The sequence below is a fragment of the Enterobacter cloacae complex sp. genome (genome assembly GCF_900322725.1).
GTDB classification, from domain to species: Bacteria; Pseudomonadota; Gammaproteobacteria; order Enterobacterales; family Enterobacteriaceae; genus Enterobacter; species Enterobacter quasihormaechei.
Map to the genome: position 1 here is coordinate 4,108,354 of NZ_LT991957.1, position 230,686 is coordinate 4,339,039.

Below are 230,686 nucleotides of genomic sequence, written 5' to 3' on the forward strand. Positions count from 1 at the left end.
TTGGTAAGGACGTAAGCCTGGCAATCCTTCAATAAAGGCAAGAGATGGCAGCGTATTGCCATCTCCTTGAAATTCCACAGATTGATTAAGGATTATTAGCCTAAGGGGAAGAAAAATAGGCACAAATAGCCTGGGAATTACAGCAGAAAATACCCTTCGTGACGCAGCAGCCACTCTTTGCGCTGAACGCCTCCGGCATAGCCGGTCAGGGTGCCGTTACGTCCAATCACGCGATGGCAAGGCACCACAATGCTGACGGGGTTAGAGCCATTTGCCGCACCGACGGCGCGCGCCGCACCGGCACGGCCAAGCTGCTCTGCCAGCTGACCGTAGTGCATCACCTGCCCGCAGGGAATATTACGCAGCGCCTGCCACACCTCGCGCTGGAAAGGGGTGCCCGCCGTGGCGGTTGGCAGGGTATCAATAATGCTGAGATCGCCCTCGAAGTAGGCCGCCAGTTTCTCGCTCAGCCCGCCAGGATTGCGGGCGGTGATGCGCTGGTAACCCTCGGCGCGATAATGGATATTAAGCAGCTCAACCATCCGGTCGCTGTGCTCTTCCCACTCCACCGCGCGCAGATTGAACGCTTCATCCGCGATAACCCATAGTGGCCCCAGCGGCGTCGCAATCTTGTCTTCGAGTAATCTCAGCATCAATACTCCTTAATTCAACCTCGGGTAAACCCCCGGTCCAATCGGCAGGCCGACAAGATACCACGCCACCAGCATCACCAGCCATACCCCTAAAAAGATAAGCGGATAGGGCAGGGTAGGTACCCAGCGTAGCCTCCGGTCTGTAGCGTTGCAGGAAGCCTAAAAACAGTGATGAATGAATGACGACAGGGTGAACTGGATTCCACCATCAACATTTATTATCAGGGGCCGTACGATCATGAATTTACGTTTGAAAAACTTTTCGAAAAACCTTTCGACATATTTTGCCGGACGGGTCATCCGGCAACAGGGGCGACCACAATTAATGAACTGCTGCAATATAAATGGACAATGCCTACGCACCGGGGAAGTTATTTAATAACGCAGTTCAGAAGGGAAGCCAGAAAATGAAATTAATAAAGATAGCAATAATAAAAAAATAGAGTCTGCCCGACATCAAACAGACTCCACAGTACACACAGTCGTGCATCCTTTCGCGGACCCTACATGCATTATCCATTGGGCAGGTTTATTAAGTTATAACAGCTTTTTCTTAAAAGAGAAGAATGTTAAGTGATTTATTTCACGATTTTTTAACGTAAACGTTTAAATTAATGAAGGCTGAAGTTTAAGTTAAGGTTGGATTAACTTTAATAGCCTCTGTCATTACTCCGTTTCTTAGATCATTATTTGAACCATTGCCGGAGTGATTGAGACCCGCAACGGGCGCAGGTATAGTACTTACTCAGATGTAGCCGGAGGAATTCCATGAACCCTGACGACAAATCACTTTTCCTTGACGCCATGGAGGATGTCCAGCCGCTCAAACGCTGCACGGATATTCACTGGCAGCAGAGCCGCAACACGCGGGCGCGTCAGGAAATGGATACCGAGCAGCTGGATAACTTTCTGACGCTGGGGTTTCTTGAACTGCTACCCCTCGAAGAGCCGCTGATGTTCCAGCGGGAAGGGGTACAGCAGGGAGTATTTGATAAGCTGCGTTCCGGCAAATATTCCCGTCAGGCCAGCTTAACGCTGTTACGCCAGCCTTCGGAGCAATGCCGCCAGCAGGTATATACCTTTATTCGCCAGGCCGGACGTGACGGGCTGCGCAACCTGATCATCGTGCACGGTAAAGGGCGTGAACAGCAGTCGCACCCTAACGTGGTGCGCAGCTATCTTGCGCGCTGGCTGACCGAGTTTGACGAAGTACAAGCCTTTTGCGAAGCGCAGCCGTATCACGGCGGCAGTGGAGCATGCTATGTCTCGTTGCGTAAGTCTGAGGAAGCGAAGCGAGATAACTGGGAGCGTCACGCCAAGCGTAGCCGCTAATCAGCCAGGCGGGCGACAGGCTCGCCCGCCCGTCGCTCAGAAGGTTTCCCAGTTTGCGTCGGAGGAATTTGCGCCTGCCGTTGACGGGCGCAGCAGTGCGGGCGCTTTCACATTTTCAGGACGGGATGCCGGAGAAGCCTGAGCCTTCAGCCTGAACGCCGCCACGGCCTGGCGCAGCTGTTCTGACTGATCTTCCAGCGCGGCGGCCGCCGTTGCTGATTCCTGTACCAGCGCGGCGTTTTGCTGCGTAACGCTGTCCATCTGCGAGACCGCCAGGCTGACCTGTTCAATACCGCGGCTCTGCTCGTCAGACGCCGACGAAATTTCACCCATAATATCGGTCACGCGCGTCACGGCCGCGACGATCTCCTTCATGGTTGCACCCGCCTCGCTCACCTGTTCAGAGCCGGTATTCACCCGGCTGACGGAGCTCTCAATAAGCCCTTTGATCTCCTTCGCCGCCTGCGCGCTGCGGCTGGCCAGCGTCCGTACTTCACCTGCCACAACCGCAAAGCCGCGACCCTGCTCCCCGGCACGCGCGGCTTCAACCGCGGCGTTGAGCGCCAGAATGTTGGTCTGGAAGGCAATGCTATCGATAACGCCGGTGATATGCGCAATTTGCTGAGAACTGTCGGCAATGTCATTCATGGTACGCACCACGTTATCCACGACCTGACCGCCGCGAGCGGCGGTTTCAGACGCATTTTTCGCCAGCAGCGTCGCCTGACGGGCATTATCCGAGTTCTGTTTGACGGTGGCCGTCAGCTCTTCCATGCTGGCGGCGGTCTCTTCCAGCGAGGCGGCCTGCTGCTCGGTGCGGGCGGAAAGGTCATTGCTCCCGGCGGCAATTTCCCCTGCGCCCGTGTAAATGGAATCCGTGCTGCCGCGCACGGCGCTGACGGTGCTCACCAGCGACTGCTGCATCTCGTGCAGGCCGGCGGCCAGCTGGCCCATTTCGTTGCGTCCGGAAATATCGACGTTTTGCGTCAGATCGCCGCTCGCGATGGTGCGAATATGGTTCATGATGGCGTTGAGTGGTCTCAATAGCAGGTGCTGTAAACCCTGCCAGATCACGACCAGCACGATGATAACGCTCAGGAAAATCGCCGCCAGCGTCCACTGCATCTGGGTAAAGCTGCTCTGGTTCTCGTCGGCGGCGGCTTTCAGCAGAACGTTGTTTTCGGCGCGCCAGCGGGTATAGACCGCCTCCATCTCATCCTGCGCCTGCTGGGCGTCCAGGTCTCCATAGGCCTGATAGTTATCGGCGCGCAGATACGCAATGGACAAGCGCATCACCTCGTGCATGTGCTGCCAGGCCTTCTGCATCTCTTCGGTAAGGGCGGGATCCTGACCGTTAACCTGCGGGATCTCCTGCCAGTTTTTATAATAGCTTTCGGCTTTGGTCAGCGAACCGTTCGCGGTACCCAGCAGCGTGTTGATCGCCGCGAGAGAGGCCGGGTCACGCTGGTTTTTCAGGTAGCGGATCGCCACGCGGGTGACGGTGACGCGCGTTTTAATCAGCGTGTTAACGCTGTCGCTCAGGCTCTCCTGTTGGGCATTGAGCAACCCGGAGTTCTGAAAGTTGTGACGATCGTTGTTAACGGCAGAGTAGAACAACCCTCCCGTGACAACTTGCAGCAGACAGAATATGGTGAGGGCAAAGAGAATACCGGTAATCACGTGCAGATTTTTCAGCATAGCGGTCGTCCGTAAGAGAAGAGGCAGGGTTACATCAATACTATCGTCGTAGCGAATTTAAACTTTAATTTTACTATTGCTTAACTAATGGTTTCGTTGCGGAACCTGTTGTTAATCCGGATCATTTTTATGAGGAAGGTCAGCATGAGCAGCATTGATAAAAGCGGCACGTTCACGCTCGGAACGCGTACGGTTAAACGGTTTGGCTATGGTGCAATGCAGCTTGCCGGACCGGGGGTTTTTGGTCCGCCAAAAGACAAAAATGCCGCGCTGGCGGTGCTGCGTGAAGCGGTGGCGGCGGGCGTGAATCACATCGATACCAGCGATTTTTACGGCCCCCATGTAACCAACCAGCTTATCTGCGAGGCGCTTCATCCATACCGGGACGACCTCACGATTGTAACCAAGATCGGTGCCCGACGCGGTGAGGGTGCCTCCTGGCTACCGGCGTTTTCTGCGCAGGAGCTGACGCAGGCGGTGTATGACAACCTGCGTAACCTGAAGCTAGATGTGCTGGACGTGGTTAACCTGCGGATCATGTTTAGCGCCCACGGGCCGGCGGAGGGATCGATTGCCGAGCCGCTAAGCACCCTCGCGGAGCTGCAACAGCAGGGGCTGGTTCGCCATATAGGTCTGAGCAACGTCACCGCTTCACAGGTTGCTGAGGCGCAGAAGATGGTTTCCGTGGTGTGCGTACAGAACATGTACAACCTGGTGAATCGTGGTGACGATGCGCTGGTCGATTCGCTGGCGGAGCAGGGGATTGCCTGGGTGCCGTTCTTCCCGCTGGGGGGCTTCACGCCTCTGCAATCTTCCGGGCTACAGGCGGTGGCGGATTCACTGGGTGCGACGCCGATGCAGGTGGCGCTGGCATGGCTGCTGCAACGCTCGCCAAATATCCTTTTGATCCCGGGAACCTCTTCGGTGGCGCATCTGCATCAAAACCTGGCGGCAGCCGAGCTGGTGTTACCGCCTGAGGCGCTGAAGACGTTAAATTCGCTGGTGAAGTAATCCCGACGGCAACGGAAGCCCGGAGGATCTTTCGGGCTTTTGTTGTTTACGATCCAGTCTGACTCTGTTGACGGTGAAGCGCTAACGCTTCCGCCACGATTTCCTGCTTACTTTTCCGTGTTTCATACGCAGTGACGCGGATGTACTCCATCAGCGCGGGATCGATGCGAGCGCTTAACATCCTGAGATCGGCCTCCTTTGCTAAACCGCGAGCGACACGCTTATCGGGATAATCACGGGCTGGCATAGAAAACGTCCTCCAAAAATTGTCTTGCTGATTTGTGCTGTAAAATATGCGCTAGTCTCAATGTAAAGTCAATGAATAGTGATCGTGTAGTGATTATGATTTGGGGTCGTTATGGTTGAAGTCTTAATGAAGTGTTCATGTAGTGTCTGCGTTATCCACGCTGTGAATCCGCATTTATGCAGAAAGTATCATTTACAGTTCTGTTGATGACTGAATGTTTAACACATCCATGAATAATTTCTGCCTGAAACTTAATTCAGGCTAATCTCTCTGCTTATTAATGGGTATTGCGTAATTGAATCTATTGTCTGAAGGCTCAGCTGTAAAAATCTGAGGTTATAAGAACGGCCTTGTCGGGAAATCCTGATATTCATCCTTTAAGCAACGCCTGGCTGGTCATATATTCCAGCGATAGCGAGGGAGTTAGCGATATTCACTTATTGCACCCGGCTAAAACCATGCAATTGCGCTGGTTTTCATTTCTTACCACATAATAGCTTTTGTCTACGTTCTCTTTTTAATTTATGCTTCGCATACGAACAATTAGCGTTGTGCAGGGTTTTAGCATCGTGGCAGTTAATAAAACCCTGCTTTATATAAAGAAATCAGGAGATTCATTTTTATGTCAGACAATAATCCCCGCCCGTTCGGCTGGTTAGGCCTGTGGTGCCTGCTGGTGGGTGTGGTACTTCTTGTGACGGGGCTGTTCTTTGCCATCGGCGGTTTTAAACTGGTTACCCTGGGAGGGAGTTGGTACTTTCTCATTGCCGGGGTTTTCACGCTGCTCTCTGCAATCCAGTTCTTCCGCCGCAAGTCTTCCGCCGTGGGGCTGTTTGCCCTCGTGTTTCTTGGCACCCTGATTTGGGCATTTTATGATGCCGGACTCGACTTCTGGCCGCTGGTTTCCCGTTTGATGGTACCCGCCGGGCTGATGGTGCTGGCAGCAGCCAGCTGGCCTGCACTGCGCAAGCGTGAAGGAAAACCGTCCTCCACAAAAGGGGCGATGGGGGTCTGTGCAGTCCTTATTATCGGCATGGGCGTCACGTTTGTTCAGATGTTTCAACCCCATCCGACCGTGCCGTTTAGCGGCGACAAGCGCCCCCTGGTGCCGGTAAAAGACGAGGCGAAACAGCAGAACTGGGATCACTACGGTAATACGGCTGGTGGCAGTCGCTTTGTGGCGCTGGACCAGATAACCCGTGACAACGTGAAAGATCTGAAACCGGTCTGGACCTACCATACCGGTGACATTCCGCTAAGCCCGGATGGCAATGGCGCAGAAGATCAGCAAACGCCGCTACAGGTAGGCGATCGTGTCTTCCTGTGTACGCCGCATAACAACGTGATCGCCGTGGATGCCGACAGCGGTAAAGAGATCTGGAAAGCGGAAATCAACGCCAAGTCTGCCATCTGGATGCGCTGCCGTGGTCTGGCGTACTTCGATGCCACCAAACCGCTGGTGCAGCCAACGGTAGCCGGCTCCACGCCGGTTCTGCCTGCGCAGGTCGCACCGGGCGCAGCATGCCAGCGTCGTATTCTGATGAATACCATTGACGGTAAGCTGATCGCGTTAGACGCCGATAACGGCAAATTCTGTCCGGACTTCGGCACTAACGGCAGCGTTAACCTGCATGAAGGGATGGGCGATGTGTCAGATCCCACCTACGTGTTGACGTCGGCACCAACCATGGCGGGCACCACGGTCGTGGTGGGCGGGCGCGTTGCGGATAACGTAAGCACCGATATGCCGGGCGGCGTGCTGCGCGGCTATGACGTGATCACCGGCCAGCTGCGCTGGGCATTCGATCCGCGTAATCCGGATCCGAACTACGTTCTGAAGCCGGGCGAACACTACAAACGTAGCTCCGCAAACTCCTGGGCCCCTATGTCCTGAGATGCGTCGATGAATACCGTGTTTATCCCGATGGGAAGTTCCTCTGTTGACCTGTGGGGCGCTGACCGTATTCCGGAAGACCACAAGTACGCCACCTCAATCCTGGCGCTGGATGCGACAACCGGGAAAGAGAAGTGGGTATACCAGACCGTGCATAATGACCTTTGGGATTTCGACATTCCGATGCAGCCGAGCCTGGTTGATTTCCCAACCAAAGAAGGCAACAAGCCAGCGGTCGTGGTGGGCACCAAGGCGGGGCAGATTTACGTTCTCGATCGCCTGACCGGTAAACCGCTCACTGAAGTGAAAGAGGTTCCGGTAAAACCAGCGGATATTCCGCGTGAGCAGTATCCCGCAACGCAGCCACGTTCCGTGGGCATGCCGCAGATTGGCGCGGAAACCCTGAAAGAGTCTGATATGTGGGGAGCGACGCCGTTTGACCAGCTGGCCTGTCGTATCAGCTTCAAATCGATGCGTTACGACGGTCTGTACACGATGCCGGGCACCGATATTTCCCTGAGTTTCCCGGGCTCGCTGGGAGGAATGAACTGGGGCAGTCTGTCCACGGATCCGAACAACCAGTACATTTTCGTCAACGACATGCGTCTGGGTCTGTGGGTTCAGCTGATTAAGCAAGATCCGCAAAGCGCAGTGGCAAACACCGGCGGTGAAGCCGTGAACGCCGGAATGGGCGCCGTTCCTATGAAAGGGACGCCATACTCGGTCAACAAAAACCGCTTCATGTCACCGCTGGGCATTCCGTGCCAGAAACCCCCGTTTGGCACCCTGTCCGCCATTGACCTGAAAACGCAGAAAATCGTCTGGCAGGTGCCGGTCGGTACCGTTCAGGATACCGGTCCGTTTGGGGTAAAAATGCGCATGCCAATGCCTGTCGGTATGCCGACGCTGGGCGGTACGCTCGCCACTCAGGGCGGTCTGGTCTTTATTGCCGGAACCCAGGATTACTACCTGCGTGCCTTTGATTCCTCTACGGGGGAAGAAGTGTGGAAAGCGCGTCTCCCGGTGGGTAGCCAGGGCGGTCCTATTAGCTATGTATCACCGAAAACCGGTAAACAGTACATTCTGATTTCTGCCGGCGGTGCACGTCAGTCACCGGATCGTGGTGACTACGTGATTGCCTACGCGCTGGATAAGTAACAGCGAAATAAGCAGCCAGGCCCCGTCTTTGTACGGGGCTTTTTTTATGGCTAAAAATCACGCATACCGGGAAAGCGGCGGTTTCGGTCAGCCAGCGAAAAGCACCCGCCAGCGGCGGCGGCGGCGAGTCATTTCGCGCCACAGCGCGATGATCTCATCATGTTGCAGGGCATCGATAGCCTGCGGGGTTAACACCGGCAAACCATAGCGCTGGCGAAGGGCGGTCACTGCCGTGGTGCTGGCATCCCTCGGTGACCGGATCTGCGTCGCCAGCTGCTGTCGCAATAGGCTGAACCCGGATTCATCGCACGGCGTCAGCTCGCGCAAAAAGCGTTTACAACAGCCCAGCAGATTCACGGGAGAACGGTCAGGTGACTGTAGGGCCAGCAGCAGGCCATCACGATCGGCAATACGCTGATAACGACAGCTGACCACGTAGCCAATTTGCTGTTCCACGCGCAGGCGCTGGAAAAATTGTGGTTCGCAGCATAGCGCCAGCAGCCGCAGCGCGGCGAGCGAAGCGCCCGGCGGCAGCGGAATAAACACCAGCAGCGCCGAGTCCGCGCTGGCGTGCGGGATACGTTCGATTCCGCCGGGACAATCGCTAAACGGCGACCCCTTAGCGTTAACTGGCGCCCGGAGCAGGCCAAGCTGCCGGGCTAACCCGTGCGCGTGTTCGGCGCTGCCGCCAGCTAACGCCGCCAGCCAGCCGTCCCGGGGCGGTTCCGATGCCAGCCGTTCAGGCAATTGCTTAAGCAGCTGACGGATCGCGATGCCTTCTGGCGCTGGCGTAATAGCCGGTGTGGGGCGGGAGAGGCGATCGGCAATCGCCCTGATGATGGGTTCCGCCGTCACCACTGCATCAGGCAGCCGCAGGGTCAGCTGCCAGCTACCCTCCACCGTTTGCCACTCGCCGCTGCCGCCGATATGGCGCAGTTCAGCCAGAAGAGGGCGTAATTGTTTGCCTGCCGCCACCCCCTGTGACTCGCTTACGCGCGAATAAAAAGGCCTGCGGAGGATCAGCGTCGGCGCTTGATCCTGCGCCGGTAAATGCAGCAGCGGAACGGCTTCTGGCGTCAAGGCTGGGGCAGAATATTGGGTAGCCTGTGGGTAGAAGGAAAACGCAATGGGGCTCTCATCCGCAACCGGCTGGCGACGCCAGTGGCTAAGCGGCAGGGCAAATCCCTGGCTGGAAATTGTTCCGGCGGCGTCCATTTTTTTGCAGGCCAGATACGAGGTGGGCGCCGCCAGTAAGTCGGCACAGAAGGCGGAAAAATTAACCGGCGCCGCGCCGGGTGCAAAACCAAACGCCCGCTGGCGAAGCTGGTCAAGGGCCGACAGGGCGCTAAAGCGCTGCTGTGCCAGCCGATAATAATGCCGCTGTTGCTCTTGCGTCGTTTGCTGTAGGGCCCGCAACCAGCGCGTGATATGCGGATCTATGGCCTCGGGCCGTTCGCCGTCAAGCGTTAGCGCCAGCCAGCCGTAATCGTCATCCTGATAAAGCCAGTCCAGCGATACCTCTTCTGCCAGCCCGCGCGCCCGCAGCCCGTCAATCAGGCTTCCGGGGGCCTCGTCCAGCAAGAATTCACGAAGCAAGGTGACGTTGTCACATTTTCGGATTAGCGGACAGCGCCACAGCGCGGGTCGCTCCGTCACCGCCAGCTGATAATCTGCTTCAGTGCTAAGGCGTAACGGGGGGGCGGCTTCAGGCACGCCACCCGAAGCAAAACCTGTCGCAAACGTATGGGCAAGCTCGGCTAGCGCATCCAGCGTTTGCGGTCCCTGTAGCCACAATTGCAGGTGTCCGGCCACATAATAGCGGCGATGAAATCCGCGCAACGCGGCGTGCAGCGATCCCGTGTCTTGCCCCAGAGATTCATGGCTACCCACCTGAAAACGGCGAAAAGCCCCCGGTTGTTCCATCGCGTGGCGCGCCGCGGCTTCGCGCCGGGCGGCATCATGCTGCTGGATAAGCCTGTTTTCCGCATCAATGACCGCCACTTCGCGCTGGATGTCCTGCCGGGAAAGCAGCGGCGCCTGCACCATATCCCGCAGTCGTGCGACGCCGTCGGACAGGTTATCGGCGGCAACGTCGAAGAAAAACGCGCTATGGCGAGCCAGCGTGGTGGCGTTGACGCTGCCGCCCTGACGCTGGATCCAGGCCATGAGCCGATCGTCGTCCCGATAGCGCTCGCTACCGCGGAACAGCAGGTGCTCAAGCAAATGCGCGAGGCCGGCGAAGCGCGGTGGCTCATGATGGCTTCCGGCGTTCACGCGCACAAGCGCCGCCGCGCGCGTCGCCTGCGGCTGATGAACCAGCGTGGCGCGTAAACCGCCCGCCAGCTCAACGATGCGGATGGTCATTGTCGCTACAGTTCCCGGGTTTTATAGATAAGCTGAGAACGGGTTCGGTTGCGGAACTGAAGCTGGCCAATTTTCATATCGCTACAGGCTGCTTCGCGTCGCGCGTCCAGAATTTTATGATGATGCGGCGATTTGCTGCACACCGGATCGGCGTTATCAGCATTCCCGGTAAGCATAAAGGCCTGGCAGCGGCAGCCGCCGAAGTCTTTCTCTTTTTCATCGCAGGAGCGGCACGGCTCCGGCATCCAGTCAAACCCGCGATAGCGGTTGAAGCCGAAAGAGTCATACCAGATGGATTCCAGGCTCTGCTCAAGCACCGAGGGGAATTCCACCGGCAGCTGGCGCGCGCTGTGGCAGGGCAGCGCCGTGCCTTCCGGGGTCACGCTGAGGAAAATCGACCCCCAGCCGCCCATACAGCCTTTTGGCCGCTCCTCGTAATAATCAGGAGTGACGAACAGCAGGTTGGTCAGACTGCCGCTGGCGGCCATTTTTTGCCGGTAGTCAGCGACCACGCGTTCAGCGCGGGCGATCTGTTCCCGCGTCGGCAGAAGCCCCTGACGGTTGAGGAACGCCCACCCGTAGAACTGGCAGGTGGCAAGTTCGACGTCATCGGCGTCCAGTTCGATGCACAGTTCGATGATCTTATCGATCTGATCGATATTGTGCCGGTGCAGGACGAAATTCAGCACCATCGGGTAATCGCGCGCTTTGACCGCTTTGGCCATCGCCAGCTTCTGCTGGAAGGCTTTTTTATTCCCCGCCAGCGCAGCGTTAAGCACTTCATCGCTGGCCTGGAAGCTTATCTGGATATGGTCCAGACCCGCCTCGCTGAACGCGTCGAGCTTGCTCTCCGTCAGGCCAATTCCCGAGGTGATCAGGTTGGTATAAAAACCGAGATCGCGGGCGGCGCGAATCAGCTCCGGCAGGTCTTTACGCGTCAACGGTTCGCCGCCGGAAAAGCCTATCTGCACGCTGCCCATCGCCCGCGCCTGGCGGAAAACGTCGATCCACTGTTCGGTGGTGAGCTCCTGGTCCTGCCGGGCGAAGTCCAGCGGGTTAGAGCAGTAAGGACACTGTAGCGGACAGCGATAGGTCAGCTCCGCCAGCAGCCACAGCGGTGGATTGACGGCGGGTTTATTCTGGCTCACGGAAAATGATCCACTTCTGTTGATAAGCGATTTGCAGGAATTCAACGACGTCGTCATCCACGCCGCCGGCTTCCGGGAAGCGTTCGTTGAGTACGGCAATAATGGCTGCCGCATCGCGTTGGCCATCGACCTGTTCGAGGATGGCGGCCGCGGTGTCATTGAGTTTAGCCATGCCTTCCGGATAGAGGATCACATGGCTGTCCTGCGCGGCTTCCCATTGCAGGCGATAGCCGCGACGAAAGGCGACAATTGAGTTCTTTTGCATGCTTATACCAGTCGGGTTGTGTGCCAGGCCGCTTTGTCGGTGACCGTGTGATAAGGCGGACGCTGTAGCGCGTAGGCCATGGTCATCGCGTCGAGCATTGACCACAGGATATCGAGTTTAAACTGAAGGATCTCCAGCATCCTGTTCTGCTTTTCCGCGCTGTCACAGTAACTCTTCGCCAGCTCCAGACCGTGTTCAACGTCGCGGCTGGCCTGGCTGAGGCGGCTACGGAAATAAAAATAGCCTTCCTCTTTGATCCACGGATAGTGCTGTGGCCAGCTGTCGAGACGCGACTGATGAATTTGCGGGGCAAACAGCTCGGTTAGCGAGCTGCATGCCGCCTCCTGCCAGTTGGCGCGGCGGGCGAAGTTAACGTAAGCGTCGACGGCGAAACGGACGCCGGGCAGCACGTGGCGTTCGCTAATTAAGTCGTCACGGCTAAGCCCCACGGCCTCGCCCAGCTGGAGCCAGGCTTCAATACCGCCATCATGACCGTTGCTGCCATCGTGATCGAGGATGCGCTGCACCCATTTGCGACGCGTGTGCGGATCCGGGCAGTTCGCCATAATTGCCGCGTCCTTCAGCGGGATCGTCGTCTGATAGTAAAAACGGTTCGCCACCCAGCCCTGGATTTGCTCGCGGCTGGCCTCGCCGTTATGCATCGCAATATGGTACGGATGGTGAATATGATAATAGGCGCCTTTCGCCCGAAGGGCGTGTTCAAACTCTTGCGGCGAGAGCGTTTCGCGAATGTGCATAGTTAGTCCTGAAGCGTGATGGTCATCCCGTCCCAGCTCACTTCTATTCCCTGCTGCGTGAGGGCGTGACGCTGCGGCGATTGCTCGTTTAGGATCGGGTTAGTGTTATTAATGTGTATCAGAATCTTGCGCTTTGCCGGCAGTGAGGCCAGCAGCGCCATCATGCCGTGTTCATCGCCGAGCGCCAGATGGCCCATGTCGCGGCCGGTATTGCGCCCGACGCCGGCGGCCTGGAGCTCATCGTCCTGCCAGACGGTGCCGTCAATCAGCAGACAGTCCGCTTTTTTAAGCCACGGCAGAATGGCGTCATCGGGTTCACCGAGACCCGGCGCGTAGAACAGCGTCTGACCGTTGCGGCGGTTTTCTATAAACAGCGCCACGTTATGCCCCGGCAGCGGGCGGTCGCGCCACGGTGAATAGGGTGGTGCGTTACTGGCGATGGGGACAGCGGTAAACTGCAAATCAGGGCAGGCTTCCACGCTAAAGGCGGTGAGCGGGGCGATCGGATGATGAATCAGGCCGCCGTTCCAGTGCCGTAGCATGGTAAAAATCGGGAAACCGCTGGTTAGATCTTCATGCACCTCGGGCGTACACCATACCTGATGCGGGCAGCCCTCGCGCAGGCTGAGCAGCCCTGTGGTATGGTCAATCTGGCTGTCGGTGAGAATAATGCCGCCAATATGCGTGCCGCGCAGAACCTCTTTCTTGTTCAGTTCTGGCGTGTGGGCAATCTGCTGGCTGATATCGGGCGAGGCGTTACACAGCACCCACTCTTTGCCGTTATCGCTGACGATGATCGACGATTGAGTGCGAGGGGTCGCCTGAAGAGTACCGTTGCGCAAACCCTGACAGTTGGCACAGTTACAGTTCCACTGTGGGAAACCGCCGCCGGCGGCGGAACCGAGGACTTTAATAAACATGAAGATAGGCCAGGTAGTAAAACGAAAATGCCCGCACGAATGGCGGGCTGAGTGATTAGCGGTTGGAAATGTACAGCGTCACTTCCAGGCCAAGACGTAAATCAATAAAAGCAGGTTTCTTCCACATCGTTTTTTCCTCTTTAAAAATACAGCACTAACGCCATCGTTTGTGCCAGTTTTGTGATGGTCATCAAATAATGCGCTACAGGGGGGCAAAGCTCAACCCAAAATATGTAAGGAATTAACGTAATGTTTACAACGCAACCTATTGTTGCCAAACATTTTGCAATACCTTTCGCCAGTTGCCCCACAGCAGTTTATTCAGCACAAATTGATCATAGCCGCTATCGCGCAACGCGCCGATCAGCCGCGGTAAACCACTCACATCGTGCAACTCATCCGGCAACGTAATGCCGTCAAAATCGGAGCCGAGCGCGACGTGATCGTCACCCATGATGTTAATAAGATAGTCGATATGGCGAACGATTGTGCTCAGCGGAGTATCACTATCGCGTTTACCGTCGGCGCGCAGAAAGGCGTTGCCGAAATTAACGCCCACCACGCCGCCGCTGTCGCGGATAGCCAGCAGCTGCCGATCGGTCAGATTGCGCGGTTGCGGGCACAGCGCATGGGCGTTGGAATGGGTGGCGACCAGCGGGGAAGAGGAATGACGAGCGGTATCCCAGAACGCCTTTTCATTCATATGCGAGACGTCAATCAGCATGTTCAGAGCGTTAGCCTGCCTGACGAGGGCGATCCCCTCTGCGGTAAGCCCTGGGCCGCTGTCCGGGCTGCCGGGAAATGCCCCGTTAATGCCGGTGCCGAAACGGTTAGCAATGTTCCAGAAAGGCCCAATGCTGCGCACGCCGGCGGCATAAAAGGCCTGTAGATCGTCTCCCTCGCCGTCAAAACCGCCCGCGCCCTCAATATGCGCCACCATTGCCAGCACCTTATCCTGACGGCAGCGTTCGATATCCGCCGCGCTCAGGCACAACCGCGCCCGGTCTGCGGAGTGTGCGATAAGCTGCTTAAGGATCGTCAACTGCTGCCAGAGAATGTCGATCGGCTCCCACGGCTCGCTGGCGTATTGCGGCGCCATGCGGGCGATATACGCCTGCGGCGGCACGAACAGCGCGAACAGCCCGCCGGAAAATCCGCCTTGCTGCATACGGGGATAATCGAGATGTCCGTTCTCAATACCGGAAAAGAAGGCCGTTACCGGATCCTGGCGATGGTGAAGCCACAAGTTAAGCAACAGGTCATTGTGACCATCAAAAATCGCCATAGCGCATCCCACTGTCTTGTAATGCCGAAAAAGTTGCCTGGCACGATAACCGATTTGTCCCGTCCGGCAAGGGGAAATTTACAACTTAGCAGCAATTGTTAATATCACTTAACATTAAGGCGATCGGCACATCGTATTGTTGCCGATGGGCGGTAAAGCCATTGATATTATTTCTTCTTGTTCATCATCGCCTTGAGATCGGCAAAAGGGTTAAACGTAGCGACACCCACGTCTTTTTGCGCATCCTCACCCGCGACAACGGTGGTGCCATACTGGTCTGCTTCGGTGTACTTTGAGTGTTCGTGGTCGTGGCAAAACAGGCATAACAGCTCCCAGTTACTGCCGTCTTCCGGGTTATTGGTGTGATCGTGGTCGATATGGTGAACCGTGAGTTCACGAAGATTCGAATAAACAAACTCTCGCGAGCAGCGCCCGCAGACCCACGGGTAAATTTTTAGCGCTTTTTCACGGTAGCCGCTTTCCAGCCGTGCGTAGTTTTTGGGGATCAGAGCCATTGCTGTTGTTACCTGTTAAAAAAGAATAGTTCACACTATATCCCATTATGAGATGGCAGGAGAATGCCTCCTCGGCAGGAGGGATGCCTGTGGTCTGCGTTTTCTGTCAGTTTATTTGAAGCATTCCGTTAAATAATCCCCATTTATTCTCATCCGCGAATGCGTAGAGTAGGGATCACGCAATGCTTCATCAGGATACTTCACTATGAAAAAGATTGGATTTTTGTCGTTTGGTCACTGGACGCCGTCTTCCCAGTCCGGCACGCAGACCGCGGCTGACGCGCTGCTACAGTCCATCGATCTGGCGGTCGCCGCTGAAGAGCTGGGCGCGGACGGCGCTTATTTCCGCGTGCACCACTTTGCCCGCCAGCTCAGTTCGCCATTTCCCTTGCTGGCTGCGATAGGCGCGAAAACCAAACGCATCGAAATTGGTACGGGCGTGATCGACATGCGGTACGAGAATCCGCTGTATATGGCGGAAGATGCTGGCGCGGCAGATCTTATCTCCGGCGGGCGATTACAGCTGGGTATCAGCCGGGGCTCCCCGGAGCAGGTGATTGATGGCTGGCGTTATTTTGGTTACGTGCCGCAGGAAGGGGAAAACGAATCCGATATGGCGCGCCGCCACACCGAAGTACTGCTTGATGTATTACGTGGTGAAGGGTTTGCGAAGCCTAACCCACAGCCGATGTTCCCCAACCCGCCGGGATTGTTGCGTCTGGAGCCGCATTCAGAAGGCTTACGCGATCGTATCTGGTGGGGGGCTGGCTCCAATGCAACGGCAGTATGGGCGGCCAAGCTGGGGATGAACCTGCAAAGCTCAACGCTAAAAGACGATGAAACCGGCGAGCCGTTTCATATTCAGCAGGCAAAACAGATCCGTGCCTACCGACAGGCCTGGGCAGAGGCTGGGCATACCCGTCAGCCGCGCGTTTCGGTCAGCCGCAGTATTATTGCCCTGATGGACGATCGCGACCGGACGTATTTCGGTTCAGGCCGCAACGAGAGCGACAGCATTGGCTATCTGGATGAGAAAACGCGGGCAATTTTCGGACGCAGTTACGCCGCAGAGCCAGACAAGCTGATTGAACAGCTGAAAAAGGATGAAGCGATCGCTGAAGCGGATACGCTATTGCTTACCGTGCCGAATCAGCTGGGCGTGGCATACAACGCGCATGTCATCGAGTCCATACTGAAACATGTCGCACCGGAAATGGGATGGCGCGACCGTAATGCTTAATCTGGCCCTCTGGTATCGCCGGTTTGGTGAGCCTGAATCGGTACTGCAACCGGAAACCGCGCCCTTGTCGCCGCGCCAGCCGGGAGAGATACGTGTGCGCATGCTTTTTTCGCCGGTGAACGCCTCCGATCTTATCCCCATAACCGGGGCGTATCGCCATCGCACGCCGCTGCCTGCGATAGCCGGTTATGAAGGGGTCGGAATAGTAACCGAAACGCCCGCCGCTTACCCGACGCTGCTGGGCAAGCGGGTGCTGCCGTTACGGGGGAAGGGGACGTGGCAGCGTTATGTCGATTGCCCGGCAGGGTACGCGGTTCCTGTCCCGGACGACGTCGACTCGCTTCTTGCCGCGCGGGCGTATATCAACCCGCTTGCCGCGCAGATGATGCTGGACCGCTATCCTCCGGCCGGAAAAACGGTGCTGCTCACCGCTGCCGGTTCTGACTGCGCCGTTCTGCTCGGGCAATGGGCTCGTCAGGCGGGTGCAGAGGCGGTTTATGGGATCCACCGCTCGCCCGTGCACGCTCAACGTTTGGCCGAATTAGGGATCGTCCCCATTGCGCAACAGGATATGGCCGCAGTCAACGCTGCCGCCGCGCGCGCAGACGTGGTGTACGACGCCACGGGCGGCAGCCTGGCGGAAACGATCCTGGGCGTGATGCCTGAAAGCGGCACGTTTGTCTGCTACGGGCTGCTCTCAGGTCAGACGTTCCGGCAGCAGCGGGCGCTGCCGCGCGTGGCGTGGTTTCACATTCGTAATTACCTGGACGCACTCAGCACGGAGGCGTGGCAGGCGGAGTTTCAGCGCATCTGGCCGAAACTGCGGGCCAGCCAGTGCAGCGATGTCACCCTTTACCCTCTGACGGAATGGCAGCGGGCATTGGGCAACTATCGCGAAGCGGGTAGAACGCGCAAGCCCGTGCTGTCGATGGAGAATTAATCGGCCTTATGGCTCATGTCGCTCAGCAGTACAGCGATACTTTGTCCACCGGCGGTCTGCTCCAGGCCAATTTTCACAATAATGGTCAGTGGAACGGAGAGCAGCATGCCGACAGGCCCAAGCAGCCAGCCCCAGAAGATCAGGGACAGGAACACAACGAGGGTTGAAAGCCCCAGCCCACGCCCCATGATGCGTGGCTCAAGAATGTTCCCGAAGACAAGGTTAATCACCAGATAGCCTGCCAGCAGAATCAGCGCATCATACAAACCGCTGAAAACCAGCACCTGAAGGATAGGGGGGATCGCCGCCAGCACGGAGCCGATGTTAGGAATGTAGTTAAGGGCAAAGGCCAGCAGCCCCCAGACAAAGGCGAAACGCACGTCCAGCGCGGCGAGCATCCCCCAGACCACAAATCCCGTCACCAGACTGATGGCCGTTTTCAGCACCAGATAGCGTGAAACGCTGTCGAGCGCGCGCTGAATGGCGCCCATTCCTTCCACCGGACGCACCATAATGTGCTGTAGCTTTGCAGGCAGTTGAGGGACTTCCAGCAGCATAAACACGACCGTCAGGAACAGCAGGAAAATGGAGGTCATGGCGTTGGAAAGCTGTGCCAGCAGGCTGGTGACAATCGTCATGGCAGCATTCGGATCGATGTATTTAAGCAACTCCTCAACCGAGACTTCAATGCCGGCGCGTTGCAGCCAGGGTTCAATTTGCAGCAGCGGGGTCGCCAGGGAAGAACGGTATGTCGGTAGGGTTCGCGCCAGCTCGTTCAGGGATGTTCCCAGATAGGCAACTAACAGCACCATCGCAACGATGATAATACTGATAAGCAGGCTGATCGCCAGCACGCGCGGTATGCGCATCCGCACCATCCGCTGCACCAGCGGGTTGAGGATCACCGCGATAAAAAGCGCCAGGATAAAGGGCACGATGATATCGGCCGCAAAACGAACGCCGGTCAAAATGATCACCAGCATGCCCAGCATGATGACTATCTTAAGCCCGTTGAGGGTGATAATGGGTTTGGCCATGGACGTTCCTGAAAAGTTTTTTATTTATAATAGAGGGGAAAGCGGATTAAAAAAACTAACCAAAATCAAACAGACTGGGTAAAGAAATGAAAAGACTTTGAGTAAATTCCTGGCTTATGATACAAATCAGGCGTGTTCAACTACTGAGGACAATTTTCATCCGCAAAGACGAGAAGCAACAACGCGGATAATTGTAATTTTATGGACAATTTGTTCAGGACGTATTTTTCAAACAACACTGCTCTGTTTTCAACCTCCCTCTGCATGCTTTCCGGTGAACAACACTGGCGTTCCGCGCTATAGTCACGTCTTCTGCCTGAGCTGGCGCTATGCGCTTAGCTAACTGATTTAATTCCCAATTTTTTGGTTTGCTGTCCGCAGCGAGCCTCGATGGATTATATTCTCAAGCAGGAGAAAAACATGTTTTACTGGATTTTATTAGCGCTGGCTATCGTAGCTGAAATTACCGGCACCCTGTCGATGAAATGGGCGAGCGTGAGTGATGGCAGCACCGGATTTATTTTGATGCTGGTCATGATTACGCTTTCCTATATTTTCCTCTCCTTCGCGGTTAAAAAAATCGCGCTGGGCGTGGCATACGCCCTGTGGGAAGGTATTGGTATTTTATTGATTACGCTGTTCAGCGTCATGATATTTGATGAAACCCTGACGACAATGAAAATTGCCGGGTTGACGACCCTGGTGGCAGGTATCGTGCTGATTAAATCGGGTACGCGCAAGCCAACAAAACAGCAGAAGGAGCAGACCCATGCAGCAGTTTGAATGGATCCACGCGGCCTGGCTGGGTTTAGCGATCGTTCTGGAAATTATTGCGAACGTCTTTCTGAAGTTCTCCGACGGTTTTCGTCGTAAAGCTTACGGCCTGCTATCGATTGCCGCAGTGCTGGGGGCGTTTAGCGCCCTGTCACAGGCGGTAAAAGGCATCGATCTTTCCGTGGCCTATGCGCTGTGGGGCGGCTTCGGTATTGCCGCCACCCTGGCGGCAGGCTGGATTATGTTCGGGCAGCGTTTAAACAATAAAGGCTGGATAGGGCTGGTATTACTGCTCGCCGGCATGATCATGATTAAACTGGCCTGAGTAACCTACTGCTGCGCCAGGGCTTCCAGCCTGTCGCGAAAACCGGTCACCGCCAACGCCCGGTTATCGGCGCGCCAGCGGTCTTTCGCCGCCGGAGCTGAACTCTGAACGCCAATCAGTTGCCAGCCGTTAGCGGTTTTTAACATCAGGGGCGATCCGCTATCACCCGGTAGCGTATCGCACTGATGCGAAAGCACACTGTTTTGCGCCCAGCCCGTCACCACGCAGTCCGTATGGGTGTAAAGCGAATCGAGGTGATCAACAGGGTAGCCTGACTGCGTTACTTTGCGGTCGGCGGCCTTCAGGGCGGCGGTGAGCGCGTCTTTGTCGCCATCAAAAAGCGGTAGCGGAGCGATCCCGGACGGCGGATAACGCAAAACGATCAGACCGAAATCCCAGGATGCCGCCCCGGGCGGCACAATCCAGCCATCGCCATCCGGTTTTAAGCGTTTACCGAGCGACGGATCCACCCGCCCCTCAATACCATGGATTTCGTAGCGCCATATTCCTTTTTGCGACACAAAGCGCAGGGCGATCGCTTTATCCGGTTTGCCCTCGGGCGGCATTAGCAGGCAATGACCTGCCGTCAGCGCAAGGCGTGGCGTAATGAGCGTTGCGGTACATAAATTGCCGCTGGCGGTTTCCAGTTGCCCGATGGCATCCCAGGGCGCTTCGGTAGGATCGGTGACACGCGTACGATCGTCATGACCAAAAAACAGCGTCTTTACCTCTTTGGCGCTAATAGCGACTTCGTCACCATCATCCGCATGTGAAAAGCCAGCAAAAAGGCTAAACGTTCCCAGTAACAACACAACAGATTTACGCATATCACACTCTGGTGGGGGTAATTATGATTATTAAACGTGAACCCTATGAAAATACTATAGACGCGACAGCGAGAAAGTGGGAGTAAAATCAGCGTGCTACATTCAGGAAAGATAAAAGTGGCTGGCGATGAGCGCGCACAAGATTAGCAGGATAAGAATGAACTCAAACCGATAGCGCCGCAGCATACGCCCTCCGGATAAAAAAACGGCGCTGACCTCAAACCCGTTCAGCGCCGGTTTACCAACGTGCCCCGAAGGGCACGGTTAAGCTTGTACTCTTACGCTGCTGGCTGTGCAGCAGGTTTAGCCGCTTCGTGTTTTGCCGCTTTTTTGTGATGCTTTTTAGCCGCCTGTGCTTTCTGCTCTACCGCGGGTTTTGCCGCTTTTTTGTGGTGCTTTTTAGCCGCCTGCGCTTTCTGTTCTGCCGCAGGTTTAGCCGCTTTGTGATGTTTTTTATGGTGAACCGTTTTGGCCGGAGCAGAAGTGGTCGCCGCAGGCGCTGCGGTGGCGGTAGTTTCAGCCGCGAATGCAGCAGAAGACAGACCCATAGCAGCGGCAACAACCAGAGCTAATACTTTTTTCATTTTCATACCCTCGAATTTGGTTTTTCATTTAACCCCACTGCGGGGCCGTTGAAAGAACTATATCCCTGTAAATTCGAGGTTTCCGTGAGTGATTGGTATCGGCGTGTAACCGTATGTACAACGCCGGGGGCGTCACCCCGGCGCGTTCGGTTACAGATAGCGGGAAGTCAGGTGTTCGCGGAAGTAACGGATGTTCAAATCCTCACCCGTAGCCTGAGTGATTAACTGCGACGTGCTGAAGCGGCTGCCGTGCTGCCAGATGTTCTGACGCAGCCAGTCAAACAGCGCCGAGAAATCGCCTCCGGCAATGGATGCCTGCAACCCGGGCAGCGCAGTTTTGGCGGCATGGAAGAGCTGTGCCGCGTACATTGCCCCCAGCGTGTAAGACGGGAAGTAGCCAAAACCGCCGTCGGTCCAGTGGATATCCTGCATACAGCCGTTGCGATAATTATCCTTGGTGGATAGCCCAAGCCAGGCCTGCATTTTCTCATCCCACAGGGCGGGAATATCGTCGACTTCGATTTCGCCGTTGATCAGCGCGCGCTCGATCTCATAGCGCAGCACCACGTGCGCCGGATAACTCACTTCATCCGCATCCACGCGGATGTATCCCGGCTTCACGCGCTGGTTCCAGGCAATGAAATTCTCTTCACTGAACGCCGCCTGACTGCCGAAACGGGCATGGACCGCCGGAAGCAGATGCTTGAGGAATGCCTCGCTGCGGCCCAGCTGCATCTCAAAGAACAGACTCTGGGATTCGTGGATCGCCGTAGAGCGCGCCAGCGCAACGGGCTGCCCGGCCCACGCTCGGGGAAGATTTTGCTCGTAGCGGGCATGTCCGGTTTCGTGGATCACGCCGAAAAGTGCGCTGAGCAACTCGTCTTCATCGTAACGCGTGGTGATACGCACATCTTCCGGCACGCCGCCGCAGAACGGGTGGGCGCTAACGTCCAGACGACCGCCGTTAAAATCGAAGCCCAGCATTTTCATCGCTTCCAGACCCAGCTCGCGCTGCGTGGCGGTCGGGAAGGGACCCTGTGGCGGAACGAACGATCGCTGAGCCTGTTTTTCCACAACCTTTGCCAGCAGGTCCGGCAGCCACGACTTCATATCGCCAAACAGCACATCCAGGCGGGCGCTGGTCATGTCGGGTTCAAAAATATCCAGCAGCGCGTCGTAAGGCGTGCAGCCTTTTGCCTCGGCGCGCAGGCGAGCTTCTTCACGACTGAGCTTCACCACCTCTTTCAGGTTGGCTGAAAAGCCCTGCCAGTCGTTGGCCGGACGCTGAGTGCGCCAGGCGTGTTCACACTTGCTGCCTGCCAGCGATTTTGCCTCTACCAGCGATTCCGGCAGTAAGGTGGCCTGCTGGTAGTGGCGCGTCATTTCACGCAGGTTGGCCTGCTCTACGTCGTTCAGATCTTCTTCAGCCGCCGCAGCCAGCCATTCACCCACTTTTTTATCGGTCAGGATCTGATGTTGCAGGACGCTCATCTCCGCCAGCGCTTCACCGCGCGCGGCGCTGCCGCCGGGCGGCATCATGGTGAACATGTCCCAGCTGGCGATGGAGGAGAGGTGCGAGAAGCGGGAGAGACGCTGGAAGGTGCGGGTGAGTTGTTGATAGTTATTGTTTTTCATGAAGTCCTCGTGTCTGAATCAGCCGATGACAAAAATTAGCATCGGCTCGATTTAAACACGAAGAGGGGTGAATGTTAATGCAGACGTTGATGCAGGCTCGCGCCCACCAGCAGCGCCGCGCACAGCATCAGGGCGATAAACCCGCCCACGCCGTTCCAGCCGTAGTGATGCCAGAACACGCCGCCGAGGGTCCCGGCGATGCTGGAACCCAGGTAATAGCTAAACAGATACAGCGACGACGCCTGACCTTTGGCGCGGCGCGCGCGCGGGCCAATCCAGCTGCTGGCAACGGAGTGCGCGGCAAAGAAGCCGGCAGAGAAGAGCAGCATCCCGGCAAAAATCAGCCACAGGGAGGAGAACAGCGTCATCAGCAGCCCGAACAGCATCACGGCGGTGGAAACCAGCATCACCGGCCCGCGGCCAAAGCGAGCGGTCATGGCCCCGGCTTTTGGTGAACTCCACGTCCCGGTGAGATACGCCACAGAGAGCAAACCCACCAATGCCTGGTTGAGATGCCACGGCGAGAGCATCAGCCGGTAGCCAATATAGTTAAACAGCGTGACGAATGACCCCATCAGCAGGAATCCCATCAGAAACAGTCGCGGCAAACCTTTGTCGCGCCAGTGCAGACGGAAGTTGATAAACAGCGTCTTCGGACGCAGGGAGGTCGGGCGGAAATGGCGCGATTCCGGCAAAATTTTCCAGAACATCAGCGCCGAGGCGAGCGCGAAGCAGCCGATAACGGCCAGCGCAATGCGCCAGCTAAAGAAATCCGTAAATACACCGCTCAGCAGGCGTCCACTCATCCCGCCGATAGAGTTCCCGCTAATGTACAGCCCCATTGAGAAGGCCACGAAACTCGGGTGGATCTCTTCGCTGAGATAGGTCATCCCGACCGCCGCCACGCCGCTGAGAGAGAGCCCAATCAGCGCGCGCATGACCAGAATACCGTGCCAGCTGGTCATCATGGTAGAAAGCAAGGTACACACGGAGGCCAGCATTAACGCCGTTACCATGACCTGCTTACGTCCGATAGCATCCGAAAGTGGACCGGTAAACAGCAGACCAATCGCCAGCATTCCGGTGGAAATGGAAAGGGAAATACTGCTGCTGGCTGGCGACACGCCAAACTCATGCGACAGAACCGGCAGGATCGGCTGAACGCAGTAGAGCAGGGCAAAGGTAGCGAGTCCCGCTGAGAAGAGCGCCAGCGTGACGCGCATAAACTGGGGAGTACCACGCTTAATAAACTGAACCGGCTGCGGTGCTGCGGGTAAATCATCAATGTCGCTGGCCGGCGCGATATCAATAGTCGTTGTACGGCTCACACATAATCCTTGCTTAAACATCCCCGTGGTTTCTGGTGACGGGTATGACCACAAGATCAGAGTAGGAAAATGTAAATATTCTGTCTAATATATTAATAATCTCAAATGATACTTTAAAAATATGAATATCGAGCTGCGTCACCTCCGCTATTTTGTCGCCGTCGCCGAAGAGCTGCATTTTGGCCGCGCGGCGGCAAGGCTGAATATCTCTCAGCCACCGCTAAGCCAGCAGATCCAGATCCTGGAGCAGCAGGTGGGGGCGCGTCTGCTGGCGCGAACCAACCGTAGCGTGAGCCTGACGGCAGCGGGAAAACAGTTTCTCACCGATAGCCGACAGATCCTGAGCATGGTGGAAGACGCCGCCGCCAGAGCGGAACGGCTTTATCTCGGTGAGACGGGGGAGCTGCGCATCGGGTTTACCTCCTCGGCCCCCTTTATCAGCGCTGTTTCACAAACGCTCTCATCGTTTCGCCGTCACTTTCCGGATGTGCATATTCAGACGCGTGAAATAAATACCCGGGAGCAAATCGCGCCGCTGAACGAAGGATCGCTCGACCTGGGGTTGATGCGTAACACGCAGTTGCCTGATACCCTGGCGTGGCAGGTGATCCTGCGAGAACCGCTGATGGCGATGATCCCCAGCGACCATCCTCTCGCCGCCCGGCCTGGCGTCACGTTGGCTGAACTGGCGAAAGAGCCGTTCGTCTTTTTTGACCCCCAGGTGGGAACCGGGCTGTACGACGATATTCTGGGTCTGATGCGGCGATATGGCCTTGTTCCGACTATCGCGCAGGAGGTGGGGGAAGCCATGACGATCATTGGGCTCGTTGCCGCAGGGCTTGGCGTGTCGATTCTCCCGGCCTCGTTTAAACGGGTGCAGCTGCCGGAGATGCGCTGGGTGAAGATTGTCGAGCAGGATGCGGTCTCGGAGATGTGGCTGGTGTGGTCTAAACATCATGAACAGAGCCATGCGGCACAGCGTTTCAAAGCACAATTACTTACCGCATCTTACGGGCAATATTTATAGGGAAAAGTGGGCAAAAATGTGCAGTAAATCACATGGCTAAGTAAAAATTTGACGTCGGCCATTGAAGTGCTTCACCATAGCCCTCAGTTTATTTCGAAGCTCGAAAATAAGGGAGTACGAGGTGGTTGCTGATAGTCAGCCAGGGCATATCGATCAGATCAAGCAGACCAACGCGGGCGCCGTTTATCGCCTGATTGATCAGCTTGGTCCGGTTTCGCGTATCGATCTTTCGCGCCTGGCACAACTGGCACCCGCCAGTATTACCAAGATTGTCCGCGAAATGCTGGAAGCCCATCTGGTTCAGGAGACGGAAATTCAGGAGCCGGGCAGCCGTGGCCGTCCGGCGGTAGGGCTGGTGGTGGAAACGGAAGCCTGGCACTACCTGTCGATGCGCATCAGCCGCGGGGAAATCTTCCTCGCGCTGCGCGACCTCAGCAGCAAGATGGTGGTGGAAGACCGGCTGGACCTTCCGCTCGATGCAGAGCAACCTCTTCTTGATGCCATTCTGTCCCATATCGACCAGTTCTTTATTCGCCAGCAGCAGCGTCTTGAACGCTTAACGGCGATTGCGATCACCCTGCCGGGAATTATTGATACCGAAAATGGCATTGTGCACCGCATGCCCTTTTACGAGAACGTGAAAGAGATGCCGCTGGGTGAAGTGCTGGAAAGCCATACCGGTGTGCCGGTCTACATTCAGCATGATATCAGCGCCTGGACGATGGCGGAGGCGCTGTTTGGCGCCTCGCGCGGCGCGCGCGACGTCATTCAGGTTGTGATTGATCACAACGTTGGCGCGGGGGTGATCACCGACGGGCGTCTTTTACACGCCGGCAGCAGTAGCCTGGTGGAGATCGGCCATACGCAGGTCGATCCGTATGGAAAACGCTGCTACTGCGGTAACCATGGCTGTCTGGAGACGATTGCCAGCGTGGAAAGCGTGCTGGAGCTGGCGCAGGTGCGGCTTAGCCAGTCGATGAGCTCCACGCTGCACGGACAGCCGCTGAGCGTCGACGCACTTTGCACCGCGGCAAGGCAGGGCGATCTGCTGGCGAAGGACATCATTACCGGCGTAGGCAATAATGTCGGGCGCATCCTGGCGATTATGGTGAACCTGTTTAATCCGCAAAAAATACTCATTGGCTCCCCGCTCAGCCAGGCGGCGGATATTCTCTTCCCGGCGATTTCCGCCTGTATCAACCAGCAGTCGCTTCCCGCATACAGCAAAAATATCGTGGTCGAAAGTACGCAATTTTCCAACCAGGGCACGATGGCCGGTGCCGCACTGGTTAAAGATGCCATGTACAACGGCTCATTACTGATTCGTTTGCTTCAGGGCTAACTCTTTTCCAAAGATGTACGAAAAATTGCGCTATCTCAAGCCGGGTAGCGCACGCTTCCCGTAGACTTTCTCCACTGAATTATTTACCTGGTTTATATTTTTTTGAAGCATACCCAAGAGGTGGAATGAGTCATGCTTAAGCGTTTCTTTATTACTGGTACGGATACGTCTGTCGGGAAGACCGTCGTATCCCGCGCGTTACTCCAGGCCCTGGCGGCGAGCGGTAAACGCGTTGCAGGATACAAGCCGGTTGCAAAAGGCAGTAAAGAGACGCCAGAAGGGCTGCGCAATAAGGACGCCCTGGTTCTGCAAAGCGTCTCGTCTCTGGAACTGCCTTATGATGCCGTCAATCCTATCGCATTGAGCGAGGAGGAAAGCAGCGTCGCTCATAGCGGGCCGATCAACTACAGCCTGCTTTCAGATGGTCTGGCGAATCTGAGCGAAAAGGTTGACCACGTTGTCGTTGAAGGGACCGGCGGCTGGCGCAGCCTGATGAACGATTTACGTCCCCTTTCCGAGTGGGTGGTGCAGGAGCAGTTGCCGGTGATTATGGTCGTGGGCATTCAGGAAGGGTGCATCAACCATGCCCTGCTGACGGCACAGGCTATCGCCAATGACGGCCTGCCGCTGATTGGCTGGGTGGCGAACCGTATTAATCCGGGCCTTGCACACTACGCTGAAATCATCGACGTACTGAGCAAAAAACTGCCTGGCCCGCTGGTGGGCGAACTGCCTTATCTGCCTCGCGCAGAGCAGCGCGAACTAGCGCACTACATCGATCTCTCGGCTTTCGGCGGTATGCTGTCCGTAGATCGAGTCGTGGCGTAACGTTCTCGACAATACCGACGCCACAACACAGGCAACCAGCAAACCGGGGAGTAAAAAATACTGCCCGGTCATTTCACATACCATCAATGCCGACATGATTGGCGCATGCGTGGTGGCGGCGAGCAGCGTCGCCATACCCGCCAGCCCAAGCAGGATTGCCGTCTCAGCCCCAGGAAACCACAGCGCAACTATCTGCGCAAACAGCATTCCCGTTGCCATACCGACGAACAGGGTTGGCGTAAACACCCCTCCCGGCGCGCCGGACCCGCTGCTTGCCAGCACCGCCAGCAGCTTGCAGATAAAGACGCCGGCAATCACCGACAGCAGCGGCGGCGACTGCAAAAATGCCTGAACCACGCTGTAGCCATTCCCCCATACCTTTGGCGTCAGCAGCGACAGCAGCCCGACGATCAGCCCGCCCAGCGCCAGCTGCCACGGCGGTGAGAGCTTAAGACGCAGAAACAGCGCGTGGCTAAACCCCATCAGCCACATCAGCAGCGGACCGCAAACGCCCGCCAGCAGACCCACGCCAACTATCAACGCATAATCTGCGGCCATTAATGTCTCACTCAGGTGCACCGCATAAAGCGTATTTGCGCCGGGGCTTAACAGACGTGTGGTAAGCAGGCCCACCACGGCGGCAATCACTACCGGGCCGAGGGAAGCCAGCATCAGCGTGCCAAACAGGATCTCTGCGATAAACAGGCTGCCCGCCAGCGGCGCATGATAGGCGCTGGCCATCCCGGCGGCGGCGCCGCAGGCGATCCACAGTTTCCATTCAGATTTCGGCGTACAGCGTTGTGCAAAAAAGGAGGCGGCGAGGGCGGCGAGCAGGATCATGGCACCTTCCCGGCCAATGGCGCTTCCGCTGGCGACCACCAGCAACGAGGCGAACGATTTCACCAGACTGGCGCCGTAATCAAACTGGCCATCACCCGTTTCCAGCGCCTCCATATAATCGGTCGGGGCGTGGGGCCGTTGTGCCGTCATGCGCTGCCATCCCCACAGCAGCATTCCGGCGGCCAGACCACCCAGCGCAGGCGTGAGCGCGCGACGCCAGGGCGATAACGCGGCTGCGGCGTTCACCAGACTTCCGCTTTCGTTGCTCAGAAACAGCCACTCCAGCAGATACATGCTGTGGCGAAACGCCGCAACGGCCAGCGCCGCCAGCACGCCGGTGACGGTAGCGATCAGGAGTCGGCGAAACATCGCGCGGATGTCGGGGTAAGCGTGAAGACGTTGCATGGGCCGCAATTACGTGAGGACAAAACAATATTGTGATGGGAAAACGTGAGGTTAGCAAAAGGTATGCGTGCAAAAAAAAGCCGGGCATTGCCCGGCATACAGGATTAAGTGTCGCTATGAATATTCAACGCCCGGCGCGTACGTCCTGAACTCAAATACTCCGCAATATAGTCCTGAGATATCTCGCCGTTATAGCGCCCGTCTTCGTCCACAATCGGCATCCAGCTGGTGTTGCTTTCATACAGGCGAGAAAGCACCACGCGCAGGTTGTCTTCGGCTTTCCCGGTCATGCGGAACGGGTGCAGAATGTCGGCGCAGGCGCCGCTGGCGTGACGCGCTTCGCGGCGCTTCACAAAGCCCAGCGGTTTTCCGTGCTCATCAACCACGGTAATGGCGCGAATATCGTTATCATCCATGGTGGCGAAGGCCTCCGACAGCGGCGTTGATTCGCGTACCGTAATGGTCGGCTGCTGATCGGTGACGTCACCCGCTGATACCAGCAGCAGACGTTTCAGCGTCCGGTCCTGGCCCACAAACGAACCGACAAACTCATTCGCCGGCTTCGCCAGCAGCTCGTCCGGGCTGGCGCACTGCACGATACGTCCCTGACGGAAAACGGCGATACGGTCGCCCAGCTTCAGCGCTTCGTCAATATCGTGACTCACCAGCATCACGGTCTTTTTCAGCTTGCGCTGCATCTCCAGGAACTGGTTCTGGATCACCTCGCGGTTGATCGGGTCGACCGCACCGAACGGTTCATCCATCAGCAGGACCGGCGGATCCGCTGCCAGCGCGCGGATGACGCCGATGCGCTGCTGCTGGCCGCCGGACATTTCACGCGGATAGCGGTGAAGGAATTTATGCGGATCCATTGCCACCATATCCATCAGCTCCTCGGCACGGGATTTACAGCGCGCTTTGTCCCAGCCCAGCATTCGCGGCACAACGGTAATGTTCTCTTCGATGGTCATGTTCGGGAACAGGCCAATCTGCTGGATCACGTAGCCAATGTTGCGGCGCAACGTCACGGTGTCCATCCCGCTGGTGTCTTCGCCGTTAATGAGGATCGTCCCGCTGCTGGGCGTAATAAGACGGTTAATCATCTTCAGGGTCGTGGTTTTGCCGCAGCCGGACGGGCCGAGCAGCACGCACATTTCCCCTTCAGGCACGTTCAGGTTGACGTTGTCGACGGCCTTAAACGTCTGGCCGTGTTTCTGTGAAAATTGTTTGGTGAGGTTTTCCAGTTTTATCATTATCGAATCCCCTTCGGAGTCAGTACCACCTGCAAACGGTGCAGCAACCAGTCGAGCACAATCGCTAAAAGACAAATCATCAGAGCGCCCGCAATCAACATACGAATATCACTCCCGCCAATACCGTTAAGCAGCAGCAGGCCCAGACCGCCCGCGCCAATCACGGCGGCAATCGCCATGACGCCAATGTTCATCACCACGGCGGTGCGGATGCCGCCAAAAATGACCGGCAGCGCCATCGGGATCTCCACCCAGCGCAGACGCTGCCAGAAGGTCATGCCGATGCCGCGTCCCGCTTCACGCAGGCCGGGGGGCAGGCTGTCGAGCGCCGTGTGGGTGTTACGCACAATCGGCAGCAGCGAGTAGAGAAACACCGCCGTTATTGCGGGCAGGGCGCCAATGCCCTGACCGACCAGCGAAAAGAGCGGGATCATCAGGCCGAAAAGCGCAATAGACGGGATGGTGAGCACGATGGTGGCGATCCCCAGCACGGGAGTTGCCAGCCATTTGTGGCGAACAATCAAAATGCCCAGCGGCACGCCGATGATAATCGCCAGGCCCACGGCCAGCGCGACCAGCCACAGGTGTTGCAGCGTCAGGGTTAAGAGATAGTCCCAGTTGTCGAAAATATAGTGAATCGTCTCCATAGCGCCTCCTACAGCAACTGTTTGCTACGCAGGAAATCTCGGGCGACCTGCTGCGGTGACTGATGGTCGATATCCACCTTTTTATTCAGTTCGGTGATAACGTCGTTATTCAGCTGGGCAGAGAGGGTGTTCAGCGCCTCCTCCAGCCCCGGGTTCGCCTCCAGCGTGTCTTTACGTACAACCGGCGTCACGGCGTAACTCGGGAAGAAGCCTTTATCGTCTTCCAGCACTTTGAGATCGAAGCCCTTCACGCGCCCGTCGGTGGTGTAGATCAGCCCCGCATCGACAAACCCGTCGCGCACCGCGTTATAGACCAGTCCCGGATCCATCTGGCGGATCTGCGGGCGGTCCAGCGTCATGTTGTAGGCCGCCTGTAACGGTTTCATCCCGTCGCTACGCCCGGCAAACTCCAGGTCAAGACCCAGCAGCCAGTTGTTATCCGGATCGGTTTTACGGATCTGCTCAATCTTCGCCACCATCTCAGACATGGTGTTGATATGTTCAGCCTCGGCGCGCTTGCGCTGCATGGCAAAAGCATAGGTGTTGTTCATGTCGGCAGGTTTGAGCCACACCAGACCGTGCTTCGCGTCAAGACGTTTCACCGTCTCGTAAGACTCCTGCGGCGACATGCGTTTGTTGATGTGGTTGAAGATGATCAGCGACGTACCGGTGTACTCCCAGGTCATATCGATTTGTTTGTTGATCATCGCGTTTCGGGATATCACCGTCGCGATATTGGTCTGCGGCTGCACCTGAAACCCTTTCTTTTGCAGATACTGCACGGTCATGGCCGAGAGAATGTGCTGCTCGGTAAAGCTCTTGGTCGCCAGGATCAGCGGCGCGGCGAGCGCCTGGCTGGTGAAGAGCGCGGCGGCGCACAGCGCCGTCAGGCCGGAAAACAGTCTCATAGAAGCTCCTTGTTATAATTATCGTGCGAGATGTGGGCTCAGCAGTCGACCCAGTGCCGCCAGCAGCGTATCCAGAATCAGGGCGAACAAGGCGGTGGCCGCCGCGCCCAGGATCAGCGTCGGGAAGTCATTCAGATAAATACCCGGGAAAATCAGCTCGCCGTAGCTGCTGGCACCGATCAGGAATGCCAGCGGCGCGGTACCAACGTTAATCGCCGTAGCAATACGAATACCTGAAAGCATCACCGGCCAGGCGTTAGGGATTTCGACCTGACGCAGGCGCTGCCACTTGGTCATGCCGATGCCGTTTGCCGCCTCCAGCAGTGACGCGGGAACAGAGCACAGCCCGGCATAGGTGTTGCGCACAATCGGCAGCAGAGAGGCCAGAAAGAGGGCGATAATGGCCGGTTTATCGCCGATGCCAATCACCACCATCGCCAGCGCCAGAACGGCCAGCGGCGGCAGGGTGTTGCCCACGTTAAAGATTTGCATCACGTATTCGGCGATACCCCGTGCCGCCGGACGGCTCAGCAGGATGCCGCTTGGAATACCGACCAGCAGGGCAAAGAACATTGAGGAGAAAACCAAAATTAAATGCTGTTGCCCGAGGTAGATCAGGTCAACCTGGCGCGCCTTGATCGTCTCCAGCCCAATTCCCCAGGTGAGGAGAGAGAGAACCACGATAATGGCGCCGACAAAAAGCAGCGAACGTTTGAGTAGTGGATGCATTGCGGTGTGTCTCCCTGTGCGCATGCGTTATAGCAACCACCGGTTGCGGTTGCCTGTTGTTATGCCATGTTTCGGCAGGGGTACTTCACCTATAGCAAGCGAAGCGGAAGGGTTCCAGCGAAGGGGGTAAAACAGTAACCCTATGAAATTAGTGACAACCTGGGTTAAGCCTTATGGCATAAGGGCTGTCAGCGGGCAGGCAGAATAGTCTTAAAGAAGCGAGTCTTAAGTGACAATGTCACCTAAGACTCATTAATAAACCCTAACGACCGAGGGCGGCGCGCACCTTTCGCACGCGCCAGGAGATGCGAACGATCGAAAAGGCGGCGATGAATACCAGCATTAGCCCCAGCGCCAGCATCGCGTGGAATCCAAATTCTCTGAACAGGATCAGCCCGGCGATCCCTCCGGTAATAAACGAGAAAAGGGTGGTTAAATGGGTCTTGAGCTGGCTCTTTTGCGCAGCCGTGTCTTTAGAATAATCCCGGCGCAGCATGGCGACCATAACGGAGGCCAGCGAAATGCCCGCATCGGTCAGCGTGCCGGTAATGTGCGTGGATCTCACCCGACCACCGGATAGCTGAGTGGAAGTGGAATTATGGATGCCCATCAGCCCGCACAGGAAAATAATAATCTCCTGATTCGTGGCGAAGGAGTGAAAATACATTTCGTACAGAGATACCCCGGCCAGTAATAGCCCTTCAACAAAAAGAACCTGGCTGAATACCAGCCTGACGTTATGGATAATCCCCCAGATAACAATCATCCGCGCAACGATGGCACCCGTGACAAACGACAGAATAATGGCGCCAAAAAAAAGAATATCGTTGAGGTCGGTGGAGGAGACTTCGCTGGAGAGTTGTGAGGTATTGCCGGTCATGTGTGAGGGAAAAAAGCCAAACGCGCCCAGCGCAATGGCATTCAGCAGTCCTGCGGAGGTGGCCAGCCAGAGAGCAAGACGGCGATCCTCCTGATGCGTTCGTTCTTTCTTTAACTTAATCAGCAAAGAATACCTCCGGTTTGAGCTTTGCCTGATTCCTCAAGCTAACAAAGCGATATCGCTGGCTGACCAGGATATTGCTTAATTATTAATTCAACGGGAGGTATTCGCGGTTTTGTAATTAAATAAAATAACCCTGTTAATATAATGCCTTACTGCTGATGGCGCGAGCAGACTGACGGGCAAAAATACCGCCCCCGTGATTGCCGGGGGCTGAGAGCTTATTTCAGACTGGTTTTGAAGAACTGCTCAAAGTGCGCGAACGGGATTTTTCCTGCGACGTTATCGTAGAGATCAACATGGTTTGCACCCGGAACAATCACCAGCTCTTTCTGTTTGCTGCCAACGGCCTTAAACGCATCTTCCGCAAAATAGCGAGAATGCGCATTTTCACCGGTCACGATCAGCGTCGGGATGGCGATCTCCCCGGCATAGCTCAGCAGCGGCATATTCATAAAGGACAACGGCATGGTCGCGGTCCATGCGCCGGTGGAGTTTACGGAACGGGCATGGAAGCCGCGCGGCATACGGTAGTAGTCGTAGAACTCTTTCAGTACCGGATGCGGATCGGCGGGCAATGCTTCCGGCAGAATACGCTCGGCTGCCGTCACCTTACCGTTCTCATCGACATTAATATCATGACCGCCATGGGCGAAAGTGCCGCTCTCGGCATCTTTCCAGCGCTGGGCGTTCAGATACTCCAACACGGCCCGACGGTCAGCCGCTGAATAGCGATCTTTCCCGTCGCCCACGCCGTGACCCATCGCGCGGCTCATATCGTACATTACGCTGGTGGCGACCGCCTTCACGCGGGTATCCATGGATGCCGCGTTCAGCGCCATACCGCCCCAGCCGCAAATGCCAAGAATGCCGATACGATTACGGTCGACTTCTTTCTGGAGCCCCAGGAAATCCACTGCGGCGCTAAAGTCTTCGGTGTTGATATCAGGGGAGGCAACGTTACGCGGCTGGCCGCCACTTTCACCCGTATAGGATGGGTCGAAGGCCAGGGTTACGAACCCCTGTTCAGCCAGGGTCTGGGCGTACAGACCGCTGGATTGCTCTTTAACCGCACCGAACGGCCCGCTGACGGCAATTGCCGCCAGCTTCTGGTCGCCGCGGTTCTTAGGAAGGTACAGATCGCCCACCAGAGTGATCCCGTATCGGGTCTGGAACGTCACCTTGCGGTGAATGACTTTATCGCTCTCGGCGAAGGTTTTATCCCAGGTAGTTACCATGGAAACGGGGGCGTTTGGATTTAGCGTTTCTGCATAACTCATTGTCGTCACTCCACTTAATGATGCGCACAGCAGCAGCGCAACGGATAGTTTTTGGGTGAATGTTTTCATAAGAGATACCGTGTGTTGTTGTTATGCGGTCATTATAATTAGCAGTAATAGTGCTGATTAGAGGCCAAGGGCTGCTAGAATTAATATCATTTTGTTATAGATTCGCGAGGCGTAATGGCAAAGCGGGAGAACTACAATGAGCTGTATCTGTTTATCCAGGTGGTGCGGGAGGGGAGCTTCACGGCAGCCGCACAGCGGCTCGGGCTGGCACAATCCGGGATCAGCCGATCGGTGCGGGAGCTGGAAGAGCGGCTGGGCGTTCAGCTTCTGGTGCGTACCACGCGCAAGCTGTCGCTGACCCACGCCGGAGAACAGCTTTACCAGACTGCCGGCTCCGCCTTTGATGCGCTCGATACCGGGCTAACCAGACTGGCACACTACCGCCAGACGCCCTCCGGCACGGTGCGCATTAATGCCAGCCAGCACGCTATTGAAAAATGTCTGCTGCCAAAGCTCGCTATATTCAAACAGCGTTACCCGGATATTCGTCTGGAATTAATGAATGAAAGCCGGTTCGTGGACATTATTGCCGAACGGTTCGATGCGGGCGTCCGGCTGGGGCCGGAGGTGGGGCAAGGTATGATTGCCGTGCGCATTACGCCCGATATGGAGATGGCCGTGGTTGCCGCCCCGGCGCATTTCCGGCGCTATGGTTTCCCGCAGGTGCCTGCTGATCTGACTTCGCATCCCTGCATTGCCTATCAGTTCGCCGACGGTCGCCACTATCAATGGGAGCTCATTCAGGACGGAAAGAGTATTGCGCACCGCCCGGAAGGACAATGGGCCTTTTCGGACAGCTACATGGAGGCCGAAGCCGCGCGGCTGGGACTCGGGCTGGCCTATGTCCCGGTAGAGCTGGTGGCTGACGATCTGGAGCGCGGGACGCTGATAAGGGTCTTGCAGCGCTACAGTCTGCGGATGGACGGGCTTTACCTCTATTACCCGCACCGCAACGTATCCCCGGCGCTGAGAGCGGTAATCGATACGCTGAAAATTTAGGGGTGCCTCTGCGCTGCCGTCTATACAGCTCCTGGGTTTGTGTTACGCTACTCTTTTATATAGCGCTGCTCAATTAAGGCTAAGAAATGACAAAATTAACGCCAGAATATACGGCTGTAGATTTATCAAGTTGGGCAAGGAAAGAGCATTTTGAAGTCTTTCAGAGCTTTGCTCAATGCACGATTAACCAAACGGTTCAGCTGGATATTACGGCGCTGCTGAAACATATCAAACAGGTTGGCTGGAAATTTTATCCTTCGATTATTTCTATTATCGCCACAGTCGTTAATCGCCATTCTGAGTTCCGTATGGCTATGAAGGATAATGAACTTGTAATATGGAAGGAGGTGCATCCAAGCTATACCCTTTTCCATAAAGAAACGGAGACGTTTTCATCGTTGTGGAGTCACTTCGACGGGAATATTGCTCACTTTCAGAACGTTTATGCAGAAGACGTTTCTCGCTATGGTGATAATCTTGCCTACTGGCCTAAAGAAGAGTCCCGGGAAAATATATTCTTCATATCGGATATTCCGTGGGCGAGTTTTACCAGTTTTAATATCAACGTGGCTAACATGCAGAACTTTTTTGCTCCCATGTTCACCTTTGGAAAATACTATAACCAGGATGGAAAAGTCTTGTTGCCTTTCGCCGTTCAGGTCCATCACTCTGTGTGCGATGGTTTCCACCTGGCAAGGCTGATCAATGAGTTGCAAGAGTTATGTGATAATTTACCGCGCCATTCCGAAGCGCTCACCGTGTGATGCACGTGTTTTTAACCTACGCCTGACGAGGGGAATTGATGGAACCGAATTTTACGCCAGAACAGATTGAAATGATTAACGGCATTGTTTTTGAGCAGATCGACATCATGCATGAGAAAGTAGCTGAAATAATTGCAGAGACAGAGACGGTTGCGCATCAACGCCTGAAGGATAACGGAATCACTATGACAGATTTCTGTCCCGCGAATAAACATTTCCTGATGATGACCCTTGTACAAAATCTTATAGATAAAGTGCACGGGGGTGATATGGCTTTGGCCCAAAAAATGTTAACCATTGAAGCAAAAAGGCTGAACGTTAGCGTAAATGTTGAGGCGGACAAATCGAGATAACAGGCCCTTCTTATGGTGACGCTGGATGAATTAAAGGCAGAATATCCAGCGCGACGTTCTGTAAGCCGACAATGTTAAAGCCGTGAGCCGTTTCCAGCTCACGGTGGCAGGACAAGTGATGGGGATTCTGACGATCAGGCCGCTTTAACGGCACGGATTTTTTTACTGCCATCCGCATCCGACGCTGTTTTATCCGTTGCAGCATCGCGCTCGGGAAGCTTGCTGGTACGCAGGATATGCTGAACAGCTTCTTTCTGCTCGGCGAGATACAGTCCAAGGTTCTCCGCCTGCATTTCATCCAACTGCATTTCGCTTTGCAACAGCCAGTCGGTGAACGCTTCTGCCATATCGAGCAGTTTGTCGTGAGCGTCAGCCTCTTTCTTACTGGCAAATGTCATTTTCTCTTCACCCTTTCTTACGACAACAAATTTTGTTTCAACAGCCATTTTGCGCCTCCGGTACTGTAATTATATACAGTATAACAGTTGCGAAGTGGTGTTGCAGCAAAAATGTGCGAAACTGGCTAGCACAACGGATGTGCAAGCCAGGCGCTGTTATCGGTACAGTGTTTTTTCTGCAATCGGGATCAGCAAAGTGGACTGCCAGTCTGCCAGGGTCAGTTGAGCCAGTTTACCCAGCGCCGCGTAGAAAGGATGGGCCGCGTTTTCAACGAATACGGTCAGGAAACGCGTGCTCCAAGGCATCAGATGCCAGGCCAGAAGCTGGTCGCGTTCTGTGTCGCGACCGTTCTCGGCAAGCCACGCCGCCAGCATCAGCAGCGTGCCGAAGTGATCTTCCGGCTCATTCTGCTGCATTTCAAAGGCGATATTGTTTTCACGCATCCACTGACGCAACGCGAGGGTCGAATCGCCAAACAGTACGGACTCGCGATCGAGCCAGACGGAGCCCCACGGAGGAGCGGGCAGGGCATATGGGCCAATAAACAGACGCTGCCACGCGTCCTTCAACGCTTCGTCCGACGGGGCTTTAAACGCAGCGGCGACGGGCAGCAGGCTTTCTTCCGGCAGCGGCCAGTCCTGCACCCAGTCACCGACGGTCAGGGCACTCACCAGCGGCGCAGTCTGTTCGCTGTCCGGGGCAAAATAAAACAGCGCGCCCAGTACCCGGGCGCTGAACGCGAACGATTCGCGATGTGAGACGTCATTCATTACAACTTTCCTTACTTGCGCGCGGGCGGTCCCGCGCGCCTGTGTTAACCTGCAATCGCTAACCCTGCGGTCATATGCAGACCATAAAATAGCCCACGGCCAATAAGTTCACCCAGCGCCACCAGCACAAAACCTGCCAACAGGCCGAGCGTGTTCGGCTCCTGACGCCGAATCAGCGGGCAGATCCAGCAGCCTAAGCCCGCCGCCAGCAGCGCGATGCGCCAGACCTGAAGCGAACCATAATCCGGCAGCAGGGCGCTGGCCTGCTGGATGGAACTCTGGATCGTCGCCAGCGCATTGCTTTGCAACACGACGACCGCCACGCAGACGAGCAGCGCCAGCACGCTGACGGAGGCGGCAACGGTACCTTTATATGTCACGTTTGCAACCCGCAGCAGCAGCGCGGCCAGCAGCGGACCAGCAAGCGCCATCGTCAGGAAGAAGGCCAGCGTGGTGTAGCCCGTATACCAGGTCGGAACGGTATCAATCTGATAGACCCGGGTCATCGCCCAGACAAAAACGCCCCCCAGGAGTTGACTGACCACCAGCCAGATTTTGCCTAAAGCAGGAGGCATTTTACCGATAACCGACACCAGCCACCAGAAACCGCCCACGGCAAAGAAGATTGAACCCGCTGCGATCTCATTACTCAGCGCTGACGCTCCCACGCGGTTAAGCGAGTTGAAGGCGCGCAGTGGGGAGCCGAGGTGCAGTACCGAGGCCATAAACCCAATACCCATCACTACCCAGAGAAAAAACATGCTGCGAACGATGCGCCGTTTAGCCGCTTCCTCTTTTTCATTCAGCCAGGCGAAACCCATCACGATTAGCGCGCCGGCCACGCACTGCCCGAAAACGGTGAAGATCACCAGCGGCCATTCATGCCATCCACTTCCCATCTCACACCTCCTTCGGGTTGGCCAGGTAGCCGGTGGTGTCACCCGTCGGACGGCTGTTGGCGTTAGGTTTGATCACAATACTCGGCTTCGTGAAGTGCGCAGACGGCAGCGGCGCGACGGCGGCAAGCTGACCGTGTTTTTTGCGCAGCTCCTCAATCGGGCCAAAATCCAGCGCGCGCAGCGGGCAGGACTCGACGCAGATGGGCTTTTTGCCGTCCGCGACGCGGCTGTGGCAGCCGTCGCACTTGGTCATATGGCCTTTGGCGGCGTTGTACTGCGGTGCGCCGTACGGGCAGGCCATGTGGCAATAGCGACAGCCGATGCAGACGTCCTCGTCCACCACCACAAAGCCGTCGTCGCGCTTGTGCATTGCCCCGCTCGGGCAGACCTTGGTACAGGCCGGATCTTCGCAGTGGTTGCAGGCAATCGACAGGTAATAGGCAAAGACATTCTGATGCCAGACGCCGTTATCCTCCTGCCAGTCGCCGCCCGCGTATTCATAAATACGACGGAAGCTGACGTCCGGGGTCAGGTCCTTGTAATCCTTGCAGGCCAGCTCGCAGGTTTTGCACCCGGTGCAACGGCTGGAATCAATAAAAAATCCATACTGGGTTGTCATTGTCTATTCCTTATGCCTTCTCGATCTGCACCAGGTTCGTGTGCTGCGGGTTGCCTTTCGCCAGCGGTGACGGGCGGTGCGTGGTCAGGGTGTTGATGCAAGACCCGCGATCGACGCGATCGCCGTTCATGTTGGCGTAGTGCCAGGCGCCCTGGCCCATCGCACTCACGCCGGGCATGATGCGCGGCGTGACTTTGGCGGCAATGCGCACTTCGCCGCGGTCGTTAAACACGCGCACCATGTCCCCGTTTTTAATGCCGCGCTTCCCGGCGTCCACGGGGTTAAGCCACACCTCCTGGCGACAGGCGGCCTAGAGTACATCCACGTTGCCGTAGCTGGAGTGGGTGCGGGCTTTAAAGTGGAAGCCGAACAGTTGCAGCGGGAATTTACTGCGCTCGGGCGCGTCCCAGCCTTCGAAAGTTGGGGTATAAACCGGCAGCGGGGTAATGGTTTCGTCTTTTTGCAGCTCCCAGGTTGCCGCAATATCCGCCAGCTTGCTGGAGTAGATTTCGATTTTCCCCGACGGGGTTTTGAGTGGATTGGCGTCCGGATCGTCACGGAATTTTTTATAGGCCACAAAGTGTCCATTCGGATCTTTGCGCTTATAAATACCCATTTTCTTCAGCGCGTCGTAGGACGGCAGTTGGGGATCTCTGGCGACCATTTTAGCGTACAGATAGTGCAGCCACTGCTCCTGCGTACGGCCTTCGGTGAATTTCTGATGGATATCCGGTCCGAGGCGTTTCGCCACTTCGCTCATGATCCAGTAGATGGGCTTGCGCTCGAACTTCGGGGCGGTAACCGGCTGGAGGAAAATCAGGTAGCCCATGTTGCCGGCGTAATCGTTGGGGATGATATCTTCCTGCTCAACGGTCATCAGGTCCGGCAGAACAATATCGGCATACTTCGCGGAAGAGGTCATGAAGTTGTCGATGACGACGATCGTTTCGCACTTACTCTCATCCTGCAAAATGTCGTGGGTTTTGTTGATATCGGAGTGCTGGTTGATGAGGGTGTTACCCGCGTAGTTCCAGATGAACTTGATTGGCACATCGAGCTTATCCTTGCCGCGCACGCCGTCGCGCAGGGCGGTCATCTCCGGGCCACGGACAATGGCATCCGTCCAGCTAAAGCAGGAGATTTGCGTTTTCACCGGATTCTCCGGTAGCGGCATGCGTTCGATGGTGATGGTGTAGGTCGATTCGCGCGCGCCGCTGTTGCCGCCGTTAATGCCGACGTTGCCGGTCAGGATCGGCAGCATGGCGATGGCGCGGGAGGTTTGCTCCCCGTTGGCCTGACGCTGCGGGCCCCAGCCCTGGCAAATGTAGGCCGGTTTCGCCGAACCGATTTCACGGGCCAGCTTAATGATGCGATCGGCGGGGATGCCCGTAATGCGCGACGCCCACTCCGGAGTTTTCGCGGTTTTGTCATCACCCTGGCCGAGAATATAGGCTTTGTAATGACCATTAGCAGGTGCGCCTTCCGGCAGGGTTTTTTCGTCATAACCCACGCAGTATTTATCGAGGAAAGGCTGATCGACGAGATTTTCAGTAATCAGCACCCACGCGATACCCGCCACCAGCGCGGCATCGGTGCCCGGACGAATGGGGATCCACTCGTCTTCGCGCCCTGCGGCGGTGTCGGTGTAGCGCGGATCGATAACGATCATCCGCGCGTTAGAGCGTTCGCGTGCCTGTTCGAGGTAGTAGGTTATCCCGCCGCCGCTCATGCGCGTTTCCGCCGGATTATTGCCGAACATCACCACCAGTTTGGTGTTTTCAATATCCGAGGTGCTGTTGCCGTCGTTGCTGCCGTATGTGTAGGGCATGGCGCAGGCGATCTGCGCGGTGCTGTAGGTCCCGTAGTGGCTAAGGAAGCCGCCGTAGCAGTTCATCAGGCGTGCGACCAGCGAGGCGTAAGGGGAGGAACGGGTGATATTTCCGCCTACGATCCCGGAGGAGTAATTAATGTAGACCGCTTCGTTGCCGTATTTTTCGACCACGCCTTTCAGGCTGGCGGCGATGGTGTCCAGCGCTTCTTCCCAGGTGATACGCTCAAACTTACCTTCTCCGCGTTTGCCCACGCGTTTCATCGGATAGTTCAGACGGTCAGGATGGTTAATACGACGGCGGATAGAACGACCGCGCAGGCAGGCGCGAACCTGATGATTGCCGTAAATATCCTCGCCGGTGTTATCCGTTTCAACCCAATAAACTTCGTCATCGCGTACGTGCAGACGCAGCGCGCAGCGGCTCCCGCAGTTCACCGAGCAGGCGCCCCAAACGACTTTGTCTTCCGCGGGCTGCACGGCGGTTTGCACTGCGGCGGCGGCGCTTTTCAAACCGAAAGGTAATGCGATCCCACCGGCGGCAAGCGCCAGCGATCCTATGGCAGTGGATTTAACCAGAGCTCGACGGCTTATCCCGCCGTGATGTTCAACTTCGGACATGACTCACCCCATCATTGGTAATAATTATTTTCACCCGTGACTACAACTGGGCTAATGATGGGGGGAGTGTTACTTATTTGGAGGTATTAAATATTAATCCTCGTCAAATCAGGGGAATTGAGTGGCAAAATCATTGCGGCTCAGTAGGCGCATTCTCCTGCGTTCCCGCCCCGCTTACCGGGTAATTGCCGCTGCTGGTACGGGTGTACAGAATTTTGAAGGTATCGTTGGCACAATGCCCAACGACCTGCGCATCCGGCTGATCGGCCTGATCGTTCGGAACGATGTTCAGGGTAAAGCCAGACTCCGGCACGCCGTTGTTGATAATCTTCTGCTGAATGTCGCTTTTCACGCGCTCGCAGGAGTCCGGGGCCGCAAGAATCGCAGGTGAAGCACTCATTAACAGCAGGGCGGTAATCCAGGGTAACCGTTTCATCTGTAGCTCCTTTTCACTGTGTAGATAAATAAGCATAGCAGGGTTAGGGTAAGCTTTTGTTTTAGTGTGTCTCTTTCTGAATTGTCCTGGAGCCCTGCCTGCTTCATAAAATAAATTGCGAATACTGCTGCTGATTGTCTACCAGATAAGCAGGCAGGTTGCGTTTTGATACCTCTTGCTTGACCAGTTTTCGGTCTCGTCCCCAGATATCCTCAGCGTTGCTGATAACCTTCATGATATGTTCCGGGTTATTAAATTCCGGCAGATCGTATTCGGTGTGAGAAATGGTAGACATTTTTTCGGAAATTCTTTCTGGGGTCATTACCCATGAGAAATGCCAGCCGCCATCTTTCACAATCTTATTATTGATTTTTAACCAGTTCCATTTAAACCATGACCAGTTTTTATCTTTGCGGGCACGCTTCCAGTTTCTGAAAGTTTCAGGCTCACCGTGGAAGAAATGCTTCAGGTTGTAATAGGACGTCGCGCGGGGCAACGTACATTTTCTCGGCGTGCCATCCGTGTTGTGAACCTGTAGATTAAACTGATAGTTGAATACGTTTTGATGAATAGTCGTGCAGAGCGCGCGCGGATTAATGGCCCTGACCGTGTCGGGAGAGAAGATTTCGTCAACGTCTGACACCAGAATCAGGTCATTGTCTGCCGCGTCTTTTAACCCGTTCATAATGGAGTTGCGAAGCGCTGCTTCATTTGCCCAGGCATCAACCTGGGTATTGTCTGCACTATTTAAAATAGGCTGCGCGTCAAAAGGCACGTAAATAATTTTGTCTTTGAATTTGGCAAACTTAGTCATATCGAAATGCAACTTTCGCGGTATGCCCGTAAAAGAGTGTGTTGCTTCAACTATGACAAAACGGTCAACGACATCAGCGAGCGTATGTAATCTGATGTCGAGCAACATATCTTCGTCATAGTACAAAAAACAGTCGTAAATCATGATGTTAACCCGAAATGTATTAATCTGATTTTATAATTGTGTGGAATCTTGCGCGCTCAAAGTAGCCACTTTGACAAGGCTCGTCAATGCAAACTAGGGATTTACACAGCGCAAAGAGGCAGATGAAGTGCTGTTATGTAAGTTCCTGTATTTGCTAATATGATTGTATCTCTCTCTGAACGGTAAATGATGTGAAGAAATACGCAGCGATAACGCTACTGGCAACGGTACTGGTGGGATGCGACAACAACACCGCGCCGCTGTCATTTACGCCGGAGATGGCGAGTTTTTCAAACGAGTTTGACTTTGATCCTCTTCGCGGCCCGGTGAAAGATTTTACCCAGACGCTGTTCAACGACAAAGGTGAAGTCTCCAAACGCGTGACCGGCACGATGTCGACGGAAGGGTGTTTCGATACGCTTGAACTGCACGATCTGGAGGCTAACACGGGCGTTGCGCTGGTGCTGGATGCGAACTACTACGTCGATGCTGAAACCCAGCAGCAGAAGGTGAAGTTGCAGGGGAAATGTCAGCTGGCGGAACTGCCATCGGCCGGGGTGACGTGGGACACCGACGATAACGGGTTTGTGGTTGCCGCGCACAGCAAAGAGATGGAAGTAAAGTACCAGTATGACGCCGACGGCTACCCGCTGGGTAAAAGCACGGTGTCCGGCGACCAGCGTTTATCGGTCCAGGCAACGCCGTCGAAAGATCTGCACAAGCGTATGGATTATACGGCGGTAAGCCTGTTGAACGATAAACCGATGGGCAATGTAAAGCAGAGTTGCGAGTACGATCGCCACAACAACCCGGTGAGCTGTGAACTGGCGATCGTCGACGACAGCGTCAAACCTGCCGTTGAGCGCAAGTACACCATCAAAAACAGCATTGAATATTATTGAGAATAAAACCGCGCAGGTTACTGCGCGGTCGGTTTAAGCAGGCTGGCAGAGGAGGACTTATGTCCGGCCAGATGCTGATGCTGGAAAATGCACATGCGGATGGTGTTACGGTATTCGCCGTTAATAAAGAACTCATGGATCAGTTCACCTTCCACCATAAAGCCCAGCTTACGGTAGATATGAATCGCTTTTTCGTTCTCTTTATCGACGATCAGGTAAAGCTTGTAGAGATTCAGGACGTTAAATCCGTAATCCATCGCCAGCTTTGCCGCCCGCGAAGCAAGACCTTTCCCCTGGTGTTCCGGTGAAATAATGATCTGAAATTCCGCCCGACGGTGGACGTGGTTGATCTCAACCAGTTCAACCAGCCCGGCTTTTTCACCTTCGCACTCCACCACAAACCGGCGTTCGCTCTGGTCGTGGATATGCTTGTCATAAAGATCGGACAGCTCAACAAAGGCCTCGTAAGGCTCTTCAAACCAGTAGCGCATCACGCTGGCATTATTGTCGAGCTGGTGAACAAAGCGTAAATCTTCGCGCTCCAGCGGACGGAGCTTCACGTCACACAGCCTCGACATTACGGTGCTACCGTGCGGCCAGTACGACGATCCAGGCAGCGCAGGGTGTTAGGCTCCCAGTAAGCGTTGACGTTGGCACTTTGCTGGCACTTATCGCGCGCGTCAAACGCCACATCCTCTTTATCCCACTCTTTTTCAGCGCGTTTATTCACTTTCTGACGCAGGCTGCGGGTGTCATTCCATTGTTCTTTGTCCATCGCGGCGTTCTGACGGCTTTGCGCGCTGTCACCAGACTCAATGATGAGCTTGCTGGTTTCGGCTGATGCCGTTGCGGCAAAGGCGAACGAGGACAGCGCCAGTGCGGCTGTCAGACAAAGGCGTTTGCTTAATGTAGTCATAGCGTTTCCTTTAAACGGGTGCAGAAAATCGGATTACCCCGTTGGATTCTACACCAATCCGAAAGGGTGTCATACCCGCGCCGCAGGTATGGGAACGATGAGAGCATTATCGCGTATGATGTCTAAATCAATCCTCACGAAACGAGAAAAATGTTCAAAACGACGCTGCTTTTTTTCGCGACCGCGCTGTGTGAAATCATCGGATGCTTTTTGCCGTGGCTCTGGCTGAAGCGGGGCGCTTCCGCGCTGCTGCTGATCCCAGCCGGGGTGGCGCTGGCCCTTTTCGTCTGGCTGCTTACCCTGCATCCGGCCGCCAGCGGACGAGTTTATGCCGCCTACGGCGGGGTGTACGTCTGTACCGCACTGCTGTGGCTGCGCATTGTCGATGGCGTCAGGCTAAGCCTGTACGACTGGGCAGGCGCAGTGGTTGCCCTCTGCGGCATGTTGATCATCGTGGCCGGCTGGGGACGCGCATAAGCGTCCTTATAATGTGATCGTTCGCTGATTTTACGATCATTATACTTGTATGGTAGTAGTGTAGTTGCGTAAATTTCCTGCATCACAACGTAGATGTAAGGAAATGGATTATGAAGATTGTCGGGGCTGAAGTATTTGTCACCTGCCCGGGGCGTAACTTTGTCACCCTTAAAATCACGACCGATGAGGGCATTGTCGGCCTGGGTGATGCCACGCTGAACGGACGTGAACTTTCCGTTGCCTCCTACCTGAAGGATCACCTTTGCCCACAGCTGATTGGCCGCGATGCGCACCGCATCGAAGATATCTGGCAATTCTTTTATAAAGGGGCCTACTGGCGCCGTGGTCCGGTCACTATGTCCGCGATCTCTGCCGTGGATATGGCGCTGTGGGACATCAAAGCAAAAGCCGCGAACATGCCGCTCTACCAGCTGCTGGGTGGTGCATCCCGCGAAGGGGTGATGGTCTATTGTCACACCACCGGACACACCATTGATGACGTGCTGGAAGACTACGCCCGCCATAAAGAGATGGGTTTTAAGGCCATCCGCGTGCAGTGCGGCGTGCCGGGGATGAAAACCACCTATGGTATGTCTAAAGGAAAAGGGCTGGCGTATGAGCCTGCAACCAAAGGCGACTGGCCGGACGAGCAGCTGTGGTCCACCGAGAAATACCTTGATTTCACGCCAAAACTGTTTGATGCCGTGCGTAGCCAGTTTGGCTTCAACGAACATCTCCTCCACGACATGCACCACCGTCTGACGCCAATCGAAGCGGCGCGGTTCGGCAAGAGCATTGAAGAGTTCCGCATGTTCTGGATGGAAGATCCGACTCCCGCTGAAAACCAGGAATGTTTCCGCCTGATCCGCCAGCACACCGTCACGCCGATTGCCGTGGGTGAGGTGTTTAACAGCATCTGGGACTGCAAGCAGCTGATTGAAGAGCAGCTCATTGACTATATCCGCACCACTATAACCCACGCGGGCGGCATCACCGGGATGCGTCGTATTGCGGATTTTGCCTCACTCTATCAGGTGCGTACCGGTTCCCACGGCCCGTCGGATCTTTCGCCGATTTGCCACGCCGCGGCGCTGCATTTTGACCTGTGGGTACCGAATTTCGGCGTGCAGGAGTATATGGGGTACTCAGAGCAGATGCTGGAAGTGTTCCCGCACAGCTGGCGCTTTGATAACGGCTATATGCACCCGGGCGACAAGCCAGGGCTGGGCATCGAGTTTGACGAGAAGCTGGCGGCGAAATACCCGTACGATCCGGCCTATCTGCCGGTGGCCCGCCTGGAAGACGGCACCCTCTGGAACTGGTAAACGAGGAGCGAATGATGAAAAGCGTAGTGATCCAACAGCCCAATGCGCTGGTGATTGAAGAGCGTCCCCTCCCGTTGCCGGGCGCAGGGGAGGTCCGCGTCAAAATCAGGCTGGCCGGGATCTGTGGTTCAGACAGCCATATCTATCGCGGGCATAACCCGTTTGCGAAATACCCGCGCGTCATTGGTCACGAATTCTTTGGCGAAATAGACGCGATTGGCGAAGGCGTGGAAAGCTCCCGGCTGGGCCAGCGCGTCTCGGTTGATCCGGTGATCAGCTGCGGGCACTGCTACCCGTGTTCCGTCGGAAAACCGAACGTGTGCACCTCGCTGGTGGTGCTGGGCGTCCATCGCGACGGTGGCTTCAGCGAATACGCCGTTGTGCCGGCAAAAAACGCCTGGCACATTCCGGCTGCGATCCCAGACAAACACGCGGTGATGGTTGAACCCTTCACCATTGCCGCCAACGTCACGGGGCAGGCGAAACCCACCGAACAGGACGTGGCGCTGATCTACGGCGCAGGCCCGATGGGGCTCGTCACCGTGCAGGCGCTGAAGGGCGTTTACAAGGTGAAGCAGGTCATCGTGGTGGATCGTATTGATGAGCGGCTGGCGATGGCGCAGCGCAGCGGTGCAGACTGGGTCTTCAACAACGGAGAGCAATCGCTACAGGCCGCGCTGGACGAAAAAGGGATCAAGCCGACGTTGATCATCGATGCTGCCTGTCATCCCTCCATTTTGCAGGAAGCGATTACGCTGGCTTCCCCGGCGGCACGCATCGTGCTGATGGGCTTCTCCAGCGACCCGAGCCAGATCGTGCAGCAGGGGATCACCGGCAAAGAGCTGTCAATTTTCTCGTCGCGCCTGAATGCCAACAAATTCCCGGTCGTTATCGACTGGCTGGAGAAAGGGCTGATCGACCCTGAAAAACTGGTCACCCACACATTTGACTATCACCACGTTACAGACGCCATCGAACTGTTTGAAAAAGATCAGCGGCAGTGCTGCAAAGTCTTGCTCACGTTCGACCAATAAAAATCACGCGGTTAAGAGCCTGCGAAGACAGGCTCTAAGTGGTACGCATCTTACCTTTCAGAGACAGCCATTATGACTCAAGCACAACCTCAAAGAAGTACGTCAGACCTGGTGAAGGCCGCCGTATCTGGCTGGCTGGGCACCGCCCTGGAGTTTATGGATTTCCAGCTCTACTCCCTTGGCGCCGCGCTGGTGTTCCATGAAATCTTCTTCCCTGAACAGTCCGCGGCCATGGCGCTGATCCTGGCGATGGGGACCTACGGCGCTGGCTACATTGCGCGTATCGTCGGGGCATTTATCTTCGGCAGAATGGGAGACAGAATTGGCCGTAAAAAGGTGCTGTTTATCACCATCACCATGATGGGGATCTGCACCACCTTAATTGGCGTATTGCCAACGTACGCGCAGATCGGGATTTTCGCACCGGTGCTGCTGGTGACGCTGCGTATTATTCAGGGGCTGGGCGCGGGGGCGGAAATCTCCGGCGCAGGGACCATGCTGGCGGAGTACGCGCCGAAGGGGAAACGCGGCATCATCTCCTCGCTGGTGGCCATGGGAACCAACTGCGGAACGCTGAGCGCCACGGCGATCTGGGCCGTCATGTTCTTTGCCCTCGATCGTGAAGAGCTTATTGCCTGGGGCTGGCGCGTGCCGTTCCTCGCCAGCGTCGTGGTGATGATCTTCGCCATCTGGCTGCGTATGAACCTTAAAGAGAGTCCGGTGTTTGAGAAGGTTAACGACGCCGAAACCGTTGCGCCGGCGGCGGCGCAGGATACCTCATTAGGCGCGATGTTTAAGAGCAAATCGTTCTGGCTGGCGACGGGGCTGCGCTTTGGTCAGGCCGGGAACTCAGGTTTGATTCAGACGTTTCTTGCCGGGTATCTGGTGCAGACGCTGTTGTTTGATAAGGCGATCCCAACCGATGCGCTGATGATCAGTTCGATTCTCGGCTTCCTCACCATCCCGCTGCTGGGCTGGCTGTCCGATAAAGTGGGGCGCCGTCTGCCGTATATCCTCCTTAATATTTCAGCCATCTTACTGGCTTACCCGATGCTGTCGATCATCGTCGACAAAAGTTACGCGCCGGGCGTGATCATGCTCTCTATCATCGTTATTCATAACTTTGCGGTGCTCGGGCTGTTTGCGCTGGAAAACATCACCATGGCAGAGATGTTTGGTTCGCGGAACCGCTTTACCCGCATGGCGATCTCGAAAGAGGCGGGTGGGCTGGTGGCCGTAGGCTTTGGTCCGGTGCTGGCGGGGATCTTCTGCAACATGACCGGGTCCTGGTGGCCGATTGTGGCGATGCTGGTGGCGTACTCACTGATTGGGCTGCTCTCCGCTTTGCTGATGCCGGAAGTGCGCGATCGCGATCTGAGTGAAGCCGAAGATGCAGCGGAAGTGTCTCATAAGGGGTCGGTAGCCTACGGCGCGCTCTCTTCCCGTCGCTAATGGTTTACATCTTGCGCTACCTGTCACACAACTTTTCTCTGATGTCACACCACATGGCGAAAAGTTAATGTAAATCAAGATCTGAAAACGACGTATCAGTATGGTTAATGGCAGCGTTTTTTGACTCCGACTGCCATTCTAGTTGGTGTAGTCAGCAGGCGCTGCCGCTTTGTTAAGCAAGCAGCAGCGGATCAAAGCTTTCATTAATTAACGAGTCTCAATCATGGAAAACCGGTTATTACAGGCGAAGGCAACGCGTCCGCAGTACGATCGCAGCAGCCTTAAGGCACGCATTGTTCATTTAGGATTTGGCGCGTTTCACCGCGCGCACCAGGCGGTGTACACCGACATACTCGCCGCAGAACAGGGCAGCGACTGGGGTTACTGCGAAGTTAACCTGATTGGCGGCGAACAGCAGATCGCCGATCTGAAAGCACAGGATAACCTTTATACCGTGGCAGAAATGTCTGCCGATGCCTGGACGGCACGCGTGGTCGGCGTCGTTAAAACCGCGCTCCATGCGCAGGTCGACGGGCTGGAAACCGTGCTGGCGGCCCTGTGCGAGCCGCAGGTTGCCATTGTGTCGCTCACCATCACCGAGAAAGGGTATTGTCACTCACCGGCAACCGGACAACTGATGCTCGATCATCCGTTAATCGTTGCAGACCTGCAAAACCCGCATCAGCCAAAATCTGCACCGGGCGTGGTGGTGGAAGCGCTGGCGCGTCGCAAGGCGGCGGGGATACCGGCATTCAGCGTGATGTCCTGCGATAACATGCCGGAGAACGGCCACGTGATGCGCAATGTGACCTGTGCCTACGCGCGCGCTGTTGATGGCGAACTGGCAGACTGGATCGAAGCGAACGTCACCTTCCCGTCAACCATGGTGGATCGTATTGTGCCCGCCGTCACGGCCGACACGCTGGATAAAATCGAGCAGCTGACCGGCGTACGCGATCCGGCAGGCGTGGCCTGCGAGCCGTTCCGCCAGTGGGTGATTGAAGACAATTTCGTTGCAGGCCGTCCTGAGTGGGAAAAGGCCGGTGCGGAGCTGGTTTCTGATGTCATTCCGTTTGAAGAGATGAAGCTGAGAATGCTTAACGGCAGCCACTCGTTCCTGGCCTATCTTGGCTACCTGGCCGGTTATCAGCACATTAATGACTGCATGGAAGATGAACATTACCGTATCGCCGCGCATGCGCTGATGCTGGAAGAGCAGGCGCCGACGCTGAAAGTGAAAGGCGTGGATTTAGGTCGTTATGCCGACCAGCTGATCGCGCGCTACAGCAATCCGGCACTGCGCCACCGCACCTGGCAGATCGCCATGGACGGCAGCCAGAAATTGCCGCAGCGCATGCTCGATTCCGTGCGCTGGCACCTTGTCCACCAGAAGCCTTTCCCGCTGCTGGCCCTGGGCGTGGCGGGCTGGATGCGTTATGTCGGCGGTGTGGATGAGCAGGGTAACGCGATTGAGGTGAGCGATCCGCAGCTGACGGTGATTCAGGCGGCGGTAAACGGTAGCCCTGAAGGGGAAAGCCGCGTTAATGCGCTGTTGGGCATTGAGTCTATTTTCGGTAACGAACTGCCGAAGGACGCGGTGTTTGTGGCGGCGGTCATGCAGGCCTATCAGATGTTGCTGCAAAAAGGCGCGAAGGCCACGGTTGCGGAGTACGCCGCTCAGCTGTAACGCTATGACATGCCGCCGTTCGCGGCGGCATGTCGGGGCACGGCTTAGTGCATCCCCAGGCGAATCAGCTCAATCGGTTCGAACTTACCTTCGCATCCGTCCACTTCAACCGTTTTATTACGACGCACCTGCTCGGCATTAAGGCCGTCGCTGTGGATCGCTTTAATCACGCCGAACTGGCCTGTGCCGCTAATCATGACGCGGCTGCCGGTGGTGATTGCATTTCGGTTACGGTCGTATGTCATCATGGTATTTTCTCCTCTCTCACTTATCCGTTACGGCGCTAATTCAACGACTGCCGTTCACGGGGCACTATTAATACGCCTCTCTTAAACGAAATTATTTGCTTTTGATCAAGCTCACACTTTTTTCTTATTTCATGATGGCGTTGACGGTTCAGGACACCGCTTTACAAAGCGGACAGTTATTTTCCTTAATTGATAATTTCAGGATGCAAGTGTTTAGGCTTTGTTTATCTCCGCAATGCCATTCTGGAAGCAGAAAATAACCCTTCACTGGAAAAGGAGTCAGGCTTATGTATAAGAAAATTTTGATGCCTGTTGACGTGTTTGAAATGGACTTGAGCGACAAAGCGGTACGCCATGCGGCCAACCTCGCGAAGACGGAAGGCGCGACCATCACCCTGGTCAACATTCTTCCTAACAGCAGCCGTTCGTTACTGCGGGGGTTCAATGCCGATATTAAGAAATTCGAAGAGTATATGACCGCCGAGTCTGATAAGAAGATGAAAGCGCTGAAACGGCTCTTTGATATGTCCCCGGACAATATTGACTGTGAAGTACGCTTCGGCAACGTACGGGATGAAATCATCAAGCTCAGCAAAGAGGGGAAATATGATGTTATCGTTATCGGATCGAAAAATCCGAGTATCACAACGCATCTGCTGGGTTCGAATGCTGAAACTATCCTGCGCTACGCCACTATTCCGGTATTAGTGGTTCGCTAATCGCTTCGCCGCAACCGAAAGGGGGCGGCGAGGTTTTATTCTTCGCTAAACCACTCGCTGTTTTCCTGACGAATTAACTGAACCGACTCGCTAATTTCCTGGAGGTGAAGCGTCATTGCTTTATCTACGGCTTCCGCGTCGCGTTTTTCCAGCGCGCTGAAAATATCGTGATGCTGGCGCAGCAGCATTTCTGGCGGTGACACGTGGTCGAGGCTCATATAGCGCACGCGGTCGATGGTGGCCTTGATGTTTTCGACGGTATCCCATGCGAGCTGGCACTCGGCGATCTGCGCCAGTTTCTGGTGAAACTCATCGTCCAGCTGGAAAAAGTCGTTTAACTGTTTGCGATCGATGGCAATGCGTTGCTGATGCAGGTTTTGCTCCAGCTGGTAACACTGGTTGTCGTTGATGAGCGACGCGGCGCGACGCACAACGGCACACTCGATGGCCTGGCGAACAAAACAGCCGTTACGCACCTGCGAAAGCGAAATTTTATTCACGTAGCTGCCGCGCTGAGGGCGGATCTGAATAAGGCCGTTTTCTGCAAGCTTAATAAACGCCTCGCGCACGGGCTGACGGGAAACGTCAAAACGTACCGAAACCTCTTTTTCTGAGAGCGGCGTTCCCGGCGGGATCAGGCAGCGAACAATATCACGGCGTAAGATGCGATAAATTTGCTGATTAACGGGCTGGGTAGGATTAAGTTGCGATTCAGCGGCCATGGGTTGTGATTTCTCAGAGAGTTAACCTGAACATACTACCATTCTTTTACCCGTCATCACATACCCGGCCCGCAGGCCGGGAAGGGTGAATTACCCGCGATGCACGCTGAGTCCGGCATAGGTCTGGCTGACGGGCATCATCTCAACAGTATTGATGTTGACATGCTTCGGCAGCGTCGCGACCCACCAGACGGTTTCGGTGATATCTTCCGGCGTCAGCGCATTTGCATTTTCATAGGTTTTATCCGCTTTCGCGTCGTCACCCTTGAAGCGCACGTTGGAGAATTCCGTTCCGCCTACCAGGCCCGGCTCAACGTCGGTTACGCGGATGGCGGTACCGTGCAGGTCGGTGCGCAGGTTCAGGCTGAACTGGCGTACAAAGGCCTTGGTTGCGCCATAGACGTTGCCGCCCGCGTAAGGCCAGCTGCCTGCGGTGGAACCGATATTAATGATATGACCACGATTACGTTCAACCATGCCCGGCAGCACGGCGCGGGTCATGTACACCAGACCTTTGTTGTTGGTGTCGATCATGTTTTCCCAGTCTTCCACGCTGGCTTTGTGGGCAGGCTCCATGCCCAGCGCCAGGCCGGCGTTATTGACCAGCACGTCGATGTCACGCCATTCGGCAGGCAGGTTTGCAATCATCTCTTCAATGGCGGCACGGTTGCGCACGTCCAGCTGCGCGGTCAGGATGCTGTCGCCCAGATCGTCTTTCAGCTCCTGCAAACGCTCCTGACGTCGACCCGTTGCAATCACCTTGTGTCCGTTGGCGACGAAGCGACGCGTGATGCTTTCACCAAAACCTGCCGTCGCCCCGGTAACTAAAATAATCATCTCACTGTTCCTCAACGCTTTTTGTGTTGTACTACCATAGCACGCTCTCGGGCGGGTCGTTAAGGCAACATTTGTATGACGTCATTGCAGGCCGGGGCAGGCTGGCCTACTCTGGTGAGAAATACCGTGCTCAGGAGTAAACGATGTCGGTCTACAACCCTTTCTTTGACGTGAGCCTGCTGCCTTATCAGGCCCCGCGTTTTGATGTGATAGAAGACAGCCACTATCGCCCGGCGTTTGATGAAGCAATGCGCCTTAAGCGTGCTGACATTGACGCGATTATCGCGCAGCGCGCCGCGCCGGATTTCGATAACACCGTGCTGGCGCTGGAAAAGAGCGGGGCCATGCTGTCGCGCGTTAGCAGCGTGTTCTTCGCCATGACGTCCGCACACACCAACGATGATCTCCAGGCGCTGGACGAGCAGTTCTCTACCGAACTGGCCGGGCTGGCGAACGATATCTGGCTAAATGGTACGCTTTTCGCCCGCGTGGAAGCCGTCTGGCAGGATCGCGACACGCTGGATGCGGAATCCCGTCGGCTGACAGAGGAGACCTATCAGCACTTTGTTCTGGCGGGTGCGCGTCTGAACGCCGATGAAAAAGCCGAGCTGAAAGCCCTGAATACCGAAGCCGCCACCCTAACCAGCCAGTTCAACCAGCGCCTGCTGGCTGCAAACAAGGCGGGCGGGCTGGTGGTGGACGATGTTCAACATCTTGACGGGCTCAGCGCGGAGGAGAGAGACGCCGCCACTCACGCTGCCGCAGAAAAAGGGCTGACGGATCGCTGGCTGATCCCGCTTTTGAATACCACGCAACAGCCCGCGCTGGCAGCACTCACGCAGCGCGAGACGCGGAAAAAGCTGTTTAATGCGGGCTGGGAACGCACTCAGAAAGGCGACGAAAACGATACGCGCAACCTGATCCGTCGGCTTACCGCGTTACGGGCAAGGCAGGCGCAGCTGCTCGGGTTTGAAAACTATGCCAGCTGGAGCATTGCCGACCAGATGGCGAAAACGCCGGATGCCGCGCTCGAATTCATGCGCGGGATAGTTCCTGCGGCGCGCAACAGGGCCGCGCTGGAGCAGGCAGATATTCAGAAGGTTATTGACGACGAGCAGGGCGGTTTTTCGGTGCAGGCCTGGGACTGGGCGTTTTATGCCGAACGCGTGCGCTCAGCGAAATATGCGCTGGACGAATCGCAGATTAAACCCTATTTCGCGCTTAATACCGTGCTGGAGGATGGCGTATTCTGGACCGCCACGCAGCTGTTCGGCATTCGCTTTATCGAGCGTTTCGATATCCCGGTTTATCACCCGGACGTGCGCGTGTGGGAGATTTTCGATCATACGGGTGAAGGCATGGCGCTGTTCTACGGCGACTTCTTCGCGCGTGATTCCAAAGCCGGCGGTGCGTGGATGGGAAATTTCGTTGAACAATCTTACGAGTTTGCCGCGCGTCCGGTGATTTACAACGTCTGCAACTATCAAAAACCGGCTAAAGGGCAGACCGCGCTGATCTCCTGGGACGATGTGATTACCCTGTTCCACGAGTTTGGCCACACGCTGCATGGCCTGTTTGCCAGCCAGCGCTATGCCACGCTTTCTGGCACCAACACGCCGCGTGATTTTGTTGAATTCCCGTCGCAAATCAATGAACACTGGGCCAGCCATCCGCAGGTGTTTGCACACTTTGCCCGTCACTACCAAACCGGCGAGCCGATGCCGGATGCGCTGCGGGAAAAAATGCTCAACGCGACCCAGTTTAACAAGGGTTATGACATGACGGAGCTGCTGAGCGCCGCGCTGCTGGATATGAACTGGCACGGCATTCAGGCGCCGGTTGAGGACGTGGAGGCCTTTGAATCGGCCGCGTTGAAAAAAGAGGGGCTGGATCTTCCTGCCGTACCGCCGCGCTATCGCAGCAGCTATTTCGCCCATATCTTCGGCGGCGGCTACGCGGCGGGGTATTACGCCTACCTGTGGACGCAGATGCTGGCGGACGATGGCTATCAGTGGTTTGTCGAGCAGGGCGGTTTGACGCGCGAAAACGGACAGACATTCCGCAAGGCGATTTTGTCGCGCGGAAATAGTACTGATTTAGCTGAACTTTACCGGAACTGGCGTGGGCACGATCCGAAGATTGAACCGATGCTGGAGAACCGTGGATTAAGTGCTTAAGGGCTTTTTAGGGTGGAAACAGAACCGGGCGGCCTTAGCTGGAATGCCGCGAAATCACATTAATGCTCGTTATGCATGTTTTGTCGTTGAGTCAATTCCTGATAGGATTGTTCCGAATATTTACTGATGGAATAGGGACATGAAAAAAATTATTGGCGTTTTATTACTCTCTTGCCTACTTGCTGGGTGCGATAAACCCAAAATTGATTCATCAACTGATGACGCAATGAAATCATCAATAGCAAAAGTCAGAGAGTCACTTCCGGAGAATAAACGGGAGGAATTTGATAGTGCCTTAAAAGTTGTCGCTTTTAGTAACATCAATATGGCTGACCTAATGCATGCATCTTCAGAGAGTGACAAAGAAGACTTAAGTAAGAAGATGCGCGAACCTTTGTCTGGCAAAACAGCTGAGGAAATCATCTCTTATGCTCAGCAAGTAACTGCCGAGCGAGAACTCAAGCAGAAAGAGCAGGCGCTTCAGGAAATCAAAGAGCTGGAACAGAAAAAAGCTGACTCCGGAAAGGCCAAAGAAGAGCTAAAAAAAGTGCAGGTTTTATCATCTCGATTTACCCTGGAGCCTGAGGAGTACGGCAAACCACAGCCTGTAATTAAACTTGTTGTGAAAAACAATACTGATAAAGCGATTTCCCGGGTGTTCTTCCATGGGGTTATAGCCAGTGATGGACGCTCAGTCCCGTGGCTGGAAAAAGATTTCAACTACGAAATTGCTGGTGGGCTGGAACCGAATGAAGAAGCTACCTGGGCTTTGGCTCCGAATAAGTTCTCTGAATGGGGTCAGGTTGATGCTCCAGCTGACGCCGTCTTCACAGTTACGGTAACGAGAGTGAATGGTGCAGATAAAGAGGCGCTGTTTGATGCATCTGGTTTTACAGAGCAAGATAACAGCAGGCTTGAAGATTTAAAGAAAAAATACCTTTGAGCTGTCACCACTACTTAACCCGCTTTGGCGGGTTTTTTTATGCCTGGAGAAAGGCCTGACTGTTCAGAAAGGGCGCCAGTCAACACAATGAAGCGATATTAATAAACACCTGCCCTGCGTTTATTGTGCGTCGATGACAGGGAAACCTGGCCATATGCCATAGCGGGTTTCCCTGTTGCTAAACGCTGGTTACTCTTGCGTCAGCCACATGTCCGACTCTTCAAACATCTCCTCAAGCATACGGTTCAGCTTTTCCCGGTCGCTTTTGCTGGCATCGCTATTCAGGCCGTTCGCCTGCATCGGCTTAACCGTCACGCTGGCATCAGGAAAAATCCGGTGCACACGTTTTGTCAGTTCAGCCAGAATTATCTCCCTGGCTCCCTCCAGCCCCTGTACGTTTCGCTTGTCATAAACCAGTTCAACAAACATTATTTTTTCCCTATGAATATTAATTGTGCGATTCTGTCTGCACGTAAAAATACTACTGTATATGGGTACAGTCAAACGGCATTCTGGCTAAAGAAATGCCATGCCGCTCTTCATTTTGTCTGAGTTGATGACATTCTATTCATTTAGCGTTTAAAACGAGCAGTCGAAGCGTTTAATTGTAAAATTTACAAAAACTATAATTTGAAGCCAGAGAGAAACTTACAAACGAAACGGTGAAGGTTTAAACAGTCGCTACGGTTCAGCTGGCTTGCGTGCGCTTCAAAACAAAACTACTGTATATAAAAACAGTAGTAGAGGTATGCGTAATGGAATTTATCAGACCTACAGAACTGCGTGAGATTGTCGCGCTTCCACTTTTCAGCGATTTAGTTCAGTGCGGATTCCCAAGCCCGGCTGCCGACTATGTGGAGCAGCGCATTGATCTTAATGAACTTCTGGTTGCCCACCCCAGCTCGACGTATTTCGTTAAAGCTGCGGGTGATTCGATGATTGAAGGGGGAATAAGCGACGGCGATTTGCTGGTGGTCGATAGTTCCCGAACGGCCGAGCACGGAGATATTGTTATCGCCGCGGTAGAAGGGGAATTTACCGTTAAGCGCCTGCAACTGCGGCCTCATGTTCAACTCAATCCGATGAACAGCGCTTATTCGCCGATTATCGTTGGCAGTGAAGACACGCTGGACGTCTTCGGCGTGGTCACTTTTATTGTTAAATCGGCCAGCTGATATGTTTGCGCTCTGTGATGTGAATTCATTCTATGCATCATGCGAGACGGTATTCAGGCCAGATTTGAGAGGCCGACCGGTGGTTGTCCTCTCAAATAACGACGGTTGCGTGATAGCGCGCAGCGCAGAGGCCAAAGCCGCTGGCGTTACCATGGGGGCGCCATACTTTAAGCAGAAAGACCTGTTCCGGCGCGCTGGCGTGGTTTGCTTCAGCAGTAACTATGAACTTTACGCTGACATGTCCAGCCGGGTTATGACCACGCTGGAGGAAATAAGCCCGCGCGTCGAAATATATTCCATTGACGAGGCCTTTTGTGACCTCACCGGGGTTCGAAACTGCCGGGACCTGACTGATTTTGGCAAGGAGATCCGCGAAACGGTTTTGAAGCGTACACACCTGAGGATCGGCGTGGGTATAGCCCAGACGAAGACGCTGGCGAAGCTGGCAAATCACGCGGCGAAGAAATGGCAGCAGCAGACGGGTGGGGTAGTTGACCTATCCAATATCGACCGCCAGCGCCGGCTGTTGGCTATCGTGCCTGTAGAGGACGTGTGGGGCGTGGGCAGGCGCATCAGCAAGAAGCTCAACGCGATGGGCATCAAAACGGCGCTGGATCTCTCAGAGCAGAGCACATGGATTATCCGCAAGCACTTCAATGTGGTGCTGGAGCGAACGGTCCGGGAGCTGCGCGGCGAGCCGTGCCTCGACCTGGAAGAGTTTGCACCGGCAAAGCAGGAGATCGTCTGTAGCCGGTCATTCGGTGAACGCGTGTCAGAATATGAGCAGGTGCGTCAGGCTATATGCAGCTATGCGGCCCGTGGCGCTGAGAAGTTACGCGGCGAGCACCAGTATTGCCGCTTTATCTCGGCGTTCGTAAAGACCTCTCCATTCGCGCTGAACGAACCCTATTACGGCAACAGTGCCTCAATGACGCTTCTCACGCCCACTCAGGACTCCCGCGACATTATCAACGCTGCGGTAAAGTGCCTCGACAAAATCTGGAAGGAGGGGCACCGCTACCAGAAAGCCGGCATTATGCTCGGAGACTTCTTCAGCCAGGGGGTTGCCCAACTCAATTTGTTTGACAACAGCGCGCCGCGTGCCGGAAGTGAAAAGTTGATGGAAGTGCTGGATCGCCTGAACGCGAAAGATGGAAAGGGAACGCTTTACTTTGCCGGGCAGGGCATACAGCAGCAATGGCAGATGAAGCGTGAAATGCTTTCGCCGCGGTACACGACTCGCTATTCAGATTTACTGAGGATTCGATGAATGTTAACGGTTGTTTTGTGCCAAAAGCGGACGTTGGTACTTTTCAAATCGTCGTACATCGATTCTTTTGTATCAATAAGTTAGAGTAAATGCGCTCACATTGATTGTCTTAACCATTCACTCAGTGTGAGAGAAAAAAGTAGGCTAGGCGGCGCATCTTTCACATCATGAATCTCTTTTATGTATTGCAACCCAGCTTTTTGAAGAACTTTCTGCGATGCCACGTGATTACCTCTTACTACGGCAGATATCTCAGTCAGCTTTAACTCACCAAATCCATATCTGATAGAGTTTTTCGAAAACTCTGTTGCCACACCTTTTCCCCATGCCTCTGTAGCGAAGCGATATCCTAAATTATTAATGATGATATCCGCATAACTGCTAACGCTCAGACCACCAAAACCAATGATTCTTTCAGGACTTTTCTTTAACGCGATTGCCCAGTTTCCAAAACCGTGCGTTTCCCAGTGGTTGATCCAACGGGCTAAGACAGTTTGCGCATGCTGTATGTCAGGATATGGCCCTGCTGGATTAAAGGTATTCGTAGCCGGGTCGCCATAAATTCTGAAAAGATCATCCAGGTCGGACGTCGTTACGGGACGAAGATGTAGTCGGGAGGGGTGGAGTTGCAAAACAATTTCCTAAATAATGAGCTCATTAGCTTAGTTATATAACTGTTTTTATAGTAAGGAAAAAGCAGGTTCGCAACATCTCATCGTCCATTTCCAAGCTACGAGGCTGTGATCTGGTCAAACCCAAAGTAGTTGCTGTTGCATCACCGTGCCAGGAATGGATGGTTGAAAAATCTGGAGATTCGGGGCCGTATACCAGCGCTAAGAACCTGGATCACAAATGGCAGGTGCACCGAATATCAGTTTGGCTATTTCTTCGCTGATTTACTGTCGTATAAATCCATAGTGATGGTGGTTAAGTGACTATTAACCGGAAAACAGATGGTATAAAAGATTTATAGCGTCTGGGCATGAATATAAATGGTGCTTTTGAACGGAAGGTACGCCAGTTTGCCCGATGGTTTAATAAAAATTCGCCTGGCGTGTCTGCGCTAATGTACTACTTTCAGTAAAGTGACTTTTACAGGGAGGGTCAATGAAACCATTATCGCTTTTATTATTGTCGAGCCTGACTTTAGTGGGTTGCGGCGCGAACAACACCCCTTCAAATACGCCTGTTCCGGGTGTAAAAACCTCCGTCGGGACGAGCACGCTTGAAGCCGGTGCGCAGCTTATCCAGTCCCGTCCGCCCATTGATGCAATGAGTGCCTACCTGGACGGTTTCCATTTTTATAGCGGGGATAAAAATGGCCAGATGGAAGCCCATCATTATGTAACCGTCTTGAATGAAGACGTGATGCAGGCGGTGATCTACGACGGAAACACCAAAGATGCCCGTTTAATGGGCGTTGAGTACATCATTAGTGAGCGTTTGTTTAACACACTGCCGCCGGAAGAAAAAAAATTGTGGCACAGCCATCAATATGAAGTGAAATCCGGCAGTCTGATTGCTCCCGGTTTACCGGCAGTGGCTGACAAAGCATTGATGAGCAAAATTGTGAATACCTACGGGAAGACCTGGCATACCTGGCACACCGACCGCGATAAAAAGCTGCCGCTCGGCATTCCGGCTCTGATGATGGGCTTTACCGGGGAAGGGCAGTTAGACCCCAAACTTCTGGCGGACAGAGATCGACGCTTTGACGTGAGCACGCAAGCCATCAAACAAGAACGTGAGGGTATTGTGGCGCACCCCGTTGCTAAGGGAGCTGATGCCTGGCAACGTGGTGAAGAGATCCAGCTTAAGCGGGTTGAAGGTTCAGGTGAGCATGGCCAGGGAGACACAAGCCATTTCTGATATCAAAAACCTTCAGAAATACCCCGGCAACGCCGGGGTTACGGTGAGTTAAATTACCAGCCCTGTTATTTTCTCGTCCTTAGACATCAGAAACGCCAGGTGGCTGAAAGATTACCTGCGATCGAGTCATAGCCAGAACGAAACATTTCGCTTTCAACCCCGATGCCCAATTCGACATCAGCGTTGATTTTATAGCTCATACCTGCCTTAACGCCCAGAGCGTCACGGCCAGTCACCTGATTCCTGGAACTAAACCCTGTGCTTCGATAGTTGGCGAAAGAGGCGTGTTGCACTACGTTGCCATCAAGCAGTTCATGATCCCAGGTAAGCTGCAACTCAGCTGCTATCGACGCCCCTGAAGCGAGGGGGACATTCCAGTTACTATTCACCCCGATACTTGATCTCAGAGAATCGAAGGTCTGCGAACCCAGCATCAGTCGGCTGCCGTCATTGCCGCTTTCCTTCACGCCGGGACGATGTAATGTGGTGTAATTCAATGAAGTTACCGGTCCGGCGTTCACATTATTATTCAGCGCCCATCGATAGCCCCCGCCGGCCGTAACAGAGCCTGACAATCCGGTCCAGGTGGCATGGTGGCTTGCTCCGTAAGTTTCTACATGAATGTTTCTGTCCAGCCAGCTGTCTTCAATACCCAATCGGCCAGTGCCGAATAAATACATTCCTTCGGACCTTTCGGCGCCGTAACGAGCATGAATACCCAGATCGAAAGCAGTGGTTTTTCCGGTTGCGGTTTCCGGTGATTTCACCGTCACCGACTGGCCGCTGACCGCACCATGGAAGCCATAAATCCAGTTGAGATTCTGATCGTTTTGTTTTTCAGCACCGAATACAATGCCATAACTGCTGGCGTCATACCCTACACTGTCACCCTGACGCTGTTGCCAGAAGCCGCCGCCAAAGGGGATAGCAAAGCTGCGCCATTCGCCTGCCGCCAGTTGTTTCGGTATAGTCACAGGATTCGGCCCGCCAACGATCCGCGCTATCTGTTGTTCACGGTGAAGGGAACTTGCGAACATGGCGCTGTAGGCGCCCGCAGAAAGCTGCGGCAAGGCATTGCTGATACTCCTGCCATCAGTGGCGGAGAAATCCAGAGTACGGTACAGCGGTTGAATATCCGACTTGGCTTCTGCCACAATTTTATCCAGCGCTTGCCCTACCTGCCGCGCATTAGCGTCCTGCGCATACCGGCTGTATGCGTTTGAAGCGCGCAGCATTGAGAGCTGCCAGCCGTTCTTTCCCTGAGGCGTGGTTTGCAGCGTTAGCGTGGGTGAGCGGAGCACGCTGTTCACGGCACTGAAATTGCCGCCGGAAGAGTCTGTTTTTAGCAAATCTTGCGTATTCAGACGCCAGTTTGTGGCGTACCAGTCCGGCTGCGGCGCAAACGTCAGTTGACCGTCAAATTGTGCGTGACCGTTCACTCGCAGAGTATCATGCCTGCCGTGCCCGTCGACTTCCAACAACAACTGTCCGGTATCACCCTGTTGATAAGCACCGGATAGAGTGATTTGCCCAAGGGAATTACCCGGCGCAAGGATCCCGTTATTTACAAAGCGGCCTTCCTCATTAAGCGTGTAGCTGGCGTTGCCGGACAGGCTGGCACCTGGCGCGATAGTCATGCTGTAAATCTGAAAATCGCCATTAAGCGAGGTTTTCCCTCCGTGCGCGTCCAGTGCCAGATTATTGATACCTTCAATGTTTCCGCGGTAAGTAAAGCTGAAATCAGCATCAGCTGCGTCCGTCGCTTGGCCATACGCATTGGCCTTCCGACCGAAGGTAAGCTGTGTTAACCGCTGTTGGCCATCGTCATCCCGCTGGGCGTAGTCCGAATAAATATCACCTTCCAGCCGGGCACCCGTTAATATATTTATATTACCGACCAGCGCGTTCGGTGAAATATAAATCGCCGCGCCTTTACCGGCGACCCGTCCGCTGATGTCGGCATTATCTACCAGCGCTCCCTGCAACTCGGGTAATAACGCATCGTAATAGCCGTCCACGATATGAAGCCAGGATCCACGGTAATCCACGTCGTTACCCAGGAGGTTATTGCCAAAATCAAAACTGATAGCGACGCCACGGGCTCCCAGTGCCTGAACGTCGCCACGTTGAATAAGATTGTGCTGTTTACCGTAGGCAAACATTACCCCACGGCCATTTTCGCCATCGGCATATACCCGTACTCCGGGTTCAATGCTCAGGGTGTTATTTTGCCCATCTATACGGATGCCCGCGCCGCCACTCCCTGATGTCATCAGGTCCGCTTGTTGAAAGATATGGTTATTACTGCCATACACATGCAGGCCAACCCCCAGATTAGCGGTATTATATTGCCCCGCCAGATAGCCATCCGCCTGCTGATTACGCAGAAAATATCCATTGCGGTTAATGAGAGTTTGCCCGTTGCCATACAGCGAAAAACCGAAAAAGTTACGACGGTCAATCTGATATCCCATATCTTGCAGCAATGCCAGTTCCGCTTCCATAAACGTTGTGTAATTGCGGTAGTTCTGATGGCTCATCATGCTGTTTTTCAGCTCGATATGGCTCATGTAGTTATCATCGACGGAACCGTCGTCTGCTAACATTTTCACCGGTACGCCAGCCATGGCGCCTGCAAGTACTTCATCCACGTGCCTGCCGGTGAAATAGCCTTTATCGAGCCGTACATCAAAGCCTTGTGGATCCCAGGTGTTATTGCATCCATTACACAATATTACCTGCCCTGGTCGGGCAGGATTGCCACGGTCATCACGCAGATGGCTGGTCCAGGAGCCAAAAGGCACGGTATCAAAAGCGGGCGTGAATGTCCCACTGCCTTGCAGATCGGTAACCATATTGGATATTCCCAGGCCATGGGCCAGCTCGTGAACAGCGACGCTGACCAGATCGGCCTTTCCAGTGCGCGGCAGCTGCGCAGGCACATAGGGAACGTTATCAAAATCCAGTTTGCCCATGATGAACTGGGCATGGGAGCCAAAGGTCAGCTCTCCGGTATCAATGCCGTTCAATGCTCCCTGCAACTGCGTCAGACTCATGATGCCGTCGGTAACTGAATCGCTGGAACCTGCGGCATTCTCATCGTTAAACGTCCCCACATTGATAATGGCGGGCAGTTGCCCTGGGCTGGGGGTAATAACCTCAGCCCAGTAACGCATGGCATCAAGTATTTTTTCTTTTTGCTGCTGGCCAAGATCCCAGGTTGACTCAGACGCATTCGGCCAGTCCGGCATAAAGGGGCCGTCGCCAACATTAAAGAAACGCACTTCAAATACCGCAATATTGTGTGGGTTATAGACCAGATAGCTTTCGCCTGCATACAGGTTATTACTGACAAATAAACCCGTTAATGCAGCCGTCATAAAAACCCTTTTCATATTAATCATCCTTGTCTAAAAAAGTATTGCTTACGTTCCTCAATATAAATTCACACCTGAGTTCAATAAAGCATAAACGAATATAATAATTATCGATGTGGCTTGATAATTTAGAATAACGAGTGACCTTGCCCTGTGATAGCCTCGTTTTTCAGGATTTTATAAACGGTGGAGCGGGCGATACCGGATCGCAATGAACAGGAATGTACCGACATATGCAGGGGAATTAACGGATAGGGTCTGGTGCCGTGGTATAATCGACATAAGCGTGAGGCTTTACGTTACTCCACGGCACCAAAAACGATCGGACGGCTTATCAATTAAAGCCAGCGAGAGCGTTTAAGTCGTAGCCACAGTAATACACAGGCGCCCAGCGTGACAGCGATCGTAGCCGGATAGCCATAGAGCGTCTTCAGTTCCGGCATATTGTCGAAGTTCATACCATACATGCTGAAGACTACCGTCGGGATCACGAGTATGGCACCCCAACCGGCCAGTTTCTTCACTACTTCGTTTTGCTGCACTGAAACCAGTGCCAGGTTAACGTGCATCGCGCTGCTAAGCAGTTCACGCATGTCATTTACATCCGTGACTACATGGCTTGCGTGATCCTGAATATCTCTGAAATACGCCCTGAGGGGTTTTGGAATAAGTTCTTCATGAATGCGGATAAGCTCGGTACAAATTTCTTCTACTGGCTGAGCGGCGTTGCGAAGCCCGAGCAGATTACGGCGGAGGGAATACACGTCCTGAATAGCTTCACGGTCAAATTCACTGTGAAAAAGTGTCGCTTCTATATCACCAATTTTTGTGTTGAGGCGCGCAGTCAGCTCTGCATAACTGTCTACAATAAAATCCAGAATACAGTAAAGCGGATACGCCGGACCGTACGAAAGCATGTCCGGGGCGTCAGCAGCACGGGCGCGTATAGGCGCATAGCTCTCTGAAGCACCGTGGCGCACCGTAACAAGAAAGTTTCGCCCCACAAATAAATGCGTTTCGCCAAACTCAATGTTGTCACCCTGTCCACTGACGGTCTTTACAACGATAAATGCCGAGCTACCATAACGCTCTATCTTAGGCCGCTGATGCGCGTTAAGCGCATCCTCAACGGCCAGATCGTGCAGACCGAACTCCTCCTGGACTTTATACATAAACGCCGGTTCAGGCTGCCAAAGCCCCAGCCAGATAAACGCATCGGTATCCTGGATGATTTCGCTGATATCCTCGATATCCACGGTTTCGGCAGGGCGGCCTGAACGGTAGACCATACAGTTAACAATCATTTTTTTTGGCTATCCCTTAAGCATGTTTCTAAGAAGCTTAACTCTTTCCGTTAAATTCCCAAATGGGGATGGCTTCTAGTGTCCCCAAATCAGAGCCATGCCTTCGCTTTCAGGCCGAACGTTCTTAAAACCGAACTTTTCATATAACGCGGGAACATCGGCTATCAGGGTAATATAGGCACCGGCGGGCACATGCTGTTCAAACCATAACATTAAATTTTGCATGATTTCTCGTCCCAAACCTTTTCCCTGATGCTCCGGGTCAACAGCAATATCAACGATCTCGAAGTTCAGGGCACCATCACCAACAATACGTCCCATCCCTACAGCATTTCCGGCACACACAATGTGTACTCCATAACAGCTTGCAGGAAGTGCGCGTTTTGCCAATTCAAGTGGTCGGGGAGTTAATCCGGCGATGATGCGTAAACGGCAAAAATCTTCTGGAAGAGGTACTGTTTCAATTACTTCATAGTTTGATTGCATAATTTAACCTAAGCAGTAGCAGGGATAATTGAAATTAACACAAGTCATGCGTTAATAAAGTCTGCCAATCGGAATAATGACAACATATCGCGACTGATGCTCCGCTTCTCCCTCATAGCGGACCTTCAGTATGAGCCTGCCCACTTTGTGCCAGCCGCGGAAAACACCCTGCAAATAATCAGAAGGTCATGTTGCCGCGTCGTTCAACCCGGGCACTGACTCTCCAGCCATTGACCGACGACGGGCCATAATTTCTCCGCACATCGCGTACGAAAAAATCCCATATGCCCAATGGACGAAAGGCCAAACTCTGCGTGCCGTATTTCGCAGCGTTCGATTTTTGCTTGCTGCACTGGCTCCATCAGCCGCGCAATAGCTTCACGGTTAGCCCAGGGGACGTCATCAAATCCCATCACCAGCACGGGTAGCGTGATCTCACTTGCCCGTTGGCGTGCATTCCAGTCTGGATCATCGTAGAAATAACCTGGCATTGCGCTCCAGCGCCCCCATTGAAGCATGACTGGCGCCGGTAAATCTTCGCCCAATCCCAGGCGCCTGGCAGGCATGTAGCCGAAGATACGGCACAGAACCGGAGCCAGAACACGCAATAAGCACCAGACACGCACCTTTTCTGTCGTTTGTTTTATGGAGTTCGTCACTCCGGCATGTGAAGCCACCATGACCGCAGCTTGCAGGGCGTGGGTGGCGGCTGAAAGCAGAACCGCATGCCCGCCTACACTGTGTCCTACCGCCAACAGGCTAAGCCCTGGAAAATGTGCTTTAGCCCAGGCGGTTATGCATCCGACGTCCTGGTCGATCCAGTCAGACATAGACACGCGGTAAGTCCGAACCCGCCCGGACTTAGAAAGGCCCGTGCCGCGATAATCGTAGGTAAGAACGTTGAATCCTCTGTTAAAAAGATACTCTGCGAATCCCTTATAAAACGCCTGCACAACCGCGGTTGCCGGATGAAGGAGAACCATCGCTTTGGCATCGCTTCTTTCCCATAGTGTGGCTGCCAGAAATCCGCCTTCATTGACGGGTATTATGACTGAATGCATTCGTAGAGCCTTATTTGTGTGGTCATACCAGTTATGCCTGAATTAAATCTAGCCTTTACTATCCCATCTGGCGATTTTTTTGTTTTGCCACCACCATCCGCCCCTCGCTCAAAGCAGACAATAAACCTCGCCCGTGCGTTTTTCGCGAAACACGACGCTTTATGAACTCAGCGTGGGGAAGGGCACGCGTCGGATAAACGTCCCTTAAAAAAATCCTCTTCTATACTCAGTAACGTTTAGTGAAATATGCCGCCGTTCTTCACGCCGCATTGTTTTAATAGCGATTGCACGCGCGAACAGCAGGGGCATATATCCACGAAAACGCCTTACGTTGGTCCATTTTGCATTTTTTAGAGGGGGATCCCTGGTATGTTGCATTCTCAATCTTCGCGCGTCGGCAGTATTTTGCTGCTGCTGGCCGCGATAATAGGCTTCGCGGTGGCGCTATACGCCTGGTGGACGCCGCTCACCGGCGTCACAGGCACCATTGGCGCACTGGGCGTGGCCATTGCCAGCGCGGTGCTGGCGATACTGACCTTTATGTTACGTGCGGCATCGGGGCGCGGGGCGCGTGTTTTCATGATGATTATCACCCTGGTCGTGTTAGTGGGTATTGGTTTTGCCGCCGCGCTGCTGCACCAGTACATCATAACGGCAGCCATGGTGGTCGGCCTGATCGGTCTGATTATGCTGAGCAGCAATTCCGCCCGTTACAAACATTCCGTCCGAACCTGAGGAGCCGCCCGTGCATAACGATAAGCATTATCCCTTCATAAAAGTCGGCATGACGGCGCTGGCGCTGCTGGTCGCTCCGTTCGCGCTTCAGGCGCAGGATAAAGCCGCTGAGGCCTCTCAGGGGACCCAGGACTCGCTCAACATTGATGCCGCCGATCAGCAGGCACCCGGGACCACAAAAACCACAGACGATGCCTCAACCGGCAACGGTGGCGGGCAAAAAGTCGCCTCGGCGAACCAGCCAGCGACGCCGCTGGTGCCCGGCACCGCCACCTGGGACAGCTTCCATGGGCAGCTTAACGCGCAGAAATACAGCCCATTAACACAGATCACGGCGGATAACGTCGGTAAATTAACGAAAGTGTGGGAGTTCCATACCGGCGACGTCTCGGATGGCAAAGGCGATACGCCGGCGACCGTATGGTCCGCAACGCCCATTTTCGCTAACGACACGCTCTATATCGGCACCCCTTTCGATCGCCTGATTGCGCTGGATCCGGGCACGGGTAAAGAGAAGTGGCACTATGACACCAAATCGTCGCGCAAGGCGCTGACCCAGCCGGTGCTTAAAAACCGCGGCGTTTCCTACTGGCAGGCAAAACAACCGGTGAACGGTCAGGCATGCCAGAAAATCGTCTATATGGGCACCGTTGACGGCAAGCTCTTTGCGCTGGACGCCGATTCAGGCAAACCGTGCAGCGACTTTGCGGACAACGGCGTGCTGGATCTGAACCAGTGGAACACCGTTAACGCCAAGTATCCGCTCTCTGTCCTGCAACCGCCAACCGTCGTCGGCAACCATCTGCTGGTAGGCTGGGCCGGGAAAGACTGGGCCTATGCCGAAGCGCCTCCTGGTACCGTATTTTCATTCAACGCCCAGACCGGCGAGCGTGAATGGACCTTTGACGCGATCCCGGAAGAGATCCGCAAGCGTACCGGTACGGCCAACGTCTGGACGCACATGTCTGCCGATGAGGCCAACGGCCTGGTCTATCTCCCGGTCTCGTCTCCGTCTCCCAACTACTGGGGCGGCAACCGCGTCGACGCTATTCCGCTTGGCACCTCCACCACTGCGCTGGACATCAACACCGGTAAAGTGGTCTGGTCTCGCCAGTGGGTACACCACGACGTCTGGGACTACGACATCAACTCCGCGCCAACGCTGATGGATATCACCGTAGACGGCAAACAGATCCCGGCGCTGGTTCAGGCCACCAAGCAGGGCTTCCTGTTTGTGGTTAACCGCCTGACGGGAGAGGACGTATGGCCTATCGAAGAGCGTCCGGTTCCGCAGGGCGATGGTTCGGTGCAGGGCGAAGTGCTCTCGCCTACACAGCCGTTCCCGACCAAACCTGCGCCGCTGCTCGACCAGTCGAAAAAGCCGGAAATCTGGAAGCTGGCGGATATCGTCGGTGGCGGCCAGTGTTCCCGCCTGTGGGATAACCTGACCTATGAGGGAATGTACACCCCGCCGACCACCAAAGGCGAAGGCACGCTCACCTATCCCGATAGCGCCGGCGGCGTGCAGTGGGGCGGGGTGGCGTTCGATCCGCAAAAACAGATCGCCATCGTCAATACTTCGCATATCGTCCAGTACGTGAAGCTTTACAGCCGTGAAGATTACGATAACGCAGACAAAGACTCCGGCAACGAAAGCGGTTTTGCCCCACAGGAAGGCGCTCCGTACGGCATGCGTCTGCTGGTGGCGAGCAACTGGCTGGGCATGCCGTGCTGGAAGCCGCCGTTTGGCGAAATCGTGGCGCTGGATATGCACACGGGCGATGTGAAATGGCGTCGTCCGGTTGGCGCCTCCCAGCAGTATGGCTTCTTCATGCCGGAAAGCTGGGGTTCGCCTACCATTGGTGGCCCGGCCGTGACGGCGGGCGGCGTGATCTTCATCGGTGCCTCTATGGATGCCAAAGTGCGCGCCTACTCGGTGGAAACCGGTGAAGAGCTGTGGTCCGATCAGGGAGAAGCCCCGGCGGTAGCGAACCCGTCCGTCTATGAGTATAAAGGCCGCCAGTACGTGGCCTTCGTGGCGGGCGGAAACACGATCCTGAAGGACCAGGTAGGAGACCAGGTAGTGGTTTACGCGCTGCCTGAATAGTGTTGCCCGGGAAGGGGGAAATAAAGTGGGGCCTGCGGGCCCCACTTTATTTTGCCTCTGCCGTTTTACCGGCGCGCTTATTTATCGGCTGATGCCCCGGCGCGCGTGGACATCTGCTCTGCGGACTTCAGGTGCTGCTCAACGACCGGAGTGTGCTCGTTGGCCAGGGCCTTCACATCCGGATCGCTGATTTTACTGGCGTCGCTCTGTAGCTTCGACAGCACGTTCTGGTGGTCTTTCACACCGGCGTATTCCATATACATCTTGTCAAAGGCGTCACCGCGCTGGTTTTCCAGCCTCGACGTCAGGGCCTTATGCGCGGCGTCGGGCTCGGTCGGCAGCTCTACGCCCTTTTTCTGGGCCACGGCCTGGACTTTGGTCAGGGCGGCGCCGTGATCGTCGACCATTTTCTGGGCGAATGTTTTCACGTCGCTGGTTTGAGCCTTGTCGAGGGCGAGCCTGGCGGCGGCAACTTCGTTGATATTTGCCTGCGCCATGTCCTTCAACGCATTTTCGTCGCCGGCGCTGAGTTTGGCGTCTGATTGAGCCTGGCCCGCAGCGCTAGTCTGCGCGGCGCCTGTCGTCTGAGCGTGTACGCCAACGGTGCTGAACATTGCTGCAACTGCTGATACGGCTAGCAGCCTTTTCAGGGTTTTACTTGTGTGCATATTGTTCTCCTGATGGTCATGGTACAGGTGAGTTTGAGTTGCTTTATGCGCAACCGGGCAGATAAGTGATAACTACCCCGGTCAGTATAGTAGATGAACCTGCTGCGCCCGCAGTTTACGCGTCAGCGATGGCCGGTAATCATGATCAATGGCGCGCTTCTTATTGCTCAATCCATCTACAAAATTGATACGGATCATTTACATATTTGGTGCTAATGTTAAATATATAGATTCATCAACAGGAGGAATGATATGAAAAAAGCACTATTAGGGACTGTATTGGCTTTAACGGTAGCAAGCTTTGGCGCATCTGCGGCAGATATGATTTCCAAGGATGAAGCGCACCACTTCAAACTGGAATATCTGGGTAACGTATCTGTAGGGGCTTCTGGTGGACAAATTTCTTCACCTTCAGATCTTCATGAAAAACTCTCAAAACTGGCAGACGAGAAGGGCGGGAAATACTACGTCATCATTGCTGCTCGTGAGCATGGCCCGAACTTCCAGGCCGTAGCGGAAGTTTTCAAATAATCTTCACGATTAAAGAGAACCGGGCATAGCGCCCGGTTTTTTATGGATAATCAACGTCTTTATGAGCGAATAAATGCCAGAATATCGGTGTTTATGGTATCGGCATGCGTGGTATGCATCCCGTGCGGGAAGCCTGGATAAATTTTAAGTTCGCTGTTTGCGAGCAGCTTGTCCTGTAGAAGGGCAGCATTTTTATACGGTACGACCTGATCGTCATCACCCTGCAACACAAGGACAGGAACCGTGATGGCTTTGAGATCGTCCGTCTGGTCGGTCTCTGAAAACGCCTTAATACCTTCATAGTGGGCTTTGGCGCTACCTATCATACCCTGACGCCACCAGTTCTGGATCGTGCCCTGCGAAACGTCTGCTCCGTCCCGGTTAAATCCATAGAACGGACCGCTGGCGACGTCGAGGTAAAACTGGGCGCGGTTAGCTGCCAGCGCCTGGCGGAAGCCGTCGAACACCTCAATGGGCGTTCCGCCGGGGTTAGCGTCGGTTTTGACCATCAGCGGTGGAACGGCGCTAACCAGTACCGCTTTGGCCACTCGCCCCTGAGGCTGACCGTACTTCGCAACGTATCTGGCGACCTGGCCTCCGCCGGTGGAGTGGCCGACGTGCACGGCATTACGCAGATCGAGGCTTTCAACCACGGCCGATGCGTCGGAGGCATAATGATCCATATCGTGACCTTCACTCACCTGATCGGAACGACCATGACCGCGACGGTCGATGGCGATGACGCGGAAGCCTTCGGCAAGGAAAAAGAGCATCTGGTTATCCCAGTCATCGGCGCTCAGCGGCCAGCCGTGATGGAAAACAATAGGCTGCGCCTCTTTCGGACCCCAGTCTTTGTAATAAATACTGACACCATCTTTCGTTGTTACGAATGCCATATTTCAGACTCCTCTGCTAATGGCAAAAATGTGTGAAGGCTAAGTAAATAGCCCAGCATTTAAGAACGTAATAAAATTGACTTATATTAATCTTATTACCGATATATCCGCTTAAAGTGTAGAAGGGTTCCTGAAAACAGTTATAGGTTTATTTTATAGGGTCATTATTTATTTCAAACGAAATAGCCCCTATACACGTCGGAGCACTGTTATTTTTCCGATGGGCTTATTATTGGCCGGGCAGAGGTCACTGCCGCCCGGCCTGAAGGTCTTAAACGATCGCGTTAGGGCACGGTTCGCCCTTATCAAGCTGCTGTAAATTGCCCAGCGTGGTTTCCGAAATGCTGATCAGCGCTTCGGCGGTCAGAAACGCCTGGTGTCCGGTAAACAACACGTTGTGGCAGGCCGACAGGCGACGGAATACGTCGTCCTGGATCACGTCGTTAGATTTATCCTCAAAGAACAGATCGCGTTCGTTCTCATACACGTCCATACCCAACGCGCCGATTTTTTGCGTTTTCAACGCTTCGATAGCGGCCTGAGAGTCGATCAGTCCGCCGCGGCTGGTGTTAATGATCATCACGCCGTCTTTCATCTGGTCGAACGCCGACTGGTTAAGCAGGTGATAGTTTTCAGGCGTCAGCGGGCAGTGCAGGGAGATGACGTCCGACTGGGAGAAAAGGGTTTTCAGATCGACATACTCCACCCCCAACTCCAGCGCAGCGGCGCTTGGGTACGGATCGAACGCCAGCAGGCGCATGCCGAAACCTTTCAGGATGCGAAGGGCGGCTACGCCGATTTTGCCGGTACCGATCACGCCAGCGGTTTTACCGTACATGGTAAAGCCGGTCAGCCCTTCCAGAGAGAAGTTAGCATCACGGGTACGCTGATAGGCGCGGTGAATACGACGGTTGAGCGACATCATCATGCCGACGGCGTGCTCTGCCACCGCTTCCGGAGAATAGGCCGGGACGCGCACGACCTTCAGGCCCAGCTCTTTGGCGGCATCAAGATCGACGTTGTTAAAGCCCGCACAGCGCAGGGCTATGTATTTCACGCCCTGTTTTTTCAACTCTTCCAGCACCGGTCGGCTACCATCATCGTTAACGAAGATACATACGCCTTCGCAGCCGTGGGCGGTTTTAGCCGTCTTTTCAGTCAGCAGAAAGTCGAAAAATTCAAGATCGAAACCGTACGTCTCGTTAACATGTTGCAGATACTTTTTGTCGTATTGCTTTGTGCTATATACCGCGAGTTTCATAAGACTTTCTCCAGTGATTTTGGAACCACGTTAGCATGTTTAAAATTATCTTACAATTTTTCAAAATTCATTGAAATCAATAAGTTCTATGAATTATTGTAGAGCATCTACTCTTAAAAATGGCATAACCTTCAACTGACTGGCTAAACATGCGACAATGAGCGGCAAGAACGGCTTATTTATTTCGCAAAATCAGGATATTAACTGCCCATGAAGGGTAAATACAAAGCCGCAATCGCGCTATTACTGCTGCTGTTAATCGTGCCGCTGACGCTGCTGATGACGCTCGCCCAGTGGGTGCCCACGCTCGCCGGGATCTGGCTTCCCGTTGGAACGCGCATCGCGTTTGAAAAAAGCCCGCGGCTAACGCGCCACGCCCTGATTATTCCCGATCTTCGCTATCTGGTAGAAGAGTGCGAAATTGCCCGCGTCGAAAACGTGACCCTGTCACACCCAAGCCGCTGGGATCTGGATATTGGCGCGCTTGAACTCAGCTCTGTCTGCCTGAGCAAAATACCGCAATCAGCGCCTTCGACGGTGGCGCCGAAAACGCTGGCACAGTGGCAGGCCATCCTGCCCAACACCTGGCTGACCATCCACCGCTTTACCCTTTCCCCCTGGCAGCAGTGGGAAGGTGAGCTGCATGCCTCCCTGACCCCAGCCCGCCAGGACATCACCTATAAGGGAGAGCAGGTGAGCATTAAGGGGCAGCTGCGCGGCCAGACGCTTTCTGTAAGCCAGTTCGATGTACAGCTGCCGGACCAGCCTCAGCCCGTGAAGCTGGTGGGTGAATTTACCCTGCCGCTGGTGCCGGACGGCGTGCCGGTGAAGGGGCATACGGTCGCCACCTTTAACGTGCCACAGTTATCCTCGCTGGTCGATGCCGATCTGGACTGGGAAGGTAATCAGGGCCAGCTGGTGGTGATGGCGCGGGAGAACCCCGATCCGCTGCTCGATTTACCGTGGCAGATCACCGCCCAGCAGCTAACGATCAGCGACGGACGCTGGAACTTGTCAGCCTCCGGTATGCCGATGAGCGGACGCGTCGGTCTGAAGGTGGATAACTGGCAGCAGGGGCTGGAGAAAGCTACCTTCACGGGGCGCCTCAACGTGCTGACCCAGGGGGATGCGGGTAAGGGCAACGCGGTGCTGAATATCGGTCCCGGCTCCCTCAGCATGGAAAACAGCGCGATGCCGCTGCACCTGAGCGGGGAAGCCAAGCAAAACGATCTGATCCTGTATGCCAGACTCCCGGCGAAACTGACCGGCAGCCTTTACGATCCGCAGCTTACGTTTGAGCCCGGCGCATTATTGCGCTCGCGCGGGCGCATCATTGACTCGCTGGATATCGATGAGATCCGCTGGCCGCTGGCGGGCGTGAAGCTGACCCAAAAGGGCGTGGATGGCCGCCTGCAAGCCATTCTGCGGGCGCATGAAAACGAAATGGGCGATTTTGAACTGCATCTGGACGGGCAGGCTAACGACTTTTTACCCGATAACGGTCTGTGGCAGTGGCGCTACTGGGGGAAAGGGAACTTCACGCCGATGAACGCGCGCTGGGATGTTCGGGGAACCGGGGAGTGGCGCGACAACGTTATTGAGCTGACGGATCTTTCCACGGGTTTCGACAAATTGCAGTACGGCACGATGCTGGTCAGCAAACCGCGCCTGGTGCTGGATCGCCCGGTGCGCTGGTCGCGCGACCCGGCTAACCCTGGCTTCAGCGGCGCGCTCGCGCTCAATGCCGGGCAAACGAGCTTCTCGGGCGGAAGCGTGCTGCCACCGTCCGTATTGACCTTCAGCGTTGAGGGGACAGACCCGACGGTGTTCCAGTTTAAAGGAGACCTTCACGCGGACGACATCGGCCCGGTACGGGTAAATGGCCGCTGGGATGGCGAACGCCTTCGCGGTCAGGCCTGGTGGCCAAAACAGTCCCTTACGGTGTTCCAGCCGCTGATCCCGCCAGAGTGGAAAATGACCCTGCGCGGTGGCGAAATGTACGCTCAGGTGGCCTTCTCGGCGGCGCCCGATCAGGGCTTTGAGGCAGGTGGGCACGGGGTGCTGAAAGCGGGCAGCGCGTGGATGCCGGATAACGAGATTAACGGCGTTGACTTTGTCCTGCCGTTCCGCCTGAGCCAGGGCACCTGGTCGCTGGGCACGCGGGGGCCGGTAACGTTACGTATCAGCGAGGTGAAAAACCTAGTCACGGCCCGAAATATCACTGCGGATCTCCAGGGCGATTACCCGTGGACCGAAGCAAACCCGCTCCTGCTCACCAACGTGAAGGTCGAAGCGCTCGGCGGGAAAATTACCATGCAGCAGCTGAGAATGCCGCAGCACGATCCGGCTTTGCTGCGCGTGGATAATATTTCCTCCAGCGAACTGATAAGCGCGGTAAATCCGAAGCAGTTTGCCATGTCCGGCCCGGTGAGCGGCGCGCTGCCGTTCTGGCTGGACAATGAAAAATGGATCATTAAAGATGGCTGGCTGACCAACCCGGGGCCGATGACGCTGCGCATCGACCAGGACACGGCGGATGCCATTGTGAAAGACAACGTGGTTGCCGGGGCGGCGATCAACTGGCTCCGCTATATGGAAATTTCGCAGTCGTGGACGAAGCTCAATGTGGATAATCTGGGGGTGTTGACCATGCAGGCCGCCATCAAAGGCATCAGCCACGTCGAGGGCAAAAGCAGCTTCGTGAACCTGAATTACACCCATGAAGAGAATATTTTTACCCTCTGGCGCAGTCTGCGCTTCGGGGACAATTTGCAAACATGGTTTGAGCAACATGCGGCGATACCCCTTCTCCGCAGTGCGACAGGCAAGGAAAGTGAGGAACAACGATGAAAAAGAGGGCTGGTGTACTCACCGTGGCCGTCGTCGCGCTGCTGTCAGGCTGCACGCCGCGCATTGAAGTGGCGGCGCCCAAGGAGCCGATCACCATCAACATGAACGTGAAAATCGAGCATGAAATCCATATCAAAGTGGATAAAGACGTTGAAGCCCTGCTGAAGTCCCGCAGCGATCTGTTCTGAGGATGCCATGAAACGATTAGTTCTGATGTTACTGGCGCTGGGGATGAACGTTCACGCCGCCACGCTGACGCTCAACGATGCGCGCGCCCAGGGACGCGTAGGGGAAACCCTGAGCGGCTATCTGGCACCCGTTCAGCACGACGCTGAAACGCTGGCGCTGGTGAACCGTATCAACGCCGCGCGTACGGAAAGCTATCAGCAGCTGGCTGACGATAATAATTTGCCCGTCGACGAGGTGGCGAAAATGGCGGGACAAAAGCTGGTGGCCCGCGCCCAGCCGGGCGAGTACGTGAAGGGGATTAACGGCAAGTGGCTGAAAAAATAGCTAGCGGTAACGCTTACGGTATTCGCCCGGCGAAACCCCGAAACGCTGCTTGAACGCGGTGGAAAAATGGCTATGGTCGGTGAAGCCCCAGCTGTAGCCAATTCCCGCCAGCTTTTCATCGTCGCTGATGCCACGTAGCGCCTGCGCGCACAAATCGAGGCGACGGTTCTTAATGTACTGCGCCACCACCAGCCCTTTCTCGGCAAACATGCGGTACAAGCTGCGCACGGACATGCCGCTCTCTGAGGCTATCCATTCCGGTCTTAACGCCTCCGACTGAATGTGGTCATCAATCAGGGAGAGCACGTGCCGGAACTGACGCTCCTTGCGCGGCAGCGCCTCGTCACGCTGCTGGAACGCCGGACGCAGCAGACACACCATTGCCTCCAGCGCCGCTTCACTTTCTCTGGCGCTCAGATCGGCATTCCCCATACTCTCCTGCAACAGACGGTAGCTCAGCTGCACCGTAGGCAGGCTGCGGGAGAGGGGGAGCGCACAGCGTACTTCCTGAAAACGTGCGTATTGCTCAATGATTTGTCGCGGTAGCAGCAGCGAAATCTGGCGGGAACGCTCCTGCCAGTAAATGGAGCACGGGCGGGAGGCGTCAATCAGCGTGATATCCCCGGCTTTCAGCACCGAGCGCCGGTCGTCCTGTTCGATCCCCGCGCTGCCTTCCAGCTGAAATACGGTGTAGAACCAGGCGTCATTGCCGCTTTTGATCTCCTGACGGGTGCGAAACAGGTTAACGCCTGCGGTGGTCACCGTGCTCAACTTCAGACTTTGGGTGTAGCTGGTTTCCAGTTCGCCGAGAAACGCTCCCTCTAACGGACGCGCCGCAAAGCGCCCGCAAACCTGGTTAATTTGCGCCAGCCACTGCTGAAAATTGTCCTGTTCGCTTGCACATGCCATTGCTTTTCTCGCTGCACCGTCACCGTTTTCGCATTGTTGCATTTATGTTGCATTTTGTCTGGGCTACGAGGCTGACTATAGGAAAGAACGCTTACCGGTGACAGCGTTATAAGCGGGAATTATCACGATTTGCGGAGCCTGTCACAGCTGGCAAAGCGAATGTCACACAGACAAAAGCAGGAATGCGAAACCCCTCTTAGACTGCTTACACACCCTGCGAAGCATAACGAAGGAGTACCCTATGTCCGAATCACACGTCGCCGTCCTGCCGGGCGTGCAGCAGTTTTTAGACCGTCAGCACGGCCTGTGGATTGAAGGGCGTCAGGCGGCATCCGACAGCGAAAAGCGTCTGAACGTCTACAACCCGGCAACCGGAGAGGTGATTGCCTCCACCGCCGATGCCAGCGTCGACGATGTCGATCGTGCGGTGATGTCCGGCTGGCGCGCCTTTGTCGCCCGAAGCTGGGCCGGGCGCCTGCCGGCAGAGCGGGAACGCATCCTGCTGCGGTTTGCGGATCTGGTGGAACAGCACGGCGAAGAGCTGGCGCAGCTCGAAACCCTGGAGCAGGGGAAATCCATCAATATTTCCCGCGCCTTTGAGGTGGGTTGTACCCTGAACTGGATGCGCTACACGGCGGGGCTGACCACCAAAATTGCCGGCAAAACTCTCGATCTCTCTATTCCTCTGCCGCAGGGCGCGCGCTATCAGGCGTGGACGCGCAAAGAGCCGGTTGGGGTCGTGGCGGGGATTGTGCCGTGGAACTTCCCGCTGATGATTGGCATGTGGAAAGTGATGCCCGCGCTGGCGGCGGGCTGTTCCATCGTGATCAAACCCTCCGAAACCACGCCGCTCACCCTGTTACGGGTGGCGGAACTGGCGAGCGAGGCGGGTGTCCCGGATGGCGTGTTCAACGTCGTAACCGGAAGTGGTGCTGTCTGCGGCGCGGCGCTGACCTCGCACCCGCGCGTTGCCAAAGTGAGCTTTACCGGTTCGACGGCGACGGGCAAGCAGATAGCCCGCGCGGCGGCGGATACGCTAACGGGCGTGACGCTGGAGCTGGGAGGCAAAAACCCGGCCATCGTGCTGAAAGATGCCGATCCGGCGTGGGTGATTGAAGGGCTGATGACCGGCAGCTTCCTGAATCAGGGTCAGGTCTGCGCGGCCAGCTCGCGCATTTATATTGAGGCCCCGCTGTTTGATACGCTGGTCAGCGGGTTTGAACAGGCCGTGAAATCCCTGACCGTCGGCCCGGGCATGTCGCCCGAGGCGTTTATCAATCCGCTGGTGTCGCGCGCCCACTGCGATAAAGTCCAGGCATTCCTGGATGAAGCGAAGGCACACAATGCGGAACTGATCGCCGGGAACCAGGGACCAGACGGCAAAGGCTTTTACGTTTCGCCAACGCTGGTGGTCAACCCGGATAATCATCTGCGCCTGACGCGTGAAGAGGTGTTCGGGCCGGTGGTCAACCTGGTCCGTGTCGCCGACGGGGAAGAGGCGCTTCAGCTGGCGAACGACACTGAATATGGCTTAACGGCCAGCGTCTGGACGCAGAACATCAGCAAAGCGCTGGAGTACACCGACAGGCTACAGGCCGGAACCGTGTGGGTGAACAGCCACACGCTGATCGACGCCAACCTGCCGTTCGGCGGTATGAAGCAGTCCGGCACCGGGCGCGATTTCGGCCCCGACTGGCTGGATGGCTGGTGTGAAACCAAGTCGGTGTGCGTGCGGTATTAAAAAAACGTCTTACCGGCCTACGAACCCGATCCCGTAGGCCGGGTAAGGCGTAGCCGCCACCCGGCGTAACTTACAGCGACCACCGGTCCCGCCCGGCCTCTTTCGCCCGATACAGCGCCGCATCGGCGCGGGCGATGATTTCCGGACCGGCAAGTCCTGTGCTATGGGCGGCAATCCCCATGCTGACCGTCACATATTCACTGACCTTCGACGCACCGTGCGGAATGGCTGCCGTGCGCAGGCCTTCCTGGATCCGCGCGGCGACTTTTTCAGCAACGTTTTCAGCACAGTCAAAGAGGATCACCACAAACTCCTCGCCACCGTAGCGGGAGACCACATCCTCCGGGGTGCGCACCGAGGCGTTCAGCACCTCTGCGACCCGCGCGAGGCAATCGTCTCCTGCATGGTGACCATAGGTGTCGTTATAGAGCTTGAAGTAGTCGACATCCAGCATCAGTACCGTAAAGCGTTTGCCTTGCTCCACCGCGTTTTCCAGCACCAGCTCCATCGCCCGGCGGTTGGCCGTTCTCGTCAGCGGATCCTGGTGGGCCAGCGCATCCAGCCGTGAAATTAAACGCTGATTCTGCTGGTTGCGACGCCAGGCCTCTTCAAACCAGCTCAACAGGATGTAGCGTCCGCAAACGAGAATGAAGGTGAAGACCACCCACAGCCCGACAAAGCGAAGGTTAATCTCGTGATTCAGCAGCATGCTGGCAACGGGCAGAGTGATCCACAGCGGCGCGATAAAGCACACCAGCCCCACAGGATGAAAATAGAGCGCGGTCATACCGGCCATCAGCAGGGTAACGAATACCGGCCAGGGATGAGGAAGCTGGATCACAGTGATAAACCAGTAACAGCTTATCGACCACAGCAGGCTGCACATAAACAGCACGGCGCTGACGCCGCGGATGTGGCGCCAGGCCATGATGACCAGCGCCACGGAAAGAATGACTACTCCCAGCATGGAAGCATCAATCATCTGTCTGAGAGGCGGGCTGATGTGCAAGAGGGCGTCAAAATGGCCGAACAGGGAATTGCGCAGCAGAACCATCAGCGCAAAGCTCGCATTGACAAAAGCGAGCCAGGGCAGATTCACGGCCAGCCCGTGGACAACCATTGATTTACGGGTAGGCCATGTTGCAGGTTCGGGTGTCGTTGGATGTCTTTTTTCCATTAAAGAGAATTTTCCTTGAGCGGGCGGAAGGACCGCCCGCGTGTGCATGCCGTTACGGGGTCACAATGTTAAACCAGAATTCAAATTTATCCATATAACCGAGCATGGCATCGAGCTTGGCGGCATCGCCGGTCACTTTGATATCGCCGTTATCCTGCGCCTGTTTTAGCGTCACTTCTTTCAGGATGATTTTATTCAGCGTATCGCGGTTGAGGGTCACGGTCGCGTCAGCGTCTTTCGCTTCGGCGTTCGCCGTGTGGTTCAGCACGCCGTTTTCCAGCTCCAGCTTGTATTTGCCGCCGTCGCTGCCGAGGTCGATGTTAAATACCGATTTAGCGTCCGCCGCTTTTTCGCCGTTGATGTGCACCGCCAGATAGTCAAAGAACATTTCTGGCGTCATTGCGCGCACGGTATCCGGGCTGGCGGTGTTCGGAGTAGGGCCTTTCACCACGCCGTTACGCAGTTCCTGCGCGCCGGTCAGGTAGAAGTTACGCCACGGGCCTGATTCAGCCTGATAACCGAGCTGCTCCAGCGCGTCCGCTTCCAGGTTTCGCGCAGCCTGATTGTTTGGATCGGCAAAGACCACTTTGCTGACAACCTGAGCCACCCAGCGGTAGTTCCCCTGGTCAAAGTCGGTTTTGGCTTTGCTCAGGATGGCATCCGCGCCTCCCATATACTCCACAAATTTCTTCGCGGCTTCTTCAGGCGGCAGTTCGTCCAGGGTCGCCGGGTTGCCGTCAAACCAGCCTAAATAGAGCACGTAGGTGGCTTTGACGTCATGGCTGACGGAACCGTAATAACCCCGGTTGGCCCAGGTATTGGCCAGAGAGTTCGGCAGCTTAAAGTTGGCGGCGATTTCGTCCCGCGTCAGCCCTTCGTTCGCCATGCGCAGGGTCTGGTCATTGATGTAGCGGTAGAGGTCGCGCTGGCTTTTCAGCAGGTTAACCACATTTTCGTTGCCCCAGGTCGGCCAGTGGTGCTGCGCCATAATGACGTCGGCCTTATCACCCCAGCGTACAATGGCCTGGTTGATGTATTTCGACCATGGCAGCGGTTCACGAATTTTCGCGCCGCGCAGGGAGTAGGTATTATGCAGCGTATGGGTGACGTCTTCCGCAGACTCGATCAGCTTTTTCTCTTCAATATACCAGAGCATCTCGGAGGGTGCTTCGGAGCCCGGTGCGAGCATAAAATCGTAGGTCAGGCCATCGATGACCTCTTTCTGTCCATCTTTCTCGATGATATTGGTCGGTGCAATCAGGGTTACCGTCCCGGCGGAGGTGGTGGTGCCGAGACCCGCGCCGACCTGGCCTTTCGCATCCGGCTTCAGCAGGTTGCCGTACATATAGCTGGCGCGGCGGCTCATGACGTTACCCGCCATGATATTTTCCGCGACGGCGGCCTCCATAAATCCGGCTGGCGCGTAGACTTTGACCTTGCCGGCCTTCACGTCGGCTTCGTCCACCACGCCGCGCACGCCGCCGTAGTGGTCAACGTGGCTGTGGGTGTAAATAACGGCGACGACAGGTTTCTTGCCGCGATTTTTATAGTAAAGATCCATCCCGACTTTGGCCGTTTCCGCCGAAACCAGCGGGTCAACGACGGTAATGCCTTCTTTACCTTCGATTATGGTCATGTTTGACAGGTCGAGGTTACGGATCTGGTAGACGCCCTCGGTGACTTCAAACAGGCCGCTAATGTTAATCAGCTGGGACTGACGCCATAAGCTCGGGTTAACCGAATCGGGCGCTTTATCGCCTTCTTTGATGAAGGCGTACTGCTTCGGATCCCAGACGGTGTTGCCTTGTTCACCTTTGATCATTTCCTGAGGAAGAGGGGCAATAAACCCTTTGTGGGCGTTCGTAAAATCGGTGTTATCGGAGAAAGGGAGCTGGTTGAAGAGTGCGTTGTTGGCCTGTTGCGTTGCTGCGGTTGCGTCCTTGGGTGCTTCGGCTGCCCAGGCTGAACTTGCGGATGCAACACATCCTGCCAGCACCAGCCCTCTGACTATCTGATTGATTTTCATCCTAAAACCTCTCGGTGGTATTTCGCGTCGTTTGTGGAAACTTCGGTTGCTGCAAAATGTTTCAAGAGTTGCAAAAGGATTAAGCGAAGTAACATTAACTATAATTCGGGAGGGGGATTCAGCAAGTAAGCGGATGAAAAGCCGGGCATTGCGCCCGGCGGTTGCTTATTTTTACTCGGCTTTTTTCTTGCCGAGCGTTGGCGTCTCGTCAAAAAAGTTCCACGGCTTGAGCAGCGTGTGCACCCATTCCGTCGGCATGATCGGCCACTCTTCAGCGCGGGCGACGTGGGTGGTGCCGGTAGTCATCCAGATGACGTTATCCTGGTCGTTGAGCGACTCGTTATCTTTGCTGTAATGCCCGAGGCCCGTATCGTGGGTGGAACGGTTCGGGTATTTCCCCTCCGGGTACATTTCGTCAGGATGGTAACGGGTCACCCATAGCTGTTTATCCATAAAGCTCAGGCGGTGGTAAATCCACTCGTCCGGAGCAAACTTCGCGCCCGTCGCCACCGGGTGGGTGCCCCCCGCGTAAGGGATAATCTGATACGAAACCGGGTTGCCCATGCGGTTCTCTTTGCGGGTGTTGCTCAGCAGGCGGATGGTGCCCGGGTCGAACTTCTGGGCGGCCTGCTGTTCGGTATCAATATCATACTGATTAACCTGCATGGTACTGGTGCGCGGGCCGCCAGCGGCGTTTGGTTTGACTTCCGGATCCATGGCCACCAGCTTGTTGTGAATACCATCCACGTCCATATCCAGACGGAAATTATAGATGTGCTGGTGCGTGGTACCGACAATGTTATGGTCGATCAGCGTCCCATATTTCGTATCATCTTTCGCGGTGGCGTCATGCATCGTTTTTGTTTGTACGCCTTTTACTGCTTCAATGCCCGTTGCACCCGCATCAATGCCGATGGTGCCGTTTTCATGGAACACCCAGTCGAAGATGTAATCGTAGTTACCCACGGTGCTGACCCAGCGCACGACCAGCTCGCGGCGTTCGGTGCTGACGTTGTGTTTACCTAACTCCTGGTGCTTATATTCTGGCCCGGCGTAACGCTCGAAAATGGCGATCGCGCGGGGGATCTCCATTGGCGCACCGGTGTAGTCCGGGATAGTTTCGTTGAGCATCACGGCGTTAGACGGCGCGTCTTTACCGCGCACCAGCGGGGAGGTCAGGGTACCCATGCCGTAGTCACCGGAGTCCAGGTAGGCTTTAAAGTACCAGCCGATATCCGGGTCGCCGTACGGCACGATCATTCCGCCGAGCGAACCCTGATACATCACCTGGCGCTTTTTGCCGTTGTCGTTATAGGTCACGGTGGAGATCATCGGGCCGACGCGTGAGTCCAGGCTCAGATGAAAATCCCAGTTCTGCCAGTGCACCCTATCCCCGGTGATGGTGTAGTTCTTGCCTTCCGGCTCGATAATATCCAGCGGTTTTTTCTCCGCCTCAACGCGGTCGCGGCCATCATACGGGCGCGGGGTGAGCGGCACCGGCACGACCGGGCCTTCCTCAATCTTCTGGATTTTCTTCTGCTCAAGATCCACCACCGCGACCAGGTTTTCAATTGGGTGCGCCCAGTAATTACCGTCGCCCACGTCGAGATAGCTGATCACTTTCAGCAGGCGATCTTCCTGTTTCAGCCCATCCTTGCCGTCAAAAAAGCCGACGGTAAGCGGCGTGGTGATCACTTTCTTTGGATCGTTAATGCCGCGCTTTTTCAGCACCGCGGCAAACTCCGGGCTCTCACTGACGATCTGCTGCACGGTGTTGAAGTCATCCAGCAGCACCATGCCGTGCGCGTCTTTGATCGGCGCCCAGTGGAGGATCTTCTTGTCCTTCAAATCCACCCGGCTTTCGACGATGCGTTTGCCGTCAAGCATGATGATATTGGCCTGGCGGGGCGCATCCACCGCCGTGCCGTTCAGCACAAAGTCCCAGACTTTGGCTTTATCAGGCTCCGCCAGCGCGATCTGGGTAAAGCGGGTATTGGGCTTAAAATCCGCAGACGCTTTCACAATCTCCACGGCCTGCTTGATTTCATCAGCCGTCAGCGCGTTTAACGGATGGGGGCTTTTTTCGACCTGGAAGGTCCGATCAAGACCGGACTGAAAGACATCGTTGATAAAGGTCTCCGGGATATACGCCTTGTTGTCTTTCATCACCACGGGCACCTGTAGCGTCAACGGCTTGCCGTTAACGATGGCGGTATTGGCGCCGGGTTTGACCTTCACAAAGGCACCGTCTTTAACGATGGTAAACATCTGGGCATAATCATCCCACTGCACGTCAGCCCCGAACGCCTGGAGCGTTTTGTCCATCGGAACCATATGCGCCTCGCTGCCGTGCGCGTAAACAGGGGATTGCCAGGCGCAACAGAGCGCAACGGCCATGGCCAGCGCCGTTCTACGGGCAGAAAAAGAAGAATAGCTTCCCATCGCAGACCTCATCTTGTTGTGTTTATTGTGTTGTGTCAGCCTTATCCTGACAGGCGCGCACGAAAAGCGTTTGCCTGCATCTGCCAGGTTGTTTGTCAGTCTTGCCAGGTTAAAAAAAGACCGGGGAGAATCACACCCCGGTCAAGCGGTTGTAGGCCGGGTAAGCGGAGCGACACCCGGCAGGAAAGAGGTACGTCAGAAATCACCCTGCTGGCGCGCCACCAGCGTAAGGATGGAGTAGAGCGCCACGGCCTGCTGATGCTGATTGAAAATCTCAACCGCCCATTCCACCACGCCGGTGGGCCTTTCATCGGCAGCGCGCTGTTTCTTCAGCGTTTTACGTTTGCAGGTCAGGCGCACCTGAATGGTGTCGCCCGGTTTAACCGGCTCGATAAAGCGCAGGTTTTCCATACCGTAGTTGGCAATAACCGGCCCAACCCCGGCATCAACAAACAGCCCCGCCGCGGCGGAAATCAGAAAATAGCCGTGCACCACGCGCTCGCCAAAAATCGACTCCGCCGCGCCAATTTTATCCATATGGGCATAGAAATGATCTCCGCTCAGGCAGGCAAAATTCACGATATCCGCTTCCGTCAGGGTACGGCGCGGGGTCAGCAGGCTGTCACCCGGCTGTAACTCTTCAAAGTATTTACGGAACGGATGAACGCGATCTTCCTGCACCCCGGCGCCACGCACCCACTGTTTGCCGATGGCGGCGAGCATGGACGGGCTGCCCTGAATGGCCGTGCGCTGAAGATAGTGCTTCACGGCGCGCAGGCCGCCCAGCTCTTCGCCGCCGCCCGCACGTCCCGGGCCGCCGTGCACCAGCTGCGGCAGCGGGGAACCGTGTCCGGTAGACTCTTTGGAAGATTCCTCGTTGAGGATCTGAATACGTCCGTGGGCGCGTGCTGCCCCGGCAATAAACTGCCGCGCCACGTTTGAATCTGCCGTGACCAGCGTTCCCGCCAGGCTGCCGCCGCCCGCTCGCGCCAGCTGCATGGCGTGTTCGGTATTGCGATACGGCATCAGGGTGGCGACGGGGCCAAAGGCTTCGGTGGAGTGAACGGTCGGCGTCTCGTCCGGCTGCGGGCAGAACAGCAGGGTGGGCGGGAAGAATGCCCCAGCCGCCTGCAAATCGGCTTTACCTCCCAGACGGATCTGGCAGCCCGCGGCAAGCAGATGATCAACTTTTTCCTGCACGTCGGCGCGTTGCTCATGGTTGACCAGGGCACCCATCTTCACCCCTTCCTGCGCCGGATCGCCGACGACCACGTTCTCCAGCCGCCCAATCAGCGCCTGGCTGACGGCCTCAACCTGCGCTTCCGGCACGATGATGCGGCGGATGGCGGTACATTTTTGCCCGGCCTTGGCGGTCATCTCGCGCACCACTTCACGGATAAACAGCGCAAACTCCGGCTGCTCCGGCGTTACGTCTTCACCGAGCACGCAGCAGTTCAGGGAATCCGCTTCCATGGTAAACGGAATGGAATTGGCGACGATATTCGGGTGCACGCGAAGGCTCTGTCCGGTGCTGGCCGATCCGGTAAACGTCACCACGTCCTGGCTGTCGAGCTGGCTAAGCAGATCGCCCGCGCCGCCGCAGATCAGGCTGATGGCGCCGTCCGGCACCAGACCGCTCTCGACAATCGCTTTCACCATCGCCTGCGTGACCTGCGCGGTGGCGGTGGCGGGTTTGATGATGGCGGGCATCCCGGCAAGCCAGGTCGGGGCAAGCTTTTCCAGCATCCCCCAGCACGGGAAGTTGAACGCGTTGATATGTACCGCCACGCCGGACCTGGACGTCAACACGTGGCGCGCCGCAAAGCCGCCTTCTTTTGATAGCGGGATCAGCTCATCTTCTGGCCACAGGGTATCGTCCGGCAGTTCGCGGCTGCCGAGGCTGGCGTAGGTGAAGAGGGTGCCGATACCGCCTTCAATGTCCACCCAGCTGTCGGCCTTCGTTGCGCCGGTCTGGGCTGAAAGGGCGTAAAACCGATCCTTCTGGCTCAGCAGGTGTTTGGCCACCGCCTTCAGCATGGCGGCACGCTCGATAAAGCTCATTGCGCGAAGCGCCTCCCCGCCGTGTTCAATGGCGTAACGGCGTGCGGCCGCCATATCCAGCCCTTCGCTGGTAACTTCAAATAGCGTTTCCCCGCTGATGGCGTGGGTTATGGTGCGCTCGCGGCCCCGGCCTGACTGCCAGGTGCCGGACAAGAAGCTGGCTAACTGCTGCATTTCTTCTCTCCAGATGTTTCGTGATTTCACTATAGATAGTTTGATCATGAATCATAAAAATCAAGCTGAGTTTTAATGAATTGTTAACGTTGTGATCTGCATTGCTCAGCTTCGTCATGAAAAACCCGCGAGTTTCCTGCTATTCACGAAAACCCTTGCGAGCGTCGTCACAAAATAAGCAAACGCTTCTTGGGGTTGTATTTAACTTTTGTGTAACTTTTAAGAAAACAAGTGATTCATCATTTTGCTACATATGGTGATCTAACGAATCATAAAGGTGGTTATGTGACGCAAGAACAACGCTTTGAGCAACGCATCGCGCAGGAGACGGCCATCGAGCCGCAGGACTGGATGCCGGAAGCTTACCGCAAGACGCTGATCCGCCAGATTGGACAGCACGCCCACTCTGAAATTGTCGGCATGCTGCCGGAGGGGAACTGGATCGCCCGCGCGCCGACGCTGCGCCGGAAAGCCATTTTGCTGGCGAAGGTGCAGGACGAAGCCGGACACGGCCTGTACCTCTACAGCGCGGCGGAAACGCTGGGCTGCGCCCGGGAGGACATCTATCAAAAGATGCTCGACGGCAAGATGAAATACTCCTCCATCTTCAACTATCCGACCCTGAGCTGGGCCGATATCGGCGTTATCGGCTGGCTGGTGGACGGTGCGGCCATCGTGAATCAGGTGGCGCTGTGCCGAACGTCTTACGGCCCGTATGCCCGGGCGATGGTGAAAATCTGTAAAGAAGAGAGCTTCCATCAGCGTCAGGGTTTTGAGGCCTGCATGGCGCTGGCGCAGGGCAGCGAAGCCCAGCGGCAGATGTTGCAGGACGCCATTAACCGCTTCTGGTGGCCAGCGCTGATGATGTTTGGACCCAACGACGACAACTCACCAAATAGTGCCCGCAGCCTGGCCTGGAAGATCAAGCGCTTCGGCAACGATGAGCTGCGCCAGCGCTTCGTTGATAACACGGTGCCTCAGGTGGAAATGCTCGGCATGACCGTGCCGGACCCTGACCTGCGGTTTGATGACGCGAGCGGCCACTACCGCTTCGGCGATATCGACTGGCAGGAATTTGACGAGGTCATCAACGGGCGCGGGATCTGTAACCACGAACGTCTGGCCGCCAAACGTAAAGCCTGGGACGACGGCGCGTGGGTGCGTGAAGCCGCGCTGGCGCATGCCGAAAAACAACGCGCCCGCCAGGCTGCATAAGAGGAATCAACCATGAGCAATGTTTACTGGCCGTTATACGAAGTGTTTGTCCGGTCTAAGCAGGGGCTGTCGCACCGTCACGTGGGCAGTCTGCACGCTGCCGACGACCGCATGGCGCTGGAAAACGCGCGTGACGCTTATACCCGCCGCAGCGAAGGCTGTTCCATCTGGGTGGTGAAGGCGAGCGAAATCGTTGCCTCCCAGCCGGAAGAGAGCGGTGAATTTTTCGATCCGGCGGAAAGCAAGGTCTACCGCCATCCGACGTTTTACACCATCCCTGATGGCATTGAGCACATGTGAGGGTAGGGATGAACAACGTATCTGCATATGCCCTGCGGCTGGGCGACAACGGTCTGGTGCTCTCCCAGCGTCTGGGCGCCTGGTGCGGCCACGCGCCGGAGCTGGAGATTGATCTGGCCCTCGCCAACATCGGCCTCGACCTGCTCGGCCAGGCGCGCAACTTCCTGACTTACGCCGCTGAGCTGGACGGAACGGGGGATGAAGACACCCTGGCCTATGGCCGCGATGAGCGTCAGTTCAGCAATCTGCTGCTGGTGGAGCAGCCAAACGGCAGCTTCGCTGACACCATTGCCCGTCAGTACCTTATGGATGCGTGGAACGTGGCGCTGTACGAGCGATTGATCCACAGCAGCGACGGCCAGCTTGCCGCCATCGCCGCAAAAGCCATTAAGGAGGCGCGCTATCACCTGCGCTTTAGCCGCGGCTGGCTGGTGCGTCTGGGCGACGGAACAGAAAGCTCCGCCCAGAAAATGCAGCAGGCGGTGGATAGCCTGTGGCGCTTTACGGCCGAGCTGTTCGATGCCGACGACGTCGAGCTGGCGCTGATTGACGCCGGCGTGGCGGTTGATCCCCGCACCCTGCGCGAGCCGTGGGAGCGCGAAGTGTTTGCCGGGCTGGCGGAAGCCACCCTCCGCGTGCCCGAAGACGTGGCGTATCGCACGGGCGGCAAGAAGGGGCTTCATACCGAACATCTGGGGCCGATGCTGGCAGAGATGCAGTATCTCCAGCGCGTCTACCCCGGCCAGCAGTGGTGAAGGAGAACGCTATGCAACGCCTCGTCGACATTGCGCCTGCCCAAATCCCGCAGATTTGGGCGCTGCTAAGCCAGATCCCCGACCCGGAAGTGCCGGTGCTGACCATTACCGATTTAGGCATGGTGCGCAGCGTGAAGGCGCAGGGGGAAGGCTGGGTTATTGGCTTCACGCCGACCTATTCCGGCTGCCCGGCAACGGAGCATCTGCTGGGGGCCATCCGCGAAACCCTGACCGGGAACGGCTTTTCCCCGGTACATATTGTGCTGCAACTGGAGCCCGCCTGGACCACCGACTGGATGACCGACGATGCGCGCAGGCGCCTGCGTGAATATGGTATCAGCCCGCCTGTCGGCCATAGCTGCCATGCCCACGCTCCCGCAGAGGTGAGCTGCCCGCGCTGTGCGAGCACCGATACCGCGCTTATCAGTGAATTTGGTTCGACGGCCTGCAAAGCGCTCTACCGCTGCAATACCTGCCGTGAGCCCTTCGACTATTTCAAATGTATTTGAGGCCGCCATGACAACGTTTCATTCATTAACAGTGGCAAAAGTAGAACCTGAAACCCGCGACGCGGTGACCATTACCTTCGCGGTGCCGCAGGCGTTGCAGGAGGCGTACCGCTTCCGTCCCGGTCAGCATCTGACCCTGAAAGCCAGGCTTGGCGGTGACGAACTGCGCCGCTGCTACTCCATCTGCCGGAGCACCGCACCGGGGGAGATCAGCGTAGCGGTCAAAGCCATCGACGGCGGGCGCTTCTCCCGCTACGCCCGGGACGAGATTAAGCAGGGCATGGCTTTAGAGGTGATGGTGCCCCAGGGGCAGTTCGGCTACCAGCCGCAGGCTGAACGCGAAGGCCACTATCTGGCAATCGCCGCCGGGTCCGGGATCACCCCGATGCTGGCCATTTTATCCGCTACGCTGGCCACGGAACCGCACAGCCACTTCACCCTGATTTACGGCAACCGCAGCAGCCAGAGCATGATGTTCCGTCGGGCGCTGGCAGATCTGAAGGACAAATATCCGCAGCGCTTGCAGCTGGTCTCCATCTTCAGCCAGGAGACGCTCGACAGCGATCTGCTTCATGGCCGCATTGACGGCGAAAAGCTCCAGGCGCTGGCAAAAACGCTGATCAATTTCCGCCAGTACGACGAAGCCTTTATCTGCGGCCCGTCGGCGATGATGGACGAGGCCGAGGCGGCGCTGAAAGCGCTCGGCATGCCGGAAAAAGCGATCCATCTTGAGCGGTTTAACACGCCGGGTACTACCGTGAAACGGACGCACAGCGTGCAGGCCGAGGGGCAGAAGGTCACCGTCCGTCAGGACGGACGCGACCGGGAAATTACCCTGACGGCGGACGATGAGAGCATCCTGGACGCCGCCCTGCGTCAGGGTGCGGATCTGCCGTATGCCTGCAAGGGCGGCGTATGCGCCACCTGCAAATGCAAAGTACTGCGCGGAAAAGTCGATATGGCGACCAACTACAGCCTGGAGCCGGACGAGCTGGCTGCGGGCTATGTGTTGAGCTGTCAGGCGCTGCCGTTAACCGCCGACGTCATCGTCGATTTTGACGCGAAGGGGATGGCATGAGCGAACTGATTGTCACCCGTCATGGCCGCGTGTTGCAGCTAACGCTAAACCGTCCGGCGGCGCGCAACGCGCTCAACAATGCGCTGCTGATGCAGCTTGCCGAGCAGCTTGAGGCCGCCGCAGCGGATGCTGACATTGCCGTCTGCGTGATTTCTGGCAATGAACGCTGCTTTGCCGCCGGGGCCGATCTGAACGAAATGGCGGAGAAAGATCTGTCCGCCACCCTGAATGATATTCGCCCCCGGCTGTGGGCGCGGATAGACGCCTTCAATAAACCGCTGATCGCCGCCGTGAACGGCTACGCATTGGGCGCCGGCTGCGAGCTGGCGCTGCTCTGCGACGTGGTGATTGCCGGCGATAACGCCCGTTTTGGCCTCCCGGAAATCACCCTCGGGATCATGCCGGGCGCAGGCGGCACCCAGCGGCTGATCCGCAGCGTGGGCAAATCCCTGGCCTGCAAAATGGTGCTGACGGGTGAAAGTCTCACGGCGGTTCAGGCGCACAGCGCCGGGCTGGTCAGCGACGTCTTCCCGGCCTCGCTGACGCTGGAGTACGCCCTGAAGCTGGCGGCACGGATGGCGAGCCACTCGCCGCTGGCGCTACAGGCGGCGAAGCAGGCGCTACGCCAGTCGCAGGAAGTCCCGCTCCAGGCCGGGCTGGCGCAAGAGCGTCAGCTGTTTACGCTGCTCGCGGCCACCGACGATCGCCGGGAAGGTATCGACGCCTTCTTACAAAAACGCACCCCAGACTTCAAAGGACGCTAATTGTGGAATGTATTCTGAGCCATGTTGAGCAGGGCGTAATGACCATTACGCTGAACCGCCCGGATCGCCTGAACAGCTTTAACGATGTCATGCACCAGCAGCTTTCCGAATGCCTGAAGCAGGCCGAGCGCGATGACGCCATCCGCTGTCTGCTGATCACCGGGGCGGGGCGCGGTTTCTGCGCCGGGCAGGACCTTAACGATCGTAACGTGGATCCCAACGGTCCCGCGCCGGATCTGGGCATGTCCGTTGAGACCTTTTACAACCCGCTGGTGCGCCGCCTGGCGAAGCTGCCGAAGCCGGTGATCTGCGCGGTTAACGGCGTGGCGGCAGGAGCGGGTGCCACGCTGGCCCTCGGCTGCGACATGGTGATAGCCGCCCGTTCTGCCAATTTTGTGATGGCCTTCAGCAAGCTCGGACTGGTGCCGGACTGCGGCGGCACCTGGCTGCTGCCGCGCGTGGCCGGACGCGCCCGCGCCATGGGGCTGGCGCTGCTGGGCGATAAGCTCAGCGCCGAACAGGCGCAGGCCTGGGGGATGATCTGGCAGGTGGTGGACGATGAGCAGCTCTCTAATACCGCCCGGCAGATGGCGCTGCATTTTGCCTCTCAGCCTACCTTTGGCCTGGGCCTGATCAAGCAGGCGATTAACGCCGCCGAAACCAACACCCTTGATGCCCAGCTCGATCTGGAGCGCGACTACCAACGTCTGGCCGGACGCAGCGACGACTACCGGGAAGGCGTCAGCGCGTTTCTGGCAAAACGTACGCCGAACTTTACGGGGAAATAAGATGGCGACCAACCTTCATACAATCGCCGTGATTGGCAGCGGCACCATGGGCGCCGGCATTGCCGAAGTAGCGGCCAGCCACGGTCATCCGGTGCTGGTGTACGACATTGACACAGCGGCGATTTCCCGCGCCGTTGACGGCATTCGCCAGCGCCTGACCTCTCGCGTTTCGCGCGGAAAACTTTCTGCCGACGCCGCGGAGCAGATCCTGTCCCGCCTGACGCCGGTGACGACTATCAATGCCCTGGCGAAAGCCGATCTGGTGATCGAGGCGGCCTCCGAACGGCTTGAGGTGAAAAAAGCCCTGTTTAGCCAGCTGGCAGAGGTCTGCCCGCCGCAGACGCTGCTCGCCAGCAACACCTCGTCCATTTCCGTTACCGCGATTGCGGCGGAGATTAGCCACCCTGAACGCGTCGCCGGGCTGCACTTCTTCAACCCCGCGCCGGTGATGAAGCTGGTGGAGGTGGTCAGCGGGCTGGCCACCTCGTCCGAAGTGGCCGATGCGCTGTGCGAGCTGGCGCTGAGCTGGGGAAAGCAGCCGGTACGCTGTCAGTCCACGCCGGGGTTTATCGTCAACCGCGTGGCGCGTCCGTTCTACTCGGAAGCCTGGCGCGCGCTGGAAGAGCAGGTGGCAACGCCCGAGGCGATCGACGCCGCCCTGCGAGACGGCGGCGGCTTCCCGATGGGGCCGCTTGAGCTGACGGACCTGATCGGTCAGGACGTCAACTTTGCCGTGACCTGCTCCGTGTTTAACGCCTTCTGGCAGGAGCGCCGTTTTCTGCCGTCGCTGATGCAGCAGGAGCTGGTGCTGGCGGGGCGTCTGGGCAAAAAAAGCGGGCAGGGCGTTTACCGCTGGCAGGAGGAAAAAACCGCCGTCAGCTGGCTCGACCCGGTCAGCGACAGCTGCAGCCCGATGCGCGTACAGCGAAGAAGTGACGGTGTCACGGAAATTGACGAACTGCTGCTGATTGAAACGCAGGGTGAAACCGCGCAGGCGCTGGCGCTGCGCCACGGCTGCCCGGTGGTGGTAGTTGATCGTATCGAGCGGGATGTGGCCGTGATTGCCGCCGCGCCCGGCAACCCGCGCTCCGCCACGCAGAAGGCCATTTACTGGTTGCAGCATCAGGAGAAGCGGGTGTTACAGATTGCGGATTACCCCGGCCTGCTGGTCTGGCGCACGGTGGCGATGATTGCCAACGAAGCGCTGGACGCCCTGCAAAAAGGGGTCGCCAGCGAGCAAGACATCGATACCGCCATGCGCTTAGGGGTCAACTATCCCTGCGGCCCTATCGCCTGGGGCGAGCGCCTTGGCTGGCAGCGTCTGTTAACCCTGCTGGAGAACCTGCAACGTCACTACGGCGAGGAACGCTATCGCCCCTGTTCCCTGCTGCGCCAGCGTGCGCTTCTGGAGAGTAGCTATGAGTCATAACGCCTGGCATAACGCCCGCGCGATGTACGAACAAGACGCCTGCGCGCAGGCGATGGGGATGGACATTATCGACATGGACGAGGGCTATGCGGTGGTGACCATGACCATCACCCCGCAAATGCTTAACGGGCATAAAACCTGCCACGGCGGACAGCTGTTCTCGCTGGCCGACACTGCCTTTGCCTACGCCTGCAACAGTCAGGGGCTGGCGGCGGTAGCCTCAGGCTGCGCCATCGACTTTCTGCGACCGGGCTTTGCCGGAGACAAGCTGACCGCCACCGCGCGGGTGAAGCATCAGGGCAAGCTGACCGGCGTATACGACATTGAAATTCAGAACCAACACCAAAAAACCGTCGCGCTATTTCGCGGGAAATCCCACCGCACCGGCGGCAGTGTGACAGGAGAAGCCTGATGCGTGACGCATTTATTTGTGAGGGGGTGCGTACCCCGGTCGGCCGTTACGGCGGAGGGTTGTCCAGCGTGCGCGCCGATGACTTAGGGGCCGTGCCGCTGCGCGCGCTGCTGGCGCGTTATCCGCAGCTCGATCTGGAGCGCATTGATGACGTGATCTTCGGCTGCGCAAATCAGGCCGGGGAGGATAACCGCAACGTGGCAAGAATGTCGGCGCTGCTGGCCGGGCTGCCGCAGACGGTGTCCGCCACCACCATTAACCGCCTGTGCGGGTCGGGGCTGGACGCGATTGGTTTTGCCGCACGCGCCATTAAGGCGGGCGACGGCGATCTGCTGATCGCCGGTGGCGTGGAGTCGATGTCCCGCGCGCCGTTCGTGATGGGCAAAGCCACGGCAGCGTTTCAGCGTCAGGCGGAGATCTTCGATACCACCATCGGCTGGCGATTTGTGAATTCGCTCATGCATCAGCAATACGGAACTGACAGCATGCCCGAAACGGCAGAGAATGTAGCGGAATTGTTAAATATCAGCCGTGCCGATCAGGACACGTTTGCCCTGCGCAGCCAGCAGCGCACCGCGCGGGCGCAGCAGAACGGCGTTCTGGCGCAGGAGATTATTCCGGTACAGGTGGCGGGGAAAAAAGGAGCAGTGACGGAAGTGAGCGTGGATGAACATCCGCGCGCCGAAACCACCCTTGAACAGCTTGCCGCGCTGAAAACCCCGTTCCGTAAGAACGGGGTGGTGACGGCGGGGAACGCCTCCGGCGTGAACGACGGCGCGGCGGCGCTGATTATCGCCAGCGAGCCGATGGCGCTTGCCCAGGGGTTAACGCCGCGCACGCGCATTGTGGCAATGGCGACCGCGGGCGTCGAGCCGCGTCTGATGGGGTTAGGTCCGGTGCCCGCCACCCGCAAGGTGCTGGAGCGTGCCGGGCTGAGCATCACCGATATGGATGTCATTGAGCTGAACGAAGCCTTCGCCGCCCAGGCGCTGGGCGTGCTGCGCCAGCTGGGTTTGCCGGATGACGCCGGGCACGTTAACCCGAACGGCGGGGCGATCGCGCTAGGTCATCCGCTGGGCATGAGCGGTGCCAGACTGGCGCTGGCGGCAAGCAATGAATTGCACCGACGCGGCGGGCGCTACGCGCTGTGTACGATGTGCATCGGTGTGGGTCAGGGCATTGCCATGATCCTTGAGCGTGTTTGAGCGAACAATAATGTGAGTACCCTGCGATGATAAATACAACAAAGCTTGATCCGATCGAAACCGCGTCCGTTGATGAATTACAGGCGTTGCAGACCGCGCGCCTGAAGTGGACGCTGAACCACGCCTACCACAACGTTCCGATGTACAAACGCAAGTTTGACGCCGCGGGCGTTCACCCTGACGATTTTAACGAGCTTGCGGACCTGCAAAAATTCCCGTGCACCACCAAGCAGGATCTGCGCGACAACTACCCGTTCGATACCTTTGCGGTGCCGATGGAGCAGGTGGTGCGTATCCACGCCTCGTCGGGCACCACAGGGAAGCCGACCGTGGTGGGATATACCCAAAATGATATCGACAACTGGGCTAATATCGTCGCCCGCTCCCTGCGCGCCGCCGGGGGCAGCGCGAAGGATAAAATTCACGTGGCCTATGGCTATGGGCTGTTCACCGGCGGGCTGGGCGCGCACTACGGTGCCGAGCGTCTGGGGGCGACGGTGATCCCGATGTCCGGCGGCCAGACGGAGAAGCAGGCGCAGCTGATCCGCGATTTTCAGCCGGATATGATCATGGTGACGCCCTCTTACTGTCTGAACCTTATCGAAGAGCTGGAGCGTCAGATGGGCGGTGACGCCAGCGCCTGTTCCCTGCGCGTGGGCGTTTTCGGCGCCGAGCCGTGGACGCAGGCGATGCGCTGTGAAATTGAAAAACGGCTGGGCATTACTGCGCTGGATATCTATGGTCTTTCGGAAGTGATGGGGCCGGGCGTGGCGATGGAGTGTCTGGAAACCGCGGACGGCCCGACCATCTGGGAAGATCATTTCTTCCCGGAAATCGTTAACCCCAATGACGGCACGCCGCTGGCCGACGGAGAGCAGGGCGAACTGCTGTTCACCACCCTGACCAAAGAGGCGCTGCCGGTGATCCGCTACCGCACCCGCGACCTGACGCGCCTGCTGCCGGGCACCGCGCGCACCATGCGCCGGATGGATCGCATCAGCGGGCGCAGTGACGACATGCTGATCATTCGCGGCGTGAACGTCTTCCCGTCACAGCTGGAAGAGGAGATCGTCAAGTTCGAACACCTTTCGCCGCACTATCAGCTGGAGGTCAACCGCCGCGGACATCTTGATTCACTTTCGGTGAAGGTCGAACTAAAACAGAGCAGCTTAACGCTGACGCATGAACAGCGCTGTCAGGTCTGCCACCAGCTGCGGCACCGTATTAAATCGATGGTGGGGATCTCAACGGACGTGACGATCGTGAACTGCGGCAGCATTCCGCGTTCCGAAGGCAAAGCCTGCCGGGTGTTTGATCTGCGTAAGGTCGCGGCTAACGGGTGAAGGAACCTCATAACATGACGGCCCCCTCTCCCTTGAGGGAGAGGGCTGGGGTGAGGGGGGAAACCCAAATTCCTGTGCTATGATTCATCCAGGAAAAAAATAACAACAGAATGAATCACATGAATAAACTTGACGCTTTTATCCAGCACGCGGTCAGCTCGGTTCCGGTGAGCGGAACGTCGCTTATCTCCTCGCTGTATGGCGACGCGCTTTCCCATCGCGGCGGAGAGATCTGGCTCGGCAGCCTGGCGGCCCTGCTGGAAGGGATGGGGTTTGGCGAGCGCTTTGTGCGCACCGCGCTGTTTCGCCTCAACAAAGAGGGCTGGCTGGATGTATCCCGAATTGGTCGCCGCAGCTTTTACCGTCTCAGCGACAAGGGGCTGCGTTTGACCCGTCGCGCGGAAAATAAAATCTACCGTGCGGAATTGCCGGCCTGGGACGGTAAATGGCTGCTGCTGCTCTCCGAGGGGCTGGATAAAACCACGCTCGCGGATGTAAAAAAACAGCTTATCTGGCAAGGGTTTGGCACGCTGGCGCCGAGCCTGATGGCCTCGCCGTCGCAGAACCTGGCGGATGTGCAGTCTCTGCTGCATGACGCGGGTGTAGCGGAAAACGTCATCTTCTTTGAGGCCCATTCACCGCTGGCCTTATCACGTGCGGCGTTACGAGCCCGCGTGGAAGAGTGCTGGCAGCTGACTGAACAAAACGCGATGTACGAAACGTTTATCCATTCGTTTCGTCCGCTGCTGCCGCTTCTGAAGGAGGCGTCGCCGGAGGAGTTAACCCCGGAACGCTGCTTCCAGATCCAGCTGTTACTCATTCATTTTTATCGTCGCGTGGTGCTGAAAGATCCGCTGTTGCCGGAGGAGTTACTCCCTGCGCACTGGGCGGGACAGAGCGCGCGGCAGCTGTGCATTAACATCTACCAGCGCGTGGCGGCGGGCGCCCTGGCGTTTGTCAGCGAGAAGGGTGAGACCTCCGTGGGCGAACTGCCCGCTCCCGGCACCCTTTATCATCAGCGCTTTGGTGGTCTGAATATCACATAAGGAGAGGGTATGCCTGTTTATCAAATTGATGGTCTGACGCCGGTCGTGCCTGAAGAGAGCTATGTTCACCCGACGGCGGTGCTGATTGGTGACGTGATCCTCGGGAAAGGCGTTTACGTGGGTCCCAACGCCAGCCTGCGCGGTGATTTTGGCCGAATCGTGGTGAAAGACGGCGCGAACATTCAGGATAACTGCGTGATGCACGGTTTTCCGGAGCAGGACACCGTGGTGGAAGAGGACGGGCATATCGGCCATAGCGCAATCCTTCATGGCTGCGTCATCCGTCGTAATGCGCTGGTGGGGATGAATGCGGTGGTGATGGACGGGGCGACGATCGGCGAAAACAGCATCGTCGGGGCGGCGGCGTTTGTGAAGGCGAAAGCGGAGATGCCGGCGAATCATTTGATCCTTGGCAGTCCGGCAAAAGCGATTCGTGAGCTGAGCGCGCAGGAAATCGAGTGGAAAAAGCAGGGCACGCGGGAGTATCAGGTGTTGGTGGACCGCTGTAAGCAGACGCTGCATCAGGTGGAGCCATTGCGCGAAGAAGAGCCCGGACGCAAGCGGCTGGTCTTCGATGAGAATTTGCGGCCAAAATCGGCTGGTCGGGATAATTAATCGCCGGTTGTGCGCGTCTTTTAAATCCGTGAGGCTGAGCTTAATACGCTTCCGGCAACGGCCGGTCAATCGACACCAGCTTTCCGCGCTTCACGGTGATATACCCCCCGGCTTTCAGATCTGCCAGCACGCGAAAAACGTGCGTTCGCGACAGGTTGGTGCGCTTGATGATAAACAGCGCCAGGCCTTCATTTTCGCCCGTGTGGGTTTCCTGCCGATAGAGATAGCGGTACAGCATGTGTTTGATGGTCTGGTAGCTCGTGACCTGTCCGCGCTCGTTGTGCAGATCGATAGTAAAAATCGACATGAAGGTCAGAATAGTGGTCAGTGCATGCACGCGTTCTGGCCCGCCGTGCAAAAATAGCTGGTCGAAATCGGCGTAGGGAATTTTTACCAGTTTCACCTTCGCACTGCTGCGATATTCAAATTTCGCTAGCGGGCAATAGCGTTCCATTAGCCCGATGGGCATATATTCAATGGTATTGCCAATATTCAACCCATCTTCAGGCATTAATATCGTCAGAGAACCTTCGGTACAGAAATAAATATAGCCGGGCTCGACGGCTAACTTTTTATTTGCGGCAACGGTTAGCGCTTCTCCTGAAGACAGGATTTGTGGAAAAAAGCGCCCAATATTGAGCTGCTGATAATAGGTATGGATGTCCTGAAAATTCACGCTAGGCCTCGTCCCGCAACGACTGTCGTCGCATCGAGTATAGCAGGAGTCGCGTCCTGATGACGAGACAACCTCATACCAGTCCCATATGGGACTATGATGGGAAAGTATTCTGTTTAGAATGGTCCTCAATGAGTTCGCATTAAATTATCCGCCAGCAGTAAATATCCGGGCGGCGCAATTAATCTATGAGGCCATTTAATGAAATTAACGATAATCGCTAAGCAACTGGCGCTGGCCGGTGTGTTAACATCGCTTTCGCTTTCTGCATGGGCTGAAGTGCAGCCGCAGGATGCCACACCCACGACCCAGCAGGCTAATAACGCCCTGTATAATAAACTGCCCTTTGCCGATAAAACCGACTTTGAGAACGCCCATAAGGGCTTTATCGCTCCGTTGCCGCAGAACATGATCAAAGGCGAGCAAGGAAACGTTATCTGGAATCCGGCGAAGTATGACTTCGTGAAAGAGGGTGAAAAAGCCCCGGATACGGTGAACCCGAGCCTGTGGCGCCAGTCACAGCTGATCAACATTGGCGGACTGTTTAAGGTCACCGACGGCGTGTATCAGATCCGTAATCTCGATCTCTCCAACATGACCATCATTGAGGGCGAGAAGGGCATTACCGTTATCGACCCGCTACTAAGCGCTGAACCGGCGAAAGAAGCGCTGGATCTCTACTATGATAATCGCGGCAAGAAGCCGGTGGTGGCGGTGGTGATCACCCATAGCCACGTTGACCACTACGGCGGCCTGCGCGGCGTGGTTGACGAAGCCGACGTGAAGTCAGGCAAAGTGAAAATCTACGCGCCGGATGGCTTTATGAAAGAGGCGGTTTCCGAAAACATTATGGCCGGGAACGCGATGAGCCGCCGTGCCAGCTATATGTACGGCAACCTGCTGAAGCCTGACGCAAAAGGCCAGGTGGGTGCGGGCCTTGGCACCACCACCTCTGCGGGTACCGTCACCCTCATCCCGCCGACCAACTACATCACCCATACCGGTCAGGAAGAAGTGATCGACGGTTTGACCTACGACTTTATGATGGCGCCGGGTTCGGAAGCCCCGTCGGAGATGCTGTGGTACGTCAAAGAGAAGAAAATGATCGAGGCCGCAGAGGACGTGACCCACACGCTGCACAACACCTACTCTCTGCGGGGCGCGAAAATTCGCGATCCGCTGGCCTGGTCTAAGTACATCAACGCCGCCATTGAGCGCTGGGGCGCGGACGCGGAAGTGATTATTGCGCAGCACCACTGGCCGACCTGGGGTAACGAGAATATCGTCAAGCTGATGAAAGGCCAGCGCGATATGTACCGCTACATCAATGACCAGACCCTGCGTATGGCCAACAAGGGCCTGACCCGCGATGAAATTGCCGCAGAATTTAAGCTGCCGGAATCGCTGGAGAAGCAGTGGGCGAGCCGCGGTTACTACGGCTCCGTTAGCCACGACGTCAAAGCCACCTACGTGTTTTATCTCGGCTGGTTCGACGGCAACCCGGCAACCCTCGACGAGCTGCCGCCTGAACAGGCAGCGAAGAAGTTCGTGCAGTACATGGGCGGCGCTGATGCCATTATGCAGAAAGCCAAAGCGGATTATCAGCAGGGCAATTACCGCTGGGTTGCCCAGGTGGTGAGCAAAGTGGTCTTTGCCGATCCTAACAACCAGGCGGCACGTAATCTGGAAGCCGATGCGCTGGAGCAGTTAGGTTATCAGGCGGAAGCGGGCACCTGGCGTAACTTCTACCTGACGGGCGCGCAGGAGCTGCGAAATGGCGTGAAAAAGCTGCCGACGCCGAACACCGCCAGCCCGGATACCGTGCGTGCGATGACGCCAGAAATGTTCTTCGATTACCTGGGCGTGCACATCAACGGGGTGCGTGCCGGTAACGCCAAAGCGGTGTTTAACGTCGATCTCGGTAAGGATGGCGGCAAATACAAGCTGGAGCTGGAAAACGGCGTGCTGAACCATACCGCCAACGCGCAGGCGAAGGATGCCGATGCGACCATCGCGCTTGACCGTACCACACTTAACGACATCATCCTGAAGAAAGAGACGCTGAAGCAGGCAATGGACAAGGGTGACGTGAAGGTGAGCGGAGACGGGGCGAAGCTGGAAGAGATGCTGAGCTACATGGATACGTTTGACTTCTGGTTCAATATCGTAACGCCGTAAGTTTAGGTTTCATCCTCTTAATCCTGGCGCCTTAGAAATAAGGCGCCATTTTTTTATTCACGCATCGCCAGCGCGCTCGCGCTTGCGGGGTCGAATAGCGAAATACTCTCAATCTGGTCCAGCATGATCACCTTACGGAAATCCATGGCGCTTTTTGGCTCTGAGTCGAGCGTCACCTCATGCTCGGCGTACCATTTGCTGTAGTTGTGTTCAATGCACAGCTGCATGTTTTTCCCGTCACGATAGCCGCTCAGCATCGGAATAAGCACAATATTGGCGGTTTTTTCATACTCCAGCGTGGCGGTATGGATCATGCCAATATAAATCCGCCGCGATTTCAGCGTGACGTGCGCCAGCTCGCCTTCTTCCATGCACTGATAGAGCAGCTGTTCGATACCGCTCGACTGCGCCAGCCGCTTGTACAATTTTTTCCGGCCTTCGCCGTCGAGCCGCGCGCTGCCGGCCCAGTTCGAGCGGTAGAGACAGAACAGAATCGCAAAGGCCAGCATTACCACTACCGGGGCCTGAATACCCAGGAAGCTCCAGTTCATAAAATCAATTTGCCAGTCGGCATATTTCGCAGACGTGAAATGGAAGGTGTTATCGGCGGCGGAAAGGGCGAACAACAGCAGCCACAGCAGGCCGGTGGCGATTACCCCCTGAAGGACGAAAATACAGCCATACAGCGCCACGAGAAAATAGACGTCCCAGCCGAAAGAACGCTTAATTTTGAATCGCGTTGACAGGTCGCGGCTGGTGTACCAGTACCCGCATACCATCAATACCATAAATATTGCCGTTCCCATCTCAGGCCCTCTTTAGCGCGTTGACATGGCGCAGAAAGTCCTGCCGTACCTCGCTGCTTTTGTAGTTAACCGAGGCGTTTCCATCCTGGTCGATAATGATGCGGTCGCCATCCTCTACGGCTTCGATAATTTCCTGGTGACTCATGACCTGCAACAAAGATTCCGGGCTGGAAAAGAGCGCCATCAGTAAATTTTTCATCGCGTGACATCCTTATGAATTAAAAGGATAAGTCTGGAGGATAAATGGCACTTTTGCCTTAAGGTTATCCCTAAAAAAGCGGGCTTCGGTGAGGGTGTCTAACTTTTATCAAAAAATGGCGCTGCGCGGGCTGCATTTAACCTGTTGATAATAAGCGACAATAAAAAATATATTCTCCTGAACTTGGACAAATAACGCCAATTGTGTAAGTTTTAATTATGCGATTTCGCTACGTTGTTTACAGCCAGGATGTGACCCATGAGCACGTTGCCGTCCGTCATCAGTCGGTTCGTTGATTACTACACCACGCTGGATACCCAGCCACCCTCGGCGCTGGCGGAGATTTATCGCGCCGATGCCACGCTTATCGATCCCTTTGGCGAACACAGCGGGCTGTTCGCGCTTCAGCGCTATTTCACCCATCTGCTGGCTAACGTTCAGCACTGTCGCTTTACCGTCGATGCACCGTTGCAGCAGGGCGAGCGCTTTGTTGTCACCTGGATTATGCACTGGTCGCACCCGCGTATCGCCCGGGGGGCAATGCGGCAACTGCCGGGCTGCTCCGTGGTAGACATGTGCGACGATCGCATTGTTCGCCAGCGCGATTACTACGATGCCGGAGAGATGATTTATGAACACCTCCCGGTGCTCGGCTGGGCCGTACGCGGCGTTAAGCGGAGAGTGAAATCATGAAAACGGTTCTGATTACCGGCGCAAGCTCGGGGATAGGGGCAGGGCTGGCGACATCTTTCGCCGACGACGGCTACCGGGTGATTGCCTGCGGGCGCGATGCGCAACGCCTGGCGGACCTGCATCAGCACAGCCCCAATATTACGGTGCGCCTGTTCGATATGACGGACAGGGACGCCTGTCGCCAGGCGCTGGCGGACTGTGCTGCCGATACGGTGATCCTCTGCGCCGGAACCTGCGAGTATCTCGATCGCGGCGAAGTGGATGCCGCGCTGGTGGAGCGGGTGATGACCACCAATTTCATGGGGCCGGTAAACTGCCTTGCCGCGTTGCAGCCGCAGCTGGTATCCGGCAACCGCGTGGTGCTGGTCAGCTCGATGGCGCACTGGCTTCACTTCCCCCGGGCCGAAGCGTATGGCGCCTCCAAGGCGGCGTTAACCTGGTTTGCCGACACGCTACGCCTCGACTGGGAGCCGAAAGGGATTGCCGTCACGGTCGTTTCACCCGGTTTTGTCGACACGCCGCTAACCCGCAAAAACGATTTTCCGATGCCGGGCCGGGTTAGCGTGGAGCAGGCCGTCAGCGCCATTCGTCGCGGTCTGGCAAAAGGGAAAGATACTATCGCGTTTCCCGCCGGGTTCAGCCTGGCGCTGCGCCTGCTTTCCGGCCTGCCCAACGTACTTCAGCGCGCACTGCTGCGCAGGATGGTGCGGCCATGAAGATTGCAATTATCGGCAGCGGCATCGCCGGATTAACCTGTGCCTGGCGGCTCGCCGGACATCATCAGGTCACGCTGTTTGAAGCGCAGGCTACGCCGGGCGGCCATACCGCAACGGTAGATGTTGACACCCCGCAGGGAACGTATGCCATCGACACCGGTTTTATCGTCTATAACGACCGCACCTATCCGCGCTTTATGGGGCTGCTCAGCGAGCTGGGCATCAGCGGGCAAAAAACGCAGATGAGCTTTTCGGTGCACAACCCGCAGAGCGGGCTGGAGTATAACGGGCATACCCTGACGTCGCTGTTCGCACAGCGTCGTAACCTGCTGAACCCCGGCTTCTGGACGCTGCTGAAGGAGATCGTGCGCTTTAACCGGCTGGCGAAACAGACGCTTGAGGGCGACGTTAGCGAGTCCGCCACGCTGGAGACGTTCCTGCGCCAGCACCGCTTCACGCCTTTTTTTGCCCGTCACTACATCCTGCCGATGGGGGCGGCGATCTGGTCATCGTCGCTACAGGAGATGAAACGGTTCCCGCTGCCGCTCTTTTTACGCTTTTTCGACAACCACGGTTTGCTGGATATCACCCATCGTCCGCAGTGGTACGTGGTGCCGGGCGGCTCCCGGGAGTACATCCGCGCGCTGATGGACAAGCTTGGCGATCGCCTGACGCTGCACCTCAACGCGCCGGTTCAGAAGGTTGTTCGCCACGATCGCGGCGTCGACATTGAGCGGGAAGGTGTTACGCATACCTTCGATCAGGTGATCTTTGCCTGCCACTCGGCACAGGCGCTGGCGATGCTCGCCAGCCCGACGCAGGCCGAACGCGAGGTGCTGGGGGATATCGGCTGGCAGCGTAACGAGGTGGTACTTCACAGCGATCCGCGCTGGCTGCCGGTGCGCGACCGCGCCTGGGCCAGCTGGAACTATCGCCTCAGCGAGCAGGATGATGCCAGCGCCTGCGTTACCTACAACATGAATATTTTACAGGGGCTGCCCGCCGGCAGTCCGCTGTTTTGCGTCACCCTCAACCCGGAAACGCCGGTGGATGAGCGCTTTTTGCTGCGCCGCTTTGTCTATGAGCATCCGCTTTTTAACCCGAAGAGCTGGCATGCCCAGGCCCGGCGCGGCGAGATAAACGGTCGCCAGCGGAGCTGGTTCTGCGGCGCGTACTGGTACAACGGCTTTCACGAAGATGGCGTGCGCAGCGCGCTGGACGTGGTGAATGCTCTCGCGGCCGGGGAGGGCAACTGAGATGAACAGTTGCCTTTACCACGGCGCATTGCGCCATCGCCGTCTTACGCCGAAAGCGCACCATTTTACCTATAGCGTGTTTATGGCGTGGCTCGATCTCGATGAGCTGGACAGACTGCCCTCCGTCGGCGTGCGGCGAAACCGCTTTGCGCCCGCGGCCTTTTATGATGCGGATTACCCGCTGGGCACGCCGCTCAAAGAGCGCGTCCTTGAGCGTCTGGAAAAGCTGACCGGCGAGCGCCCGGCGGGGCGGATCATGCTTCTGACGCAGCTGCGATATTTCGGCTTTCATTTTAACCCGGTCAATTTTTACTACTGCTATGACGGCGAAGACACTCTGCGCTGGGTTCTCGCCGAAGTGCGTAACACGCCGTGGAATGAACGGCATTACTACGCCGTGGCGGGGCAGGACGCTCCGCCGACGGAGAAAGCATTTCATGTTTCGCCCTTTAATCCGATGGACATGGTTTACCACTGGCGCTTCAACAGCCCGGACAGCACGCTGCGCATGCATATTGAAAACCATCAGGAAACGAAGGTGTTTGATGCCACGCTGACGCTACGCCGGGCACCGCTGACGCGTGGGGCGCTGCGGGCGATGCTGGTGCGGATCCCGTTGATGACCCTTAAAACCGTTTTTGCTATTTACTGGCAGGCGCTCAGGCTGTGGCTCAAGCGCGTGCCGCTGCATAACCATCCCCTCAGCAGGAGTGAACGATCATGACCGATCCCGTCTTTGCGCTTGAACCCGATATCCCGCGCAACGCTCGCGTCGCGCGCTGGTTGCTTTTTCGCCTGCTGAACGGCCTGCGCGGAGGCTCGCTGACGCTCCGTGAAGGGCCGCAGACGTTCCATTTCGGCGACGCGTCCGCCGCGCTTCACGCCGAAGTGCAGGTGCGATCTCCGGGCGTCTACTGGCGCATTTTAACGGGAGGCAGCCTTGCCGCGGCGGAAGCGTGGATGGATGGCGACTGGGAGACGGCCCACCTGACGCCGCTGCTGGAGCTGATTGCGCGCAATACCCAGATCCTCGGGCAGCTGGAAAAAGGGTTTCGCCTGCTCGCGAAGCCGGTGGAGCGGCTACGGCACTGGGCGCGGCGCAACTCCCGCGCTCAGGCGCGTGAAAATATTGCCGCCCATTATGATCTCGGCAACACCTTTTACGCCCATTTCCTTGATGAGCAACTCCTGTACTCCAGCGCGCTGTTTACCGGGGAAGATCAGGATCTGGCGGCGGCTCAGCAGGCAAAAATGGCGAGGCTGTGCGACCAGCTGGCGCTCACCGCAAACGACCATCTGCTGGAAATTGGCACCGGCTGGGGGGCGATGGCGGAGTACGCCGCCCGTCACTACGGCTGTCGGGTGACCACCACCACGCTGTCGCAGGAGCAGTACCACTGGGCCACCGCGCGGATCGCGCGGGCAGGCTTGCAGGATCGCGTTGAGGTGCTGCTCTGCGACTACCGCGATCTGACCGGGGTGTACGATAAGCTGGTGTCGGTTGAGATGATCGAAGCCGTCGGCCAACGCTACCTGCCAACGTTTTTCCGCACCTGTCAGGCGCGTCTGCGTCCAGGCGGGAGGATGGCGATTCAGGCCATCACCATTCAGGATCAGCGCTACCGCGACTACAGCAAAAGCGTCGATTTTATACAGCGCTACATCTTCCCCGGCGGCTTTTTGCCCAGCATCACCGCCATGAATGACCTGATGACACGCCACACGGATTTTGTGGTGCGTAACCTCTTTGATATGGGGCCGGATTACGCCCGTACGCTCGCCCACTGGCGGCAGCGCTTCATTCACGCCTGGCAGGAGATAGAAAAGCTCGGGTTTGATGAACGGTTCCGCCGGATGTGGCTGTACTACTTCGGCTATTGTGAAGCCGGGTTTAACGCCCGCACCATCAGCGTGGTGCAGCTCACTGCGGAACGCGTATGAAGCGCTACGGGCAGGTCTTTTTGCTGGCCATCGGGTTCGATCTCTACTGGACGCTGGTGGTGCTGTTTCGCGAGCAGGGTCTGGTCATCTGGATCGCGCTGGCGGTGCTTGCCTGGCTGCTGTTACCGCCTTCGCACCGGCTATACGCCATTGTGCTGGCTGCGTCGGGCGCGCTGCTTGACGCTCTCTGGGCGCTGACCGGGCTGATTGCCTTTACCGGTGCGTCGCTAATGCCGCTATGGATGGTCGCGCTGTGGCTGATGTTTGCCTGCGTCTGGACGCAGCTAACCCGCACGACAACGCTGCCGGGCTGGCTGCTGACGGCGCTGGCGACCGTGGGCGGGCCGGTGGCCTACCTGATCGGCGAGCGTCTGGGGGCCATAACGTTCCTGGAACCGACCTTTATCGTCGTCAGCTGGATGATCCCGGGCTGGCTGGTGTTGATGCTGTTTTTCCACCTGCTGATGGGGAGACAACAATGAGAAATCTGTTATTCATGCTCGCGCTGACCCTATTCACCTGTAGCGTGCAGGCGGCAGACTGGCTGAGCTGGCGCAAGGTGGGCGACGCCACGCTCACCTGGGGGCCGCTTACCGTCTACACCTCTCAGCTTCTGACGCCCGACGGGCGCTACGCGGGGATAGACAGCGATAACGCGCTGATTATTACCTACGCCCGCGACATTGCTGCCGACGACCTGGTCGAGGCGACCCGCGACCAGTGGCAGGCGCAGGGCATTTTGCAGCAGGAGCCGCAGAGTGAAGCCTGGCTACGCATGCTGTCCACGCTCTGGCCCGACGTCACGCCCGGCGCGCAGCTTGCGTTTGTGCTGAAGGACGGACAGGGGCAATTCTGGTATCGCTCTACAGCGTCGCAGAAAAACTTTACGCCACTCGGGCCACGCCAGTCGGCAGCGTTTAGCTCGCGCTTTCTGGCGATCTGGCTCGATCCCCGCACCGAGTATCCTGAACTGCGTCAGCAGTTAATCGGAGGACCAAAATGAAACGTTTCCTGTTAATGGCGCTTGCCCTGACGATGCTGGTGGCCGGATGCAGCACCGAGGTGACAGAGTATCGTCAGCAGCAGCCGACGCTGGATATTTTCACCTATTTCCAGGGGAAAACCGAGGCGTGGGGGATGGTTCAGGATCGCAGCGGTAAGCAGATCCGCCGTTTCCACGTCGAGATCGCCGGCGATGTTATCGGCGATACGCTGACCTTGAACGAGCATTTTGTCTACGACGACGGCGAGAAGCAGCAGCGCGTGTGGCACATCCGCCGCGTTGGTCAGAATCGCTACGAGGGCACGGCGGGTGATATTGAGGGTGTGGCGTCAGGCCGGGCGGCGGGCAACGCCCTTAACTGGCGCTACAGCATGAACGTGAAGGCGGACGGCAAAACCTGGCTGTTGCACTTCGATGACTGGATGTATTTGCAGGACGGCACCCATCTGTTCAATAAGACCGAGATGAAGAAATTTGGCGTCACCGTCGCCACGGTGACGCTGTTCTTTACCCGCAAAGAGGGCGGTTAATCCTCTTCGGGCTGAGGTTTACTGCTTGAGTAGATGAAGAAGAGCGCAATACTCAGGCAGACCACGGCCCCCAAACGGCTCATTGAAAACGGAATGGCTTCATTGTTCAGCCAGCCAAAGTTATCAATCAGCATGCTCATGGCCAGCTGGCCCAGGATCACCGCTACCGTGGCAACGGCGGTGCCGATGCGCTGCACCGCGAGCACCATAATCACGATATAAGGCACGCCGCACAGGGCGCCCAGAAGCTGCCATTTGGGCACATCCATCAGGCTGACCGCCTGTTTCGGCTCAAAGAAGAAGATGAGCAGGGCGGTCACCAGCGCGCCGACGGAAAACGTCAGAAACGCGCTTTTGAAAACCCCCACGCTGCTGCCTAATTGCCCGTTAATCGCAGCCTGAATGCTCAGCGTCGCGCCGCCAATCACGGCCAGAATAATCATAATTACTGTCATAACGTTACCCCTGAGCCACGAGAATGAGCGCCGCAATGATAAACCCCAGCGCAATAATGCGTTTCGTATCGATCCTGCGGTGCGGCGTACCCAGCAGGCCATAGTGGTCAATAATCAGGCTTTTAAATACCTGACCGGCCAGAATGCCAATCATCGTCATCGCGATGCCGATCGCCGGGGTGGCAATGGTGAGAATGATGACGTAAACCGGACCGAGCACGCCGCCGAGCAGATGCCATGACGGTTGCGCAAAAAATGAGGGGCTGTTGCGCGGGCTGAAAAACAGCATCAGCAGAAACGTCAGCCCCGTTCCCACGCTGAATATGCTGAACGCAGCCCACAGATCGCCTACCTCCGCGCCCAGCGGCCCCAGCAGCCCGGCTTCCACGGACAGCCCCATGCCGCCGGCAATCACCAGTAAAATTAAAATAATGTGCATAACGCTTTTTCTCCTTTTTCCAGGCGGAGAAGATTACGTCTGAACATCATTGAGAAAAATGCCATAATGCAGGAAACACCTGTGCAGGAAATGCATTAATGATGGATGCCGGACATATCAGCATTCGCGCGCTGCTGATCTTCATTGACGTATACGAAACGCAAAATTTTTCCGTGGTCGCGCGGCGGGAAGGGATCTCCGCGTCGCAGGTTTCACGCGTGATCCACCAGCTTGAGGACGCCCTCGGGCAACAGCTGTTCTACCGCAACACGCGGGCGATTATGCCCACAGAGAGCGGACATCTTTTTGTTCGCTATGCGCGGGCGATGGCCGGGAACCTGGAGGATGCGCGACGCGAGCTGGATGAACGCGCCCGCGAGCCGTCGGGCACGCTGCGCATCAATGGCCCGGTCTTTTTCGGACAACGGCATATCGCGCCGGGCCTGCCTGGGCTGCTGGCGCGTTATCCCCGTCTCTCCGTTGAACTTACCCTCACCGACGATTTTATCGATCCTCACCGCGACGCCGCGGACGTTATCTTTCGCATCGGCGCGCTGACGGACTCCTCGTTTCACGCGCGGGTGTTTGGGCAGCAGTTCTACCATCTGGCGGCCTCGCCGGACTATCTGCGCAAACATGGCGCGCCTGAGGGGCCGGACGATCTTAGCCGTCACCGCTGTCTGGTGTACCGCGGATCGTCCGGGCCTAACCGCTGGCTGATCCGGTCGCCGGGCGAGGCGTGGATTCACTATCCCGTCGTACCGTTGATGACCTCCAATAACGCGGAAACGCTCCTGATTTCGGCGCTGGGCGGCATGGGCATTGTGCTTTTCCCCGACTGGATGGTGAGCGAGCGGCTGAAAAGCGGTGAGCTGGTGGCATTGCTGCCGGAGAGGGAATGTTCAATCAATACGGAGCCGCTGACGATTGCGGCGATTTACCCGAACGCGCGTCATCCGCCCCTGAACGTCAGGGCGGTGATTGATTACTATATTGAACGGTTCGGTACGCCGCTGTACTGGCAAACCTGAGGATTAACGGGCAAGCTCGCGGCGGAGGATCTCTGCCCCGGCGCTTAACGCCTTGAGCTTACCGTTGGCAACCTGGCGGGAAAGGGGAGCCATGCCGCAGTTGGTCGACGGATAAAGCTTGTCTGCATCCACAAACTGCAACGCCTTGCGCAGCGTATCGGCGACCTCTTCCGGCGTTTCGATGGTTTGGGTGGCGACGTCAATCGCCCCGACCATCACTTTTTTACCGCGGATCAGCTCCAGCAGATCCATCGGCACGCGCGAGTTGTGGCACTCCAGCGAGATGATATCGATCTTCGAGGTCTGCAATTTAGGAAACGCCTCTTCATACTGGCGCCACTCGGAGCCGAGCGTCTTTTTCCAGTCCGTATTAGCTTTGATGCCGTAACCGTAGCAGATATGTACTGCGGTTTCGCACTTCAGCCCTTCAATGGCCCGCTCCAGCGCGGCGATACCCCAGTCGTTCACCTCGTCGAAAAAGACGTTAAAGGCCGGTTCATCGAACTGAATGATGTCAACGCCTGCCGCTTCCAGCTCGCGCGCTTCCTGATTGAGGATTTTAGCGAACTCCCAGGCCAGCTTTTCGCGGCTTTTATAGTGGGCATCGTAGAGCGTGTCGATCATGGTCATGGGGCCGGGCAGCGCCCACTTGATCGGCTTGTCCGTAAGCTGGCGCAGGTACTTCGCGTCGTCAACGAACACCGGTTTCTGGCGCGCTACCGCATCCACCACGGTCGGCACGCTCGCATCATAGCGATTACGGATGCGCACCGTCTGGCGGTTCTCAAAATCCACTCCGCTCAGATGTTCAATAAAGGTGGTAACGAAATGCTGGCGGGTTTGTTCGCCATCGCTGACGATATCAATCCCCGCGCGGAGTTGCTCGTCCAGAGACAAACGCAGCGCATCCTGTTTCCCTGCCAGTAATTCGTCGTCCTGTAATTTCCACGGCGACCAGAGCGTTTCCGGCTGCGCAAGCCAGGTGGGTTTCGGCAGGCTGCCAGCCGTCGATGTCGGGAGCAATGTTTTCATAAGTAGAAACCTTTTATCCGTATTAAATTAAAGCGTGAAGTGCTGAGACCACTGCTCAAGAAGGGTTTTATAGGGTTTGATAAACCGCTCTTCGGTATATTTCCCCTGCTCAATGGCCAGACGGCTGCGCTCTTCACGGTCATAAACGATTTTGGTTAATGAGTGATCCTGCTGATTCAGGTCGGGCTGATAGCACTGCCCTGCGGCGGAATTAGCATTATAAATTTCCGGGCGATAAATCTTCTGGAACGTCTCCATCGTGCTGATGGTGCCGATCAGCTCCAGATTGGTGTAATCACGCAGTAAATCGCCGGTGAAGAAGAAGGCAAAAGGCGCGACGCTGTTCTCAGGCATGAAGTAGCGAACCTTAAGGCCCATTTTGGCGAAATACTGCTCCGTCAGCGACTCGCCGTCCGGCTGGTACTCCAGGCCCAGCACCGGATGGTGGTTACCGGTGCGGCGGTAGGTGTCTTTGCTGGAGACGCTCAGGCAGATCACCGGCGCTTTTTTGAAGTTCTCCCGATATTCCGCAGAATGCACAAAGCACTTAAAAATATTGCCGTGCAGCTCACCGAAATTCTCGGGGAGGGTAAAACGGGATTGATCTTTATTGTGCTCCAGCAGCAGGACGCTGAAATCATAGTCACGGACATAGGATGAGAAGTTATTCCCGACGATGCCCTCAATGCGCTCGTCGGTCTTTTTATCCACAATCGTCGTTTGCAGAATTTCGATGGCCGGGAAGGTAAATTCCCCGCCAATATTCATATCGACCGATACAATCTCCAGCTCGACGGCGTAGCGGTCCGCCTTGGGGTTATCCCAGCTCGCCAGCGCGTTAAAGCGATTGTTGATCATCACCAGCGTATTGCGCAGGTTTTCCTGACGCTTCTCCCCACGGGCGAGGTTGGCGAAGTTGGTGGTCGTGCGCGTGTTTTCTGACGGGTTATAGTTTTCATCAAAGCAACTGCGCTTAAGGGTAAATGTAAAAGCCTGACTCATTTTCGTTATGCATCCTAAGTTCATGTTGCCGGGACGTTATCAATGCATAATTTATGCCTGAGCCACTGGCGCAGGGGAAGTGACTTAATTTCACTGCGTCATGAGGGTTCTTCATGAACTGCGCAATTCAGGTATAATCCCCCGACATTTCCAACCGGTTTAAACGATCATGACAAAACTCACCCTACAAGAGCAGATGCTGAAAGCGGGCTTAGTCAGCAGCAAAAAGATGGCGAAGGTCCAGCGCACGGCAAAAAAATCCCGCGTCCAGGCTCGCGAGGCGAGAGAAGCCGTTGAAGAGAATAAGAAAGCGCAGCTTGAGCGTGACAAGCAGCTGAGCGAACAGCAAAAACAGGCGGTGCTGGCTAAAGAGTTTAAGGCGCAGGTGAAGCAGCTGATTGAGATGAACCGCATCACCGTGGCGAGGGGCAACATCACCTTTAACTTTACCGACGGCAACCTGATCAAAAAAATCGATGTCGATAAGCAGACACAAACCCAGCTGATTAACGGTCGTCTGGCCATTGCCCGTCTGGTGATCAACGCGAATGGCGACTGTGAATATGCGATTATTCCGGCGGTGGTAGCGGATAAAATTGCCCAGCGCGATGCAGACAGCATTGTGCTAAACAGCGCGCTGAGTCAGGAAGAACAGGACGAAGACGATCCGTACGCAGACTTCAAAATCCCTGACGATTTAATGTGGTAAACCTGTTTCAAAATGGCGCGGCGTGACGGGCATTCATGGTCTCGCCGCTCAGCGGATGCATAAAACTCAGAACGCTTGCATGCAGCATCAGCCGGGGCGTTTCTTCAGCGCCCGGCCATTCCAGACCCCCATACAGATCGCACCCTAATATAGGGTGGCCTAACTGCTGGCAGTGAATGCGCAGCTGGTGGGTGCGCCCGGTCTCCGGGATAAGTTCCACCCGCGTTAACGGCATTTTCGTATCCTGGTATACACGTTCCACCACCCGGTAGCGGGAGCGGGCGGGTTTACCGGTCAGTGAACAGATCGTCATCAGCGGAAACAGCGCCGGATCTTTGGCAATCGGCGCGTCCACTGTCCCTTCATCCTCTTCCACATGTCCGCACAGCAGGGCGGTGTAAACCTTGCTGACGGCGCGCTGGCTGAACTGGTGACAAAGAGCGGCGTTAATCACCTTGTTACGCGCAATGACCATCAGGCCCGAGGTGCCAAAATCTAGGCGATGCACCAGCGTGCAGCCAGGAAAGGTTTGCACCAGACGGTGGTGAACGGAATCGCGGTTTTGCGGATTTTTCCCTGAAAGACTAAGCAGGCCGGAAGGTTTGTTGATCAGCAGCAGATGTTCGTCCTGCCAGAGGATCTCAATGTCGTCGTGACAGGGTGGTGCAATAAAAGTATCGATAATGACAGACATCAGGCCGCCCGGCTGGAGAGTGGGTGCGGATGATAACGAAATATGCAGGAAAAGAAAAACCCTCCCACCGGGCGGTGAGAGGGGGAGATCTTAGGCAGCGACCAGGCTGTCGATAGCGGCTTTCGCGTCGGACTGCGCTTTGGTAGCCACTTCCGGGCCGTAAGCGATACCTTCAGCGAACACAAAGTTCACGTCGGTAATGCCGATGAAGCCGAGGAACAGCGTCATGTACGGCGCCACCAGGTCGGTTGGGGTATCTTTGTGAATACCGCCGCGGCTGGTCAGGACGATAGCGCGTTTACCTTTTACCAGACCTTCCGGGCCGTTCTCGGTGTAACGGAAGGTTACGCCAGCGCGCGCCACCAGGTCGAAGTAGTTCTTCAGCTGGGTAGGAATGTTGAAGTTGTACATTGGGGCGTTGATCACGATAACGTCGTGCGCCTGCAATTCAGCAATCAGCTCGTCGGAGAGCGCCAGGGCTTCCTGCTGACGTGGGGACAAAGGCGCATCGCTCGGACGCAGCGCGCCAACCAGCTCGCCGTCCAGCACAGGAATCGGGTTTGCCGCCAGGTCGCGAACGGTGATTTCATCCGCAGTATGCTGTTCGCGCCACTGCTCAACGAAATAGTCGGATAACTGACCAGACTGTGAGTACCCTGCCAGAATACTGGATTTCAACACTAATACTTTGCTCATGGGAAATTCCTGTTTTGTATTTGATTGAAGGGGGTTGCCCCGTTGCTTGTTGACACTTTATTCACAATCCTGCCACAGGGATAGCGCAATATATCGAAGTCTATGTTCGAATTTTTTGAATAAGGCGCGAAAAGCGCTGATGTGGTACTCTATAGCAATCATTAAAAAGAGATTTTATCCGGCAGTGCACTGCCCGTTAACGCTATGACAGAACAACAAAAATTGACCTTCCCAATGCTGATGCAGCAGCTTAATTCGCTGATGCTGCGCGACAAACAGCGGTTTGCGCGCCGCCTGCACGGCGTTAAGAAGGTTAAAAATCCTGATGCACAACAGGCTATTTACCAGGAGATGGCCAAAGAGATTGAACAGGCGGCAGGGAAGGTTGTGCTGCGCGAAGCCGCACGCCCGGAGATTACCTACCCGGAAAACCTGCCCGTCAGCCAGAAAAAACAGGACATTCTTGAGGCCGTACGCGACCACCAGGTGGTGATTGTCGCGGGCGAAACCGGTTCAGGTAAAACCACCCAGTTGCCGAAAATCTGCATGGAGCTGGGCCGCGGGGTGAAGGGGCTGATTGGCCATACCCAGCCGCGTCGTCTGGCGGCGCGCACCGTGGCGAACCGTATTGCCGAAGAGCTGCAAACGGAGCCGGGCGGCTGCATCGGCTACAAGGTGCGATTCAGCGATCGCGTCAGCGACAACACCATGGTTAAGCTGATGACCGACGGTATTCTGCTGGCGGAAATCCAGCAGGATCGTCTGCTGATGCAATACGACACCATCATCATCGATGAAGCGCACGAGCGCAGCCTGAACATCGACTTCCTGCTCGGCTACCTGAAAGAGCTGCTGCCGCGCCGTCCGGATCTGAAAATCATCATCACCTCCGCGACCATCGACCCGGAGCGCTTCTCAAAACATTTCAATAATGCGCCGATTATTGAAGTGTCGGGCCGCACCTATCCGGTGGAAGTGCGCTATCGCCCGATTGTTGAAGAGGCGGACGATACCGAGCGCGACCAGCTTCAGGCCATCTTTGATGCCGTCGACGAGCTGGGCAACGAGAGTTCGGGCGACATTCTGATCTTTATGAGCGGCGAGCGCGAAATCCGCGACACCGCCGATGCGCTCAGCAAGCGCGACCTGCGCCATACTGAGATCCTGCCGCTGTACGCGCGCCTGTCGAACAGCGAGCAGAACCGCGTGTTCCAGCCGCACGGCGGGCGCCGCATCGTGCTGGCGACCAACGTGGCCGAAACCTCGCTCACCGTGCCGGGCATCAAATACGTGATCGACCCTGGCACGGCGCGCATCAGCCGCTACAGCTACCGTACCAAGGTCCAGCGCCTGCCGATCGAGCCGGTATCGCAGGCATCGGCGAATCAGCGTAAGGGGCGCTGTGGCCGCGTGTCAGAAGGGATCTGTATTCGTCTCTATTCGGAAGACGATTTCCTGTCGCGCCCGGCGTTTACCGACCCCGAGATCCTGCGCACCAACCTGGCGTCCGTTATTCTGCAAATGACCGCGCTGGGGCTGGGCGATATCGCCGCCTTCCCGTTTGTGGAAGCGCCGGACAAGCGCAATATTCAGGACGGGGTGCGCCTGCTGGAAGAGCTGGGCGCCATCACCACCGACGAGCAGGCGACGGCCTACAAGCTAACGCCATTAGGCCGTCAGCTTAGCCAGCTCCCGGTTGATCCGCGTCTGGCGCGCATGGTGCTGGAAGCGCAAAAGCATGGCTGCGTGCGCGAGGCGATGATCATCACCTCGGCGCTCTCCATTCAGGATCCGCGCGAGCGCCCGATGGACAAACAGCAGGCGTCGGATGAAAAACACCGTCGCTTCCACGATAAAGAGTCTGATTTCCTGGCCTTTGTGAACCTTTGGAACTATCTCGGCGAGCAGCAAAAAGCGCTCTCTTCGAATCAGTTCCGCCGTCAGTGCCGGGTGGATTTCCTCAACTACCTGCGCGTGCGCGAGTGGCAGGATATCTATACCCAGCTGCGCCAGGTGGTAAAAGAGCTGGGCATCCCGGTGAACAGTGAACCGGCGGAGTACCGCGAAATTCATATCGCCTTGCTGACTGGCCTGCTGTCCCATATCGGGATGAAAGATGCCGATAAGCAGGAGTATACCGGGGCACGTAACGCGCGATTCTCCATCTTCCCGGGCTCCGGCTTGTTCAAGAAGCCGCCGAAGTGGACCATGGTCGCCGAGCTGGTGGAAACCAGCCGTCTGTGGGGGCGAATTGCCGCACGCATCGATCCGGAGTGGGTTGAACCGGTGGCGCAGCATCTGCTGAAACGCTCGTACAGCGAGCCGCACTGGGAGCGCGGGCAGGGCGCGGTGATGGCAACCGAAAAAGTCACCGTCTATGGCCTGCCGGTGGTCGCTGCGCGGAAGGTTAACTACAGCCAGATCGATCCGGCGTTAAGTCGCGAGCTGTTCATTCGCCATGCGCTGGTGGAGGGCGACTGGCAGACGCGCCACGCGTTCTTCCGCGAAAACCTGAAGCTTCGCGCCGAGGTGGAAGAGCTTGAGCACAAGTCCCGCCGCCGCGACATTCTGGTGGACGACGAGACGCTGTTTGAGTTTTACGACCAGCGCATCAGCCACGATGTGATCTCGGCGCGCCATTTCGACAGCTGGTGGAAGAAAGCCAGCAAAGAGGCCCCGGACCTGCTCAACTTCGAAAAGAGCATGTTGATCAAAGAGGGCGCGGAGTCGGTCAGCAAGCTCGACTACCCGAACTTCTGGCATCAGGGGAACCTCAAGCTGCGGCTGACCTATCAGTTTGAGCCGGGCGCGGATGCCGATGGCGTGACGGTGCACATTCCGCTGCCGCTGTTAAACCAGGTGGAAGAGAGCGGGTTCGAGTGGCAAATTCCCGGCCTGCGCCGCGAGCTGGTGATTGCGCTGATTAAGTCGCTGCCAAAGCCGGTACGGCGCAATTTTGTGCCAGCACCGAACTACGCCGAAGCCTTTTTAGGCCGCGTCACGCCGCTGGAGCTGCCGCTGCTGGACGCGCTTGAGCGCGAGTTTCGCCGCATGACCGGGACCACCATTGACCGCGAGGACTGGAACTGGGATCAGGTGCCCGATCACCTGAAAATCACCTTCCGCGTGGTGGACGATAAAAACAAAAAGCTGCTGGAAGGCCGCTCGCTTTCGGAACTGAAGGACGCCCTGAAGGGCAAAGTGCAGGAGACCCTGTCTGCCGTGGCGGACGACGGTATCGAGCAGAGCGGGCTACATATCTGGAGCTTTGGTCAACTTCCGGAAAGCTACGAGCAGAAGCGCGGGAACTACAAGGTGAAAGCCTGGCCTGCGCTGGTGGATGAGCGCGACAGCGTGGCGATTAAGCTCTTTGACAATCCGCAGGAACAGCAGCAGATGATGTGGCGCGGGCTGCGTCGACTGCTTCTGCTCAACATTCCGTCGCCGATTAAGTATCTGCACGAGAAGCTGCCGAATAAAGCCAAGCTGGGGCTGTACTTTAACCCGTACGGCAAAGTGCTGGATCTGATTGACGACTGCATCTCCTGCGGCGTGGACAAGCTGATCCACGAGGCGGGCGGTCCGGTCTGGACGGAAGAGGGCTTTGCTCAGCTTCATGAAAAGGTTCGCGCCGAGCTGAACGACACCGTGGTAGAGATTGCAAAACAGGTCGAGCAGATCCTTACCGCCGTGTTCACTATCAACAAGCGCCTGAAAGGGCGGGTGGATATGACCATGGCGCTGGGGCTGTCGGACGTGAAGGCGCAGATGGCCGGGCTGGTCTATCGCGGTTTTGTGACCGGCAACGGCTTTAAGCGGTTGGGCGATACGCTGCGTTATTTGCAGGCGATTGAAAAACGTCTGGAGAAAATGGCGATCGATCCGCATCGCGACCGGGCGCAGATGCTGAAAGTCGAAAACGTGCAGCAGGCATGGCAGCAGTGGCTGAACAAACTGCCGCCGGCGCGTCGGGAGGATGACGATGTGCAGGAGATCCGCTGGATGATCGAGGAGCTGCGCGTCAGCTTCTTCGCTCAGCAGCTGGGCACGCCGTACCCGATATCGGACAAGCGTATCTTGCAGGCGATGGAGCAGATCTCCGGCTAAAACCTTTGCCCGGTGGCGCTGCGCTTACCGGGCCTACAGGAGAACATGTAGGCCGGGTAAGGCGTGGCCGCCACCCGGCTTTTTATCGTTCCACCATCGCCAGCGTAAACCCATCCCATCCCTTAACGCCCACCGTTTGCAGCGCGGTGGCGGTTAAGCGTGGGTTATCTCCAGTCATCTCGATAAACTTCCGTACCCCCTGCACGCGTGCATCGTCGCTTTGCCCGTTAACTACCTCGCCGTCGCGCACCACGTTATCGCCGATAATGACCGTGCCGGGACGGGAGTAGTGCAGCGCCCACTCCAGGTAGCCGGGGTTGTTTGGCTTATCGGCATCAATAAAGATCAGGTCAAAGGGCGGGACGTCACCGAAATTCTTGAGCGACTTTAGCGCCGGGCCTTCAATGAGTTCTATGCGATCGCCGAGTCCAGCAAGATGAATATTCTGTCGTGCAACTGCGGCATGTGTCGGGTCCGCTTCTAGCGTAATCAGCTTTCCGTCCGGCGTCAGGGCCCGCGCCATCCAGATCGAGCTATATGCACCAAGCGTACCGATCTCCAGAATGCGGCGGGCCTGCGTCATGCGGACAAACAGCGCCAGCAGTTGCCCCTGATTTGCGGCAACGTCGTGCTCGGGTAAACCGCCGCGTTTGTTGTTTTCAAGAATGTTCTGGAGAACCTCATCTTCAGGAATAAGCGATGAAATCATGTAATTATCTACTGAACACCACTGCTGTTGCATAGATTGACTCCTTGGGGGATCGCCAGATGCGAAGTGTAGGCCGGGTAAGGCGTAGCCGCCACCCGGCATGTTTTCACGCACTGGCCCAACCGCCGCCCAGCGCTTTATACAAATCAATTTGCGCCAGCAGCAGGTTATTTTTCACCTGTACCACGTTTGTCTGCACCGAGAATAAGGTGCGCTGCGCGTCAAGCACATCCAGATAGGAAGAGTACCCGTTGCGGTAGCGGTTTTGCGCAATCCGCAGCGTCTCCTGCGCGACCTGCTGCTGTGCCAGCAGCTCGGTAAGCTGTTCCTGATAGCGGGTGATGGCATCAAGGCTATCATTCACCTCGACAAACGCGTTACGTACGGTTTTTTCGTAGCTGTACAGCGCCTGATTGCGCTGGGACTGAGAAATATCCACCTGTGCATTCAGCGCCTGACGGTTCAGCAGCGGCGCAAGAATACTGCCGCCCACGCTCCAGAGCTGTAGGGGGTTATCCAGCAACCCCGACAGCGTGCGATCCTGCACCGATCCCGTGGCCGTGAGGTTGATCGACGGCAGCAGGCTGGCGCGCGATGACGCCAGCGTCGCGTCCGCCGCAACGAGCTGACGTTCCGCCTGGACGATATCCGGACGTCGGTTAAGTAACGTCGACGGCAGTTGTGAAGGCAGTTTCAGCGGCGTCAGGGCGTCGAAGCTTTCACCGCGCGGAACGTCACCCGGGTTGCCGCCAAGCAGCAGGCTAAGCGCATTCTCCTGTTGCGCAATCTGGTGCTGAAGAAGTGGAACCTGCGCGCGGGTGGCGCGCAGCTCAGAATCCGATTGCATCAGCTCAAGGCGAGAGCTATATCCCGTCTCAAACTGCCGTTTAGCAAGGTTAAACGCCTCTTCACGCGACTTCAGCGTGGAACGGGTCACGCGAAGCTGTTCATCCAGCGACAGCAGGGTGACGTACCCGGAGGCCACCGACGACGCGACGGTAAGATCTGCCGCCGCAGCCGCCGCTTTTTGTGCCTCCAGCGATGCTTCAGCGGCACGGGCGGTGCCGCGGTTTACGCCCCAGATATCCACGTCGTAGCTGGCGGTCAGGCTACCTTTATACAGCGTACCGTATACCGGAAGCCCGGTGGCGGCGGACTGCGAACGCCCGCGCGTTCCCGTTACGCCCGCATCTAGCGACGGAAACAGGCTGCCGTCGGCAGCGTACACCCGGGCCTGATACTCATTAATCCGCTCGCGGGCAATCAGCACGTCGCTGTTGTTCTTCAGCGCCTGTTCCACATAGCGGTTCAGATGGCTGTCGTGAAAATTGCGCCACCAGAGCTGCTCTGCCGGGCTGGTCGGCCCCGACGTGGCGCGCCACTGGGCCGGAATGTGCAGTGACGATGTGGCGGGCTCAACGTCTACCGACTGGCAACCCGCCAGGATAGCCATCATCAGCAGGCCAGCGATCGGGCGAAGCGTCATTGTTTCGCCTCCCTCGTGTCGATGGTGACCTGCACCGACATGCCAGGGCGCAGCAGCCGATAGTCCTCCGCCTCACCGAGTACCTCAATGCGTACCGGGATGCGCTGGGCGATTTTGACAAAGTTGCCCGTGGCGTTATCCGGGGTGATAGCGCTGAACTCTACGCCAGTGGCCGGGGAAATGCTCTCTACGCGCCCCTGATAGGCTTTATCGTTCAACGCATCGACGGTGAATTTCACCGGCTGGCCGACGCGTATATTCGCCAGCTGCGTCTCTTTGATGTTGGCGATCACCCAGTGCTGCGGCGGAACCAGCGTGGTCAAGTGCGTTCCGGCAGTCACGTACGCCCCCAGACGCACCGCAACCTGCCCGAGCTGGCCGTCGCGCGGGGCGACAATTCGGGTGTTTTGCAGATCGATCTGCGCCAGTTCAAGGGCGGCTTTGGCATTTTCAACGTCCGCTTCCAGCGAACCGCGATTAACGATGACCGTTTGTAAATCCTGGCGCGACATCTCAAGCGTCGCTTTTGCCTGATCGATATCGGCGCTACCCTGCGCGGCACTCGCCAGCGCTGCATCGCGCTCGCGGATGGACAGAGAGCCGTCTGCGGTCAGATCCTTCACACGCCTCAGATCCGCCTGGGTTTTCAGGCTTTGGGCACGGGCGTTTTTTAGCGCCGCCTCGTTTCTGGCAATCACCGCTTCCGCACTTTTACGCTGTTGCAGGTTGTTGTTCAGGGCAGCGATTTTCATTGCCAGCTGCGCCTCGGCCTGATGGACGCGCTGGCGATATATCCGGTCATCAATCTGCAACAGCAGATCGCCTTTTTTAACCTGCACGAAATCCTGAACGTGTACCTCGGTAATGTAGCCGTTTACCTGTGGACTGATGAACGTTGTCTGGCCGCGCACGTAGGCGTTATCGGTGAACTGCGCGTGACGCGTGAACGGAGGCAACTGCCAGGCATAAAGGATCACCAGCACCCCGACAATACCGATAGCCGCGGCGGTGAAAATGGACACGACGCGCACGTTTTTACGGGTGTTGGCCTGCTCTTTGGCGGCATCCTGCTGACTCATAACCTCTCCTGAAAAATAATCATGACTTATTGCCAGTGGCGTTCTTAAGGGCCATACGGGCGGTAATGCGCAGGCGCAGCAAGCGCCATAAAATCCAGACCAGCGTGGCAGTGGCAATGCTCGCCGTCAGTAAATAAGTATCGTTGTAAGCCAGAATATTTGCCTCAAGCGCCGTCATCGTCTGGAGCTGGGTAATGGCCTGAGTGCCCAGCAGGGAACTGTCGCCAATCAGGCTTTTATACATCTGGGTGTAAAGCTGGATACGTTCGTTCACCAGCGGGTTCAGGGTGGTGAGCTGGTCGGCCAGCAGGCTGGAATGGTACTTCTCGCGCCAGGTCTGGAAGGTGCCGAGGATCGCGGAACCCAGCAGGCCCCCAAGGTTCTGACTCATGCCAAACATTACGGAAAAGCTGACCAGGTTGCGCGGGTCGGCGATCACCCCGCCAATGGCGGCCAGCATCGCAGGCGCGAGGAAGAAAGCGCTGCCGAAGCCCAGCAGGAACTGGCTGAACATTAGCTGATCCGGTCGGGTCAGGTTGTTAGACTGGCTGTCCAGCAGCGAGGCGATAATCATCAGCGCCAGCGAGGTGATTATCGGCCAGGCCAGTTTAGTGGGTTTTATCGTCAGGCAACTGGTGACGATACCGCAGACAATCCCGGCGAAAATAGCCCACGCCAGATGGGTCATCTGTTCATTCTGTAGGCCTACATATTGCAGCCAGCCGATGACGCCGGTGTTCTGCTCCGCCAGCACGATGCGGATCAGCAGCATAATCAGCCCCAGACGTACGATGCTGCCGCTGGAGAGCCAGCGGGTATTGAGCAGGGGGTTGCTGCGGTTATGCTCAAACACAATCGCTGAGACAATCAGCACCAGCGAGAGGGCCAGCGCCCAGCCGATCCACGGCGCTTCAAACCACCAGTCCAGACGCCCTAACGACAGAACCGTGCACAGCAGCGCCATGCCGGGTGCCAGCAAAAAGAAGGTGATGAAATCTTTCTTCTCGAAGACTTTGCGCCGATCGCCCGGGGGCAGCTTTAGCACCATCACGCAGGCCAGCGATATCAGGGCCAGCCCCAGTTCGAAGAAGTACAGTCCGCGCCACTCGTCAAGCTGTAACAGCTCGGTGGAGAACAGCCGCGCCAGCGGGATCGCCAGCGACGATCCGGTAATGCCGATGGTCAGCGCCTTCAGTCGATGCTTCGCGGGCCAGGCCTGTATCTGGTAATAAATGCCGAGCGAGCTGAGCGCGGCGGCGACCATCCCGTGCGCCGCACGCACCATCAGCGCCGAGCTGAGATCGTTCACAAACAGGTGGAAAAAGGTGACCAGCACATACAGCACCAGGAAGCCTTCCGTAAACGCGCGTAAACCGTACTGCTGGCGAAACTTCACCAGCAGCAGGTTTATGGAGACGTTGGTCATAACATAGACCGCAGGCAGCCAGGCGATTTCGGTCGACCAGGCGCCGAAGGTGCCTTGAAGATTTTGCAGATTGGCGGTGACGACCGCGTTACCCAGCGCCCCGGTCAAACACACCAGCAGGCCGACCACGCCATAGGCGATCCGTTTTGGGGTGGGATGTTCCGGGGTGGAAGGGGAACCCAGCAGGGCGGGTTTCTCGTGTGGCTGCCACTCGCGAGGAGCATAAGGATCGCGTTGGGGCAGGCGCATAACGGGATTTACCTTTCAAAAAGTTGAATTGTGAGCGGGCTAATGATTCTACGGTTGCCGCAAATCATAATTCAAGTGAATACGATTATTGTATGTTAATCGAATGTAGAGGGAGTAATGAAGAAAAAGTGCGGCTCGCGAACGGAGCCGCAAAAATATTATCGCTGTTCCGGCTGCGCCTGAAGGTGGCGTTCACGGTTGATGCGGCTTGCACAAAAAATTGCAACGAGGGAGATAGCAACCGTCACGCCCAGATACCAGGCCACGGGTACCCAGTCGCCATCGTATTTCGCCAGCAGTCCGGTAGCTATTAGCGGTGCCGTTCCACCCGCCAGCGCGGCCCCAAGTTGATATCCCAGCGTGATACCGGTGTAGCGAACGTTGGTACTGAAAATTTCAGAGCAGAGCGTCCCGAGAACTGCCGTCACCGGTGCCCACAGTACGCCAAAAGCGATAACGGTCGCGAGCACAATTCCCCAGGTGGTACCGCTATTCAGCAGCATAAACCAGGGCACGATAAACAGGCCGAGCACGAAGACACTGACGGAGTACATTCGCTGGCGGCCAACCCTGTCGGAGAGCAGCCCCATCAGCGGGATCATGATAGTGGCGACCAGTGCGCCAAGAGTTACTGCCTCCAGCGCCTGGGATTTCTGATAGGTCAGGGTGGTAGTGGCGTAGCTCACCACAAACGTGGAGAAAATGTAGAACGGTGCTGTCTCAACAACCTTAAGCCCGGCGGCAATTAGCACTTCACGCCAGTGGTGTTTTAGGGTGTCGCGCAGCGGAGCTTTCGCAACCTGACCGGATTTTTTCACTTTCTGGAAATCAGGCGTTTCGTCAATATCTTTCCGGATCCACAGCCCCAATAATACCAGCACGGAACTGAGCAGGAACGGAATGCGCCAGCCCCAGGAGAGAAAATCCTCTTCGCTGAACAGCGTCATTAGCGAGACGATAAATGTCGCCATCAACATGCCGATGGTAACGCCCGCCTGCGGAATACTGCCGAAGAAGCCTTTGCGTTTTTCTGGCGCATACTCGTAAGCCAGCAGCAGCGCGCCACCCCATTCACCGCCGATACCCATCCCCTGAATAATACGCATCAGGATCAGCAACGCGGGCGCCCACATCCCGATCATGTCGTAGGTGGGCAGCAGGCCAATCATCACGGTTGCACCTCCCATCAATGAAAGGGTGAGGACAAGCGTTTTTTTGCGACCGATACGATCCCCGATATGTGCAAAGAGAACGCCGCCAATGGGGCGAATAAAGAAGGTCAACGAGAAGGAGAGATAGGAGAGGATCAGCCCGATTACCGGGTCGACCATCGGAAAGAAAATCTTGTTAAACACCAGGGCGGCAGCGGTGCCATAGAGAAAATAATCAAACCATTCAATAGAACTTCCCGTAAGACTGGCAATTAATACCTTTTTGTTTTTCCGCAATACCGTTGTCGTGCTCTCATGTTGTGTCATGACTCAAAACTCCGCCACGTGGATGATAATAGAGGTGTTACCTGGCGCGCTTCAGGTGCAACCTGTCGGTGTGTAATGGTTGTGAAATTGTTAAGAAACTTAGGGTTGGATGTTACGTTTGGCAAGTCAGCCAGAACTAAAACGGGTCAGATCACGATGGATTAAGCAGCAACAGGTGCTTTTCCAGCACGCTGTTTTGGCAGGATGTATTGAAGGGCAGATAATCAAAAGCACAAACCCAGGGTGCAACCCAATTGTTTTTGGATGTTTCTGGTTATTTCATCAAAATGACAAATATGCGGCGTAATGAGCACCTCCGCTTTAAGAGTGATCTCCTTTTCAACCCTGTTGCGTGAAGTACTCTAAAGATGAATGCTGTAAGGAGGTAACGATGACAATGGCACTTTTCCCCTGTCTGCCTGGCACAACCCTCGACGCCGTGAATACCGTCGGGGCGTGGCTTGCTCAGGATGACTATCAGGACAACCAGCCCGTTGATCTGGTGATTCTGGCGGGTAACGCGGTTATTCCCGCGATTGATGCTGCCTGTAAAATCGCGGCTGAACAGGGTGTTCCTCTGATCATCAGCGGCGGGATCGGTCACTCGACGACCTTCCTTTACGCCGCGATTGCGAAACACCCCCGCTACAACAGGATACCCACCACCGGGCGGGCCGAGGCGGCTATCCTGGCCGACATTGCCCGCGAGTTCTGGAATATTCCGGCTGAAAAACTTCACGTTGAGGATCAGTCCACCAACTGCGGGGAAAACGCCCGCTTCAGCTGGGCGTTAATGAAACAATCCGGCCTGAACGCCGCACGGGTGCTGGTGGTGCAGGACCCGACGATGCAGCGTCGCACAATGGCTACGTTTGCCCGCGTATGCCGCGACGACAGCATATCGCCCGCCTGGGTGAGTCACCCCGGCCTGACCCCGGTGCTGCAAAATAGCGACGACGGCCTGGTCTTTAGCGGCCCGGTTGAGGGGTTATGGCCGGTAGAGCGCTACCTGTCGCTGGTGCTGGGTGAACTTCCGCGATTAAGGGACGACATTAACGGCTACGGTCCGGCGGGTCGTGACTTTATTGCCCACGTCGACATCCCCGCCGAGGTGGAGTCGGCGTGGCAGACCTTGCGAAACGACGTCATTCTCACCGACGCGCTGGTGAGCCGTTCTCTGCTGTAGCGATCTGCCCGTTTGCGCCATCTTTTACGCAAACGGGCATCTCATGTTGCCGATTTGTAATTCCTGAAGCGTGCTGACCCGTTTCTTTTATGAGATATCTCACAAAAACAGGCTCATACAGTAGGCATTTGCCCCGGTAATTATAGTTTTTAACAATAAGTTTACTTGTTGAAAACAGTGTAATTACAGGAGCAGGTTATGACAGTACCCGTACAACATCCTATGTATATCGATGGACAGTTTGTTGCCTGGCAGGGTGATGCATGGATTGACGTGATCAATCCGGCCACGGAAGAGGTCATTTCCCGTATTCCCGACGGCGGCGCCGAGGATGCCCGCAAAGCCATTGACGCGGCAGAGCGCGCGCAGGCTGGCTGGGAGGCGCTGCCTGCCATTGAACGCGCAGGCTGGCTGCGCAAAATTTCCGCCGGGATCCGCGAGCGCGTCAGCGAAATCAGCGCGCTGATTGTGGCCGAAGGCGGCAAGATCCAGCAGCTGGCGGAAGTGGAAGTGAACTTTACCGCTGACTATATCGACTATATGGCCGAGTGGGCGCGTCGTTATGAAGGGGAAATCATTCAGAGCGACCGTCCGGGCGAGAATATTCTGGTGTTTAAACGCGCCCTCGGCGTGACCACCGGTATCCTGCCGTGGAACTTTCCCTTCTTCCTGATCGCCCGTAAGCTAGCCCCCGCGCTGATCACCGGCAACACCATCGTTATCAAGCCGAGCGAATTTACCCCAAACAACGCCATTGCGTTCGCCAAAATCGTCGACGAGATTGGCCTGCCGAAAGGCGTCTTTAACCTGGTGCTGGGCCGCGGTGAAACCGTTGGACAGGAGCTGGCCGGGAACCCGAAAGTGGCGATGGTAAGCATGACCGGCAGCGTCGGGGCGGGCGAGAAGATCATGGCAGCGGCTGCGAAAAACATCACCAAAGTGGGGCTGGAGCTGGGCGGTAAAGCACCGGCTATCGTGATGGACGATGCCGACCTCGAGCTGGCCGTGAAGGCCATTGTCGATTCACGCGTCATCAACACCGGACAGGTCTGTAACTGCGCTGAACGTGTTTACGTCCAGAAAGGGATCTACGACCGCTTTGTCAATCGTCTGGGCGAGGCCATGAAAGCCGTCCAGTTCGGTAATCCGGCGGAACGAACCGACATTGCCATGGGGCCGCTGATCAATGCCGCCGCGCTGGAGCGCGTGGAGCAGAAGGTGGCGCGCGCGGTACAGGAAGGGGCAAAAGTTGTCCTTGGCGGTAAAGCGGCAGAAGGCAAAGGGTATTTCTATCCCCCAACGCTGCTGCTGGACGTGCGTCAGGATATGACCATCATGCACGAAGAGACCTTTGGTCCGGTGCTGCCCGTGGTGGTTTTCGACACGCTGGAAGAGGCGCTGAAAATGGCCAACGACAGTGACTACGGTTTAACCTCGTCTGTTTATACGCAGGATCTGAACGTCGCCATGAAAGCCATTAAAGGGCTTAAGTTCGGTGAGACCTACATTAACCGCGAAAACTTTGAAGCGATGCAGGGCTTCCATGCGGGCTGGCGGAAATCCGGTATCGGCGGGGCGGACGGTAAACACGGTCTGAATGAGTATTTGCAGACGCAGGTGGTCTATTTGCAGTCGTAATCAAGAGCCCCCTCCGTGCGAGGGGGTTCACATTTTCAGGAAAGGTGGTTATGTTGGCGCGTTGGTTGTTATTTATCGGGAAACGACATGCGCACAAAATATACGGGTCTGCAAATCAGCATTCACTGGCTGGTTTTTCTGTTAGTTATTATGGCCTATTGCGCCATGGAGTTCAGGGGATGGTTCCCGCGAAGCGATCGTCCGCTCATTAATATGATCCACGTTTCTTGCGGGATCAGCATCCTGGTGCTGATGGTGGCGCGCCTGCTTATTCGCCTTAAATTCCCGGCTCCGCCTATTCAACCGAAGCCAAAAGCGATGATCACCGGGCTGTCTCATCTGGGGCACCTGGTTATCTACCTGCTGTTCATTGCGCTGCCGCTGATCGGCATCGTGATGATGTATAACCGGGGAAATGACTGGTTTACCTTTGGCCTGACGATGCCGCATGCGGCGGAGGGGAATTTCGACCTGGTGTACATGTTAAAAGAGTGGCACGTGACCCTGGCGAATCTGGGCTATTTCGTCATTGGTTTGCACGCCTTTGCCGCGCTGATGCATCACTATTTCTGGAAAGACAACACGCTGCTGCGCATGATGCCGAAAAAGCGTCAGTAAACGATAATGCCCTGCCAGTCCGCAGGGCATTTTTTTCGCTGTTTATTGCAGCTGCGCGCGCTCCTGCGTCGTTAACTCCAGCGTCTGGGTTGAACCCGTTTCCGACGATTTTACCGCCGCTTCCAGCACCGCCATCACCGCCAGCGCTTCCACCGGATGGACCGGATTATCACTCTTGCCGTTCAGGGCATCGCGCACGTTGATATAGTACTGTCGCTGATCGCCTTTTGGCGCAGGGATAGCGCTGGCTTCACCCTGAGCATTAAACAGCACCATATCGTCGCTATCTTCACCCCAGCTTTCGCTGCCCGGAATGACGCCCGCCAGCAGCTGGGCTTCCTGCTGGTCGATGCGCGCTTTCACTACGCTGGCTTTGTCGCCGTGGACCGTAAAGCGTGAAATGCCGCCCGCCACCAGCATGCTGCAATGGAGGATCACTTTGTGTTCAGGATAATTCAGCACCACGTGCGCCCAGTCGTTAATCTCTGCGCCGTCACGCAGCGTGGCGATGTTGCCCTGCACCGACTGTGGCAGTCCAAAAAGCTTTAGCGTCTGGTCAATCATGTGCGGGCCTAAGTCGAACCACAGGCCGCTGCCGGGAACGTTTTGCTCTCTCCAGCGCACGCGAACTTCCGGGCGGAAACGATCGATATGTGACTCAAGGTGTTTTACCTTGCCGATGCTGCCTTGCGCAATCACCTGCTTAATGCCGAGAAAATCGCTGTCCCAGCGGCGGTTATGGAAGACAGAAAGCAGCAGCTGTTTTTCTTCAGCCAGCGCAATCAGATCCCGCGCTTCCTGCATATCCAGCGTGAACGGCTTATCGACCACCACGTGCTTGCCGGCGTTCAGGGCCAGCGTAGCCAGCGGCGCATGGGTCGCGTTGGGGGAGGCGATCACCACCAGGTCGATATCCGGGTGCTGAATGGCCTCTTCTGGCGTGGCGACAACGAGTACGTCGGGCAGATCGCGTTTGACCTTCTCTTCATCCCGGGATGAGACCACCGCCAGCTTCAGGCCATCGACGGACCGGATCAGCGGGGCATGAAACGTCTTACCTACAAAACCATACCCGATCAGCGCAATATTGATTATCTTCACTTTATTCATGACCTTCTCCACGTTAATGCGCGCAAACGGTAACCTGCAAGGCGCCAGGGTCCCCGAGCTCTGCCCAGGGACGATCTAAAAACAGTTGATGAATCTGGGATAACCCCGAAACCAGATACGGTTCGCACTGGTTGAGCTTAAGGTGATCGGCGACTACCCAGCGCGCCTGGCTTGCGGCCAGCATGGCTCGCTTGACCTCGGCATCCGCCTCCTGACTGGCGCTTAACCCGAGCTCGGCATGAATGGCGCATGCGCCAAGAATGGCGATATCTGCCCGATAGCGAGAGAGCAGGGAAAGGGTGGCACTTCCGGCAAACAGGCGCTGTTTCTGATCCCACTTTCCACCGAGCAGGATCAGGTCAATATCCTCCCGAGCGCTAACCAGCTGGGCGATATCGAGAGAAGGGGTAATGATGGTCAGCGGCCCCTGAAGGAAAGAGGCAACGGCCAGTATTGTGCTTCCCGCGTCCAGAAAAAGCGTCGAGCCCGCAGGCACATGTTGCGCCACCTGTTTACCCAACTGCTGCTTAATTTCAGGAAGCAAGGTATTCCTGCTGACACGGGTCATCGTCGAGAGATTGAGTGCGATGGCTCCGCCATGGTTTTTTTGCGCAAGGCCCTGCTTTTCCAGGTCGGTCAAATCGCGACGGATGGTGTCAGCCGATACCTGTAGCCTTTCTGCCAGCTCGGTGATGCTGGCCTGGCCTTGTTCACTAATAATATCAAGCACATATTTCTGTCTGGCGGTTTTATGCATGAGGGCGCTATCCTGCAAAATGTCGCAATTTCTCGCAGTTTACAGCATTTTGCAGGAAAAGAAATGAGGCCGACGTGCAATGTTATCTAAAAACAGTTTAATGAGGTTATTATTGATTTCGCATTAATCATTCTTCAAAAACATGTAGTTAACTTTTATCCAGGTTGTTATCGCTATGTTTTGCATAGGAATTTGGGTTAAGTCGCCAGTTTGCAGGTGGTAATTGGTTTTTTTATCTAATTTATAATTAAAAAATAGTGCTTGTGTCTATATAGGTTCAATTGAATAGTATAATAGTTCAATTTTATCCGCCGAATTACTTAAGTTGACACTTCTTTGAAAATCTTTGTGTCTGATTCGAGATGAAATTAACGCAAAAATGTACATCAGGGCATTTCGGAATTTTCCTTTAATTACAGGGGTTTTATAAGTTTCATTTAAAACGCGTCTTATAGCGTTTTGTCCAGAAACCCCATCTTTTTTCTTGTTTGCAACACCACGTTAACATTGCAGGTGTGGTTGCACATATCACATTTTGTTATGCTGCAAATCAATTAATTTTTAAGTAAATTCTTAAAATAAAATAGACGTAGTACGGCTCTCATCTCAAATGAAATGGGTATGGGGAACTATTACCTGAATTTATCAAACAGGAGTGGGGGAATATTTGAAAAAATATTTATACCTCTTCATGGGTAATTATTTAGCCATTGCCTGGAGTCGGAGGAGATAATGAAGATGAAATGCAATAACAGGTTGCTTAAATTATCTGCTTCACTGACCTTCATTTCGCTGTTGGTGACTGCGGCGCATGCAAATAACGGCCCGGTGGGAATATCGCCCGTTGCGGCAATGACAATGAAAGAAAGTATTCTTTTCGCACTGGACCGCGATCCGTCGGTGAGTCAGCAGGCGGCACAGCTGGGGATCGGCCAGGCGCAAATAGATGAAGCGCGCAGTGCCTGGATGCCACAAATTGCCCTGAACGGGAGCACCGGTCACAGCCAGACCACCGATTCGAGCGGCTCGTTGCGAAATTCCGCTGCCTGGGGCCTGAGCCTGACGCAGCTGGTGTACGATTTTGGCAAGACCAACAACAGCATCAGCCAGTCTTCAGCGCAGCGTGACAGCTATCGCTATCAGCTGATGGGCACGATGTCTGCTGTCGCGGAAAAAACGGCCCTCAGCTATGTGGAGGTCAAGCGCTACAGCGATCTGTTGCAGGCGGCAACAGAGAACGTGCAGGCGCTTAAAAACGTTGAGCAACTGGCAAAACTCCGCGCCGATGCTGGTGTAAGCTCCACCTCTGACGAGCTTCAGACCCGTACCCGTATCGCCGGTATGCAGGCCACGGTAGAGCAGTACAATGCGTCCCTGAATAGCGCCCGCGCGCGGCTGGCGGTATTAACCGGCATACAGGCTGAACGCTATTCACCGGTACCTGGAAGTCTGGCCGTGGAACCGGGTTCTCTCAATCGTATTGATTATTCACTGATTCCTGCGGTGATGGCCGCACAGAACATGGAGCGTTCCGCTCAGTATGGGGTCGAAACCGCGAAGTCTCAGCACTGGCCGACCTTGAGCCTGAAAGGGGGCCGTACCCGGTATGAGTCGGATAATCGCGCCTACTGGGATGACCAGATCCAGCTCAATATTGACGCACCGCTTTATCAGGGCGGCGCGGTCTCGGCGCGCGTGCGTCAGGCTGAAGGGGCAAGGGCGATGGCATCGACTCAGGTCGATCAGGCCCGTTTTGATGTCCTGCAAAAAGCCTCCGTCGCGCAGGCCGACTGGACCGGAGCGCGAGGACGAATGGAGGCCGGGAAACGACAGCTGGAAAATGCGCTGCGCGCCCGCGACGTCTACAAAAATGAATATACCCTGAGCAAGCGCAGCATTAACGATCTGCTCAGCGTGGAACAGGATGTCTGGGCTGCTACCTCAGCAAAAATAATGGCTGAATACGATGGCTGGAGTGCGGCGATTAATTACGCATCCGCAGTGGATAATCTCATGCCGCTTATCGGAATCGAGAAAAACGCTGCCGCGAAGCTACCTGATTTGAGTTAAAAAAAGGCGCGCCTTTCTGCGCGAAATAAGTAAGACAATAATGGGTGATTTTTCCCAGGGATAGCTACATCCATCTGGTGGACATATCCACAGGAATACGCGCACCTGCAAGGAGAAGAATATGAGTAACGCAAAAGTTGTTGATGTCATCATTCGAAAAACGGCAGAAAAAACAAAATTAACCGGTGAAGGAAATCTGTCTGTCTCTATTTCATCGCCGAGCGTAATTGAAATTCAGGGCTCTGCTCAGGACGTGGTGCGGTATGTCCGCCAGGGGAATGACCTCCTCATTTATATGAAAGATGGCAGCGTGATTCGCTGCAATAATTATTTTGTGGAAGATCCTGAGACGCAAAACCACTCAGAGCTGGTCTTCAACGATAATCAGGAACTGACGCACATTTCTTTCGCCGATGCCGGTGAAGCATCGGGCGTTGCCGCCACGGAATTAACCGCGCAGGCGACACCTATCAGCAGCATTGAGCCTTTCCTGGAGCAGGGAGGCATCTTAAGCGATGCGCCGTGGGGCTGGATTGCCGGGGCGGCGTTAGGGGGCGGGGCCATTGGTGCGCTGCTTTCTCACGGCGGTGACGGCGAAACCAAAACAAAAGTTATTGATAATACTAAAGAAGTAGAGAGCGCGACGCCAACATTTTTGCTGACGGATAAAGCGGGTGACAAGCAGGGTGTGCTGAGTGCAAAAGAGGTCACGGACGATAACACCCCAACCTTCAGCGGTACCGGGCAGCCTGGTGCGACCATTCAGATTAAGGACGGTAGCGGCAGCACCATCGCCAGCACCATGGTCGCGAAAGACGGCACCTGGACCGTAAAACTCCCGACCCAGGCGGACGGCGAGCATACCTGGTCTGTCGTGCAGATCGACGGCAGTAAAACGACCTCTGCGGGCAGCATCACCGTTACCGTATCCACGGCAGATGCCACCGTTACGCTTGCCACGACGGCGGGCGATAACGTGATCAACGCCAGCGAACAGTCTGCGGGCTTTACGCTCTCGGGTGCCAGCAAAAATCTGGCGCAGGGCACCGAACTGACCGTTACGCTGAACGGCAAATCCTACACGGCTGAAGTGGGCGCAAACGGCGCATGGAGCGTGAAGGTGCCTGCCGCAGATGCGCAGGCGCTGGGCGATGGCACCTGGACGGTGAACGTCAGCGGTAAGGATGCGGCGGGGAATACCGTGAGCGGCAGCCAGACCATTGGCGTTGATACCGCTGCGCCAGCGATCTCCGTCGACACGATCGCGCAGGATAACGTCATCAATGCGGCTGAACACAATCAGCCCCTGACGCTGACCGGTAAAACGGATGCCGAAGCGGGGCAAATTGTCACCGTGACACTGAACGGCAAAAATCATACCGCGACGGTGGGCAGCGACGGCTCATGGTCCGTCACGCTGCCGGCAAGCGAGGTACAGGCGCTGGCAAATGGCGAGCATACCCTGACGGTGAACGTCAGCGACAAAGCCGGAAACGGTTCATCCGCGACTGCCGATTTCACCGTGGATACCGCCGCGCCGGTTGTGACTATCAATACCGTTGCGGGCGACGATATTCTGAACACCAGCGAGCAGGGGCAGGCGCAGATCGTTTCCGGCCATGCGAACGGCGCGGCAGCGGGTGATGTCGTTACCGTGACCGTCGGCGGCCAGACCTTTACCGGTATTGTCCAGGCGGACGGCAGCTGGAGCGTAGGGGTACCTGCCTCTGTTATCGGCGCGTTGGGTGAGGGTAGCCATACTGTTTCTGTCTCCGTCACCGATGCGGCGGGCAATACCGGCAGCGCGACGCACGGTATTACGCTCAGCGGCAACCCGCCAGAATTCACCATTGACGCCATCAGCCAGGATAACGTCCTGAATGCGCAGGAGGCTATGCAGCCCCTGAGCCTCAGCGGAACCAGTAATCTGCCGAACGGCAGCGCCGTCACCGTGACCCTGAATAACGTGAGCTATCAGGCCACCGTTGAGAGCGGCACCTGGTCCGTTCAGGTGCCGGTTTCCGACGTGCTGGGCCTGGCGAATACCCTTTACACCGTCAGCGTCAGCGGCACCGACAGCGTGGGTAACAGCGGCTCCGCCGAGGCGAATCTGCTTGTCGATACCGTGCTGCCGAAGGTGATCATCAACACCTTTGCGGGGGATAACCTGGTCAATAACGCCGAAGCGGCGGTGGACCAGACCCTTAGCGGACGCGTGACCGGCGCGGCGGCGGGCGATACCGTCGCAATCAGCGTGGGTGGCAAAAGCTACACCGCGACGGTTGGCGGCGATCTGACCTGGAGCGTGACGATCCAATCCGCAGACATTCAGGCGTTTGGCGACGGCGGGCTAACCTTCAGTGCCTCCGTCACCAATGCGCACGGCAATACCGGCACCGGCGAGCGTGATATCAACATCAACACCGGACTTCCGGGCCTGCGCGTCAATATCATCTCTGGCGATGACGTGATCAACGCCATCGAACAGCAGCAGGATCTGACCGTGACCGGCTCCAGTACCCATCTGGCCGCCGGCACGCCGATCGTCGTCACCATCAATAATATTGAGTACGCCGCCGTGATTACCGCCAGCGGCAGCTGGCAGATTGGCGTGCCCGCGGCTGACCTTAAGGCATGGACCGCGGGTGGGATGACCGTTAGCGTCAGCGCTGAAGACGCCTGGGGCAACAGCGTTGTGGCTGAACACCCGATTGAGCTTGATCTGAACGCCGTGGCCGTCACCATCAATACGGTGACCGCTGACGATATGCTCAACGCTGCGGAAAAAGGGGCGGATTTAACGCTTTCCGGCCAGACGCAGGGCGTAGAGGCGGGCCAGACCGTGGTGGTGAAATTCGCGGATCGGACCTTTACCGCGCAGGTGCAGCAGGACGGCTCATGGAGCCTGGCCGTCCCGGCGAACGCCATGGAAACGCTGATCGACGGGCGCGCGCAGGTGAGCGTTAGCGTGACCAACGTCAGCGGCAACAGCGCGGACGCCTCACGCGTGGTGACCGTCGATACGCAGCCGCCGGCCATTACGCTCGATAACCTGACCGACGACAACATCATCAATGCGGCAGAAGCGCAGCAGGATTTGGTGCTCAGCGGCAGTACCACCGCTGAAGCGGGTCAGACGGTCACCGTGACGCTGAACGGCAAAAACTATCAAACCACCGTACAGGCTGACGGCACCTGGACGCTGAACGTGCCTGCCGCCGACGTTGACGCGCTAACCGATGGCCCGATCACCGTTACGGCTACCGTCAGCGACGTGGCGGGTAACAGCAGCAGCGCGGATCGCGTTGGGCTGGTGGATGCCACCGTGCCGCAGGTGACCATTAATGACTTTGTCACCGACACCAACACCGTTAACCAGCTGGCCCATTCTCAGGCACAGATCCTGAGCGGCTCCGTCACCGGCGCGGCGGCGGGCGATTTGGTCACCATCACCATTAATAACGTGGACTACACCACTGCGGTGGACGCGGCGGGCAACTGGAGCCTCGGCTTGCCTGCATCCTTCGTTCAGGGGCTGACGGACGGTACCTGGACCATTAACGTCTCCGTGACCGATCGGTCCGGCAATACTGGCAGCAATTCTCTGGATGTGGTGGTGAATACCGTGACGCCTGTTATCGGTATTAACACGCTGGCCGTAGATGACGTGATCAATGCGGCAGAGAAGGGCGAAGATCTGCGGCTTTCCGGTACCAGCAACCAGCCGGAAGGGACCACCATCACCGTAAACCTGAACGGTATCAACTACACCGCCACCACTAACGCCAGCGGCGGCTGGAGCGTCACCGTGCCTGCCTCTGCGGTGAGCGCGCTGGGCGAAGCCAGTTACACCGTGACGGCGAGCGTGACCGACAATGTGGGTAACAGCGCCTCAACCTCGCATGACGTGCTGGTAGACAGCTCGCTGCCGGTAGTCACTATCAACACTTTCGCGACCGACAATATCGTCAACGCGGCTGAAGTGGCCGCAGGGCAAACCCTGACCGGGAAGGTCTCTAACGCCGCATCGGGCGATACCGTCACGATTATCCTTGGCGGACAGACATACACGGCAACCGTGCAGGACGATCTCACCTGGAGCCTGCCGCTAACCCAGAGCCAGTTAACCGCGCTTGGCAACGGCGATCTGACCGTATCGGCCAGCGTCACCAACGCGCACGGCAATACCGGTTCGTCTTCTCTGGACGTCACCATCGACGCCCAGCTGCCCGGCCTGCGCATTGATATCGTCGCCGGTGACGGCGTGATTAACGTCATCGAACACGCGCAGAACCTGGTTATCTCCGGCACCAGCACCGACCTGGCGGCGGGCAGCACCGTAACCGTGACCATTAACGGCAAGGATTATTCTGCCTCGGTACTGGCGGACGGTACCTGGCAGGCAGCGGTTCCGGCGGCAGACGTCTCCCAATGGGCGGACGGTTCGCTCACCATTAGCGCCAGCGCGCAGGATGCCTCCGGTAACCCGGTGAACATCGGCACCGTTGTGGATGTCGATCTCGCCCCGGTGGCGATTAGTATCAACAGCGTGACGGACGACAACGTGCTTAACGCGGCGGAAAAAGGCCAGGATCTGGTGCTTTCCGGCTCTTCCTCAAACGTTGAAGCGGGCCAGACCGTTACCGTCAGCGTCGCGGGTAAAACGTATACCACGACGGTCGATGCCAACGGCGACTGGCGCTACACCGTTCCGGCTGCCGATCTGAACGGCCTGAAGGACGGCGATGCCAGCGTGCAGGTCAGCGTGACCAACGTGAACGGCAACGCGGCCTCCTCTTCGCAGGTCTTTAGCGTCGACACCGCCGCGCCAGTGGTGACCATCAGTACCATCAGCGGCGACAACATGCTGAATGCGGCTGAGGCAGCGCAGGATCTGACCCTGAGCGGGACGTCCACTGCCGAAGCAGGCCAGACGGTTACCGTAACCTTCAACGGCAACCAGTACACCGCGCAGGTGCAGGCTGACGGCAGCTGGACGCTCGACGTGCCGGCTGCGGATCTGGCGGGCATCACCGACGGTAACGCCACGGTCACGGCTTCCGTATCCGACAAAGCGGGCAACCCGGCCAGCGCGGATGCTGCCGTGCTGGTGGATACCACCGTGCCGCAGATTAGCTTCAACCTCGTCGCGGGCGACGACATTGTGAATATTGCCGAGCATGGCCAGGCGCTGATTGTTTCCGGCAAGGTGACGGGCGCGCAGGCGGGCGACGTCATTACCGTAACCCTGAACGGCAAAGACTACACCGCGATGCTGGACGGTGCCGGAAGCTGGAGCGTGGGCGTTCCGGCGGCAGACGTGGGCGCGCTGGCTGGCGGGCATCAGACAATCTCCGCCACCCTCACCGATAAGGCGGGTAACAGCACCACGGCCACCCATGATCTTGACGTCTCCCTGACGGCACCGACGATTGCCATTGATACCCTGGCGGTTGACGACGTCATCAATGCCACCGAAAAAGGCCAGGATCTGCTGCTTTCCGGAACCAGCAACCAGCCGGAAGGCACAGCGATTACCGTGAACCTCAACGGCATCAGCTACGCCGCGACCACCAACGCCAGCGGCGGCTGGAGCGTGACCGTTCCGGCGGCGAACGTCTCTGCGCTGGGTGAAGCGACCTATACCGTCACGGCAAGCGTGACCGATAGCGCAGGCAACGGCGCCAACGCCAGCCACAGCGTGCTGGTCGACAGCGCGCTGCCGCAGGTCACCATCAACGCCATCGCCACCGATGACGTGATTAACGCGGCGGAAGTCGCTTCCGGACAAACCCTGAGCGGGAAGGTTAGCGGTGCCGCGAGTGGTGACACTGTCACAATTTCGGTGGGTGGCAATACCTACACGACAACCGTGCAGGACGATTTAAGCTGGTCGGTTAACGTCGCGTCTGACGTGTTAACCGCCATCGGCAACGGCGACCTGACCGTATCCGCCAGCGTGACTAACGGCCATGGTAATACCGGATCCGGCGAGCGCGACATCACGATTGATGCCAACCTGCCTGGCCTGCGGGTCGATAAGGTGGCGGGCGACGACGTGATCAACAGCATCGAACACGGTCAAAACCTGATTATCACCGGCTCCAGCGACGGTCTGGCAGCGGGTTCAGCATTGACGGTGACCGTTAACGGTAAAACTTACGCGGCCACCGTACTGGCAGACGGTACCTGGACGGCCGCCGTTCCGGCAGCAGACGTCGGCGCGCTGAGCGCAGGCACCGTCACCGTGACCGTTGAAGGCCAGAGCGCAGCGGGCAACCCGGTTTCTATCAGCCACGACGTGAAGGTCGACCTGGCGACGGTTGCTATCAGCATTGACGCTATCGCTACCGACGACGTGATCAATGCGGCAGAAAAAGGCGCAGATCTGGTGCTGTCGGGTGCCACCAGCAACGTGGAAGAGAACCAGACGGTTTACATCACGTTCGGCGGCAAGTCCTACACGGCGAAAGTGGATGCCAGCGGCAACTGGACGGCGACCGTGCCGTCGGCGGATCTGGCTGGTCTGAAGGATGGCGACGCCAGCGTGCAGGTGAGCGTAACCAACGTGAACGGCAACAGCGCCTCGGCGGGACGCGAGTACGGCGTGGACGCCACCGCGCCGACGGTATCTATCGAGATCGTCAGCGACAACAACATCATCAATGCCGCCGAAGCGCAGCAGGATCTGGTCGTCAACGGTACCTCTAACGCCGAAGCGGGCCAGACCGTGACCGTGACGCTGAACGACGTGGATTACACCACCACCGTGCAGGCAAACGGCAGCTGGAGCGTGACCGTGCCTTCTGCGGATGTCGGCGCGATTAACGACGGCAACTACACCATCACGGCAGCGGTATCCGATAAGGCCGGCAACCCGGCTTCGGCGGGTCGCGACGTGCTGGTCGATACCACCGTGCCACAGCTGACCATTGACGCCGTTTCCAATGACGACGTGATCAACAGCGCCGAGTACGGGCAGGCTCTGATCGTCACCGGCTCAGTGACCGGCGCGGCGGCGGGCGACGTGGTGACCGTTACCATCAATAACAAAGATTACACGGCGACGCTGGATGCTTCCGGCAACTGGAGCGTGGGCGTGCCTGCGGCGGACGTCGGTGCCCTGACCGCCGGGGATTACACCATCACCGCGGCGCTAACCGACAAAGCCGGAAACAGCAACAGCGCGACGCGCGAGGTGGAAGTCAACCTGAGCGCGCCGGTGCTGACCATCGACACCGTCTCCGATGACGATGTGATCAACAGCAGCGAGAAAACGCAGGATCTGACCATTACCGGTACGGCTTCCGGACTGGCGACGGGCGCGGTGGTGACCGTGATGCTCAACGGCAAAGCCTACAGCGCCACGGTTGAGGCCAACGGCCAATGGTCCACGACCGTTCCGGCGAGCGAGGTAGGTCAACTGGGTGAAGCGCTTTACACCGTCACTGCCTCGGCAACGGACAGCGTCGGCAACAGCACCAGCACCTCGCACACCGTGAACGTGGAGTCCGTACTGCCTGGCGTCACGATCAACACCGTGGCAGGCGACGACGTCATCAACGCGGCAGAAGTGGCCGCAGGCCAGACCATCAGCGGCACCGTGGTGAATGCCGAAGCGGGCAATACCGTGACCGTGAAGATTGGCGGCAACAGCTACACCGCAACGGTGCAGAGCGATCTGACCTGGTCCGTCGCTGTACCGGAATCGGTCCTGACGGCGCTGGGCAACGGCGATCTGACTGTAACCGCCAGCGTCACGAACGGCGTGGGCAACAGCGGCAGCGGCGAGCGTGAGATCACCATCGACGCCAGCCTGCCGGGCCTGCGCGTGGACATCGTGGCCGGCGATGACGTGATCAACAGCATTGAACACGGACAGAATCTGATTATTACCGGTTCCAGCAATGGCCTGAGCGCAGGCACGGCGCTGACCGTTACCGTCAACGGCAAAACTTATCCCGCGACGGTACTGGCGGACGGTACATGGAGCGCGGCTCTCCCTTCTGCGGACGTAAGTGCCCTGGCAGCGGGCACCGTCACCGTGACCGTTGAGGGCCAGAGCAGCGCGGGCAATCCGGTTTCCATCAGCCACAATGTGACGGTGGATCTGGCGAACGTCGCTATCAGCATCGACGCCATTGCCACCGACGACGTGATTAACGCGGCTGAGAAGGGCGCGGATCTGGTGCTTTCCGGCACCACCTCAAACGTGGAGGAAAATCAGACCGTCACCATCACCTTTGGCGGCAAGCACTACACCGCCACGGTGGACGCGGCGGGTAAGTGGACCGCCACGGTGCCGGCTGCGGATCTGACGGGCCTCAAGGACGGCGACGCCAGCGTGCAGGTGAGCGTTACCAACGTCAACGGCAACAGCGCCTCTGCGGGCCGCGAGTACAGCGTGGATACCACCGCGCCGTCCGTCACCATCAACACGATTGCGACTGACGACATCCTGAACGCCACGGAAGCGCAGTCTGACCTGACAGTTTCCGGCACCAGCACCGCCGAGGCGGGCCAGACGGTCACCGTGTCGCTGAACGGCAAGGACTACACCACAACCGTCGGTACGAACGGCAGCTGGACGCTGAACGTTCCTGCGGCGGACCTGGCGGCGCTCAGCGACGGCAGCGTGACCGTAACCGCGAGCGTGAGTGACAAGGCGGGCAACCCGGCGTCGGCAAACCATAACCTGACGGTGGATATGACCGTCCCTGCGGTTACCATCCACGCTATTGCAGATGACGACGTGATTAACGTCGCCGAGCACGGTCAGGCGCAGATTATCAGCGGCACCGCCACCGGCGCGGCAGCGGGCGATAAGGTCACCGTGACTATCGGCGGTCAGACGTACACCACCGTGCTGGACGCGGCGGGCAACTGGAGCGTGGGCGTCCCGGCGAGCGTGATTTCAGGCCTCAGCGACGGCACCGTGACCGTCACTGCGTCTGTTACCGACGCGGCGGGCAACACCGGCAGCGGCACCCATAATGTGACCGTCGATACCGGTCTGCCATCGGTCAACTTCAACGCCATCAGCGGTGACAACGTCCTGAACGCGGCGGAGAAAGGTCAGGATCTGAGCGTGAGCGGCACCAGCGCCAACCTGGCGGAAGGCACCGTGGTGACCGTGACCCTGAACGGTAAAAACTACACCGCAACGACCGCCGCAGACGGCACCTGGAGCCTGACGGTTCCGGCTGCGGATCTGGCCGGTCTCGGTCAGGCCAGTTACACCCTCAATGCGACCGCCACCAACGGCGTGGGCAACAGCGTGAGCAGCGCAGCGAACCTGCTGGTCGACACCGCGCTGCCGACCGTCACCATCAACACCGTGGCGGGCGATAACGTTATCAACGCGGCGGAAGTGGCGGCAGGCCAGACCCTGAGCGGTACCGTGGCGAATGCTGAAGCGGGCAACACCGTAACCGTGACCATTGGCGGCAACAGCTATACCGCGACGGTGCAGAACGATCTGAGCTGGTCCGTGAACGTACCTGCTGATGTGCTGACCGCCCTCGGCAACGGCAGCCTGAGCGTGACGGCGACCGTCACCAACGGCCACGGCAACACCGGCACCGGCGAGCGCGATATCACTATCGACGCTAACCTGCCGGGCCTGCGCGTGAACATCGTGGCGGGCGACGACGTGGTTAACAGCATTGAGCATGCGCAGAACCTGATCGTTTCCGGCTCCAGCGACGGGCTGGCGCCGGGCACGGCGCTGACCGTTTCCGTGAACGGCAAAGACTATGCGGCGACGGTGCTGGCGGACGGCACCTGGAGCGCGGCGGTTCCGTCTGTGGACGTGAGCGCGTGGCCGGAAGGCACCGTGAAAATCAGCGTTACCGGCGACAGCGCGGCGGGTAACCCGATTACCATCAGCCACGACGTGACCGTCGATCTGGCCTCTGTTGCCATCAGCATCAACGCCATTGCCACCGACGATGTGATCAACGCGGCGGAGAAAGGGGCGGATCTGGTGCTGTCCGGCGCGACCACCAACGTGGAAGCCGGGCAGACCGTCACCCTGAGCCTGAACGGTAAAATTTACACCACTACCGTAGAAGCAGACGGCAACTGGACCTATACCGTGCCGGCTGCGGATCTGGCGGGCCTCAAGGACGGCGACGCCAGCGTGCAGGTAAGCGTCACCAACGTCAACGGCAACAGCGCTTCGGCTGGCCGCGAGTACAGCGTGGATACCACCGCGCCGTCCGTCACCATCAACACGATTGCGACTGACGACATCCTGAACGCCACGGAAGCGCAGTCTGACCTGACAGTTTCCGGCACCAGCACCGCCGAGGCGGGCCAGACGGTCACCGTGTCGCTGAACGGCAAGGACTACACCACAACCGTCGGTACGAACGGCAGCTGGACGCTGAACGTTCCTGCGGCGGACCTGGCGGCGCTCAGCGACGGCAGCGTGACCGTAACCGCGAGCGTGAGCGACAAGGCGGGCAACCCGGCGTCGGTAAACCACAACCTGACGGTGGATATCACCGTCCCTGCGGTTACCATCCACGCTATTGCAGATGACGACGTGATTAACGTCGCCGAGCACGGTCAGGCGCAGATTATCAGCGGCACCGCCACCGGCGCGGCAGCGGGCGATAAGGTCACCGTGACTATCGGCGGTCAGACGTACACCACCGTGCTGGACGCGGCGGGCAACTGGAGCGTGGGCGTCCCGGCGAGCGTGATTTCAGGCCTCAGCGACGGCACCGTGACCGTCACTGCGTCTGTTACCGACGCGGCGGGCAACACCGGCAGCGGCACCCATAACGTGACCGTCGATACTGGTCTGCCATCGGTCAACTTCAACGCCATCAGCGGTGACAACGTCCTGAACGCGGCGGAGAAAGGTCAGGCTCTGAGCGTGAGCGGCACCAGCGCCAACCTGGCGGAAGGCACCGTGGTGACCGTGACCCTGAACGGTAAAAACTACAACGCAACGACGGCGGCGGACGGCACCTGGAGCCTGACGGTTCCGGCTGCTGATCTTACAGGCCTGGGCGAAGCGAATTACATCCTTAACGCCACCGCCACCAACGGCGTGGGCAACAGCGTGAGCAGCGCAGCGAACCTGCTGGTCGACACCGCGCTGCCGACCGTCACCATCAACACCGTGGCGGGCGATAACGTCATCAACGCGGCGGAAGTGGCCGCAGGCCAGACCATCACCGGTAAGGTGGCGAACGCGGAAGCCGGTAACACGGTGACGGTGAACATCGGCGGCAACAGCTACACCGCGACGGTGCAGAGCGACCTCACCTGGTCCGTCAGCGTGCCGGAGTCCGTCCTGACGGCGCTGGGCAACGGCGATTTGACCGTGTCAGCAACCGTCACCAACGGCCACGGTAATACCGGCACCGGGGAGCGCGATATCACTATCGACGCCAGCCTGCCGGGCCTGCGCGTGAATATCGTGGCGGGCGACGACGTGATCAACAGCATTGAGCATGGTCAAAATCTGATCGTCACCGGCACCAGCAACGGGCTGGCGGCGGGCACGACGCTCACCGTGACCGTAAACGGCAAGACCTATGCCGCGTCGGTACTGGCAGACGGCTCATGGAGCGCGGCGATCCCGGCGGCGGACGTGGGTGCTCTGGCCGCAGGCACGGTGACAATCACCGTAGCAGGTCAGAGCAGCGCAGGTAACCCGGTCTCCATCAGTCACGACGTCAATGTCGATCTGGCGGCCGTGGCTATCAGCATCAATGCTATCGCCACCGACGACGTGATTAACGCGGCGGAGAAAGGGGCGGATCTGGTGCTGTCCGGCAGCACCTCCAACGTGGAAGAAAACCAGACCGTGACCATCAACTTTGGCGGCAAGTCTTACACCGCGAAAGTCGATGCCAACGGCAACTGGACGGCGACCGTGCCTTCCTCGGATCTTGCGGGCCTGAAGGACGGCGACGCCAGCGTGCAGGTGAGCGTAAGCAACGTACACGGTAACAGCGCGACGGCGGGCCGCGAGTACAGCGTGGACACGACGGCGCCGACCGTGACGATTGATACGGTAGCCGATGACAACGTGATCAACGGCAGCGAAGCGGCTGCGGGCGTGACCGTTTCCGGCACCACGACGGCTGAAGCCGGTCAGACGGTGACCGTATCTCTCGGCGGGAACAGCTACACCGCACAGGTTCAGCAGGGCGGCGTCTGGAGCGTTAACGTACCGGCGTCCGATCTGTCCGCACTGGCCGATAACGGCTACACCGTGCAGGTGAGCGTGAGCGATTCCGCGGGTAACCCGGGCAGCGCGGCGAAAGCGATTACGCTCGATACCACACCGCCGACCGTCAGCTTTAACGTCGTGGCGAACGATAACGTTATCAACAGCGTGGAGCATGGTCAGGCGCAGATCGTCAGCGGCACCGCAACCGGCGCCAGCGTGGGCGATAAGCTGGTCATCACCATCGGCTCGAACCAGTACACCACCACCGTGGACGCCAGCGGCAAATGGAGCGTGGGCGTGCCTGCCAGCGATATTTCTGCGCTCGCTGACGGCACCGTCACCCTCAGCGCGACCATCACCGACAGCGCGGGTAACAGCAGCACCCAGACCCAAGACGTGGTGGTAAACACGGCCTCCGTGGCGCTGACCGTCAACACTATCAGCGGTGATGACGTGATCAATGCGGCAGAAGCGGGCGCTTCGCTGGTCATCAACGGCTCCAGCGCGCAGTTCGCCAGCGGCACGCAGGTCACCGTAACCCTGAACGGTAAAAGCTACACGGCCACCATTCAGAGCGACGGCTCATGGCAGGCCACCGTTCCGGCCGCCGACGTGGGCGCGCTGGCTGATGGCGCGAGCTATCAGGTTTCCGTGTCAGCGCATGACAGCGCGGGCAACAGCGCCTCGGCGACGCACACCCTCAGCGTGGACACCACCGCGCCGGTGATTAGCGTGAACGCGCTGTCAGGCGACGACGTTCTGAACGCGGCGGAAGCTCAGCAGCCGCTGACCGTACACGGCTCCTCCAGCGCTGAGGCGGGTCAGACCGTGACCGTCACGCTGGGCGGCAAAACCTACACCACAACCGTAGCAAACGACGGGACCTGGACGCTGGACGTTCCGGCGACAGACCTGGCCGCACTGAGCCAGGGCGCGCTGACGGTCACCGCTTCCGTTACCGACAAAGCCGGTAACGGCGGTCAGACGACGCATACCTTAACGGTGGATACCGTGGCGCCGACCGTGACCATCAGCGTCGTGGCGGATGACGATATCGTCAACAACGCCGAGCAGTTGGCGGGCCAGACCATCCGCGGCACTACCACGGCGGAGCAGGGTCAGACGGTAACCGTGACCTTCAACGGTCACAGCTATCAGGCGACCGTGGCGGCGGACGGTTCGTGGTCGGTCTTCGTGCCAGGGCGTGATTTCCTCGGCCTGAGCGACGGGCAGTACACCCTCACCGCTACGGTGAGCGATAAGGCGGGCAACCCGGGCAGCGCCACGCACGACGTGACGCTGAACGGTGATGTCCCGACGATCGCCATTAACACCTTTGCGCAGGATGACATTGTTAACGCTGCCGAGCACGGCACGCCGCTGGTCGTCAGCGGCACCACCGACGCGCCTGCGGGCCAGACGGTGACCATCACGCTGAACGGTAAAACCTATGCGGCGACCGTGCAGAATGACGGCACCTGGAGCTACACGGTGGGCAGCGCAGACGTTACCGCGCTGGCAGACGGCGGTTCGTACGTGATTAACGCGCAGGTCAGCAACGCCATCGGCAACAGCGCCAGCGACAATCACACCGTCACCGTCGATCTGACCGCGCCATCGATGGGGATCAGCATTGACTCGCTGCAAAACGATACCGGCCTGAGCGCGAGTGATTTCATCACCAACGACAGCAATATCGTGATCAACGGCTCGCTGACCGCGCAGCTCGGCAACAACGAGAAGGCGCAGATCAGCCTCGACGGCGGCACCACCTGGATTGACCTGACGGTGACCGGCACCACGTGGCGCTACGCTGATGGCCGCACCCTGAACGACGGTACGTATCTGTACCAGGTCCGCGTGATTGATAACGCGGGCAACGTGGGGGCAACGGACAGCCAGAACGTGGCGATCGATCTGACGAAGCCAGCGGCGACGACCATTACCGTGGATTCCGTCACGCAGGATACCGGCCTGTCCGACAGCGACTTCATCACCAGCGACACGCAGATCAGCCTGAAGGGCACGCTCGGCGCGGCGCTCGGCAGCGGCGACCATGCGCAGATCAGCCTTGACGGCGGCGCGACCTGGACCGACGTGAGCGTCAGCGGCCTGACCTGGACCTATATCGATGGACGTACGCTGGTCGACGGCGACTACAACTACCAGCTGCGGGTGATTGACGACGCGGGGAATATCAGCGCCACCGCCAGCCAGGTGGTGACCATTGATACCATCGCGCCGGACGCCAGCAAAACGATCGCTATCGACAGCATCAGCGACGATACCGGCCTGAGTAGCAGCGACTTTATCACTAACGATACGTCCCTGACGCTGCACGGCTCGCTCGGCGCGACGCTGGCCGACGGTGAATATGTCCAGATCAGTATCGACGGCGGGGTCACCTGGCAGAACGTGATTGTCACCGGCAGCAGCTGGTATTACGTGGACGGACGTACGCTGGGTAACCAGACCTATGACTATTACGTTCGCGTGGTGGACGCGGCGGGCAATGTCGGTGCCAGCGCGCATCAGCAGGTGACCGTCGACACGGTTGCACCGGATGCCGCGATTACGGTGACCGTGGATAACATCACTGTCGATACCGGTTTTGATAGCAACGATTTCCTGACCAGTTCGACCTCGTACACGCTCAACGGGACGCTCGGCGCCGAGCTCGGCGCGGGCGAATATGTGCAGGTAAGCATGGACGGCGGCAGCACCTGGGTTTACGCCACGGTAAGTGGTACCCAGTGGCGCTATAACGACACGCGTACCCTGACCGACGGCGATTACAGCTATCAGGTGCGGGTAGTCGATCAGGCGGGCAACATCGGTGCCACCACTACGCAGACCGTGACGGTGGATACCCAGGCGCCGCAGTACGGCATCACCATCGACAGCATCAGCGATGATACCGGGCAGTCCGGGAGTGATTTCATCACCATGGATACTACCCTGACCCTCAACGGCTCGCTGGGCAGCGCGCTGGCGAGCGATGAGCGGGTGCAGATCAGCCTCGACGGCGGAAACACCTGGGTTGACGCCACGGTGACTAATCAGCGCTGGACCTACACTGATACCCGCGATCTGCCTGACGGGGATTATACCTACCAGGTGCGGATCATCGACCAGGCCGGTAACGTCGGCTCTACCTCATCGCAGGTAGTGACTGTCGATACTACGCCACCGGCGACGGTGGGCACGGTGGTCAGCTATACCGATGGGGAAGGCGAGCGTCAGGGCACCTTTGGCAGCGCGGTGGCAACGGACGATAACTCGCCGCTCATCAACGGGACGCTTAACCGTGCGCCAGAAAACGGCGAGATTGTGCAGCTGTATCGTGACGGTGTGCTGCTGGGACAGGTGACGATGAACGGCGCTGCCAGCTGGTATTTCCAGGACAGCGGTCTGAACGACGGTAATCACACCTATACGCTGCGTGTGACCGATCTGGCAGGGAACTTCACCGATTCAAATGATTTCGTGCTGAAAGTGGATACGAGCATCCCGACCACGACGGTGAGCATTAACCCTCAGACTACGACGGATACCACCCCGATCCTGAGTGGTCTGGTATCGGCGGGACTGACCAACGGCGAGTACGTGGTTATCACCGTGAACAATAAGACCTATACCTCAGAGTCCGGCGGTGCGGTCGTAGTCGATCCGGATAATAACACATGGTATTTGCAGCTTCCGGACGGCGATGCCCTGAGCGCAACGAGCTACAGCGTCACGGCGCAGGTGAAGAGCAGTGCGGGGAACGGTAATACCGCCGGGTTGACCACCGGTAGCCTGGTCGTGGGCAGTGAAGAGTCGTTGACACCGGCCTGGTCATTTACCGCCGCGAACTACTCCTATTCATCCAGCTACATGCTGGATTCGGACGGGATGTGGACGATTATGGCTAACCAGCAGTTCGCATCGGCAAACGCCGATAGCCGTAATTCTTACACCGTGTCAGGTAATTTCTCTATGACGGGAAATTATACAACCGGTACCTATGCGGATATCAACCGCGACGGGCTGGCTGACGTGCTGGCGGAAGGAACAAGCTACTCGTACATGGTGCAGCTGACTAACAATGGAGATGGGACTTACACCTCCAAAACGCTGACCAATATGGGGGCTGCGGTGTGGTATGGCGCGGTGGTCGCCATTGACATTGAGGGCGATGGTTACACCGACTTTGTAATTGGCGATGCGGGTGGGCCGGATTCCAGCACCGTTATGCTCAATAACAACGGCACGCTGACGGGCAGTTCGAAGTCCGGGACGTACTCCAATTTTGTATCGGGCTCAACGGTAGGTAACTACAACAGCCTGATTGAAACGTCCGGCGTGGATTTGAACAACGATGGTAAAGTGGATATTGCCCAACATACGACCAACGGGAGCAACAACTATGCCCTGTCGACCATGTTTAACCAGGGCAATGGCACATTTACCTGGGGGCAAAACTTTACCAACACCATGTACAGCGGCTATGGCTCAGCCGCAGCGTCTAACGCCGTGAGTATGACCTGGGCCGACTTTAATGGTGATGGTTACATGGACCTGTATATGAGCATGTCACGCACCTCCAGTGGCACCAGCCAGGGCGGGGTGTTAATGCTGAACGACGGTACAGGTAACCTGCTTACCGGCACCGCGGTTGGAACCGCGACCACGGATAAGTTTGCGGGTAACGTCAGCGTGGCGGTGGACTGGAACCTCGACGGCAAGATGGACATCATCAAGCTGGCGAACAGCGGGCAGTCTTATCTTTATACCAATGATGGACTGGCGGGTACCGCAAGCTTTACCGCCTCAAAATTCAGCACCGCTACGTCGAACCAGGTATCCGGCGCGGCCCTGGTAGATTACGACTGGGATGGCGCACAGGATCTGCTGATTTTCCGTCAAAACGGTACGGTGCAGCTGGAGCGTAATACCAATACCGTCGCGTCAGGAACGGCACTGCATTTGAAGATTGTCGACAGCGAGGGGATCAACGCCTTCTTTGGCAACACGGTCCAGCTTTACAACTCGGCAGGTCAGCTGGTCGCCAGCGAAATCATCAATGCCCAGTCCGGGATCGGCATTAACGATTCTTCGTCGCTCATCAGTTTTTACGGCCTCGATCCCAGCGAAACTTACCATGCGGTGCTGGTACGTGCCGTTAACGGTGTGTCGAGCAATGAAACCTGGGAGGGACTGACGGCAGGAGACGGTAAAGAAAGTTATGCCCTGACGGCTGAAGCGGCTACGGGCGGTCACCAGGGAACCCTGACGGGTACCGGCTACAACGATACCTTTATCGCTGAGGCAGGGACCTATACCTACAACGGTGCTGGTGGCTGGACGACAACCTCTGAACACGATACCTGGAGCAGTACAGGCGGTATGGATGTTGTGGATTACCGTAACGCCACTTCCGGCGTCACCGTGGATCTGGGGCGCTCAACGGCCCAGAGTACCGGGTTCGATACCGCGACGCTGGTGAATATAGAAGGCATTAACGGCTCGGACTTCGACGACGTGATCACCGGCAACAGCGGTGATAACCAGTTCGAAGGCCGCGGCGGAAACGACACCTTCAACATCGGCAGCGGCGGTCACGATACGCTGCTCTACAAGCTGATCAACGCCTCGGATGCCACGGGTGGCAACGGTCACGACGAGGTGAACGGCTTTACCGTCGGCACCTGGGAAGGGACGGCGGACACGGATCGTATTGACCTGCGCGATCTGCTTTCCGGCAGCGGCTATACCGGCACGGGCTCGGCGAGCTACGTGGACGGCGTGGCCACGCTGGACAGCGGCGCGGGCAACATCACCGACTACATCCGCGTGGTGCAGAACGGCAGCAATACTGAGATCCATGTTGACCTGGACGGGGCGGGCGGACAGTTCTCCTCAACCCCGCTGCTGACGCTGAACGGCGTGCAGACGGATCTGGCAACGCTGCTGGCTAATCATCAGCTGTTAATTGCGTAAAACACTGCCGCGGGGAGCGATCCTCGCGGCTTTTTGCGTTTCTTTACATCACTAGCCATAACCCTATATTTCACAAGATTATTTTGCGGGTTCGTTTAGAAAGCGTTCCGTTTTAAATCATTCCGTAAAGGTATCATTTCAGGACGAAATTACCGCCCTGAACAGGACGTAGCATTATGAAGACACATCCACAGTACGAACCCTGGTTGCAGGGCATGCTTATCATCGCGAAGTATTATCGGCTGGATTTTTCAGCAGAGCATGTTCGGGTCACGATTAACCATGAAAGTCAGTCTCCGCGCCAGCTGGTGCTGGAAGAGATGGCGCGCCAGCTTGGGCTGGGGATGCGTTGGGTGGCGGCTGAAGCCGTATCGCTCGATCCGTGGCGCTTACCGCTGCTGGCCGAGTTCACCGGCGGGCAAATCGCGGTCATCAACCGTATGGACAACGAAGGGAACGTCAGCGTGCAGTTCAGCGGCGACGGCGGCCTGGAGACGACGCTGACGCGCGACGAGCTCAGTTCGCGCTTAAAGGGGCTGATGGTATTGCGTCCGCTGGAGTCCACGCCGGACGCGCGGGTGGATGATTACATCAAACCCTATGAGAAAAACTGGTTCTGGCAGCTGGCGCTGAAAGACTGGCGACGTTACGGCGACATCATGCTGGTGGCGCTGGTCGCCAACGTGCTGGCGCTTTCCGGCATGGTCTTTTCCATGCAGGTGTATGACAGGGTGGTGCCGTCGCAGTCGGAGGCCACGCTGTGGGTACTGTTTGGCGGCGTGATGATCGCCATCGTGTTTGAATTCATCATGCGGATGCTGCGCGTGCATATTTCGGACGTGGTGGGGAAGCGCGCCGACCTGCGTATTTCCGAGCGCGTGTTTGCCCACGCGCTGCGGATTAGAAACGGCGCGCGGTCAAAATCGACAGGGTCGTTTATCGCCCAGATCCGCGAGCTGGAGTCGGTGCGTGAGCTGATCACCTCCACCACCATTGCGGCCATCTCCGATCTGCCGTTCTTCCTGCTGTTTGTTTTCATTCTGTGGATGATTGGCGGCCCGCTGGTCCTGGTCGTTCTGCTGGCCGTGCCGCTGCTGCTTATTCCCGGCCTGCTGGTGCAGCGCCCGCTGGGAAAACTTTCCAGCGAAGGGATGCGAGAATCTGCCATTCGTAACGCCACGCTGGTGGAAGCGGTGCAGGGCCTTGAAGACATCAAGCTGATGCGCGCCGAGCAGCGGTTCCAGAACCAGTGGAATAACACCAATGACGTGGCCGCGAGCGTCGGCATGAAACAGCGCTGGCTGACGGGGTTGCTGCTGACCTGGACCCAGGAGGTGCAGTCTATCGTCTACGCCGTGGTGCTGCTGGTGGGCTGTTACCTGGTCATCAGCGGCGACATGACCACGGGTGCGCTGGTGGGAACCTCGATTCTGGCGTCCCGCACCATCGCGCCCCTGTCGCAGATTTCTGGTGTGCTGTCGCGCTGGCAGTCGGCAAAGGTGGCCCGAAAGGGGCTGGACGACCTGATGCAGCGCCCGATTGACGATCCCCAGCACGGGAAGAAGGTGCACAAAGCCCACCTGCGCGGGGATTACCGGCTGGAAGACGTCGGCTTCTACTATGACGAAGAAGAGAAACTCACCGTGCTGAACATCAGCAAACTGCACATTCGCGCCGGTGAGCGCGTGGCGGTGCTCGGGCGTAATGGTTCGGGGAAAAGCACCTTGCTGCATTTGCTGGCCGGCATGCAGGAGCCGCAGCAGGGCAGCATATTGCTGGACGATATTGCCCTGAATCACCTTGACCCGGCTGACGTGCGCCGCGACATGCAACTGCTCAGCCAGCAGGCGCGGCTGTTCTTCGGCTCCGTGCGTGACAATATCCTGATGGGCAATCCGCTGGCGACAGACGAGGAAATCCATCAGGCGCTGGTCAACAGCGGCGCGCTGGAGTTTGTGCGTAAGCAGAAAATGGGGCTGAACTATCTCATCAACGAAGGGGGCGCCGGGCTTTCAGGCGGACAGCGTCAGGCGCTGCTGCTGGCCCGCGCGCTGATCACCTCCCCGAACATTTTGCTGCTGGATGAACCCACCGCCTGGCTGGATGAGGTCAGCGAGAAGCAGTTTATTCAGCACCTGCACCAGTGGCTGGGCAAGCGTCGGACGCTGGTGGTGGCGACGCATCGTCTGCCGATCCTGGACCTGGTTGACCGCATCATCGTCCTGGAAAACGGCAGTGTGGTGATGGATGGGCCACGTGATGCCATTTTGCGCCAGCACGGAATGGCCCCGCAGCGGGCGCCGCAGCGCACCGTCAAACTGAAAACGGAGGGCGTGGCATGAATGATTTCTCCCGCTTTAATAGCCGGCTGAAGGAACCCCGCCTGCCGCGATCGTCGCTGGTGGCATGGACGCTGTTCGCGTTGCTTGCGGTATTTATCATCTGGGCCAGCCTGTTCGAGCTGGATGAGGTCACCACGGGCAGTGGAAAGGTGATCCCGTCTTCTCACGAGCAGGTGATTCAGTCCCTGGAAGGCGGCATTATCCACAAACTGCTGGTTCGCGAAGGCGATATCGTCGAGCGCGGTCAGCAGCTTGCACAGCTCGACCGCACCAAAACCGAATCCAGCGTGCTGGAAAGTGAATCCCGGTTAAACGCCGCGCTGGCCACCGCCGCGCGCCTGAAGGCCGAAGTTAACGACACGGAGCTGACCTTCCCGGCGGAGCTGGATGATGACGTCGAGCTGGTTAAGCAGGAAACGGCGCTTTATCAGTCACGCCGCGAGAGCCTGGAGAAAGGTCTGGCCGGTTTGCGTCAGGGCGCGGAGCTTGTGCAGCGCGAGCTGGCGTTGACCCGTCCGCTGGTGGTTCAGGGCGCAGCCAGCAAAGTGGAGGTGTTACGTCTTGAGCGCCAGAAGAACGAGCTTGAGAATAAAATTACCGAGATGAAAAACCAGTATTACGTCCGCGCGCGTGAAGAGCTGGCGAAGGCGAATGCGGAGATCGAAGCCCAGCGCTCCGTCATGAAAGGGCGCGAAGACTCGCTGACCCGCTTAACGTTCAATGCCCCGGTACGCGGCATCGTAAAGGACATTGACGTCACGACGGTGGGCGGGGTGATCCCGCCGAACGGCAAGCTGATGAGCCTGGTGCCGCTTGACGATCGGATGGTCATCGAAGCGAAAATCTCGCCGCGCGACGTGGCGTTTATTCATCCTGGACAAAAAGCGCTGGTGAAAATTACCGCTTACGACTACTCGATCTATGGCGGGCTGGAAGGTCAGGTGACGATGATCTCCCCGGATACCCTTCAGGATGAGGTGAAACGGGATGTTTATTATTATCGCGTTTACATCCGTACAGACAGTAACCATCTGACGAACAAGCAGGGAAAAGCCTTTCCGGTTTTCCCGGGCATGATAGCCACGGTCGATATCAAAACCGGCAGTAAATCGGTCCTCGATTATCTGTTGAAACCGTTGAATAAGGCAAAAGAGGCGCTGCGCGAGAGATAAAAAAGGCGTTCAGTAAACCGAACGCCGGTAAGACTTAGAGTGAAGGCGTCATGTTAAGAGCATGGCGCCGTTCTTTCGGTACCACGTTGATGTAATGCGTGACGTACGCAAAATAGAGTCCGGTATAATTTTCGACAAGCTCGATAAAGGCCGGATAAACCGACATCCGGCCATCGCCGCGATCTTTAAGATAACCTGCCTCCTGCGCCGATTTGATAATCCGGTTAACATGAATACGCGAAACGAAAAATTCTTTTGCCAGCGTGCTGGCTGAATACGCTATCGTGGCACCGTGTGCGGTTTTATTTTTAATGGCCTGCAAATAGAGATAAAGCATAATCATTCGGCCACCATCTTTATCGATGAACAAGCCTACCTCCGGAAGCACTTTTTTGAATGTTAATCCGCGGAAAAGATATTCTGCGGCGCGCCGGAAAAAGTTGTGCCTCAGAATGTCATTGTCCAAAAGATTAACATCAATATTAAATGCCGGGTAAAGAATGCTTACAGGGGTAAACGCTCCGGACATATAGCGCTTAAGCTCATCCAGCCCTTTTTCTGTAGGGGCGATTTTTGTTTTTCGCCGATCTTCGGTACAACGCCAGGTCTTAATTCGCCCGGTGGTTTTAAGTATGGTGATGATCGCAATAACGCTGTTAGGGCTGGCAATATTATAACGAGAGCATAGTGCCTTAATCTCGGAAACCGATTCAGCCTGATTACCAAAAACAAAGCAACACATTGACAGTATTATGTTGAACCGTGATTCCTGAAGCATCGTTTTGTAGAATAAGGGCTGTTTTTTATAAATGGCGTCATTGATTCTGTAGTGTTCTCTTATAGCTTCACTAAATCGCGGGTTGTTTTTAATGACATCCCGTCGATGTAGCAAAGCTCTGGATGAGATGTGATTATCCATAGCATTTTCTCTTTTATGTCTGAGCCGATGAGATGAAGTATCCGGTCTTCTTTTTCGGAATTTTCATTATACCTTGAGAAAGCCCTGGTTACTGTCGTTATATGCAAAGAAAGTAATATTTATGATGCATATGGATGAGCCGGTTGATTAACGCAAAGATGTTCCTGCGTATAACATTGATAACGGTTTATTAACCAAAGGGGGTGCGGTAACATTATTCAATGCGAAAAAAAGATGAGCTTTCATCACATGCGGGAATGGTCTTTACATTCTCAGGAGCAGGTTATGTCTCAAACTTTACCTTTTATGCAGGGTGCTTGCTACAAGCAACGATTTGTTATTTCAGCCTGCGGTTTCACCTTCGAGGGGTATAGCTTGCTCCTTAAGTCTTGTGGCGTAAACGTCACGCGGCTTCATTTCGAAGAGGATGAAATATGTTCTGCGGACGTTGAAAAAATGATGAAAAATCAATCGCCTGAGGTTTCCGTTTTTCTGGGTCGTGACGTTGCTGCCTTTCTTGAAAGCCTGAAGCGGCTGGTGTCCGTTCTGAATGCACTGCCGGTTATTTGCAGCGTCACCCTGTATGGTGCAATACCTGAGCGATGGCTTTATGCAACGTTGAGAAGTCTCGTTAATAATACAAAAAAGCTTTCTACGATCCGGATAGCGAATATTACAGAAATAATGGGCTGTGTAAAAAATAATGCAGACGTGCGTGCCGACTCATTACGCTTGCTGCGTAACGTACCGGATAAAGAGGGTAAAGAAAATCTGCATGGTTTAACACATCGCGAGTTAACCGTATTACTGAATTTTTATCGGGGCGTGTCGATAAAAGAGCAGTGTGAAAGGTTAGGGCTGTCAGATAAAACGATTTATACCCATCGGAAGGTGGGTTTAGGTAAACTGTATCTTATTCGGGTATGGTTTAGTGACGCGCGCGTATTCAGGAATGAAGTCTGTGCAGTAAAGAATAAATCACAGGCGTTTTCGGAAACGGAAATAGATGTATTGCAGGCGTTACATAAGCGGGAAATCTTTGCAGCTTATCAAATTATTACGGATGGTGATAAAAAAGGGGTTGGATTTGAAATCCTCTTGCGCTGGAATAAAAACGGTCAGATCCTGAAGCCCGCCCATTTTCTGGGAGGGATAAAACATAGTGAAATATGGCTCAAGCTGACGGCGCTTGTTATCCATGCGGCTGTGTCGGGTATCAATAAATACAATGGGAAATATTATTTTTCGGTTAATATTCCTCACCAGCTTGCTTCGGGAAATGCGCTGCCGGGGATGGCAAAAAAGGCCGTCGAAATGTTACTCAAACCGCAGTGGGCCGGGAAGCTGGTCTTTGAACTCGCTGAAACGATAGACGTAACAAAGGATAGACATATTCCCGAAACCCTCCAGCGCTTACGCGCCGAGGGTTGTCGGCTTTTTCTGGATGACTGTTTTTCAAAATATCATGCTATGTTGCCCATCAGACAGATTAATGTCGATGGACTGAAGCTTGACCGAGATATTGTTGAGCACTTTATGGCTAACGATAAAGACTATAGCATTATAAAAGCGATACAGGTTTATAGCGACATGACGGGAACCGAATGCATTGCGGAAGGGGTCGATAGCGAGGAAAAATTTCAAAAACTTGTCGCGTTAGGCGTTAAGCGATTTCAGGGATATTACCTTTCACGGGCAGTGAAAGAAGAGGAGCTGGATCGGATGGTACGGTTATTCAGTTAATCGCCTTACTATGCGGGTAGTACGACATACTTAAGTATTCGACCACCCGCAAAAAACAGGCACTCACCGTCGCAATATTGACTTCTCGGATATCATCGCGCGTAAAACCGACAACAATTTCAAGCGTGTTACGAATGACATCGCAGGCTTCAGGCTCTTCGGTAATTTCCAGGGCGTGAATCAGTTGCAGAATAATCTCTTTATTCGAGAGATTGTCACCGGTAAGCAGAATACAGCGTATTGCTGAGCCCAACACTTCAGCCTCACCATTGAGATGCCTTCCGGCGTTAAGGAAATGTTCTGCCAGTCCTTTATCGTGCAGTGCTTCAAAATTATACGTCTGCTGCGTCATCGCTTTACTCATGGTGGTCACCGTGTTGGTTAAAATTAGTGTTTCTTGTCTGGTGTCAGAAGCGTAGTGTGGCTGAAGAGAGAGCGCATGCGACCAATTTCATAGTCGCCCATCACTCTTCCACGATCGTGCGATACGCCGGTTACCCGCTGGCGCACTTCATCTTCAGCAGCAATCAATGCATTTTTACGTTCATCATTTGATTCAACGTTAGCCATTGCCCGCAGGCGATTAGCAAGAGACGCAAAGGTAATGGGTCCGTTCTCTTTTATGATGGATAAAACGGCCTCACCGATAAGGTCATCCTTAAGTCGTTCAAATTTAGTTCTATGCATAGCTTCAATCTCACTCTGCTACACGCGCCAGGCTGTAGCATGGGGTTAGTCATCGCATCCAGAGTCTCTATTCTCACTCAGCATGACTAACTTAGTAAGTTAAAAAACAGTGTTCAGGTTAACGCTCGAAGAAGAGGGCAATCAGACCGTTATAGTGCGCTTTTTCAACGTCAGACGTTGATTCTTCGATTCTGCGCAGCAGCTTTGTACAAATTGTCATTCTGCTCAATTGTACATTTTCTTTGATGATCTCACTGACGATGGCGCCAAGGGTTTCCTGCTGTGTTGGCACGTTATCCTTGTTAAAATACAGAGTAATAGCGCTTTCTGCTGTTGAAGGAGCATGGTTGCGACGCATAATTTTCTACCGTTGACAAACAATTTTGTAACATCACTGGCATCGAATTTATACCATTCAGTTAAATCTGTACACATAAATTGTACAAGTTTTTCGTAAGGATCGGGCTTTCGCCATGAGAACTATCAAAATTAGGGGGGGGAGTAAGCGGTAAGAGAGGGGAAAAAAGAAGGCCCCGGAGGGCCTGAAATTATTTACGTCCCAGCAGAAGTCCCAGAACGATACCTACCGCACCCGCAGCGATTAAGCCCGTTAGCGGGTTGTTCCTGACGGCCTCAGTGACGTCCGAGACGGCGTCACTGGCCTGGGCAGCATATTTTTTCGCAGCACCCTTCACCTGGTGTTTAGGCGAATCAACGAATTCACCAAACTGCTGCTGTGCAGAGCCGGACAATTCATCAAGTTTGTTTTTGGCTTTATCGCCAGCGTATTGTGCATTTTTATCAGTGTCGAAATCAGACATTCTTACCTCCTTTTGTTGACAATCTAAGGATAGCCGCTGTTTGCGACAGTGAGAGGGAATTCACTAAAATCGGCATCCGATGACTCATTTTTAGGATATGTCTTTCTTACTTGACCACCATTACATACGAAGGGGGAAGTTGATGGATATTTCCCTCGCCGTCTTTTTATACGCAGCGGGACGAGGGATTATTTCTGGCGTTCGTTAGCGCGAAAGGTAACGTAATAGCCAAGGGATGCAGCCAGGCACAGCATATAGCCGAACGATTCCGAACCTTCCTCTACGGCGTTTTTCACGACACGAATATAGCCATGCTCCAGAATGGTGTGCCACAGCGCCTGCATGCCAAAGAGTCGCGAGAAGACCAGCACGGCCAGCAGGCCGCTCAACAAAATGCCATACCAGGGGGACTGGGTGTATTTTGCCAGCTGTTCCAGGGTAGCGCGAATATGCATAACGGGACGAATTAAGGCCAGCAGAGCGGTAATGAGGGCGAACCATACCCAGCTCCCGTGAGCAATAAGATCAAAAAGCGCATCCAGTTCCCGAATTAACATCGTCAGGAAAAATCCGCCCACCAGAATATTGCAGTAACGCATGGATTCGTCCATTTTTGCCAGACGAAAATGGAGAAAGACGATGGTCGCTAATACGGTTTCCTGCATAATTTCCGTCAGTGATAATTCCGGAATATCATGACCAACAAACCGCATATCAACCCAAAGACACAGTATAATAAGTGCGCAAGCTGCCGCCGCGCCAACGAAGAATAAAAAGCTTTTTAGTACAATCATTAACACCACCATTTTGTTTGTAGCAGGTATGTTAGGTGACGAGAATGTTATTTCTGTTCACATCGTGCCATATAAGTGTGGATTTTTAACATTACGAGCTAAATAGGTTTCGCAGCGGCAAAAGTAAACCGTAAATATCATTTTCACCGTTTAGGCTGTTTGCTTATTTCAGCGTTTTATTCTTGTGGTTTACAGAGCAATAGCATACGAGGTACCATACCCCCCTATAGTATCAGGAGGGCGTATGCCGCATTCACCCGAAGATAAAAAACGTATTCTGACCCGCGTCCGCCGCATTCGAGGCCAGGTTGATGCCCTTGAGCGCGCGCTGGAGTCGGGCGAGCCCTGTCTCGCCATTTTGCAGCAAATCGCCGCCGTGCGCGGTGCTGCCAATGGCCTGATGGGTGAAATGGTCGAAATTCACCTCAAAGATGAGCTGGTGACGGGGGAGACTACCCCGGATCAGCGGGCAGTTCGGATGGCGGAAGTCGGCCATTTGCTGCGCTCTTATCTAAAATAAACCCACACACCTCACAACAAGGGAAAGACATCATGAAATCTCGCGCAGCCGTCGCGTTCGGCCCAGGCCAGCCGCTGAAAATCGTTGAAATTGATGTTGCTCCGCCGAAGAAAGGCGAAGTGCTGATCAAAATTACCCACACCGGCGTCTGCCATACCGACGCTTTTACCCTGTCCGGTGACGATCCGGAAGGCGTATTCCCGGCGGTGCTTGGCCACGAAGGGGGCGGTGTGGTGGTGGAAGTGGGTGAAGGCGTCACCAGCCTGAAGCCCGGCGACCACGTGATCCCGCTGTACACCGCAGAGTGCGGCGAGTGTAAGTTCTGCAAGTCCGGCAAAACCAACCTCTGTCAGGCCGTACGCGCCACGCAGGGCAAGGGGCTTATGCCGGACGGCACCACCCGTTTCTCCTACAACGGTGAGCCTGTTTATCACTACATGGGTACCAGCACATTCAGCGAATACACGGTGTGCGCCGAGATCTCGCTGGCGAAAGTTAACCCGCAGGCCCCGCTGGATAAAGTCTGTCTGCTCGGCTGCGGCGTAACGACCGGTATCGGTGCGGTGCATAACACGGCGAAAGTGAAAGAGGGCGACACCGTGGCGGTGTTCGGCCTGGGCGGGATCGGCCTGGCGGTCATCCAGGGGGCGGTACAGGCAAAAGCCGGTCGTATCATTGCTGTGGATACCAACCCGGACAAGTTCACGCTCGCAGGTGAAATGGGGGCGACCGATTTCATCAACCCGAAAGACTACGATAAGCCGGTTCAGGACGTGATCGTTGAGCTGACCGACGGCGGCGTGGACTTCAGTTTCGAATGTATCGGCAACGTCAACGTGATGCGTTCAGCGCTGGAGTGCTGCCATAAGGGCTGGGGCGAAAGCATTATTATCGGTGTGGCCGGCGCGGGTCAGGAGATCAAAACCCGTCCGTTCCAGCTGGTGACGGGGCGAGTATGGCGTGGTTCGGCATTTGGCGGCGTGAAGGGCCGTACTCAGCTGCCTGGCATGGTAGAAGATGCGATGGTCGGCAAAATTCAGCTCGATCCGTTCATTACGCACCGCCTGCCGCTGGATCAGATCAACGAAGCCTTTGATCTGATGCACGAAGGAAAATCCATTCGTACCGTTATCCATTTCGGCGACAACTGATTATTCTGCCAGCGGTTTTTGCCGCTGGCATTTCTTCCCCAATCTTTTCTAAAGTGTGACCTGTCTGGCGCTTTTAGGCGTAATTTTATCCCCGTCCGTGCCGATGACTCTTTTACAGGCGTGTTTTTACGCATCTTACCTATAAGAGAGTCGACGGTCATGGACAACACAACATCGATGCAGACGCAGCACAAGCTTGGTTTCTTGCATCACATCCGGCTGGTTCCGCTGTTTTCCTCCATTCTCGGTGGCATTATTCTCCTGTTTGCATTGAGCTCGGGTCTGGCAGGGTATTTCCTGCTCCAGGCCGATAACGATCAGCAGGATGTCACGGCAGAAATCCAGGTGCGCACCGGGCTGTCAAACAGTTCGAACCATTTACGCACGGCCCGTATCAACATGATCCACGCGGGGGCCGCGAGCCGTATTGCCGAAATGGAGGCGATGAAGCAAAACATCGCTGAAGCCGAAACCCGCCTCAAACAGTCGCAGGATGGATTTGCTTCCTATATGAAGCGCTCCGTTCGCACCCCGGCTGATGAAGCGCTGGATGGCGATCTGAAAGCCCGCTACGACGCCTACATTGCCGGCATGCAGCCGATGCTGAAATATGCCAAAAACGGCATGTTTGAAGCCATAATCAACCACGAAAATGAGACCGCGCGTCCGCTGGACGATGCCTATAACGCGGTGCTGCTGAAGGCGATTAAAATCCGCACCGAACGCGCGAACGCGCTAACGGCACAGGCTCACACCCGCACCCGGCTGGGGCTGATATTTATGTTCGGCGCTTTCGGCCTGGCGCTGGCGCTGGCCGTCATCACCTTCGTGGTGCTGCGCCGCACGGTGATTAGCCCGCTCCAGCGCGCCGCTGCGCGTATCGAAAATATCGCAAAAGGTGATTTGACCCTGCCGGACGAACCGACCGGGCGCAGCGAAATTGGCCGCCTGACGCGCGATCTGCAAACAATGCAGCACGCGCTGGTTACCACCGTGGGCACCGTGCGGCAGGGGGCGGAGGAGATCTACCGGGGAACCAGCGAGATTTCTGCGGGCAATACCGATCTCTCATCCCGTACCGAGCAGCAGGCGGCGGCCATTGAACAGACGGCGGCCAGCATGGAGCAGCTCACCGCAACGGTGAAACAGAATGCCGATAACGCGCATCATGCCAGCAAGCTTGCGGAAGATGCCTCCGGTAAGGCCAGCCGCGGGGGGCAAATGGTTTCCGGCGTGGTGAAAACCATGGGTAATATTTCCACCAGCTCGAAGAAAATCTCCGAAATTACCGCCGTGATTAACAGCATCGCGTTCCAGACCAATATACTGGCGCTCAACGCGGCGGTCGAGGCGGCGCGTGCGGGTGAACAGGGGCGGGGCTTTGCGGTAGTGGCGAGCGAAGTCCGCACGCTGGCAAGCCGCAGCGCGAACGCGGCAAAAGAGATTGAAAGCCTGATTAATGAATCGGTGTCGCTTATCGATCAGGGCTCCGGGGAAGTGGTTGCGGCGGGCAATACCATGAATGAGATCGTCGAGGCGGTGAAACGCGTCACCGATATCATGCTCGAGATTGCGGCGGCGTCCGATGAGCAGAGCCGCGGTATTGTTCAGGTGAGCCAGGCGATTTCCGAAATGGATAAAGTGACGCAGCAGAATGCCTCGCTGGTGGAAGAAGCCTCGGCGGCGGCGGCCTCGCTGGAAGAGCAGGGCGCACGTCTGACGCAAGCCGTTGGCGCGTTTCGTCTCAACGGGACGCGCGCAGGACGGGCCACCGCGGCTGCATCCGCAGTCAAGCCCGCGCCCTTAACCCCGGCGGCGGCCGTTTCAGGTGATCACTGGGAAACGTTCTGAATAAAACAGACCCGCCCTCGCGGCGGGTCCTGCGTTTACGGTCAGAGAGGCATTGATTTACGAATGGCGCTGAGCAGCGCCTGGGCGCCTTCAGAGAGCGGAGCATCTATCCGCGTAAGTATCCCAATCGGTTCACCCGCCCCGGGCGATGTGACCGGCAGCGCCGTGAGCACGCCGCGTCGCAGATCGTCCTTCACCGCGCCGGACGGCACAAACCACACGTAGTCATAATCCACCGTCAGCTGGCGCGAAAGCGACGCAGAAAGCGTTTCAATACATCCTGACGGCAGCGTGCAGCCCTGCATTTGCAGCAATGCTTCCGCATTCTGACGGGGAACGGTTCCTTTCGGTGAAACCACCACCGGCCACTCCATTACGCGGCTCAGGGTGACGGTATCCTGCAACAGGGGATGATTCGGACGCACCACCAGCTTCAGTGATTCCAGGAACAACAGTTCGTAATTAAGACCGCTCATCAGTTCCGGATCGGACATTCGACCAATGCCCAGATCCAGCTCCCCTGACTTCAGGCCCGCCAGCAGCATGGTGTTGTTCATGGTCGCGACCTGAAGCGTGGCGTGCTTTTGCTGGCGGTGGAACTGGCCGATCGCCGCAGGCAGTATACCCAGCGCCGCCGTCGGCAGCGCGCCCACGCGCACGATATCGCTGGCCGGCTCCTCTTTACGATTTAACGCCTGACCAGCGGTATTGAGCGCATCAAGAACTTTAACGGCGTGCGTCAGGAACTGTTCACCCACCAGGGTAAGCTGAGCGCCCAGACGGCCGCGATCGAACAGGCGCGTTCCGGTAAGCTGTTCCAGTTCGTTCAGCGTTTTGGAGAGTGCAGGCTGACTGAGGTTAAGGGTTTCAGCCGCTCGCCCCAGCGTTCCCTGTTGAGCGACGGCCACAAAAGTATGCAAATGGCGCAAGCGTATGCGCTGACTGAACAGACCATTTTTTTCCATAGGCGATGTTAAAAACAGAGCGACGCGGGTGACAAGTTAAGATGTTTGAATTTGATAACCTGATAGCAAAATATTTTTAACATTTGATCTGTTTGAGTTACAACTGTTTTTCGAAAACGCCCACGCCTTGACCACTCGTCTGCCTGGATCACAATTTCTAAATTCTTCCCAACGAAAGGAACGGGCTTCTCTACACTCCAGGTAGTATTCACTGGAGGCATGACATCATGGCGAACACCATCACGGCTGATGATATTCGGGAACACTTTTCGCAGGCTATGTCGGCGATGTACCAGCAGGAAGTTCCGCAGTACGGCACCTTGCTGGAACTGGTGGCGGACGTTAACCTGGCGGTTCTGGAAAATAACCCCCTTTTACACGAACAACTGGCAAACGCAGACGAACTGGCGCGCCTGAATGTTGAACGTCACGGTGCGATCCGCGTTGGCACCGCGCAGGAACTTTCCACCCTGCGCCGGATCTTCGCCATTATGGGCATGCACCCGGTCAGCTATTACGATCTCTCCCAGGCGGGCGTGCCTGTCCACTCGACGGCGTTTCGTCCCACGGACGATGCGGCGCTCTGCCGTAATCCGTTTCGCATTTTTACCTCGCTGCTGCGCCTGGAGCTGATTGAAAACGTTGCGCTGCGCGAAAAGGCGGCGGAGATCCTCTCCCGACGCAATATCTTTACGCCGCGCTGCCTTGAACTGATCGACCTGCATGATGCGCAGGGACACTTTACCGGGGCGCAGGCGCGTGAATTTGTGCAGGAAGCCTTAGAAACCTTCCGCTGGCATCGCCATGCGACGGTGGATCGGGAAACCTATCTGGCGCTGAGCAACGAACATCGCCTGATCGCCGACGTGGTCTGTTTCCCGGGGTGCCATATTAACCATCTTACGCCGCGCACGCTGGATATCGACCGGGTGCAGGAGCTGATGCCGAAGTACGGCATTGAGCCTAAAATCCTGATTGAAGGCCCACCGCGTCGCGAGGTGCCGATCCTCCTGCGCCAGACCAGCTTCAAGGCGCTGGAAGAGCCGGTGCTTTTCGCGGGAGAAGACCAGGGCACCCATACCGCGCGTTTCGGTGAAATTGAGCAGCGCGGCGTGGCGCTTACGCCAAAAGGACGCGAGCTGTACGACAGCCTGCTAAACCAGGCCGGGACCGGCAAAGACAACCTGACCCACCAGCTTCACCTGCGCGAGATCTTCAGCGCCTTCCCGGACAGCGAAATGTTTCTGCGTCGTCAGGCGCTGGCCTATTTCCGCTACCGTCTGACCCCGACGGGGGAGGCGCATCGCCACGCGTTTCGTCCGGGCGACGATCCGCAGCCGCTGATCGAGCGCGGCTGGGTTGTGGCGCAGCCGATCACCTATGAAGATTTTCTGCCCGTCAGCGCGGCGGGGATATTCCAGTCAAATCTCGGCAATGAAACGCAGGCGCGCAGCCACGGCAATGCCAGCCGCCAGGCCTTTGAAGCCGCGCTCGGCTGTGCGGTACACGACGAGTTTTCCCTTTACCACGAGGCGGAAGTGCGCAGCAAACAGCGTTGCGGTTTGCTCTGAAACCGTTACTCTGCTGGGGTGTGATGGAAAAAGAAGGTTGTTATGGAAAATCCCTCCGCCCCTGTGGTTGAAACGCGCCAGGGCGCACTGATTGGTTTTACTGAAGACGATACGCACGTGTGGTGCGGCATTCCCTATGCGGCCCCGCCGGTTGGCTCCCTGCGCTGGCGCTCCCCGCGTCCTCCCGCGCGCTGGGACGGCGTGCGCCCGGCGACGGCGTTCTCTGCCTCCAGCTGGCAGAGCGGCGAAAGCTGCCAGGAGCTGGGCGGCGGCGATCCCGGTCAGTTCTCTGAAGATTGCCTGTACCTTAACGTCTGGTCGCCGATCGCGCGCGCCGCGCCGCTTCCGGTGATGGTCTGGCTGCACGGCGGGGGATTTACCCTCGGTGCTGGCGGTCTGCCTCCGTATAACGGCAGGGCGCTGGCGAAGCGCGGCGCGGTGGTGGTGACGATAAATTACCGTCTTGGGCACCTCGGTTTTTTTGCCCATCCGGCGCTGGAGGGTGAAGAAGAGCGCGTAGTGCATAACTTTGCGTTGCTCGATCAAATCCAGGCCCTGGAATGGGTGCGCGATAATATTGCCGCGTTCGGCGGCGATCCCGATAACGTCACGGTATTTGGCGAGTCGGCCGGCGCGCGCAGCGTACTCTCGCTGATGGCGTCCCCGCTTGCGGGAGGGCTGTTCCATAAAGCCATTGTGCAAAGCGGGTACACGCTGCCGGACACCCCGCGCGAGCAGGCCATGCGTAAAGGCGAAGCGATTGCCGCGCATTTCGGCCTGGAAAACGCCACCGCAGAACAGCTTCGCGCGATCCCGCCGGAGGCGTTCTGGCCGCTGACCTCGCCGCTGAATATCGCGCCTGCGCCCATTGTGGGCGACTGCGTTTTGCCTGAAGCCATGCTCGACGTCTTCTTCGCGGCCCGTCAACATCCTGTGCCGGTGATGATTGGGTCGAACAGCGACGAAGCCAGCGTAATGTCGGTGTTCGGCGTCGATCTGGCCGGGCAGATCCAGAAGCTGCGTCGCGAGCGGCGCTTTGGTCTGGGGCTGATCAAGCTGCTTTATCCGGGCGTGAAGGGCGATGAGGAGCTCGGCAGGCAGGTGTGCCGCGACATGGCGTTCACCACCATGGGCTACGTGGTGATGCAGGCGCAGCAGCGAGCGGGTGGCCTGTGCTGGCGATACTGGTTTGATTATGTGGCCGAAGCCGAGCACGCAACGTACATCAACGGCGCATGGCACGGCAACGAAGTGCCTTACGTGTTCGATACCCTCGGGCAGGTCGAGCCCTCGCGACAGTACGTGAACGAACGCGATCTGACCTTCGCGGCTCGGGTGGCGGACTACTGGGTGAGCTTCGCTCGGGACGCGGGAAAACGTGACAGCCTGCCGGGGCCGACGCGCTGGCCCGCCTGCCGGAAAGGGCGGGACGTACTGTTACGCATCGGTGTGAATAAACATGCAGGTTTTCGGCTTGAAAACCGCTTCATGCGTGCCCGTATGAGCCTCTTTAAACGGGTGATGAAACACCACGTCAGCCTCGACTGAGCAGACAGGCGCGAAACGCATCCAGCCCGTTCTCCGGGCCGGGTGCGTCGCGGAATACCAGCCGGTAGCTCGCCCCGGTTCTTATGCTCGTATCGTAAGGCCGCATTAGCCGTCCGGCGCGCACGTCCTCCTCCACCAGCGTTTCATCCGCTATGGCGATGCCCAGCCCCTGGATAGCGGCGGTAATAGCCAAATCCATCGTTTCGAAGTGTTGATTTTTGAGCATAGCTGGCGCCGGGCGCGGCTGTTTCGCCAGCCACAGCGTCCAGTCCGTTTTGTCCCGCGTTGGGTGCAGAAAGGTGAGTGTTTCCAGCGCAGAACCGGCCCGCAGCGGGCTCATTACCGGTGTTAAGGCCTCTTCGAACAGCAGATCGCCGGCGCTCATGTGCGTCCCGAATACAATCGCCGCATCATAGGATTCGGTTTTGAAATTGACGTTATGATCGGTGGTGGTGGTCAGTGCAATTTGCAGATCCGGCTGTTCACGCTCCACCTGTAGCAGCCGCGGCACCAGCCAGCGCATCGCACAGGTTGGCGCTTTCAGGCGGATGACGGTCTGGTGCGTCCGCGCCTGCTCGGCAACGTTCAGCAGATGCTCAAACGCAGATTGTAGCTCCGGCAGCAGGGCGCTTCCCTGTGATGTGAGACGCAGGCCGCGCGCGTGGCGTTCGAACAGCGGGAAGCCGAACCAGCTTTCCAGCGCGGCGATTTTACGGCTTACCGCCCCCTGCGTCAGACAAAGCTCCTTTGCGGCATGGGTCAGATTCAGGTGACGCGCGGTCACTAAAAAAGTCTCTACGGCATTAAGCGGAAATGAACGACGCGACATATCTCACCTTAGCTATGCGTTTTTGTCATGGCTATTATGACAACAATTCGATTGTCCCGACAGCGAAGTTGTTGTTTGAATAGTTATGCATTCACCATGAGAAGGGACAGAGGATGACTTTGAAAACGCCGGTGCAGACACGCTCCAAATTGCCGGATGTGGGAACCACCATTTTTACCGTTATCGGCCAGCTTTCTGCCCAGCATAACGCGATCAACCTTTCTCAGGGTGCGCCGAATTTTTCCTGCGACCCAAAACTGATCTCCGGCGTGACCCGCGCCATGGAGGCAGGGCATAACCAGTACGCGTCCATGACCGGGCTACAGCCGCTTAAGGCGCGCATCGCGGACAAAATTGCCACACTCTACGGCACGCACTATGACCCGGCCAGTGAGGTGCTGGTGACCGCCAGCGCCAGCGAAGGGCTTTACTCGGCCATCAGCGGGCTGGTTCATCCTGGCGATGAGGTGATCTATTTCGAACCCTCCTTTGACAGCTATGCGCCGATTGTCCGTTTGCAAGGGGCGACGCCGATCGCCATTAAGCTGACGGTACCCGATTTTGCCGTAAACTGGGACGACGTGCGGGCGGCCATCACCCCGCGCACGCGGATGATCATCGTTAATACGCCGCACAACCCGAGCGGACAGGTATTTTCGGCCGCCGATCTGCACCAGCTGGCGGCGCTGACGCGCCACACCGACATCATCATTTTGTCTGACGAAGTGTATGAGCACGTTGTTTTTGACGGCGAGCCACACCACGGGATGGCGACGCACCCGCAGCTGGCGGAGCGCAGCGTGATAATTTCTTCCTTCGGAAAAACCTATCACGTGACCGGCTGGCGCGTGGGTTATTGTGTGGCGCCCGCGGAGCTGATGGATGAGATATGTAAGGTCCATCAATTTTTAATGTTCTCTGCCGATACGCCAATGCAGTACGCGTTTGCAGAACATATGGCCGATCCGCAAACCTGGCTGTCGCTGGCGGCGTTTTATCAGCGCAAGCGCGATCTGCTGCAAAGCCTGCTGGCCGACTCGCCGTTTACGCTGCTGCCGAGCAAAGGGTCGTTTTTCCTGCTGGCTGATTACAGCGGCTTCAGCGACGAGCGCGACAGCGAGATGGTGAAAAGGCTGATTGTCGAGTGCGGGGTTGCCACTATTCCGCTGTCGGCGTTTTATGCTGATGGCACGGACAATAAACTGATTCGTCTCTCTTTTGCGAAAGATGAGGCGACGTTACGGGCAGGTGCCCAGGCCCTGTGTCGGATCACACCACGTTCAGGAGTTTAAGATGAAATTACGCGCGTTAGTTGTCGGCATGGGGCTGCTGTGTTCATTTTCGTCAATCGCCGCCACCGAGTTGCGATACGGTCTGGAGGCGGAATATCCGCCGTTTGAAAGCCGCAATGCGTCAGGGGAGCTGGAGGGCTTTGACGTAGAGCTGGGAAATGCCATCTGCAAAGCCGCCGCGCTGAAGTGCAGCTGGGTGGAAACCTCGTTTGATGCGCTGATCCCCGGTCTGGTGGCGAAAAAGTTCGACGCGATTAACTCGGCGATGAACATCACCGAGCAGCGTCGCAAGAGCATTGACTTTACTCAGCCCATCTATCGCATTCCCTCCCAGCTGGTGGGCAAAGCCGGCTCTGCGGTAGAGGCCACGCCGGAAGGGCTGAAGGGCAAAACCATCGGCGTTCTCCAGGGTTCGATTCAGGAAACCTACGCCAAAGAGCACTGGGAAAAGCACGGTGTCACCGTGGTGTCTTATAAAGATCAGAATATGGCGTGGGGAGACTTGCTGAATGGCCGCATCGACGCCTCGCTGGTCATGTCAGCGGCCGGGCAGGCGGGTTTCCTCAGCAAGCCGCAGGGTAAAGGGTTTGGCTTTATCGGCAAACCGGTGTCAGACGACACGATCCTCGGCAGTGGTATCGGCTTTGGGCTGCGGAAGGGGGATGAGGCCACCAAGAAGCAGCTTGATGCCGCCATTGATAAAGTACGTGCCGATGGCACGATCGCTAAACTGGCTGATAAGTACTTCCCGGGTATCGATGTCAGCGTAAAATAACCGCCTCGTTGGTCCCGGCTGTCGATGTCCAGCCGGGACATTTTATACATAACTTTACCCCTTTTTCAGGCCGTTCTGGTCGACAGAAAATATTTCCTGGTTTGTTCAGATAATCACCCGCCAACAATTGGATTCTTAACCGTTTTTGTTTAGGCTGTGCGTTCTTTCTTGCCGTCATTTCGCTGCGCGCGAAACTCATTCACACGACCATAAGGACGTTTTCTCAGGCATGAATCGCAGACGTTTTCTCAAAGGTTCCCTGGCAATGGCTGCCCTGAGCGGCACTTCTGGCCTTGCTTCTCTGTTTTCCCAGGCGGCGTATGCTGCTGATTCCGATATTGCCGACGGTCAGAGCCGCCGCTTTGACTTCTCCGTTCTGCAATCCATGGCGCACGATCTGGCGAAAACCCCGTGGGGCGGCGCGCCGCGTCCGCTGCCGGAAACGCTGGCCACCATGACGCCGCAGGCGTACAACGCCATTCGTTACGATGAGAAGCAGTCGCTGTGGAATAACATTGAAGGTCGTCAGCTGGACGCCCAGTTCTTCCATATGGGGATGGGGTTCCGCCGCCGCGTGCGCATGTTCTCGCTGGATCAAACCACCTCTCAGGCGCGCGAGATCTACTTCCGACCTGAGCTGTTCAGCTATGGCGATACGGGCGTGGATACCCGCCAGCTGGAAGGGCAGAGCGACCTCGGGTTTGCTGGATTCCGCGTATTTAAAGCGCCGGAGCTGGCGCGACGCGATATCGTTTCGTTCCTGGGCGCGAGCTACTTCCGCGCGGTGGATGATACCTACCAGTACGGCCTTTCCGCGCGTGGCCTGGCGGTGGATACCTTTACCGACACCCCGGAAGAGTTCCCGGACTTCACCTCCTTCTGGTTTGAAACCGTTAAGCCGGGTGATACCACCTTTACCGTCTATGCGCTGCTGGACAGCCCGAGCATTACCGGTGCCTATAAGTTCGTGATCCATTGCGAGAAGAGCCAGGTGATCATGGACGTCGAAAACCACCTCTACGCGCGCAAAGAGATTAAGCAGCTCGGCATCGCGCCGATGACCAGCATGTTTAGCTGCGGCAACAACGAACGCCGCATGTGCGACACCATTCATCCGCAGATCCACGACTCAGACCGTCTGGCGATGTGGCGCGGCAACGGGGAGTGGATCTGCCGACCGCTGAACAACCCGCAAAAGCTGCAATTTAACGCGTTTCAGGATAAGAACCCGAAAGGCTTTGGTTTATTGCAGCTTGACCGTGATTTCTCCCATTATCAGGACGTCATGGGCTGGTATAACAAGCGACCAAGCCTGTGGGTCGAGCCGCGCAATAACTGGGGCAAAGGCTCCATTGCCCTGATGGAGATCCCGACAACCGGCGAGACGCTCGATAACGTGGTCTGCTTCTGGCAGCCGGAGAAGCCGGTGCAGGCGGGCGACGAACTGGACTTCAAATACCGTCTTTACTGGAGCGCGCAGCCACCGGTGCGTTCGCCGCTGGCAAACGTCTACGCGACCCGTACCGGTATGGGCGGTTTCCCGGAGGGCTGGGCGCCGGGTGAAAATTACCCGAAAGTGTGGGCCCGTCGCTTTGCCATTGACTTCGTCGGGGGGGATTTGAAGGCCGCCGCACCTAAGGGCATTGAGCCGGTGATCACGCTGTCCAGCGGTGAAGCGAAGCAGGTGGAGATCCTCTATGTCGAGCCGTTTGACGGCTATCGCATCCTCTTTGACTGGTATCCAACCTCTGACTCTACCGAGCCGGTCGATATGCGCCTGTTCCTGCGCTGTCAGGGCGACGCCATCAGCGAGACCTGGCTGTATCAATACTTCCCGCCAGCGCCGGACAAACGTAACTATGTTGACGACCGGATTATGCGCTAGTCATTTTGGGATTGTGCCGGGTAAGCGTTAGCGCCACCCGGCAATTAATAAGAGGCACTATGTCTTCAGAAATTATCCCCGTTAACCAGGATATTGAGCTTCGCGCCGTTGAAGGACGTTATACCGCCGATCTGCATAACCTCGTGATTAAAAACAAAACCTGGCTGCAAACCGCCTTTGACTGGGCGCAGCATGTCGGCAGCGAAGAGGACACGCGACGCAACGTGCAGAGCAACCAGATGCTGCACGAGCGCGGTTACGCCAAAATGTTCCTGATTTTCATGAACGACGCGCTGGTGGGCGTGCTCTCCTTTAATGCCATCGAGCCTGCGAACAAGGCCGGGTACATTGGCTACTGGCTCGACGAAGCGCATCAGGGGCAGGGCATTCTCTCTCAGGCGCTCCAGGCGTTTATGCGCTATTACGTTGAGCGCGGCGAGATCCGCCGCTTTGTCATTAAATGTCGCGTAGATAACCAGAACAGTAACCGTGTGGCTCAGCGCAACGGTTTTGCGCTGGAAGGATGCCTGCGGGAAGCGGAAATGCTCAATGGCCGCTACGATGACGTGAATCTTTACGCCAGGCTTTTCCCGCTATAGTGCCCCCAGCAGCGGCGTTCGGGTGATCCGCGTGTCGCCGTTGATCACTTTCGATCCCCGGACGTGAATGCTTTCACCCTCAAGCGCCTCAATAACCGCATCGTCTGAAATTTCCACCTGATGCTCAATCAGTACATCGCCACTGATACGCGCCCGGCCCTGAATCACGACGTGGTCGTCAATCAGGATCGGCCCGCCGCGCAACCACGCCTCGCCGCCTATCAGCACGTGATGTTTAATAACGCAGTTGCCTTCGACGAGGGCGTTTTCCGCAACCTGTGAACTGTACCGCAACGTCGGGATAGCATCGTCCTCTGAACCGGCCAGCAGGCGGGCGTTGCCGTACACTTTGGCGCAGTCGCATACCCAGACGTTATTAAGCGCGTTGCCCTCAAGAATGGCGCGATCGAACACCTCCGCGCGGTGCTCTACAAAGGCCCAGGTCACCATGGCATCGCCGTAAATTTGCGCCTGATGCACAATACGCGACTGGCTGACCGTGGCGCTGTCGTAGATTTGCAGGATCTGCTCGCGGTCGGGCGTAAGCCCTTTGGCTGCGATCACCATGCTGTTATGCAGCACCCGCGCATCACCTGCGATGCGGCATTCCCCGCGCACCGTAGAGTGCTGGATGGTGACGTTGTCACTTATTATCGCGCCGTGACTCACCTCGGCGGCGTCCAGCCAGCTGTTGCCGCTAACGTGTGCGCGGTGGCTTACGATACAGGGTTGGGTAAGGCGGGCATTACCGGATACCCGAGCACCGGCAAAGACCACGCTGTTTTCATCGTAAATCCAGCAATCCCCGTCCTGTGCGAGGGCGTTCTCATCCTCAACCCAACCGCCTTTTGTCCCGCGGGCAACATCGTTAAAATCGTCCACGGCAACGATCTGTCTGAGGGGCGTTGTGCACGGCGTGGTCCCGTCCTGCCAGCGCCACAGACGGGTTTCATTGCTAAGCCGATATTTTGTCATCGTCTGATCCCTGAAAAGCCTTTCACTAAACGTAGCAAACTTTTGGCTTGTCGAAGTGCTGGCGTCCACACGGGAAACCCCTTAAAATGGCATTTCAAATGCATTTTAAAGTTTAAAAAAAATGCATAATCAAAACCAACGCGTTCTTAACTTGCCCACCGGGTACTTTGGCATGGTATTGGGTACCATTGGCATGGGGTTCGCCTGGCGTTATGCCAGCACTGTCTGGCCGGTTACGCGCTGGCCGGGAGAGATCCTGGTGGCGCTGGCGGTGACGATCTGGTTCTTTTTGAGCGTGGCGTTTCTCACCCGTGCGGTACGGTTTCCACGCAGCGTGCTGGCAGAGATGCGACATCCTGTAATGAGCAGTTTTGTCAGCCTGTTTCCCGCCACAACGATGCTGGTGGCCATCGGCTTCGTGCCGTGGTACCGCCCGATGTCGCTGGTGTTATTTAGTGTGGGCGTGGTGATCCAGCTTGCGTATGCCGCCTGGCAAAGCGCCGGGCTGTGGCGCGGTAAGCACCCGGGAGAGGCGACAACGCCGGGCCTCTATCTGCCGACGGTGGCGAACAATTTTATTAGCGCGATGGCCTGCGGCGCGCTGGGTTTCCACGATGCCGGACTGGTGTTTCTTGGCGCCGGCGTCTTTTCCTGGCTGAGCCTGGAGCCGGTCATTTTGCAGCGCCTGCGCAGCGCCGGCGAACTGCCCGCAGCGCTTCGTACCTCGCTCGGGATCCAGCTTGCGCCAGCCCTGGTGGCCTGTAGCGCCTGGCTTAGCGTCAACGGTGGCGAAGCGGACACCTTTGCCAAAATGCTGTTTGGCTATGGCCTGTTGCAGCTGCTGTTTATGCTGCGTCTGATGCCGTGGTATCTGTCGCAGCCGTTCAACGCGTCGTTCTGGAGCTTCTCGTTCGGGGTCTCGGCGCTGGCGACCACCGGTTTGCATCTTGGGCAAAGCAGCCCGTCAGGGTTCTTTCACGCCCTTGCTGTTCCACTGTTTATTTTCACCAACGTCATCATCGCGATGCTGCTGGTCCGTACTTTTATCTTGCTGATGCAGGGCAAACTTCTGGTGCGCGCTGATAAGGCACTGCTTATGCAATCTGAGGAAAAACAATGACTGTCGATGAAAACTACTTTACCGAGAAATATGGTCTGACCCGTACGCACTCAGAGGTGCTACATAGCGCGAATATTGTTAAGCCGGGTAAAACGCTCGATCTCGGTTGCGGAAATGGCCGTAACAGCCTTTACCTGGCGGCCAACGGCTATGACGTGACGGCGTGGGATAAAAACCCGATGAGCATCGATAACATTGAGCGCATTAAGGCGGCGGAAGGGATTACGAATCTGCAAACGGCGATTCAGGATCTGAACAGCCTGACCTTTGACGGCGAATATGACTTTATTCTTTCTACCGTCGTACTGATGTTCCTTGAGGCGAAAACCATCCCTGGTCTTATCGCCAATATGCAGCGCTGCACCAGGCCGGGCGGCTATAACCTGATCGTTGCGGCGATGGATACCGAGGATTATCCGTGTACCGTTGGCTTCCCGTTTGCGCTCAAAACCGGTGAGCTGAGCAACTATTACCAAGGCTGGGAGCTGCTCAAGTACAACGAAGAGGTGGGTGAACTCCACCGTACCGATGCCAACGGGAACCGTATCAAGCTGCGCTTCGCCACCCTGCTTGCACGCAAGCCCGCTTAACGCGCGGCCAGCAGACAGAGTTGCAGGGCGGTGCGGTAGGACGCCTCGAACGACGACAGCGGCAAAAACTCAAACTTTGAATGGAAGTTATGGGCGCCGGTGAAGAAGTTCGGGGTGAGCAAGCCTTTGGCTGACAGCGCTGCGCCGTCCGTGCCGCCGCGCATCGGCGTTGGCTTGGGCGCGATACCGAGCGATTCCATTGCCTCGAACATCAGGTCGATGGCGCGGCGATCTTCACCAATCGCGTTACTGATATTGCTGTAGGTGTCCTCAATGTGGACTTCCACGTTTGCCGTAGGGTGCTGCGCGGCTATTTGCGCCGCCACATCGGTAATTTGCTGCTTGCGGGCGGCAAAACCCTCTTTGTCGAAATCACGGATGTTGGCTTTCAGCACCGCTTCGTTTTGTCCGGCCTGGATACCGTTAAACCAGATGTAGCCCTCGCGCCCTTCGGTGCATTCCGGAGTTTGCTGGCGATCGAACTGGCTGATGAAGTCCGTGGCCATCAGGAGTGGGTTGACCAGCACCCCTTTGGCGGACATCGGGTGGGCCGTTACGCCGGTAAAGCGAATGTCAGCCGCTGCCGCGTTGAAGTTCTCATAAACAATTTCCCCCAGTTCGCAGCAGTCGATGGTCCAGGCAAAATCGACGTCAAAGCGCTTCAAATCCAGCGCTTTCGCACCGCACAGGCCAATCTCCTCGTCAGGCACAAACGCCACCACAATATCGCCATGCTTATGCTCGGCCGTCAGGTTTTCCAGTACCGTCATAACCACGGTGACGGCCGCTTTATTATCTGCGCCTAATACGCTGGTTCCGTCGCTGAAAACAATCTCTTCATTAGGGTACGCCAGAATTTCCGGGTGCTCTTTGACGCGCAGCCAGATCCCTTTCTCTTTATTCAGGCAGAGATCTTCACCCCTAAACGTTAATATTTGCGGATGAATATCCGGAGATAAACCGACGTCCACCGTGTCGATATGGGTAATAAAACCAATGCGCGGCGCACCCGCGACATTGCCTTTTTTCACGGCGGTAACGGTAGCGAATTCATCTATCACAATGTCGTCCAACCCCAGCTTTTCCAGCTCGTTCGCCAGTTCCCGCGCCATGTCGTGCTGGCCCGGCGTGGAGGGCAACGTTTTCACTTTTGGATCGCTCTGGCTGGTAATGGCGAGATAACGAAAAAAGCGACGGGTTAATTGTCTGGAGAGTTCAGAGCCCATAGTGTTTCCTTCTGTATTTATTTTTCATGTGTTTGCGCCATCACTTTAATGTTATTTATGGAACGGCAAAAGAAGTAATTAGCCGTCGAATTAAAAAGACAGGAAATAATGATGAAAAGCACATTCACAACGATAACGCTGGCGCTGGCTGCGCTGACGGTCAGTTCCACCGTCGCGGCAAAAACGCTGGTGTATTGCTCTGAAGGATCGCCGGAAAACTTCAATCCTCAGCTATACACCTCGGGAACCAGCGTGGATGCCAGCGCCGTACCGGTTTATAACCGTCTGGTCGATTTCACACCCGGCACCACCGAGCTGGTGCCGAGCCTGGCCGAAAGCTGGGAGGTGAGCGAGGATGGCAAGATCTACACCTTCCACCTGCGCAAAGGGGTGAAATTCCACAGTAATAAGCTGTTTACGCCGACGCGCGACTTCAACGCGGATGACGTGATTTTCTCGTTTATGCGCCAGAAGGATGTGAATCATCCTTATCATAACGTCTCGAACGGCAGCTATTCCAACTTTGAAAGCCTGGAGTTTGGCAGCCTGATAACGGCCATCGACAAGGTTGATGAGCACACCGTGCGCTTCACCCTGGCGCACCCGGAAGCGCCATTTGTCGCTGACCTGGCGTGGTATTTTGCCTCCATTCTGTCGGCGGAATATGCCGATGCCATGCTGAAAGCGGGCACGCCAGAAAAGGTCGATATGCAGCCGATTGGCACCGGTCCGTTTAAGCTGGCGCAGTACCAGAAGGATTCCCGCATCCTCTTTACCGCCTTCCCGCAATACTGGCAGGGGAAATCGAAGCTGGATCGTCTGGTGTTCACCATCACGCCGGACGCCTCGGTGCGTTTTGCCAAAGTTGAGAAGAACGAGTGCCAGGTGATGCCGTTTCCGAATCCGGCGGATCTGCCGCGCATGAAGGCCAACAAAGACATCAATCTGATGAGCAAGGCCGGCCTGAATACCGGTTTCCTGGCGTTTAACACGCAAAAGCCGCCGCTGGATAACCTGAAGGTGCGCCAGGCGCTGGCGATGGCGATTAATAAACCCGCCATCATTGACGCGGTGTTCCACGGAACCGGCACGGCGGCGAAAAACCTGCTGCCGCCTGGCGTCTGGAGTGCCGACAGCGCGCTGAAAGACTACGATTACGCTCCTGAAAAAGCGAAGGCGCTGCTAAAGGCGGCGGGATTTGCCAACGGCGTCAGCATCGAACTGTGGGCCATGCCGGTGCAGCGGCCTTATAACCCGAACGCGAAACGGATGGCTGAAATGATCCAGGCGGACTGGGCGAAAGTAGGCGTACAGACCAAAATCGTGACCTATGAATGGGGCGAATACCTGAAGCGCGTGAAAGGAGGGGAACATCAGGCCGCGCTGATGGGCTGGACAACGGCGACGGGCGATCCGGATAACTTCTTCGGGCCGCTGTTTACCTGTACGTCCGCCAACGGCGGGTCGAACTCGGCAAAATGGTGTTATAAGCCCTTTGATAACCTGATTGCCGAAGCTAAATCGATAACCGATCGCGAAAAACGCGTGGCGCTGTACAAGCAGGCGCAGCAGATGATGCACGATCAAATGCCGGCGGTGATGATTGCCCACTCGACCATTTTTGAGCCGGTCCGTAAAGAGGTCACGGGCTATGAAATCGATCCCTTCGGCAAGCACCTGTTCTGGCAAGTGGATCTGAAAGAGTAATAGTTATACTGCCCGGTTTCAGCCGGGCACTATTTTCGCTATTTGTGCTGTCTTCGTCATTTTTTGCCACACCACGTTCCCTCCTTTTTTGTTATAACTTCAACTGCATACTTGCAGATAACATGGAATACCATCATGCGTACTCAGACTTTTTTTAAAGTTGCAGTGCTTTCTGGCCTGTTGGCCCTTTCAGGCTGCGCGTCAAAAGTCGCAGCCCCCGAGCAGTATTCAGGCTTTTTAAAAGATTACTCAGGCTTGCAGGAGATGACATCTGCAACCGGAAAGCCAACCCTGCGTTGGGTTGATCCTTCCTACAATGAGGCGAATTACGACAGCATTATCTGGACGCCGATTACCTATTACCCGGCGCCAAAACCGACCACTCAGCTTGGGCAAAAAACGCTTGATGAGGTGTTGAGTTATACCAATACCAAACTGAAAACCGCGATTGGCCAGCGTAAGCCGATTGTCACGACGCCAGGCAAACATAGCCTGATTTTCCGTGGCGCCATCACCGGTGTGAGCTCGGACAAAGAAGGTTTGCAGTTCTATGAAGTGGTTCCTGTCGCGCTGCTGGTTGCGGGAACGCAGATGGCAACTGGCCATCGCACCATGGATACGCATCTGTTCTTTGAAGGCGAGCTGATCGATGCGGCCACCAACAAACCGGTGATTAAAGTTGTTCGTAAAGGTGAAGGTGAAGAGCTGGCAAATGAAAATACGCCGATAGGCTTCGCCACGCTGAAACAGGTTGTGGATGACATGGCGACGGATGCCACCATGTTTGATGTTCATCAGACTGCAAAATAATCAACACGGCCTGCACCTTCGCAGGCCGTTTTTTTATGCCGTCCGCAGGCGTCGGAACCAGGTCTCCGGTTTGGTAAACATCACCATATTTCCCCCCAGTATCAGCAGCAGGCCTGCGATTCCGTTGAGATGCCATACGTAGCCCTCGTAGATTGTTGATATCGACAGGGCCACCAGCGGGAACAGCAGGGTGCTGTACGCGGCTTTACCGGGACCAATGCGGCCCACCAGCGTAAAGTAGGCTCCGAAGGCAATCACCGAGCCAAACAGCGCAAGATACAGCAGCGCCCCCATATAGCTCACTGTCCATTCCGGCATAAAGCTATCGCCCCTGAAGAGGGCGATAAGGCCCATCACGACGGTGCCATAAAGCATCGCCCAGGCATTGGTGGTCATCGTTTCCAGCCCGTTGCGCTGATGACGCATGCTGATCATATTGCCCAGCGAGAAGCCGTAGGTGCCGAGGGCGGAAAGCCCAATGCCGGTGAGCAACGACGGGCTCCAGCCGCTGGCGAGCAGATCGTTCCAGAACAGGGTGATGATCCCGATAAGCCCCAGCGCTGCCGCCATCCAGAAGCGTGCGGGCGGGCGCTGGCCGAAGAAGATAAAGCTGTTGATGGCGTTATACAGCACGGCCATCGAGAAGATCACCGACTCAAGGCCGGTATTGATATGGGCGGCGGCGGTGTAAAAGCACCAGAAGTTGAAGCAGAATACGCAGCAGCCCTGAAGCAGGCAGTAGAGGTGATCCCGCAGCGCCAGCCTGCGCAGGCGGCGAAGGGCGAGGAGGACAATCATCATCGTGGCGCTGGCCACGGCAAAGCGCCAGAAAATGGAAACCGGGGCGGGAACCGGCCCCTGTTGCAGAAAAATAGCGATCCAGGTCGTACCCCAGATAACAACGACCAGCCCATAGAGTAATGCGTTCATGGTTTCTCTCTTCTCATACCGCGAAAAAACCCAGTGTGACAAAAGCGCGGGCGGGCGGCTTTCATCGGCTTGCGCCGGACTTGCACATTCTTGCGCTTTTTTCTCACGCGAACGCTGGTAACAGGCTGCAACACTTCATAGACTGACAGTCTGATTAATCACCTGTTTACGGCCATGTCTCTCGTTTACGACACCTTTGAAACGTTACGCCAACAAAATGCGGTGCTGCGGGAAACCGTCGCGCTCAATTCTGGTATTCAACTGGCGGCGTGGTACAACAAGCACGATACGATCACCGTAAAAAGCAACCACCATACGCTCAGCCTGTACGTGGCGGATGGCTATGAAAGCTATCAAAAAACCCCCGGTGGCTGGAAAAATGGCGGCGGGCCGGATCGTTTTTGCCTGATGCCTGAAGAGAGCGAATCCACGTGGGATATTCGTGACGACCTGTCGTTCGTCCACCTTTACTGCACCGATGAACATCTGCGGGACGTGGGGGAGAAAATCTGGGATAAACGTCCGCTATCGCTGACGCTGGATGAAAAAATCTTTGGCAGCGATCCGAAAATCACCGCCCTCTATCGCCAGTTTTTGCTGGGCTGCGACTGGCAGCAAAATGCCAACCAGCTCACCCTGAGCACCGCGTCGACCTTACTGCTGACGCATTTAGTCCAGCATTATTCCAGCGTACAGTGGAAGTTACCGGTGGTCACCGGCGGGTTATCGCCGTTTGTGCTGCGTAACGTAGTGGCCTTTATCGAGGAAAATCTGGCGCAACCCTTAACGCTGGCGGAGCTGGCGGGTCAGGCCGCACTCAGCGAGTATCACTTCGCCAGAATGTTCCGCCAGTCGATGGGGCTGGCGCCGCATCAGTACGTCATGCAGCGCCGCATGGAGAAGGCCAAAGCGCTGGTGCAGCACACCACCACGCCGCTCACCGACATCGCGCTGGCCTGCGGATTCAACTCCGCCAGCCACTTCAGTAACCGTTTTCGCAGCATGACGGGGATGACGCCGTCCCAGTTACGCGCGACGAAGGCGTGAAAAGACCGCGTAACATAACCCACCCAGTACCAGCCCCCAGAAGGCGGAGCCAATCCCCAGGATCGTGACGCCGCTGGCGGTCATCAGGAAGGTGACGATCGCCGCGTCGCGCTCCGCTTCATGATTCAGCGCCTGATACAGACTGCCGCTAATCGTACCGAGAAGCGCCAGACCGGCCAGCGTCTGGATCCCGCTCAGCGGCAGGGCGGCCATCAGCCCGGAAATCGAGCCGCCGAAAACCCCCGCCAGCAGATAAAACCCGCCTGCGGCCGCCGCGGCCAGCCAGCGTTTACTGGCATCCGGGTGGGCGTCCGGGCTCTGGCAAATGGCGGCGGTGATGGCGGCGATGCAAATGGAATAGACGCCGAAGGGGGATAACACCAGCGCCAGCCCGCCGGTCGCAACGATAAGCGGTGAGACCGCCAGCGGGTAGCCCGAAGCCTGCATGGTGGCGAAGCCGGGCGCATTCTGCGACGCCATGGTCACCAGAAAGAAGGGCAAGCCGATGCTTATCAGGCTGGTGAACGTGAACGCAGGGGCAATAAATTCAGGCATGATAACCGATAACGTCATTTTATCGGTGACAACGTCACCTCCAGCCCAGGCCGCGAGAATGCCCACCAGCAGCGTGAAGACAATGGCGTAACGGGGAGCCACGGCTTTGGCCACCAGCCAGGCGGCCAGCATACTGCCGCAAAGAAAAAGGTGCCCCTCAAGGTTGCTGAATGCCTTCAGGCCGAACTGTAACAGCACGCCCGCGAGCATAGCGGCGGCAAGCGAGTGCGGGATCAGCTTCATCAGCCGGGCAAACAGGCCGGTCACGCCGCACAGCAGGATCAGCGCATTTGCAAACATAAATACCCCGATGGTTTCCGCCAGCGTGACGCCATGCAGGCTGGTGGCGAGCAGCGCCGCGCCGGGCGTTGACCAGGCGGTCAGCACCGGCGCCTTGTACCACCACGATAACGCAAGCGTGCTGATCCCCATCCCGAGGCCCAGCGCGGTCATCCATCCGCCGATTTGCTGTGGGGTTGCGCCTGCCGCCGCGGCGGCCTGCCAGATAATGGCGGCAGAGCTGGCATAGCCCACCAGGACGGCAACAAAACCGGCCAGTACGGCAGGAAAGAGAGGGGCAGTCGATCGCATGGGAACTCCGTTGTGCGTTATAACGTCCGGCGTAAGGTATCACTGTGCGCTATAGCGTACAAGTGGTATGCTTCGCACAACGGGAGGAACCATGGATATTACGCAACACCTTGCCACTACACTGAAAGCGCTGCGTCAGGCGCGGGGCTGGAGCCTGTCGAAGCTGGCCGAAGAGACGGGCGTGTCGAAAGCGATGCTTGGGCAAGTCGAACGCAACGAGTCCAGCCCGACGGTCTCCACCCTGTGGAAAATCGCCACCGGGCTGAACGTGCCTTTTTCGGCGTTTATTACCCCAGAGAGCGACCCGCAGGCGGTATTTGATCCGCAGCAGCAGGCGATGGTGGTGAAGCCGCTTTTCCCCTGGGACGACCAGCTCAGGTTTGACCATTTCTCCATCACGCTGTCGCCCGGCGCGCTGAGCGAGTCCACCCCGCACGAAGCCGGGGTGATTGAACACGTGGTGGTGATAAGCGGTGAACTGGAGATGCAGATCGACGGCATCTGGCGGACGATTTATGCTGATTCTGGGGTGCGTTTTGCCGGCGACAAACCGCACGCGTACCGCAACAGCAGCGCCCGGACGGTCCATTTTCACTCTCTGATCCATTATCCCCGCTAAAGCGTCGCAAAACGGTTTCACTGACACAGACTTCTGACTACAATAGCCGCCATTTTGACCATAACGGATAACGACGAAGAATGCGCCTGCACTCCCATCATCTTGAACTGCTCAGCCCGGCCCGCGACGCCGCCATTGCCCGTGAAGCCATTCTTCACGGTGCGGATGCCGTCTACATTGGCGGCCCTGGCTTCGGTGCCCGTCATAACGCCAGCAATAGCCTGCGCGATATTGCCGAACTGGTGCCGTTCGCCCACCGTTTCGGGGCGAAGGTGTTCGTGACCCTGAACACCATTCTTCATGATGATGAGCTCGAGCCCGCGCAGCGTCTGATAACCGATCTCTACCAGACCGGCGTTGACGCGCTGATCGTTCAGGATATGGGCGTGCTGGAACTGGATATCCCGCCGATTGAGCTGCACGCCAGCACCCAGTGCGATATCCGCACCGTTGAGAAGGCAAAGTTCCTTTCGGACGTTGGGTTCACACAGATTGTTCTGGCGCGCGAGCTGAACCTGAACCAGATCCGCGATATTCACCAGGCGACCGACGCCACTATTGAATTCTTTATCCACGGTGCGCTGTGCGTGGCGTATTCCGGGCAGTGTAATATCTCTCACGCCCAGACGGGGCGCAGCGCTAACCGGGGCGACTGCTCTCAGGCCTGCCGTCTGCCGTATACCCTGAAAGACGATCAGGGCCGCGTGGTGGCGTTCGAAAAACACCTGCTGTCGATGAAAGATAACGATCAGACGGCGAACCTCGGTGCGCTGATCGACGCTGGCGTGCGCTCCTTCAAAATTGAAGGGCGCTACAAGGACATGAGCTACGTGAAAAATATCACCGCCCATTATCGTCAGATGCTGGATGCCATCATCGACGATCGCGGTGATCTGGCCCGCGCCTCTGCCGGACGTACGGAGCATTTCTTTATTCCGTCCACGGACAAAACTTTCCACCGCGGCAGCACGGATTACTTTGTGAATGCGCGCAAAGGGGATATCGGCGCGTTTGACTCACCGAAGTTTATCGGCCTGCCGGTGGGTGAAGTGCTGAAGGTGGCGAAGGACCATCTCGACGTTCAGGTTACAGAGCCGCTGGCGAACGGCGACGGCCTCAACGTGATGATCAAACGTGAAGTGGTCGGTTTCCGCGCCAACACCGTGGAGAAAACCGGCGAAAACCGCTATCGCGTCTGGCCGAACGAAATGCCTGCCGATCTCTACAAAGCCCGTCCCAACGCGGCGCTGAACCGTAACCTGGACCACAACTGGCAGCAGGCGTTGCTCAAGACCTCCAGCGAGCGCCGCATTGCGGTGGATATCGCGCTGGGGGGCTGGGAAGAGCAGCTGATCCTGACCATGACCTGTGAAGACGGTATCAGCGTAACGCATACCCTCGACGGCATGTTCGAGGTAGCGAACAACGCGGAGAAAGCGCTGAACAACCTGAAGGACGGCGTGGCGAAGCTGGGTCAGACCATTTATTACGCGCGTAATATTGAGGTGAATCTGCCGGATGCGCTGTTCGTGCCGAACAGCCTGCTGAATCAGTTCCGTCGCGAAACGGCTGAGATGCTGGATGACGCGCGCCTGGCAAACTATCCGCGCGGCAGCCGTAAGGCCGAAGCGGTGCCTGCGCCGGTTTATCCGGACACGCATCTCTCCTTCCTGGCGAACGTTTATAACCATAAAGCGCGTGCGTTTTATCATCGTCACGGCGTACAGCTGATTGACGCCGCGTATGAAGCGCATGAAGAGAAGGGCGACGTGCCGGTGATGATCACCAAACACTGCCTGCGGTTTGCCTTTAACCTCTGCCCGAAACAGGCGAAAGGCAATATCAAAAGCTGGAAAGCGACGCCGATGCAGCTGGTGAATGGCGACGAAGTGCTGACGCTGAAATTCGACTGCCGTCCTTGTGAAATGCACGTTATCGGTAAGATGAAGAATCACATCTTCAAAATGCCGTCGCCTGGCAGCATTGTGGCCTCCGTCAGCCCTGACGACTTGATGAAAACCCTGCCGAAGCGTAAAGGCAGCTAACCCGGAAAGTGGGTATCGGGTTTGCGCGATTTCTGCCAGGAATGTCGCTCGCGCAACCCCTCCGCAGATTCCTCTGCCTCGCTGCGTAACGCGTCGCTGTCAGCTTCATGACGAAGCTGATGGTCGGCGTTTTTCACATACAGAAATTCATGTCCTTTGTGCTCCGCCATAATCTGCCCTGAGAACAGAGCGCTTATCAGCAGCAGTAGCGACAACCCTTTTCTGAACATCCTTCATCCCCCGAAAATACGCCAGGGTTATCGTAGGGATAATTTCATAGAGTAATTATTTGACTGTTCAAATTTGAGAAAACAGACTGTCAAAATTTGTGATCGCAATACAGCGCATCTGAGACTATTCTTAAAAGCAATATTGACGTTGTAAACTCCCATTTCTGGTATGAAAAGAGAAGCTAGATTTATGGGGAAATCATTTACAATAAGATTTTTCTGGCTAAGGATTGGATCTAATAAATGAAAAAAATAATCGTGCTATCACTTCTGGGCGTAGTGGTTGCTGTGGGTGCTGCTGCCAGCATCTATTCAAACGAAGAACCAGAATATATTCAGTCAGCGAAAAGCCGCGTCGGATCGTATTTAACCAGTGATTATGGCCGCGTCGAATGTAATAGCACTCAGGTCAGTGAAGATCGCTGGGAGCTGGGCTGCACCAACAAGGCGAGGGGGAAAACCTTTCAGTTTGCCGTTTACCCATCCGAGCAGGCACCGTACGGAGTCTCTCGCGCGTTCTATCTCGAAGCGATTAATGACGATGCCCGCCAGAGCGCCGAGCAGGGGCTGATGCGTTATCTGCAAATTAATACCAAAGCGGGTTAATCGATTCGTTTATGCTTCGTTGAGGCTCACGGTGGTAGATTGCAGGTGATCCACATCCCGGTATGGAATACCGGAGCGTAGATACCAAAATACAAATCTATCCATGCAAGCATTTACCGCCAGAATATGGCGGTTTTTTTTTGCCTTTTTATCGGGTCGGCTGCAAAAACTGCTTTCGATATTGCGTCGGGGAAAGGGCATATTGCTGGCGGAAATGGTGGCGCAGCGTGGCGCTGAGTCCAAAACCGGTTTGTTCTGCAATATTGTCGATGCTGAGTCGGCTATTTTCGAGATAATCCTTCGCCCGCTGCAATCTCGCCGTCAATAACCAGCGCGCGGGCGTGGTTCCGGTCGCGTCCTGGAAACGGCGCAGAAAGGTACGCTGACTCATGCCAACCCGCAGGGCCAGCGACCCGACGGTATGTGGCACGGCAAGATGCTGATGAAGATAATCAAACAGCTGACCCAGGCGCTGACTTTCCCGTAGCTGAGCCACCGGCCGGCTTAGCTGCTGGGTTTGCGAGCCGTCTCTGTGGGGCGGGATCACCAGCCGATGCGCCACGCGGTTTGCCGCCTCCATACCGTAATCCCGGCGCACCACGTGCAGGCACAGATCGATCCCCGCCGCGCTGCCGGCGGAGGTAAGAATATCCCCCTCGTCCTGATACAGCACATCTTCAACCACGGTGACGGCGGGATAACGTGATTTCAGCGCGTGCGTGTAACGCCAGTGGGTGGTCGCCTTCCGCCCGTTGAGCAGGCCCGTGGCTGCCAGCACAAAAACGCCAGAACAGATTGAGAGCAGCTGACAGCCGCGGGCGTGCGCCGCGCATAACGCCTGACAGAGCGCCTCGGGTACGGGGGCGTCCAGCCCTCGCCAGCCGGGTACGACTACCAGATCCGCCGTCTCCAGCAGGTGCAGATCGCCATCGGCCAGAATGCGTATCCCGCCCGTTGCCCGGAGTTCGCCTTCATCCACGCTCGCCACGGCGAACCGATACCAGTCGTCGCCCATCTCCGGGCGCGGCAAGCCAAAGATTTCTACCGCCACGCCAAACTCAAAGGTGCACAAACCGTCATACGCCAGCACGACCGCGCGCGGGGGAGTGTGTCGTAAATTTGTCATCTTTTTGCTGTTTTCTGGCATAGGTGGAGGCATTCATGGGCTGTATTAAGGGATAGAGTAGTGTTAACACAAACACCACAAATGAGGAAGATTCATGAGCTATGTTACTGAATTTCCGGCTGCCGAGCCGCAGGAAGCCGTGGGGCATTTTCTGCGACGCTTAAGCGTAGAGACGGACTGCGCCGATGTGCAACACGCTATATCCAGCGGTGAGCAGGACTTCGCTCTGCTGCACGTGGTCGGGAAGCCCGAGCATTTCGCCCGGCGTCATCTGCCCGGCGCGCAGCATTTACCCTGGAGCCAGATTACCGCAGAGCGGATGAACGCGTGGCCGGCGGGCACGCTATTTGTCGTCTATTGTGCAGGCCCGCACTGCAACGGCGCGGACAGGGCGGCGCTGAAGCTGGCGCGTCTGGGTCTGCCGGTCAAGATTATGCTCGGGGGCATGACCGGCTGGGAGGATGAGCAGTTCGCGTTTGCAGGATCGTCATCAGCCGGTTCTGGAACATGAAATTTTTTCAACACCGATGAAATTTTCTCGTTTGTCGTGAGGCAGGGGGTGTGACATCTTCTTAGGACGTTTAGACATCCAGAAGTCTAAAGATTCAAGAGATGAATTATCACTGTGGGCAATTAACGCCGACAGACAAAGGAGATTTCCATGCAGCGACACCACGCCCCGTTCCGCGCCGATGTAGTCGGCAGCTTTTTACGCCCGGATTCCATAAAACAGGCGCGCCTGCAATTTGCCAGCGGTGAGATCGATGCCGGGCAGCTTCGCGCGGTCGAGGACGAGGCCATTCGCCACGTCGTTGAGCAGCAGTGCGCCTGCGGCCTGCACGTGGTGACGGACGGTGAGTTCCGCCGCGCCTGGTGGCACTTCGACTTCTTTGACGGGCTTCAGGGCGTGGAGCGTTATGACGCTCAGCAGGGCATTCAGTTCAACGGGGTGCAGACCAAAGCCCACGGCGTGCGCGTCACGGGCAAACTGGGCTTCGGCGATCATCCTATGCTGGAAGACTTCCGCTACCTTAAAAGCATCAGCGGCAACGCGCAGCCGAAAATGACCATTCCGAGCCCGAGCGTGCTGCACTTCCGCGGTGGCCGCAAAGATATTGATGCCACGGTCTATCCGGACCTGAACGACTACTTTGACGATCTGGCGATCACCTGGCGCGACGCCATTCGGGCATTCTACGACGCGGGCTGCCGCTATCTGCAACTGGACGACACCGTATGGGCCTATCTCTGTTCGGAAGATCAGCGCCGCCAGATCCGGGAGCGGGGGGATGACGCTGACGAACTGGCCCGCATCTATGCCAACGTGCTGAACAAAGCGCTGGAAGGCAAGCCGGACGACCTGACCGTCGGGCTGCACGTCTGCCGCGGCAATTTCCGCTCAACGTGGATTTCAGAGGGCGGCTATGAGCCGGTGGCAGAGGTGCTGTTCGGCACGGTTAACGTCGACGCGTTCTTCCTGGAGTACGACAACGATCGTAGCGGCGACTTCGCGCCACTGCGTTTTGTGCGCCCGGGCAAACAGCAGATGGTTCTGGGGCTTATTACCACCAAGCACGGCGAACTGGAGAACCCTGAAGGGGTGAAAGCACGTCTGGAAGAAGCTGCGCAATACGTCGCGAAAGAGCAGATTTGCCTCAGCCCGCAGTGCGGATTTGCCTCCACGGAAGAGGGTAACAGCCTGAGCGAAGCCCAGCAGTGGGACAAAGTTCGCCTGGTGACGCAAATCGCCAGCGACGTCTGGTAACGCCCTCCACAGCGCTGCATTATTACAGTGCAGCGCTGTACCATTCTGAGTCGTTTCCCGTCATCCTTCTCTCGCATCCCTTTAAAATCTAGCCTCTGCAACCTGGCACTCTTTTTGCTCTCCTGAAACTGACGTTACTTTTTCTGCGTCCAGGCGGTAACGGACGTCTTCGCACAGCTTTCTTTTTCAGGAGTGAAAATATGCACCGTCGTACCCTTATTAAAGCGTTCGCCCTGTCCGCATCCGTCGTCGCCATGGGCATGAGCTTTGGCGTCCAGGCCGCAGACACCATCAAAGTCGGGATTATGCACTCTCTGTCCGGCACGATGGCCATCTCAGAAACACCTCTGAAAGATGTCGCCCTGATGACCATCGATGAAATCAACGCCAAAGGCGGCGTGCTGGGGAAAAAGCTGGAACCGGTGGTGGTCGATCCGGCATCCAACTGGCCGCTGTTTGCCGAAAAGGCCCGCCAGCTTCTGAGTCAGGATAAGGTCGCCGTGGTGTTTGGCTGCTGGACGTCGGTTTCGCGTAAATCGGTTCTGCCGGTCTTTGAAGAGCTGAACGGTTTGCTGTTCTATCCTGTGCAGTACGAAGGTGAAGAGATGTCGCCTAACGTCTTTTATACCGGCGCGGCACCCAACCAGCAGGCGATCCCTGCGGTGGAGTACCTGATGAGCGAAGACGGCGGCAGCGCGAAGCGCTTCTTCCTGCTGGGTACGGACTACGTTTACCCGCGCACGACTAACAAGATCCTGCGTGCCTTCCTGCACTCGAAGGGCGTGGAAGATAAAGATATTGAAGAGGTCTACACCCCGTTTGGTCACAGCGATTACCAGACCATCGTTGCCAATATCAAGAAATTCTCCGCGGGCGGCAAAACGGCGGTGGTCTCCACCATCAACGGTGATTCCAACGTGCCTTTCTACAAAGAGCTGGCGAACCAGGGGCTGAAAGCCACTGACGTGCCGGTGGTGGCGTTCTCGGTCGGCGAGGAGGAGCTGCGCGGTATTGATACCAAACCGCTGGTGGGTAACCTGGCGGCGTGGAACTACTTTGAATCCGTTGATAACCCGTCCAACCAGACCTTCGTCGCGGCCTACAGAGCCTACGCGAAAGCGCACAAGCTGCCGAATGCCGACACCGTTGTCACCAACGATCCGATGGAAGCGACCTACGTTGGCCTCCATATGTGGGCGCAGGCGGTTGAGAAAGCCGGTACGACCGACGTGGATAAAGTGCGCGCGGCAATGGCGGGCCAGTCCTTTAGCGCGCCGTCCGGCTTTACGTTGACCATGGATGCCACCAACCACCACCTGCATAAGCCCGTCATGATTGGCGAAATCGAAGGTAACGGCCAGTTCAACGTCGTCTGGCAGACCGAACAGCCGGTACGCGCTCAGCCGTGGAGCCCGTTTATCGCCGGGAACGACAAAAAGCCTGACCAGCCGATGAAAACCGCCAGCAACTAAGCCAACACCCAGGGAGAGACGTCATGAACGCCATGCGCATCATTATTGCGATTGTGTGGCTTACCGGACTGCTGCCAGGGATGGCGCAGGCATCGGATGCCGATGATTTCGTTGCCGCCACCCGGAGCCAGCAGACCGCTATGCTGACCCGGTGGGCGGCCGCGCCGGAACCTGCACGTTTGCCGCTGCTTAAGGCGCTGCAAACCGAGAATCTTTATACCGACAGCCAGAAGCATGCTTTTACCCGCATCGACGGCGGCATGGTTGCACTGGGGGCATCAAAATCCGCCGAAGGGGCAACCAAAGCCGTGCGCCTCACCAACCGGCTGCGCGTATTGACCCTCACGGCGCTGGCGACCCATCAGCTTGTCAGTGACAGTGTCACGGAAAGGCGGCATGCCGCGCGGCAGCTTCAGCGTGATGCCCAGCCGGAGATGCTCGGCTTCCTGCAACAGCGAGCCGGTCGCGAAACGGACGATGTCACCCGGCAGTCGCTGATGCTGGCGCTGGCAAACCTTCAGCTGACGAGCCCACAGGCGGAAATACGGCTGAAGGCGGTTGAGCTGCTGGGACAGTCTGACGATCCGGACGTGCAGGCCACGCTGGCACCGCTCACCCAGGCGCAAACCGAACCGGATGCACGCGTACGTGCCGCAGCTACCGAAAGCCTGGATCGTATCCAGCACCGTTTAATGTGGGGCGAACTGCTGGGACAGGCCTTTATGGGCCTGTCGTTGGGATCGGTGCTGCTGCTGGCCGCCCTCGGGCTGGCTATCACCTATGGTCTGCTGGGCGTGATCAACATGGCGCACGGCGAGATGCTGATGCTCGGGGCATATGCCACCTGGATGGTGCAGCAGATAATGGCGCAGTGGATGCCCCAGTGGCTGGCGCTCTATCCGGTGATAGCGCTGCCGGTGGCGTTTTGCCTGGCGGCAGGTATCGGCATGGTGCTGGAGCGCACGGTGATCCGCCATCTGTATGGCCGCCCGCTGGAAACGCTGCTCGCCACCTGGGGGATCAGCCTGATGCTCATCCAGCTGGTGCGCATGACCTTTGGCGCACAGAACCTTGAGGTCGCGAACCCGGCCTGGCTGTCCGGCGGCGTGCAGGTTTTCGCCAACCTGACGCTACCGTGGAACCGCATTGTGGTGCTCGGCTTTGTGCTGCTGGTGCTGTTTTTCACCTGGCTGATTCTGAACAAAACGCGTCTGGGTCTTAACGTGCGGGCGGTGACGCAAAACCGCAGCATGGCGGCCTGCTGCGGCGTGCCGACCGGACGGGTTGATATGCTGGCGTTTGGCCTCGGGTCCGGCATCGCCGGGCTGGGCGGCGTGGCATTGTCCCAGCTGGGGAACGTGGGGCCGGAGCTGGGTCAGGGGTACATCATCGATTCGTTCCTGGTGGTGGTCCTGGGCGGCGTCGGTCAGCTGGCCGGTAGCGTGGCGGCGGCCTTTGGACTTGGCATCTTCAATAAAATTCTTGAACCGCAGATGGGCGCGGTGCTGGGCAAGATCCTGATTCTGGTGGCGATTATTCTCTTTATCCAGAAGCGTCCGCAGGGGTTATTCGCACTGAAAGGGAGGGTGACAGACTGATGAGCCAGCCAATGACCTTAACACTGGCGCGCAGCGCACCGCGTACCACGCAGATTGTCGGCAGCCTGCTGATTGCGGCGCTGCTGGTGCTGCCTTTTCTCGCGCTGTTGCCTTCCACGCATCCGCTGGCTGTCTCCACGTGGATGCTGACGCTCGTCGGCAAAATCCTCTGCTACGCGGTTGTCGCCGTGGCCCTCGATCTGGTGTGGGGCTATGCCGGCATGCTCTCGCTGGGGCACGGCATATTCTTCGCCCTGGGCGGGTATGCGATGGGCATGTACCTGATGCGCCAGGCGGCTGGCGACGGTTTGCCCGCATTTATGTCGTTTCTGTCGTGGAGCGAGCTGCCGTGGTTCTGGTGGGGGACGCAGCATTTCGCCTGGGCACTGGTTTTAATCGTGACGATCCCCGGCCTGCTGGCGCTGGTCTTCGGCTGGTTTGCTTTCCGCTCGAAGATCAAAGGGGTCTATTTCTCCATCATGACCCAGGCGCTGACGTATGCGGGGATGCTGCTTTTCTTTCGCAATGAAACCGGCTTTGGCGGCAATAACGGCTTCACCGGCTTCACCACGCTGCTCGGGTTTTCCGTCACGGCGACCACGACGCGGATCGCGCTGTTTATCGCGACCGTAATGCTGCTGCTTCTGGCTCTGGGCACAGGCTACGCGCTGGCGAAGAGTAAGTTTGGCCGCATTTTGACGGCGGTACGCGATGCGGAAAACCGCCTGACGTTTTGCGGCTACGATCCGCGCGGCTTCAAGCTGCTGGTCTGGACGCTCTCTGCCGTGCTGTGCGGCCTGGCGGGGGCGCTGTACGTTCCGCAGGTGGGCATTATCAACCCGGGCGAGATGTCGCCAACCAACTCCATTGAAGCGGCCATCTGGGTCGCGCTGGGGGGCCGCGGCACGCTGGTGGGCCCGGTGATCGGCGCGGCGCTGGTCAACGGTGCGAAGAGCTTTTTCACCGTGGCGATGCCGGAGTACTGGCAGCTGTTTCTGGGGCTGATTTTCATTGCCGTCACGCTGTTTTTACCGCGTGGCGTGTTCGGTCTGTTGCGTAAGGGAGAGAAATAATGCAGCCCTCTGAAGGACTCTTTACCCGCCAGCTGCCGGGCGATCGTTACCGCGAGCAGACCGATCCGGTATTACAGCTTGAGGCCATTAACGTCAGCTTCGACGGCTTTAAAGCGTTGACCGATCTCTCGCTGAATATCGGCGTCGGGGAGCTGCGCTGCATTATTGGGCCTAACGGTGCGGGCAAAACCACGCTGATGGACGTGATCACCGGCAAAACCCGGCCAAAAAGCGGAAAAGCCATTTACGATCAGTCCATCGATCTGACAACCCTTGAACCGGCTGCCATTGCCCGGCAGGGGATTGGGCGTAAGTTCCAGAAGCCCACGGTGTTTGAAGCGCTGACCGTATGGGAAAACCTCGAAATCGCCATGAAGGCCGACAGGTCCGTCTGGGCAAGCCTGCGGGCCACGCTCAGCGGCGAACAGCGCGACCGCATTGACGAAATGCTGTTATTGCTGCGGCTTGGCAGCGAGCGCGATCGCCGCGCCGGGCTGCTTTCCCACGGGCAGAAGCAGTTTCTGGAGATTGGCATGCTACTCGTGCAGGACCCGCATCTGCTGCTGCTGGACGAACCCGCCGCCGGCATGACCGACGCCGAGACGGAATACACCGCCGAACTGTTCCGCACCCTGGCAGGTAAACATTCGCTGATGGTGGTTGAGCACGACATGGGCTTCGTCGAGACCATCGCCGACCACGTCACGGTGCTGCATCAGGGGCGCGTGCTGGCAGAAGGCTCGCTTCGCGAGGTACAGGCCAATGAACAGGTGATTGACGTCTATCTGGGACGCTAAGGAGAACGCATGTTGCAGGTTAACGAGCTGAATCAGTACTACGGCGGAAGCCATATTCTGCGCGGGGTGAACTTTGAAGCGGCCGTCGGGGAAGTCACCTGCCTTTTGGGGCGCAACGGGGTGGGCAAAACCACCCTGCTGAAGTGCCTGATGGGGCTGATCCCGGTGAAAACTGGGGAAGTGGTCTGGCAGGGGAAAACCATCACCCACAGTAAGCCGCACCAGCGGGTGCAGTCCGGCGTGGCATATGTTCCGCAGGGACGCGAGATTTTTCCGCGTCTTACCGTTGAGGAAAATCTGCTGATGGGGCTGTCGCGCTTTTCCGCCCGCAGTGCAAAAGGCGTACCGGAGGAGATATGGCAGCTTTTCCCGGTGCTGAAAGAGATGAAGCACCGTCGCGGAGGCGATCTTTCCGGTGGTCAGCAGCAGCAGCTGGCGATTGGGCGGGCGCTGGCGAGCCGTCCACGGTTGCTGATCCTGGATGAGCCTACGGAAGGTATTCAGCCGTCGGTCATTAAAGAGATCGGCCAGGTGATCCGTAGCCTGGCAAACCGGGGGGATATGGCGATCCTGCTGGTGGAGCAGTTTTACGATTTTGCAGCGGAGCTGGCCGACAGCTATCTGGTGATGTCGCGCGGCAGTATTGTCCAGCACGGGCGCGGGGAAAATATGGAGCAGGAGGGCGTTCGAGGACTGGTTGCGATCTGATATGTTATACTATAACATCGTCATTCTTATAACACGGAATGAGGGTTTTGCTTTGGCTGCACACGCTGGAAAAATTGCGCTGACTCTGGGAACGCTGCTGGTAAGCGGCTCGCTTTTTGCCCATTCGCACGGTCATCAGATGACGGAGGCGGAACAGAAGGCGGCGAACGGCGTCTTTGAGGATAAAGACGTCAGGGACAGAAAATTGTCTGACTGGGACGGGACCTGGCAGTCTGTTTATCCGTTCCTGCTTGATGGTTCGCTGGATCCGGTTTTTCAAAAGAAAGCAGAGAAGGGTGACAAATCCGCTGACGAGGTGAAAGCCTACTACCGCAAGGGTTACGCCACGGACGTGGACGCCATTGGTATTGAAAACAACGTGATGGCGTTCCACCGAGGCAAGACGGTGAGCAGCTGCCGCTACGACTACAGCGGCTACAAAATTTTGACCTATGCTTCGGGTAAAAAGGGCGTTCGCTACCTGTTTGAGTGTAAAGATAACGCGAGCCAGGCGCCGAAATTTGTGCAGTTCAGCGACCACATCATCGGGCCGAAAGCCTCTTCACACTTCCATATCTTCATGGGCAACACCTCCCACGAGGCGCTGCTGAAGGAGATGGATAACTGGCCGACCTATTACCCGAATGAGATGTACAAAGAGCAGGTGGTGGAAGAGATGTTGCACCACTAGGCTGTTGGTTTTGCCGGGTGGCGGCTTCGCCTTACCCGGCCTACGATTAGGGTTTTCCAGGTCGGGTAAGCGCAGCGCCACCCGACACGCTATTTTCACTTTTCACGCGCATCCCGCGCAAAATCATCAGCCACGCCGCGACGATGGCGGCCATCATAATAATAAATAACGACCAGTGCGGCAGATGCGTCAGGATCAGCCCGGTGATCATCGGGTTCGCCGCTGCTCCCAGCCAGCCCAGCGCCTGCGCGGAGAAGTAGCTCGCCTTCATGCCCGGCGGGGCGATATTGTCGATCAGCATGTATTCACCCGGCGCATAGATAATTTCACCCAGGGTGAAAATCGCCGCCGCGATCCCCCAGTAAATCAGGTTCTCGCCGGAGAGCATAAACCCACCCAGCCCGAGGATGAAAAAGAGCGTCGCGGCAGTCATTAGCGGGCGGATATTGCTGGCGGAGATCTTGCGGCCAAGCGCGTATTGCAGGGTGACTACCACCACCGCGTTGACGGGCAGCACAACGGCCACCACCTTTTCTGCGAAATCGCTGTCCGCATACGCGGCGAGGACATACTGTGAAATGCAGGTGGCGAACGATCCGCCCACGTAGGACGCCAGCAGACCGGAGAGCGTGTACCAGAACAGCGCCCGGTCCTTCAGCAGCACCGAGGGCTGCCACGGCGCTTTTTCTTCCACGCTGTCAGACGCTACGCTTTTCTGCACAAAGAAATGGATAAACCCGAGAGGCAGCGCGGCGCAGAAGGCCGCCAGCCAGAACGGCAGTTGCAGGCTGTACATCACCAGCAGGGTGCCCATCGGCGGCCCGATGGTCCAGCCGATATTCAGAAAACTGTAGTTGAGCGAGAACACGCGCGCCTTTTCGCTGGTGGTCAGCACGTCGGCAAACCACGCTTTCAGCACCGTTGAGAATACGGAGTAGGCGCAGTTAATCAGGGCAAAGAACAGCACCACCAGCGTAACGTTATTCACCAGCGGAATGGCCACAAACCCGGCAATAAAGGCCACGATGGCGAGCAGCATATAGCGTTTTTTGTCGAACTTATCCGCCAGGATGCCAAACCCCAGGCTAAACACCACGCCTATGGTCAACGCCACGGTAAGGGCGTAGCCAATATTCTCCACGCTCATGTTGTACACGCGCGTGAGATAAATGGTCATAAAGGGCAGCGTTGCCCCGCGGCCAATTGTTAATAACAATGACGACGCCAGCAGCGCTGCGGTTGAGCGCCTGAGAGATGGTTTCATTTTCCTGCCCGACAAATGCTTATGCTTTTTTTGTTGTGTTATTACAGGATTATCATGGGATCGGCAGCTTGTATAGCACCCAATTTATCCGCAAGTGCTTCGCCTCTGTACCAGAATTAATGATCTTCTCGCGGGGCTATTTTTTCTGTTACCTTGAAGTGTTTACAAAAATTTAATAATTCAGGGGTGGAAGATGACGCGTAAAGACGGGCTGTTGGCGTTGCTGGTTGTGGTGGTGTGGGGACTCAATTTTGTGGTCATCAAAATGGGGTTGCACAACATGCCTCCGCTGATGCTGGCCGGTCTGCGCTTCCTGCTGGTGGCGTTCCCGGCGCTGCTGTTCGTTGCCCGTCCGAAAATTCCCCTCAAGCTTCTGCTGGGCTACGGCCTGACCATCAGTTTTGGTCAGTTTGCGTTTCTCTTTTGCGCCATTAAATTCGGTATGCCTGCGGGTCTGGCTTCGCTGGTGCTCCAGGTGCAGGCGTTCTTTACCATTATTCTCGGCGCGTTTGTCTTTGGCGAGCGCTTGCAGGGCAAACAGCTGGCGGGCATTAGCCTTGCGGTCTTTGGCGTGCTGGTGCTGATAGAAGGCAGCCTTAACGGTCAGCATGTCGCCCTGCTGGGCTTTATGCTGACCCTGGCGGCGGGGCTAAGCTGGGCGTGCGGCAACATCTTCAACAAGCTGATAATGCAGCACGAGGCGCGTCCGGCGGTGATGTCGCTGGTGGTCTGGAGCGCGTTGATCCCCATTGTGCCGTTTATGGCCGCGTCGTTTATTCTGGATGGCCCGCAGGTGATGCTGAAAAGCCTGGTGGAGATCGACCTGACGACCATTTTGTCGCTGGTCTATCTGGCGTTAGTCGCCTCAATCATTGGCTACGGCATCTGGGGATCGCTGCTCGGGCGCTATGAAACCTGGCGCGTGGCGCCGTTATCGCTGCTGGTGCCGGTGGTCGGGCTTGCCAGCTCCGCACTTTTACTGGACGAAACGCTCAGCGCGCTGCAACTGTCTGGTGCGGGGTTGATTATGGCCGGGCTGTATATCAACGTCTTTGGCTTACGGGTGCGTCGGGCGACGCGAGTGCGGAGTTAAGGCAGAAAAAAGCCCCGCCATAGCGGGGCAAAAACGAATTACAGGTCGTGGTTGTAATACGGCACGCCTAATTCGTCGGATTTGTCGCTGCCAGCGCCCATGTGATTGAAGTCATAGGGAGACTGGCTTTGCGTGGACGGCATAATCATAGTGTCACGATTATTTTGCTGTCCCGCACTGGGGGTTTGCTCCGCGAAACTCTGGCCGGAAACCAGCACCAGCAAGGTGAGGGCGGCGGAGACGATAAATTTCATGATTTCCTCGGTTACGTCTTAACAGGCGATGATTAACTGCAATGTTTTAGCGGATACAGATAACGGGACTCACCCGGCATACTGGTAATACGGTACTTATGAGGCGGCACGTCAAAGTAGTTCTTGAACGTACGCGTCAGGGTTTGCTGCGATTCAAAACCATAACGCTCCGCCAGATAAAGGATCGGCTCATTGCTTTCTTTCAGCTTCTGGGCAATCTCCGTCAGCTTGCGGCTGCGAATATATTGACCTAATGAATGACCGGTCTCTTTTTTGAACATCCGTTGCAGGTGCCATTTTGAGTAACCTGAACGCTCAGACACTTTTTCAAGAGAGAGCGGAGATTCCAGGTTATCTTCGATCCAGTCCAAAATGCTATGAATGGTGATAGCGTCAGTATTGCGTCTGGACATCGTCATACCTCTTTTTCTGTTTACGGCAGGATTTTCTTGAGTAAAAGCTCAAGCGTTGCCACTTCATCTGCCGTTAAGTTTTTTGTTAGTTCCTGGTGCAGTGTTTGTCCTACTAATTGATGACATTGCTCACACATGGCCGCGCCATCGCTGGTCAGTTTCACCAGTACGCCACGTTTGTCATTCGGGTTAGGGCTTCGTTCGACCCATCCTTTACAGACGAGACGATCCAGCATGCGGGTTAACGCACCCAGATCGACAGAGAGCACCTTTTTCAGCTCAACCGGCGTGATACACACTTCGCAGCGAATGGAACACAGCACTTTGAACTGTGTTGCGGTGATATCCAGCGGTGACAGGTAGTCATTGAGCAGGCGATCTTTTTTCTGGTTAACCATATGAATAAGACGACCCAGTGGGATTATGTCGTTAAAGAGGTCACTGGTGCTTTTCACAATGGTTGCCCTGGCAAGTAGTTTAGTCACGGCAGATATTATTGCTCAGGCAAGTATAAGTCAACTGAATGAATCAGCCGATGCCACGAATTGCTAAAACGCTTCAGGAACTTTTTCAGTACGCTTTTAAATCAGTTACATAATCTGAGGTTATTGGTTGCGCGGGACAATGAGAGTTACGTTACGCGGATGGCTCAGGACGAGGGTTTCCCCCTATAATTGCGGTGTTGAATAAGGATAAGGACTGCGGTGCACTATGTTGGATTTGATTAAGGCAGTGGGGCTTGGGCTGGTGGTGTTGCTGCCGCTGGCGAACCCGTTAACGACGGTAGCACTCTTTCTGGGGCTGGCGGGGAACATGAACAGCGCGGAGCGCAATCAGCAGTCGATGATGGCCTCCGTATACGTTTTTGCCATCATGATGGTGGCTTATTATGCCGGGCAGCTGGTGATGAATACCTTCGGCATCTCCATTCCTGGCCTGCGTATTGCCGGCGGGCTGATCGTGGCCTTTATTGGTTTCCGGATGCTGTTCCCGGCGCAAAAAGCGCACGAATCACCGGAAGCGAAAAGCAAATCGGAGGAGCTTGAAAGCGAACCGAGCGCCAATATCGCCTTTGTGCCGTTAGCCATGCCGAGCACGGCGGGGCCGGGGACGATTGCGATGATCATCAGTTCCGCCTCAACGGTGCGTGATGGTTCGACTTTCCCGGACTGGGTTATCACCGTTGCGCCGCCGCTCATTTTTGGGCTTATCGCCCTTATCGTCTGGGGATCGTTACGCAGTTCCGGGGCGATTATGCGCTGGGTAGGCAAGGGGGGGATTGAAGCTATCTCCCGTCTGATGGGCTTCCTGCTGGTCTGTATGGGCGTGCAGTTTATTATTAACGGCGTGCTGGAGATTGTGAAGACGTACCATTGAGAACAGTGCCGGGTGGCGGCTTCGCCTTACCCGGCAAACTCAACGTCAACCGTGGCTGGTCTGTTCTTCCATCGCGACCGGCCATTTACGGAAGATCAGCACCGACCAGATCAGTGCGATCAACGCCGGAACAGCCCCGAGATAGCCAATGGCCGACATCGACACATGCAGGCTGATCTGATTTCCCACCAGCGCGCCGGCGCCAATTCCCAGATTAAAAATTCCGGAGAAGAGCGACATCGCTACGTCCGTGGCATCCGGTGCCAGCGCCAGCACTTTGACCTGCATTCCCAGACCGATAATCATGATCGCCACGCCCCAGAACAGGCTGAGGATCGCCAGATGGCTTTCGCTACCCGCCGCAGGCATCAGTAACAGCAGGCACGCCAGCAGCAGGCCAATCGCACCGCTTACAAGCGCGGACGCGTGTCGATTGCCCAGCTTCCCAAACAGGACACTGCCGATAATCCCCGCGCCGCCCAGGATCAGCAGCAGAACGGTGGCGAAGTTGGCGCTGAAGCCCGCGACAACCTGTACGAACGGCTCAATATAGCTATAGGCCGTATAGTGGGCAGTGACCACAATCACGGTCAGCAGATAGATGCTCATCAGCGCCGGACGACGCACCAGCAGCGGCAGACTTTTCAGCGAGCCGGAGTGTTCGCTCGGCAGTTTTGGCAGCAGTTTAACCAGACATACCAACGTGATCAGCGCCCCCATGCCGATGGCAAAGAAGGTGGTGCGCCAGCCGAAGTATTGACCCACGATACGCCCGATGGGCAAGCCTAACACCATCGCCAGCGCCGTTCCGGTGGCAATCAGGCTCAGCGCCTGGGCGCGTTTCCCCGCGGGCGCCAGACGAATGGCGAGCGACGCGGTAATCGACCAGAAAACGGCATGGGCAAACGCGATACCCGTGCGGCTGATGACCAGCACCGTAAAGTTCCATGCCATAAACGACAGCACATGGCTGGCAATGAACACCAAAAACAGCCCAATCAGCAGCTTACGGCGTTCCATCTGGCTGGTCAGCAGCATAAACGGCAGCGACATCAGCGCCACGACCCATGCATAGATGGTCAGCATGATGCCTGCCTGTGCCGTCTCCATGTTGAAGCTGGCTGCGATGTCAGACAGCAGCCCAACCGGAACAAATTCCGTGGTGTTGAAAATAAACGCTGCGATGGCGAGCGTGACCACGCGTAGCCACGCGACCCTGCGGGAAACCGTGTGTGTTGTCATAGGGATATCTGGGATTCGTTGCCTGAAAGATGAGGTGACGATCTTAAAGCGTTAAACGGCGAAAACTCAACCGTTATGTGACGTGAATCACAAAATTTACCTTCATGCAGCGGTAGCGAGCGAGGGGGATTTCATTGAAGATAGAGAACAACACAACAAAAACGGGCGGTAACTCGATGCAGGAGATTGATTTTTATCTGGTAGATGCGTTCAGCGCGTCCTCCTTTGGCGGCAACCCGGCGGCGGTATGCCCGCTGAAAGCGTGGCTGCCGGATGAGACGTTACTGCGTATGGCGCAACAGCATAACCAGTCGGAAACCGCGTTTTTTGTCTGCACCGAAGGGGGGATTGAGCTGCGCTGGTTCACCACGCTTACCGAGGTCAATCTCTGCGGTCACGCGACCCTTGCCGCAGCGTATGTTCTGTTCAACGAACTGGACTATCCGGACTCGCGTATTCATTTTGATACCACTTCCGGCCGCCTGACCGTCAGCCGGGAGGGTGACTGGATGACGCTGGATTTCCCCGCCTGCCCGACGCAGGCGCAGATGCCGCCACCGGAGATGCTCTCCGCGCTCGGTATCAGCCGCTATGTCGACGCCCGCATAGGCCGTGCCTGGGTGCTGGTGCTGGAAAACCGCGAGCAGGTGGAAGCCGTTACGCCGGACTTCTCCGCCATGTTGCCGGGCGTTCATAAGGTGGCTGTGACCGCCCGGGATGAAGGGGAGTATGACTTTGTCAGCCGTTTCTTTTCGCCGGGCGTGGCCGTGCCGGAAGATCCGGTCACCGGCTCCGCACACACCATGCTGATCCCATACTGGAGTGAGAAACTCGGTAAAACAAAGATGTTTGCGCGTCAGGTTTCTGCCCGCGGCGGGGACGTCCGCTGCGAACTTAAGGGCGACCGCGTGCTGATGGGCGGACAGGCGTCACTGTATCTCAAGGGCACAGTTTTTCTGCGCTAACTAAATGGATAAGAGGAATAAACGATGCAGGAAATTGATTTTTATCTGGTAGATGCCTTCAGCGACAGGGCGTTCGGCGGCAACGCAGCGGCAGTGTGTCCGCTGGAGTCCTGGCTTGCGGACGAGACGTTGCTCAACATGGCGAAACAGCATAACCAGTCGGAGACGGCGTTCTTCGTGCGCACGGACGAAGGCTTTGAGCTGCGCTGGTTTACCACGCAGGATGAAATTAACCTGTGCGGCCACGCGACCCTGGCCGCCGCGCACGTCATTTTTGAATACCTGGACTATCCGCACACGGAGATTACCTTTAGCACGCGCTTCGTGGGGGATCTGACGGTAACTCGCAGCGGCGACTGGCTGACGCTGAATTTCCCGGCCTGGTCAACCGAGGCCGTCGACAACCCGCCGCCGGCGCTGTTCAGCGCGCTGGGTATTAGCGCGGCGAAAGAGGTGCGCGTCGGTCGTGACTATATGGTCGTGCTCGACAGCCAGCAGCAGGTGGAGGCCCTGACGCCGGACATCGCGGCGATGACCCCGCTGGGGAAAATGGTCTGCATCACGGCGCCGGGGGACGCGTATGATTTCGTCAGCCGCTTCTTCTGTCCGGGTGAAGGGGTGCCGGAAGATCCGGTCACGGGCTCAACCCACAGCATGCTGATCCCGTACTGGAGCGAAAAGCTCGGTAAAACGCAGATGGTTGCCCGCCAGGTGTCCCGGCGCGGCGGCGATTTGCGCTGCGCGCTGAAGGGCGACCGCGTATTGATTGGCGGGCAGGCCACGCTGTATATGAAGGGGAAAGTTTACCTTCGCCTTCAGGATTACGGACAACGTTAATTGCCCGTACGCTGAGCCAGTTATGCAGAAGGCGCTGATGGCTGACGTTCGTTCAGCAGCGCGATAAATGCCTCGAGCTGGCGCGTCATCGCCCCGCGTCGCCACACCAGCCAGGTGGTGAGCCAGCGCCAGTTCTCCGCCAGCGGCCACGCCGCTACCTGGTGGTGCCCCGGCATGCTCTCCAGCATGGAGCGGGGCATCAGCGCAATGCCTGCTCCCGCGATCACGCAGGCGAGCATCCCGTGATAGGACTCCATCTCATGGATCCGTCCCGGCGTGACGCGGTCAGCATGAAACCAGCTTTCCAGATGACGCCGGTACGAGCAGTTGGCGCGAAAGGCGTAAACGTCGCTGCCGCTTACCTGCGCGGCTTTTGATACTTCTGCGTGTCCCGCAGGGGTGACCAGCATCATCTCTTCCCGGTAAACCGGCATGCCTTCCAGCTCCGGGTGCGAGAGCGGCCCGTCGACAAAGGCCGCGCTGAGCGTGCCCTCAAGCACGCCGTCAATCATCGTGCCGGAAGGCCCGGTAGACAGCGCAAACTGAATGCGCGGATAGCGCTGGTTAAACAGCGCCAGGCTTTCCGGAATGCGCACGGCGGCGGTACTTTCCAGCGCGCCGAGGGAGAATAATCCCTGCGGTTCATCCCCGGCGACCACCATTCGGGCTTCGTCGACCAGCGCCAGGATCTGCTTGCTGTAACGTAAAAAATTGTGCCCGGCGGGGGAAAGCCGCAGGCGCTGATTCTCGCGAATAAACAGCTCCACGCCCAGATCTGCCTCAAGCTGACGGATGCGGGTGGTGAGGTTTGAAGGCACCCGGTGCACCTTCTGCGCCGCCTGGGTAATGCTGCCGGTCAGCGCGACGGCGTTAAACATCTCAAGCTGTGTTAAGTCCATGCCATTCTCGATTCGTGAATAAGGTGGTGAGTATTATTCATTTTTAAGAAATACCAGAGTGGGCGACAATGAATCAACCGTTATTACGTGGAGAACATCATGACCTATTCATCTGCAACCCATGCTCTCTCTGTCAACCCGGCGACCGGCGAAACGCTGGCCGCCTGGCCGTGGGCAACGTCTCAGGACGTGGAGCGAGCCATTGCGCTGGCCGATGCCGGTTTTCGCCAGTGGCGACGCGAAGGCATAGCGCACCGGGCACAAAAACTTCGCGATCTGGGTACGGCGCTGCGCAGCCGTGCGGAAGAGATGGCGCAGACTATCTCCCGCGAGATGGGCAAGCCCATTGTCCAGGCGCGTGCGGAAGTGGCGAAATCAGCCAGCCTTTGCGACTGGTACGCCGAACACGGCCCGGCAATGCTGCGCGCGGAATCCACCCAGGTCGAAAATGCGGTCATTGAGTATCGTCCGCTGGGGCCGATCCTGGCGGTGATGCCATGGAACTTCCCGCTCTGGCAAGTGCTGCGCGGTGCGGTGCCGATCCTGCTGGCGGGGAACAGCTATCTGCTTAAACATGCGCCAAACGTGCTCGGCTCGGCGGACCTGATTGGGCAGGTGTTCGCGGATGCCGGCTTCCCGGAGGGGGTCTTTGGCTGGGTTAACGCGACGAATGACGGCGTCAGCCAGGCGATTAACGATCGTCGTATTGCGGCGGTGACGGTGACCGGCAGCGTTCGGGCAGGCGCGGCGATTGGCGCGCAGGCAGGTGCGGCGCTGAAGAAATGCGTGCTGGAGCTGGGCGGCTCCGATCCGTTTATCGTCCTGAACGATGCCGATCTGGATCTGGCCGTCAGCGCGGCGGTGGCCGGGCGTTATCAGAATACCGGACAGGTTTGTGCGGCGGCGAAACGCTTTATCGTGGAAGCGGGCGTGGCAGAAGCCTTTACCCAACGCTTTGTAGACGCGGTTGCGGCGCTGAAGATGGGCGCACCGGATGAAGAAGAGCACTATATTGGCCCGATGGCGCGATTTGACCTTCGCGATGAGCTGCATCAGCAGGTGCAGGCTACGCTGGCGGAAGGGGCGACCCTGCTGCTGGGCGGAGAGAAGATGTCCGGGACCGGTAACTATTACGCACCAACCGTACTCGGCGGCGTCACCCCGGAGATGACGGCCTTCCGTCAGGAGCTGTTTGGTCCGGTAGCGGCAATTACCGTTGCGAACGATGCGGCGCATGCCTTGCAGCTGGCTAACGACAGCGACTTTGGCTTATCTGCGACGGTCTTTACCGCGAACGACGCGCAGGCTGAAACCTTCTCTCGCGAACTGGAGTGCGGCGGCGTGTTTATCAACGGCTACAGCGCCAGCGATGCGCGTGTCGCCTTTGGCGGCGTGAAGAAGAGCGGCTTCGGGCGAGAGCTTTCTCATTTCGGTCTGCACGAGTTCTGTAACGTTCAGACGGTCTGGAAGGATCGCGTGTAATGTTGTTGCCGGGTGGGGCAAGGCCGCTACCCGGCAGTTCATGTTTCCTGTCATTATTCTGCAATGGTTCTGTCATTTTCGTTTCGTAGACTCGCTCGCGTCTAACGTATTGTTACAGAAGAAAATTATGAACCTAACGCAAATTTTTCGCCGTCTTGCGCAGCGCATTATTCCCCGTCAGTTTGGCCTGCTGACCGGCATCTTTTGTATTATTGGCCTTTTCTCCGCTCTGCAACTCTCTTCCTCCTTCCTGCTGACCGCCTCCCTCAATGAAGCCCAGCGTAACGAACAGCGCAATCAGCTGGCCTGGCAGCAGCAGAGTAAGCTGGATCAGGCGCGCGTTTCCCTGCTGGCCGCCAGCGATCTGCTCAACCGCTCCGGCGTTTACTTTATGCAGGATAAAGAGACCGGCTCTGAAGGAAGCTGGCATAGCCTGATGGACGAGGCGCAAAAATCCCTGGCGGCGTCTCAGCAGGCATGGCAAGCCTGGCTTGCGCTTAATCCGCCGAAAGACGAGGGGCTGGTTAACAGCTATCAGCTTTTCTTCGGCGCCATCAGAGAGCAGGCGGAAGGGCTGGTGAAAACCAACAGTATCGATCTCTTTTTTGCCGTACCTGCCCAGGCGTTTCAGACCGATTTTAATGACAACTTTGCGCGCTATCAGCAACGGAGCGAGAAGCAGGCGATACAGGGGCGTCAGTCGTTAATGGAACAACTCTCAGGCCTGCAACGGCTGTTCCTGTTTGCGCCGCTGGTGCTGCTCGCCATTGCCATTGCCGTCTGGTTCGGAATGGCGAAATGGGTGATATCTCCGCTACGCCGTCTGATTGCCCATATCAACCAGCTTGCGGCAGGGGACCTGTCGGGCACGCCGCCTGACGTTATGCGCTTTAACCGGGAAATCAGCCAGCTCAGCAACAGTATTACCGCCATGCAGCGCGGGCTACAGCAGCTGGTGACTCAGGTCAGCGAGGCCACCACCTCCATGGTTGAGAATATCGGGTCACTTGCGCAGGGAAATCAGAAGCTTTATCAGCAGTCTACGCGTCAGGCAAAAGAGCTGGAGGAGGTAACGGCACATATTGCCGACCTCGAAACCCACGTTGAGGGCAATACGGGTTATGCAAAGCTCGCCCGCTCGCGTGCCGATGAGGCCCGACAGGCTGCCGCCGGCGGGGAGCAAATGATGTCTGCGGTGAATGGCTCAATGCAGACGATCGTCGACCGATCCTCAGAAATGCGCGGGATCGTCGCAATGATCGACAGCGTGGCGTTTCAGACCAACATTCTGGCCCTTAACGCCGCCATTGAAGCCGCCCATGCGGGGGAACAGGGGCGCGGGTTTGCGGTGGTCGCCCGGGAAGTGGGGCTGCTGGCCCGAAAAAGCAGTCACTCCACGCAAACCATCCAGGCGCTGATCAACCACTCGCTTCAGGGCATTGAGGAAGGTTCTCAGGTGGTCAACCGTCTGGAGGATAATTTGCAACAGGTCACCGGGCTGGTGGCGAATCTGAGCAGCCTGCTGAACGATATTTCGCTGGCTACCCTGAATCAGGGGGAAAGTATCCATCAGATGACCCGTCAGCTTCAGGCGCTGAATCAGGTATCGCGTCAGACGGATGTGCTGGTCAGCGAAGCGTCGAATGCCTCTGAACGCCTGCATCAGGCATCCGATCTTTTGATGCAGGCCGTCTCGCGTTTTCGTCTCCCTGCCTGACGTGACGTATCAGCCTCTGTTATACTCGCAGCCCGTTTTAGCCTGAGGGCAAGGAGCAAAGTGTGGCTGCGGTCATCCATAATGAGATGCTGGACGAGATTCTGGCGCAGGTTCGTCCGTTACTGGGGCAGGGTAACGTTGCCGATTACATTCCCGCGCTGGCTTCAGTCAGCGGGAATAAGCTCGGCATCGCCATTTGTACTATCGACGGTCAGCGCTTTCAGGCGGGAGACGCGCTGGAGCGCTTTTCCATTCAGTCGATCTCAAAAGTGCTTAGCCTGGTTGCCGCCATGCGCCAGTATGACGAGCAAGAGATCTGGCAGCGGGTAGGCAAAGATCCGTCCGGTCAGCCGTTCAACTCCCTTCTTCAGCTTGAAATAGAGCAGGGTAAGCCGCGTAACCCGTTTATTAATGCCGGAGCGCTGGTGGTGTGCGATATGCTGCAAAGCCGGCTGAGCGCGCCGCGGCAAAGAATGCTGGAAATTGTGCGTCAGCTTTCCGGCGTACAGGACATTGCCTACGATCCGGTGGTGGCGCGGTCCGAATTTGAACACTCCGCCCGTAACGCCGCCATTGCCTGGCTGATGAAGTCCTTCGGCAATTTTCATAATGACGTTGCTACGGTGCTGCAAAACTATTTCCATTACTGCGCGCTGAAGATGAACTGTGTCGAACTGGCGCAGACTTTCCTTTTTCTGGCGCATCAGGGCCATGCCCCGCATCTGGCCGAGGACGTCGTCTCTCCGATGCAGGCCCGGCAAATTAACGCCTTGATGGCAACCAGCGGCATGTATCAGAACGCCGGGGAGTTTGCCTGGCGCGTGGGGCTGCCGGCTAAATCCGGCGTTGGCGGTGGGGTTGTGGCAATTGTCCCCCACGAGATGGCGATTGCCGTCTGGAGCCCGGAACTGGACGAGACCGGCAATTCACTGGCGGGCGTGGCGGCGCTGGAACAGCTGACCAAACGTCTGGGACGGTCCGTTTACTGATGTCCACGCTCGATCCTTTATTTGCGCGCCTGGCTCGCTCGACGTTCCGTTCGCGTTTTCGTTTAGGTACCAAAGAGCGGCAATACTGCTGGGATAAGGGCGTGGAGACTATCGATCGGCATGCGGCCGATTTTGTATCCGCGCGGCTGGCACCTGCACACCCGGTAAATGACGGTAAGCAGACGCCGATGCGCGGCCATCCCGTCTTTATCGCCCAGCATGCCACGGCAACCTGCTGTCGGGGCTGTCTGGCTAAGTGGCACGCTATCCCGCAGGGCGTGCCGCTCAATGCGCAGCAACAACAGTATATCGTCAACGTGATCCATCATTGGCTGGTCATTGAGGTAAATCGTGCCTCCTGAACTGACAATGTCTCTGTTTAAGCTACGCTTTTACTAATGCTCAGCGTCAGGAGACGTTATGAAAGCACCTTTAGTTCCCGTTAATGAAGCGGAGCGCCTGATTGCTCTGCGCGAGTCCGGTCTGCTCGAGATCGACAATAATCCCGCGTTTGATCGTCTGACACGGCTGGCATCACGCTTTTTCAGGGTGCCGCTGGCGATGATCACGCTGGTGGATGACAACGCCGTCATCGTGAAGTCTGCCGAGGGCAAAGTGCCCGTCAGCCAGCCTCGCGATCTCTCGTTCTGTGGCCATACGATTCTGGGTGATGCCCCGCTGGTGGTGAGTGACACGCTGCTGGACGAACGCTTTGCGGATAATCCGCAGGTGGTGGTAGAGGGCGGCATACGCTTTTATGCCGGTTTTCCGCTGCGTTTACGCGACGGGGCGTGCGTAGGATCGCTGTGCATTATTGATTACGCACCGCGCGAATTTACGGCGGCGGATTCCGCCGTGCTGGCCGATCTCAGCGCGCTGGCAGAAGATGAATTTGCCGCAGTCAGCGCGGCCACGACCGATGAGCTTACGGGGTTGTTCAACCGTCGCGGGTTTAATCAGTTTGCGCATTTTGCCCTGTCGGTTGCGCGGCGTCGGGCAGAGCCGTTAACGCTTGGCTGGCTGGATCTGGACCATTTCAAAACCATTAACGATCGCTTCGGCCATCAGGAGGGCGACAAAGCCCTGAAAGCGATGGCTAACCTGATGCGTTCGTCGTTTCGCGAGGCCGATCTGCTGGTACGTTTCGGCGGAGATGAGTTCGCGGTGCTGTTTGCGGACACCGATGAGCCAGGCGCCTGGATCGCTATGCAATATCTCGTCGAACAAACGGAAAAGTTCAACGCGCGCCAGCTGCATCCCTGGTCGTTACAGTTCTCCTGGGGGCTGAGCGAGTTCGATCATCACCGGAACGATATGCAGGCGTGGTTAAAACAGGCGGATACGCAGATGTACGCCATGAAGCAGCTGCATCACCGCGAAAAATGACATAACGAAATCCTATGTCATCGCTTGTTGCGTTACAAAAATGTTAATAGCAAAGTGGAGAGATTCAACCTAAGGACGCGCTATGAACTCTCCCATGCTGATTAAACCTCTTTCCCGGCAGGACATTCTTACCCACCTCGATGACCTGATCGATATTCTTGTCAACTGTGTTAACGGCGGTGCCTCCGTCAGTTTTATGCTGCCTTTTACTGCTGAGAAGGCGCGTACGTTCTGGCTCGGCGTTGCGGACAGCGCCGGGCGCGGCGAACGAACCCTCCTGGGCTGTTTCGATGAAGAGCAAGGCCTAATAGGAACGGTACAGCTCATCACCGATCAGCCTGAAAACCAGCCACACCGCGCAGACGTCGCAAAACTTCTGGTTCACGAGAAGGCGCGTCGTAAAGGGGTAGCCATGGCGCTGATGGAAGCGCTGGAGGCGGTTGCGCGTGAAAAAGCGCTGACGGTGCTGGTGCTTGATACCTCGACCGGCAGCGGCGCGGAGACGTTTTACCAGCGTGCAGGGTGGCAAAAGGTGGGGGAGATCCCACGCTACGCGTTGATGCCGAACGGCGATATGGCGGCGACCTCGGTGTTCTATAAATTTTTGTGATTATTTCCCGCCATTGCGTCATGAGTTGATCCAGATAGGGGTTCTGGTTGTGAAGTTTTGATAAGTTATTACACCAATCTTATCAGGCTGTATGACTAATCATAAAGGACCTCCATTGTGAACACACTCAACCGTCGTGATTTTCCCGGTGCGCGCTACCCTGAACGTATCATCCAGTTCGGCGAAGGTAACTTCCTGCGCGCGTTCGTTGACTGGCAAATCGACCTTTTGAACGAGCACACCGATCTCAACTCAGGTGTGGTGATTGTTCGGCCGATCCAGAGCGATTTTCCTCCGTCGCTGAGTACTCAGGATGGTCTGTATACCACGATTATTCGGGGTCTGAACGAGCAGGGGGAAGCGGTAAGCGATGCGCGTCTTATTCGCTCTGTGAACCGTGAAATCAGCGTCTACAGCCAGTACGATGAATTTCTGGCGCTCGCCCATAATCCGGACATGCGGTTTGTCTTCTCCAACACCACGGAAGCGGGCATCAGCTATCACGCGGGCGATAAGTTTGACGATGCGCCTGCTGCCAGCTATCCGGCCAAGCTGACGCGTCTGCTGTTCGAACGCTTTACCCACTTCAACGGGGCTGCGGATAAAGGCTGGATCATCATTCCTTGCGAACTCATTGACTACAACGGCGAAGCCCTGCGTGAACTGGTGCTGCGTTATGCGCAGGAGTGGGCGCTGCCGGCGGCGTTCATTGCCTGGCTGAACGACGCGAACACCTTCTGCTCGACGCTGGTTGACCGCATTGTTACCGGCTACCCGCGTGATGAGGTGGTGGAGCTGGAAGCCGAGCTGGGCTATCACGACGGTTTCCTGGACACCGCTGAACATTTCTATCTGTTTGTTATTCAGGGGCCAAAATCGCTTGCAGCCGAACTGCGCCTGGATAAATACCCGCTCAACGTCCTGATTGTTGACGATATCAAACCGTATAAAGAGCGTAAGGTGGCGATACTCAACGGCGCGCACACGGCGCTGGTGCCGGTTGCTTATCAGGCCGGACTGGATACGGTAGGGGAAGCCATGAACGACGCGGAGATCTGCGCGTTCGTTGAAAAGGCTATCTATGAGGAGATTATTCCGGTACTGGATCTGCCGCGCGACGAGCTGCAATCCTTCGCCCGTGCCGTAACGGGGCGCTTCCGTAATCCGTACATTAAGCACCAGCTGCTGTCGATTGCCTTAAACGGGATGACGAAATACCGCACCCGCATTCTGCCGCAGCTGCTGGCAGGGCAGAAGACGACCGGCAAACTGCCCGCACGACTGACATTTGCCCTGGCGGCGCTGATTGCCTTCTACCGTGCCGAACGCAACGGTGAGCGTTATCCGGTGCAGGACGATGCGCACTGGCTGGAGCGTTATCAGCAACTGTGGACGCAGCATCACGACAAGCAGATTACTACGCACGATCTGGTTTCGTCGGTGTTAAGCGTGAGCGAGCACTGGGAGCAGGACCTGATACAAGTGAATGGACTGGTAGAACAGGTTGCGCAGGATCTGGATGCGATTTTAAGTAAAGGGATGCGCGATGCGGTGAAACCGCTCTGCTAATCAGACTGCCCGGCGTTTGCCGGGTTTTTTTAGCAACTCTATTTAGTTACAACATACTATAGGATCTTTTTTTAAATCACATGCAGCACCGTGCGGTTTAGGCTAATCAGGTGAGAAAATGCAATGAGTTGTTAACATGCTTGCAACCGTGACGGGGATCACGTTTAATAGCCGCGCTCTTTACTTTTCTGAAGCTGATTATGATTGTTCGTCCTCAACAGCACTGGCTGCAACTGATTTTTGTCTGGCATGGTTCGGTACTACCCAAAATTTATACCCGACTGCTGCTTAACTTCCTGCTTTCCATCGCCGTGATTGTCATGCTGCCGTGGTATACCTCGCTGGGCATCCGGTTTACCGTCGCGCCATTCAGCATTCTGGGCGTGGCTATCGCTATCTTCCTTGGCTTTCGGAACAACGCCTGCTATTCGCGCTACGTTGAGGCTCGTCTGCTTTGGGGGCAGTTGATGATAGCGGCGCGCTCGCTGTTTCGCGAGGTAAAAAACACCTTACCGGATGATAAACATCTCGGAGAGTTTGTCCGCCTGCAAATCGCCTTTGCTAACTGTCTGCGCATGACTCTGCGCAAAGAAATCAATGCCGAGCGGCTTTCTCGCTATCTGTCTCCGGACGATTTACGTAAGGTAATGGACGCCAACTCCCCGGCGAACCGTATCCTGCTGATTATGGGGGAGTGGCTGGCCGTACGTCGACGTAGCGGGCATCTCTCAGACATCCTGTTTCACAGCCTGAACAACCGCCTGAACGATATGTCCATCGTGCTGGCCGGCTGCGAGCGTATCGCCAATACGCCCGTCCCGTTTGCCTATACGCTGATCCTGCACCGGACGGTGTATCTGTTCTGCATCATGCTGCCGTTTGCGCTGGTTGTTGATCTGCATTACATGACGCCGTTCGTCTCCGCGCTGATTTCGTACACCTTTATCTCGCTGGATACCCTTGCGGAAGAGCTGGAAGATCCGTTTGGGACAGAAGATAACGACCTGCCGCTGGACGCCATCTGCAACATGATGGAGCGCGATCTGTTACAAATGAACGATGAAGAGAACATCCCTGAAAGACTGATGCCGGATAAGCATTATCAGCTGACCTGACGGGCATTCCACTCGTCGCGGGTGATTTCCCACAGTTCCGAGTCCAGCACGCCGCTGACGTAGGCTTTTTTTTCTGTCCTGAGGAGCCGCATGCCGCTGCTGTCTGAAATACGTCGGGAGCGGCTATTGGCAGCCGCTTTCGGCGCACGTAGCACCGGTTTGTTAAGCGTATTGAACCAATAATCCGTGGCCGCAATACTCGCCTCCCGCATATATCCCTGTCCCTGAAATTCAGGCGCGAGCCAGAAGCCCCGGTTGTTGTCTTCCACGTCGTACAGGCAAATTAATCCCATCAGTTCATCAGGCGCTTCGCGACGGCAAATCGTCCAGAACCACGCTTTACCTTTGGCCATATCGGGCAGCGCAACGTTGTTGACATAGCTTTCAGCACCGTCGTCCGGATAGGGCCAGGGAACGGAAGCCACCATATAGCGAACAATTTCCCAGCGTGGATAACGCTGCTGGATCTGAACAGCATCGGCGGCAACGAGGGGTTTAAGCAATAGGCGTGCTGTCGTCAGCGTGGGTATCGTCATCCGGTGATCTCCATATTTGAGCGTTATGATTTTGTTTGGGTTCTGGTATTTTTATCTTAATTACATTCTGTTCCGTTCTACTGTACTTTATTTACGTTATAAAAGTGTCGGGTTAAAGAAATCAACCTGCTTGATAAGGAGAAGAATATGGTTCTACCTGGGATGAACCTTGATAAAAACTTACCGGGCTATGATTTTGCGAAACTCTCGGGAGTTGGGGCTGCGGATTTTGATTTTAAAGCACTCGGAGCAGCCATGGACTGTAACCGTGAGTTCGCTCACGCGGGAATCATTTACGCTGACGGACCTCAACGCTTCCTGGTTAGACCCGGCAAACGACACCCCCAAGGGCAAAGTGGGATAGTTACGCATATTATTGTGACAAAAGCCTCCTCGCTTCCCTCCGCCTCCACAGCAGGAAAAGCATTGAGTGATGCAGTCTCTTCTACCTCAATGGGAACTGAAATTGCCTCAACCGTTCTGTCATGTGGCGCGATGATCATCACTGGCGGAGTGATGCTTGCTGGAACAGCAGCAACCCCCCTTACAGCAGGCGGGGGAAGCGTATTAGTCGCTATTGGCTATGCCGGAACAGCCGCCACCGGTCTGCAATGTATGAATGGCCTTTATCGAATTTATGATTTGGTTGAAAATGACGGCGCCAACGTCGCCTGGCTGGATACCCAGGACTGGTATGTTGCGACATCCACTTCTTTAGATGTCATTTCCCTGGCAAGCGCAGGAGGTGCATTGAAAGAGGCTGTGACCACCTGGCGCGCAATGAAATCCGTTTCTTCCTTGAAGGCAACCGAGTGGTTAAAAAGTTATCCTCGTCAGGACCGTGCTCGACTGAGTGAGTTAATTATTCGCGCTCAAAACCCTGGTATAAGTAATAAAGAAGTTAAAGCTCTGATTCGTGCAGGATTTTATCCAAAAAGATTCCCAACGGGTCCTGTTCAGTTGGAACTTACCAGGCAATTAGGTCAAGTGGTAACGAGTGCCGCGGCGCTTGCAGGAAGTGCTGTAAGCGGAGTAATTGCCGCTCCAGGGAACATACCTCGCACCAGTAAATACATTATTGGTACTATCCAGTCACTGGCGGTTTTTTGATGAAAATTTTGCCTTTGTTAACCGGACACGTTTCTTATGAACTCCTGCAACACGGGAAACGGATTGAGGACGCTATCGCCCGTCATGACGATGTGTTATTAGACCATTCTACGCCTGAACTGGAGCGCTATTTCTCACGCCCGCTTAGTGAGTTGCCACGGCAAAATGCTTATCCAGTAGCGATATTATTACCACTTTTTCTGATTATTTTTGCGTTGAACTTGCTGCCATTTCTCCGGTTGGTATCAAGTATTTCGCCATCGCTACATGTACTCAGTTTTTTTGTCCCATCGTTAACCATACTTATCTTCCTGATGCTCGCCAGTACACGCCTCGCTCGCGGATACACTTCAGGACTAACAGGATTTTTAGCGCTTTTTATTCTCCTGTTCACATTAACGGTTCTGCAATGGCTTCACTATCTGACTGTTTCTGACGCCAGTAGCTGGCAGCTGATTATTGCAACGATCGCTCTGGTATTAAGCCGCATGGTGTTAAACAGTCGAGGCTTTGTGCTGTTCACGCTATTTTGTCGGTCAAAGCGTCTTGCCACGCTGGCTCGCATCATGCGTTTAAAAAGCAGTAAGGATAATGTGAGGAACACATGACGCTCACCGTACGCCCGTTACGCGCTGAAGATTACCCACAGTGGCGACAACTGTGGGATGGCTATACCCATTTTTATGACTGCTACCTTGACGAGCCCGTCACCGCAGCGACATGGGAAAGGGCGCTGTCAGGCTCATCATCCCTGTTTTGCCGGGTCGTGGAGAAAGACGGCAACGTCATCGGCTTCGCCATGTGTGTCCTGCATGAAGGAACCTGGTCAACCGCGCCGGTTTGCTATCTGGAAGATCTGTTTGTTAATGCTGCCGAACGTGGCGCAGGGGCAGGTAAAGCGCTGATCGATGCCCTGATCGATGAGGGCAAGCGGGAAGGGTGGTCAAAACTTTACTGGGTCACCCGGGCAAACAATCCGGCGCGTAAACTCTATGACCACTATGGTGAAGCCGACGATTACGTCCGTTACCGAATCACCCTATAACCCGATTTGTATCACACTGTATCTGCGCCTGAGAGACATACATGTTTATGCAATAAAACCGCCTCTGCACACATCCCCTATACAAACCCATGGTGTTATATCTCCGTCAACTGAACTCACCCGGAGATAACATCATGCTTAACAAACTCGCCTATTCAGCAGTCGCATTGACCGTTTCGCTTGGCACCGTAATGTCCTGTCAGGCAGAAGCGATGGATAAGGATTACTCGTCGGCTTTTAACCAGGTAAAACAAATTAACGCCGGCGATCTGAACGTCGGTTATGTCGATATCGGGCCGAAAGACGGGCAACCGGTGATCCTGCTGCATGGCTGGCCGTACGATATTCACAGCTACGCGGAAGTTGCCCCCGCGCTGGCCGCGAAGGGGTATCGTGTCATCGTGCCGTCCCTGCGCGGTTACGGCACCACGCGATTTATCTCTGATAAAACACCGCGTAACGGCCAGCCTTCGGCAATGGCGAAAGACATCGTCAACCTGATGGACGCCCTGAATATCAAACAGGCGGTGTTTGCCGGTTATGACTGGGGTGCACGTACGGCGGATATCGTTGCGGCGCTTTGGCCGGAGCGCGTGAAATCGCTGGTCTCGGTGAGCGGCTACCTGATTAGCAGCCAGGCGATTGGTCAACAACCTTTACCGCCGAAAGCGGAGGTACAGTGGTGGTATCAGTTCTACTTCGCCACGCCGCGCGGTGCTGAAGGCTATGCTAAATATACGCACGATTTTGCCCGCCTGATCTGGTCCCAGGCTTCGCCTGACTGGACATTCAGCGATGCCACCTTCAATACCAGCGCCAAATCCCTCGATAATCCGGACCACGTTGCCGTCACGCTCAGTAATTACCGCTGGCGTCTGGGGCTGGAGAAGGGGGAGAAGAAATATGACGCCTATGAACAAAAGCTCGCCGCGCTGCCGAATATTACGGTGCCGACCATCACCATTGAGGGCGGTAACAACGGAGCTCCACATCCGGCACCTGCGGCCTATGCCGGAAAATTTACCGGGAAATATGAGCACCGCACTTTTGGCGCGACGGTTGGCCACAACCCGCCGCAGGAAGATCCGCAGGACTTTGTTAAAGCGGTTGTCGACGCGGATAAGCTCTGACATGTGCTATTTTCAATCCGTTACCTCTTAATCAGGAGCCTGCGGTGGAGCATATTGATCGCATCCTTGTCGTCGATGACGACAGGGATATTCGTGAACTGATTGTCGATTACCTGGTGAAATCCGGTTATCACGCCTCTGGCGCGGCGAACGGGAAAGAGATGCGCGTGATGCTCGACAAACAGCATATCGACCTGGTGGTGCTGGACGTGATGATGCCCGGCGATGACGGTCTGACGCTGTGTCGACAGTTGCGCAGCAGCAAGCATAAGGATCTGCCGATCCTGATGCTTACCGCGCGCAACGAGGACACGGACCGGATCCTGGGGCTGGAGATGGGCGCAGACGATTACGTGGTAAAACCGTTTGTGGCCCGCGAACTGCTGGCGCGTATCAAAGCCATCCTGCGTCGGTTTCGCACCATGCCGCCAAATCTTCAGGTGACCGAGGCAGGGCGCCTGGTGGTGTTCGGCGAATGGCAGTTGGATACCGTGGCGCGTCATCTGATCGATAATGAAGGGATGATCGTGGCGCTCAGCGGGGCAGAATACCGGCTCCTGCGCGTGTTCCTCGATCATCCTCAGCGGGTGTTAAGCCGTGACCAACTGCTGAACCTGACGCAGGGACGCGATGCCGAACTGTTTGAGCGTTCGATTGATCTTCTGGTGAGCCGCGTGCGGCAGCGCCTGAATGAGGATGCCCGCACGCCGGCCTACATAAAAACCGTACGCAGTGAAGGCTACGTGTTTACCATGCCGGTGACCATCGTTGAGGCCAATGAATGACGCTGTGGCCCAAAACATTACTGGCCCGGCTGCTGATCATTGTGCTGCTTGGGCTATTGCTGGCTAACGCACTCAGCCTGACGCTGGTCATGGTGGAGCGTATGCACAGCGCGCGCACGGTTATGCTGGGCAATCTTGAGAATGACGTTGCCACCAGCGTGGCCATTCTCGACCGGCTTCCCGCGAAAGAGCGCCCGCAGTGGCTGGAACGGCTCAGCCGGGGGAATTATCGTTACATCCTTGGCCCCGGGGAAGCAGGCGCCGCGCCAGTGGATAAACGCTCGCGGGACGCGGTTCGTACCCTGAAAGAGACGCTTTCTGCCCAATATCCGCTCCAGTTCACGGCGGTTCCGGGGCCGATCTCCCATATTCAGGCCCATCTGGCGCTCCGCGACGGGGCACCGCTCACCATCGATCTGATCCCGCGTATGCCGCCCGTCGCCAGCTGGTTACCCGTGGTGCTGGTTCTTCAGCTGTTACTTGTCGCGCTTTGTTCCTGGATTGCCGTGCGCCAGGTTGTCCGGCCGTTCCTGCAATTCACGCGTGCGGTTGATTCGCTCGATCCTGCGGCCCATTCACTCATGACTGAAAAAGGACCGATTGAGGTGCGTCAGGCGGCGCATGCCTTTAATGCGATGCAGTCGAGGATACAGACGTATCTGCGTGAACGCGCGCAAATTCTGGCGTCCATTTCTCACGATCTCCAGACACCCATCACGCGCATGAAGCTGCGGGTCGAGATGGCGGATCGGCCCGAGTTGCGCGATAAGTTGATGAGTGACCTCGATAATATGTCGCGCCTGGTACGGGAGGGTATTGCCTATGCCCGTTCATCAGAATCCATTGAAGAGACGACGCTGAAACTGGAACTGAATGCGTGGATTAACAGCATCGCCAGTGATTATCAGGACATCGGTAAAAACGTGCAGTTTCATGCACCCGCTACGCGTCTGCCGATCGTTACCCGCCCGCAGGCCTTGCGTCGGGTGATGACCAATCTGCTGGATAATGCGCTGAAGTTTGGCGATAGCGCGGTAATAGACATTGATGCAGATGAAAATCAGGTGGCAATCCGCATTCTGGATAACGGTCCTGGTATTCCTGAGGCTGAACTGGAAGCCGTGTTACAGCCGTTTTATCGGGTTGAAACGTCGCGCAACCGCGACACGGGCGGCACCGGATTAGGCCTCGCGATTGCCGCGCAGCTCACCGCCCAGCTTGACGGGAAACTGCATCTTGCAAACCGTAACGAGGGCGGGCTGGCCGTCAGCGTGACCCTTCCGCGCGGTTAATTGTACTCCTGTGTATCTGCACGCCGCGCCGATACACGGGCAGACGAAATGCAGCTTTTAGCACACAGCCTGAACACATTCTTACGGTGAAATGACCTCACTGCACCTTCGCAGCAACGGTATTGTGAGGTCCTTATGTTTCTGATAATTGCTTTTTTGGGTGGCATGATTAGCCTGCTCAGCCCGTGTACGCTTCCGGTCATTCCTCTGCTGTTCGCCGGTTTCCAGGGGCAGCGCAAACACATTCTGGCGCTACTCGGGGGGATGATTGTGATGTTTACGTTGGTGGCGATGTTGGTCACGGTTGCCAGCGAGTGGATCGCCGACGCTACCGTTATCGCCCGCTGGATTGCGCTTCTGGTGCTGGGCATCGCCGCACTGGCTCTCATTTTCCCACCGTTCGCACAACGGATTGCCAGCCCGGCGGTCAGCGTCGGGAACGTGCTGAACACCCGCAGCGCACAGACGCGCGGCATGTTGTCGGCATTTCTGGCAGGGCTGTCCGTAGGACTCCTGTGGTCTCCCTGTGCCGGACCGATTCTCGGGGCAATATTCAGCATCAATATTGCGGGTCACTCGGTCATTGCAACCGGCGCGCTGTTAGCCGCTTACGGCGGAGGATGCGCGCTGATGCTGGGGCTGCTTGTCATCGGAGGGCGTAAGCTGATCACCCCTCTGAGGGCAAAATCCGCGTTGATGGCGCGTCTGCGTCAGGGAGCAGGGGTAATGATGTTAGCCGCCGTGGCCTTTAACGCCTCCGGAATGAGTTCGTCGCTGAAAGGAGCTAACGGCATTGCCGACCGTCTGGAAAACGCCCTGTTGAACCTTGCGCAACCAGCCTCCACGCAGGTGAAACTACAGCCGGTGGCTGACGCGGAGCCGAGCAGCCAGCTGCCGTCCCTGGACGGCGGTACGGGCTGGATAAACGGTGACCCTGTCACGTCTGCATCCCTGCGGGGGAAAGTGGTGCTTATCGATTTCTGGACGTGGGATTGTATTAACTGCCAGCACACGCTCCCGCACGTACGTGACTGGGCGAAGAAATACCAGTCTGAAGGCCTCGTGGTGATTGGTGTTCACACCCCGGAATATCCATGGGAAAAGCCGTTATCATCGGTGAAAAACGCGGTCAACAAATGGCAGCTGCCGTACCGCGTCGTGACGGATAATAACTATAAAATCTGGAGCGCGTTCGGAAATCAGTACTGGCCGGCGCATTACTTTTTCGATGCGAAAGGGCAACTGCGTTACACCTCGTTCGGCGAAGGTCACTACGACAAGCAGGAGGCCGTTATACAACAGCTGCTCAAGGAGGCGCGTTCCTGATCCGGCTCAGGGTGCCCGCTGAGCAACCATAAACAGGCGTGGAAAGGCCAGCAGTATCTGCCCGTTCTCCTGGAGCGGATACTGCTCTACCAGCCGTTCATGATAGCGTTTCAGAAAGTTTTTCTGCTCGCTCTCGTTGAGATCCTGCAACCACGGCCTTAACCCCGTTGCGCTGACCCAGTCAATGATCGCCTGATGAGAACTCATCTGATGGAAGTAGGTGGTGCGCCAGATATCCACGTCGCATCCCGCTTCCGTCAAAATATCGTAGTAGGCATGGATGCCCGGCAACGGCTCGCGGCCACGATCGGGGTAGCCCTGTTCCGCTGCAACTTCACGCATCAGGGCGTGCGTCGGCTCAAGCCAGTTGTCGGGCATTTGCACCGCCAGCACGCCGTTTAGCTGAAGTAGTGAAACCAGATGTGGCAGAAGGTGGTAATGGTCCGGGATCCATTGCAGGGAGGCGTTGGCGTAGATCAGGCTAAGAGGCTGTTCAGGTTTGTAGTGACGAATATCCGCTTCAATAAACTGACAGTCTGGCAGAGCCTGTCGGGCTTCATCCAGCATGGCAGGGGAGTTATCCACGCCGGCGATCTGCGCTGTAGGCCAACGCTGTTTCAGCAGTGCCGTGCTGTTACCCGGCCCGCAGCCCAAATCCACGGCAGTCGTTACGTCAGCAAGCGGCACCCGGGCGAGTAACTCAGCGGCGGGACGCGTGCGCTCTGCGCTGTACTGAAGATAAAGAGAGGGATCCCAGTCGGCCATTTTCGCATCTCCATGTTGAGGTGTTCAGCAAGAATAGCACAGGCAGAAACCTGCGCCGCGGCAGGTATCTGGATAACCGTGAGATTATAAAATGCCTTTCAGGGCTACGTGATAAAGCAGCATGATGGTTTTACCGTCGACAATCTGGCCGTTCTCAATGCCCCGTAGCGCGTCGTCCAGCGTCATTTCCAGCACGTCGATATCTTCCCCCTCGGCCTTAACGCCGCCGCCCGCGCTGGCCCGATCCTGCGGGTGATATTCTGCCAGATAGAAATAGAGCTTTTCGGTAACGGAGCCCGGGCTCATGTAGGCCTCACAAACTTTCTCAACGCGCGTCACCTTAAACCCGGTTTCTTCTTCTGCTTCGGCCTTAATCCGGCTTTCAGGATCCAGGTTATCAAGCAACCCCGCGGCTGCCTCAATGAGATCCTCTTCGTGACCATTGATAAACACCGGGAAACGGAACTGACGCGTCAGAATGACGGTTTTGCTGTCGCGATTATAGAGCAGGATCGTCGCGCCATTCCCGCGGTCATACACTTCACGCTCTTGCCGCTGCCAGTCGCCATCGCTGCGCTGGAGGTCAAAAGTGTATTTTTTCAGGTTATACCAGTTATCGGACAACGTTTCGCTAGTGATAATACGTATATCTGCACGTTTTGATTGCACGTTTAGCTCTCCTCTCGTAGAGTAAACATCATAAGCAGCACTATCGTGCAAAAACAAGCCATATCGTGCAATATCGGGAATAAAAAATGCTCACCAGTCAGCGTAAACAGTTAATCCTTGAAAAGCTGGAGGCGGAAGGCCAGGTTCAGTCTACTGCGCTTAGCCACTTATTTTCGGTGTCTGAGGACACTATTCGCCGGGATTTACGCGAACTGGCGGCAGAAGGGCGTTTGCAGCGTGTCCACGGCGGCGCGCTTCCGGCATCGTCAGCGATTGCGCCTTTTGCCGAGCGCCAGTCCGTTAAAATGGATGCCAAGAAACGCGTGGCCCGTCGGGGCGCGCAGCTCATTTCGCCGGGGCAGGTGGTGATTGTCGATGGCGGGACAACCACCTCAGAACTGATCACGTTTTTACCGCCAGATCTACGGATTACCGTGGTGACGCACAGCCCGGGTATCGCATTGGGGCTGGTCGACCATCCGAGCATAGAAGTGATCCTGATTGGCGGCCGATTGTATAAACATTCCATCGTCACGGTCGGCGCGGCCGCTATTGAAGGCATCAACAATATTCATGCAGATCTGTTCTTCATGGGCGTCACTGGCGTTCATCCCGAGGCCGGACTGACTACAGGAGATTATGAGGAAGCGTGCATCAAACGTGCATTTTCCGGCAGAGCGGCGGAAACGGTAGTACTGGCCTCGCCGGAAAAGATCAATACGGCCTCGGCGTTTGTGATTGGCGATTTGTCGCTGGTCAATACGCTGGTCGTTGAGGACACAACGGATGAACGCTGGGTCAACGCCATGAAAGAAAAGGGCATTGCGGTGATCGCAAGCCAGTAAATATCCGTTTTTTTGCCAGCCTGACTGCGGGGCTGTCAAACAGACAAAGGTTATGCGTCACGCTGATTCTTAGACTAACGCTTTCATTCGTTTAAGGACAACCCATGAAAGCGATCTCCATTCTGGCCTTCGGCGCGGACCCAACCGCGCAACGCCTGTCAACTTCCGCCATTCAGCAAGCCATCAATACCGCGCAACGCAACGACGTCATCGTTATACCGCAAGGCCATTTTCTGACCGGAGCACTGTTCATGAAAAGTGGAGTATCGCTTCGTCTGGACGCCGGCGCTCGGCTTATGGGAAGCCAGGATTTAGCAGATTACCCGCTGATTGATACCCGGGTAGCCGGCATTGAAATGCGCTGGCCGGCAGGCATCATTAATATTATCAACTGTGAAAACGTCAGCATTACCGGTACGGGCACGATAGACGGGCAGGGTGCAGTCTGGTGGCAACGCTTCTGGGGCGAGGACGAGCACAGCGGAATGGTCGGTGACTACAGCGCCAGAGGGTTGCGCTGGGTGGTTGATTACGACTGTCAGCGCCCGCGCAATGTTCTGGTTTATGAAAGCCAGACCATTTTGCTGCGTAACTTCACCAGTCGGGAATCCGGATTCTGGAACATGCACCTCTGTTATTCGCGCCATATCGCGGTTGAGGGCGTGCAGATTAGCAATTCTGCGGGGCCGAGCACCGACGGAATTGACATCGACTCCTGTGAACAGGTGCGGGTTGAACGCTGCATCGTTTCCTGCAATGACGACAATATCTGCATCAAATCAGGACGGGGTCGCGAAGCGGCGCAAAAAGCACGTCCCGCGCGGGATATAGTGATTCGCGGCTGTACGCTGAATAAAGGGTCCGGGATCACCCTTGGGAGCGAAACCTCAGGCGGCATTGAACGCGTCCTGATCGAAGATAATGCGTTTAACGGTACGGGCGTTGGATTTCGCATTAAGTCTGCCCGCAACCGAGGCGGGTTCATTCGGGATATTACCGTACAGAATTTGCGACTTACGGACGTACGCTTTCCTGTTCTGATCCAGCTGAACTGGTTTCCGCAGTACAGCTATGGCCATCAGGACAATTTATCGGAAAAACCAGAACACTGGCGCAAGCTGGCTGAGGGCGTCGAGGGAGAAGCCGGGCTTACTGCGGTCAGCCGCCTGACGCTTAAAAACATTGTGGCCCGGCGATCCGCCAATACCATTTTTTCACGCGCGTTTTTCATTGAAGGGTATCCGGAGCGTCCGGTATCCGGGCTCGTGCTGGAAGGTATTGCGATTGATGCCACCGAGTTCGGTAAGATTTCGGGCGTTGACGGGCTGCACTTTAACGATGTCCATGTCACGGCAAGGGAGGCCACGCGGGACAGCAATGATGTTTATGAGCGTTGAGAGCACAACACTCATTGCATTTTTTAAAGCAATCTTTTCAATGCTACACTGTCCGCAACCATAAATTTCCTGAATCAAATGACTGATGGCTATGACTAATTTTGAACGTCCGAAACTACAGCTTCCAAACGGCGCAGATAAACTGTTGTTGCACTCGTGTTGCGCCCCTTGTTCCGGTGAGGTCATGGAGGCCATTCAGGCGTCGGGCATTGATTACACCATCTTCTTTTACAATCCGAACATTCATCCGCAGAAAGAGTATCTCATCCGAAAGGAGGAGAATATTCGTTTCGCTGAGAAACATGGTGTGCCATTTGTCGATGCAGATTACGATACCGATAACTGGTTTGAGCGCGCCAAAGGTATGGAGTGGGAGCCTGAGCGCGGCGTTCGGTGCACCATGTGCTTTGATATGCGCTTTGAGCGCACAGCGCTGTATGCCGCTGAAAATGGCTTCAGCGTGATCAGCAGCTCGCTCGGAATTTCCCGCTGGAAAAATATGCAGCAGATTAACGACTGCGGACAGCGCGCCGCCGCGCATTATCCGGGAATGGTGTACTGGGATTACAACTGGCGTAAGCAGGGAGGATCGTCGCGCATGATTGAGATCAGCAAGCGCGAACAGTTTTATCAGCAGGAGTACTGTGGCTGCGTTTATTCACTGCGTGATACTAACATGCACCGTAAATCACAAGGCAGGCCGCTGATTAAACTCGGTAAACTTTACTATGGTAAGGAAGATGAAGGTCAATAGTATGAGAGACGCCTGGAACCGCACCAGATTTTGCGCCGTGGTGTAACTTTCGCGGATTGGGGATTGGCCTGAGACGGACGCTAGAATTTAGCTTCTTTAATCTTAGTGCGCATAATGTATATTATGTTAAATCACTTATTGCGATAATTTGTTTACGATTTGATCGCTGAGTTAACGCTGCTATTATCTAAGTCTAAAAGTTGGAATCATAAATTTTTTCAATAAATTACCCTGCTAATTCACAGTCCTCACGGAATGAAGGAGCTCTCCGATGAATTTACCCAGTCAGCAGTCGCCTGACAGCACCCTTCCCTCTTATGATCTCTCGCGCAGCCTTGGCTTACTGGCCGGTACTGATATCGACTTTAAAAAGCTGGCTGCGCAGCTCGACTGCACACGTAACTTTTACAATGTCGGCATCATTTTCGATGATGGCAAGCAACGCTGGCTGGTTCGCCCGTCACGACGCATTGCTGATGTGAATCAGAGCACCGTCAGCCATGTGGTCATAAGTAGAATTCCAGATGCTAAGGAAACCAGTGCGGAAAAAGCCGTGGTGGCAACGTTAACCACGCCAGCACTTGCGACAGAAATCACCTCAACCGGTTTCGCCTGTGGCGCGATGATTGTTACGCTTGTCATGGCGTTTGGTGCCGGTGCGGCCGTGCCTTTAACCGCTGGCGGATCCGGCGTGATTGCGGCGATTAGCCTGTCCGGCACGCTGGCTACGGGAGCACAATGCATGATTGGCGCGGGCCGTCTGCTGGCTATCCATAACGACCATGGTTCCGATGTTGCCTGGCTCGACAGTCAGGACTGGTACGTTGCCACCACGACGGTTCTGGACGTTATTTCGCTGACTGCGGCAGGAACCGCGCTACGAGGTACTTTAGAAACGTACAAGCTGATGAAAGCGGCATCTTCAAGTAAAGTTACCGCCTGGTTCCAGAGCCTGAGCCGTGCCGAGCGTAAGCGCATCACGGAAGAAATTATTAAAGCGCAGAATCCAGGCATCTCCAGTGCTGGCGTAAAGGCCGCGATCCGTGCAGGTGTTTATCCGAAACGTTTCCCCAGCGAATCGTTACAAAAATCACTGCAACGCGAGCTAATGAGTGCGGTCAATAACGCATCTGCCTTTGTGGGGAGTTCACTCACAGGGACTATCCGCAATCCACAAAATACCGTCCAGTCAGGACGTTATGTGGTTGGTGTGTTGCAGTCTTTTTTACCTAACTAAACGCTGAGTATTAAAATGTTTAAAGTTTTAACCCGTCGCCTGCAATATTGTAACGAGGTGTCCTCCAGCATAAAAAATGCCGCCCCGACACAGTTGCAGCAGCTGAAGACGCAGTTGGCTGAAGATATGGGTAAGCCTGTGGGGCTACATACTATGGGCATTCCGGCGGCGGTCAGTACGCTCGGGGTGATTGTCAGTTTCGCCATTCCTCAACTGTGGCTGGGGTATGGCGTACTCGCTGCACTCGGTCAGCCAGCAGAGCGCGTATTCGTGTGGGTTGTGCTGATCGCCCTGCTCTTCGCCGGCATCAACGGAGTGACGATGTTTATGATTGGCAAAGGTAGCATGCGTGCCGTGCGGTTACATCTTATGTTAGCTGTGCTAAGCCTGGTATTAACGGCAGCCTATCTGCTGGCCGCGCTGAGCGGTAGTTCTTCTCCGGGCGTCAGCCTGACCGCGGCGCTGGTAAGTATTGTCATGCTTGGGCTTAGCGGAAGCTGTATCCTTTCTACCGCTTTCTATAAGATGCTGCTATTTACTTTGCATAACAGAGTCTGGCGCAAGCTTATCAGCCAGACGCGCTAAACATTTATTCCATAAAGAAATCCCGCCGCTTCCGGCAGGATTTCTTTATGGCTTTTATACCGAGAGGTGCTAAACAATCGATCATCGAGTAAGAGGAAGTCTCAGAAACAGTGTCCGTTCCTGAGTCTGCGATGCCCTGAAGCCATGGTGAATATAAAAAGCCTTGGCTTCCTCAGTCAGTGCGTGAACCATGATCGCCCGCACGCCGATGTTTTCTGCCACCCGATAACAGCGTAAAACAGCATCATGGAGCAAATCGGCTCCCAACCCCTTTCCACGTAATGAGACATCGACTGCCAGACGGGCAAGTACAATCACGGGAATGGGATCAGGCATGTTACGCCGTAGATTACCGGTCGCTTCCGTATGGTTAACGCTGCCGGTAGCCAGTGAGTAAAAACCCGCTACCTGCTTCGTGCCCGTTTTACAAACAACGAACGTTCGGGCTGCGCCGAGCGCCTGGTTTTTCAGACCTCTTTGTTTTAGCCATTCGTCAAGCACGGCTTCCCCACTGACGAACTCCGCCAGTTGATGGACGCTGGTTAAAGGCTCTGGTGCGGTTACACGTCCCACTGGGGTTTCCTTGCCAGCAGTTTTTCTAAGGCAGGATCGTCCGCCACCGGGGCATCGAGCATATCAATGAACTCGGCATACTGTTCATCGTTAAAATTGAATACACGCCGATCGAGGATCACATTCTCGGCCGCCTGGCAGGCCATCTCCAGAATGAAGTCCGTACGTGATTTATGGAGGATCTCTGCGGCGGCATCGATAAGCGCCCGCTGAGATTCTTTGGCTCTAAGATTGAGCTGAACATCTGATTTCATGGGAACACCTCTTGTATAGCATTTGCTTTACAAGCATAGCACAAGCATTGTGTATAGCAATCTCTATACAAAATCATACGGAAACCGTTAACGATAAGACCTGCTCTCACCACATATCCCCAGAATTGTCTCTCTCAGCCAGCGATGGCCAGGGTCGCGCTCCATTCGCGGGTGCCACATCTGCGACACCGTTATACGCCGGCTTTTGAACGGCAGTTCGAAAACGTGTACCTGGTCTGTTACCTGCTGATTAAGTAAATAGAGCGCGGGTATCATGGCGATAAGATCCGATTCCAGCGCCACGGACAGAGCCGTCGGAAATCCCGGTACGACGCTTGCGATTTTACGCTTCATCCCTATCCCGGCCAGCGCATCGTCCACGGATCCTTGCAATGCACCCTCGGGTGACGCCACCACATGGCCCCACGAGACATAGTCGTCCACGCGTATGTCTGCCAGGGCAGCCAGCGGGTGTCCTTTACGCACAACGCCCACAAACCGATCCTCAAACAGCCGTTGCAAACGGATTTCAGGCCCCATATTGCTCTGAACGCCAATCTCCAGATCGACCAGCCCTTCCCGAAGATAGCGCGACGTTTTTTCCGGCTTGGGCGCAAAGCGTATACAGACGCCCGGCGCGGCGTTGGCCACAGCCGCTATAAGCGCAGGCCCAAACGCCACCACAAAACCGTCGTTTGCCCGGATGGTGAAAAGGCGCTCCAGAGTTTCCACGTTGAACGTTTCGGTTGAGGGCTGCAATACCGCCTTCGCCTCGTGCACCGCGTGCCGGGCGCGATCCCGCGTTGCTTCGGCCCACGGGGTCAGGACCATGTTTCGTCCGGCGCGAACCAGAATCGGATCGCCTGTGACGTCGCGTAACCTGCTCAGCGTGCGGCTCATGGCCGAGGTGCTGAGGTTCAAACGACGTGCCGCGCCTGCCACGCTCGTTTCACTCAGCAGTATGTCGAGCGCTATTAGCAAATTAAAATCCGGATCGGACATTTCCCCTCCTCCCTTCACATTCGGATAAGGCGTTTCATGCAACGATAAGGTGCAAATGGTGCGCCTTCCGCCCGGTAAAAGCCATCTTTATAGTTTTGTCATCCATAATCTTTCAGAGGACAACATGATGACGCTCTTTTCCAGTCAACCCGGCGACGAAGGACTGCCTGGCCCGGCGCGCGCACGGGTGATGGCCGCAGTCATGACCACCACGTTAATGGGCGTATTTGATGGCACCATGATCAATATTGCCCTGCCGTCTATGGCTCAGGAGATGCAGGTATCTGCCGGTTTTGCCGTCTGGTTCGCCAACGGATATTTACTGGCGGCTGCGATGTCGCTGGCGATATTTGCGGCGCTTGCGGCCCGCCTGGGTTACCGCCCCGTATTTCTCGCAGGCCTGACGACCTTCACCCTGACGTCACTGGGCTGCGCGCTGGTGAATACCCCGGAAGCGCTCGTCGGCATGCGTGTGCTTCAGGGGATCGGTGGCGCAGCGACGCTGAGTATTGCCCCCGCGATATTGCGGTCCGTGTTTCCCGGACGATTGCTGGGCCGCGTTCTTGGGCTGCACGCCCTGCTCATCGCCTTCAGCTCCGCTATCGGGCCGGTATTGGGCGGTACAATTCTTCATATGCTGAGCTGGCAATGGCTGTTTGCGATAAACGTTATTCCGGGCGCTCTCGCCTTGTATCTGGCTGTCAGAGCGCTGCCGCATGATGCGGTTCGAACGCAAGCGCCCTTCGATACACCGGGGGCAATATTGTCGGCGCTGCTGTTGGGCTCAACGATCGTGGCGGCGAACAGTTTCCGAAATGCAGAACATCACATCATCAGCCTCTGCTGGTCGGCGCTCGCCGCGCTAAGCGGCATCGCCTTTGTCTGGCAGATCCGCCGCTCGGCTAACCCATTATTGCCGCCTGCCATCTTCAAAAATGAACGTTTTACCCTCGCGGCCCTTACGTCGATGATGGCGTTCGTCAGCCAGGGGATCGCCTTCATTGCCCTGCCGTTCCTGCTTCAAAGCGTCTATGGCTTTAGCCCGCTCGTCTCTGCCCTGCTGTTTACGCCGTGGCCGCTGGGGATCGTGCTGATTGCACCGCATGCAGGCCGGTGGGCGGACACGATTTCGGCTCCGCCGATCTCCACTCTCGGGCTGATGATTTTCGCTGTGGGGTTGGGGCTACTGGCGACGCTGCCTGCCAGCCCAGCCATGTGGGACATCTGTCTGCGGTGCCTGGTGTGCGGTATGGGGTTTGGCTGCTTCCAGAGCCCCAATAACCGGGAGATGCTCTCAAACGTTACGCGTGACCATGCGAGCTTTGCTTCAGGCGTTTTGTCCATCATGCGGACGTTCGGACAGTGTCTCGGTGCAGCGGTTGTAGGGGTAATGCTGACAGCAGATGGAGGGCCCGTTCATGCTGCGCTGTGGATCGCCACGGCAGCCTCAGCGGTATCCGTATTGGTTAGCGTAAGCCGGTTACGTTCGCTGAGGCTGATAAAATGAGGCCAGGCTGGGCTACTCCAGCGCCAGCAGCGCAAAGCTCGCCAGCCAGTGTCCGCCGCTGTAGTGACTGCCGACGACATGCTCCACGCTTGCCGAAAGATGGCGCGCAACGGCATCGCGTAATGCCTGCCGGGCGCGATGATTCTCCGGTAAGGCACGGGCAATGTGCTTCATGCACCACGCGCGGCTGAGGTTGAGCCCGTCCAGGTGCGCAATTTTCGGATCGGTGCGGTCGCTCACCTCTGCCGGATGCATCAGCGCAGAAACGGACGCGATTTCGGGTAGAAACGCATCGAACCAGGCCGGGAAATCCTCCTCCACCTTGCTCATCAGCAGGGCCTCGGTCAGTGCCCCGGAGATATACTCGTCGCCGCCCGGCTCATAATGTGCCGGATAATGCGTATCCGCGAGATAAAACCGCGTCGATGCGTCCAGGATGGCGTGCTCAAGCGTGTCGTCGTTTACCGCGCGGGCATAGTCCAGCCCCAGCGCGAGGGCAAACGCCGTGTTGTAGTGCGTCCCGACGCGGATCGGATAGGTAAGCTTGCTGAGGTAATCCACCAGCCGATGGCGAATGTCCAGGGTTAACGGTTGCAGCGTCTGGTACCAGCGCTCCGCCTGCGGCAGCGTCGATTGTTGCAGCTCCTGCGCCAGCGCCAGCAGCCAGCCGTAGCCATAGGGCCGTTCAAACGACGCGCGGAACGGCGCGGTAAAATAGGCCAGCTCCTTCGCCACCTTCTCATCGGTCAGGTGTTCGTCGAACAGGGCGATAATCTCCTCCCGACACGGCAGTTCGGGATAGAGACGCAGGCAGCGCAGCAGTAACCAGTAGCCATGTACAGCCGAATGCCAGTCGAAGCAGCCGTAAAATATCGGATGCAGCTCGCGAGGCGGCAATACGTCACCGTCATCGTTGAGCAGGTGCATAATGTGGTTCGGGTATTCCTGACGTAAATAGGCCAACGGCATTCTGGCGAAGGCGTCAGCCTGATGTTGCGTTAATTCCATAGCGGCTCCTTAGCGAAACACGAGGAAATACATTAAGAACACGTTCACCACCAGCAGGGTTAACGCGGTCGGGATCTGGATCTTGATGACCTGATATTTGTCTTTTAGCTCCAGTAGCGCGGCAGGCACGATGTTGAAGTTAGCGGCCATAGGCGTCATCAGCGTGCCGCAGTAGCCCGCGTACATGCCGATAGCCAGCAGCGGTGCCGGGTTGCCGTGATGAACGTTAATCAGGAACGGCAAGGCAATACCGGCGCTCAGCACCGGGAACGCCGCAAAAGCGTTACCCATGATCATGGTAAACAGCGCCATCCCCACGCAGTAAATCACCACCAGCATGAAGCGGCTGTCCGGGTTCACAAACAGGCTGACCACCTTCTGCACCGATTCACCGGTATTGGCCACCACAAACACCCCACCGAGCATGGCGAGCATCTGCGGCAGGATCACCGCCCAGCCGATGGTGTCGACCAGCCGACGAGACTGACGAATCGCGTGCAGCGGCGTGCCTTTCGTCAGCCACCAGCCCGTGAGGATCGCCGCCACGCAGGCCACGCACAGCGCCGCCAGGGTGAGCTGTTTCTGGTCGAGCAGGTAAACGCCGCCGATCGAGACGCCCTTCAGGAACAGCGTCCCGATCACCGTCACCACCGGGATCATCAGTGCGGGTAAAAACAGCCAGTTTTTGAGCCGGTTCGACGAGGCAACGCGCTCCTCCTCGGTAGCCATTTTATAGTGCCCCTTCCCGACCAGCCCGAAACCGGCCAGCAGCGCAATCACGATCACGGCGCCGCCAATAATGCGATACGCCAGCGACCTGCCCAGCTCCTGCACCATCAGATCGCCAAACAGGAAGATCCCGCCGAAGAGGAACCAGAACAGCGCGGTCGTAAAGCGTTTCGGGTTGGCGCGATCGCGTAGGGTCATCACAACCAGCAGCATCACGACGAAGCCAATCAGGTAGTACACGCGGTTTATGGTGATGAGCGTCATCATGATGCGATCTCCTGCGTGCCCTGCTCTGCTTTCCAGGCCATCACGTCGCGACGAATGCTGGCGTCAAGGCGCAGCAGGCGTGTCATATGGATAATCAGGGCCGCGATGGCGGTCGGGATGGCCCACAGGCCGATATGCAGCGGCTCGATCCCCTCGATCCCGTTCTCCTTGAGGAAGGCGTCAATCAGCAGCACCGCGCCGAAGGCAATAAAGATATCTTCCCCAAAGAAAACCGCGATATTGTCGCAGGCGGCGGCATGGGCTTTGATTTTGTCGCGAATGTGCTGCGGCAGGTCGCCGTATTCATTCAGCGCGGCCCCTTCCGC

The 230,686-nt window shown here is 56.6% G+C and carries 207 protein-coding genes and 6 pseudogenes (1 of these 213 cut by a window edge); 117 read left to right on the plus strand and 96 right to left on the minus strand.

Annotation, left to right across the window (positions count from 1 at the left end):
* Window positions 1-137: 137 nt before the first annotated feature.
* Window positions 138-653, minus strand: coding sequence for a methylated-DNA--[protein]-cysteine S-methyltransferase (gene ogt, locus DBR02_RS20265; RefSeq protein WP_107535243.1), 516 nt, complete (start codon window positions 651-653; stop codon window positions 138-140).
* Window positions 654-662: 9 nt separating this feature from the next.
* Window positions 663-825: pseudogene (locus DBR02_RS20270) on the minus strand (AbgT family transporter); the annotation flags it as partial.
* Between the two features lie 11 nt (window positions 826-836).
* Between DBR02_RS20270 and DBR02_RS27015 the strand changes: the two are divergent.
* Window positions 837-1,028 (plus strand): annotated as a pseudogene (locus DBR02_RS27015) (LysR family transcriptional regulator); the annotation flags it as partial.
* Between the two features lie 393 nt (window positions 1,029-1,421).
* Window positions 1,422-1,985 (plus strand): DNA endonuclease SmrA, encoded by a 564-nt coding sequence (smrA, locus tag DBR02_RS20280; RefSeq protein ID WP_107535244.1) that lies wholly within the window; start codon window positions 1,422-1,424, stop codon window positions 1,983-1,985.
* A 36-nt stretch (window positions 1,986-2,021) separates the two neighbouring features.
* Here the strand turns inward: smrA and tcp are convergent, their stop codons facing one another.
* Window positions 2,022-3,683, minus strand: coding sequence for a methyl-accepting chemotaxis citrate transducer (gene tcp, locus DBR02_RS20285; RefSeq protein WP_107535245.1), 1,662 nt, complete (start codon window positions 3,681-3,683; stop codon window positions 2,022-2,024).
* 144 nt (window positions 3,684-3,827) lie between these two features.
* Between tcp and DBR02_RS20290 the strand changes: the two genes are divergently transcribed.
* Window positions 3,828-4,694 (plus strand): aldo/keto reductase family oxidoreductase, encoded by an 867-nt coding sequence (locus tag DBR02_RS20290; protein ID WP_107535246.1) that lies wholly within the window; start codon window positions 3,828-3,830, stop codon window positions 4,692-4,694.
* Between the two features lie 46 nt (window positions 4,695-4,740).
* Here the strand turns inward: DBR02_RS20290 and DBR02_RS20295 are convergent, their stop codons facing one another.
* Window positions 4,741-4,941: a hypothetical protein gene (locus tag DBR02_RS20295; RefSeq protein ID WP_107535247.1), complete on the minus strand. Its 201-nt coding sequence runs from the start codon at window positions 4,939-4,941 to the stop codon at window positions 4,741-4,743.
* 622 nt (window positions 4,942-5,563) lie between these two features.
* Here DBR02_RS20295 and DBR02_RS20300 point away from each other — a divergent pair.
* A pseudogene (locus DBR02_RS20300) lies at window positions 5,564-7,993 on the plus strand (glucose/quinate/shikimate family membrane-bound PQQ-dependent dehydrogenase).
* Window positions 7,994-8,080: 87 nt separating this feature from the next.
* Here the strand turns inward: DBR02_RS20300 and pqqF are convergent.
* The 8 genes from pqqF to yajD form a co-directional block, all read right to left on the minus strand.
* Window positions 8,081-10,357 carry a pyrroloquinoline quinone biosynthesis protein PqqF gene (gene pqqF / locus DBR02_RS20305; protein WP_107535248.1) on the minus strand — a complete coding sequence of 759 codons (2,277 nt, stop codon included), beginning with the start codon at window positions 10,355-10,357 and terminating at the stop codon, window positions 8,081-8,083.
* Window positions 10,358-10,362: 5 nt separating this feature from the next.
* A complete protein-coding gene (pqqE, locus tag DBR02_RS20310; RefSeq protein WP_107535249.1) occupies window positions 10,363-11,505 on the minus strand; it encodes a pyrroloquinoline quinone biosynthesis protein PqqE in 1,143 nt (380 codons plus the stop codon).
* Window positions 11,492-11,770, minus strand: a complete 279-nt coding sequence (gene pqqD / locus DBR02_RS20315; protein WP_107535250.1) for a pyrroloquinoline quinone biosynthesis peptide chaperone PqqD — start codon at window positions 11,768-11,770, stop codon at window positions 11,492-11,494. The genes pqqE and pqqD overlap by 14 nt, the downstream gene beginning before the upstream one ends.
* Window positions 11,771-11,772: 2 nt before the next feature.
* Window positions 11,773-12,528 (minus strand): pyrroloquinoline-quinone synthase PqqC, encoded by a 756-nt coding sequence (gene pqqC / locus DBR02_RS20320; protein ID WP_023306095.1) that lies wholly within the window; start codon window positions 12,526-12,528, stop codon window positions 11,773-11,775.
* Between the two features lie 2 nt (window positions 12,529-12,530).
* Window positions 12,531-13,448: a pyrroloquinoline quinone biosynthesis protein PqqB gene (gene pqqB, locus DBR02_RS20325; protein ID WP_063451494.1), complete on the minus strand. Its 918-nt coding sequence runs from the start codon at window positions 13,446-13,448 to the stop codon at window positions 12,531-12,533.
* A gap of 55 nt (window positions 13,449-13,503) precedes the next feature.
* Window positions 13,504-13,575, minus strand: a complete 72-nt coding sequence (gene pqqA, locus DBR02_RS20330; RefSeq protein WP_002905689.1) for a pyrroloquinoline quinone precursor peptide PqqA — start codon at window positions 13,573-13,575, stop codon at window positions 13,504-13,506.
* Between the two features lie 138 nt (window positions 13,576-13,713).
* On the minus strand, window positions 13,714-14,733 hold the full coding sequence (locus DBR02_RS20335) for a dipeptidase (protein WP_107535251.1): 1,020 nt from the start codon (window positions 14,731-14,733) through the stop codon (window positions 13,714-13,716).
* 167 nt (window positions 14,734-14,900) lie between these two features.
* Window positions 14,901-15,248, minus strand: a complete 348-nt coding sequence (gene yajD / locus DBR02_RS20340; RefSeq protein WP_006808895.1) for an HNH nuclease YajD — start codon at window positions 15,246-15,248, stop codon at window positions 14,901-14,903.
* Between the two features lie 205 nt (window positions 15,249-15,453).
* Here yajD and DBR02_RS20345 point away from each other — a divergent pair, with 205 nt between their 5' ends.
* A complete protein-coding gene (locus tag DBR02_RS20345; RefSeq protein WP_107535252.1) occupies window positions 15,454-16,488 on the plus strand; it encodes an LLM class flavin-dependent oxidoreductase in 1,035 nt (344 codons plus the stop codon).
* Window positions 16,481-17,428 (plus strand): zinc-dependent alcohol dehydrogenase family protein, encoded by a 948-nt coding sequence (locus tag DBR02_RS20350; RefSeq protein WP_107535253.1) that lies wholly within the window; start codon window positions 16,481-16,483, stop codon window positions 17,426-17,428. Before DBR02_RS20345 ends, DBR02_RS20350 begins: the two co-directional genes overlap by 8 nt.
* Here DBR02_RS20350 and DBR02_RS20355 read toward each other — a convergent pair.
* Window positions 17,425-18,465 carry an AI-2E family transporter gene (locus DBR02_RS20355; protein ID WP_063451487.1) on the minus strand — a complete coding sequence of 347 codons (1,041 nt, stop codon included), beginning with the start codon at window positions 18,463-18,465 and terminating at the stop codon, window positions 17,425-17,427. The genes DBR02_RS20350 and DBR02_RS20355 overlap by 4 nt on opposite strands.
* 132 nt (window positions 18,466-18,597) lie before the next feature.
* Between DBR02_RS20355 and DBR02_RS27255 the strand changes: the two are divergent.
* From DBR02_RS27255 to mdtI, 3 genes and pseudogenes are all read left to right on the plus strand, one after another.
* Window positions 18,598-18,768: pseudogene (locus tag DBR02_RS27255) on the plus strand (protein YdgV).
* Between the two features lie 117 nt (window positions 18,769-18,885).
* Complete coding sequence (gene mdtJ / locus DBR02_RS20360; protein ID WP_063866843.1) at window positions 18,886-19,248, plus strand: multidrug/spermidine efflux SMR transporter subunit MdtJ; 363 nt, start codon at window positions 18,886-18,888, stop codon at window positions 19,246-19,248.
* A complete protein-coding gene (gene mdtI / locus DBR02_RS20365; protein ID WP_063866842.1) occupies window positions 19,235-19,564 on the plus strand; it encodes a multidrug/spermidine efflux SMR transporter subunit MdtI in 330 nt (109 codons plus the stop codon). The genes mdtJ and mdtI overlap by 14 nt, the downstream gene beginning before the upstream one ends.
* Before the next feature lie 5 nt (window positions 19,565-19,569).
* Here mdtI and DBR02_RS20370 read toward each other — a convergent pair whose 3' ends face one another.
* The 5 genes from DBR02_RS20370 to DBR02_RS20390 all read right to left on the minus strand — a co-directional run bounded on the left by DBR02_RS20370 (window position 19,570) and on the right by DBR02_RS20390 (window position 23,938).
* The gene (locus DBR02_RS20370) at window positions 19,570-20,391 is read right to left on the minus strand and encodes a trypsin-like serine peptidase (RefSeq protein ID WP_107535254.1); all 822 of its coding nucleotides are present in this window, start codon (window positions 20,389-20,391) and stop codon (window positions 19,570-19,572) included.
* Between the two features lie 102 nt (window positions 20,392-20,493).
* Entirely contained in the window at window positions 20,494-20,577 is an 84-nt protein-coding gene (locus DBR02_RS27175) for a hypothetical protein (RefSeq protein ID WP_057979992.1), read from the minus strand.
* 92 nt (window positions 20,578-20,669) lie between these two features.
* Window positions 20,670-20,975, minus strand: a complete 306-nt coding sequence (gene asr, locus DBR02_RS20380; protein WP_063451542.1) for an acid resistance repetitive basic protein Asr — start codon at window positions 20,973-20,975, stop codon at window positions 20,670-20,672.
* A 150-nt stretch (window positions 20,976-21,125) separates the two neighbouring features.
* Window positions 21,126-22,610 carry a carboxypeptidase M32 gene (locus DBR02_RS20385; protein ID WP_107535255.1) on the minus strand — a complete coding sequence of 495 codons (1,485 nt, stop codon included), beginning with the start codon at window positions 22,608-22,610 and terminating at the stop codon, window positions 21,126-21,128.
* A gap of 74 nt (window positions 22,611-22,684) precedes the next feature.
* On the minus strand, window positions 22,685-23,938 hold the full coding sequence (locus DBR02_RS20390; protein WP_107535256.1) for an MFS transporter: 1,254 nt from the start codon (window positions 23,936-23,938) through the stop codon (window positions 22,685-22,687).
* Between the two features lie 121 nt (window positions 23,939-24,059).
* On the opposite strand from DBR02_RS20390, the gene DBR02_RS20395 reads away from it, so the two are divergent.
* From DBR02_RS20395 to bioD, 3 genes are all read left to right on the plus strand, one after another.
* The gene (locus DBR02_RS20395) at window positions 24,060-24,965 is read left to right on the plus strand and encodes a LysR family transcriptional regulator (protein ID WP_107535257.1); all 906 of its coding nucleotides are present in this window, start codon (window positions 24,060-24,062) and stop codon (window positions 24,963-24,965) included.
* A 121-nt stretch (window positions 24,966-25,086) separates the two neighbouring features.
* The gene (gene mlc, locus DBR02_RS20400; protein ID WP_107535258.1) at window positions 25,087-26,307 is read left to right on the plus strand and encodes a sugar metabolism global transcriptional regulator Mlc; all 1,221 of its coding nucleotides are present in this window, start codon (window positions 25,087-25,089) and stop codon (window positions 26,305-26,307) included.
* 132 nt (window positions 26,308-26,439) lie between these two features.
* Window positions 26,440-27,135, plus strand: coding sequence for a dethiobiotin synthase (gene bioD / locus DBR02_RS20405; protein ID WP_063451476.1), 696 nt, complete (start codon window positions 26,440-26,442; stop codon window positions 27,133-27,135).
* On the opposite strand, the gene clcB is transcribed toward bioD, so the two are convergent.
* The 7 genes from clcB to DBR02_RS20440 all read right to left on the minus strand — a co-directional run bounded on the left by clcB (window position 27,070) and on the right by DBR02_RS20440 (window position 34,266).
* Window positions 27,070-28,380, minus strand: a complete 1,311-nt coding sequence (clcB, locus tag DBR02_RS20410) for a voltage-gated ClC-type chloride channel ClcB (RefSeq protein WP_107535259.1) — start codon at window positions 28,378-28,380, stop codon at window positions 27,070-27,072. The two genes, bioD and clcB, sit on opposite strands and share 66 nt — an antisense overlap.
* Before the next feature lie 104 nt (window positions 28,381-28,484).
* Window positions 28,485-29,633, minus strand: a complete 1,149-nt coding sequence (osmV, locus tag DBR02_RS20415) for an osmoprotectant ABC transporter ATP-binding protein OsmV (protein ID WP_063451474.1) — start codon at window positions 29,631-29,633, stop codon at window positions 28,485-28,487.
* Window positions 29,633-30,280, minus strand: a complete 648-nt coding sequence (osmW, locus tag DBR02_RS20420) for an osmoprotectant ABC transporter permease OsmW (RefSeq protein ID WP_063451473.1) — start codon at window positions 30,278-30,280, stop codon at window positions 29,633-29,635. Before osmW ends, osmV begins: the two co-directional genes overlap by 1 nt.
* An 8-nt stretch (window positions 30,281-30,288) precedes the next feature.
* Window positions 30,289-31,188, minus strand: a complete 900-nt coding sequence (osmX, locus tag DBR02_RS20425; RefSeq protein WP_063866836.1) for an osmoprotectant ABC transporter substrate-binding protein OsmX — start codon at window positions 31,186-31,188, stop codon at window positions 30,289-30,291.
* Between the two features lie 18 nt (window positions 31,189-31,206).
* On the minus strand, window positions 31,207-31,917 hold the full coding sequence (gene osmY / locus DBR02_RS20430; RefSeq protein WP_107535260.1) for an osmoprotectant ABC transporter permease OsmY: 711 nt from the start codon (window positions 31,915-31,917) through the stop codon (window positions 31,207-31,209).
* A 262-nt stretch (window positions 31,918-32,179) separates the two neighbouring features.
* Window positions 32,180-32,923: a YoaK family protein gene (locus DBR02_RS20435; RefSeq protein ID WP_063866834.1), complete on the minus strand. Its 744-nt coding sequence runs from the start codon at window positions 32,921-32,923 to the stop codon at window positions 32,180-32,182.
* A gap of 215 nt (window positions 32,924-33,138) precedes the next feature.
* Window positions 33,139-34,266 (minus strand): alpha/beta hydrolase, encoded by a 1,128-nt coding sequence (locus tag DBR02_RS20440; RefSeq protein ID WP_107535261.1) that lies wholly within the window; start codon window positions 34,264-34,266, stop codon window positions 33,139-33,141.
* A gap of 114 nt (window positions 34,267-34,380) precedes the next feature.
* Between DBR02_RS20440 and DBR02_RS20445 the strand changes: the two genes are divergently transcribed.
* From DBR02_RS20445 to DBR02_RS20455, 3 genes are all read left to right on the plus strand, one after another.
* Complete coding sequence (locus tag DBR02_RS20445) at window positions 34,381-35,265, plus strand: LysR family transcriptional regulator (RefSeq protein ID WP_063866833.1); 885 nt, start codon at window positions 34,381-34,383, stop codon at window positions 35,263-35,265.
* An 86-nt stretch (window positions 35,266-35,351) separates the two neighbouring features.
* Window positions 35,352-36,029, plus strand: coding sequence for a type A chloramphenicol O-acetyltransferase (gene catA, locus DBR02_RS20450; protein WP_107535262.1), 678 nt, complete (start codon window positions 35,352-35,354; stop codon window positions 36,027-36,029).
* Between the two features lie 38 nt (window positions 36,030-36,067).
* The gene (locus DBR02_RS20455) at window positions 36,068-36,382 is read left to right on the plus strand and encodes a hypothetical protein (RefSeq protein WP_063866831.1); all 315 of its coding nucleotides are present in this window, start codon (window positions 36,068-36,070) and stop codon (window positions 36,380-36,382) included.
* A 134-nt stretch (window positions 36,383-36,516) separates the two neighbouring features.
* Here DBR02_RS20455 and DBR02_RS20460 read toward each other — a convergent pair whose 3' ends face one another.
* The 7 genes and pseudogenes from DBR02_RS20460 to DBR02_RS20490 all read right to left on the minus strand — a co-directional run bounded on the left by DBR02_RS20460 (window position 36,517) and on the right by DBR02_RS20490 (window position 42,912).
* The gene (locus DBR02_RS20460) at window positions 36,517-36,828 is read right to left on the minus strand and encodes a YebG family protein (RefSeq protein WP_107535263.1); all 312 of its coding nucleotides are present in this window, start codon (window positions 36,826-36,828) and stop codon (window positions 36,517-36,519) included.
* A gap of 108 nt (window positions 36,829-36,936) precedes the next feature.
* Entirely contained in the window at window positions 36,937-37,551 is a 615-nt protein-coding gene (gene dmsD, locus DBR02_RS20465; protein ID WP_107535264.1) for a Tat proofreading chaperone DmsD, read from the minus strand.
* 44 nt (window positions 37,552-37,595) lie between these two features.
* Window positions 37,596-38,450: a dimethyl sulfoxide reductase anchor subunit family protein gene (locus DBR02_RS20470; protein WP_107535265.1), complete on the minus strand. Its 855-nt coding sequence runs from the start codon at window positions 38,448-38,450 to the stop codon at window positions 37,596-37,598.
* A gap of 1 nt (window position 38,451) precedes the next feature.
* Window positions 38,452-39,069, minus strand: coding sequence for a DMSO/selenate family reductase complex B subunit (locus DBR02_RS20475; RefSeq protein WP_017384545.1), 618 nt, complete (start codon window positions 39,067-39,069; stop codon window positions 38,452-38,454).
* 10 nt (window positions 39,070-39,079) lie between these two features.
* Window positions 39,080-41,518: pseudogene (gene ynfE / locus DBR02_RS20480) on the minus strand (selenate/tellurate reductase subunit YnfE).
* 130 nt (window positions 41,519-41,648) lie between these two features.
* Entirely contained in the window at window positions 41,649-41,954 is a 306-nt protein-coding gene (locus DBR02_RS20485) for a DUF1161 domain-containing protein (protein ID WP_045621663.1), read from the minus strand.
* 103 nt (window positions 41,955-42,057) lie between these two features.
* Entirely contained in the window at window positions 42,058-42,912 is an 855-nt protein-coding gene (locus DBR02_RS20490) for a benzoate transporter (RefSeq protein WP_107535266.1), read from the minus strand.
* A 191-nt stretch (window positions 42,913-43,103) separates the two neighbouring features.
* Here DBR02_RS20490 and DBR02_RS20495 point away from each other — a divergent pair, with 191 nt between their 5' ends.
* Window positions 43,104-43,814: a YnfC family lipoprotein gene (locus DBR02_RS20495; protein ID WP_107535267.1), complete on the plus strand. Its 711-nt coding sequence runs from the start codon at window positions 43,104-43,106 to the stop codon at window positions 43,812-43,814.
* A gap of 17 nt (window positions 43,815-43,831) precedes the next feature.
* On the opposite strand, the gene speG is transcribed toward DBR02_RS20495, so the two are convergent.
* Both speG and DBR02_RS20505 read right to left on the minus strand, forming a co-directional pair.
* A complete protein-coding gene (speG, locus tag DBR02_RS20500) occupies window positions 43,832-44,392 on the minus strand; it encodes a spermidine N1-acetyltransferase (protein WP_063451460.1) in 561 nt (186 codons plus the stop codon).
* On the minus strand, window positions 44,392-44,730 hold the full coding sequence (locus DBR02_RS20505; protein WP_063451459.1) for a DUF1283 family protein: 339 nt from the start codon (window positions 44,728-44,730) through the stop codon (window positions 44,392-44,394). Before DBR02_RS20505 ends, speG begins: the two co-directional genes overlap by 1 nt.
* A gap of 150 nt (window positions 44,731-44,880) precedes the next feature.
* Here DBR02_RS20505 and DBR02_RS20510 point away from each other — a divergent pair, with 150 nt between their 5' ends.
* From DBR02_RS20510 to DBR02_RS20530, 5 genes are all read left to right on the plus strand, one after another.
* Complete coding sequence (locus tag DBR02_RS20510) at window positions 44,881-45,207, plus strand: YnfA family protein (protein WP_063451458.1); 327 nt, start codon at window positions 44,881-44,883, stop codon at window positions 45,205-45,207.
* 110 nt (window positions 45,208-45,317) lie between these two features.
* The gene (gene manD, locus DBR02_RS20515) at window positions 45,318-46,532 is read left to right on the plus strand and encodes a D-mannonate dehydratase ManD (protein WP_063866823.1); all 1,215 of its coding nucleotides are present in this window, start codon (window positions 45,318-45,320) and stop codon (window positions 46,530-46,532) included.
* A gap of 14 nt (window positions 46,533-46,546) precedes the next feature.
* Entirely contained in the window at window positions 46,547-47,566 is a 1,020-nt protein-coding gene (locus tag DBR02_RS20520; protein ID WP_063866822.1) for a Zn-dependent oxidoreductase, read from the plus strand.
* Window positions 47,567-47,638: 72 nt separating this feature from the next.
* Window positions 47,639-49,018, plus strand: coding sequence for an MFS transporter (locus DBR02_RS20525; RefSeq protein WP_107535268.1), 1,380 nt, complete (start codon window positions 47,639-47,641; stop codon window positions 49,016-49,018).
* Window positions 49,019-49,241: 223 nt separating this feature from the next.
* Complete coding sequence (locus DBR02_RS20530) at window positions 49,242-50,705, plus strand: mannitol dehydrogenase family protein (RefSeq protein ID WP_107535269.1); 1,464 nt, start codon at window positions 49,242-49,244, stop codon at window positions 50,703-50,705.
* Between the two features lie 44 nt (window positions 50,706-50,749).
* On the opposite strand, the gene ydfZ is transcribed toward DBR02_RS20530, so the two are convergent.
* Window positions 50,750-50,953 carry a putative selenium delivery protein YdfZ gene (gene ydfZ / locus DBR02_RS20535; RefSeq protein WP_063451453.1) on the minus strand — a complete coding sequence of 68 codons (204 nt, stop codon included), beginning with the start codon at window positions 50,951-50,953 and terminating at the stop codon, window positions 50,750-50,752.
* 287 nt (window positions 50,954-51,240) lie between these two features.
* Between ydfZ and DBR02_RS20540 the strand changes: the two genes are divergently transcribed.
* The gene (locus tag DBR02_RS20540) at window positions 51,241-51,672 is read left to right on the plus strand and encodes a universal stress protein (RefSeq protein WP_107535270.1); all 432 of its coding nucleotides are present in this window, start codon (window positions 51,241-51,243) and stop codon (window positions 51,670-51,672) included.
* Between the two features lie 35 nt (window positions 51,673-51,707).
* On the opposite strand, the gene DBR02_RS20545 is transcribed toward DBR02_RS20540, so the two are convergent.
* Both DBR02_RS20545 and ydfG read right to left on the minus strand, forming a co-directional pair.
* Window positions 51,708-52,394: a GntR family transcriptional regulator gene (locus DBR02_RS20545; protein ID WP_063866819.1), complete on the minus strand. Its 687-nt coding sequence runs from the start codon at window positions 52,392-52,394 to the stop codon at window positions 51,708-51,710.
* A 90-nt stretch (window positions 52,395-52,484) separates the two neighbouring features.
* Window positions 52,485-53,231 carry a bifunctional NADP-dependent 3-hydroxy acid dehydrogenase/3-hydroxypropionate dehydrogenase YdfG gene (gene ydfG / locus DBR02_RS20550; protein WP_063866818.1) on the minus strand — a complete coding sequence of 249 codons (747 nt, stop codon included), beginning with the start codon at window positions 53,229-53,231 and terminating at the stop codon, window positions 52,485-52,487.
* 143 nt (window positions 53,232-53,374) lie between these two features.
* Here ydfG and dcp point away from each other — a divergent pair, with 143 nt between their 5' ends.
* Both dcp and DBR02_RS20560 read left to right on the plus strand, forming a co-directional pair.
* Window positions 53,375-55,408, plus strand: a complete 2,034-nt coding sequence (gene dcp / locus DBR02_RS20555) for a peptidyl-dipeptidase Dcp (protein ID WP_107535271.1) — start codon at window positions 53,375-53,377, stop codon at window positions 55,406-55,408.
* Window positions 55,409-55,547: 139 nt separating this feature from the next.
* Window positions 55,548-56,351, plus strand: a complete 804-nt coding sequence (locus DBR02_RS20560; RefSeq protein WP_107535272.1) for a DUF6694 family lipoprotein — start codon at window positions 55,548-55,550, stop codon at window positions 56,349-56,351.
* Between the two features lie 189 nt (window positions 56,352-56,540).
* On the opposite strand, the gene DBR02_RS20565 is transcribed toward DBR02_RS20560, so the two are convergent.
* On the minus strand, window positions 56,541-56,780 hold the full coding sequence (locus tag DBR02_RS20565; RefSeq protein WP_006808847.1) for a DinI family protein: 240 nt from the start codon (window positions 56,778-56,780) through the stop codon (window positions 56,541-56,543).
* Window positions 56,781-57,106: 326 nt separating this feature from the next.
* On the opposite strand from DBR02_RS20565, the gene DBR02_RS20570 reads away from it, so the two are divergent.
* Both DBR02_RS20570 and DBR02_RS20575 read left to right on the plus strand, forming a co-directional pair.
* On the plus strand, window positions 57,107-57,526 hold the full coding sequence (locus DBR02_RS20570) for a translesion error-prone DNA polymerase V autoproteolytic subunit (RefSeq protein ID WP_063866815.1): 420 nt from the start codon (window positions 57,107-57,109) through the stop codon (window positions 57,524-57,526).
* A 1-nt stretch (window position 57,527) separates the two neighbouring features.
* On the plus strand, window positions 57,528-58,796 hold the full coding sequence (locus DBR02_RS20575; RefSeq protein ID WP_107535273.1) for a Y-family DNA polymerase: 1,269 nt from the start codon (window positions 57,528-57,530) through the stop codon (window positions 58,794-58,796).
* A 95-nt stretch (window positions 58,797-58,891) separates the two neighbouring features.
* On the opposite strand, the gene DBR02_RS20580 is transcribed toward DBR02_RS20575, so the two are convergent.
* Window positions 58,892-59,428: a GNAT family N-acetyltransferase gene (locus DBR02_RS20580; RefSeq protein ID WP_107535274.1), complete on the minus strand. Its 537-nt coding sequence runs from the start codon at window positions 59,426-59,428 to the stop codon at window positions 58,892-58,894.
* 475 nt (window positions 59,429-59,903) lie between these two features.
* Between DBR02_RS20580 and DBR02_RS20585 the strand changes: the two genes are divergently transcribed.
* Window positions 59,904-60,665 (plus strand): OBAP family protein, encoded by a 762-nt coding sequence (locus tag DBR02_RS20585; protein WP_107535275.1) that lies wholly within the window; start codon window positions 59,904-59,906, stop codon window positions 60,663-60,665.
* 86 nt (window positions 60,666-60,751) lie between these two features.
* Here the strand turns inward: DBR02_RS20585 and DBR02_RS20590 are convergent, their stop codons facing one another.
* The 4 genes from DBR02_RS20590 to DBR02_RS20605 all read right to left on the minus strand — a co-directional run bounded on the left by DBR02_RS20590 (window position 60,752) and on the right by DBR02_RS20605 (window position 66,893).
* A complete protein-coding gene (locus tag DBR02_RS20590; RefSeq protein WP_173937201.1) occupies window positions 60,752-64,060 on the minus strand; it encodes an autotransporter outer membrane beta-barrel domain-containing protein in 3,309 nt (1,102 codons plus the stop codon).
* A 320-nt stretch (window positions 64,061-64,380) separates the two neighbouring features.
* Window positions 64,381-65,346, minus strand: coding sequence for a magnesium and cobalt transport protein CorA (locus DBR02_RS20595; protein WP_107535277.1), 966 nt, complete (start codon window positions 65,344-65,346; stop codon window positions 64,381-64,383).
* 75 nt (window positions 65,347-65,421) lie between these two features.
* The gene (locus DBR02_RS20600; RefSeq protein WP_107535278.1) at window positions 65,422-65,832 is read right to left on the minus strand and encodes a GNAT family N-acetyltransferase; all 411 of its coding nucleotides are present in this window, start codon (window positions 65,830-65,832) and stop codon (window positions 65,422-65,424) included.
* Window positions 65,833-66,035: 203 nt separating this feature from the next.
* Window positions 66,036-66,893, minus strand: coding sequence for an alpha/beta hydrolase family protein (locus DBR02_RS20605; RefSeq protein WP_107535279.1), 858 nt, complete (start codon window positions 66,891-66,893; stop codon window positions 66,036-66,038).
* Window positions 66,894-67,262: 369 nt separating this feature from the next.
* On the opposite strand from DBR02_RS20605, the gene DBR02_RS20610 reads away from it, so the two are divergent.
* On the plus strand, window positions 67,263-67,628 hold the full coding sequence (locus DBR02_RS20610) for a hypothetical protein (protein WP_063866809.1): 366 nt from the start codon (window positions 67,263-67,265) through the stop codon (window positions 67,626-67,628).
* 10 nt (window positions 67,629-67,638) lie between these two features.
* Window positions 67,639-69,735, plus strand: coding sequence for a pyrroloquinoline quinone-dependent dehydrogenase (locus DBR02_RS20615; protein ID WP_107535280.1), 2,097 nt, complete (start codon window positions 67,639-67,641; stop codon window positions 69,733-69,735).
* A gap of 77 nt (window positions 69,736-69,812) precedes the next feature.
* Here the strand turns inward: DBR02_RS20615 and DBR02_RS20620 are convergent, their stop codons facing one another.
* Entirely contained in the window at window positions 69,813-70,403 is a 591-nt protein-coding gene (locus DBR02_RS20620; protein WP_102750664.1) for a DUF4142 domain-containing protein, read from the minus strand.
* A gap of 252 nt (window positions 70,404-70,655) precedes the next feature.
* On the opposite strand from DBR02_RS20620, the gene DBR02_RS20625 reads away from it, so the two are divergent.
* Window positions 70,656-70,934: a DUF1471 domain-containing protein gene (locus tag DBR02_RS20625; RefSeq protein ID WP_063451437.1), complete on the plus strand. Its 279-nt coding sequence runs from the start codon at window positions 70,656-70,658 to the stop codon at window positions 70,932-70,934.
* Window positions 70,935-70,993: 59 nt separating this feature from the next.
* Here the strand turns inward: DBR02_RS20625 and DBR02_RS20630 are convergent, their stop codons facing one another.
* Together DBR02_RS20630 and DBR02_RS20635 are read right to left on the minus strand one after the other, a co-directional pair.
* Complete coding sequence (locus DBR02_RS20630) at window positions 70,994-71,830, minus strand: alpha/beta fold hydrolase (RefSeq protein WP_107535281.1); 837 nt, start codon at window positions 71,828-71,830, stop codon at window positions 70,994-70,996.
* A 271-nt stretch (window positions 71,831-72,101) separates the two neighbouring features.
* Window positions 72,102-73,091: a 2-hydroxyacid dehydrogenase gene (locus tag DBR02_RS20635; RefSeq protein WP_063866805.1), complete on the minus strand. Its 990-nt coding sequence runs from the start codon at window positions 73,089-73,091 to the stop codon at window positions 72,102-72,104.
* Window positions 73,092-73,301: 210 nt separating this feature from the next.
* On the opposite strand from DBR02_RS20635, the gene DBR02_RS20640 reads away from it, so the two are divergent.
* The 3 genes from DBR02_RS20640 to DBR02_RS20650 are packed head-to-tail and all read left to right on the plus strand — an operon-like array spanning window position 73,302 to window position 76,454.
* On the plus strand, window positions 73,302-75,941 hold the full coding sequence (locus DBR02_RS20640) for a YdbH family protein (protein ID WP_107535282.1): 2,640 nt from the start codon (window positions 73,302-73,304) through the stop codon (window positions 75,939-75,941).
* Window positions 75,938-76,129, plus strand: a complete 192-nt coding sequence (locus DBR02_RS20645; protein WP_003857369.1) for a YnbE family lipoprotein — start codon at window positions 75,938-75,940, stop codon at window positions 76,127-76,129. The genes DBR02_RS20640 and DBR02_RS20645 overlap by 4 nt, the downstream gene beginning before the upstream one ends.
* 7 nt (window positions 76,130-76,136) lie before the next feature.
* Window positions 76,137-76,454 carry a YdbL family protein gene (locus tag DBR02_RS20650; protein WP_063451434.1) on the plus strand — a complete coding sequence of 106 codons (318 nt, stop codon included), beginning with the start codon at window positions 76,137-76,139 and terminating at the stop codon, window positions 76,452-76,454.
* On the opposite strand, the gene feaR is transcribed toward DBR02_RS20650, so the two are convergent.
* Window positions 76,455-77,363, minus strand: coding sequence for a transcriptional regulator FeaR (feaR, locus tag DBR02_RS20655; RefSeq protein ID WP_063451433.1), 909 nt, complete (start codon window positions 77,361-77,363; stop codon window positions 76,455-76,457).
* Between the two features lie 241 nt (window positions 77,364-77,604).
* On the opposite strand from feaR, the gene DBR02_RS20660 reads away from it, so the two are divergent.
* Window positions 77,605-79,104 carry an aldehyde dehydrogenase family protein gene (locus tag DBR02_RS20660; RefSeq protein WP_107535283.1) on the plus strand — a complete coding sequence of 500 codons (1,500 nt, stop codon included), beginning with the start codon at window positions 77,605-77,607 and terminating at the stop codon, window positions 79,102-79,104.
* 70 nt (window positions 79,105-79,174) lie between these two features.
* Here DBR02_RS20660 and DBR02_RS20665 read toward each other — a convergent pair whose 3' ends face one another.
* From DBR02_RS20665 to paaZ, 4 genes are all read right to left on the minus strand, one after another.
* Window positions 79,175-80,281: a GGDEF domain-containing protein gene (locus DBR02_RS20665; RefSeq protein ID WP_107535284.1), complete on the minus strand. Its 1,107-nt coding sequence runs from the start codon at window positions 80,279-80,281 to the stop codon at window positions 79,175-79,177.
* Window positions 80,282-80,333: 52 nt separating this feature from the next.
* Entirely contained in the window at window positions 80,334-82,307 is a 1,974-nt protein-coding gene (locus DBR02_RS20670) for an alkyl/aryl-sulfatase (RefSeq protein ID WP_107535285.1), read from the minus strand.
* A 171-nt stretch (window positions 82,308-82,478) separates the two neighbouring features.
* Window positions 82,479-84,749, minus strand: coding sequence for a primary-amine oxidase (gene tynA / locus DBR02_RS20675; protein WP_107535286.1), 2,271 nt, complete (start codon window positions 84,747-84,749; stop codon window positions 82,479-82,481).
* A 195-nt stretch (window positions 84,750-84,944) separates the two neighbouring features.
* Window positions 84,945-86,984: a phenylacetic acid degradation bifunctional protein PaaZ gene (gene paaZ / locus DBR02_RS20680; protein WP_107535287.1), complete on the minus strand. Its 2,040-nt coding sequence runs from the start codon at window positions 86,982-86,984 to the stop codon at window positions 84,945-84,947.
* 285 nt (window positions 86,985-87,269) lie between these two features.
* On the opposite strand from paaZ, the gene paaA reads away from it, so the two are divergent.
* The 13 genes from paaA to paaY all read left to right on the plus strand — a co-directional run bounded on the left by paaA (window position 87,270) and on the right by paaY (window position 98,443).
* Window positions 87,270-88,199 (plus strand): 1,2-phenylacetyl-CoA epoxidase subunit PaaA, encoded by a 930-nt coding sequence (gene paaA, locus DBR02_RS20685; RefSeq protein ID WP_063866796.1) that lies wholly within the window; start codon window positions 87,270-87,272, stop codon window positions 88,197-88,199.
* Between the two features lie 12 nt (window positions 88,200-88,211).
* A complete protein-coding gene (gene paaB / locus DBR02_RS20690) occupies window positions 88,212-88,499 on the plus strand; it encodes a 1,2-phenylacetyl-CoA epoxidase subunit PaaB (RefSeq protein WP_003857353.1) in 288 nt (95 codons plus the stop codon).
* Window positions 88,500-88,507: 8 nt separating this feature from the next.
* Window positions 88,508-89,254, plus strand: a complete 747-nt coding sequence (gene paaC, locus DBR02_RS20695) for a 1,2-phenylacetyl-CoA epoxidase subunit PaaC (RefSeq protein WP_107535288.1) — start codon at window positions 88,508-88,510, stop codon at window positions 89,252-89,254.
* A gap of 11 nt (window positions 89,255-89,265) precedes the next feature.
* Window positions 89,266-89,763: a 1,2-phenylacetyl-CoA epoxidase subunit PaaD gene (paaD, locus tag DBR02_RS20700; RefSeq protein ID WP_107535289.1), complete on the plus strand. Its 498-nt coding sequence runs from the start codon at window positions 89,266-89,268 to the stop codon at window positions 89,761-89,763.
* 7 nt (window positions 89,764-89,770) lie between these two features.
* Window positions 89,771-90,841 (plus strand): 1,2-phenylacetyl-CoA epoxidase subunit PaaE, encoded by a 1,071-nt coding sequence (paaE, locus tag DBR02_RS20705; protein WP_063866793.1) that lies wholly within the window; start codon window positions 89,771-89,773, stop codon window positions 90,839-90,841.
* The gene (gene paaF / locus DBR02_RS20710) at window positions 90,838-91,605 is read left to right on the plus strand and encodes a 2,3-dehydroadipyl-CoA hydratase PaaF (RefSeq protein WP_107535290.1); all 768 of its coding nucleotides are present in this window, start codon (window positions 90,838-90,840) and stop codon (window positions 91,603-91,605) included. The genes paaE and paaF overlap by 4 nt, the downstream gene beginning before the upstream one ends.
* Complete coding sequence (gene paaG, locus DBR02_RS20715; protein ID WP_107535291.1) at window positions 91,605-92,393, plus strand: 2-(1,2-epoxy-1,2-dihydrophenyl)acetyl-CoA isomerase PaaG; 789 nt, start codon at window positions 91,605-91,607, stop codon at window positions 92,391-92,393. The genes paaF and paaG overlap by 1 nt, the downstream gene beginning before the upstream one ends.
* 1 nt (window position 92,394) lies before the next feature.
* Window positions 92,395-93,822, plus strand: coding sequence for a 3-hydroxyacyl-CoA dehydrogenase PaaH (paaH, locus tag DBR02_RS20720; protein WP_107535292.1), 1,428 nt, complete (start codon window positions 92,395-92,397; stop codon window positions 93,820-93,822).
* Window positions 93,812-94,234 (plus strand): hydroxyphenylacetyl-CoA thioesterase PaaI, encoded by a 423-nt coding sequence (gene paaI, locus DBR02_RS20725; RefSeq protein WP_063866790.1) that lies wholly within the window; start codon window positions 93,812-93,814, stop codon window positions 94,232-94,234. The genes paaH and paaI overlap by 11 nt, the downstream gene beginning before the upstream one ends.
* Complete coding sequence (gene pcaF / locus DBR02_RS20730) at window positions 94,234-95,439, plus strand: 3-oxoadipyl-CoA thiolase (protein ID WP_107535293.1); 1,206 nt, start codon at window positions 94,234-94,236, stop codon at window positions 95,437-95,439. Before paaI ends, pcaF begins: the two co-directional genes overlap by 1 nt.
* 26 nt (window positions 95,440-95,465) lie before the next feature.
* The gene (paaK, locus tag DBR02_RS20735) at window positions 95,466-96,782 is read left to right on the plus strand and encodes a phenylacetate--CoA ligase PaaK (protein WP_107535294.1); all 1,317 of its coding nucleotides are present in this window, start codon (window positions 95,466-95,468) and stop codon (window positions 96,780-96,782) included.
* 110 nt (window positions 96,783-96,892) lie between these two features.
* Window positions 96,893-97,828, plus strand: coding sequence for a phenylacetic acid degradation operon negative regulatory protein PaaX (paaX, locus tag DBR02_RS20740; protein ID WP_107535295.1), 936 nt, complete (start codon window positions 96,893-96,895; stop codon window positions 97,826-97,828).
* A 9-nt stretch (window positions 97,829-97,837) separates the two neighbouring features.
* Window positions 97,838-98,443: a phenylacetic acid degradation protein PaaY gene (gene paaY, locus DBR02_RS20745; RefSeq protein WP_107535296.1), complete on the plus strand. Its 606-nt coding sequence runs from the start codon at window positions 97,838-97,840 to the stop codon at window positions 98,441-98,443.
* 40 nt (window positions 98,444-98,483) lie between these two features.
* Here paaY and DBR02_RS20750 read toward each other — a convergent pair whose 3' ends face one another.
* Entirely contained in the window at window positions 98,484-99,119 is a 636-nt protein-coding gene (locus DBR02_RS20750; RefSeq protein ID WP_107535297.1) for a helix-turn-helix domain-containing protein, read from the minus strand.
* Window positions 99,120-99,320: 201 nt separating this feature from the next.
* Here DBR02_RS20750 and DBR02_RS20755 point away from each other — a divergent pair, with 201 nt between their 5' ends.
* Complete coding sequence (locus DBR02_RS20755) at window positions 99,321-101,297, plus strand: alkyl/aryl-sulfatase (protein ID WP_107535298.1); 1,977 nt, start codon at window positions 99,321-99,323, stop codon at window positions 101,295-101,297.
* A gap of 53 nt (window positions 101,298-101,350) precedes the next feature.
* On the opposite strand, the gene DBR02_RS20760 is transcribed toward DBR02_RS20755, so the two are convergent.
* Window positions 101,351-102,103 carry a hypothetical protein gene (locus tag DBR02_RS20760; RefSeq protein WP_063866783.1) on the minus strand — a complete coding sequence of 251 codons (753 nt, stop codon included), beginning with the start codon at window positions 102,101-102,103 and terminating at the stop codon, window positions 101,351-101,353.
* Between the two features lies 1 nt (window position 102,104).
* Window positions 102,105-102,302 carry a hypothetical protein gene (locus tag DBR02_RS20765; RefSeq protein WP_107535299.1) on the minus strand — a complete coding sequence of 66 codons (198 nt, stop codon included), beginning with the start codon at window positions 102,300-102,302 and terminating at the stop codon, window positions 102,105-102,107.
* Between the two features lie 258 nt (window positions 102,303-102,560).
* Between DBR02_RS20765 and DBR02_RS20770 the strand changes: the two genes are divergently transcribed.
* From DBR02_RS20770 to DBR02_RS20805, 8 genes are read left to right on the plus strand one after another with little or no spacing between them, the layout of a single operon-like run.
* Window positions 102,561-102,995 carry a nuclear transport factor 2 family protein gene (locus DBR02_RS20770; RefSeq protein WP_063451410.1) on the plus strand — a complete coding sequence of 145 codons (435 nt, stop codon included), beginning with the start codon at window positions 102,561-102,563 and terminating at the stop codon, window positions 102,993-102,995.
* Window positions 102,992-103,711 (plus strand): SDR family NAD(P)-dependent oxidoreductase, encoded by a 720-nt coding sequence (locus DBR02_RS20775; RefSeq protein WP_064910585.1) that lies wholly within the window; start codon window positions 102,992-102,994, stop codon window positions 103,709-103,711. Before DBR02_RS20770 ends, DBR02_RS20775 begins: the two co-directional genes overlap by 4 nt.
* Window positions 103,708-104,967, plus strand: coding sequence for an NAD(P)/FAD-dependent oxidoreductase (locus tag DBR02_RS20780; RefSeq protein ID WP_107535300.1), 1,260 nt, complete (start codon window positions 103,708-103,710; stop codon window positions 104,965-104,967). The genes DBR02_RS20775 and DBR02_RS20780 overlap by 4 nt, the downstream gene beginning before the upstream one ends.
* 1 nt (window position 104,968) lies before the next feature.
* A complete protein-coding gene (locus DBR02_RS20785) occupies window positions 104,969-105,691 on the plus strand; it encodes a DUF1365 domain-containing protein (protein WP_107535301.1) in 723 nt (240 codons plus the stop codon).
* The gene (locus tag DBR02_RS20790; RefSeq protein ID WP_107535302.1) at window positions 105,688-106,908 is read left to right on the plus strand and encodes an SAM-dependent methyltransferase; all 1,221 of its coding nucleotides are present in this window, start codon (window positions 105,688-105,690) and stop codon (window positions 106,906-106,908) included. The genes DBR02_RS20785 and DBR02_RS20790 overlap by 4 nt, the downstream gene beginning before the upstream one ends.
* A complete protein-coding gene (locus tag DBR02_RS20795; RefSeq protein WP_063866778.1) occupies window positions 106,905-107,390 on the plus strand; it encodes a DUF2878 domain-containing protein in 486 nt (161 codons plus the stop codon). Before DBR02_RS20790 ends, DBR02_RS20795 begins: the two co-directional genes overlap by 4 nt.
* On the plus strand, window positions 107,387-107,911 hold the full coding sequence (locus tag DBR02_RS20800) for a hypothetical protein (protein ID WP_107535303.1): 525 nt from the start codon (window positions 107,387-107,389) through the stop codon (window positions 107,909-107,911). The genes DBR02_RS20795 and DBR02_RS20800 overlap by 4 nt, the downstream gene beginning before the upstream one ends.
* The gene (locus DBR02_RS20805; RefSeq protein WP_107535304.1) at window positions 107,908-108,441 is read left to right on the plus strand and encodes a DUF3833 domain-containing protein; all 534 of its coding nucleotides are present in this window, start codon (window positions 107,908-107,910) and stop codon (window positions 108,439-108,441) included. The genes DBR02_RS20800 and DBR02_RS20805 overlap by 4 nt, the downstream gene beginning before the upstream one ends.
* Here DBR02_RS20805 and DBR02_RS20810 read toward each other — a convergent pair.
* Both DBR02_RS20810 and DBR02_RS20815 read right to left on the minus strand, forming a co-directional pair.
* Window positions 108,438-108,896: a DMT family transporter gene (locus tag DBR02_RS20810; protein WP_107535305.1), complete on the minus strand. Its 459-nt coding sequence runs from the start codon at window positions 108,894-108,896 to the stop codon at window positions 108,438-108,440. The genes DBR02_RS20805 and DBR02_RS20810 overlap by 4 nt on opposite strands.
* Window positions 108,897-108,900: 4 nt before the next feature.
* Entirely contained in the window at window positions 108,901-109,335 is a 435-nt protein-coding gene (locus DBR02_RS20815; protein WP_003857304.1) for a DMT family transporter, read from the minus strand.
* A 98-nt stretch (window positions 109,336-109,433) separates the two neighbouring features.
* Here DBR02_RS20815 and DBR02_RS20820 point away from each other — a divergent pair, with 98 nt between their 5' ends.
* Entirely contained in the window at window positions 109,434-110,366 is a 933-nt protein-coding gene (locus DBR02_RS20820; RefSeq protein ID WP_107535306.1) for a LysR family transcriptional regulator, read from the plus strand.
* Window positions 110,367-110,369: 3 nt separating this feature from the next.
* Here DBR02_RS20820 and DBR02_RS20825 read toward each other — a convergent pair whose 3' ends face one another.
* Both DBR02_RS20825 and DBR02_RS20830 read right to left on the minus strand, forming a co-directional pair.
* Window positions 110,370-111,398 (minus strand): methionine synthase, encoded by a 1,029-nt coding sequence (locus DBR02_RS20825; protein WP_063866773.1) that lies wholly within the window; start codon window positions 111,396-111,398, stop codon window positions 110,370-110,372.
* 27 nt (window positions 111,399-111,425) lie between these two features.
* The gene (locus DBR02_RS20830) at window positions 111,426-112,400 is read right to left on the minus strand and encodes a DUF1852 domain-containing protein (RefSeq protein WP_107535307.1); all 975 of its coding nucleotides are present in this window, start codon (window positions 112,398-112,400) and stop codon (window positions 111,426-111,428) included.
* Between the two features lie 169 nt (window positions 112,401-112,569).
* On the opposite strand from DBR02_RS20830, the gene DBR02_RS20835 reads away from it, so the two are divergent.
* The gene (locus DBR02_RS20835) at window positions 112,570-113,109 is read left to right on the plus strand and encodes a DUF2058 domain-containing protein (protein WP_063451397.1); all 540 of its coding nucleotides are present in this window, start codon (window positions 112,570-112,572) and stop codon (window positions 113,107-113,109) included.
* A 7-nt stretch (window positions 113,110-113,116) separates the two neighbouring features.
* On the opposite strand, the gene DBR02_RS20840 is transcribed toward DBR02_RS20835, so the two are convergent.
* Window positions 113,117-113,803 (minus strand): RluA family pseudouridine synthase, encoded by a 687-nt coding sequence (locus tag DBR02_RS20840; RefSeq protein ID WP_107535308.1) that lies wholly within the window; start codon window positions 113,801-113,803, stop codon window positions 113,117-113,119.
* A gap of 90 nt (window positions 113,804-113,893) precedes the next feature.
* Window positions 113,894-114,499 (minus strand): FMN-dependent NADH-azoreductase, encoded by a 606-nt coding sequence (azoR, locus tag DBR02_RS20845; RefSeq protein ID WP_063451395.1) that lies wholly within the window; start codon window positions 114,497-114,499, stop codon window positions 113,894-113,896.
* A gap of 204 nt (window positions 114,500-114,703) precedes the next feature.
* Here azoR and hrpA point away from each other — a divergent pair, with 204 nt between their 5' ends.
* Window positions 114,704-118,606 carry an ATP-dependent RNA helicase HrpA gene (gene hrpA / locus DBR02_RS20850; protein ID WP_107535309.1) on the plus strand — a complete coding sequence of 1,301 codons (3,903 nt, stop codon included), beginning with the start codon at window positions 114,704-114,706 and terminating at the stop codon, window positions 118,604-118,606.
* A gap of 82 nt (window positions 118,607-118,688) precedes the next feature.
* Here hrpA and DBR02_RS20855 read toward each other — a convergent pair whose 3' ends face one another.
* The 5 genes from DBR02_RS20855 to DBR02_RS20875 all read right to left on the minus strand — a co-directional run bounded on the left by DBR02_RS20855 (window position 118,689) and on the right by DBR02_RS20875 (window position 125,033).
* Window positions 118,689-119,348 (minus strand): O-methyltransferase, encoded by a 660-nt coding sequence (locus tag DBR02_RS20855; protein ID WP_107535310.1) that lies wholly within the window; start codon window positions 119,346-119,348, stop codon window positions 118,689-118,691.
* Between the two features lie 73 nt (window positions 119,349-119,421).
* Entirely contained in the window at window positions 119,422-120,801 is a 1,380-nt protein-coding gene (locus DBR02_RS20860; RefSeq protein ID WP_107535311.1) for an efflux transporter outer membrane subunit, read from the minus strand.
* Window positions 120,798-121,880, minus strand: coding sequence for an HlyD family secretion protein (locus DBR02_RS20865; protein WP_107535312.1), 1,083 nt, complete (start codon window positions 121,878-121,880; stop codon window positions 120,798-120,800). Before DBR02_RS20865 ends, DBR02_RS20860 begins: the two co-directional genes overlap by 4 nt.
* A gap of 19 nt (window positions 121,881-121,899) precedes the next feature.
* Window positions 121,900-123,555 carry an MFS transporter gene (locus tag DBR02_RS20870; protein WP_162301185.1) on the minus strand — a complete coding sequence of 552 codons (1,656 nt, stop codon included), beginning with the start codon at window positions 123,553-123,555 and terminating at the stop codon, window positions 121,900-121,902.
* A gap of 158 nt (window positions 123,556-123,713) precedes the next feature.
* On the minus strand, window positions 123,714-125,033 hold the full coding sequence (locus DBR02_RS20875) for an MFS transporter (protein WP_107535313.1): 1,320 nt from the start codon (window positions 125,031-125,033) through the stop codon (window positions 123,714-123,716).
* A gap of 391 nt (window positions 125,034-125,424) precedes the next feature.
* Between DBR02_RS20875 and DBR02_RS20880 the strand changes: the two genes are divergently transcribed.
* The 3 genes from DBR02_RS20880 (at window position 125,425) to cybB (ending at window position 128,475) form a co-directional block, all read left to right on the plus strand.
* A complete protein-coding gene (locus DBR02_RS20880; RefSeq protein ID WP_107535314.1) occupies window positions 125,425-126,219 on the plus strand; it encodes a YdcF family protein in 795 nt (264 codons plus the stop codon).
* Between the two features lie 198 nt (window positions 126,220-126,417).
* On the plus strand, window positions 126,418-127,857 hold the full coding sequence (gene aldA, locus DBR02_RS20885) for an aldehyde dehydrogenase (protein WP_063866765.1): 1,440 nt from the start codon (window positions 126,418-126,420) through the stop codon (window positions 127,855-127,857).
* An 87-nt stretch (window positions 127,858-127,944) separates the two neighbouring features.
* Complete coding sequence (gene cybB / locus DBR02_RS20890) at window positions 127,945-128,475, plus strand: cytochrome b561 (RefSeq protein ID WP_107535315.1); 531 nt, start codon at window positions 127,945-127,947, stop codon at window positions 128,473-128,475.
* A gap of 42 nt (window positions 128,476-128,517) precedes the next feature.
* Here cybB and DBR02_RS20895 read toward each other — a convergent pair whose 3' ends face one another.
* Entirely contained in the window at window positions 128,518-129,585 is a 1,068-nt protein-coding gene (locus DBR02_RS20895) for an oxidoreductase (protein ID WP_107535316.1), read from the minus strand.
* Window positions 129,586-129,598: 13 nt separating this feature from the next.
* Entirely contained in the window at window positions 129,599-130,342 is a 744-nt protein-coding gene (locus DBR02_RS20900) for a DeoR/GlpR family DNA-binding transcription regulator (RefSeq protein ID WP_107535317.1), read from the minus strand.
* Between the two features lie 732 nt (window positions 130,343-131,074).
* On the opposite strand from DBR02_RS20900, the gene DBR02_RS20905 reads away from it, so the two are divergent.
* From DBR02_RS20905 to DBR02_RS20920, 4 genes are all read left to right on the plus strand, one after another.
* Window positions 131,075-132,412, plus strand: a complete 1,338-nt coding sequence (locus DBR02_RS20905; protein ID WP_063866761.1) for a TolC family outer membrane protein — start codon at window positions 131,075-131,077, stop codon at window positions 132,410-132,412.
* A 148-nt stretch (window positions 132,413-132,560) separates the two neighbouring features.
* Window positions 132,561-150,587 carry an Ig-like domain-containing protein gene (locus DBR02_RS20910; protein ID WP_442752394.1) on the plus strand — a complete coding sequence of 6,009 codons (18,027 nt, stop codon included), beginning with the start codon at window positions 132,561-132,563 and terminating at the stop codon, window positions 150,585-150,587.
* Between the two features lie 176 nt (window positions 150,588-150,763).
* Complete coding sequence (locus DBR02_RS20915) at window positions 150,764-152,929, plus strand: type I secretion system permease/ATPase (protein WP_107535319.1); 2,166 nt, start codon at window positions 150,764-150,766, stop codon at window positions 152,927-152,929.
* Window positions 152,926-154,101, plus strand: coding sequence for an HlyD family type I secretion periplasmic adaptor subunit (locus tag DBR02_RS20920; RefSeq protein WP_107535320.1), 1,176 nt, complete (start codon window positions 152,926-152,928; stop codon window positions 154,099-154,101). Before DBR02_RS20915 ends, DBR02_RS20920 begins: the two co-directional genes overlap by 4 nt.
* 34 nt (window positions 154,102-154,135) lie before the next feature.
* Here the strand turns inward: DBR02_RS20920 and DBR02_RS20925 are convergent, their stop codons facing one another.
* Entirely contained in the window at window positions 154,136-155,020 is an 885-nt protein-coding gene (locus DBR02_RS20925; RefSeq protein ID WP_063866757.1) for a hypothetical protein, read from the minus strand.
* Window positions 155,021-155,305: 285 nt separating this feature from the next.
* On the opposite strand from DBR02_RS20925, the gene DBR02_RS20930 reads away from it, so the two are divergent.
* Window positions 155,306-156,763: an EAL domain-containing protein gene (locus tag DBR02_RS20930; protein WP_107535321.1), complete on the plus strand. Its 1,458-nt coding sequence runs from the start codon at window positions 155,306-155,308 to the stop codon at window positions 156,761-156,763.
* Here the strand turns inward: DBR02_RS20930 and DBR02_RS20935 are convergent.
* The 5 genes from DBR02_RS20935 to DBR02_RS20955 form a co-directional block, all read right to left on the minus strand.
* Complete coding sequence (locus DBR02_RS20935; RefSeq protein WP_369750620.1) at window positions 156,756-157,127, minus strand: biofilm development regulator YmgB/AriR family protein; 372 nt, start codon at window positions 157,125-157,127, stop codon at window positions 156,756-156,758. The two genes, DBR02_RS20930 and DBR02_RS20935, sit on opposite strands and share 8 nt — an antisense overlap.
* Before the next feature lie 23 nt (window positions 157,128-157,150).
* The gene (locus tag DBR02_RS20940) at window positions 157,151-157,450 is read right to left on the minus strand and encodes a hypothetical protein (protein ID WP_063866755.1); all 300 of its coding nucleotides are present in this window, start codon (window positions 157,448-157,450) and stop codon (window positions 157,151-157,153) included.
* Between the two features lie 118 nt (window positions 157,451-157,568).
* A complete protein-coding gene (gene ycgZ / locus DBR02_RS20945; RefSeq protein WP_003857265.1) occupies window positions 157,569-157,808 on the minus strand; it encodes a regulatory protein YcgZ in 240 nt (79 codons plus the stop codon).
* Between the two features lie 190 nt (window positions 157,809-157,998).
* Complete coding sequence (locus tag DBR02_RS20950; protein WP_003857263.1) at window positions 157,999-158,271, minus strand: DUF883 family protein; 273 nt, start codon at window positions 158,269-158,271, stop codon at window positions 157,999-158,001.
* A 188-nt stretch (window positions 158,272-158,459) separates the two neighbouring features.
* Complete coding sequence (locus tag DBR02_RS20955) at window positions 158,460-159,065, minus strand: hypothetical protein (RefSeq protein WP_063866754.1); 606 nt, start codon at window positions 159,063-159,065, stop codon at window positions 158,460-158,462.
* A 244-nt stretch (window positions 159,066-159,309) separates the two neighbouring features.
* Here DBR02_RS20955 and DBR02_RS20960 point away from each other — a divergent pair, with 244 nt between their 5' ends.
* The 3 genes from DBR02_RS20960 to DBR02_RS20970 all read left to right on the plus strand — a co-directional run bounded on the left by DBR02_RS20960 (window position 159,310) and on the right by DBR02_RS20970 (window position 162,587).
* Window positions 159,310-159,585 (plus strand): metal/formaldehyde-sensitive transcriptional repressor, encoded by a 276-nt coding sequence (locus DBR02_RS20960; protein WP_063451370.1) that lies wholly within the window; start codon window positions 159,310-159,312, stop codon window positions 159,583-159,585.
* A 32-nt stretch (window positions 159,586-159,617) separates the two neighbouring features.
* Window positions 159,618-160,736: an S-(hydroxymethyl)glutathione dehydrogenase/class III alcohol dehydrogenase gene (locus DBR02_RS20965; RefSeq protein ID WP_107535322.1), complete on the plus strand. Its 1,119-nt coding sequence runs from the start codon at window positions 159,618-159,620 to the stop codon at window positions 160,734-160,736.
* A gap of 159 nt (window positions 160,737-160,895) precedes the next feature.
* Complete coding sequence (locus DBR02_RS20970) at window positions 160,896-162,587, plus strand: methyl-accepting chemotaxis protein (protein WP_107535323.1); 1,692 nt, start codon at window positions 160,896-160,898, stop codon at window positions 162,585-162,587.
* Window positions 162,588-162,628: 41 nt separating this feature from the next.
* Here the strand turns inward: DBR02_RS20970 and DBR02_RS20975 are convergent, their stop codons facing one another.
* Window positions 162,629-163,552: a LysR substrate-binding domain-containing protein gene (locus DBR02_RS20975; protein WP_107535324.1), complete on the minus strand. Its 924-nt coding sequence runs from the start codon at window positions 163,550-163,552 to the stop codon at window positions 162,629-162,631.
* Window positions 163,553-163,779: 227 nt separating this feature from the next.
* Here DBR02_RS20975 and hglS point away from each other — a divergent pair, with 227 nt between their 5' ends.
* Window positions 163,780-165,123 carry a 2-oxoadipate dioxygenase/decarboxylase HglS gene (gene hglS, locus DBR02_RS20980; protein WP_107535325.1) on the plus strand — a complete coding sequence of 448 codons (1,344 nt, stop codon included), beginning with the start codon at window positions 163,780-163,782 and terminating at the stop codon, window positions 165,121-165,123.
* Window positions 165,124-165,165: 42 nt separating this feature from the next.
* Window positions 165,166-166,671, plus strand: coding sequence for a carboxylesterase/lipase family protein (locus DBR02_RS20985; RefSeq protein ID WP_063451365.1), 1,506 nt, complete (start codon window positions 165,166-165,168; stop codon window positions 166,669-166,671).
* On the opposite strand, the gene DBR02_RS20990 is transcribed toward DBR02_RS20985, so the two are convergent.
* Window positions 166,658-167,500, minus strand: a complete 843-nt coding sequence (locus DBR02_RS20990; RefSeq protein WP_107535326.1) for a LysR family transcriptional regulator — start codon at window positions 167,498-167,500, stop codon at window positions 166,658-166,660. The two genes, DBR02_RS20985 and DBR02_RS20990, sit on opposite strands and share 14 nt — an antisense overlap.
* 113 nt (window positions 167,501-167,613) lie before the next feature.
* Here DBR02_RS20990 and DBR02_RS20995 point away from each other — a divergent pair, with 113 nt between their 5' ends.
* The 4 genes from DBR02_RS20995 (at window position 167,614) to rimL (ending at window position 172,051) form a co-directional block, all read left to right on the plus strand.
* Window positions 167,614-168,792, plus strand: a complete 1,179-nt coding sequence (locus DBR02_RS20995; protein ID WP_107535327.1) for a pyridoxal phosphate-dependent aminotransferase — start codon at window positions 167,614-167,616, stop codon at window positions 168,790-168,792.
* A gap of 1 nt (window position 168,793) precedes the next feature.
* Window positions 168,794-169,567: an ABC transporter substrate-binding protein gene (locus DBR02_RS21000; RefSeq protein WP_107535328.1), complete on the plus strand. Its 774-nt coding sequence runs from the start codon at window positions 168,794-168,796 to the stop codon at window positions 169,565-169,567.
* Between the two features lie 229 nt (window positions 169,568-169,796).
* On the plus strand, window positions 169,797-171,452 hold the full coding sequence (locus DBR02_RS21005; RefSeq protein WP_107535329.1) for a glucan biosynthesis protein D: 1,656 nt from the start codon (window positions 169,797-169,799) through the stop codon (window positions 171,450-171,452).
* 59 nt (window positions 171,453-171,511) lie between these two features.
* Window positions 171,512-172,051 (plus strand): 50S ribosomal protein L7/L12-serine acetyltransferase, encoded by a 540-nt coding sequence (gene rimL / locus DBR02_RS21010; RefSeq protein WP_107535330.1) that lies wholly within the window; start codon window positions 171,512-171,514, stop codon window positions 172,049-172,051.
* Here rimL and ydcK read toward each other — a convergent pair.
* Window positions 172,046-173,026: a YdcK family protein gene (gene ydcK / locus DBR02_RS21015; RefSeq protein ID WP_107535331.1), complete on the minus strand. Its 981-nt coding sequence runs from the start codon at window positions 173,024-173,026 to the stop codon at window positions 172,046-172,048. The two genes, rimL and ydcK, sit on opposite strands and share 6 nt — an antisense overlap.
* A gap of 121 nt (window positions 173,027-173,147) precedes the next feature.
* Here ydcK and tehA point away from each other — a divergent pair, with 121 nt between their 5' ends.
* Together tehA and tehB are read left to right on the plus strand one after the other, a co-directional pair.
* Complete coding sequence (gene tehA, locus DBR02_RS21020) at window positions 173,148-174,146, plus strand: dicarboxylate transporter/tellurite-resistance protein TehA (protein WP_107535332.1); 999 nt, start codon at window positions 173,148-173,150, stop codon at window positions 174,144-174,146.
* Window positions 174,143-174,736: a tellurite resistance methyltransferase TehB gene (tehB, locus tag DBR02_RS21025; RefSeq protein WP_107535333.1), complete on the plus strand. Its 594-nt coding sequence runs from the start codon at window positions 174,143-174,145 to the stop codon at window positions 174,734-174,736. Before tehA ends, tehB begins: the two co-directional genes overlap by 4 nt.
* Here the strand turns inward: tehB and pepT are convergent.
* Window positions 174,733-175,962: a peptidase T gene (gene pepT, locus DBR02_RS21030; protein ID WP_107535334.1), complete on the minus strand. Its 1,230-nt coding sequence runs from the start codon at window positions 175,960-175,962 to the stop codon at window positions 174,733-174,735. The genes tehB and pepT overlap by 4 nt on opposite strands.
* A gap of 111 nt (window positions 175,963-176,073) precedes the next feature.
* On the opposite strand from pepT, the gene DBR02_RS21035 reads away from it, so the two are divergent.
* Together DBR02_RS21035 and DBR02_RS21040 are read left to right on the plus strand one after the other, a co-directional pair.
* Window positions 176,074-177,669: an ABC transporter substrate-binding protein gene (locus tag DBR02_RS21035; RefSeq protein ID WP_107535335.1), complete on the plus strand. Its 1,596-nt coding sequence runs from the start codon at window positions 176,074-176,076 to the stop codon at window positions 177,667-177,669.
* A 135-nt stretch (window positions 177,670-177,804) separates the two neighbouring features.
* Complete coding sequence (locus tag DBR02_RS21040) at window positions 177,805-178,479, plus strand: DUF3313 domain-containing protein (RefSeq protein WP_063866739.1); 675 nt, start codon at window positions 177,805-177,807, stop codon at window positions 178,477-178,479.
* A gap of 33 nt (window positions 178,480-178,512) precedes the next feature.
* Here the strand turns inward: DBR02_RS21040 and DBR02_RS21045 are convergent, their stop codons facing one another.
* A complete protein-coding gene (locus tag DBR02_RS21045; protein ID WP_107535336.1) occupies window positions 178,513-179,409 on the minus strand; it encodes a DMT family transporter in 897 nt (298 codons plus the stop codon).
* Window positions 179,410-179,583: 174 nt separating this feature from the next.
* On the opposite strand from DBR02_RS21045, the gene DBR02_RS21050 reads away from it, so the two are divergent.
* Complete coding sequence (locus DBR02_RS21050) at window positions 179,584-180,456, plus strand: helix-turn-helix domain-containing protein (protein WP_107535337.1); 873 nt, start codon at window positions 179,584-179,586, stop codon at window positions 180,454-180,456.
* On the opposite strand, the gene DBR02_RS21055 is transcribed toward DBR02_RS21050, so the two are convergent.
* The gene (locus DBR02_RS21055; RefSeq protein WP_107535338.1) at window positions 180,436-181,602 is read right to left on the minus strand and encodes a benzoate/H(+) symporter BenE family transporter; all 1,167 of its coding nucleotides are present in this window, start codon (window positions 181,600-181,602) and stop codon (window positions 180,436-180,438) included. The two genes, DBR02_RS21050 and DBR02_RS21055, sit on opposite strands and share 21 nt — an antisense overlap.
* A gap of 91 nt (window positions 181,603-181,693) precedes the next feature.
* Here DBR02_RS21055 and DBR02_RS21060 point away from each other — a divergent pair, with 91 nt between their 5' ends.
* Both DBR02_RS21060 and DBR02_RS21065 read left to right on the plus strand, forming a co-directional pair.
* The gene (locus DBR02_RS21060; RefSeq protein ID WP_107535339.1) at window positions 181,694-182,221 is read left to right on the plus strand and encodes a helix-turn-helix domain-containing protein; all 528 of its coding nucleotides are present in this window, start codon (window positions 181,694-181,696) and stop codon (window positions 182,219-182,221) included.
* An 80-nt stretch (window positions 182,222-182,301) separates the two neighbouring features.
* A complete protein-coding gene (locus DBR02_RS21065) occupies window positions 182,302-184,266 on the plus strand; it encodes a peptidase U32 family protein (protein ID WP_107535340.1) in 1,965 nt (654 codons plus the stop codon).
* Here the strand turns inward: DBR02_RS21065 and DBR02_RS21070 are convergent.
* Complete coding sequence (locus tag DBR02_RS21070) at window positions 184,263-184,496, minus strand: DUF2554 family protein (RefSeq protein ID WP_107535341.1); 234 nt, start codon at window positions 184,494-184,496, stop codon at window positions 184,263-184,265. The genes DBR02_RS21065 and DBR02_RS21070 overlap by 4 nt on opposite strands.
* Window positions 184,497-184,739: 243 nt before the next feature.
* Here DBR02_RS21070 and DBR02_RS21075 point away from each other — a divergent pair, with 243 nt between their 5' ends.
* On the plus strand, window positions 184,740-185,102 hold the full coding sequence (locus tag DBR02_RS21075) for a hypothetical protein (protein WP_015570547.1): 363 nt from the start codon (window positions 184,740-184,742) through the stop codon (window positions 185,100-185,102).
* 148 nt (window positions 185,103-185,250) lie between these two features.
* On the opposite strand, the gene ftrA is transcribed toward DBR02_RS21075, so the two are convergent.
* Entirely contained in the window at window positions 185,251-186,249 is a 999-nt protein-coding gene (gene ftrA / locus DBR02_RS21080; RefSeq protein WP_107535342.1) for a transcriptional regulator FtrA, read from the minus strand.
* Window positions 186,250-186,322: 73 nt separating this feature from the next.
* On the opposite strand from ftrA, the gene DBR02_RS21085 reads away from it, so the two are divergent.
* From DBR02_RS21085 to zinT, 8 genes are all read left to right on the plus strand, one after another.
* Entirely contained in the window at window positions 186,323-186,739 is a 417-nt protein-coding gene (locus DBR02_RS21085) for a rhodanese-like domain-containing protein (RefSeq protein ID WP_107535343.1), read from the plus strand.
* Window positions 186,740-186,889: 150 nt separating this feature from the next.
* Complete coding sequence (locus DBR02_RS21090; RefSeq protein ID WP_107535344.1) at window positions 186,890-187,993, plus strand: cobalamin-independent methionine synthase II family protein; 1,104 nt, start codon at window positions 186,890-186,892, stop codon at window positions 187,991-187,993.
* 200 nt (window positions 187,994-188,193) lie between these two features.
* Entirely contained in the window at window positions 188,194-189,465 is a 1,272-nt protein-coding gene (urtA, locus tag DBR02_RS21095) for an urea ABC transporter substrate-binding protein (RefSeq protein ID WP_107535345.1), read from the plus strand.
* 23 nt (window positions 189,466-189,488) lie between these two features.
* Window positions 189,489-191,063 carry an urea ABC transporter permease subunit UrtB gene (gene urtB, locus DBR02_RS21100; protein ID WP_107535346.1) on the plus strand — a complete coding sequence of 525 codons (1,575 nt, stop codon included), beginning with the start codon at window positions 189,489-189,491 and terminating at the stop codon, window positions 191,061-191,063.
* Window positions 191,063-192,136 carry an urea ABC transporter permease subunit UrtC gene (urtC, locus tag DBR02_RS21105; RefSeq protein ID WP_107535347.1) on the plus strand — a complete coding sequence of 358 codons (1,074 nt, stop codon included), beginning with the start codon at window positions 191,063-191,065 and terminating at the stop codon, window positions 192,134-192,136. Before urtB ends, urtC begins: the two co-directional genes overlap by 1 nt.
* Window positions 192,136-192,933 (plus strand): urea ABC transporter ATP-binding protein UrtD, encoded by a 798-nt coding sequence (gene urtD / locus DBR02_RS21110; RefSeq protein ID WP_064910555.1) that lies wholly within the window; start codon window positions 192,136-192,138, stop codon window positions 192,931-192,933. The genes urtC and urtD overlap by 1 nt, the downstream gene beginning before the upstream one ends.
* A gap of 9 nt (window positions 192,934-192,942) precedes the next feature.
* Window positions 192,943-193,641: an urea ABC transporter ATP-binding subunit UrtE gene (urtE, locus tag DBR02_RS21115; protein ID WP_107535348.1), complete on the plus strand. Its 699-nt coding sequence runs from the start codon at window positions 192,943-192,945 to the stop codon at window positions 193,639-193,641.
* A 52-nt stretch (window positions 193,642-193,693) separates the two neighbouring features.
* Entirely contained in the window at window positions 193,694-194,332 is a 639-nt protein-coding gene (gene zinT, locus DBR02_RS21120) for a metal-binding protein ZinT (RefSeq protein ID WP_107535676.1), read from the plus strand.
* Window positions 194,333-194,378: 46 nt separating this feature from the next.
* Here zinT and ydeE read toward each other — a convergent pair whose 3' ends face one another.
* Window positions 194,379-195,596 carry an efflux MFS transporter YdeE gene (ydeE, locus tag DBR02_RS21125; RefSeq protein WP_233157665.1) on the minus strand — a complete coding sequence of 406 codons (1,218 nt, stop codon included), beginning with the start codon at window positions 195,594-195,596 and terminating at the stop codon, window positions 194,379-194,381.
* A gap of 193 nt (window positions 195,597-195,789) precedes the next feature.
* On the opposite strand from ydeE, the gene eamA reads away from it, so the two are divergent.
* A complete protein-coding gene (eamA, locus tag DBR02_RS21130) occupies window positions 195,790-196,689 on the plus strand; it encodes an O-acetylserine/cysteine exporter (protein ID WP_063451338.1) in 900 nt (299 codons plus the stop codon).
* 38 nt (window positions 196,690-196,727) lie between these two features.
* On the opposite strand, the gene marB is transcribed toward eamA, so the two are convergent.
* Genes marB through marR form a run of 3 tightly spaced genes read right to left on the minus strand, consistent with a single transcriptional unit; the run spans window position 196,728 to window position 197,811 of the window.
* Window positions 196,728-196,943: a multiple antibiotic resistance protein MarB gene (marB, locus tag DBR02_RS21135; protein WP_063866723.1), complete on the minus strand. Its 216-nt coding sequence runs from the start codon at window positions 196,941-196,943 to the stop codon at window positions 196,728-196,730.
* A 32-nt stretch (window positions 196,944-196,975) separates the two neighbouring features.
* A complete protein-coding gene (gene marA, locus DBR02_RS21140) occupies window positions 196,976-197,356 on the minus strand; it encodes an MDR efflux pump AcrAB transcriptional activator MarA (RefSeq protein ID WP_001303241.1) in 381 nt (126 codons plus the stop codon).
* 20 nt (window positions 197,357-197,376) lie between these two features.
* Window positions 197,377-197,811, minus strand: a complete 435-nt coding sequence (gene marR / locus DBR02_RS21145; protein WP_003857182.1) for a multiple antibiotic resistance transcriptional regulator MarR — start codon at window positions 197,809-197,811, stop codon at window positions 197,377-197,379.
* Between the two features lie 256 nt (window positions 197,812-198,067).
* Here marR and DBR02_RS21150 point away from each other — a divergent pair, with 256 nt between their 5' ends.
* Window positions 198,068-198,733 carry a MarC family NAAT transporter gene (locus DBR02_RS21150; RefSeq protein WP_063866722.1) on the plus strand — a complete coding sequence of 222 codons (666 nt, stop codon included), beginning with the start codon at window positions 198,068-198,070 and terminating at the stop codon, window positions 198,731-198,733.
* Window positions 198,734-198,778: 45 nt separating this feature from the next.
* Here DBR02_RS21150 and DBR02_RS21155 read toward each other — a convergent pair whose 3' ends face one another.
* The gene (locus tag DBR02_RS21155) at window positions 198,779-199,975 is read right to left on the minus strand and encodes a sugar transporter (protein WP_107535350.1); all 1,197 of its coding nucleotides are present in this window, start codon (window positions 199,973-199,975) and stop codon (window positions 198,779-198,781) included.
* 176 nt (window positions 199,976-200,151) lie between these two features.
* Here DBR02_RS21155 and DBR02_RS21160 point away from each other — a divergent pair, with 176 nt between their 5' ends.
* Together DBR02_RS21160 and DBR02_RS21165 are read left to right on the plus strand one after the other, a co-directional pair.
* Entirely contained in the window at window positions 200,152-200,940 is a 789-nt protein-coding gene (locus tag DBR02_RS21160) for a PhzF family phenazine biosynthesis protein (protein ID WP_107535351.1), read from the plus strand.
* Window positions 200,941-200,964: 24 nt separating this feature from the next.
* Entirely contained in the window at window positions 200,965-201,777 is an 813-nt protein-coding gene (locus DBR02_RS21165; protein WP_107535352.1) for a PhzF family phenazine biosynthesis protein, read from the plus strand.
* Window positions 201,778-201,797: 20 nt separating this feature from the next.
* Here DBR02_RS21165 and ptrR read toward each other — a convergent pair whose 3' ends face one another.
* The gene (gene ptrR / locus DBR02_RS21170; RefSeq protein WP_107535353.1) at window positions 201,798-202,676 is read right to left on the minus strand and encodes a putrescine utilization regulator PtrR; all 879 of its coding nucleotides are present in this window, start codon (window positions 202,674-202,676) and stop codon (window positions 201,798-201,800) included.
* A 99-nt stretch (window positions 202,677-202,775) separates the two neighbouring features.
* Here ptrR and sad point away from each other — a divergent pair, with 99 nt between their 5' ends.
* The 8 genes from sad (at window position 202,776) to DBR02_RS21210 (ending at window position 211,544) form a co-directional block, all read left to right on the plus strand.
* The gene (gene sad / locus DBR02_RS21175; protein WP_107535354.1) at window positions 202,776-204,158 is read left to right on the plus strand and encodes a succinate-semialdehyde dehydrogenase; all 1,383 of its coding nucleotides are present in this window, start codon (window positions 202,776-202,778) and stop codon (window positions 204,156-204,158) included.
* Between the two features lie 127 nt (window positions 204,159-204,285).
* Window positions 204,286-205,875, plus strand: coding sequence for a methyl-accepting chemotaxis protein (locus tag DBR02_RS21180; protein WP_063866716.1), 1,590 nt, complete (start codon window positions 204,286-204,288; stop codon window positions 205,873-205,875).
* 62 nt (window positions 205,876-205,937) lie between these two features.
* Complete coding sequence (gene glsB / locus DBR02_RS21185; RefSeq protein ID WP_063866715.1) at window positions 205,938-206,864, plus strand: glutaminase B; 927 nt, start codon at window positions 205,938-205,940, stop codon at window positions 206,862-206,864.
* Complete coding sequence (locus tag DBR02_RS21190) at window positions 206,864-207,226, plus strand: DUF4186 domain-containing protein (protein WP_063451328.1); 363 nt, start codon at window positions 206,864-206,866, stop codon at window positions 207,224-207,226. Before glsB ends, DBR02_RS21190 begins: the two co-directional genes overlap by 1 nt.
* Before the next feature lie 58 nt (window positions 207,227-207,284).
* Window positions 207,285-208,250: a GGDEF domain-containing protein gene (locus DBR02_RS21195; protein WP_107535355.1), complete on the plus strand. Its 966-nt coding sequence runs from the start codon at window positions 207,285-207,287 to the stop codon at window positions 208,248-208,250.
* A gap of 82 nt (window positions 208,251-208,332) precedes the next feature.
* Window positions 208,333-208,860 (plus strand): GNAT family N-acetyltransferase, encoded by a 528-nt coding sequence (locus tag DBR02_RS21200; protein WP_102751194.1) that lies wholly within the window; start codon window positions 208,333-208,335, stop codon window positions 208,858-208,860.
* A gap of 117 nt (window positions 208,861-208,977) precedes the next feature.
* A complete protein-coding gene (locus DBR02_RS21205; RefSeq protein WP_107535356.1) occupies window positions 208,978-210,429 on the plus strand; it encodes a tagaturonate reductase in 1,452 nt (483 codons plus the stop codon).
* A 200-nt stretch (window positions 210,430-210,629) separates the two neighbouring features.
* Window positions 210,630-211,544 (plus strand): bestrophin family protein, encoded by a 915-nt coding sequence (locus DBR02_RS21210; RefSeq protein ID WP_063451324.1) that lies wholly within the window; start codon window positions 210,630-210,632, stop codon window positions 211,542-211,544.
* Here DBR02_RS21210 and DBR02_RS21215 read toward each other — a convergent pair.
* Window positions 211,532-212,080, minus strand: a complete 549-nt coding sequence (locus tag DBR02_RS21215; protein ID WP_107535357.1) for a GNAT family N-acetyltransferase — start codon at window positions 212,078-212,080, stop codon at window positions 211,532-211,534. The two genes, DBR02_RS21210 and DBR02_RS21215, sit on opposite strands and share 13 nt — an antisense overlap.
* Window positions 212,081-212,227: 147 nt before the next feature.
* On the opposite strand from DBR02_RS21215, the gene DBR02_RS21220 reads away from it, so the two are divergent.
* The 7 genes from DBR02_RS21220 (at window position 212,228) to DBR02_RS21250 (ending at window position 218,768) form a co-directional block, all read left to right on the plus strand.
* On the plus strand, window positions 212,228-213,190 hold the full coding sequence (locus DBR02_RS21220; RefSeq protein ID WP_107535358.1) for a hypothetical protein: 963 nt from the start codon (window positions 212,228-212,230) through the stop codon (window positions 213,188-213,190).
* Window positions 213,190-213,798: a hypothetical protein gene (locus DBR02_RS21225; RefSeq protein WP_107535359.1), complete on the plus strand. Its 609-nt coding sequence runs from the start codon at window positions 213,190-213,192 to the stop codon at window positions 213,796-213,798. Before DBR02_RS21220 ends, DBR02_RS21225 begins: the two co-directional genes overlap by 1 nt.
* Entirely contained in the window at window positions 213,795-214,235 is a 441-nt protein-coding gene (locus DBR02_RS21230; RefSeq protein WP_107535360.1) for a GNAT family N-acetyltransferase, read from the plus strand. Before DBR02_RS21225 ends, DBR02_RS21230 begins: the two co-directional genes overlap by 4 nt.
* Window positions 214,236-214,369: 134 nt before the next feature.
* A complete protein-coding gene (locus DBR02_RS21235; RefSeq protein ID WP_107535361.1) occupies window positions 214,370-215,365 on the plus strand; it encodes an alpha/beta fold hydrolase in 996 nt (331 codons plus the stop codon).
* A gap of 44 nt (window positions 215,366-215,409) precedes the next feature.
* Complete coding sequence (locus tag DBR02_RS21240; protein WP_107535362.1) at window positions 215,410-216,150, plus strand: response regulator; 741 nt, start codon at window positions 215,410-215,412, stop codon at window positions 216,148-216,150.
* Window positions 216,147-217,442 (plus strand): ATP-binding protein, encoded by a 1,296-nt coding sequence (locus DBR02_RS21245; protein WP_107535363.1) that lies wholly within the window; start codon window positions 216,147-216,149, stop codon window positions 217,440-217,442. Before DBR02_RS21240 ends, DBR02_RS21245 begins: the two co-directional genes overlap by 4 nt.
* 135 nt (window positions 217,443-217,577) lie before the next feature.
* Window positions 217,578-218,768 carry a cytochrome c biogenesis protein/redoxin gene (locus DBR02_RS21250; protein ID WP_107535364.1) on the plus strand — a complete coding sequence of 397 codons (1,191 nt, stop codon included), beginning with the start codon at window positions 217,578-217,580 and terminating at the stop codon, window positions 218,766-218,768.
* 6 nt (window positions 218,769-218,774) lie between these two features.
* On the opposite strand, the gene tam is transcribed toward DBR02_RS21250, so the two are convergent.
* Together tam and DBR02_RS21260 are read right to left on the minus strand one after the other, a co-directional pair.
* Window positions 218,775-219,533, minus strand: coding sequence for a trans-aconitate 2-methyltransferase (gene tam / locus DBR02_RS21255; RefSeq protein ID WP_107535365.1), 759 nt, complete (start codon window positions 219,531-219,533; stop codon window positions 218,775-218,777).
* Window positions 219,534-219,617: 84 nt separating this feature from the next.
* Window positions 219,618-220,202 carry a GDP-mannose pyrophosphatase gene (locus DBR02_RS21260; RefSeq protein ID WP_107535366.1) on the minus strand — a complete coding sequence of 195 codons (585 nt, stop codon included), beginning with the start codon at window positions 220,200-220,202 and terminating at the stop codon, window positions 219,618-219,620.
* Between the two features lie 86 nt (window positions 220,203-220,288).
* Here DBR02_RS21260 and DBR02_RS21265 point away from each other — a divergent pair, with 86 nt between their 5' ends.
* The 5 genes from DBR02_RS21265 (at window position 220,289) to DBR02_RS21285 (ending at window position 225,020) form a co-directional block, all read left to right on the plus strand.
* A complete protein-coding gene (locus DBR02_RS21265; RefSeq protein WP_107535367.1) occupies window positions 220,289-221,047 on the plus strand; it encodes a DeoR/GlpR family DNA-binding transcription regulator in 759 nt (252 codons plus the stop codon).
* Between the two features lie 104 nt (window positions 221,048-221,151).
* Window positions 221,152-222,444: a glycoside hydrolase family 28 protein gene (locus DBR02_RS21270; protein WP_107535368.1), complete on the plus strand. Its 1,293-nt coding sequence runs from the start codon at window positions 221,152-221,154 to the stop codon at window positions 222,442-222,444.
* 91 nt (window positions 222,445-222,535) lie between these two features.
* Window positions 222,536-223,198 (plus strand): epoxyqueuosine reductase QueH, encoded by a 663-nt coding sequence (locus DBR02_RS21275; protein WP_369750619.1) that lies wholly within the window; start codon window positions 222,536-222,538, stop codon window positions 223,196-223,198.
* A 271-nt stretch (window positions 223,199-223,469) separates the two neighbouring features.
* Window positions 223,470-224,435 carry a hypothetical protein gene (locus tag DBR02_RS21280; RefSeq protein WP_107535369.1) on the plus strand — a complete coding sequence of 322 codons (966 nt, stop codon included), beginning with the start codon at window positions 223,470-223,472 and terminating at the stop codon, window positions 224,433-224,435.
* 15 nt (window positions 224,436-224,450) lie between these two features.
* Window positions 224,451-225,020: a hypothetical protein gene (locus DBR02_RS21285; RefSeq protein ID WP_107535370.1), complete on the plus strand. Its 570-nt coding sequence runs from the start codon at window positions 224,451-224,453 to the stop codon at window positions 225,018-225,020.
* Window positions 225,021-225,101: 81 nt separating this feature from the next.
* Here DBR02_RS21285 and DBR02_RS21290 read toward each other — a convergent pair whose 3' ends face one another.
* The 3 genes and pseudogenes from DBR02_RS21290 to DBR02_RS21300 all read right to left on the minus strand — a co-directional run bounded on the left by DBR02_RS21290 (window position 225,102) and on the right by DBR02_RS21300 (window position 226,849).
* Complete coding sequence (locus DBR02_RS21290) at window positions 225,102-225,593, minus strand: GNAT family N-acetyltransferase (RefSeq protein WP_107535371.1); 492 nt, start codon at window positions 225,591-225,593, stop codon at window positions 225,102-225,104.
* Window positions 225,581-225,869 (minus strand): annotated as a pseudogene (locus tag DBR02_RS21295) (type II toxin-antitoxin system TacA family antitoxin). Before DBR02_RS21295 ends, DBR02_RS21290 begins: the two are co-directional and overlap by 13 nt.
* A 65-nt stretch (window positions 225,870-225,934) precedes the next feature.
* The gene (locus tag DBR02_RS21300; protein ID WP_107535372.1) at window positions 225,935-226,849 is read right to left on the minus strand and encodes a LysR family transcriptional regulator; all 915 of its coding nucleotides are present in this window, start codon (window positions 226,847-226,849) and stop codon (window positions 225,935-225,937) included.
* Between the two features lie 127 nt (window positions 226,850-226,976).
* On the opposite strand from DBR02_RS21300, the gene DBR02_RS21305 reads away from it, so the two are divergent.
* Complete coding sequence (locus DBR02_RS21305; protein WP_107535677.1) at window positions 226,977-228,356, plus strand: DHA2 family efflux MFS transporter permease subunit; 1,380 nt, start codon at window positions 226,977-226,979, stop codon at window positions 228,354-228,356.
* Between the two features lie 12 nt (window positions 228,357-228,368).
* Here the strand turns inward: DBR02_RS21305 and DBR02_RS21310 are convergent, their stop codons facing one another.
* The 3 genes in view from DBR02_RS21310 to DBR02_RS21320 are tightly spaced (at most 9 nt apart) and all read right to left on the minus strand, a layout consistent with a single transcriptional unit that may run on beyond the window.
* A complete protein-coding gene (locus DBR02_RS21310) occupies window positions 228,369-229,364 on the minus strand; it encodes a DUF2891 domain-containing protein (protein WP_107535373.1) in 996 nt (331 codons plus the stop codon).
* Between the two features lie 9 nt (window positions 229,365-229,373).
* Window positions 229,374-230,360 (minus strand): DUF979 domain-containing protein, encoded by a 987-nt coding sequence (locus DBR02_RS21315; protein WP_063866697.1) that lies wholly within the window; start codon window positions 230,358-230,360, stop codon window positions 229,374-229,376.
* Window positions 230,357-230,686: the final stretch of a DUF969 domain-containing protein gene (locus tag DBR02_RS21320; RefSeq protein ID WP_063451294.1), read on the minus strand. Its footprint extends 393 nt past the window's final position; only the last 330 of its 723 coding nucleotides appear in the window; its start codon lies beyond the right edge, outside the window — the gene reads right to left on this strand; its stop codon occupies window positions 230,357-230,359. Before DBR02_RS21320 ends, DBR02_RS21315 begins: the two co-directional genes overlap by 4 nt.

Bases quoted from the DNA above. Each gene is read 5' to 3' on its own strand.
- ogt (WP_107535243.1), bottom strand. From the start codon at position 653: ATGCTGAGATTACTCGAAGACAAGATTGCGACGCCGCTGGGGCCACTA.
- smrA (WP_107535244.1), top strand. From the start codon at position 1,422: ATGAACCCTGACGACAAATCACTTTTCCTTGACGCCATGGAGGATGTC.
- tcp (WP_107535245.1), bottom strand. From the start codon at position 3,683: ATGCTGAAAAATCTGCACGTGATTACCGGTATTCTCTTTGCCCTCACC.
- DBR02_RS20290 (WP_107535246.1), top strand. From the start codon at position 3,828: ATGAGCAGCATTGATAAAAGCGGCACGTTCACGCTCGGAACGCGTACG.
- DBR02_RS20295 (WP_107535247.1), bottom strand. From the start codon at position 4,941: ATGCCAGCCCGTGATTATCCCGATAAGCGTGTCGCTCGCGGTTTAGCA.
- pqqF (WP_107535248.1), bottom strand. From the start codon at position 10,357: ATGACCATCCGCATCGTTGAGCTGGCGGGCGGTTTACGCGCCACGCTG.
- pqqD (WP_107535250.1), bottom strand. From the start codon at position 11,770: ATGCAAAAGAACTCAATTGTCGCCTTTCGTCGCGGCTATCGCCTGCAA.
- pqqC (WP_023306095.1), bottom strand. From the start codon at position 12,528: ATGCACATTCGCGAAACGCTCTCGCCGCAAGAGTTTGAACACGCCCTT.
- pqqB (WP_063451494.1), bottom strand. From the start codon at position 13,448: ATGTTTATTAAAGTCCTCGGTTCCGCCGCCGGCGGCGGTTTCCCACAG.
- DBR02_RS20335 (WP_107535251.1), bottom strand. From the start codon at position 14,733: ATGGCGATTTTTGATGGTCACAATGACCTGTTGCTTAACTTGTGGCTT.
- yajD (WP_006808895.1), bottom strand. From the start codon at position 15,248: ATGGCTCTGATCCCCAAAAACTACGCACGGCTGGAAAGCGGCTACCGT.
- DBR02_RS20345 (WP_107535252.1), top strand. From the start codon at position 15,454: ATGAAAAAGATTGGATTTTTGTCGTTTGGTCACTGGACGCCGTCTTCC.
- DBR02_RS20350 (WP_107535253.1), top strand. From the start codon at position 16,481: ATGCTTAATCTGGCCCTCTGGTATCGCCGGTTTGGTGAGCCTGAATCG.
- DBR02_RS20355 (WP_063451487.1), bottom strand. From the start codon at position 18,465: ATGGCCAAACCCATTATCACCCTCAACGGGCTTAAGATAGTCATCATG.
- mdtJ (WP_063866843.1), top strand. From the start codon at position 18,886: ATGTTTTACTGGATTTTATTAGCGCTGGCTATCGTAGCTGAAATTACC.
- mdtI (WP_063866842.1), top strand. From the start codon at position 19,235: ATGCAGCAGTTTGAATGGATCCACGCGGCCTGGCTGGGTTTAGCGATC.
- DBR02_RS20370 (WP_107535254.1), bottom strand. From the start codon at position 20,391: ATGCGTAAATCTGTTGTGTTGTTACTGGGAACGTTTAGCCTTTTTGCT.
- DBR02_RS27175 (WP_057979992.1), bottom strand. From the start codon at position 20,577: ATGCTGCGGCGCTATCGGTTTGAGTTCATTCTTATCCTGCTAATCTTG.
- asr (WP_063451542.1), bottom strand. From the start codon at position 20,975: ATGAAAAAAGTATTAGCTCTGGTTGTTGCCGCTGCTATGGGTCTGTCT.
- DBR02_RS20385 (WP_107535255.1), bottom strand. From the start codon at position 22,610: ATGAAAAACAATAACTATCAACAACTCACCCGCACCTTCCAGCGTCTC.
- DBR02_RS20395 (WP_107535257.1), top strand. From the start codon at position 24,060: ATGAATATCGAGCTGCGTCACCTCCGCTATTTTGTCGCCGTCGCCGAA.
- bioD (WP_063451476.1), top strand. From the start codon at position 26,440: ATGCTTAAGCGTTTCTTTATTACTGGTACGGATACGTCTGTCGGGAAG.
- clcB (WP_107535259.1), bottom strand. From the start codon at position 28,380: ATGCAACGTCTTCACGCTTACCCCGACATCCGCGCGATGTTTCGCCGA.
- osmV (WP_063451474.1), bottom strand. From the start codon at position 29,633: ATGATAAAACTGGAAAACCTCACCAAACAATTTTCACAGAAACACGGC.
- osmW (WP_063451473.1), bottom strand. From the start codon at position 30,280: ATGGAGACGATTCACTATATTTTCGACAACTGGGACTATCTCTTAACC.
- osmX (WP_063866836.1), bottom strand. From the start codon at position 31,188: ATGAGACTGTTTTCCGGCCTGACGGCGCTGTGCGCCGCCGCGCTCTTC.
- osmY (WP_107535260.1), bottom strand. From the start codon at position 31,917: ATGCATCCACTACTCAAACGTTCGCTGCTTTTTGTCGGCGCCATTATC.
- DBR02_RS20440 (WP_107535261.1), bottom strand. From the start codon at position 34,266: ATGAAAACATTCACCCAAAAACTATCCGTTGCGCTGCTGCTGTGCGCA.
- DBR02_RS20445 (WP_063866833.1), top strand. From the start codon at position 34,381: ATGGCAAAGCGGGAGAACTACAATGAGCTGTATCTGTTTATCCAGGTG.
- catA (WP_107535262.1), top strand. From the start codon at position 35,352: ATGACAAAATTAACGCCAGAATATACGGCTGTAGATTTATCAAGTTGG.
- DBR02_RS20455 (WP_063866831.1), top strand. From the start codon at position 36,068: ATGGAACCGAATTTTACGCCAGAACAGATTGAAATGATTAACGGCATT.
- DBR02_RS20460 (WP_107535263.1), bottom strand. From the start codon at position 36,828: ATGGCTGTTGAAACAAAATTTGTTGTCGTAAGAAAGGGTGAAGAGAAA.
- dmsD (WP_107535264.1), bottom strand. From the start codon at position 37,551: ATGAATGACGTCTCACATCGCGAATCGTTCGCGTTCAGCGCCCGGGTA.
- DBR02_RS20470 (WP_107535265.1), bottom strand. From the start codon at position 38,450: ATGGGAAGTGGATGGCATGAATGGCCGCTGGTGATCTTCACCGTTTTC.
- DBR02_RS20475 (WP_017384545.1), bottom strand. From the start codon at position 39,069: ATGACAACCCAGTATGGATTTTTTATTGATTCCAGCCGTTGCACCGGG.
- DBR02_RS20485 (WP_045621663.1), bottom strand. From the start codon at position 41,954: ATGAAACGGTTACCCTGGATTACCGCCCTGCTGTTAATGAGTGCTTCA.
- DBR02_RS20490 (WP_107535266.1), bottom strand. From the start codon at position 42,912: ATGATTTACGACTGTTTTTTGTACTATGACGAAGATATGTTGCTCGAC.
- speG (WP_063451460.1), bottom strand. From the start codon at position 44,392: ATGTCGAGGCTGTGTGACGTGAAGCTCCGTCCGCTGGAGCGCGAAGAT.
- DBR02_RS20505 (WP_063451459.1), bottom strand. From the start codon at position 44,730: ATGACTACATTAAGCAAACGCCTTTGTCTGACAGCCGCACTGGCGCTG.
- DBR02_RS20510 (WP_063451458.1), top strand. From the start codon at position 44,881: ATGTTCAAAACGACGCTGCTTTTTTTCGCGACCGCGCTGTGTGAAATC.
- manD (WP_063866823.1), top strand. From the start codon at position 45,318: ATGAAGATTGTCGGGGCTGAAGTATTTGTCACCTGCCCGGGGCGTAAC.
- DBR02_RS20520 (WP_063866822.1), top strand. From the start codon at position 46,547: ATGAAAAGCGTAGTGATCCAACAGCCCAATGCGCTGGTGATTGAAGAG.
- DBR02_RS20525 (WP_107535268.1), top strand. From the start codon at position 47,639: ATGACTCAAGCACAACCTCAAAGAAGTACGTCAGACCTGGTGAAGGCC.
- DBR02_RS20530 (WP_107535269.1), top strand. From the start codon at position 49,242: ATGGAAAACCGGTTATTACAGGCGAAGGCAACGCGTCCGCAGTACGAT.
- ydfZ (WP_063451453.1), bottom strand. From the start codon at position 50,953: ATGATGACATACGACCGTAACCGAAATGCAATCACCACCGGCAGCCGC.
- DBR02_RS20540 (WP_107535270.1), top strand. From the start codon at position 51,241: ATGTATAAGAAAATTTTGATGCCTGTTGACGTGTTTGAAATGGACTTG.
- DBR02_RS20545 (WP_063866819.1), bottom strand. From the start codon at position 52,394: ATGGCCGCTGAATCGCAACTTAATCCTACCCAGCCCGTTAATCAGCAA.
- ydfG (WP_063866818.1), bottom strand. From the start codon at position 53,231: ATGATTATTTTAGTTACCGGGGCGACGGCAGGTTTTGGTGAAAGCATC.
- dcp (WP_107535271.1), top strand. From the start codon at position 53,375: ATGTCGGTCTACAACCCTTTCTTTGACGTGAGCCTGCTGCCTTATCAG.
- DBR02_RS20560 (WP_107535272.1), top strand. From the start codon at position 55,548: ATGAAAAAAATTATTGGCGTTTTATTACTCTCTTGCCTACTTGCTGGG.
- DBR02_RS20565 (WP_006808847.1), bottom strand. From the start codon at position 56,780: ATGTTTGTTGAACTGGTTTATGACAAGCGAAACGTACAGGGGCTGGAG.
- DBR02_RS20570 (WP_063866815.1), top strand. From the start codon at position 57,107: ATGGAATTTATCAGACCTACAGAACTGCGTGAGATTGTCGCGCTTCCA.
- DBR02_RS20575 (WP_107535273.1), top strand. From the start codon at position 57,528: ATGTTTGCGCTCTGTGATGTGAATTCATTCTATGCATCATGCGAGACG.
- DBR02_RS20585 (WP_107535275.1), top strand. From the start codon at position 59,904: ATGAAACCATTATCGCTTTTATTATTGTCGAGCCTGACTTTAGTGGGT.
- DBR02_RS20590 (WP_173937201.1), bottom strand. From the start codon at position 64,060: ATGAAAAGGGTTTTTATGACGGCTGCATTAACGGGTTTATTTGTCAGT.
- DBR02_RS20595 (WP_107535277.1), bottom strand. From the start codon at position 65,346: ATGATTGTTAACTGTATGGTCTACCGTTCAGGCCGCCCTGCCGAAACC.
- DBR02_RS20600 (WP_107535278.1), bottom strand. From the start codon at position 65,832: ATGCAATCAAACTATGAAGTAATTGAAACAGTACCTCTTCCAGAAGAT.
- DBR02_RS20605 (WP_107535279.1), bottom strand. From the start codon at position 66,893: ATGCATTCAGTCATAATACCCGTCAATGAAGGCGGATTTCTGGCAGCC.
- DBR02_RS20610 (WP_063866809.1), top strand. From the start codon at position 67,263: ATGTTGCATTCTCAATCTTCGCGCGTCGGCAGTATTTTGCTGCTGCTG.
- DBR02_RS20620 (WP_102750664.1), bottom strand. From the start codon at position 70,403: ATGCACACAAGTAAAACCCTGAAAAGGCTGCTAGCCGTATCAGCAGTT.
- DBR02_RS20625 (WP_063451437.1), top strand. From the start codon at position 70,656: ATGAAAAAAGCACTATTAGGGACTGTATTGGCTTTAACGGTAGCAAGC.
- DBR02_RS20630 (WP_107535281.1), bottom strand. From the start codon at position 71,830: ATGGCATTCGTAACAACGAAAGATGGTGTCAGTATTTATTACAAAGAC.
- DBR02_RS20635 (WP_063866805.1), bottom strand. From the start codon at position 73,091: ATGAAACTCGCGGTATATAGCACAAAGCAATACGACAAAAAGTATCTG.
- DBR02_RS20640 (WP_107535282.1), top strand. From the start codon at position 73,302: ATGAAGGGTAAATACAAAGCCGCAATCGCGCTATTACTGCTGCTGTTA.
- DBR02_RS20645 (WP_003857369.1), top strand. From the start codon at position 75,938: ATGAAAAAGAGGGCTGGTGTACTCACCGTGGCCGTCGTCGCGCTGCTG.
- DBR02_RS20650 (WP_063451434.1), top strand. From the start codon at position 76,137: ATGAAACGATTAGTTCTGATGTTACTGGCGCTGGGGATGAACGTTCAC.
- feaR (WP_063451433.1), bottom strand. From the start codon at position 77,363: ATGGCATGTGCAAGCGAACAGGACAATTTTCAGCAGTGGCTGGCGCAA.
- DBR02_RS20660 (WP_107535283.1), top strand. From the start codon at position 77,605: ATGTCCGAATCACACGTCGCCGTCCTGCCGGGCGTGCAGCAGTTTTTA.
- DBR02_RS20665 (WP_107535284.1), bottom strand. From the start codon at position 80,281: ATGGAAAAAAGACATCCAACGACACCCGAACCTGCAACATGGCCTACC.
- DBR02_RS20670 (WP_107535285.1), bottom strand. From the start codon at position 82,307: ATGAAAATCAATCAGATAGTCAGAGGGCTGGTGCTGGCAGGATGTGTT.
- tynA (WP_107535286.1), bottom strand. From the start codon at position 84,749: ATGGGAAGCTATTCTTCTTTTTCTGCCCGTAGAACGGCGCTGGCCATG.
- paaZ (WP_107535287.1), bottom strand. From the start codon at position 86,984: ATGCAGCAGTTAGCCAGCTTCTTGTCCGGCACCTGGCAGTCAGGCCGG.
- paaB (WP_003857353.1), top strand. From the start codon at position 88,212: ATGAGCAATGTTTACTGGCCGTTATACGAAGTGTTTGTCCGGTCTAAG.
- paaC (WP_107535288.1), top strand. From the start codon at position 88,508: ATGAACAACGTATCTGCATATGCCCTGCGGCTGGGCGACAACGGTCTG.
- paaD (WP_107535289.1), top strand. From the start codon at position 89,266: ATGCAACGCCTCGTCGACATTGCGCCTGCCCAAATCCCGCAGATTTGG.
- paaE (WP_063866793.1), top strand. From the start codon at position 89,771: ATGACAACGTTTCATTCATTAACAGTGGCAAAAGTAGAACCTGAAACC.
- paaF (WP_107535290.1), top strand. From the start codon at position 90,838: ATGAGCGAACTGATTGTCACCCGTCATGGCCGCGTGTTGCAGCTAACG.
- paaH (WP_107535292.1), top strand. From the start codon at position 92,395: ATGGCGACCAACCTTCATACAATCGCCGTGATTGGCAGCGGCACCATG.
- paaI (WP_063866790.1), top strand. From the start codon at position 93,812: ATGAGTCATAACGCCTGGCATAACGCCCGCGCGATGTACGAACAAGAC.
- pcaF (WP_107535293.1), top strand. From the start codon at position 94,234: ATGCGTGACGCATTTATTTGTGAGGGGGTGCGTACCCCGGTCGGCCGT.
- paaK (WP_107535294.1), top strand. From the start codon at position 95,466: ATGATAAATACAACAAAGCTTGATCCGATCGAAACCGCGTCCGTTGAT.
- paaX (WP_107535295.1), top strand. From the start codon at position 96,893: ATGAATCACATGAATAAACTTGACGCTTTTATCCAGCACGCGGTCAGC.
- paaY (WP_107535296.1), top strand. From the start codon at position 97,838: ATGCCTGTTTATCAAATTGATGGTCTGACGCCGGTCGTGCCTGAAGAG.
- DBR02_RS20755 (WP_107535298.1), top strand. From the start codon at position 99,321: ATGAAATTAACGATAATCGCTAAGCAACTGGCGCTGGCCGGTGTGTTA.
- DBR02_RS20760 (WP_063866783.1), bottom strand. From the start codon at position 102,103: ATGGGAACGGCAATATTTATGGTATTGATGGTATGCGGGTACTGGTAC.
- DBR02_RS20765 (WP_107535299.1), bottom strand. From the start codon at position 102,302: ATGAAAAATTTACTGATGGCGCTCTTTTCCAGCCCGGAATCTTTGTTG.
- DBR02_RS20770 (WP_063451410.1), top strand. From the start codon at position 102,561: ATGAGCACGTTGCCGTCCGTCATCAGTCGGTTCGTTGATTACTACACC.
- DBR02_RS20775 (WP_064910585.1), top strand. From the start codon at position 102,992: ATGAAAACGGTTCTGATTACCGGCGCAAGCTCGGGGATAGGGGCAGGG.
- DBR02_RS20780 (WP_107535300.1), top strand. From the start codon at position 103,708: ATGAAGATTGCAATTATCGGCAGCGGCATCGCCGGATTAACCTGTGCC.
- DBR02_RS20785 (WP_107535301.1), top strand. From the start codon at position 104,969: ATGAACAGTTGCCTTTACCACGGCGCATTGCGCCATCGCCGTCTTACG.
- DBR02_RS20790 (WP_107535302.1), top strand. From the start codon at position 105,688: ATGACCGATCCCGTCTTTGCGCTTGAACCCGATATCCCGCGCAACGCT.
- DBR02_RS20795 (WP_063866778.1), top strand. From the start codon at position 106,905: ATGAAGCGCTACGGGCAGGTCTTTTTGCTGGCCATCGGGTTCGATCTC.
- DBR02_RS20800 (WP_107535303.1), top strand. From the start codon at position 107,387: ATGAGAAATCTGTTATTCATGCTCGCGCTGACCCTATTCACCTGTAGC.
- DBR02_RS20805 (WP_107535304.1), top strand. From the start codon at position 107,908: ATGAAACGTTTCCTGTTAATGGCGCTTGCCCTGACGATGCTGGTGGCC.
- DBR02_RS20810 (WP_107535305.1), bottom strand. From the start codon at position 108,896: ATGACAGTAATTATGATTATTCTGGCCGTGATTGGCGGCGCGACGCTG.
- DBR02_RS20815 (WP_003857304.1), bottom strand. From the start codon at position 109,335: ATGCACATTATTTTAATTTTACTGGTGATTGCCGGCGGCATGGGGCTG.
- DBR02_RS20820 (WP_107535306.1), top strand. From the start codon at position 109,434: ATGATGGATGCCGGACATATCAGCATTCGCGCGCTGCTGATCTTCATT.
- DBR02_RS20825 (WP_063866773.1), bottom strand. From the start codon at position 111,398: ATGAAAACATTGCTCCCGACATCGACGGCTGGCAGCCTGCCGAAACCC.
- DBR02_RS20830 (WP_107535307.1), bottom strand. From the start codon at position 112,400: ATGAGTCAGGCTTTTACATTTACCCTTAAGCGCAGTTGCTTTGATGAA.
- DBR02_RS20835 (WP_063451397.1), top strand. From the start codon at position 112,570: ATGACAAAACTCACCCTACAAGAGCAGATGCTGAAAGCGGGCTTAGTC.
- DBR02_RS20840 (WP_107535308.1), bottom strand. From the start codon at position 113,803: ATGTCTGTCATTATCGATACTTTTATTGCACCACCCTGTCACGACGAC.
- azoR (WP_063451395.1), bottom strand. From the start codon at position 114,499: ATGAGCAAAGTATTAGTGTTGAAATCCAGTATTCTGGCAGGGTACTCA.
- hrpA (WP_107535309.1), top strand. From the start codon at position 114,704: ATGACAGAACAACAAAAATTGACCTTCCCAATGCTGATGCAGCAGCTT.
- DBR02_RS20855 (WP_107535310.1), bottom strand. From the start codon at position 119,348: ATGCAACAGCAGTGGTGTTCAGTAGATAATTACATGATTTCATCGCTT.
- DBR02_RS20860 (WP_107535311.1), bottom strand. From the start codon at position 120,801: ATGACGCTTCGCCCGATCGCTGGCCTGCTGATGATGGCTATCCTGGCG.
- DBR02_RS20865 (WP_107535312.1), bottom strand. From the start codon at position 121,880: ATGAGTCAGCAGGATGCCGCCAAAGAGCAGGCCAACACCCGTAAAAAC.
- DBR02_RS20870 (WP_162301185.1), bottom strand. From the start codon at position 123,555: ATGCGCCTGCCCCAACGCGATCCTTATGCTCCTCGCGAGTGGCAGCCA.
- DBR02_RS20875 (WP_107535313.1), bottom strand. From the start codon at position 125,033: ATGACACAACATGAGAGCACGACAACGGTATTGCGGAAAAACAAAAAG.
- DBR02_RS20880 (WP_107535314.1), top strand. From the start codon at position 125,425: ATGACAATGGCACTTTTCCCCTGTCTGCCTGGCACAACCCTCGACGCC.
- aldA (WP_063866765.1), top strand. From the start codon at position 126,418: ATGACAGTACCCGTACAACATCCTATGTATATCGATGGACAGTTTGTT.
- cybB (WP_107535315.1), top strand. From the start codon at position 127,945: ATGCGCACAAAATATACGGGTCTGCAAATCAGCATTCACTGGCTGGTT.
- DBR02_RS20895 (WP_107535316.1), bottom strand. From the start codon at position 129,585: ATGAATAAAGTGAAGATAATCAATATTGCGCTGATCGGGTATGGTTTT.
- DBR02_RS20900 (WP_107535317.1), bottom strand. From the start codon at position 130,342: ATGCATAAAACCGCCAGACAGAAATATGTGCTTGATATTATTAGTGAA.
- DBR02_RS20905 (WP_063866761.1), top strand. From the start codon at position 131,075: ATGAAGATGAAATGCAATAACAGGTTGCTTAAATTATCTGCTTCACTG.
- DBR02_RS20915 (WP_107535319.1), top strand. From the start codon at position 150,764: ATGAAGACACATCCACAGTACGAACCCTGGTTGCAGGGCATGCTTATC.
- DBR02_RS20920 (WP_107535320.1), top strand. From the start codon at position 152,926: ATGAATGATTTCTCCCGCTTTAATAGCCGGCTGAAGGAACCCCGCCTG.
- DBR02_RS20925 (WP_063866757.1), bottom strand. From the start codon at position 155,020: ATGGATAATCACATCTCATCCAGAGCTTTGCTACATCGACGGGATGTC.
- DBR02_RS20930 (WP_107535321.1), top strand. From the start codon at position 155,306: ATGTCTCAAACTTTACCTTTTATGCAGGGTGCTTGCTACAAGCAACGA.
- DBR02_RS20935 (WP_369750620.1), bottom strand. From the start codon at position 157,127: ATGAGTAAAGCGATGACGCAGCAGACGTATAATTTTGAAGCACTGCAC.
- DBR02_RS20940 (WP_063866755.1), bottom strand. From the start codon at position 157,450: ATGCATAGAACTAAATTTGAACGACTTAAGGATGACCTTATCGGTGAG.
- ycgZ (WP_003857265.1), bottom strand. From the start codon at position 157,808: ATGCGTCGCAACCATGCTCCTTCAACAGCAGAAAGCGCTATTACTCTG.
- DBR02_RS20950 (WP_003857263.1), bottom strand. From the start codon at position 158,271: ATGTCTGATTTCGACACTGATAAAAATGCACAATACGCTGGCGATAAA.
- DBR02_RS20955 (WP_063866754.1), bottom strand. From the start codon at position 159,065: ATGATTGTACTAAAAAGCTTTTTATTCTTCGTTGGCGCGGCGGCAGCT.
- DBR02_RS20960 (WP_063451370.1), top strand. From the start codon at position 159,310: ATGCCGCATTCACCCGAAGATAAAAAACGTATTCTGACCCGCGTCCGC.
- DBR02_RS20965 (WP_107535322.1), top strand. From the start codon at position 159,618: ATGAAATCTCGCGCAGCCGTCGCGTTCGGCCCAGGCCAGCCGCTGAAA.
- DBR02_RS20970 (WP_107535323.1), top strand. From the start codon at position 160,896: ATGGACAACACAACATCGATGCAGACGCAGCACAAGCTTGGTTTCTTG.
- DBR02_RS20975 (WP_107535324.1), bottom strand. From the start codon at position 163,552: ATGGAAAAAAATGGTCTGTTCAGTCAGCGCATACGCTTGCGCCATTTG.
- hglS (WP_107535325.1), top strand. From the start codon at position 163,780: ATGGCGAACACCATCACGGCTGATGATATTCGGGAACACTTTTCGCAG.
- DBR02_RS20985 (WP_063451365.1), top strand. From the start codon at position 165,166: ATGGAAAATCCCTCCGCCCCTGTGGTTGAAACGCGCCAGGGCGCACTG.
- DBR02_RS20990 (WP_107535326.1), bottom strand. From the start codon at position 167,500: ATGTCGCGTCGTTCATTTCCGCTTAATGCCGTAGAGACTTTTTTAGTG.
- DBR02_RS20995 (WP_107535327.1), top strand. From the start codon at position 167,614: ATGACTTTGAAAACGCCGGTGCAGACACGCTCCAAATTGCCGGATGTG.
- DBR02_RS21000 (WP_107535328.1), top strand. From the start codon at position 168,794: ATGAAATTACGCGCGTTAGTTGTCGGCATGGGGCTGCTGTGTTCATTT.
- DBR02_RS21005 (WP_107535329.1), top strand. From the start codon at position 169,797: ATGAATCGCAGACGTTTTCTCAAAGGTTCCCTGGCAATGGCTGCCCTG.
- rimL (WP_107535330.1), top strand. From the start codon at position 171,512: ATGTCTTCAGAAATTATCCCCGTTAACCAGGATATTGAGCTTCGCGCC.
- ydcK (WP_107535331.1), bottom strand. From the start codon at position 173,026: ATGACAAAATATCGGCTTAGCAATGAAACCCGTCTGTGGCGCTGGCAG.
- tehA (WP_107535332.1), top strand. From the start codon at position 173,148: ATGCATAATCAAAACCAACGCGTTCTTAACTTGCCCACCGGGTACTTT.
- tehB (WP_107535333.1), top strand. From the start codon at position 174,143: ATGACTGTCGATGAAAACTACTTTACCGAGAAATATGGTCTGACCCGT.
- pepT (WP_107535334.1), bottom strand. From the start codon at position 175,962: ATGGGCTCTGAACTCTCCAGACAATTAACCCGTCGCTTTTTTCGTTAT.
- DBR02_RS21035 (WP_107535335.1), top strand. From the start codon at position 176,074: ATGAAAAGCACATTCACAACGATAACGCTGGCGCTGGCTGCGCTGACG.
- DBR02_RS21040 (WP_063866739.1), top strand. From the start codon at position 177,805: ATGCGTACTCAGACTTTTTTTAAAGTTGCAGTGCTTTCTGGCCTGTTG.
- DBR02_RS21045 (WP_107535336.1), bottom strand. From the start codon at position 179,409: ATGAACGCATTACTCTATGGGCTGGTCGTTGTTATCTGGGGTACGACC.
- DBR02_RS21050 (WP_107535337.1), top strand. From the start codon at position 179,584: ATGTCTCTCGTTTACGACACCTTTGAAACGTTACGCCAACAAAATGCG.
- DBR02_RS21055 (WP_107535338.1), bottom strand. From the start codon at position 181,602: ATGCGATCGACTGCCCCTCTCTTTCCTGCCGTACTGGCCGGTTTTGTT.
- DBR02_RS21060 (WP_107535339.1), top strand. From the start codon at position 181,694: ATGGATATTACGCAACACCTTGCCACTACACTGAAAGCGCTGCGTCAG.
- DBR02_RS21065 (WP_107535340.1), top strand. From the start codon at position 182,302: ATGCGCCTGCACTCCCATCATCTTGAACTGCTCAGCCCGGCCCGCGAC.
- DBR02_RS21070 (WP_107535341.1), bottom strand. From the start codon at position 184,496: ATGTTCAGAAAAGGGTTGTCGCTACTGCTGCTGATAAGCGCTCTGTTC.
- DBR02_RS21075 (WP_015570547.1), top strand. From the start codon at position 184,740: ATGAAAAAAATAATCGTGCTATCACTTCTGGGCGTAGTGGTTGCTGTG.
- ftrA (WP_107535342.1), bottom strand. From the start codon at position 186,249: ATGCCAGAAAACAGCAAAAAGATGACAAATTTACGACACACTCCCCCG.
- DBR02_RS21085 (WP_107535343.1), top strand. From the start codon at position 186,323: ATGAGCTATGTTACTGAATTTCCGGCTGCCGAGCCGCAGGAAGCCGTG.
- DBR02_RS21090 (WP_107535344.1), top strand. From the start codon at position 186,890: ATGCAGCGACACCACGCCCCGTTCCGCGCCGATGTAGTCGGCAGCTTT.
- urtA (WP_107535345.1), top strand. From the start codon at position 188,194: ATGCACCGTCGTACCCTTATTAAAGCGTTCGCCCTGTCCGCATCCGTC.
- urtB (WP_107535346.1), top strand. From the start codon at position 189,489: ATGAACGCCATGCGCATCATTATTGCGATTGTGTGGCTTACCGGACTG.
- urtC (WP_107535347.1), top strand. From the start codon at position 191,063: ATGAGCCAGCCAATGACCTTAACACTGGCGCGCAGCGCACCGCGTACC.
- urtD (WP_064910555.1), top strand. From the start codon at position 192,136: ATGCAGCCCTCTGAAGGACTCTTTACCCGCCAGCTGCCGGGCGATCGT.
- urtE (WP_107535348.1), top strand. From the start codon at position 192,943: ATGTTGCAGGTTAACGAGCTGAATCAGTACTACGGCGGAAGCCATATT.
- ydeE (WP_233157665.1), bottom strand. From the start codon at position 195,596: ATGAAACCATCTCTCAGGCGCTCAACCGCAGCGCTGCTGGCGTCGTCA.
- eamA (WP_063451338.1), top strand. From the start codon at position 195,790: ATGACGCGTAAAGACGGGCTGTTGGCGTTGCTGGTTGTGGTGGTGTGG.
- marB (WP_063866723.1), bottom strand. From the start codon at position 196,943: ATGAAATTTATCGTCTCCGCCGCCCTCACCTTGCTGGTGCTGGTTTCC.
- marA (WP_001303241.1), bottom strand. From the start codon at position 197,356: ATGTCCAGACGCAATACTGACGCTATCACCATTCATAGCATTTTGGAC.
- DBR02_RS21150 (WP_063866722.1), top strand. From the start codon at position 198,068: ATGTTGGATTTGATTAAGGCAGTGGGGCTTGGGCTGGTGGTGTTGCTG.
- DBR02_RS21155 (WP_107535350.1), bottom strand. From the start codon at position 199,975: ATGACAACACACACGGTTTCCCGCAGGGTCGCGTGGCTACGCGTGGTC.
- DBR02_RS21160 (WP_107535351.1), top strand. From the start codon at position 200,152: ATGCAGGAGATTGATTTTTATCTGGTAGATGCGTTCAGCGCGTCCTCC.
- DBR02_RS21165 (WP_107535352.1), top strand. From the start codon at position 200,965: ATGCAGGAAATTGATTTTTATCTGGTAGATGCCTTCAGCGACAGGGCG.
- ptrR (WP_107535353.1), bottom strand. From the start codon at position 202,676: ATGGACTTAACACAGCTTGAGATGTTTAACGCCGTCGCGCTGACCGGC.
- sad (WP_107535354.1), top strand. From the start codon at position 202,776: ATGACCTATTCATCTGCAACCCATGCTCTCTCTGTCAACCCGGCGACC.
- DBR02_RS21180 (WP_063866716.1), top strand. From the start codon at position 204,286: ATGAACCTAACGCAAATTTTTCGCCGTCTTGCGCAGCGCATTATTCCC.
- DBR02_RS21190 (WP_063451328.1), top strand. From the start codon at position 206,864: ATGTCCACGCTCGATCCTTTATTTGCGCGCCTGGCTCGCTCGACGTTC.
- DBR02_RS21195 (WP_107535355.1), top strand. From the start codon at position 207,285: ATGAAAGCACCTTTAGTTCCCGTTAATGAAGCGGAGCGCCTGATTGCT.
- DBR02_RS21200 (WP_102751194.1), top strand. From the start codon at position 208,333: ATGAACTCTCCCATGCTGATTAAACCTCTTTCCCGGCAGGACATTCTT.
- DBR02_RS21210 (WP_063451324.1), top strand. From the start codon at position 210,630: ATGATTGTTCGTCCTCAACAGCACTGGCTGCAACTGATTTTTGTCTGG.
- DBR02_RS21215 (WP_107535357.1), bottom strand. From the start codon at position 212,080: ATGACGATACCCACGCTGACGACAGCACGCCTATTGCTTAAACCCCTC.
- DBR02_RS21220 (WP_107535358.1), top strand. From the start codon at position 212,228: ATGGTTCTACCTGGGATGAACCTTGATAAAAACTTACCGGGCTATGAT.
- DBR02_RS21225 (WP_107535359.1), top strand. From the start codon at position 213,190: ATGAAAATTTTGCCTTTGTTAACCGGACACGTTTCTTATGAACTCCTG.
- DBR02_RS21230 (WP_107535360.1), top strand. From the start codon at position 213,795: ATGACGCTCACCGTACGCCCGTTACGCGCTGAAGATTACCCACAGTGG.
- DBR02_RS21235 (WP_107535361.1), top strand. From the start codon at position 214,370: ATGCTTAACAAACTCGCCTATTCAGCAGTCGCATTGACCGTTTCGCTT.
- DBR02_RS21245 (WP_107535363.1), top strand. From the start codon at position 216,147: ATGACGCTGTGGCCCAAAACATTACTGGCCCGGCTGCTGATCATTGTG.
- DBR02_RS21250 (WP_107535364.1), top strand. From the start codon at position 217,578: ATGTTTCTGATAATTGCTTTTTTGGGTGGCATGATTAGCCTGCTCAGC.
- tam (WP_107535365.1), bottom strand. From the start codon at position 219,533: ATGGCCGACTGGGATCCCTCTCTTTATCTTCAGTACAGCGCAGAGCGC.
- DBR02_RS21265 (WP_107535367.1), top strand. From the start codon at position 220,289: ATGCTCACCAGTCAGCGTAAACAGTTAATCCTTGAAAAGCTGGAGGCG.
- DBR02_RS21270 (WP_107535368.1), top strand. From the start codon at position 221,152: ATGAAAGCGATCTCCATTCTGGCCTTCGGCGCGGACCCAACCGCGCAA.
- DBR02_RS21275 (WP_369750619.1), top strand. From the start codon at position 222,536: ATGACTAATTTTGAACGTCCGAAACTACAGCTTCCAAACGGCGCAGAT.
- DBR02_RS21280 (WP_107535369.1), top strand. From the start codon at position 223,470: ATGAATTTACCCAGTCAGCAGTCGCCTGACAGCACCCTTCCCTCTTAT.
- DBR02_RS21285 (WP_107535370.1), top strand. From the start codon at position 224,451: ATGTTTAAAGTTTTAACCCGTCGCCTGCAATATTGTAACGAGGTGTCC.
- DBR02_RS21300 (WP_107535372.1), bottom strand. From the start codon at position 226,849: ATGTCCGATCCGGATTTTAATTTGCTAATAGCGCTCGACATACTGCTG.
- DBR02_RS21305 (WP_107535677.1), top strand. From the start codon at position 226,977: ATGACGCTCTTTTCCAGTCAACCCGGCGACGAAGGACTGCCTGGCCCG.
- DBR02_RS21310 (WP_107535373.1), bottom strand. From the start codon at position 229,364: ATGGAATTAACGCAACATCAGGCTGACGCCTTCGCCAGAATGCCGTTG.
- DBR02_RS21315 (WP_063866697.1), bottom strand. From the start codon at position 230,360: ATGATGACGCTCATCACCATAAACCGCGTGTACTACCTGATTGGCTTC.